General features: G+C 47.4%; 150 protein-coding genes, 4 pseudogenes, 2 riboswitches and 1 other annotated feature. Of the genes and pseudogenes, 132 read left to right on the forward strand and 22 right to left on the reverse strand.

The genetic code is table 11. The annotated features are described in order from the left end of the window. The 11 genes from DWY89_RS07585 to DWY89_RS07630 all read left to right on the forward strand — a co-directional run. On the forward strand, window positions 1–693 hold a 693-nt coding region (locus DWY89_RS07585; protein WP_118524567.1), incomplete at its 5' end, for a radical SAM mobile pair protein B. A 425-nt stretch (window positions 694–1118) separates the two neighbouring features. Further along, a complete protein-coding gene (locus tag DWY89_RS07590; protein ID WP_107001346.1) occupies window positions 1119–2372 on the forward strand; it encodes an ATP-binding protein in 1254 nt (417 codons plus the stop codon). A gap of 612 nt (window positions 2373–2984) precedes the next feature. Next, on the forward strand, window positions 2985–3746 hold the full coding sequence (locus DWY89_RS07595; protein ID WP_118468489.1) for a hypothetical protein: 762 nt from the start codon (window positions 2985–2987) through the stop codon (window positions 3744–3746). A gap of 165 nt (window positions 3747–3911) precedes the next feature. Continuing rightward, entirely contained in the window at window positions 3912–4118 is a 207-nt protein-coding gene (locus DWY89_RS14445; RefSeq protein WP_207663374.1) for a recombinase family protein, read from the forward strand. Then, a complete protein-coding gene (locus DWY89_RS07600) occupies window positions 4112–4615 on the forward strand; it encodes a recombinase family protein (protein WP_207663375.1) in 504 nt (167 codons plus the stop codon). The genes DWY89_RS14445 and DWY89_RS07600 overlap by 7 nt, the downstream gene beginning before the upstream one ends. Before the next feature lie 236 nt (window positions 4616–4851). Beyond that, complete coding sequence (locus DWY89_RS07605; RefSeq protein WP_118524568.1) at window positions 4852–5355, forward strand: helix-turn-helix domain-containing protein; 504 nt, start codon at window positions 4852–4854, stop codon at window positions 5353–5355. Between the two features lie 51 nt (window positions 5356–5406). Then, complete coding sequence (locus DWY89_RS07610; protein WP_118468590.1) at window positions 5407–5592, forward strand: DUF1778 domain-containing protein; 186 nt, start codon at window positions 5407–5409, stop codon at window positions 5590–5592. Beyond that, a complete protein-coding gene (locus tag DWY89_RS07615) occupies window positions 5579–7597 on the forward strand; it encodes a HaeIII family restriction endonuclease (RefSeq protein ID WP_118468485.1) in 2019 nt (672 codons plus the stop codon). The genes DWY89_RS07610 and DWY89_RS07615 overlap by 14 nt, the downstream gene beginning before the upstream one ends. A 13-nt stretch (window positions 7598–7610) precedes the next feature. Beyond that, window positions 7611–8075, forward strand: a complete 465-nt coding sequence (locus DWY89_RS07620; RefSeq protein ID WP_118468484.1) for a hypothetical protein — start codon at window positions 7611–7613, stop codon at window positions 8073–8075. 21 nt (window positions 8076–8096) lie between these two features. Further along, window positions 8097–8303, forward strand: coding sequence for a hypothetical protein (locus tag DWY89_RS07625; protein WP_118468482.1), 207 nt, complete (start codon window positions 8097–8099; stop codon window positions 8301–8303). Continuing rightward, a complete protein-coding gene (locus tag DWY89_RS07630; protein ID WP_118468480.1) occupies window positions 8303–9004 on the forward strand; it encodes a hypothetical protein in 702 nt (233 codons plus the stop codon). Before DWY89_RS07625 ends, DWY89_RS07630 begins: the two co-directional genes overlap by 1 nt. A 397-nt stretch (window positions 9005–9401) precedes the next feature. Here DWY89_RS07630 and DWY89_RS07635 read toward each other — a convergent pair whose 3' ends face one another. From DWY89_RS07635 to DWY89_RS07645, 3 genes are all read right to left on the reverse strand, one after another. Next, the gene (locus DWY89_RS07635) at window positions 9402–11033 is read right to left on the reverse strand and encodes an IS66 family transposase (RefSeq protein WP_118468478.1); all 1632 of its coding nucleotides are present in this window, start codon (window positions 11031–11033) and stop codon (window positions 9402–9404) included. A gap of 297 nt (window positions 11034–11330) precedes the next feature. Continuing rightward, a complete protein-coding gene (gene tnpB, locus DWY89_RS07640; RefSeq protein WP_118468476.1) occupies window positions 11331–11693 on the reverse strand; it encodes an IS66 family insertion sequence element accessory protein TnpB in 363 nt (120 codons plus the stop codon). Next, window positions 11683–12051, reverse strand: a complete 369-nt coding sequence (locus DWY89_RS07645; RefSeq protein WP_118468474.1) for a hypothetical protein — start codon at window positions 12049–12051, stop codon at window positions 11683–11685. The genes tnpB and DWY89_RS07645 overlap by 11 nt, the downstream gene beginning before the upstream one ends. Before the next feature lie 182 nt (window positions 12052–12233). Between DWY89_RS07645 and DWY89_RS07650 the strand changes: the two genes are divergently transcribed. Beyond that, window positions 12234–12899 (forward strand): hypothetical protein, encoded by a 666-nt coding sequence (locus tag DWY89_RS07650; protein ID WP_118468472.1) that lies wholly within the window; start codon window positions 12234–12236, stop codon window positions 12897–12899. 164 nt (window positions 12900–13063) lie between these two features. Here DWY89_RS07650 and DWY89_RS07655 read toward each other — a convergent pair whose 3' ends face one another. Further along, a complete protein-coding gene (locus DWY89_RS07655) occupies window positions 13064–13561 on the reverse strand; it encodes a hypothetical protein (RefSeq protein ID WP_227589495.1) in 498 nt (165 codons plus the stop codon). 254 nt (window positions 13562–13815) lie between these two features. Between DWY89_RS07655 and DWY89_RS07665 the strand changes: the two genes are divergently transcribed. The 6 genes from DWY89_RS07665 to DWY89_RS07690 all read left to right on the forward strand — a co-directional run bounded on the left by DWY89_RS07665 (window position 13816) and on the right by DWY89_RS07690 (window position 18194). Beyond that, on the forward strand, window positions 13816–14700 hold the full coding sequence (locus DWY89_RS07665; RefSeq protein WP_147352818.1) for an endonuclease/exonuclease/phosphatase family protein: 885 nt from the start codon (window positions 13816–13818) through the stop codon (window positions 14698–14700). Window positions 14701–14704: 4 nt separating this feature from the next. After that, window positions 14705–15145, forward strand: a complete 441-nt coding sequence (locus DWY89_RS07670) for a hypothetical protein (protein WP_118468468.1) — start codon at window positions 14705–14707, stop codon at window positions 15143–15145. A 49-nt stretch (window positions 15146–15194) separates the two neighbouring features. Next, window positions 15195–16217, forward strand: coding sequence for a hypothetical protein (locus DWY89_RS07675; RefSeq protein ID WP_118468466.1), 1023 nt, complete (start codon window positions 15195–15197; stop codon window positions 16215–16217). 362 nt (window positions 16218–16579) lie between these two features. Beyond that, window positions 16580–16957 carry a TnpV protein gene (locus DWY89_RS07680; protein WP_118468464.1) on the forward strand — a complete coding sequence of 126 codons (378 nt, stop codon included), beginning with the start codon at window positions 16580–16582 and terminating at the stop codon, window positions 16955–16957. Between the two features lie 47 nt (window positions 16958–17004). Beyond that, on the forward strand, window positions 17005–17565 hold the full coding sequence (locus tag DWY89_RS07685) for a CPBP family intramembrane glutamic endopeptidase (RefSeq protein WP_118468462.1): 561 nt from the start codon (window positions 17005–17007) through the stop codon (window positions 17563–17565). Between the two features lie 35 nt (window positions 17566–17600). Then, window positions 17601–18194, forward strand: a complete 594-nt coding sequence (locus DWY89_RS07690) for a VanZ family protein (protein WP_118468460.1) — start codon at window positions 17601–17603, stop codon at window positions 18192–18194. Between the two features lie 94 nt (window positions 18195–18288). Here DWY89_RS07690 and DWY89_RS07695 read toward each other — a convergent pair whose 3' ends face one another. Continuing rightward, a complete protein-coding gene (locus tag DWY89_RS07695) occupies window positions 18289–19095 on the reverse strand; it encodes a helix-turn-helix transcriptional regulator (protein ID WP_006573790.1) in 807 nt (268 codons plus the stop codon). Between the two features lie 485 nt (window positions 19096–19580). On the opposite strand from DWY89_RS07695, the gene DWY89_RS07705 reads away from it, so the two are divergent. The 12 genes and pseudogenes from DWY89_RS07705 to DWY89_RS07770 all read left to right on the forward strand — a co-directional run. Next, window positions 19581–19769, forward strand: a complete 189-nt coding sequence (locus tag DWY89_RS07705; protein WP_002304353.1) for a hypothetical protein — start codon at window positions 19581–19583, stop codon at window positions 19767–19769. Further along, on the forward strand, window positions 19766–20107 hold the full coding sequence (locus DWY89_RS07710; protein ID WP_118524206.1) for a DeoR family transcriptional regulator: 342 nt from the start codon (window positions 19766–19768) through the stop codon (window positions 20105–20107). The genes DWY89_RS07705 and DWY89_RS07710 overlap by 4 nt, the downstream gene beginning before the upstream one ends. After that, window positions 20100–20396: a DUF3847 domain-containing protein gene (locus DWY89_RS07715; protein WP_002594808.1), complete on the forward strand. Its 297-nt coding sequence runs from the start codon at window positions 20100–20102 to the stop codon at window positions 20394–20396. The genes DWY89_RS07710 and DWY89_RS07715 overlap by 8 nt, the downstream gene beginning before the upstream one ends. Window positions 20397–20755: 359 nt before the next feature. Continuing rightward, window positions 20756–21283: a hypothetical protein gene (locus DWY89_RS07725; protein WP_029471585.1), complete on the forward strand. Its 528-nt coding sequence runs from the start codon at window positions 20756–20758 to the stop codon at window positions 21281–21283. Between the two features lie 63 nt (window positions 21284–21346). Next, complete coding sequence (locus DWY89_RS07730; RefSeq protein ID WP_002594812.1) at window positions 21347–21847, forward strand: hypothetical protein; 501 nt, start codon at window positions 21347–21349, stop codon at window positions 21845–21847. 181 nt (window positions 21848–22028) lie between these two features. Further along, a complete protein-coding gene (mobQ, locus tag DWY89_RS07735; protein ID WP_118524570.1) occupies window positions 22029–23609 on the forward strand; it encodes a MobQ family relaxase in 1581 nt (526 codons plus the stop codon). Window positions 23610–23673: 64 nt separating this feature from the next. Beyond that, window positions 23674–24318 (forward strand): CHC2 zinc finger domain-containing protein, encoded by a 645-nt coding sequence (locus DWY89_RS07740; RefSeq protein WP_117510821.1) that lies wholly within the window; start codon window positions 23674–23676, stop codon window positions 24316–24318. Continuing rightward, complete coding sequence (locus DWY89_RS07745) at window positions 24287–25624, forward strand: virulence-associated E family protein (RefSeq protein WP_118524571.1); 1338 nt, start codon at window positions 24287–24289, stop codon at window positions 25622–25624. Before DWY89_RS07740 ends, DWY89_RS07745 begins: the two co-directional genes overlap by 32 nt. A gap of 241 nt (window positions 25625–25865) precedes the next feature. Continuing rightward, complete coding sequence (locus tag DWY89_RS07755; RefSeq protein WP_016218019.1) at window positions 25866–26099, forward strand: excisionase; 234 nt, start codon at window positions 25866–25868, stop codon at window positions 26097–26099. A gap of 110 nt (window positions 26100–26209) precedes the next feature. Beyond that, window positions 26210–27409, forward strand: coding sequence for a site-specific integrase (locus DWY89_RS07760; protein ID WP_066562017.1), 1200 nt, complete (start codon window positions 26210–26212; stop codon window positions 27407–27409). A gap of 185 nt (window positions 27410–27594) precedes the next feature. After that, window positions 27595–28059 carry a low molecular weight protein-tyrosine-phosphatase gene (locus DWY89_RS07765; RefSeq protein WP_118523318.1) on the forward strand — a complete coding sequence of 155 codons (465 nt, stop codon included), beginning with the start codon at window positions 27595–27597 and terminating at the stop codon, window positions 28057–28059. Window positions 28060–28104: 45 nt separating this feature from the next. After that, window positions 28105–28329 (forward strand): annotated as a pseudogene (locus DWY89_RS07770) (SAM-dependent methyltransferase); the annotation flags it as partial. Here DWY89_RS07770 and DWY89_RS07775 read toward each other — a convergent pair. Beyond that, window positions 28326–28592 carry a phosphopantetheine-binding protein gene (locus tag DWY89_RS07775; protein ID WP_118523316.1) on the reverse strand — a complete coding sequence of 89 codons (267 nt, stop codon included), beginning with the start codon at window positions 28590–28592 and terminating at the stop codon, window positions 28326–28328. The pseudogene DWY89_RS07770 and the gene DWY89_RS07775 sit on opposite strands and share 4 nt — an antisense overlap. Before the next feature lie 715 nt (window positions 28593–29307). Here DWY89_RS07775 and DWY89_RS07780 point away from each other — a divergent pair. The 6 genes from DWY89_RS07780 to DWY89_RS07805 all read left to right on the forward strand — a co-directional run bounded on the left by DWY89_RS07780 (window position 29308) and on the right by DWY89_RS07805 (window position 36039). Continuing rightward, the gene (locus DWY89_RS07780; RefSeq protein ID WP_118523333.1) at window positions 29308–30477 is read left to right on the forward strand and encodes an iron-containing alcohol dehydrogenase; all 1170 of its coding nucleotides are present in this window, start codon (window positions 29308–29310) and stop codon (window positions 30475–30477) included. Between the two features lie 17 nt (window positions 30478–30494). Continuing rightward, complete coding sequence (locus DWY89_RS07785; protein ID WP_118524572.1) at window positions 30495–30692, forward strand: tautomerase family protein; 198 nt, start codon at window positions 30495–30497, stop codon at window positions 30690–30692. Window positions 30693–31194: 502 nt separating this feature from the next. Beyond that, window positions 31195–31554, forward strand: coding sequence for a metalloregulator ArsR/SmtB family transcription factor (locus DWY89_RS07790; RefSeq protein ID WP_022358591.1), 360 nt, complete (start codon window positions 31195–31197; stop codon window positions 31552–31554). 128 nt (window positions 31555–31682) lie between these two features. Further along, window positions 31683–31901, forward strand: a complete 219-nt coding sequence (locus tag DWY89_RS07795) for a cation transporter (RefSeq protein ID WP_022358590.1) — start codon at window positions 31683–31685, stop codon at window positions 31899–31901. A gap of 168 nt (window positions 31902–32069) precedes the next feature. Further along, window positions 32070–34073 carry a heavy metal translocating P-type ATPase gene (locus tag DWY89_RS07800; RefSeq protein ID WP_118523315.1) on the forward strand — a complete coding sequence of 668 codons (2004 nt, stop codon included), beginning with the start codon at window positions 32070–32072 and terminating at the stop codon, window positions 34071–34073. A 286-nt stretch (window positions 34074–34359) separates the two neighbouring features. Beyond that, a complete protein-coding gene (locus DWY89_RS07805; protein ID WP_107001358.1) occupies window positions 34360–36039 on the forward strand; it encodes a DUF5722 domain-containing protein in 1680 nt (559 codons plus the stop codon). Window positions 36040–36272: 233 nt separating this feature from the next. On the opposite strand, the gene DWY89_RS07810 is transcribed toward DWY89_RS07805, so the two are convergent. After that, window positions 36273–37616, reverse strand: coding sequence for a butyryl-CoA:acetate CoA-transferase (locus DWY89_RS07810; protein WP_118524573.1), 1344 nt, complete (start codon window positions 37614–37616; stop codon window positions 36273–36275). 505 nt (window positions 37617–38121) lie between these two features. Between DWY89_RS07810 and DWY89_RS07815 the strand changes: the two genes are divergently transcribed. The 7 genes from DWY89_RS07815 (at window position 38122) to DWY89_RS07845 (ending at window position 46275) form a co-directional block, all read left to right on the forward strand. Then, on the forward strand, window positions 38122–39303 hold the full coding sequence (locus DWY89_RS07815; RefSeq protein WP_107001360.1) for an acetyl-CoA C-acetyltransferase: 1182 nt from the start codon (window positions 38122–38124) through the stop codon (window positions 39301–39303). Between the two features lie 101 nt (window positions 39304–39404). Further along, window positions 39405–40181, forward strand: coding sequence for an enoyl-CoA hydratase-related protein (locus DWY89_RS07820; protein WP_117796103.1), 777 nt, complete (start codon window positions 39405–39407; stop codon window positions 40179–40181). A gap of 40 nt (window positions 40182–40221) precedes the next feature. After that, window positions 40222–41058: a 3-hydroxyacyl-CoA dehydrogenase NAD-binding domain-containing protein gene (locus tag DWY89_RS07825; protein WP_107001361.1), complete on the forward strand. Its 837-nt coding sequence runs from the start codon at window positions 40222–40224 to the stop codon at window positions 41056–41058. A 130-nt stretch (window positions 41059–41188) separates the two neighbouring features. Next, window positions 41189–42340: an acyl-CoA dehydrogenase gene (locus tag DWY89_RS07830; RefSeq protein WP_107001362.1), complete on the forward strand. Its 1152-nt coding sequence runs from the start codon at window positions 41189–41191 to the stop codon at window positions 42338–42340. A gap of 71 nt (window positions 42341–42411) precedes the next feature. Continuing rightward, window positions 42412–43203 (forward strand): electron transfer flavoprotein subunit beta/FixA family protein, encoded by a 792-nt coding sequence (locus DWY89_RS07835; protein WP_107001363.1) that lies wholly within the window; start codon window positions 42412–42414, stop codon window positions 43201–43203. A gap of 29 nt (window positions 43204–43232) precedes the next feature. Beyond that, on the forward strand, window positions 43233–44288 hold the full coding sequence (locus DWY89_RS07840; RefSeq protein ID WP_117796101.1) for an electron transfer flavoprotein subunit alpha/FixB family protein: 1056 nt from the start codon (window positions 43233–43235) through the stop codon (window positions 44286–44288). Window positions 44289–44850: 562 nt separating this feature from the next. Continuing rightward, window positions 44851–46275 carry an MBOAT family protein gene (locus DWY89_RS07845; RefSeq protein WP_118523313.1) on the forward strand — a complete coding sequence of 475 codons (1425 nt, stop codon included), beginning with the start codon at window positions 44851–44853 and terminating at the stop codon, window positions 46273–46275. Here the strand turns inward: DWY89_RS07845 and DWY89_RS07850 are convergent. Beyond that, window positions 46272–47003 carry an SDR family oxidoreductase gene (locus DWY89_RS07850; RefSeq protein ID WP_118523312.1) on the reverse strand — a complete coding sequence of 244 codons (732 nt, stop codon included), beginning with the start codon at window positions 47001–47003 and terminating at the stop codon, window positions 46272–46274. The two genes, DWY89_RS07845 and DWY89_RS07850, sit on opposite strands and share 4 nt — an antisense overlap. Before the next feature lie 448 nt (window positions 47004–47451). On the opposite strand from DWY89_RS07850, the gene trxB reads away from it, so the two are divergent. The 4 genes from trxB (at window position 47452) to DWY89_RS07870 (ending at window position 52821) form a co-directional block, all read left to right on the forward strand. Next, window positions 47452–48369: a thioredoxin-disulfide reductase gene (trxB, locus tag DWY89_RS07855; protein ID WP_118523311.1), complete on the forward strand. Its 918-nt coding sequence runs from the start codon at window positions 47452–47454 to the stop codon at window positions 48367–48369. 211 nt (window positions 48370–48580) lie between these two features. Further along, window positions 48581–50128 carry an SH3 domain-containing C40 family peptidase gene (locus tag DWY89_RS07860; RefSeq protein WP_118523310.1) on the forward strand — a complete coding sequence of 516 codons (1548 nt, stop codon included), beginning with the start codon at window positions 48581–48583 and terminating at the stop codon, window positions 50126–50128. A gap of 255 nt (window positions 50129–50383) precedes the next feature. Continuing rightward, on the forward strand, window positions 50384–51028 hold the full coding sequence (locus tag DWY89_RS07865; protein ID WP_118468430.1) for a cyclodeaminase/cyclohydrolase family protein: 645 nt from the start codon (window positions 50384–50386) through the stop codon (window positions 51026–51028). A gap of 125 nt (window positions 51029–51153) precedes the next feature. After that, the gene (locus DWY89_RS07870; protein WP_107001369.1) at window positions 51154–52821 is read left to right on the forward strand and encodes a formate--tetrahydrofolate ligase; all 1668 of its coding nucleotides are present in this window, start codon (window positions 51154–51156) and stop codon (window positions 52819–52821) included. Between the two features lie 112 nt (window positions 52822–52933). Here DWY89_RS07870 and raiA read toward each other — a convergent pair whose 3' ends face one another. Beyond that, a complete protein-coding gene (gene raiA, locus DWY89_RS07875; RefSeq protein WP_022360630.1) occupies window positions 52934–53461 on the reverse strand; it encodes a ribosome-associated translation inhibitor RaiA in 528 nt (175 codons plus the stop codon). A gap of 390 nt (window positions 53462–53851) precedes the next feature. Between raiA and DWY89_RS07880 the strand changes: the two genes are divergently transcribed. The 5 genes from DWY89_RS07880 (at window position 53852) to DWY89_RS07900 (ending at window position 60156) form a co-directional block, all read left to right on the forward strand. Beyond that, window positions 53852–54103, forward strand: coding sequence for a hypothetical protein (locus DWY89_RS07880; RefSeq protein ID WP_147352787.1), 252 nt, complete (start codon window positions 53852–53854; stop codon window positions 54101–54103). Window positions 54104–54362: 259 nt separating this feature from the next. Continuing rightward, complete coding sequence (secA, locus tag DWY89_RS07885; protein WP_022360628.1) at window positions 54363–56945, forward strand: preprotein translocase subunit SecA; 2583 nt, start codon at window positions 54363–54365, stop codon at window positions 56943–56945. A 212-nt stretch (window positions 56946–57157) separates the two neighbouring features. Beyond that, complete coding sequence (gene prfB / locus DWY89_RS07890) at window positions 57158–58285, forward strand: peptide chain release factor 2 (RefSeq protein ID WP_117796089.1); 1128 nt, start codon at window positions 57158–57160, stop codon at window positions 58283–58285. Between the two features lie 204 nt (window positions 58286–58489). Beyond that, window positions 58490–58933: an ACT domain-containing protein gene (locus DWY89_RS07895; protein WP_118523308.1), complete on the forward strand. Its 444-nt coding sequence runs from the start codon at window positions 58490–58492 to the stop codon at window positions 58931–58933. 5 nt (window positions 58934–58938) lie between these two features. Next, a complete protein-coding gene (locus tag DWY89_RS07900; RefSeq protein ID WP_118523307.1) occupies window positions 58939–60156 on the forward strand; it encodes a homoserine dehydrogenase in 1218 nt (405 codons plus the stop codon). A gap of 93 nt (window positions 60157–60249) precedes the next feature. Here DWY89_RS07900 and DWY89_RS07905 read toward each other — a convergent pair whose 3' ends face one another. Continuing rightward, the gene (locus tag DWY89_RS07905) at window positions 60250–60630 is read right to left on the reverse strand and encodes a hypothetical protein (protein ID WP_118492426.1); all 381 of its coding nucleotides are present in this window, start codon (window positions 60628–60630) and stop codon (window positions 60250–60252) included. A gap of 232 nt (window positions 60631–60862) precedes the next feature. Here DWY89_RS07905 and DWY89_RS07910 point away from each other — a divergent pair, with 232 nt between their 5' ends. From DWY89_RS07910 to DWY89_RS08070, 33 genes are all read left to right on the forward strand, one after another. Beyond that, complete coding sequence (locus tag DWY89_RS07910; protein WP_118524574.1) at window positions 60863–63016, forward strand: Tex family protein; 2154 nt, start codon at window positions 60863–60865, stop codon at window positions 63014–63016. Window positions 63017–63109: 93 nt separating this feature from the next. Next, complete coding sequence (locus DWY89_RS07915; RefSeq protein ID WP_107001377.1) at window positions 63110–63607, forward strand: YcxB family protein; 498 nt, start codon at window positions 63110–63112, stop codon at window positions 63605–63607. After that, window positions 63604–64029 (forward strand): tRNA (adenosine(37)-N6)-threonylcarbamoyltransferase complex ATPase subunit type 1 TsaE, encoded by a 426-nt coding sequence (gene tsaE, locus DWY89_RS07920; RefSeq protein ID WP_022360622.1) that lies wholly within the window; start codon window positions 63604–63606, stop codon window positions 64027–64029. The genes DWY89_RS07915 and tsaE overlap by 4 nt, the downstream gene beginning before the upstream one ends. A gap of 23 nt (window positions 64030–64052) precedes the next feature. Further along, window positions 64053–64802 carry a tRNA (adenosine(37)-N6)-threonylcarbamoyltransferase complex dimerization subunit type 1 TsaB gene (tsaB, locus tag DWY89_RS07925; RefSeq protein WP_118523306.1) on the forward strand — a complete coding sequence of 250 codons (750 nt, stop codon included), beginning with the start codon at window positions 64053–64055 and terminating at the stop codon, window positions 64800–64802. Further along, entirely contained in the window at window positions 64802–65290 is a 489-nt protein-coding gene (gene rimI / locus DWY89_RS07930) for a ribosomal protein S18-alanine N-acetyltransferase (RefSeq protein ID WP_118523305.1), read from the forward strand. Before tsaB ends, rimI begins: the two co-directional genes overlap by 1 nt. A gap of 85 nt (window positions 65291–65375) precedes the next feature. Then, window positions 65376–65780, forward strand: a complete 405-nt coding sequence (locus DWY89_RS07935) for an ACT domain protein (RefSeq protein WP_022360619.1) — start codon at window positions 65376–65378, stop codon at window positions 65778–65780. Window positions 65781–65896: 116 nt separating this feature from the next. Then, a complete protein-coding gene (locus DWY89_RS07940; protein WP_181357235.1) occupies window positions 65897–66139 on the forward strand; it encodes a hypothetical protein in 243 nt (80 codons plus the stop codon). A 221-nt stretch (window positions 66140–66360) separates the two neighbouring features. After that, entirely contained in the window at window positions 66361–67272 is a 912-nt protein-coding gene (locus tag DWY89_RS07945) for a ribonuclease Z (RefSeq protein ID WP_022360617.1), read from the forward strand. 5 nt (window positions 67273–67277) lie between these two features. Next, window positions 67278–68447, forward strand: coding sequence for a tRNA (adenosine(37)-N6)-threonylcarbamoyltransferase complex transferase subunit TsaD (gene tsaD, locus DWY89_RS07950; protein WP_243022797.1), 1170 nt, complete (start codon window positions 67278–67280; stop codon window positions 68445–68447). A 114-nt stretch (window positions 68448–68561) separates the two neighbouring features. Then, window positions 68562–69329, forward strand: a complete 768-nt coding sequence (gene ispD, locus DWY89_RS07955) for a 2-C-methyl-D-erythritol 4-phosphate cytidylyltransferase (RefSeq protein ID WP_118523304.1) — start codon at window positions 68562–68564, stop codon at window positions 69327–69329. A gap of 37 nt (window positions 69330–69366) precedes the next feature. Then, window positions 69367–69501, forward strand: a sequence feature (ribosomal protein L10 leader region). 47 nt (window positions 69502–69548) lie between these two features. After that, window positions 69549–70037, forward strand: a complete 489-nt coding sequence (rplJ, locus tag DWY89_RS07960) for a 50S ribosomal protein L10 (RefSeq protein WP_022360614.1) — start codon at window positions 69549–69551, stop codon at window positions 70035–70037. 104 nt (window positions 70038–70141) lie between these two features. After that, a complete protein-coding gene (rplL, locus tag DWY89_RS07965; RefSeq protein ID WP_118523303.1) occupies window positions 70142–70513 on the forward strand; it encodes a 50S ribosomal protein L7/L12 in 372 nt (123 codons plus the stop codon). Window positions 70514–70677: 164 nt separating this feature from the next. Beyond that, on the forward strand, window positions 70678–71340 hold the full coding sequence (locus tag DWY89_RS07970; RefSeq protein WP_118523302.1) for a hypothetical protein: 663 nt from the start codon (window positions 70678–70680) through the stop codon (window positions 71338–71340). A gap of 165 nt (window positions 71341–71505) precedes the next feature. Beyond that, window positions 71506–72180: a uracil-DNA glycosylase gene (locus DWY89_RS07975; RefSeq protein WP_118524575.1), complete on the forward strand. Its 675-nt coding sequence runs from the start codon at window positions 71506–71508 to the stop codon at window positions 72178–72180. A gap of 12 nt (window positions 72181–72192) precedes the next feature. Then, window positions 72193–73032, forward strand: coding sequence for an undecaprenyl-diphosphate phosphatase (locus DWY89_RS07980; protein ID WP_022360611.1), 840 nt, complete (start codon window positions 72193–72195; stop codon window positions 73030–73032). Window positions 73033–73266: 234 nt separating this feature from the next. Next, window positions 73267–73974 (forward strand): polysaccharide deacetylase family protein, encoded by a 708-nt coding sequence (locus DWY89_RS07985; protein ID WP_182434534.1) that lies wholly within the window; start codon window positions 73267–73269, stop codon window positions 73972–73974. Window positions 73975–73983: 9 nt separating this feature from the next. Then, window positions 73984–75306 (forward strand): replication-associated recombination protein A, encoded by a 1323-nt coding sequence (locus DWY89_RS07990; protein WP_118523299.1) that lies wholly within the window; start codon window positions 73984–73986, stop codon window positions 75304–75306. Between the two features lie 443 nt (window positions 75307–75749). Further along, on the forward strand, window positions 75750–77561 hold the full coding sequence (gene rho / locus DWY89_RS07995) for a transcription termination factor Rho (RefSeq protein WP_118523298.1): 1812 nt from the start codon (window positions 75750–75752) through the stop codon (window positions 77559–77561). A gap of 316 nt (window positions 77562–77877) precedes the next feature. After that, window positions 77878–78087 carry a 50S ribosomal protein L31 gene (rpmE, locus tag DWY89_RS08000; RefSeq protein WP_022360607.1) on the forward strand — a complete coding sequence of 70 codons (210 nt, stop codon included), beginning with the start codon at window positions 77878–77880 and terminating at the stop codon, window positions 78085–78087. 86 nt (window positions 78088–78173) lie between these two features. Then, complete coding sequence (locus tag DWY89_RS08005; protein ID WP_118524576.1) at window positions 78174–79130, forward strand: DUF1385 domain-containing protein; 957 nt, start codon at window positions 78174–78176, stop codon at window positions 79128–79130. A gap of 32 nt (window positions 79131–79162) precedes the next feature. After that, window positions 79163–80161: a HemK/PrmC family methyltransferase gene (locus DWY89_RS08010; protein WP_118523297.1), complete on the forward strand. Its 999-nt coding sequence runs from the start codon at window positions 79163–79165 to the stop codon at window positions 80159–80161. Between the two features lie 18 nt (window positions 80162–80179). Then, window positions 80180–81256, forward strand: coding sequence for a peptide chain release factor 1 (gene prfA, locus DWY89_RS08015; RefSeq protein WP_107001390.1), 1077 nt, complete (start codon window positions 80180–80182; stop codon window positions 81254–81256). A 31-nt stretch (window positions 81257–81287) separates the two neighbouring features. Then, a complete protein-coding gene (locus DWY89_RS08020; protein ID WP_022360603.1) occupies window positions 81288–81776 on the forward strand; it encodes a deaminase in 489 nt (162 codons plus the stop codon). Beyond that, on the forward strand, window positions 81766–82524 hold the full coding sequence (locus DWY89_RS08025) for a class B sortase (protein ID WP_182434536.1): 759 nt from the start codon (window positions 81766–81768) through the stop codon (window positions 82522–82524). The genes DWY89_RS08020 and DWY89_RS08025 overlap by 11 nt, the downstream gene beginning before the upstream one ends. A 177-nt stretch (window positions 82525–82701) precedes the next feature. Further along, the gene (gene rfbA, locus DWY89_RS08030; protein WP_022360600.1) at window positions 82702–83595 is read left to right on the forward strand and encodes a glucose-1-phosphate thymidylyltransferase RfbA; all 894 of its coding nucleotides are present in this window, start codon (window positions 82702–82704) and stop codon (window positions 83593–83595) included. A 14-nt stretch (window positions 83596–83609) separates the two neighbouring features. Continuing rightward, window positions 83610–84632, forward strand: coding sequence for a dTDP-glucose 4,6-dehydratase (gene rfbB / locus DWY89_RS08035; RefSeq protein ID WP_118293369.1), 1023 nt, complete (start codon window positions 83610–83612; stop codon window positions 84630–84632). Then, entirely contained in the window at window positions 84632–85486 is an 855-nt protein-coding gene (gene rfbD, locus DWY89_RS08040; RefSeq protein WP_107001395.1) for a dTDP-4-dehydrorhamnose reductase, read from the forward strand. Before rfbB ends, rfbD begins: the two co-directional genes overlap by 1 nt. A 179-nt stretch (window positions 85487–85665) precedes the next feature. Further along, complete coding sequence (glmM, locus tag DWY89_RS08045) at window positions 85666–87018, forward strand: phosphoglucosamine mutase (protein ID WP_118523295.1); 1353 nt, start codon at window positions 85666–85668, stop codon at window positions 87016–87018. 3 nt (window positions 87019–87021) lie between these two features. Further along, window positions 87022–87525 (forward strand): transcription elongation factor GreA, encoded by a 504-nt coding sequence (gene greA, locus DWY89_RS08050; protein ID WP_022360596.1) that lies wholly within the window; start codon window positions 87022–87024, stop codon window positions 87523–87525. Between the two features lie 29 nt (window positions 87526–87554). Beyond that, on the forward strand, window positions 87555–88067 hold the full coding sequence (locus DWY89_RS08055) for a nitroreductase family protein (protein ID WP_117796070.1): 513 nt from the start codon (window positions 87555–87557) through the stop codon (window positions 88065–88067). Between the two features lie 359 nt (window positions 88068–88426). Then, entirely contained in the window at window positions 88427–89572 is a 1146-nt protein-coding gene (locus tag DWY89_RS08060) for a Rho termination factor N-terminal domain-containing protein (protein WP_182434538.1), read from the forward strand. Between the two features lie 21 nt (window positions 89573–89593). Beyond that, window positions 89594–90886 (forward strand): 2-hydroxycarboxylate transporter family protein, encoded by a 1293-nt coding sequence (locus DWY89_RS08065; protein ID WP_118523293.1) that lies wholly within the window; start codon window positions 89594–89596, stop codon window positions 90884–90886. Window positions 90887–90983: 97 nt separating this feature from the next. Beyond that, the gene (locus DWY89_RS08070; protein ID WP_118524578.1) at window positions 90984–92066 is read left to right on the forward strand and encodes an ethanolamine utilization protein EutH; all 1083 of its coding nucleotides are present in this window, start codon (window positions 90984–90986) and stop codon (window positions 92064–92066) included. Window positions 92067–92261: 195 nt separating this feature from the next. Here the strand turns inward: DWY89_RS08070 and hypD are convergent, their stop codons facing one another. Both hypD and DWY89_RS08080 read right to left on the reverse strand, forming a co-directional pair. Next, entirely contained in the window at window positions 92262–94709 is a 2448-nt protein-coding gene (gene hypD, locus DWY89_RS08075) for a trans-4-hydroxy-L-proline dehydratase (protein ID WP_118523291.1), read from the reverse strand. 5 nt (window positions 94710–94714) lie between these two features. Beyond that, the gene (locus tag DWY89_RS08080) at window positions 94715–95635 is read right to left on the reverse strand and encodes a trans-4-hydroxy-L-proline dehydratase activase (protein ID WP_118523290.1); all 921 of its coding nucleotides are present in this window, start codon (window positions 95633–95635) and stop codon (window positions 94715–94717) included. A 586-nt stretch (window positions 95636–96221) separates the two neighbouring features. After that, a riboswitch (molybdenum cofactor riboswitch) is annotated at window positions 96222–96343 on the forward strand. 127 nt (window positions 96344–96470) lie between these two features. On the opposite strand from DWY89_RS08080, the gene DWY89_RS08085 reads away from it, so the two are divergent. The 12 genes from DWY89_RS08085 (at window position 96471) to DWY89_RS08140 (ending at window position 110020) form a co-directional block, all read left to right on the forward strand. Next, window positions 96471–97391 carry a substrate-binding domain-containing protein gene (locus DWY89_RS08085; protein WP_118524583.1) on the forward strand — a complete coding sequence of 307 codons (921 nt, stop codon included), beginning with the start codon at window positions 96471–96473 and terminating at the stop codon, window positions 97389–97391. Between the two features lie 209 nt (window positions 97392–97600). After that, a complete protein-coding gene (locus DWY89_RS08090) occupies window positions 97601–98284 on the forward strand; it encodes an ABC transporter permease (RefSeq protein WP_118523289.1) in 684 nt (227 codons plus the stop codon). Further along, window positions 98271–98981 carry an ABC transporter ATP-binding protein gene (locus DWY89_RS08095; protein ID WP_118523288.1) on the forward strand — a complete coding sequence of 237 codons (711 nt, stop codon included), beginning with the start codon at window positions 98271–98273 and terminating at the stop codon, window positions 98979–98981. The genes DWY89_RS08090 and DWY89_RS08095 overlap by 14 nt, the downstream gene beginning before the upstream one ends. A gap of 142 nt (window positions 98982–99123) precedes the next feature. Next, window positions 99124–99264, forward strand: a riboswitch (molybdenum cofactor riboswitch). A gap of 250 nt (window positions 99265–99514) precedes the next feature. Then, complete coding sequence (gene glp, locus DWY89_RS08100; protein ID WP_118523330.1) at window positions 99515–100744, forward strand: gephyrin-like molybdotransferase Glp; 1230 nt, start codon at window positions 99515–99517, stop codon at window positions 100742–100744. A 74-nt stretch (window positions 100745–100818) separates the two neighbouring features. Beyond that, window positions 100819–102726 (forward strand): molybdopterin biosynthesis protein, encoded by a 1908-nt coding sequence (locus DWY89_RS08105; RefSeq protein ID WP_118523287.1) that lies wholly within the window; start codon window positions 100819–100821, stop codon window positions 102724–102726. Window positions 102727–102739: 13 nt separating this feature from the next. Next, a complete protein-coding gene (locus DWY89_RS08110) occupies window positions 102740–103192 on the forward strand; it encodes a hypothetical protein (RefSeq protein WP_118523286.1) in 453 nt (150 codons plus the stop codon). Then, the gene (locus DWY89_RS08115; RefSeq protein WP_022360326.1) at window positions 103192–103578 is read left to right on the forward strand and encodes a 4Fe-4S binding protein; all 387 of its coding nucleotides are present in this window, start codon (window positions 103192–103194) and stop codon (window positions 103576–103578) included. The genes DWY89_RS08110 and DWY89_RS08115 overlap by 1 nt, the downstream gene beginning before the upstream one ends. A 15-nt stretch (window positions 103579–103593) precedes the next feature. Further along, a complete protein-coding gene (locus tag DWY89_RS08120; RefSeq protein ID WP_207663376.1) occupies window positions 103594–105804 on the forward strand; it encodes an aldehyde ferredoxin oxidoreductase C-terminal domain-containing protein in 2211 nt (736 codons plus the stop codon). A gap of 39 nt (window positions 105805–105843) precedes the next feature. Further along, a complete protein-coding gene (gene thiS / locus DWY89_RS08125; RefSeq protein ID WP_022360324.1) occupies window positions 105844–106041 on the forward strand; it encodes a sulfur carrier protein ThiS in 198 nt (65 codons plus the stop codon). Window positions 106042–106061: 20 nt separating this feature from the next. Then, entirely contained in the window at window positions 106062–106817 is a 756-nt protein-coding gene (locus DWY89_RS08130; protein ID WP_182434540.1) for a HesA/MoeB/ThiF family protein, read from the forward strand. Window positions 106818–107021: 204 nt separating this feature from the next. Further along, window positions 107022–107615, forward strand: a complete 594-nt coding sequence (locus DWY89_RS08135) for a TetR/AcrR family transcriptional regulator (RefSeq protein ID WP_107001407.1) — start codon at window positions 107022–107024, stop codon at window positions 107613–107615. Between the two features lie 146 nt (window positions 107616–107761). Beyond that, window positions 107762–110020, forward strand: a complete 2259-nt coding sequence (locus DWY89_RS08140) for an excinuclease ABC subunit UvrA (protein ID WP_118523284.1) — start codon at window positions 107762–107764, stop codon at window positions 110018–110020. Between the two features lie 56 nt (window positions 110021–110076). On the opposite strand, the gene DWY89_RS08145 is transcribed toward DWY89_RS08140, so the two are convergent. Together DWY89_RS08145 and DWY89_RS08150 are read right to left on the reverse strand one after the other, a co-directional pair. Beyond that, window positions 110077–111630: a BCCT family transporter gene (locus tag DWY89_RS08145; protein WP_118523283.1), complete on the reverse strand. Its 1554-nt coding sequence runs from the start codon at window positions 111628–111630 to the stop codon at window positions 110077–110079. 252 nt (window positions 111631–111882) lie between these two features. Then, window positions 111883–112776 (reverse strand): glycyl-radical enzyme activating protein, encoded by an 894-nt coding sequence (locus DWY89_RS08150; protein ID WP_118523282.1) that lies wholly within the window; start codon window positions 112774–112776, stop codon window positions 111883–111885. Window positions 112777–113572: 796 nt separating this feature from the next. On the opposite strand from DWY89_RS08150, the gene DWY89_RS08160 reads away from it, so the two are divergent. The 9 genes from DWY89_RS08160 (at window position 113573) to DWY89_RS08200 (ending at window position 122473) form a co-directional block, all read left to right on the forward strand. After that, entirely contained in the window at window positions 113573–115018 is a 1446-nt protein-coding gene (locus DWY89_RS08160) for a sodium:proton antiporter (protein ID WP_243022798.1), read from the forward strand. 13 nt (window positions 115019–115031) lie between these two features. After that, window positions 115032–116246, forward strand: a complete 1215-nt coding sequence (locus DWY89_RS08165; protein ID WP_022360314.1) for a cytidylate kinase-like family protein — start codon at window positions 115032–115034, stop codon at window positions 116244–116246. Between the two features lie 244 nt (window positions 116247–116490). Continuing rightward, window positions 116491–116970, forward strand: coding sequence for an acyl-CoA thioesterase (locus DWY89_RS08170; RefSeq protein ID WP_022360313.1), 480 nt, complete (start codon window positions 116491–116493; stop codon window positions 116968–116970). A gap of 88 nt (window positions 116971–117058) precedes the next feature. Continuing rightward, complete coding sequence (gene spoIIID, locus DWY89_RS08175; protein ID WP_118523280.1) at window positions 117059–117340, forward strand: sporulation transcriptional regulator SpoIIID; 282 nt, start codon at window positions 117059–117061, stop codon at window positions 117338–117340. A 219-nt stretch (window positions 117341–117559) separates the two neighbouring features. Then, on the forward strand, window positions 117560–118393 hold the full coding sequence (locus tag DWY89_RS08180) for a sirohydrochlorin cobaltochelatase (RefSeq protein WP_118523279.1): 834 nt from the start codon (window positions 117560–117562) through the stop codon (window positions 118391–118393). Further along, on the forward strand, window positions 118350–119699 hold the full coding sequence (locus tag DWY89_RS08185; protein ID WP_118523278.1) for an ABC transporter substrate-binding protein: 1350 nt from the start codon (window positions 118350–118352) through the stop codon (window positions 119697–119699). Before DWY89_RS08180 ends, DWY89_RS08185 begins: the two co-directional genes overlap by 44 nt. 36 nt (window positions 119700–119735) lie before the next feature. Then, window positions 119736–120812 carry an iron ABC transporter permease gene (locus tag DWY89_RS08190; RefSeq protein WP_118524579.1) on the forward strand — a complete coding sequence of 359 codons (1077 nt, stop codon included), beginning with the start codon at window positions 119736–119738 and terminating at the stop codon, window positions 120810–120812. Between the two features lie 28 nt (window positions 120813–120840). Beyond that, window positions 120841–121983 (forward strand): ABC transporter ATP-binding protein, encoded by a 1143-nt coding sequence (locus DWY89_RS08195; protein WP_118523277.1) that lies wholly within the window; start codon window positions 120841–120843, stop codon window positions 121981–121983. 55 nt (window positions 121984–122038) lie between these two features. Beyond that, on the forward strand, window positions 122039–122473 hold the full coding sequence (locus tag DWY89_RS08200; protein WP_107001425.1) for a protease complex subunit PrcB family protein: 435 nt from the start codon (window positions 122039–122041) through the stop codon (window positions 122471–122473). 120 nt (window positions 122474–122593) lie between these two features. Here DWY89_RS08200 and DWY89_RS08205 read toward each other — a convergent pair whose 3' ends face one another. Next, window positions 122594–123538, reverse strand: coding sequence for a D-2-hydroxyacid dehydrogenase (locus DWY89_RS08205; protein ID WP_118293385.1), 945 nt, complete (start codon window positions 123536–123538; stop codon window positions 122594–122596). 841 nt (window positions 123539–124379) lie between these two features. Here DWY89_RS08205 and DWY89_RS08210 point away from each other — a divergent pair. From DWY89_RS08210 to DWY89_RS08310, 21 genes are all read left to right on the forward strand, one after another. After that, on the forward strand, window positions 124380–125333 hold the full coding sequence (locus DWY89_RS08210) for a hypothetical protein (RefSeq protein ID WP_147353331.1): 954 nt from the start codon (window positions 124380–124382) through the stop codon (window positions 125331–125333). A 165-nt stretch (window positions 125334–125498) separates the two neighbouring features. Next, entirely contained in the window at window positions 125499–125735 is a 237-nt protein-coding gene (locus tag DWY89_RS08215; protein WP_333490915.1) for a hypothetical protein, read from the forward strand. Between the two features lie 20 nt (window positions 125736–125755). Then, entirely contained in the window at window positions 125756–125938 is a 183-nt protein-coding gene (locus DWY89_RS08220) for a DUF4250 domain-containing protein (protein ID WP_022360303.1), read from the forward strand. Beyond that, entirely contained in the window at window positions 125910–126353 is a 444-nt protein-coding gene (locus tag DWY89_RS08225) for a type II secretion system protein (protein ID WP_118472612.1), read from the forward strand. Before DWY89_RS08220 ends, DWY89_RS08225 begins: the two co-directional genes overlap by 29 nt. 296 nt (window positions 126354–126649) lie before the next feature. After that, window positions 126650–127393, forward strand: coding sequence for a lysophospholipid acyltransferase family protein (locus DWY89_RS08230; protein WP_118492381.1), 744 nt, complete (start codon window positions 126650–126652; stop codon window positions 127391–127393). 3 nt (window positions 127394–127396) lie between these two features. Next, window positions 127397–128521 (forward strand): bifunctional chorismate mutase/prephenate dehydratase, encoded by a 1125-nt coding sequence (locus DWY89_RS08235; RefSeq protein WP_107001429.1) that lies wholly within the window; start codon window positions 127397–127399, stop codon window positions 128519–128521. A 105-nt stretch (window positions 128522–128626) separates the two neighbouring features. Further along, entirely contained in the window at window positions 128627–129925 is a 1299-nt protein-coding gene (locus DWY89_RS08240; protein ID WP_182434542.1) for an ATP-binding protein, read from the forward strand. Window position 129926: 1 nt separating this feature from the next. Next, a complete protein-coding gene (locus tag DWY89_RS08245) occupies window positions 129927–131492 on the forward strand; it encodes an HD domain-containing protein (protein WP_118524581.1) in 1566 nt (521 codons plus the stop codon). A gap of 2 nt (window positions 131493–131494) precedes the next feature. Further along, window positions 131495–133624 (forward strand): RNA degradosome polyphosphate kinase, encoded by a 2130-nt coding sequence (locus DWY89_RS08250; protein WP_117796048.1) that lies wholly within the window; start codon window positions 131495–131497, stop codon window positions 133622–133624. A gap of 158 nt (window positions 133625–133782) precedes the next feature. Continuing rightward, on the forward strand, window positions 133783–134487 hold the full coding sequence (locus DWY89_RS08255; RefSeq protein ID WP_118492379.1) for a response regulator transcription factor: 705 nt from the start codon (window positions 133783–133785) through the stop codon (window positions 134485–134487). After that, window positions 134477–135616 (forward strand): HAMP domain-containing sensor histidine kinase, encoded by a 1140-nt coding sequence (locus tag DWY89_RS08260; protein WP_333490916.1) that lies wholly within the window; start codon window positions 134477–134479, stop codon window positions 135614–135616. The genes DWY89_RS08255 and DWY89_RS08260 overlap by 11 nt, the downstream gene beginning before the upstream one ends. A gap of 195 nt (window positions 135617–135811) precedes the next feature. Further along, window positions 135812–138268 (forward strand): hypothetical protein, encoded by a 2457-nt coding sequence (locus DWY89_RS08265; protein ID WP_118523274.1) that lies wholly within the window; start codon window positions 135812–135814, stop codon window positions 138266–138268. Further along, window positions 138268–139230 (forward strand): ABC transporter ATP-binding protein, encoded by a 963-nt coding sequence (locus DWY89_RS08270; RefSeq protein ID WP_118524582.1) that lies wholly within the window; start codon window positions 138268–138270, stop codon window positions 139228–139230. The genes DWY89_RS08265 and DWY89_RS08270 overlap by 1 nt, the downstream gene beginning before the upstream one ends. Window positions 139231–139237: 7 nt before the next feature. Beyond that, window positions 139238–140131, forward strand: a complete 894-nt coding sequence (locus DWY89_RS08275; RefSeq protein ID WP_243015226.1) for an ABC transporter permease subunit — start codon at window positions 139238–139240, stop codon at window positions 140129–140131. A 55-nt stretch (window positions 140132–140186) separates the two neighbouring features. Continuing rightward, window positions 140187–141509 (forward strand): SPFH domain-containing protein, encoded by a 1323-nt coding sequence (locus DWY89_RS08280; RefSeq protein ID WP_117796046.1) that lies wholly within the window; start codon window positions 140187–140189, stop codon window positions 141507–141509. A gap of 5 nt (window positions 141510–141514) precedes the next feature. Further along, window positions 141515–142600 carry a TFIIB-type zinc ribbon-containing protein gene (locus DWY89_RS08285; protein WP_118523273.1) on the forward strand — a complete coding sequence of 362 codons (1086 nt, stop codon included), beginning with the start codon at window positions 141515–141517 and terminating at the stop codon, window positions 142598–142600. After that, window positions 142597–143478, forward strand: coding sequence for a TPM domain-containing protein (locus DWY89_RS08290; protein WP_118523272.1), 882 nt, complete (start codon window positions 142597–142599; stop codon window positions 143476–143478). The genes DWY89_RS08285 and DWY89_RS08290 overlap by 4 nt, the downstream gene beginning before the upstream one ends. Window positions 143479–143515: 37 nt before the next feature. Next, entirely contained in the window at window positions 143516–145027 is a 1512-nt protein-coding gene (locus DWY89_RS08295; RefSeq protein ID WP_243022799.1) for a sel1 repeat family protein, read from the forward strand. Window positions 145028–145215: 188 nt separating this feature from the next. Beyond that, the gene (gene thrC / locus DWY89_RS08300) at window positions 145216–146700 is read left to right on the forward strand and encodes a threonine synthase (RefSeq protein ID WP_118472626.1); all 1485 of its coding nucleotides are present in this window, start codon (window positions 145216–145218) and stop codon (window positions 146698–146700) included. Window positions 146701–146818: 118 nt separating this feature from the next. Next, window positions 146819–147682 carry a class II fructose-1,6-bisphosphate aldolase gene (gene fba / locus DWY89_RS08305; protein ID WP_022360285.1) on the forward strand — a complete coding sequence of 288 codons (864 nt, stop codon included), beginning with the start codon at window positions 146819–146821 and terminating at the stop codon, window positions 147680–147682. Between the two features lie 103 nt (window positions 147683–147785). After that, window positions 147786–149903: a glutamine synthetase III gene (locus DWY89_RS08310; protein ID WP_118472619.1), complete on the forward strand. Its 2118-nt coding sequence runs from the start codon at window positions 147786–147788 to the stop codon at window positions 149901–149903. 113 nt (window positions 149904–150016) lie between these two features. Here the strand turns inward: DWY89_RS08310 and DWY89_RS08315 are convergent, their stop codons facing one another. Together DWY89_RS08315 and DWY89_RS08320 are read right to left on the reverse strand one after the other, a co-directional pair. Further along, window positions 150017–151387, reverse strand: coding sequence for an N-acetylmuramoyl-L-alanine amidase family protein (locus DWY89_RS08315; RefSeq protein WP_118523271.1), 1371 nt, complete (start codon window positions 151385–151387; stop codon window positions 150017–150019). 324 nt (window positions 151388–151711) lie between these two features. Next, the gene (locus DWY89_RS08320) at window positions 151712–153499 is read right to left on the reverse strand and encodes a phosphotransferase (protein WP_118523982.1); all 1788 of its coding nucleotides are present in this window, start codon (window positions 153497–153499) and stop codon (window positions 151712–151714) included. 629 nt (window positions 153500–154128) lie between these two features. On the opposite strand from DWY89_RS08320, the gene DWY89_RS08325 reads away from it, so the two are divergent. Together DWY89_RS08325 and DWY89_RS08330 are read left to right on the forward strand one after the other, a co-directional pair. After that, a complete protein-coding gene (locus DWY89_RS08325; RefSeq protein WP_118524179.1) occupies window positions 154129–155724 on the forward strand; it encodes a glucan-binding protein in 1596 nt (531 codons plus the stop codon). A gap of 361 nt (window positions 155725–156085) precedes the next feature. Next, a complete protein-coding gene (locus tag DWY89_RS08330; RefSeq protein ID WP_118524178.1) occupies window positions 156086–157657 on the forward strand; it encodes an AAA family ATPase in 1572 nt (523 codons plus the stop codon). Between the two features lie 203 nt (window positions 157658–157860). On the opposite strand, the gene DWY89_RS08335 is transcribed toward DWY89_RS08330, so the two are convergent. Both DWY89_RS08335 and DWY89_RS08340 read right to left on the reverse strand, forming a co-directional pair. Further along, on the reverse strand, window positions 157861–159504 hold the full coding sequence (locus DWY89_RS08335; RefSeq protein ID WP_118524177.1) for an AAA family ATPase: 1644 nt from the start codon (window positions 159502–159504) through the stop codon (window positions 157861–157863). 228 nt (window positions 159505–159732) lie between these two features. Next, window positions 159733–161280: a glucan-binding protein gene (locus DWY89_RS08340; protein WP_118468350.1), complete on the reverse strand. Its 1548-nt coding sequence runs from the start codon at window positions 161278–161280 to the stop codon at window positions 159733–159735. 99 nt (window positions 161281–161379) lie between these two features. Here DWY89_RS08340 and DWY89_RS08345 point away from each other — a divergent pair, with 99 nt between their 5' ends. Next, window positions 161380–162825 carry an RNA-binding domain-containing protein gene (locus DWY89_RS08345; RefSeq protein WP_243022800.1) on the forward strand — a complete coding sequence of 482 codons (1446 nt, stop codon included), beginning with the start codon at window positions 161380–161382 and terminating at the stop codon, window positions 162823–162825. A gap of 75 nt (window positions 162826–162900) precedes the next feature. Beyond that, window positions 162901–163115, forward strand: a pseudogene (locus tag DWY89_RS14800) (type II toxin-antitoxin system YafQ family toxin); the annotation flags it as partial. A 231-nt stretch (window positions 163116–163346) separates the two neighbouring features. Here DWY89_RS14800 and DWY89_RS08355 read toward each other — a convergent pair. Then, window positions 163347–163634, reverse strand: coding sequence for a hypothetical protein (locus DWY89_RS08355; RefSeq protein WP_107001445.1), 288 nt, complete (start codon window positions 163632–163634; stop codon window positions 163347–163349). A gap of 102 nt (window positions 163635–163736) precedes the next feature. Next, the gene (locus DWY89_RS08360) at window positions 163737–164057 is read right to left on the reverse strand and encodes an AAA family ATPase (protein WP_107001446.1); all 321 of its coding nucleotides are present in this window, start codon (window positions 164055–164057) and stop codon (window positions 163737–163739) included. Window positions 164058–164302: 245 nt separating this feature from the next. On the opposite strand from DWY89_RS08360, the pseudogene DWY89_RS08365 reads away from it, so the two are divergent. Further along, window positions 164303–164772 (forward strand): annotated as a pseudogene (locus tag DWY89_RS08365) (glucan-binding protein); the annotation flags it as partial. Window positions 164773–164838: 66 nt separating this feature from the next. On the opposite strand, the pseudogene DWY89_RS08370 reads toward DWY89_RS08365, so the two are convergent. Beyond that, window positions 164839–165690 (reverse strand): annotated as a pseudogene (locus DWY89_RS08370) (transposase); the annotation flags it as partial. Window positions 165691–165714 lie beyond the last annotated feature (24 nt).

The following is a 165714-nucleotide window of genomic DNA, read 5'->3' on the forward strand; positions in this document are numbered from 1 at the left end:
AATCCGAAGAAATATGCCGGACAGCGGGTGGTCATCGGTTCTGTGACAGATGGCTACAATCCACAGGAGGAGCAATTCGGGAATACCAGAAAACTTCTGGAGCAGCTGATCGGCAGTGACGCAGATATTCTGATCTGCACAAAGTCGGATCTTGTGGTACGGGATATTGATCTGCTGAAGAAGCTTGGACGTGTAACCGTTTCATGGTCGATCAACACACTAGATGAAAATTTCAAGAACGATATGGACTCTGCTTCGAGCATTGAGCGCCGTATCTCTGCTATGAAGCAGGTATATGAAGCCGGTATCCGTACAGTCTGTTTCGTATCCCCGGTATTCCCCGGTATCACGGATTTTGAAGCAATCTTTGAGCGGGTAAAGGATCAGTGCGATCTGTTCTGGCTCGAAAATCTCAATCTTCGAGGCGGTTTCAAAAAGACAATTATGGATTATATCGCCGGAAAATATCCTGATCTTGTACCACTTTACGACGAGATCTATAACAAGCATAACCGCAGCTACTTTGAAGCACTTGAAGTAAAAGCTGAGGAAATGGCCAAGAAGTATGAGTGCCCATTTGTGGATAATGAAATGCCTTATGGCAGAGTCCCGCAGGGACATCCGGTGATCGTAGATTATTTCTATCATGAGGAAATCCGAGGGACAGAGAATACAGGAAAAAGAAATCGTTAATCTAAACGAAAATTAAACTGATGATGGTGGAGAGATTTATTTATCGCCATTTGAAATCGAGAAGTTCTTGTTTGAAAAATAGAGAAATTGTAAAATTGAAGAAAAAAGAAATGCACAGTTCTTAGCTTATCGGGAACTGTGCATTTTTGTAAATAAATACTTTTAATTAGCCGATACACACAAAAGATTGGAAAGTCATTTGGAAAAGCAGAGGATAACGCACTTACTATAAGGCATTTACTCATGCTCAAATTGGAAAAACATTGTTTCACCAATTCAGGAATCTTTGGGCAATCAGTATAGAAAGAAAGTTTATTTATGAGCACACAACAAAAAGTAATCAAAAAAGCAATCGTAAAAAAATACAATTGCTTTTTTGCGCATTTCTGCATATAATATATAAGACAGAAATGGAGGCGATTGATATGCGTGAAACAAGAACATTAGAGTTCAAGGAAACGATTACCAACACTTTTTTAAAAACAGTCAGTGCTTTTTCAAATTATGACGGCGGAACCATCTTTTTTGGAGTGGATGATGATGGAAATATAAAAGGTTTGCCGGATGTAAAACAAGCCTGCTTGGATATTGAAAATAAAATCAATGACAGCATTACACCGCAGCCGGATTATACGCTTGAGGTACAGAATAATGACCAGACGATAAAGCTTACTGTGAAAAGCGGATTACAGAAGCCGTATCTATATAAATCGAAAGCATACAAGCGGAATGATACAGCAACGATAGAAGTAGATACTCTGGAATTTTCAAGGCTTGTATTGGATGGAAAAAATATTCGATTTGAAGAATTGCCTTGCAAAGATCAGGAGCTGTCCTTTGAAATTTTACATCGTAAGCTGAAAGAGACTGTCCGGATTGAAAATTTTGATAAGGACACACTGAAGACATTGAACTTATATGACGATGTAAATGGATTCAATAATGCAGCAGGGCTTTTGGCAGATAAAAATCATTTTCCGGGAATCGATATTGTCAAATTTGGAGAAAATATCAGCATCATTCAAAAGAGATCGACTTTTGAAAATATATCGGTTTTAGAGGTTTATGAAAAGGCAATCGATGTATTCAGAGACTATTACCAATATGAAGTAATACAAGGTGCTGATCGAAAGAAGATGGAAAAAGTACCGGAAGCTGCTTTCCGGGAAGCAATCGCCAATGCTCTGATTCATAGAGTGTGGGACGTGAATTCGCAAATCAGAGTTTCGATGTTTGATGATCGAATTGAAATAGTTTCTCCTGGCGGATTGCCGTCTGGAATCACAGAGGAAGAATATCTGTCTGGTAAACTTTCTGTTTTAAGAAATAGAAATCTTGCCAATGTATTTTACAGATTGGGATTTGTAGAGATATTCGGAACGGGAATTACAAGAATAAAACAACTGTATGCAGAAAGTTTGATAAAACCGGATTTTGAAGTTTCAGAAAATGCGATAGAAATTGTGCTTCCGATATTTGAAAAAAATGCGGATCTGACAGAAGACGAAATCGTGATCTATAAACTTTTAAGCAAGACGATGTTGAAGCCAATCAGCGAAGTTGCACCATATGTACCTTTCGGTAAATCAAAGACAATAAAGCTGCTAAAAGAAATGTGTCAAAAAGGTGTGATTGCAGTGGAAGGAAAAGGCAAAGGCACAAAATATATCATTAGATAAGACTTTAATTTCCAAAGTAATGTTTCGGAAATTAAAAAAGCAGAAGGTTCATTTGCATTAGGTGCAGTTAATTGTGCAATGGCTTCCTGCACAAATCATGAGAGAGATTGTACTTCTGGATAATTTGCGGCGGAACTTATGCGTTTACAAATGGTGTACTTACGTTGACTTCGTGCCATAGTTGGGCACCTCCTTATTCTCTTGATTATACTATGAAATCCTTGAGAATAGGCTGTCAACTTTATTTATACACCATCAAAAAGAGTGAGTGCGGTATAACACTGGGAGAAAAAATAGGGCTGCTGTACGAGTGGTAAAATTTACAGCCATTTGTACAGCTTTTACCTACTAAGAGTAAGAAATAATATGCTAAGATATATCGAGATAGGGTTCTAAGGAGAAATAGATAGAACCCTTGTAAATACAAGGAAAATAGAGGTTATACCAAGCTATGCGAGAAAAAATAAAAGTGCTCATGGTTTGCCACGGCAGTCTATAATAAAATGGTTAGAATGTAGTAAAATAGGGCTTTTGAACATTTTGTAATTAAGTTTTTACCTATGATTTACTTATTTTGTTTTAATAAGTATATGAAAAGAGGAATTTAGAGAGATGAAAGAAATTTTACTAAAGATATTTGATAGTGAGATAATGTATTATGTGGTAATACCTATAGTTATAGTTCTGTTGGGATGGGTAAAAAACGAGCGTGATCTTAAGGAAAAGAATAAAGAATTGGGGTATTGGATGCTGAAATGTAGAAAAATACCAACTTTTCCAGATATTATAATAAAAATTTATAAAATGATGGCGATAAATTTGCTGATTACACTTGTGGCTAAAAAAATGCTTTGTTATTGGAAAGGTGTGGTTTTTTCATATATTATTTGTGGAATTTGGTATTTAGGAATCAATGCTATAATCACTTTTAGAAATTGCAAAAGTTATAATAGTAAAATTGAGTTTTGGCAGGATGGTAAGCTAAAGAGGAAACTTGTAATTACACTTTACTTAATATATGCAATTTCTTTGTTGGCAGATGTTTCGAAAAAATACTCTTGGATAGTAGAGGGTATATTTATTATATTGTTAATGGTTTGGATAATCTGTTTGCTCAATTATTGTGATGTGGCTTTCATTTTGGATAATAGATATGCGGATATTTATGTAAAGGGGAGTGAAAGGGCTCAATTTGCCGAGGCTGGAAGTATAAGGAAGCATGGAGAATGGATAATTGTAAACAGATATGTAAATGGGTATGATGAAGAAATAAGAATTAAAGAAAGTGATATAGTTAGGATTGATTACTATGGTGAACCAATGATTACGGTTGAGAAACGTAATTTATTTTCCAAAAGACGGAGTAGTGAATAAATGGAATATACATATAAGAAATTTTGCTATTAAAAAAAGTATCTATGAAAGTTGATGGTTTCTAGTTATTTTAAGAGGGGTTAATAAAATAGTTGTTATCCAGTTTAATAACCGGAAATGAAATTGCTGTTATAAAATAAATTTTTATAACGGAGGTTCGGTTACATGGAAAATGTATATGGCTACATAAGGGTGTCAACAGAGGGACAGGTCAAACAAGGATATTCCCTAGCGGAGCAACGTGCGGAAATTGAAAAATATTGCAGTTCCAAAAGTTACAACTTGGTAGGAATATTCAAGGACGAGGGTATCAGCGGAGCGAAAGCCAACGAGGACGAAATGAGCATTGAGCGTGGCGGTCAGACTTGGTAAAGGTTCTGCTACACAGAGAACTCAAAAAGAACAATGTGGATATTAAAGCGATTGACAGACCGAATTATTCAATCTACACGCAAAATCCAAACGAAATTTTTGTAAATGGGATGTTTGAACTTTTGGATGTGTATGAGCGGTTGGAGATAGCATTGAAATTAAAACGTGGACGATTGCAGAAAGCCAAGGGCGGTGGTTATGCAGGTGGTGGCGCTCCGTTTGGTTATGAGAGTCTGCGTGGTGACAAAAAATTATATGTAAATGCAACAGAGGCAAAAGCGGTACGGAGAGTATTTGAGATTAAGCAGAGTTTTCCAGATATGACGCTGAAAAGCATAGCAGAGTTTATGAAAATGGAAGGACACAAGGGCAGAAAAGGTGCTGACTTTAACGCTATGCTTGTGAAGCGTATTCTTGATAAAGAGAATTTTTATAGAGGATATTACAATTACGACGGTATTGAGAGCGTGGGAGAGTATGAACCGTTACTTTCATAGAAAATAATATGTGTCTTGACATTGCTATCATTTTGGAAAGATTGCAGTTGTTATATGATAAATTGTAGGAGCAGAAAAAACGTGGAACGGACTGTTGATAGGAAATTGTACTGACAGCAAAAGTAGAAGAATAGCAGTGGGCAGGAAAGAAACAGCATTCAGAAGGGCATGGATGGTATTACATAGTAATTAGAAATTTTGAAAAAAATGTGAGCAGGAAGGAACGTGCAGCGAATATGGAAACATTGGAAAAGGTTTGGGTTCTATATGACGAGATGTTTTGTGACGAATTATCCATAAAGCTACTATATCAGAAGAAAGATTCAATTAGCGAGTTCGTGGATGAAAATGAAAATCCCATTAGCAAAAGTGTAGTAGCAGTCTGGATTATGGAGAACTATTACAATGACAGAAAATTTGTGGAGTACTGCAAAGAGAGAAAAGGGAAAATACTCGAAACAGCGGAGCAACTGTATCAATATAATGAGGAATACAGAAAGAGCGTAGATGAAGAAAGATTGTATCTGCTGTATCTGATTGGCATAGCGGTTACAAAAGTTGCAAATACTTTTGGAGTAAGTCGGCAGACAGTATATAGCAGAATTAAAAACTTTGAAGAAAACAGATATATAAAAGTTTTCACATTACTCCGACTAATCTGTAATTGGATTAGCCGGAGCTTTTTATATTCCAGTATTAAATGCTACAAAAGAACGCCTGTTTGTGCAACAAAGTATTGACAATGACATACTATAGAAGGTAGAATGATGAGTAGTCGGAGGTGTCAAATAGTGAAAAAATCAATATCAATAAGCATACGAGTGAGCGAAGAAGAATTAGATAAATTCAAGCAGGCAGCTAGATTAGAGGCATATGCTTCGTATAGCGAATTTGTACGAAGGACAGCACTTATCGAGGCAGCGAAAATAATAAAAAAGAACGAGAATGAAGGAGCAAAATTCGATGAATGTAATTAGCTTGTTTAGTGGTTGTGGAGGACTTGATTTAGGATTTGAGAAAGCTGGATTTAATATACCTGTAGCGAATGAATTTGATAAAACAATATGGGAAACGTTTAAGGTCAATCATCCTAATACACATTTAATAGAGGGGGATATCAGACAGGTTACAAGAGATGATATAGCACAATATATAGATGGAGAAGTGGATGGCATCATAGGGGGACCGCCTTGTCAGTCATGGTCGGAAGCAGGATCTCTTAAGGGAATTAAGGATGCAAGAGGTCAGTTGTTTTTTGATTATATAAGAATATTAAAAGAATTCCAGCCAAAGTTTTTTTTAGCGGAAAATGTAAGTGGAATGCTTGCAAATAGACATTCAATTGCGGTTCAGAATATTTTAGAATTATTTGATGAGGCAGGATATGATGTTTCTTTTACATTGGTTAATGCTAAAGATTATGGTGTTGCAGAAGAAAGGAAAAGAGTATTTTACATAGGGTTTAGAAAAGATTTGAATATAGACTTTGGTTTTCCGAAGGGGTCCACTAAAGATGATTCTAAGAAGATTACCTTACGTGATATAATTTGGGATTTGCAGGATATGGCAGTTCCTTCAGGAGAAAAGAATCGACATAATCCAAAAGCGATAAATAATAACGAATATTTCACAGGTGCTTATTCACCTATATTTATGAGTCGTAATCGTGTTAAAGGCTGGGATGAACAAGCGTTTACAGTTCAGGCATCTGGACGTCAATGTCAGTTACATCCACAGGCTCCTAAGATGGTAAAAGTTGGAACTAACGATTGTAGATTTGTAGAAGGAAAAGAACATCTTTACAGAAGAATGACAATTCGTGAAGTTGCAAGAGTACAGGGATTTCCGGATGATTTTAAATTTATATACAATGATACAAATACTGCATATAAAATGATTGGTAATGCTGTTCCAGTGAATTTAGCATATGAGATTGCTACAGCAATAAAATTGTATCTTGAGGGAAAGGGTACGGCTGTTGAAATTGATAGAGATGCTATTGATGCTAAGGAGGTTAATGAGAAAAAAGTGAGTACAAAGAGTAATGATCAGGGTAGAGCATATGAATATGCATGGATTCAAACTTTATATAAGGCAATAGCTGAGTTAAGGAAAACAAGAATTGTTGAAAATTCAAGTTTGATAGCAAATGAAAAAGCATGGTCTTTAATGGATGAAGATATGCAAGAAACATTTATGATATCTGCTGGAGCTGCAGTTAATACAGTATTAGAACTTGAGCCAAGAATGGCTGAAATGGATAATGATGAGCTTACTCTTGAATTCCAAAAGGATGGTCAAGGCATAAAAGGTGATGTTAGAGATATTGTAATAAAGAGAAAAGATATTGAATGGGAGATTGGCTTAAGTATTAAGCACAATCATGATGCGGTTAAGCATAGCAGATTAAGCTATAAATTAGATTTTGGAAATGAATGGTTTGATATGCCTTGTTCTGATGAATATTGGAATGCAGTTGAACCAATATTTAACTTTTTAAAACAGGAAAAAGATAATGGCACAAAGTGGTCTGAAATTGGGAACAAGAGTCAGAATGTGTATATCCCATTGTTGCAGGCTTTTATTGATGAAGTGAATCGAGCAAATGAGAAAGACAATACAATGCCAAGAAAAATGATTGAATATTTAATTGGAATTGAAGATTATTATAAAGTTGTGAGTAAGGATAGCAAGAGACTTACAATGATTCATACATTTAATATGCACGATACGTTGAATAAGCCTGCAAAGAACAAGGTATCTGCAATCACAGTACCTATTGTGAAATTACCTACAAGACTTGTAGCACTTGAATTTAAGCCTAACAGTGATAATACAGTAGAAATGTATCTCGATAATGGTTGGCAGCTTAGTTTCAGAATTCACAATGCAAGTACAAAAGTTGAACCAAGTCTTAAGTTTGATGTTCAGTTTATTAGTATGCCAATAGAAGTTCTTAATATAGAATGTAAGTGGAATTAAGGCGGTAGCGTAAATGAGAAAAATGCTTTTAAGCTTCAAGCCGGAGGTATACGAGAAAATAAAGTCTGGGAAGAAAATATTTGAACATAGAAGAAATTTCCCGGATGAGCCAATCATGGCATATATGTATGTTAGTTCGCCCGTTAAGGCAGTTACAGGTATAGTATATTTAGGTAAGCGACATCTATTATCTGACTGGAGAGAAGAGTTTAAAAATGATAAAGATGCTGTTGCACGTATTGAAAAATATCAAGAATCATATCGATACGCTATGGAAATTGATGAATTTCAAGAAACCACAGAGATTTCACTTGATGATTTAAGACATGCCGTTCCGGGATTTGTTGCACCGCAGATGTACATGTATTTGGATGGGACGGAATTATTGGAATATATTAATAAACATATAAAAATACAAAAAGTGCATTTGATACATAGCTTTAATAGAATTGCATCTGAGCAGATTTGTGTTCATTAATTATAAATAGGAGAATGTGATATGTCGATTAACATTGGTGATAATAATAAAATTAAAAATGCTAATATTGCGGAAAGACTTGAGATTAATGATGATCAATCTGTTAAGAAATCATTTTATGAAAAGCATCCTGTAATATGTGGATTCCTGATTTCTTTAGTGGCGGGGATTGTATTATTATTTTCATTCTGGGATAGAATTGTAAATTTGATAGAGGGGGTGTTTTAATGCCAAAAAGTAAAATTATCAAGGAACTTGCAAACGGGACTGTGGATACGCTTATAGCACTTAAAAGAACAAAGGTGTTATTAACTGGGTTTGATAATGTTGAATTAAATACTTGGATTAATAATGAGATAACAGGATATCCTAAGGATGCAAAGATACCTACATATAGAATAGTACGTGGAAGTCTTATGGGGTCATATTTTAAAGGTTCAATGGCATCACATATGACATGGAATCATGTTTCAATTCCATTAGGAAAGATGCCGGAAGATTTACAGGATTCTTTGCTAAATGTTAGTTTTCGAGAGGGAGTAGAAGCATTAAGACAACTTGTGGAAAAATGTGATTCATCAAGTATACAATTAGGAAAACAGATTAATGCAGATTTTTTTCCAGTAATAGTACACTATAATAAAGATCCATATATGATGATTACATCGGCAATGGTTGAAATCTCAAGTCAATGTATTCATAATATTTTATCTACCATAGAAAATAGATTACTTGATGCTTTGATTCTTTTGGAAAAAGAGTTTGGAGTATTAGATGATTTAGACATAGATATAGACTCAAAATCTAAAGATGAGAGAATAGAAATAGTTAAGCAATTACAAGTAATAATATTTAACGACAATAGCGTAAATATTGGAGATGGAAATAGAATAAAAGAATCTAATATCGCATCCAGTATACAAGAATAATATAGTTTGATTGGAACAACTGTAAATAAAATTTGTCAGTTATTTAAGCCAAGAAGAATGTGAGGAATATTTTAAAAAATAGTGGGGTATCCAAATCTCTACAGTATTTCTGCCTGAAGACCGATGGTCCCCTACGTGCGAATTTTCGCAGAATTAAACAGGGGGATACCCACAGAATCCATATTATATGAAAATTCCCATAGAATACCGCTTCTTTAGCCGATTTTGTTTTGCCGGATAGTACCGAAATACGCATAAAAACCGTGTGTAAAACAATAGAAAAAACACAGTTTTTATGCGTATTTTTTTGCAGAAATATAATCAGAAATACCTTGCTATTCGTAAACGCTCCATACCAAGTACCCTATAAGCTAAAAGCCGCTTCCGCGGCTCTACTTCATTGCTTTTTCGGTTTTCTGACAACGTCCGGCAACTTTTTCGACCATGGAAGCAGGTCATCTAAGAATGACCGGTCGCTGTCATCCATGCGCTTGGGGATCCCTGTCAGAAGGTGTTCAAAGTATTCGTATGGTTTTAGGTTATTCGCTTTTGCCGTCTCTGCGATGCTGTAAATAATCGCGGATGCTTTCGCACCATTGATCGTATCGATCATCTGCCAGTTCTTCTTTCCAACACAGAATCCGCGGATCGCGCGCTCAGAGGCGTTATTATCCATAGGGACATCCCCATCTGTCAGGAAAACCCGGAGATATTTTTCCTGATTTAGAGCGTAACTGAAAGCATCCTTCAGCTTTTCTGTTCCGACCTCGCTTTCATGCTGCTTTAGGTACACGAACAAAGCGTCTACCAGTGGCTTTATAGCCACCTGACGCTGGGAAAGCCGTTCTTCCGATGAGAGCTCCTTTAGCTTTCCTTCTTTTCTGTAGATCGTCTGGATCTGCTTTAAGATCAGATAGGATGCGGATTCTTTTTGGCGTTCTTTCGGTACTACTGCAAGCGCTTCATCAAAGCGCCTGCGGGCATGGACCCAGCACCCGGCTATCGTCAGGTCTTCATGCTCTTTTTCCAGTGTATGGTAGACCTGATAGCCATCCGTCACGCAAATGCCGGAATAATTCTTTAGGAATTCCCGGGGATGAGAGGCATTTCTTGTCCGCTGATACTCATAAAGGATGATCTGTTTTTCCGGATACATGTGGTCAGAACGGTACACCCACATATAACTCTTGGAACCGGCACTGCGACCATCCCGTTTTACCAATACCGGTGTCTCATCAGCCTGGATGACATGATAGCTGTAAAGTAGCGAATGAAGGTGATCATACAAAACGGCGAGATATTCTTCTCCCAGCCGGATCATCCAGTTCGCCATGTTCTGCCTGGTTATGGCAAGGCCATATCGAAGGAATTCCTGTTCAAGGCGATAAAGAGGGACCGCGTTTACGTATTTTCCATTCATGACCGCAGCAGCGAGCGAAGCGGATACGGGGCTTCCATGAAGCAGGCTTTTGGGATGCTTTGCTTTTATCATGTGCCCGTCTGTTTTGCTGGCATATACACCAACATGGTGCTCATCCACCTCGACTTTTGCCGGAATGAAACGATATCTGCGTGTAATAGCATCTGGAAGCTGTTTCCAGCCGTTTTCACCGAATTCTGCTGTTAATTCTTCTTCGGTCATGTAGTGGTCGATCCGATTTGTAGGAAGCCCGGACATATCCTGTGCTTTCTTACCGGTTGCTTTTTTTCTGCGTTCCGGTGCCGGCTCCAGAGTCTCTGGTTCCGGTGCCTCCAGATCACAGACAGCTTCGGCTTCATTAAAAAACACAATGGTTCCATCCACTTCAGCAAAACGGAGCTGCTGGGCATCCTCCATTTTTTCAGAGGAACGTCCAAACCGGTTCTTATTAGCCAGGATCAGCTGTTCCATCATTGCCTGCATCTTCGTATCCAGGGAATGCAGGTCGGCACTGACCTTTCCTAACTGTTCCTGTTGATTCAAAAATAACTGGATCAGCATAGATTTATCAAAGCTGTTTAACTGTTCTTCTGTGAACTTCATCGTCATGGCAGGAACTCCTTTTCTCAATGAGTCCATTGTACCAGATCTGTACGTTTTCTGCCACTTGGCGCCTGTTTTCCTTTCGGCATAATGACGGTGGATAACAGTACAGAGCACCTGGGATAGCTTTTCAGGATTCCAGATGTTCTGTACTGCTATCCACAGATTCAGAACGATTTTTCTGCCCGAAACCGTGTGGTTTGATTCCTGCGGACTGAATTCTGTGGATAAGCTTTATGAAACGGAAGAGATTCTTTTTTCTTCTGTGAAATATGGAAATTTTTTCTCCATAATGCACAAATGTTACATCAATCTTTTAGGCGGATCATTTGGCCTGATCGGATGTTTGGGGAGAATTTCAAGCCCTTGCATCAGCATCGTATACTGTTCCGGGGATATTTCCAACGCCTCTTCTACGGAACGTGGCCAGTTGAAGGCACCGTTGCTCAGTCTCTTGTAAAGAAGTAGGAACCCATCCCCTTCCCATAAGAGTCCCTTGATCCGGTCCGTCTTCTTCCCGCAGAAAAGAAAGAGCGTATTTTTATCATACGGATCGAGCTGAAACCGGAACCGGATGATCGTTGCGAGACCATCCATTCCTCTCCGCAGATCGGTATAACCAGCTGCAAGATAGATCTTTTTCAGACCTGTGGCGTCATTCAGCATTAGACAGAACCTCCAGGATACACTGAAGCATATCTTTAGAGACAGGATTATAAATTTCAAGTGCCAATCCTCTGGAATTTCGCAAAATAGCTGTCGGTTTTAAGCTGCTGTCTTCCTGGGGCAGAGCTTTCTCTGTCGGCTGAGGAAGTTCCACAAACGCCGGTTCTGGATTGTAGACCTCCAAACATGCTTTGCGGACTCTTTTCAGACGATAATAATAATTCGCTTTTGTGATGCCATGCTCACTGCACCAGGTTTCTACTTTCATATCTGCAGGGCGGTTTTTACAATCCTGGATCTGTGCCGCCCATTGCTGCAACCGAACCTGTTCAGCAACTAAACTTGTTTGACTGCTCATAGCTAGACCTCCATAGGCGGTCAAAAAAGTTGAGTACTTAACTTTTTTGACTCTGTATAGTGTGAGACTATTATGGCAGAAAAAGGAGTGGAGGAACAGGTACTTGCTATGGAGCGTTTACTGCTATTCTGTGCCGTCAGAGTGATATATGTACTACCGAAAAAGAAAGGCAGGTACATATTATGAAAAATGGAATCAGATTTACACTGAAACCAAAGCAAAGACCGAAGCTGGCACAGAAGATTGGCAAAATACTTGGAACAGCACCGAATTATGAGCGGGTGCCAAGCTGTGCATACGATATTGCAGGATACCGACTGGACAAAGAGGGCGTGCTGCACATCCCAGAGGGAGTAGCGGTAGAAATGGTAGAACACTTAATTCGGCAATTACGAGAGTGTGGTTTTCAGGATGATGCGGAATTTACTGAAGAAGTCCCAATGCAGCAGGACAAGCTCACAATAGCAGTTCCGAGAGCATGCCTTACGGATACGGCATTGGAAAATCTACAGAAGATCATAACAAATAAGCAGACGCTTTTCCAAAAGGCATTTCAGACGGACAGCACCGAGGTTGAAATCACAGAGGAGAAAATTAACTTTGCATGGTTTCCATATACGGAAGATGGTGACGAGATAGCAGCATACACGCAATTTATCACAGGACTGTGTGATATGGCAAAAGATGCAAAAAGAGTATCATCAAAGCCGACCGAAACAGACAATGACAAATATGCTTTCCGATGTTTTTTGCTCAGGCTTGGCTTTATCGGAAATGAATATAAGACAGCAAGGAAGATTTTGCTTAGAAATCTGACTGGAAATTCAGCATTTCGTTATGAGAAATAAGGATAAAATCACACTGGGGTGTCGGTGCGGACCAATGCCCTTTTTCTATGAAAAATCAGTTGGGGCAACTTGTGGCAGATGATTTAGCTTATTCTTATAGAGCCTATATAGAAAATAACCTATATTACTTGCCACATCTTGCCCCAGTGTGAAAACAGCCGTGGTCACGCCCAGAGGTTGTCATTTTCTTCCTGTATTTTTCTGTGATAAGCTGTGCGGGATTTTCTGCGGTTTCGTTCCTTTTTACATTCTGGATTGTCACAGTATTTCTGACGGTTTCCGTTCTTGATGAATAGGCGGCCACAGCACTCACAGGTGGCAACACCAACCCGGTCCGCATAAGCAATCGGATAATCCGTAGGGATAGATACATATTGCGACAGGGCGAATCGGGCAGCATCGAATACAGAGTGAAAATCCGGCATGACCTTCAATTCTCCATTCTCATCTAATCCGAGCTTCATGGTTACTCCACTCATTTCATTCAGGTAAGCAGATATTTTACCGAGATGTTTCTGCATAGGAAATGAATTAAAATCTGCAAATTTATTTGTCCATGTGATCTGTGCAAGTTCTGCAGAAACATCAAGCTGTTCCAGACATTTTTTGAACATAAGGACAACAAGAGTGTCACGGTACAGTTTTTCTAAATCATCTCTCATCTCTTTTACAGCGAAAGTAAAACTTCCAAGAATATTGGTAGACACATCCCAATATTCTGCATCTTTATCTATACCCCATTTATACACATATCGGATTTGACGATGCTGAGGAAGAACTGAAGCGAATGGAAGACTTCGGAAAGGCACAGGCGGAGGTTGAACAGAAGAAGGAGAAACCGATGTCGCAGAAGATGTTTAAGGTAATTTGATATAGAAGATAGATAATGCTCCGGCTTGGCTGGGGCGTTTTTTCTATGGAAAAAGAAATAATCTATTGGTATAATATAATTGGAAGTTTATATGAAAAAGAGGTGAGAATAATCAAAATTCTATTTTGGAACATATATAATAAAAATCTAATTAGTCCACTAATTGATATGATAAAGGAAAATCAATTAGATATAGTTTCTTTGGCTGAAGCTGAAAATTTGGATATAACTGCAATATTGAATCATCTCAAATTAAGTGGTAATGAATGGAACGATATTCAGATTAGCCCGCAAAATGATATTAGAGTGTTGGCAAAGAAAGAAATTAAGATTATTCCATATAAAGAAGATGGGCATTATTCCATTTATAAGATAAAAAAATATGATAAAGTTGATTGTCTATTAGTAGTTGTTCATCTTTTGAGTAAAAAGACAAAATCTAATGAGGCACAATATAACCGTGCGAATGACATAGCTAGGGAATTGAATAAATATGAACAAGAATTTTTTGAAAATAATGAAAAACGGACAATTATAGTAGGGGATTTTAATATGCAACCATATGAGGCTGGAATATGTAGCGGTTATGGTTTTAATGCAACAATGTCAGCTAGTCATGCGGCTAAGAAAACTAGAAAAATTGATGGGAGAACAACATATCTTTATTTTAATCCTATCTGGGCTTTAATGGGTGCAAATAAATTAGTTCAAGGTTCTTACTATAATTCAGGAGACAAAGATGACCATGCAATATACTGGTATTCATTTGATTCAGTATTATTAAGACCATGTTATATTGATAAGTTTAACTGGGACTACTTTGAAATAATAGAAAAGACAGAGAATCACAACTTTGTTCCCAATACAACAATTGATAAAGAAAAATATTCTGATCATTTGCCAATAAAATTTGAAATTATAGGAGGATGAAAATATGGCTATAGATTTATGGGGATTTAAAAATGTAAAAGATTTGGAAAAAAATACTAGCGACTTTCCAGAAACAATCTTAAAAGAGCAGATATCTGCATTAGGAGATAAAACGGGATTTGTGCTTTATGGAAAACCTATTTATATGAAAGTGACAAATCATGAAGTTGAATATGGTGCAGCAACAATATTTAATGTAATAGTTCCGGCATTGGATGACTATAGTAAGACAGTGCTAATTATGTATTCTAATTTTGAACAGAATTATCCAGTTGCGATTTCAGTAGGGAAATCTTTCTCTGAGGATATGGATTTTTTTTGCCCGCAGTATGAATGTAAAAATATAGATGAATTTAAAGATGCATTGAAGAAAATCCTCAGTTCAGATGAAGTTATGGAAACCATTAAAACATTATATTCAAAGGCTAATATGTTGGGAAATTAAGCAGCATTAGTTAGCTCATTTATAATGGCTGCAGATAGGAGGTTATCAAATGTCACTTCAAGATATTTTACCATATAGATTACCGAATCATGTAGGAAAGCGTTTGATAGATCCGCATGTGGTCATTGTAGGTGCAGGTGCATCTATTGCTGCTTGTGAGATAGATAAAAATGGAAAGAAAGTTCCATTATTAAAAAATATACACAACATTCTTGGCCTTACGGATGAATTGAAAAAATATAATTTTTCGGATGAACAGATGGAGGATTTTGAAAAATTATTTTCTGATATAAATGGAAAAACTGAGTATAGAGATTTACAGAAAAAATTAGAATATGAAGTGTGCGATTATTTTAGCAAATTGCAGATTCCAGATGAACCAACATTATATGATTATTTGATTTTGTCGTTGACTGAAAAAGATGCAATAATATCATTTAACTGGGATCCATTTTTGATGCAAGCATATAAAAGAAATATATGTGTTGGGAATTTACCTGAGTTAATATTTCCGCATGGTAATGCTGGAGTCGGTTTGTGCTATGAGTGCAAAATAAAAGGGTATGCAAATTGTCTTTGTCCGAAATGTTTTAAAGAACTTGAGCAAATGCCATTGCTATATCCTATAGGAAAGAAAGACTATAATAGCAAGCCGATAATTGTTAATGAATGGAATTTGGCGAAATCTGTGTTGTCTAGGGCGGCGGGGATTACAGTATATGGTTATGGTGCTCCTGTTACGGATGTTGAAGCGGTGGAATTGATGAAATCAGCCAATCATTTAAGCCAGATGAAAGATATTGCTCCATTTACAATTATAAATTTGGCAAAAAATGAAGGTGAGCAGAGAAAAAAATGGTCTGAATTTTATGATGTAAAAATGTTTCTGTATTGTAATAAATTTGAAGAAACAATGCTGTGGAAAAATCCTAGAGTGAGTTTGGAAGCCTTGTTTGATGCGATTCTTCAGCAACAACCAAGAAGTGAAGAAAAGTCATTTAGAGAATTTTCAACGCTAACAGAGTTACAAGAATTTGTTAAGACCATTACAGAGTTTGATATGTGTATTTAAAATCCTTAGTAGTAAGCCTACCTCGTTTTACTACTAATTTTACTACTAACAGCCCGCAACAACTTGCTCCATCTTGCCCTATTTTGCCAAGATGCCATCCCAAACACACATTCTACAAATCCCCGGAATCCCTTGCAAAACAGGGCATTCCGGGGAAAATCAAGGAGAAATAAAACAATGATAAAAGTATTATTCATCTGCCACGGCAGGATTTACCGGGCATGATGAAAAGTCTCAAATCGTCTCATAAGCCCCGTTTTTAAGCGTTTTTTGTGCTTCAGTCTCAAATTTACCAAAGATTTACCAATATTTCTGGAGAGCCAGACTTGCAAAAAAATGAGCCAGAATGAGGAGATTAAAACATGAGCGAATTGAAACCAAGAATAACGGAAAACGGAATTGATTATATCTTTGTTGGAGATTACTACATCCCAGACCTGAAACTGCCGGAAGAACACCGCCCCATTGGAAAGTATGGACGGCTGCACCGGGAATATTTAAGGGAAATCCATCCAGCCCGATTGAACACATTGACCTTGACTGGGGAGTTATGGACATATCTTTCAGACCTGAACGAACAGGCACAGGAACGGTTAGACACCATCATGGAGCAGATGAAAATTGCCGAGGGCGTAACCGAGGAATTAAAGTGTACCCGTCAAATGGAATGGGTGCGGCGGTGCAATAATATCCACAATCGGGCAGAAGAAATTGTTTTGCATGAGATAATTTATTCATAATAGTATGGTGTCAGGATTATGACAAATCAGAGGTTAAAAGGTGCGTTATGTTAAAAAGCATAGGGTTATATTTTAGAAAAATAGACTTTCTGAATTTTGCAGTTGGAGCTATAATGCCAATCATTGTATTGTTTATAGTTTATTCATCAGTCAAATCAAATATAATTCTTCAAGACACTGATTTTTTATCACTGTTGATGAATCATAAAGGGAAATTCATATTTTACTTTTTCGTGTCCTTTATTGAAGAAGTTATTTTTAGAGGAATTATTTTTGGGCTGTTGCTGCAAAAATGTAAAAATAAGTATTTGAGTTGCGTAATAGCTGCACTTATTTTTACACTACCACATATTTTTAATACCGATAATATTTCTGTTCTGGTAATGTTTATTTTTCCTTTTCTATATGGAATATTTGCTAATGAAATGTTTTACACTACAAAGAGTATTTGGATGCCCACAGGATTTCATTGGTTATGGAATTATACAATAACAAGTTTGTTTCTTGTTACAGGAACACAAAGTTTCATATATGTACATATCATAGCAGCAATGATTATAATGATACCGTTGTTTTACATTGTTATTGGGAAAACACGCGTAGAATGATTATGACAAATTAGAAGTTTTGGAGGTAGAAAAACGTGTATAGAATATATAGTGCACTTATCGAAATTGTTGCGGCAGCTGTTTTTATAATTCCTATTTGGTGCATATATAACAAGTTATGTTTTCATAGCTGGAAACGAACTATTATTTATATGGTATTTGGGTTTTATTTTACTGCAGTCTTAGCACTTGTAGGCTTTCCTAATATAGCATCTCTGAAAATTGATTTTGCAGTGAACATTATCCCGTTTTTGGATATGGTTTCGGATTTCATTAATGCTTGTTTGAATATACTTTTATTTGTTCCATTTGGTTTCTTTTTGCCGATATTGTGGGATAAATTTAGAAACATTAAAAATATTGCCTTAATGGGATTTATAGTTACAAGTTTAATTGAAATATCACAGATTTTTACTTTTAGAACGAGTGATATAAACGATATTATTACAAATACTGTTGGTACTATAATTGGATATTTTATTGTACATAGGATAACTGATAATTTTACGAAGCGAATCTTTTCAAATTCAAAAATGGGTGACTTTTACATAATATGTGTATCGGTAGCACTTATTATGTTCTTCCTTCAACCATTTATTTCATCATTGTTATGGAAAATGGTGCTGTAACTTCCAGTTTTCCACTCTGAAAACTTAACTGAATAACCCCAGCACAAACCGCTGCTACATGGAAGCCAACAAACCATGCAACAGCGGTTTTTCTTTATCGTTTTTTCCTCTGGCTGATAGGCGTTCCCATTTTCTTTGATTTTTTGAGAATCCGAATCAGCCAGCGAAATTCTTCATCTGACAGATTTTTATAGTTGATGCCGAGCTGTTTGCAGTAAAGTACAACGAGCTTTTCATCCCGGCTGCCCTTGAAATTTTCGACCGCTTCCAGATTTTCTTTCAGTTCATCGGCAACGGTGGTCTGGGGTGCACTTTCACTGTCCTTTTTGTGAGCTTCCCGAATATCCCGGATAATGAGATTGAGGTCATCCCGTACCATGTGACTGAAATATTCATCATCGCTGATATGGGCGGCTTGCAACACTTTCAAATGGGGGTCATCTTCGCCGGGGCGATACCGTTCAATGATTTCATGCCGGACGGTATCGACAAGGGCGTTGAGGTTTTGAATCTGCATGGTGGCAATCCCATCCACATAAATCTCAATGTCCGCAAGAAACTTGATAAAGTCCTTATGGGTGGCAAGTTCGCACAGCAGACGGTTGTTAATCCGACCGCTTTTCAGAAGTGCTACCATCTCATCACTCAAATGCAGCTCCCTTAATGGCGTGTTGATCTCCGCCCGGTTCTCTGTCCGGCAAAAGAGATAATCGAGGGACACCCCATAAAAATCTGCCAGCAGGATAAGGTTGCCATGATTGATTTCCTTATAGTCATCTTTTTCATAACTGCCAAGAGCCGATTTTGAAATACCCGTTTGCTCTGCCAGTTCTTCCAGTTTTAATCCTTTGTTTAATCGTAAATCTTTTAGCCGTTCCTGTATTGTAGTAGCTCCGTTCATTGAAGCAGTTCCCCCTTTCTGACGACATTTATAACCGTTGAATTGATTATACCATATCAATTCCGCAATCGTGGAAATTTCTGATTTTTACCCCTAATTCCTACTTTGTGGACATACGGCACAGGGCACAAAAATGTTCTATGATACAGGTAGTTCATCGATGGATCAAATCCAATCGAATGACCAGCCTGTGTGGGATATGCTTCCCCGGCGATGTAGTGCCATGACTTTTGGCAGGAATGTGGAGGAACCCTGACCGAAACGAGCGTACCAAAGGGAGCGATACGCCGCTGTGAGATTCAGGGGAGGAACGACACCGGGGAGAACTGGCGAACTGACACCGAAATGATACCGAAACACAACAATCTGATAGGGGGACAGTCTACCCTATCGCTGATACTTCGGGAGATTTTAAGCGGCTCTATGGCTGTAATTTTACCGAAAATCGCCCCGAAACCATACACTAAAACGGGAGGAAGCGCAATATGCCGAGAATGAGCAAAAAGAGGAAGCATGAGCTTTCTTTTTACCTCAATGACCGGGGGCGTGTCACTTACAACGAATTATGCCGGAAATGCCAGCATGGGTGCAAGCAGAGCTTCCGGGCGGTTGTGATTGACTGCCCCCGTTATTTATCCAAACGAGCAAAGAAAAAGGAGGAACACACCGAATGAATTTTGAATTTATGACGATAGACACACCATTGCCGCCCTGTATGGCTTTTCCAAGAGCGTTGACAGGGTTTCCAATCAGCAGCACCGCAAAGGTCATGTACTGCCGGATGCTGGACGCTATGCTATCCAATGGGCAGGAGGACGAGAACGGAATCCTGTTTGTCTGCTTCCCTGTCACAGCCATTGCCGCAGTCCTGTCCCGCAGCTCTATGACGGTCAAGCGTTCTTTGAATGAACTGGAAAACGCCGGACTTATCATGCGGATGCGTCAGGGCGTTGGAGAACCAAATAGGATTTATGTGCTGATACCGGGAAAGGAGGACGCTGCCCTTGCCTGATACCTCAAAGCTGGAAAAGCTCAACCGGGAGTTGGAGAAAAGCGAAAAGAAACTGCGGAAAGCCATCAATGATGAAAAGGCATTGCAGCACCAGTTAAAGCAGCTTACCCGAAAGGAACGGACGCACCGGCTCTGTACTCGTGGCGGTATGCTGGAAAGTTTTCTGCAAGAGCCGGAACGCCTGACAGATGATGATGTCATGCTGTTGTTGAAACTCATTTTTCACAGGCAGGACACGCAGGAACTATTGAAAAAACTGCTGGAACGGGAGAAGCCGGAAACCCCTTAGTTTACTAAGGGCGCAATTATACACCACCCAAAAGTTGGTGCATTGCGTTCTCCGAAGGCTCCTCGTCGGAGGGCTGTGATTTTCCGCAGTCATGGTCTGTTCCAAATCATACAGGGGACGCTACACTTCCCCTGCGCTGGCTGCCGCCAGCTACCCTTTTGTGGACTTGCCATCTGGGGACACCTTGCGCTACAAGCTGTTCCCAGCCGACAAGTTTCATAAAATATGCTATCTTTTCGATAGCCAATGAAGTATAATGAAGATGACAACAAATCGGGATTGACCGAGTTCTTTGAGTGAGATACACTTCTTGGACGAAGGGAAGGAAGAAGAAAAAAGTACTTTAGAGGTATTATGGAATGAGTAATAAATTGGTTAAGCACCAAGAACCAAAAGAAATATTAACTGGAAATCAAAAGAAAATTTTGTTTTGGATTTGTTTCATTATTTTAAGTATAGCTTTCATTACAGTCTGGATAAATATACTTTTGACATCTAAAGCATTTAATACACAAATGGAAGAGATGGTACTGGGAGAAGATTACTATATGGAGGATATTGTGATTACAGGTAAAAGGGCTGAAGCTGCTTCGGCTGATACGATATCTCGGAATTATTTCTTCTACTACAACAATGGAAAAGTGAATGATTATCACAAGCGAATGCAAGTACCGGGATTTGTATATTCGGAATATAATGTAGGAGATTCCATAGCTGCATATACCACAGACCATGTTAGTTATTCTTATTACAAGTATGGGATTCTTCCGGATACAGAGTATACAAACAATGAATTAATGAAAGTGGCTGGCGTATTGCTTGGAATTGGAATATTTTTATTGGCTTTGTTTGGGGTATTAAGTAAGAAAATGAATTACAAGAAGTAACCAACTTCCCGTTTATTGGGAAGTCGCAGAGAACGAAAAATCGGAATTTGAGGAGGTGTTCATATGAAGAGAGCATTGCTTTTTATTTTCATGACGGTTTGTGTATTAGGAATGTCCGCCTGCAGCAGCAAAGACGCCATGCCAGAAACATCAGATTCTGCCAGCAATCCGGTTCAGAATACAGATATCAGTAATCTGAATGGAGGAAAAATCTGGTCTGAACAAGATATTGTGTCGATGTTCTCTCTTGTGCAAGAAACAGATTGGGAATACATAGACTGTGTTTTAATTCCAGATCATGCTAGTGACCGTGTTGGTGCAGTACTCTTCCGGAACGATAAGGAGCAAACAAGCAATGTTGCGTTCTTTGATGCAGACGGATACTTTCAACAGTATGGCACATATGCAAGAATGTCTGACGAACCTGATTTTCAGTATCTCGGAGGTGGTGCGGTAACATTTAAGCTGGAAACAGAAGATGGTATAATCTATAACTACACGATCACAATCTCGATCGATGACAGTAATGTGAATTTTAAAGCGGAAGATGATTTGCCAAAATAAATTCAAGTTTGCCACCCACACATCGGGTCAACTTGCCCCGAACTTTTACAACTAAATACCCGCCGCCAACACAGCGGCGCACCGAGCAGGAAATCTGAAAAAGGTCTCCTGCTTTTTTCTGCCCAAAATGAGGTGGTAAAACGCCACCCCATCCACCAATTAGCGAAAGGAGGGATACAAAATGCCCTGTCCACACAACGAAATCACGATTGTTCAGCGCAGCCAGCGGCAGTCTGCGGTTGCCGCCGCTGCTTACCAGAGTGGCGAAAAACTGTTCTGTGAATATGACCAGCAAGTGAAGCACTACCCGGAAAAGCGTGGTATCGTCCACAATGAAATCCTGCTCCCACCTAATGCCCCACAGGAATATGCAGACCGCAATACTTTGTGGAACGCCGCCGAAGCGGTGGAAAAACAATGGAACTCCCAGCTTGCAAGGCGGTGGGTGCTTACCATCCCCAGAGAGATACCGCCCGACCAGTATGCTGTCCTTGTCCGGGAGTTTTGCCAGAAGCAGTTTGTTTCCAAAGGCATGATTGCTGACTTTGCCATCCATGACCCTCATCCGCCGGGACACAATCCCCACGCCCATGTCATGCTCACTATGAGGGCAATGGACGAACATGGGAAATGGCTTCCCAAGAGCCGCAAGGTTTATGACCTTGACGAGAATGGGGAACGGATAAAGCTGCCATCTGGCAGGTGGAAAAGCCACAAGGAGGATACGGTGGACTGGAACGACCAGAAATATTGTGAAATCTGGCGGCATGAATGGGAGGTCATCCAGAACCGCTATCTGGAAGCCAATGACCGCCCGGAGCGTGTGGACTTGCGTTCCTATGCCAGACAGGGGTTTGATATAGTCCCCACTGTCCATGAGGGAGCGGCTGTCCGGCAGATGGAAAAGCGTGGTATCCAGACGAATATCGGAAACCTGAACCGGGAAATCAGAGCCGCCAACCGCCTGATGAAGTCCATCCGGCAGCTTATCCACAACCTCAAAGGCTGGATTGCCGAGCTGGGAGAAAAACGGAAGGAGTTGCTTGCACAAAAAGCGGCGGAGGAAGCGACACTTCTTCCCAATCTGCTGATGAAGTATATGGAGATACGAAAGGAAGAACGGAAGGACTGGACAAGGGCTGGACAGAACCGGGGGACTTCACAGGACTTAAAGGCAGTCAGCGAAGCCCTGTCCTATCTCCGTCAAAAGGGGCTTTCTACTGTGGAGGACTTAGAAGTATTTCTGGAATCTTCCGGGAAATCAGCCGCAGATTACCGCAATCAGATGAAGCCAAAGGAAGCCCGCAGCAAAGTGATTGACGGGATTCTTGCCAGCCGGACAGACTGCAAGGAATGTAAGCCTGTCTATGAGAAGTACCAGAAGATATTTTTCAAGAAAACAAAGGAGAAATTCAAACAGGAACACCCGGAGGTCGCCCGGTATGCGAAAGCCGCCGCCTACCTTGCCAAGCACCCGGACGATAAGGACAGCACCCAAAAGGAACTGCAACAGGAGCAGGAAAAACTTCTCAGCGAAATCGCAGAGCTGAAAGTACCGCTGACAGAGGTGCAGGAGGATTTGAAGAAGCTGCGGGATATCCGCTACTGGGTACAGAAAGCCACCCCCGGCACAGAGGAAAGCAAAGAGCCGCCCAAGAAGCAGCCCATCAAGGAAGTCTTGCAGGATAAGACAGACGAGAAAAAAGCACAAAGAACTGCCCAGGAACAGACGAAACACAGACAACAGGATATGGAACTTTAACAGGCACTTGCCATTTTCAATCAGAGAATGTCAGGTGCTTTTCTTTTTTCAAGGAGGGATAGATTTGAATGTATTTGAAGCTGTGAAGCAGTCCGTCACAACAAGACAGGCTGCGGAGCATTATGGAATCCATGTAGGTCGGAACGGGATGGCTTGCTGCCCGTTCCATAACGATAAAACCCCAAGCATGAAGCTGGATCGGCGTTACCACTGCTTCGGCTGCGGTGCGGATGGGGATGTGATTGATTTTGCCGCCACCCTGTATGGGCTGAGAAAGAAAGAAGCCGCCGTACAGCTGGCACAGGACTTCGGGCTTTCCTATGAGGACTGGAAACCGCCGGGAAAGGAAAAAAAGCCAAAGCCCCGGCAGAAATCCCCGGAGGAACAGTTTCAGGAAGCAAAGAACCGCTGCTTCCGTATTCTTGCCGATTATCTCCATCTGCTTCGGGCATGGAGAACGGACTACGCCCCACACTCCCCGGAGGAAGCCTTTCATCCCCGGTTTATAGAAGCCTTACAGAAGCAAGACCAAGTGGAGTATCTGCTGGATGTGCTGCTGTTCGGGGAAACAGAGGAAAAAGCGGCTTTGATTACGGACTACGGAAAGGATGTGATACAGCTTGAACAGCGAATGGCAGAGCTTGCCGCCGCAGACGCAGCAAGAACTAAAAAACACCATGAACGCCATGCAGCCACCCCAGAGCATTGAGGAAATCAAGGAGGGGCTGGAAACTACCGAGAAAGGCGGTGTCCGTCAGAGCATACGGAACTGCCTGACTGTATTCCAGCGTGACCCGCTGCTTTCCGGGGCTATCGCATACAACATCCTGACTGACCGCAAGGACATCATAAAGCCCATCGGCTTCCACAGGGAAAGCACCGCCCTGAACGATACAGATATGAAGTATCTGCTTCTCTATCTGGAAGAAACCTACGGGCTTACCAATGAGAAAAAGATTGATAACGCCATCGGGATTGTGGCGAATGAAAACAAGTACCACCCCATCCGGGATTATTTAAGTTCCCTTGTGTGGGACGGGACAGAGCGAATCCGCTTCTGCCTGCGGCACTTTCTGGGGGCTGACGCAGACGATTACACCTATGAAGCATTGAAGCTGTTCCTGCTGGGTGCAATCTCACGAGCCTTTCAGCCGGGGTGCAAGTTTGAAATCATGCTCTGTCTGGTCGGCGGTCAGGGGGCTGGCAAGTCCACTTTCTTCCGTCTGCTGGCAGTCCGGGACGAGTGGTTCTCCGATGATTTGCGGAAGCTGGACGATGACAATGTGTACCGCAAGCTGCAAGGTCACTGGATTATCGAAATGTCGGAAATGATGGCAACCGCCAACGCCAAGAGCATTGAGGAAATCAAGTCATTTTTAAGCCGACAGAAAGAGGTTTACAAGATACCCTATGAAACCCACCCAGCAGACCGCCCCCGTCAGTGCGTGTTTGGCGGCACTTCCAATGCCCTTGACTTCCTGCCCCTTGACCGTTCCGGCAACCGCCGCTTTATCCCCGTCATGGTGTACCCGGAGCAAGCCGAGGTTCACATTTTGGAGGACGAAGCCGCTTCCAGAGCCTATATCGAGCAGATGTGGGCAGAAGCGATGGAAATTTACAGAAGCGGCAGGTTCAAGCTGGCTTTCAGCCCTGCCATGCAGCGGTATCTCAAAGAACACCAGCGGGATTTTATGCCGGAGGACACCAAAGCCGGGATGATACAGGCGTATCTTGATAAGTACACCGGGAGCATGGTCTGCTCCAAGCAGCTCTATAAGGAAGCCTTGAACCATGCCTTTGACGAGCCGAAGCAATGGGAAATCCGGGAAATCAACGAGATTATGAACCAGTGCATTTCTGGCTGGCGGTACTTCCCGAACCCAAGAATGTTTTCAGAATATGGCAGACAAAAGGGCTGGGAGCGTGAAAACCCGGCAACGGACTCCGGCAACCCGTCTGAAAAAACGATGGACGGTTTTGTGGAGGTCACAGAACCGATGGAGCTTCCATTCTGAAAATGACAGCCCGTTGCATCCCCTGTTGCTATCCCGTTGCCGAGCCGGTTGCCGGGGAAAATCCCGAAACTATCGGCTTTTCTCCCCTATGACAACCAAAACAACAGAAAAATAAAAGAAAAGTATAAATAGTAACCACCGCCAGATTGAGATTGTTTGCAAGGTCTTTTGAAGCCCGTTGCCGGACTTCGTTGCCGACACCCTCTGTCTGGCTATTTTCATGTATGGAGGATAACTGCCTATGGCGAATAATAAGATGAATATTGAAGGAAAAAATTACTCGGATATTCCGGTGTGGCGTAGATATACGCTTACCATTGAGGAAGCAGCCAGATATTATCATATCGGCGAAGGAAAATTGAGAACGCTTATTGACACACATCCCAATGAGGATTTTTATGTGATGAACGGCAATCGTGCCCTCATTAAGCGTGAGAAATTTGAGAGGTATCTGGATCAGGCTACTGCTGTGTAAACAGAGCTGACAGATTTACCGATTTCACATGATATAACTATGCGGAGAGCTGGATTTGTGCTATGATAAGAGCGCAAGTCTGGCTCTCTTTTTTGAAAGGAGAGTTCACGATGAGTGAGAAAAGACGAGATAACCGTAATCGGATTTTGCGAGAGGGCGAGTACCAGCGTAAAGATGGGAGGTATCGGTTCCGCTATATTGATGAGGACGGAAAAGAGAAAAATGTATACAGTTGGCGTTTGGACAAGAATGACCCAATGCCAAAAGGGAAGAAGCGGGAGCCTTCCCTGCGTGAGAAAGAAAAACAGATTGAAGCGGATTTGTTTGACCGTATCGTAACCAACGGTGGCAACTATACTGTTTTGGAACTGGTAGAAAAGTATGTTTCATTGAAAACAGGAGTTCGTCACAATACGGTTGCCGGATATAAAACGGTCATCAATATGCTGAAAAAAGAGAGTTTTGGGAATCTGCGAATTGATAAGGTGCGTTTGTCAGACGCAAAGGCATGGTTGATTAAGCTCCAACAAATTGATGGACGAGGATACAGTTCCATTCATTCGATCCGGGGAGTTCTCAGACCAGCATTTCAGATGGCAGTAGATGATGACCTGCTTCGCAAAAATCCATTTGAATTTGAGCTGGCATCCGTCATTGTTAATGATTCTGTTACCAGAGAAGCGATTACCCGAAAGCAGCAGAGAGATTTGCTGAAGTTTATTCAGGAGGATAAGCATTTCAGCAGATACTATGATGCAATCTATATTCTTTTTCACACAGGGCTTCGTATTTCAGAGTTCTGTGGGCTGACGATTTCGGAGATTGAGTTTGGAGAAATGCGTATTAAGGTAGACCATCAGTTACAGCGTACTGCACAGATGCAGTATGTAATTGAAGAACCAAAAACTGACAAAGGTATTCGCTATGTGCCGATGACGGAAGCTGTCGCAGCGTGTTTTCGCAGAATTATTGCCAACCGAAAGACACCAAAAGTTGAACCGATGGTGGAAGGATACGCTGGATTTTTATTTTTGGATAAAAACGATATGCCGATGGTTGCCCTTCACTGGGAGAAGTACATGGAGCATATCATTCAGAAATACAACAGGATTTACCGTATCCAGATGCCGAAAGTTACCCCTCATGTATGCAGACACACCTTTTGCTCTAATATGGCAAAATCCGGGATGAATCCGAAAACCTTGCAGTATATCATGGGTCACGCAGACATCAGTGTAACCTTGAACACTTACACCCATGTGAATTTTGATGATGCAAAGGAAGAAGTATATCGGATAGCGAATAGTTAAAAAAGCCCGTTGGTAAGGACGCTTGCTTTACCAACGGATTTACCAAGATTGCAGGGAAAAACACAAGAAAATACGAGAAGATTTGAGAAGATACCTTGAAAAGAAAGGAAAACTCAAAAGTCGGAAAACCCTGAAATATCAAGCGTTTGAGAAGAAATACAAGACTTAAATGGAGATATAAAAAGATGATTAAAGTATTATTTATCTGTCACGGCAACATCTGCCGTTCCACCCTAGCTCAAAGCGTCTTCACCCACAAAGTCGCATCCCAAGGGCTTTCCGCCCACTTCCTTATCGACAGCGCCGCCACAAGCACCGAAGAAATCGGCAATCCGCCGCACCGGGGGACGGTGAATAAGCTGAGGAAGGTTGGAATTCCTCTGGTGCCGCACCGGGCGCGGCAGGTGACGTGGGCGGATTATGAGAAATTTGATTATATCATAGGTATGGACGGTGCCAATATCCGAAATTTAAACCGGATGCTGAAAGGCGATCCAGAGGGGAAAATATATAAATTCCTCACATTTGCAGGTTCAGACCGTGACATCGCGGATCCGTGGTATACGGGTGATTTTGACGCGACGTATGAAGATGTTCTGGAGGGCTGTGTGGGTTTTCTGGCATATCTGAAAGAACAGGGACAGATATAACCAAAAGTTTGATGAGTATCCATTTCAGGTTAAGATGGAAGGAACGGACTGTTTTTGCTGCAATTTATCAGTGTGCTGGAGGAACATCCGGGCGATTCGTGGATTAAAAAATATATTTTCCCGGACGTAATGGTTCTAAGTCTCTGGGAAATGATTTCTTGTGGTTCAGCAGATGGATTTTATATCCTGGATGTAGAAAATCTGCGTCTGCACCAGATTTTATTTACAAAAGGAATTAATAATGACTTGTCGATGACACGCTGGTATTAATAAGTGGAGTGCTTTTTTATTTCCAGCTGAATCCGTTCGCAGAGATCCTTGACCGTGACAAGCTCGATAAAATCCGTTTCCGGAATATCGATCTCGAAACAGTCTTCGATCTCTGTGATAAAGTATACGATCAAAAATGAATCCAGCCCCAGATCGTCGATCAGGCGGTCAGCCGGTGTCAGCGGGCGGGTGATTTCTATGTATTCTGATAGAATGTCTTTTATTTCAACCAGGATTTCTTCCTGCGTCAGTTCGTGTTTCATGAGAAGTTCCTCCTAATATATGTGATTCATGCAGCTATTTTTATTGTAAATTTAACATAGAATCTGTGTTTGAGAGATGATTCTATCTGTGTGTTTATTTTATCATGAAACTGCCCGCTTGAGTAGATATATCCCTTAAAATAGGAGGAGCCGACAGGAACGGACTCCTGTCGGCGTAGGTATGAAAAAGTATATTATGAAAGGTCTTTTGCCTTTACGCGTATTACTATATCGAAAAAATGTGATAAAAGTATGTTCGGAATGTGAAGAAATCATAAATTTCGGAAAATATTTTGGAAGTGGATGGGGAATAAAAATGACACGCAGATATAAGTTTGTGCAACTTTATTCATAAAAATGAAAATATATGCGTGAAATTTCTGAAAAAGATAGAATGTAAAAAGGTAATATGATATAATGAGCGCAAGTGAGCCAGAGAGCTGCTTGCAGATTTATGGCGAACGGCGAATGGCGATCACGATAGCTGCGTCAGCAGCGGTAAGCATCGAAGATGCGAATCGTGATATAATATGAACACTTACAGAGAACTTGTCAAACCTAGTGTGAGTTATAGGTGAACATTTGATGAATCTGAGATAAAGGAGAAAAATAATCAAAATAAAGATTCAAAAAAACATATCTACAAAGAAGAGGGCAGAACATCAGGCAGATGCAAAAGCATTTGCCGGAACGGGTTCAGAAAGGACAGGGAACGATGCGGGCGTTTACATTTGAAAATGCGACAAAGATTTATTTTGGCGGAGGCTGTGTGAAAGAGCACCTGCTGGAGGCGGTGAAGCCGTATGGGGAAACGGTGATGCTGGCATATGGCGGCGGCTCGATCAAGACGAATGGCATTTATCAGGAAGTGATGGATGTCTTAAAGCTGGCTGGAAAACAGGTGATAGAATTTTCAGGCATCATGCCGAATCCGACCTACAGCAAGGTGATGGAAGGGAAAAAAGTCGTACAGGAAAATCAGGTAGATCTGATTCTGGCAGTGGGCGGCGGTTCGGTCATGGACTGCAGCAAGGCGATCTCAATGGCGGCTGCGACGGACAAGGACGTCTGGGAGGAATACTGGATCAAAAAGGGCGAGATTGATTTTGAGCCGGTTCCGGTGGGCGTGATTGTGACCGTGGTCGGCACTGGAAGCGAGGTCAACGGCGAGGGTGTAATCACCCATGAAGAACAGAAAATTAAGACGAGCCGGAATTATCCGCGCTGCAATCCGGTGTTTGCGATGATGGACCCGAAATATACCTACACGGTTTCTCCACTCCAGACGGCAGCGGGCGGTTTTGATACGCTCAGCCATGTGATGGAGACATATTTCAGTGCACCGGATGAGGATAATCTTTCGGATGCGATCTCGGAGGCGTTGATGCGGAGTATTATTGAGAACCTGCCGGTGGCGATCCGGGAACCGGAAAATTATGAGGCGCGCAGCAACCTGATGTGGGCGTCCACGATGGCGGAGATTGGCATTATCAAATTAGGAAAACAGTGTGATTTTGAGGCGCATATGATTGAACATCAGATGGGGGCTTACACGGACTGCAACCACGGCATGGGACTTGGCGTGATCCATCCGGCGTATTATCGTCGAATTTGCCGGGACGGCATCAAGAAATTTGTGAAATTTGCTGTAAATGTCTGGGGAATGTCACCAGATGGCGGCGATGAGGAAGAACTGGCATTTGGCGGAATTGATGCATTGCAGGCGTTTATTCATGAGATTGGTTTGCCGGGGACGCTGCGGGAACTGGGGATCACAGATCAGAGCCTGCTGAAAACGATTGCTGATTCATGTATCCGCAATGACGGCGGGTATCGGCAGCTGACGCACGCGGAAATCTTGGATATTTTGGAAGAGTGCTATTAGTACAAAGGAGGAAAATCATGCCACACATTGCAATATCTATGTACCCGGGACGGAGCCGGGAAGAGAAGGCAGCACTGGCTGAGAAGGTCAGAGCGCTGGTATCAGAAGAATTAAAGAAGGATCCGAAGGTTGTGACGGTATCGGTTCATGATGTACCGGCTGAGAAATGGCAGGAACATTTGGATGCGATTCCGGGCGAGGAGAGATTCTATTAGAAGTCTAAGTCGGGGTTGCAGAAAGAGGCAAAAGATCATCCGACGATGGATAATATACCAATGGATAATATAGCTCAAGCAGTGTCGAAAAAATAAACTGCAAAAGATATATAATAATGAATAAAAAAGAACGGGCTGTTCATAAATAGACAAAAAAGCATAGGATGTAGAGAATAGATATTTGAACTGTGCCGGATTACAGAGTATCATCTGTAATCCGGGCAGAAAGAAGCACATTTACGCGCATTACTTAGTGGATTTTGTCTGTATGAACAGTCTTTTTTGCAGCATTTTATAATTGAGAAAATATTTCATTTACTCCTTTTAAATTCCCACAAATATTTCTTGACATTTCCCAGTTACATTCATATAATGAACATATGAACAATGATTCATATAAATAAAAATATTTCAAAGAAATCTTGATAAAATCCTGCAAACTGCTTTCACGAAAGAAGCAGTGAAGCAGGGCAGAAACGCGTAGCATGAAGGGAGAAATCGGATGGCAATTCATGATGTAGAGTGCTGTGAGGAGTGTGCTGTTCACGATGAGGTTGTGCAGTCGGTCCGGGGAATGCTGCCGGATGACGATGATTTGTATGATCTGGCGGAGCTGTTTAAGGTATTTGGTGATTCGACGCGGATCCGGATTTTGTTTGTGCTGTTTGAGTCGGAGATGTGTGTCTGCGACATTGCACAGCTGCTTAATATGACGCAGTCGGCGATTTCGCATCAGCTTCGGATTCTCAAGCAGTCGCAGCTTGTCAAGAGCCGACGGGACGGAAAGTCGGTGTTCTATTCGCTGGCAGACGACCATGTTTACCGGATTATCAACCAGGGCTTTGAGCATATTAAAGAATAGCAAGTTCCTTGAATGATGATAATGGATTGAATGAATGTGAAAGCGGTGCTATCTGTAAAGAAAAAAATTGCAGGTCTCGGAAAGCAAACATTAAAAATTTATAACTCAATAAAAAGAGGAGGATTATCATGAAGAAGAAATTTAAATTAACTGATCTGGATTGTGCAAACTGTGCAGCAAAGATGGAGGATGCGATCAAGAAGCTGGATGGAGTCAATGATGCGAGTGTCAGCTTTATGATGCAGAAAATGACGATCGATGCGGATGACGCACGTTTCGACGAGATCATGAAAGAGGTTGTAGAAGTGTGCAAGAAGGTGGAACCGGACTGCATTATTAATATGTAAAATTGGAAAAGGCATAATCGGATCAAAAGCTGCTTTTTAAAAGAATAAAATCAGATTGTGTAATGCACAGAAGGGCAAAGTAAAAAGATATAGGCAAATGAGCTGTGCCGGCACATTTTCCTATATCTTTTTTTCTGGGAATGTGTTTCCAGAATGAAGGGAGGCTTTATGAATCAGAAGCAGAAAACGATGCTGAAGCGGATCGTCGCGGCGGCAATCGTATATATCGCGGCGGCAGCAGCGAAAAAAATGAATGTATTTGCCGGAATGCCGCAGCCGTGGACAGAGTTAGTCGTATTTTTAATTCCGTATCTGATTATTGGATGGGATATTGTATACAAGGCGTTTCGGGGGATTAAAAATGGTCAGGTGTTTGATGAGAATTTCCTCATGACAGTAGCGACGTTCGGAGCGTTCGGTGTGGGCGAGTTTTCTGAGGCGGTTGCGGTTATGCTGTTCTATCAGGTTGGCGAGCTGTTTCAGAGTTATGCGGTCAACCGTTCGCGCCAGTCGATCAGCGATCTCATGAATATCTGCCCGGAATATGCCAATATTGAAAAAGATGGACAGATAGAGCAGGTCGATCCGGATGATGTGGAAGTAGATGACATCATCGTGGTACAGCCGGGAGAGCGGATTCCGCTGGATGGCGTGGTGGTAGAGGGTGAATCGATGATCGATACCTCGGCACTGACTGGTGAATCGGTACCGCGCCGTGCGGCAGCCGGGGATGAAATCATCAGCGGATGTGTCAATGGCAGCGGGCTTCTGCGGGTGCGCGTGACGAAAGAATTTGATGATTCGACGGTGGCGCGGATTCTGGAGCTGGTGGAGAATGCCAGCAGCAAGAAGGCGAAGGTGGAGAACTTTATCACCCGGTTTGCCAGATATTATACGCCGGTGGTCGTGATCGCGGCGGTTGCTTTGGCATTTGTGCCGCCGATTGTGCTGGGCGGAGAATTTGGCGAGTGGATTCAGAGAGCTTGTATTTTCCTGGTAATTTCCTGCCCGTGTGCGTTGGTGATTTCGGTTCCGCTTAGCTTCTTTGGCGGCATTGGTGCTGCATCCCGCATCGGTGTGTTAGTCAAGGGAAGCAATTATCTGGAGGCAGTTTCGGAGCTGGATACGGTTGTATTTGATAAGACAGGCACCCTGACGAAGGGCGAGTTTAAAGTGACGGAGCTGCATCCGGCGGGAATCAGTGAGGATGAGCTTCTGGAGCTGGCGGCGTATGCCGAGAATTATTCGACGCATCCGATCGCGGAATCGATACGGGAGGCGTATCGTGAGAGAAAAGGCAGTTTGGCAGAAGCAGAAACTCAAAAGGCGAATGCGGGAACAGCAGAAATCGTTCTGGATGCTGACAATGACACAATAAAAGAGGTGCAGTCCAAAGAGGGTGTGCAGGGAGTGGTACGCAACCCCCTGATCGACTTAACCCGCATCGGTGAAACCAACGAGATTTCCGGTCATGGTATCGAGACAACGATTGACGGTCACAAAGTTCTGGCGGGTAATGGACGCCTGATGAAGAGTAAAAATATACCGTATCAGGAATGCGACGGCATCGGCACTGTGATTTATCTGGCAAAGGACGGAAAATTTGCCGGAAGTATCCTGATTGCCGATACGATCAAGCCGGAGACGGAGGATGCGATCCGTGGACTGAAGGTGGCTGGAATCCGCCGTACTGTTATGCTGACGGGCGACCGGAAAGCGGTCGGCGAGGCGGTGGCTGCGAAGGTTGGCATCGATCAGGCGTACACGGAGCTGCTTCCGGCGGATAAGGTGCAGAAGGTCGAGGAGATGCTGGCGGAGATGACCGGAAAGCGGAAGCTGGCATTTGTCGGCGACGGCATCAACGATGCACCGGTTCTCTCCCGCGCAGATGTCGGTATTGCAATGGGAAGCATGGGAAGTGACGCGGCGATCGAGGCGGCGGACATTGTCCTGATGGATGATAACCCGGCGAAGATTGCAGGTGTGGTTAAAATCGGACGCAAGACAATGGCAATTGCGCACCAGAATATCGTGTTTGCCCTGGCGGTTAAGGCGGTTGTGCTTCTGATGGGCGCGGCTGGAGTGGCGAATATGTGGGAAGCCGTGTTTGCGGACGTCGGTGTTTCCATCATTGCAATTTTAAATGCGATGAGGGCATTAAGAACTAAATAATCGCTAATATCAAAAAGCTATGGCGGAAGGAATACTTGATGGTTCCGGAAACTGTAGCTTTTTAAACTTGCGGCTCTAAGGGATTTATATATAAAACCAATATTTGCAAGTGGTAAAAGAATAGGAATAAGAAAGAAATCAAGGCTTGGAAAAGATAAAATGCTGGGAATCATACAGGATTTCCAAAATAGTTGTAATAATCCTTAATAAAATAGTAATTGAATCTGACGGAAGAATGAAGTATGATCAAATACCATAGGATATTAGACGGAAAGGAAGGAACAGGATGAAAAAATGGATGAAAACGGCGCTTGTCCTGGCTGCAGCGGTCTGCCTGAGTGTGGCGGCTGCGTTCACAGCACTGGCGGCGCAGACGTTTCAGATAACCGCTTCGATCGGCTCCTGTCTGATTGGTTCGGGGCAGAATACAGTGGATATTTCACTTTCAAGCAACGGTGATACAACGGGGACGGACGGAAAGATTTATCTGTTTGAATTGCGGCCGTATGAGTCGGAGATTGGAAGCCGGACTGATTATGTCAGCAGCGTAGGCGCAGGGGAGACGAGGACCGTCTCGATTCCTTTAAACAAGGGAACTGCCCAGGACCGCCTTTACAGCCGGTTTGTTCCGGCAGTGTTTGACGGAACTGCATTTACGGCAGTTGGCGCGGCACATTATATCACAAATCCGGAGGTGGTTGCATCCAATCAGGATGCGTTTAAGACGCCGCTGACGAAAAAGGGCTTGAATATCCAGTTAAATATGCTCAACGATGCATTTACACTGGGTGTCAAACATGTGGCGGTCAATATCGCATTTTCCCAGTTTTTAGGAAGTGGCATTGATTATGAGTACGATGGAAAAACGTATCATTTTAATAAGTCGGTGGTTGAAAATTATGACAAGGTGATCAGTACATATATCGGAAAAGATATATCTGTGACGGCGATCGTTTTAAATGACTGGAATGACGCGCACCCGGAACTGGTTCATGCGGGAACTGCGAAATCTTCGAGCGCCAATTATTATATGTTTAACACGAAGACACAGGAAGGATTTGAGACAACGCGTGCGATCTTCGCGTTTTTGGCGGATCGTTACAGCGGCAAGAATCATAATTCAAATTATGCGAAGATTTCCAACTGGATTCTGGGCAATGAGATCAACAACCAGATTTGGAACTACATGGGACCGGCAGATTTGAATGCATATGTATCCACGTATCAGCAGGCATTCCGCACGTTCTACACGGCGATCAAGAGCACAAGTGCGAATGACCGGGTTTATTTTTCACTTGATTTCTGGTGGGGAGCTCCGTATGAGAACCTGAACGATCAGGTGCATTATACGGGCAAAGGCATTGTTGATACGTTTAACGCCTTGGCAGTAACGGAAGGCCAGATGGACTGGGGCATTGCCTACCATCCGTATCCGTACCCGATGACGGAACCGGAATTCTGGGATGATCCGGCAACGGGGCTGGTAACCGAGAGTGCAGATTCACCGATTGTCAACTTTGCAAACTTGCATGTACTGACCGATTATCTGAATCAGGATTCGATGAAGACAGCATCTGGCGAGGTGCGCCATGTCATTCTGACGGAGGAAGGATTTACTGCACAGAGTCTGACGCGCGGCGATGTGTCGGATATCCAGGCGGCGGCATTTGCATATTCTTACTATATCGTGGATAGTAACCCGTATATCGACGCGTACATTCTGAGTCGTCAGGTCGATGCGCCGTCAGAGGTAAGGGCAGGCTTAAGCTTCGGTCTGTGGTCCTGTGATATGAATCAGGGCAATGAGATTGTAGCGGTAAAGGATCGAAAGCTCTGGAGAGTTTTCCACGATATTGATCAGAAGAGATACACGCTGGAAACTTCGAATTTTGCAAAATCAATCATCGGAATTAATAAGTGGTCGGATGTGATTCCGAACTTCCGGTGGAAGTCTCTGGAACAGTAGCGGATGGTAGACAGAGATTTGTAGAACAAAAACTATAAGAAAAAAGTATAAATAAAAAAGTATAAATAAAAAAGTGCCTTTCTTCTCGAAGAAAATTTCTTGAGAGGAAAAGCACTTTTTTTAGAAAATAAACGTATCTGATGTATCGGAGAACCGGGAGTCTCAGATACCATGGATGGTTTGCTGGATTTTGTCTCCGAATCCTGCCGATTTTATCAGATCTTGAGTTCTTATCAGATCTTATTGCTCTGTCTCCAGATATGCATCTTCTCAGCTTCCTTAATCAGCTGATCGCGGAACTGCGGATGTGCAACGGAGATGATAGCCTCGCATTTCTGCCAGGTTGCAAGACCCTTTAAGTTTACTTTACCGTACTCGGTTACCAGGTAGTGCAGGTTTGCACGTGTATCGGTTACGATGGAACCCTGATTTAAGGTCGGGAGAATACGGGACTGCAGCTCGCCAGCCTTGTTCTTGAAGGTGGAGGAGCAGCAGATGAAGCTCTTTCCGCCCTTGGACAGGTAAGCGCCCAGAACGAAGTCAAGCTGTCCGCCTGCACCGCTGATGTGCTTGATTCCTGCGGACTCTGCATTTACCTGACCGAAGAGGTCGAGGTCAACCGCGTTGTTGATGGACATGAAGTTGTCCAGGGCTGCGATGGTGCGGACGTCGTTGGTGTAATCAACCGGAGCACTCATGCAGGCCGGGTTGTTGTTTAAGTAGTCATACAGTTTCTTGGTACCAGCGCCGAATGCGTATACCTGACGGCCTTTGTCCAGTGCTTTGTGAGCGCCTGTGATCTTGCCGGCTGCGGCAATATCAACGAATGCGTCAACGTACATCTCGGTGTGAACACCCAGATCCTTTAAGTCAGATTTCGCAATCAGGGAACCAACTGCGTTCGGCATACCGCCGATACCTAACTGTAAGCAGGCACCATCCGGGATCTCGTCTACGATCAGTTTTGCAACTGCTTCATCGACATCAGTCGCTGCTGCGCCGCCTCCCATCTCTGCGATGGTCGGGTTGCTGCCCTCTACGATCATGTCTACGTTGGAGATATGAACGCCGTTCTCAAATCCGCCGAGGCAGACCGGCATATTTTCATTGACCTCTACGATGACAACCTTGGAAGTCTCGCAGCAGGCTGCCATATGGGAAGCATTTGGTCCGAAGTTGAAATAACCGTGCTCGTCCATCGGAGCGACCTGGAATACAGCTACATCCGGTTTGGTTGCGGACTCACGATAGTATCTCGGAAGCTCGGAATAACGGATCGGAGCATAGAAGCTGAATCCCTGTGCGATTGCCTTTCTCTCGATACCGCTCATGTGCCAGGAGTTCCAGGTCATATGAGCTGTCGGGTTTTCGATCTTGAAGATCTCCGGTACCCACATCAGGATACCGCCGCGGAAGTTTACATTCTCCAGTTCCGGAAGACGTTTTGCGATAGCAGCATCGACTGCTACCGGAGTGCCGGTGGTCCAGCCATAGTCAACCCAGTCGCCAGATTTAACGACGGAAGCAGCTTTTTCAGCGGAAACCAGCTTTTCTGCATACAGTTTCTTGTAATCCATACTTATTCACCTTGTCCTTTTTAATAATATGAAGAAGTCCGTACAAATGCGTGATTCGGACATCCCCCGTTGTTTATCAGTGTATCATCTCCACTACCCCTTGTCAACGAAAGAGGCGGAGGACAAAATAGGGGAAAATGACGACATATTCATATTTATGAATTACAGATATAAGTGTATGTAAATGGAAGAGAAATGAGTTTGTCTATTAATTCACAAACAAAATACCATGTTGGTTATAATGCCAGAGAAGATCACTTTTATTGAGAAAACGGAAGAAAAAAATTGTGCATTCCGCCTAAAGGCGATCAAAACGATGTAGAAATAAGTGGATTGTACGCGGAAAAATGAGAATCTTAAATCTTTATAAATCCATTGATAATTATTTGACAGGAGCCGCGTGGGGTGTTAAGATACAAATACACTATCATATTTATCACTATTTTACTATTTACTGCAGTTGTGTTATTTACGTGGTGGATCATTTTCAAGGAGGATTTTTTCAATGTCTAAGAAAGTCGTAATTGCAAGTGCATGCCGTACCGCAGTAGGTTCTATGGGTGGCCAGCTCAGTACTGTTCCAGCAGCTGAGATGGGTGCCGTAGTTATCAAGGAGGCTCTGAAGAGAGCAGGCGTTGCTCCGGAGCAGGTTGATCACGTATACATGGGATGTGTTATCCAGGCTGGTCTTGGTCAGAACGTAGCACGTCAGATGTCTCTGAAAGCTGGTCTTCCGGTAGAAGTTCCGGCAGTTACCCTGAACGTGGTTTGCGGTTCTGGTCTGAATGCTGTAAACGCAGCAGCAGATATGATCCTTGCAGGCGATGCTGACATCGTAGTAGCTGGTGGTGCAGAGAACATGTCCGCAGCTCCGTATGCTCTGATGAAGGCTCGTTACGGATACCGTATGAACAATGCGACCATGATCGACACCATGGTAAATGACGCTCTGTGGGATGCATTCAACGATTACCACATGGGTATCACCGCTGAGAACATCTGCGATCAGTGGGGTATCACAAGAGAAGAACTCGATGAGTTTGCAGCAGCTAGCCAGCAGAAGGCTTGCGCAGCTATCGAGGCTGGACGTTTCAAAGACGAGATCGTTCCGATCGAAGTTAAGAAGAAAAAAGAGACTGTTATCGTAGATACCGATGAGGGTCCGCGTCCGGGTTCCACTGTAGAGGTTCTTGGCAAGCTTCGTCCGGCATTCAAGAAAGACGGACGTGTAACAGCTGGTAACGCTTCCTCCATCAACGATGGTGCAGCAGCTGTAGTTGTTATGAGCGAAGAGAAAGCAAAAGAACTGGGTATCAAACCGATGGCTACATGGGTAGCAGGCGCTCTGGGCGGTGTAGATCCGAGCATCATGGGTATTGGACCGGTTGCAGCTACCAAGAAAGTTCTGAAGAAGACAGGCTGGAAGGTAGAAGACTTCGACCTGATCGAGGCAAACGAGGCATTCGCAGCTCAGTCTATCGCTGTAGCTCGTGACCTTGGCTTCAACAAAGACATCCTGAACGTAAACGGCGGTGCAATCGCTATCGGACATCCGGTAGGAGCATCTGGCTGCCGTATCCTGACAACTCTGTTATACGAGATGCAGAAACGTGACGCTAAGAAGGGTCTGGCTACTCTGTGTATCGGTGGCGGCATGGGCTGCGCAACGATCGTTGAGAGAGACTAATTTCTGACGCAGAACCGGAGTCGTCGGGGCTTATCCCCGGCGCTCCGGCTGTTTCTGGTTTTACGTATTTCAATTCAAGAGCTTTTTAGGAGGAACTGGAAGTGGGATTTGTAGACTATGAGGTAGACGGACACGTCGCAGTCATAACTATTAATCGTCCGAAGGCACTGAACGCGTTAAACGAGGATGTGCTGAAGGATATTGAAGCTGCATTTGATGCAGTAGACCTTTCCGAAATTCGTGCAATTATCCTGACCGGCGCAGGAGAGAAATCTTTCGTAGCTGGTGCTGACATTGCTGCCATGAGCGTGATGACCAAGGAGCAGGGCGAGCACTTCGGTAAATTCGGCAACGATATTTTCCGCAAGATCGAAACCTTCCCGGTTCCGGTTATCGCGGCAGTAAACGGTTTCGCACTCGGCGGCGGCAACGAGCTTGCCATGAGCTGTGATATCCGTATCTGCTCGGACAATGCATTATTCGGACAGCCTGAAGTAGGTCTTGGTATCACACCAGGCTTCGGCGGTACACAGAGACTCGCACGTCTCATCGGACCGGGCAAGGCAAAAGAGATGGTATTTGCGTCCCGCAACATCAAAGCGGACGAGGCATACCGTGTCGGACTTGTAAATGCTGTTTATACACAGGAAGAGCTGATGCCGGCTGCGAAGAAGCTGGCAGGCACTATCGCAAAGATGGCTCCGATCGCTGTCAGAAACAGCAAGAAGGCGATGAACGACGGACTTCAGACTGATATGGATCAGGCTATCGTGATCGAGGAAAAACTGTTTGGCGGATGCTTCGAGACAGAAGATCAGAAGAACGGTATGCAGGCATTCCTTGAGAAACGGAAAGTGGAGCAGTTTAACAATAGATAGTTAGTTAAATTATAGTTGTATAATTTCAGGAGGATTTGTCATGAAAGTTGGTATTATTGGTGCAGGAACCATGGGTTCCGGAATCGCTCAGGCATTTGCCCAGGTAGATGGATATGAAGTATGCCTGTGTGATATTAACGAAGAGTTTGCTTCCAACGGCAAACTGAAAATTTCCAAGAACTTTGAGAAGAGAGTAGCAAAAGGAAAGATGGCAAAAGAGGATGCAGACAAGATCCTTGCCAGAATCCATACCGGCGTTAAGACTATCTGCAGCGACTGCGATCTCGTAGTTGAGGCAGCAATCGAGAACATGGAGATCAAAAAACAGACCTTCAAAGAGCTGGGCGCTATCTGCAAGGCAGACTGCGTATTCGCTACCAACACCTCTTCTTTGTCCATTACTGAGATCGGTGCGGGTCTTGACCGCCCGGTTATCGGTATGCACTTCTTCAACCCGGCTCCGGTTATGAAGCTGGTTGAGGTTATCGCAGGCTTAAACACTCCGGTAGAGATTGTTGACAAAGTTAAGAAGATCTCTGAAGAGATCGGCAAGATCCCGGTACAGGTAGAAGAGGGCGCTGGTTTCGTAGTAAACCGTATCCTCATCCCGATGATCAACGAAGCTATCGGTATCTACGCTGAGGGCGAGGCTTCTGTAGAGGGTATCGATACCGCTATGAAGCTGGGTGCTAACCATCCGATGGGACCGCTTGAACTGGGCGACCTGGTAGGTCTGGACGTTGTTCTGGCTATCATGGAAGTACTTCAGTCTGAGACTGGTGACCCGAAGTACCGTCCGCAGCCGCTTCTTAGAAAGATGGTTCGCGGCGGCAAGCTTGGCCGTAAGTCTGGCGAAGGCTTCTACAAGTACAACTAATATGTACATAAGTCTGGCTTCTTGACCAGATGAAAACATAATAGAGTACCAGATTTTTAAGAACCGCAACGGGGCGGCGCTTAAAGCCGCCTCTTAAGCGTATATAAGAAAATGATGGAGGAATAGACACATGGATTTTACATTAAGTAAAGAGCATGAAATGGCGAGAAAGTTATTCCATGACTTCGCCGAGAACGAAGTAAAACCTTTGGCACAGGAAGTTGACGAGACAGAGCACTTCCCGGAGGAAACCGTTAAAAAGATGCAGAAGCTTGGCTTCATGGGCATCCCGGTTCCGAAGGAGTATGGTGGACAGGGCTGTGATCCGTTAACATACGCTATGTGCGTTGAGGAGCTTTCCAAAGTTTGTGGTACTACCGGCGTTATCGTATCTGCACACACATCTCTGTGCTGCGATCCGATCCAGACCTTCGGTACTGAAGAGCAGAAACAGAAATACCTGGTTCCGCTTGCTAAGGGCGAGAAGCTTGGTGCTTTCGGTCTTACTGAGCCGGGTGCTGGTACAGATGCTCAGGGTCAGCAGACCAAGGCTGTATTAGACGGCGACGAGTGGGTATTAAACGGCTCCAAAGTTTTCATTACCAATGGTAAAGAGGCTGACATTTACGTTATCATCGCTGTAACAGGCGTTGTTGAAGTAAAGGGCAGAAAGAAAAAAGAGATCTCTGCATTTATCGTAGAGAAAGGAACTCCGGGCTTCACCTTCGGTACCAAAGAGAAGAAGATGGGTATCCGTGGATCTGCTACATACGAGCTGATCTTCACAGATTGCCGTATCCCGAAAGAGAACCTGCTTGGCCAGAAGGGCAAAGGTTTCCACATCGCTATGCATACCCTGGATGGCGGACGTATCGGTATCGCTTCCCAGGCACTTGGTCTTGCAGAGGGCGCTCTTGAGAGAACTGTTGATTATGTAAAAGAGAGAAAACAGTTTGGTCGTGCTATCGGTCAGTTCCAGAACACTCAGTTCCAGCTGGCAGATATGGCTACCAAAGTTAAAGCAGCTCAGCTCCTTGTTTACAGAGCAGCCGTTGCTAAGAAGACACAGAAAACCTATTCTGTAGAAGCAGCTATGGCTAAACTGTATGCAGCAGAGGTTGCTATGGAAGTTACAACCAAGGCTGTACAGCTTCACGGTGGTTACGGCTACACGAGAGAGTACGACGTAGAGCGTATGATGCGTGATGCTAAGATCACTGAGATCTACGAGGGTACATCTGAGGTTCAGAGAATGGTTATCTCCGCTGATCTGTTAAAATAATTCAGTCTGCAGAGAAATCAGAACAATCTCAGTCCTAGAGAAAAAAGAAAAAAATAAGGAGTGAAAATACCGTGAAAATTGTAGTTTGTGTAAAACAGGTTCCGGATACCAAAGGCGGAGTTAAATTTAACCCGGATGGTACTCTTGACAGAAGCGCAATGCTGGCAATCATGAACCCAGATGATAAAGCAGGTCTGGAGGCAGCGCTTCGCTTAAAAGATCAGTATGGTGCAGAAGTTACCGTAGTTACTATGGGTCTTCCGAAGGCTGAAGAGGTTCTTCGCGAGGCTATGGCTATGGGCGCAGACAATGGTGTTCTTGTAACTGACCGTGTACTTGGTGGTGCAGATACCTGGGCTACTTCCCAGACAATCGCAGGCGCACTTCGCAACCTGGATTATGACTTAATCATTACTGGCCGTCAGGCTATCGATGGCGATACCGCTCAGGTAGGTCCGCAGATCTCCGAGCACCTTGGCCTTCCGGTAATCAGCTACGCTCAGAAGATTCGTGAAGTAAACGAAGCTGAGAAATACATCGTAGTTGAGCGTCAGTATGATGATAGATATCATGTAGTAAAAGCACAGCTTCCGTGTCTTTTAACCGCTCTTGCAGAGTTAAACGAGCCGCGTTATATGACTCCGGGCGGAATCTTTGATGCATATGCAAAAGAGATTACCGTTTGGGGCAGAAAAGATCTGAAAGAGGTTGAGGATTCCAACCTTGGTCTGAAGGGATCACCGACACAGATCGCAAAAGCTTCCGATAAGGTAAGAAAGGGTGCTGGCGAGAAAGTAGAACTTGATCCGGCAGCTTCCGCAGATTATATCGTTGGCAAACTGGCAGAGAAACACATTATCTAATTATTTTATAGAAAAGAGTGGTGAATAAGATGAACAACTTAGAAGCATATAAGGGCGTATTTGTCTTTGCACAGCAGGTGGATAATGTTATCAGCAATATCGCTTTTGAGCTGATTGGCAAAGGTAAAGAATTAGCAAAAGATTTAGGAGTAGAGGTAACCGCTGTTTTAGTTGGTTCTGACGTTAAGGGTCTTGCAGATCAGTTAGCAGAGTACGGTGCAGACAAGGTTATCGTTGTAGACGATCCGGAGTTAAAAGAGTACCGTACAGAGCCGTACACACATGCAATCGCATCTGTTATTGAAGAGTTCAAACCGGAAATCTTCTTGATCGGTGCTACTGCAATCGGTCGTGACCTTGGTCCGCGTGTTTGCGCTAGAATCCATACAGGTCTGACTGCAGACTGTACAAAACTTGATATCGGTGATTTCCCGATGAATCCGGTTCCGGGTAGAGAGACAAAGCACAATCAGCTGCTTATGACTCGTCCGGCATTCGGCGGCAACACCATCGCTACCATCGCTTGCCCGGATTTCCGTCCGCAGATGGCAACCGTTCGTCCGGGTGTTATGCAGAAGGCTCCGAAGGAAGCTGGCAAAAAAGCTGTTGTTACTGAGTTCAATCCGGGATTCACAAAGAACAACAAATATGTTGATATTCTGGAAGTTGTTAAGGCTGTATCCAACACCGTTGATATCATGGATGCTAAGATCCTTGTATCCGGCGGTCGTGGCGTAGGAAGCCCGGAGAACTTCAAGATTCTGGATGATCTGGCAGAGGCTATCGGCGGTACCGTAAGCTGCTCTCGTGCAGTTGTAGATGCTGGCTGGAAGCCGAAGGATCTTCAGGTAGGTCAGACAGGTAAGACTGTTCGCCCGAACGTATACTTTGCAATCGGTATCTCCGGTGCTATTCAGCATCTGGCAGGTATGGAAGAGTCTGACATCATCGTTGCTATCAACAAAGATGAGTCTGCTCCGATCTTCGATGTTGCTGACTACGGCGTAGTAGGTGACTTAAACAAGATCGTTCCGATGCTGACTGAGAAGATCAAAGAAGCTAAAGCAGCAGCTAAGAACAACTAATTAAAAGCAGGAAGAGATATCTTCTTACAATAAATAAGCAGTAGAGTTTTGTATATTTTTCTCTGATAAATATATGAGACAGCGCCGGCTGGACGGATTTACTCCACCCAGTACTCCGCAGTCCCGTGCCAGCGAGTAAAGAGAACCCTGTTTCCGAGGTGATGAACCTGGGAGGCAGGGTTTTTTTGTTTCATAGGAAATTGCGTCCTATGAAACAAAAAACGCTCCGCGAGGATGCGCACTCGCGCGAAGCAGAAATATGTCGCAAGCGACCGCGCTCGGCGCGAGAATGTGCCAAGGCACATTCTTTATTCTGGTCAAAAACACTTGACAGATTAAGGTGGATTGCCCGTATAATAGAGTGTCTGGAATATAGACATGATTTATCTGCTATATAAGAAAATACAGGTTACTGTTCACGGGTAGGCACTTTTGGAACCGAAAGTGCCGTAAGAAAACGTGGTGGCGGCAGGAATTTGCCGTATTTAAAAGAGAAGCCACGGCAAATTCCGTTACTGGGCACGTATGTGTGAACAGTAACAAATACAGGATGGTATGATTTATGTTATTTAGTTCCCTTGTGTTCCTATGGTATTTTTTGCCAGCGGTATTTTTGCTTTATTTTATAACGAAAAATCTGCATATCCGCAATAGCGTCCTTCTGACTGCCAGCCTCTTTTTTTATGCGTGGGGCGAGCCGAAGTATGTGATTCTGATGCTTGTTTCGATCGGGCTGAATTATTTCTTTGGATTGTGGATTGGGAGGATGCAGAGTAAACACAGAATGCGCCTTGCTGTTACAACCTGCGTGTTTTTAAACCTCCTTCTTCTGGGCTATTTCAAATATTTTAACTTCGCAGTCGAGATTGCAAATTCTCTGTTAAGCCGCTTTGCGGGCGGCGCACATACACTTTCTTTCCGCGAGATTGCTCTTCCGGTCGGAATATCCTTCTACACGTTTCAGGCGCTTTCCTACGTGGTGGATGTGTACCGGGGGACGATTCAGGCGCAGAAAAATATCTTTCATCTGGCGCTCTATATTTCCTTCTTTCCGCAGCTCATCGCGGGACCGATCGTCAAGTATCACGATGTCTGCGAACAGATTGGGAACCGGCAGTGTACGGCGGAGGGGATGGCGTATGGAATCAAGCGCTTTTCCTACGGACTGGCGAAAAAAATGTTGTTTGCTAATACCTTTGCGGCGACGGTGGACTGGATGATGGAGAAACCGCTGGCACAGCTGGGAACGGTCAATGCGTGGATGTTGGCGGTTTTGTACACACTTCAGATTTATTTTGATTTTTCGGGATATTCGGATATGGCGATCGGATTGGGAAAAATGTTTGGATTTGATTTTATGGAGAACTTCAATTATCCGTATATCTCTACCTCGATCCGCGAGTTCTGGAGACGCTGGCATATTTCACTCTCGACCTGGTTTAGGGAATATCTTTATATCCCGCTGGGCGGCAACCGGAAAGGGCAGGTGCGGACGTATGTTAATCTGCTGATTGTCTTTTTTGCGACCGGGCTCTGGCATGGCGCTGGGGCAACCTTTATCATCTGGGGATTGTACCATGGGCTGTTTCTGGTGGTGGAACGCATGGGACTTGGGAAGCTATTGGAGAAGAACTGCTTCCGGGGACTGAATCACATCTATACGGCGTTGGTTGTAGTGGTTGGCTGGGTGTTCTTCCGCGCCGATACGCTGGCGGATGCGAAAGTGATCCTGCATCAGATGTTTACCTGGGAGAACGGCATCTATCCGGCATCGCTGTTCGTGAATCGGAAGGTAATTTTTCTTGCGGTGCTGGGCGTGCTGCTTTCGGGCATCGCGCAGAGTATATGCCCGAAGCTGCGGGAGCATTTGTATGAGAAAGAAGTGACAAAGACAGTGGATATTGTGATTATGGCTGTGCTGCTGTTTTTGTGTACCATGTATCTCGTCAGCAGCACGTATAATCCGTTTATTTATTTCAGGTTTTAGATCCAGCCGCCGTCCAGTTGAATTATCTGTCCCGTTAAATAGGAGTCCTCGCTCCCCAGCTGGTATGCCAGTTTTCCGACTTCCTCGGCACGCCCCATACGTCCTGCTGGAATTTCTTCCAGCAGGGCATTCCGTTCTTCTTCATCGAGAAACTGGTTCATTTCGGTGTCAATAGCGCCGCAGGCGATCGCGTTGACCTGGATGCTGCTCGGCGCAAGTTCCTTCGCGAGGGCGCGCGTCATGGCGTTGATGCCGCCTTTGGTGGCAGAATAGGCGACTTCGCAGGAAGCGCCGCAGACGCCCCAGACGGAGGAAATATTGAGGATGCGTCCCGATTTGCGTGACACCATCATCGGAACGGCGAGGCGGCAGCAGTTGAAGACGGAGGTCAGGTTGGTATTGAGAATGTGGTTCCACTCGTCCGGCGTCATATCCTGGAACAGACCGATGTAGGAAATCCCTGCATTGTTGACGAGGACATCCAGGGAACCGAAGCGCTCCCGGATCGCGCCAAACAGGCGGGAACAGCTCTCAAAATCGCCCGCATCGCCCATCCAGGCAAGGCAGGAAACGCCCAGCGCTTCGATTTCGCGCTGGGTCTTTTTTAATTCTTCTTCCCGCCTCAGGCAGGTAATCACGACATCCCAGCCATTCCTGGCGTAGGTTAATGCAATCGCTTTCCCGATTCCGCGGGAAGCGCCGGTTACGAGGATAGTTTTATGATTCATGGCAGTAAACTCCTTATATGCGTATATTTGATGATACCAGGGTCAAAAGGTCAGAAGTTCGACGCAAGCTTGCTTGCAGGAGAATTTTTGACCTTGGGACCCGCCAAAAACATGAGTAAGTAGCCATTTTTCAAAGAAAAATGAGCGAATTGCGAATGTTTTTGAGAATTGCGGGAGCACGCAGTGCAGAGCAATTCGGTATTAGAGGGGTCAAAAGCTTTTGACCCCAACATCATATTTGATTGAATTATAGCATGTATTTAAAATTCGTGAAATAGTTTCATTTTTCCGCCTGTCATAAAATCGTAAGAAATTTTCATCCATTTTTTGCTGTTCTGAGTGTTTTACAGCATTGTATGAAAGTGCCAAAATGTGTTATACTAAAACCAAATGGATCTGACACAGCGATAGAGCGGATCAATTACCGAACAGATTCGGAAGAAAGGAACTGTATACCATGTATGATATAATAATCATTGGTTCCGGACCAGCTGGCTTGAGTGCGGCGATTTATGCACAGCGGGCATGTCTGGACACGATTGTGATAGAGAAGAATGGAATCAGCGGCGGACAGGTGCTGAATACCTGGGAGGTGGACAATTATCCGGGATTTCCGGGTGTGACCGGCTTTGAGCTTTCCAGACAGTTCCGGGAGCATGCAAACAAGCTGGGAGCAAGAGTTGTACAGGATGAGGTCGTGCAGGTCGAGCTTTCAGGAAACGTGAAGAAAGTAGTCTGCGAGGAAGAGACGTATGAGGCACGCTGTGTGATTCTGGCATCCGGAGCACATCACAGGACGTTGGAGGTGCCGGGAGAAGAGGAACTTCGCGGGGCAGGCGTTTCATACTGCGCGACCTGCGACGGGGCATTTTTCCGAGGAAGGACGGTTGCCGTTGTGGGCGGCGGCGACGCGGCGCTGGAAGATGCAATTTTTCTTGCACGGATGTGTGAAAAAGTATATATCGTCCACCGCAGAGACAAGCTTCGCGGGGCAAAACGGCTGCAGGAGCGCTTACAGGCGCTTGAAAATATTGAATTTGTCTGGAACAGCGAGACGGTTGCGATTGAAGGGAAGGCTCAGGTGGAGGCGTTGCGGCTGAGACAGACCAAAACCGGAGAAGAGAAGCGGCTGGACGTGGATGGCGTCTTTATTGCGGTCGGAATCGCACCGGAGAGTGAGCTGTATGCGGGTCAGTTAGAGCTTGATGAGCAGGGCTACATCCGGGCGGATGAGAGCGGTCAGACGAGCGTTCCGGGCGTATTTGCAGCCGGAGATGTCCGGACCAAGGCGTTGCGCCAGATTTTGACAGCGGCATCGGACGGTGCAAACTGCGTGGCATCTGCAGAGCGATATCTTCAGGCATAACTCATTTTTAACATAGAAGAAAACAGAGTAACTGTTTAGTAGGTCTGCGCATTTACTGCGCTGACCGTACGAAAACATGGGTCAGCAGGCAAAAATCCCATTGCCGTAGGCAATTTTTAATGGATTTTTGCGCGTGACTGTGAAGGTACTGAACAGTTACAGTTTGAGATAAAACGACGGAACAGAACGGACAGAAGAGTAGGAGGTTCTTATGAGAAAAACGCTGAAATTTCTGATAGCATCAGGGGCGTGCCTTGTGATGGCAGGGACGGGACAGATGAGCGCCCAGGCGGCGATGAATCTGGAGACGGATGCCCCGGTCGCTGGTGCGTCAGTGGCGATCAATAATTACTATGCGAGCAGCTTGAACCCGGAAAAAGAGCTGGCGGAGGCATTTGCTTCTAAAGAAGTTCTGGCAGTGGCGGGAGCCGGTCGGACGGGCGTGGCAGGCGGCGCGCAGACAGCCAAACCGGCACAGGTGGCAGCAGAGACGAAAGCCCAGCCAAAGGAGACAACTGGCGAGACTGAGGCGGTTGTCCACGCAATGTCCAAGTCGATCTACGATAATATCGCGATTTCCCGTGTGACCAATTATGTCAATGTTCGCGCACAGGCGAGCACAGGCAGCGAGGTAGTTGGAAAGATTTACAATAACTGTGCGGCGACAATTCTGGACACGGTGGATGGCGAGGGCGGCAAATGGTACCATATCCAGTCGGGGTCCGTGACCGGTTATATTAAAGCACAGTATTTTGTGACCGGCGAGGAGGCGTCCAAGATTGCCAGGGAAGTCGGCACAACCTACGCGAAGGTTACAAATACCTCTACGCTTCGCCTGAGAGAGACGCCGAGCTTAGAGGGCAAGACGCTGGATCTTCTTTCTGCCGATGCAGAGTATGAGGTAATCGGAGAAGAGGGCGATTTTGCCAAGATTTCCGTCGATAATGATCTGGTCGGATATGTGTATAAAGATTATATTACGACACAGGTAGACTTTAAGCAGGCAGTTTCCGTAGCTGAGGAACAGCAGCAGAAAGCTGAAGAAGAAAAACTGAAACAGGAAGCGAATGCGGCGATCGAGAACCTGGAACAGGTAAAGAAGAAAGCCGAGGAAGAGTCGAGGGCAGCGGAAACCACGGCAGCGGCGAAGGAAACCACGGCAGCTGCCAAAGAGACGACCAAAGCATCGGAGACTTCCTACAGCGGAACAATAGAGGCGAATCCGAGCGAAAGCAAGGAAGCTGAGACGACAGCGGCAGCCAAGGAGACGACAAAGGCAGCTGAGACGAAAGCGCCGACTACCGCGGCAGCGACGAAAGCGACCACTGCAAGCGGCGTTGGACCGGGCGGCGGACCAGGCACAGGCGGTACGTCCTCTTCTGGAAATGAAGTAACAAATGCTACTCGTTCTGCGGTTGTGGCATACGCAAAGCAGTTCCTTGGAAATCCGTATGTATACGGCGGAACCAGTCTGACAAACGGCGCGGACTGTTCCGGATTTACAATGAGTGTATTTGCACATTTCGGTATTTCAACCGGACGAAGCTCGAGAGATCAGGCGGCAAAGGGCAAGGAGGTTGCGGTCAGCGCAGTACAGCCGGGCGATCTGCTTTTTTATGCGAGCGGCAATTATATCAATCACGTAGCACTTTACATAGGCAATGGACAGGTTATCCACGCAAGTACGGCAAAGAGCGGCATCAAGATTTCGCCGTCCAACTACCGAACACCGTGTAAGGCAGTTTCATTCTTAAATTAGTAAACGCAGATAAAGGAGTATATCGGTTCTTACGGAACGATTTCATATCCGTAGGGCTCGGTGGGAATACCGCAAAATTACGTTGCCAGCGGGGCAGAAGATTTCTGATCGGTGAGACAAGCAATTTTGCGGTATTTTTTCATTTTCATAGGAAAATGTATGCACTCGCGCGAAGCAGAAACATGTCGCAAGCGACCGCGCTCGGCGCGAGAATGTGCCAAGGCACATTCTTTTTCATAAAAAAGGAGAAAAATCATGGCAGAATTAAGAGAACTTTCCGTAAACCAGTTCGTAGAAGAAACTGCTTCGAAGGCGTCTGTACCGGGCGGCGGAAGCGTGTCGGCGATGGTGGGGGCGCTGGGCGCGGCATTGATGGAAATGGTGGCAAATCTGACCATCGGAAAGGAAAAATATGCCGGGGTGCAGGAGGAAATGCAGGCGCTGGCAGCTGAGGGCGCTGCGCTGCATGAGGAGCTGCTGGCGGGGATCAAAAAGGACAGCGAATCGTTCAATGGATATATGAGAGCGCTGAAGCTTCCGAAGGAGACGGAGGAGGAGAAAAAAATCCGCACTGCCGCCCTGCAGCAGGGGTTAAAAGAGGCGACCGAAGCGCCGCTTGCGATTGCGGAGTCAGCGGCAAAGATTTTTCCGATGGCGGAAGCGGTCGTAAAGAGGGGCAATAAAGGTGCCGTTTCCGACGGTCTGATTGCGGCGATGTTAGCCCGGACAGCGGTTGTGGGTGCGCTCTTTAATGTGAAGATCAATCTGGCATCGATCAAGGACGAAAGTTATGTATCAGAACTTGAGAAAAGAGTAGAAAAACTGGAATCGGATGCAATTTTTTGTGAAAAATCAATTTTGTGTCTTTCCAAATTGTCAGACACAGTATATAATAGATAACATTCACAGCCTTTCCGGGAAATTCACAGGGGGGATCTTCTTTACAGAAGATAAAGCAGATAACATTCACTGTGTGAAAACTTCCGGAACAGGCAAAACCGCAAAAACAGGGAGGTACAGGAGTAATGATGACAGATATTGAGATTGCACAGGCAGCGAATCCACTGAAAATCGGTGAGATTGCACAGGCAGCAGGCGTAGACGAGAAGTATCTGGAGCAGTATGGAAATTATAAGGCAAAGGTTGACTACAGTCTTCTGAAAGAGACCGAGGGCAAGGATGGAAAACTGATTCTGGTGACCGCGATCAACCCGACTCCAGCCGGAGAAGGAAAGACCACGACCACGGTCGGTCTGGCAGACGGATTGAAACGTCTTGGCAAAAAGGTAACCGTAGCGCTTCGTGAGCCGTCATTGGGACCGGTCTTTGGTGTTAAAGGTGGTGCAGCTGGCGGCGGATATGCACAGGTCATTCCAATGGAGGATATCAACCTCCATTTTACCGGTGATTTCCACGCGATCGGCGCAGCAAACAACCTGCTGGCAGCGATGCTGGACAATCATATCTATCAGGGCAATGCACTCCGCATCGATCCGAAGCGCATTACCTGGAAGCGTGTTGTCGATATGAATGACCGTCAGCTCCGCAACATCGTAGATGGTCTGGGACGCCGCGTGGATGGCGTGACCCGTGAGGACGGATATGACATCACGGTTGCCAGCGAGATCATGGCAGTTCTGTGCCTGGCACGCAATATTACGGATCTGAAAGAACGCCTTTCCAAGATTATCGTAGGTTATACCTATGACGAGGAACCGGTCACTGCCGGTGATCTGAAAGCAGCGGGCGCGATGACGGCTCTTTTAAAGGATGCCCTGAAACCAAACCTGGTACAGACCTTAGAGCATACACCGGCATTTATCCACGGCGGTCCGTTCGCGAACATCGCGCATGGATGTAACTCCGTCATTGCGACAAAGATGGCATTAAAGCTGGGTGATTACACGATCACAGAGGCTGGCTTTGGCGCTGACCTGGGTGCGGAGAAATTCCTGGATATCAAGTGCCGGATGGCAGAGCTGAAACCGTCGGCGGTCGTTGTAGTAGCGACGGTACGTGCCCTGAAGCATCACGGCGGCGTGGCGAAGGCTGACTTAAACGCAGAGAATCTGGAAGCACTGGAGAAGGGACTTCCGAACCTGATGCAGCATGTAGAAAATATTACCAAGGTATATGGACTTCCGTGTGTCGTAGCGATCAACCGTTTCCCAATGGATACCGAGGCAGAATTAAAGCTGATCGAGGACAAGTGCCATGAGGTCGGTGTCAATGTAGCTCTGTCCGAGGTATGGGCGAAAGGCGGAGAAGGCGGCGAGGAGTTGGCAAAGGAAGTCATCCGCCTGTGCGAGACTGAGAGCGAGTTCCACTACTGCTATGAGACCGATACAACGATCGAGGAGAAACTGGATGCGATCGTGAAGAAGATCTACCACGGCGACGGCGTTGTACTCACGGATGCAGCAAAGAAGCAGGCAAAACGCCTGACTGAGCTTGGATTTGGTAACTATCCGATCTGTATGGCGAAGACGCAGTACAGCTTTTCGGACAATGCGAAGCTGCTCGGCGCACCGAAGAACTTTACAGTAACTGTTCGCAACCTGAAAGTATCCGCGGGCGCAGGCTTCATCGTAGCGCTGACCGGCGACATCATGACGATGCCAGGACTTCCGAAGGTGCCGGCGGCAGAGAAGATCGATGTCGATGAGAATGGACGAATCACGGGTCTGTTCTAAGAAAAGAAATTGGATATGAATGGAACTTAACACAACGCAAAAAGGGGAACTGCCACATGGCAGCTCCCCTTTTTGCCAGGAAACTTGTCTACTTATAGTACGAAGCGATGAATTAAAATTCTGGTTCGATCAATCCGTAGGTGTTGCCTTTACGTTTGTAAACAACATTGACCTGCTCGGTCTCGGAATTCAGGAATACATAGAAACTATGTCCTAAGAGTTCCATCTGTACACAAGCCTCTTCCGGATCCATCGGCTTCATAGCGAATTTCTTTACTTTGACGATATCTACTTCGTCGTTGGAATCATATTCTTCGTTTATGAAGAGGTCAGAGAATGCAACGGCCGCCTGTTTCTTGTCTACGATTTTATTCTTATATTTTTTGAGCTGACGCTCGATGATTTCTTCTACCAAATCAATCGATACATACATATCGTTGCTTTCCTGCTCTGCACGGATGATGGTGCCTTTGACAGGGATGGTAACCTCGATCTTCTGACGATCTTTCTCAACCGTAAGTGTGATATTCACTTCAGTGTCCTGATTGAAGTATCGCTCTAACTTTCCGATCTTCTCCTCTACAGCTGCTTTTAACCCCGGGGTAACATTGATATTTCTTCCAGTAATCTTATAACGCATAATCATCGCTCCTTTTTATTGGGATGGCTATAGTATACCACTTTTGGATGTTAAATTCAACCTTTTTCGCAAAATTGTCAACACAATTAATTGAAAAACAGGTCGAAATACTGTGTCGTTTGATTTTTCACGAATTGCTGTTGTTTTATAAGGGATTTGCGCGCGGTTTGTGCGGCGGACAATGAAATATGAAAAAAGAGTCTTGCAGGATAGGGCAGAATGGGTGTGTTTTTGCAACAGAAAAAGGCCGAAAAAGCTAGAAAAAACGGGGGTTTGGAGGCAATGCGAGGGTTCTTCATTTGTCAATAGATCTGCTTGTATTTTTGGAAGAAATATGCAAGTTTATGAGATCTGAACAAAAAAGAAATCAAAATGCGCCGGGGAAAATGGGTGCTTCGTGAACAGACGGAAATTGTGGATAATGTGGATAAGTCGGTGCAAAACTCCATTTTCCCTAAAAAAGGGAAAAAATGGGTGTGCAAAACTTATCCACAAAACTGGGGACAAAATGTGGATAATGTGGACAACAAGAAAGTCGAACATATATTTTGTGCAACTTGTCTGGTTTACCATAAAGTTGGCGGGCTGGCAGAAGAAAAAACGTTTTACCTGGATAGGCAGGGAGGCAGCGTTTTACAGTAGGTTCCTTTGTTCGTGTATGGAGGGTCTTGTTTTATGGCTGGGATTTTCCGGGTACGGCAGGTTCGGCTTATCTCAGCCGGGCGTGTGCGCAGAATAAATGTAAAAAAATCATGAAATCATTGAATAAAATCCCTGTTAGTGTTAGAATAAATAAGATTGTATAACTATACCTATACGATCTTTTCGATCTAAAACATATCATACATTGAGCTATAAAAACGAAAAAAGAATGAGAAAGCAAGAAATAGGAGAGAAAAGCATGAATCTGATAGAGAAAGTGTTTGGTACCCACAGCGAACGCGAGCTGAAGCTGATCCGCCCGATTGTGGATAAGATTTTAGGTATGCGCGAGCAGATGGTTGCCTTATCGGATGACGAACTGCGCGACAATACGCGCAAGTTCAAAGAGCGCCTTGCAAACGGCGAGACGCTGGACGACCTCCTGCCGGAGGCATTTGCAACCGTGCGTGAGGCGGCGAGACGGGTATTAAATATGGAGCATTACCCGGTTCAGCTGATTGGTGGTATCGTCCTGCATCAGGGACGTATCGCAGAGATGCGTACTGGTGAGGGTAAAACCTTGGTTTCCACCGCACCGGCGTACTTAAATGCGCTGGCTGGAAAGGGTGTATTCATCGTTACCGTCAACGACTATCTGGCAAAACGAGATGCAGAGTGGATGGGCGAGGTTCACAGATTCCTCGGTCTGACGGTCGGCGTGGTTTTAAATTCAATGAATTCCGACGAGCGCCGGGAAGCTTACAACTGTGATATTACCTACGTTACCAACAATGAGCTTGGTTTCGATTACCTGCGTGACAACATGGCGATCTACAAAGAGCAGATGGTTATGCGGAATCTGGACTATGCGATCATCGATGAGGTCGATTCCGTCCTGATCGATGAGGCGAGAACCCCGCTTATCATTTCCGGACAGAGCGGCAAGTCCACGAAGCTCTATGAGGTGTGCGATATTCTGGCACGTCAGTTGGAAAAGGGCGAGGAATCAGCAGAATTTTCCAAGATGGCAGCCATCATGGGCGAGGAGATCGAGGAGACAGGCGATTTCGTAGTCAATGAGAAAGATAAAGTAGTCAACCTGACCGAGGCTGGTGTGAAGAAGGTTGAAGATTTCTTCCACATCGAGAACCTGGCGGATCCGGAGAACCTGGAGATCCAGCACAACATCATCCTGGCACTGCGTGCCAACTACCTGATGTTCCGCGATAAGGACTACGTGGTAAAAGATGACGAGGTTCTGATCGTCGATGAGTTTACCGGACGTATCATGCCGGGACGCCGTTATTCCGATGGTCTCCATCAGGCGATTGAGGCGAAGGAGCACGTACATGTGCGCCGTGAGAGCCGCACGCTGGCTACCATTACGTTCCAGAACTTCTTTAATAAGTTCAATAAGAAAGCAGGTATGACCGGTACGGCACAGACCGAGGAGAAGGAGTTCCGTAACATTTACCAGATGGACGTTATCTCCATCCCGACGAACCGCCCGGTACAGCGTATTGATTACGAGGATGCGGTTTATAAGACGAAAAAAGAGAAATTCCATGCGGTTGTCGAGGAAGTGGCAGCAGCCCATGAAAAGGGACAGCCGGTTCTGGTTGGTACCATTACGATCGAGACTTCCGAGCTTCTGAGCAAGATGCTGACAAGACGCGGCATTCCGCATAAGGTATTAAATGCGAAGTTCCATGAGCTGGAGGCTGAGATCGTAGCAGATGCAGGTATCCATGGTGCCGTTACGATCGCGACTAATATGGCAGGTCGTGGTACGGATATTAAGCTGGATGAGATTTCCAGAGAACTGGGCGGCTTAAAGATTATCGGTACAGAGCGTCATGAGTCCAGACGTATTGATAACCAGCTGCGCGGTCGTGCCGGACGTCAGGGCGATCCGGGTGAATCACGTTTCTACCTGTCCCTGGAGGATGACCTGATGCGTCTCTTCGGTTCAGAGCGTCTGATGAATATGTTCAACGCCATGGGCGTACCGGAGAATGAGCAGATCGAGCACAAGATGCTTTCCAAGGCGATTGAGAAGGCACAGATGAAGATTGAGACCAACAACTACGGTATCCGCGAGAACCTGTTAAAATACGACGAGGTTATGAACGAGCAGCGTGAGGCAATCTACGCAGAGCGCCGCCGTGTACTGGATGGCGAGAATATGCGTTCCGTTATCATGAAGATGATCACGGATATCGTAGAAAACGCCGTAGATATGTCCATCTCTGATGAGCAGGAACCGGCTGAGTGGGATCTGTCCGAGTTAAATTCCCTGCTGCTTCCGGTTATCCCGTTAGAGCCGATTCAGCTGACGGAAGATCAGCAGCATATGAAGAAAAATGAGCTGAAACATATGCTCAAAGAGGCAGCAACGAAGCTTTATGAGACACGCGAGGCAGAGTTTACAAGCGCGGAACAGGTACGCGAGATGGAGCGCGTGATCCTTCTGAAAGTGGTTGATGCAAAGTGGATGGCTCATATCGACGATATGGATCAGCTGCGCGAAGGCATCGGTCTGCAGGCATATGGTCAGAGAGACCCGCTGGTTGAGTATAAGATGAGCGGCTATGAGATGTTCGACAGCATGACGGCAGCGATCCGTGAGGATACCGTCCGTATTCTGTTCCACATCCGTGCAGAGCAGAAGGTCGAGCGTGAACCGGCTGCCAAGGTAACGGGAACCAACCGTGACGACAGCACCGTGCAGGCACCGAAGAAGCGTGAGGAGAAGAAGATTTACCCGAACGATCCGTGCCCATGCGGTTCCGGCAAGAAGTACAAACAGTGTTGTGGACGGAAGCTGTACGCGAAGAATTAATAGATGAAAGAAGGCAGGTTGCCGTGATTTTACAGCAGTCTGTGCAGAAAATTCCCGAAACTATGGCGAAATACCTGGTTCCGGGAATTTTTCCAAATATAAAAAAGAGTTACGGTCTATATGTGTGTGATCCGTAACAAAATATAACTGAAAGAATGCTGAACCGTTGAGGAAAATGGCAGCAGATAGATGAGAATGGAGAAGGTGAGAGCATGGTTGAATTAGATCAGTTTAAGTATACATTATCAACCTACGATGAGACGCTGAAAGAGGTCAAGGATTCCCTGGATCTGGAAAATAAGGAGCGCCGCATCACGGAGCTTGACAAATCAATGGAAGAACCGGGCTTCTGGGATGATCCGGAGCGCTCGACCAAGACGGTCCGTGAGGCGAAAAATCTCAAAGATACCGTGGATGGCTACAAGCACCTTGAACAGCAGTATGAGGATATCCAGGTCATGATTGAGATGGGCTATGAGGAAAATGACCCGGCGATGATTCCGGAGATTCAGGAGATGTTAGATGAGTTCGTCAAAGAGCTGGAAGAACTCCGCACAAAGACACTCCTGTCCGGCGAGTACGACGGCTGCAACGCGATCCTCAAGCTGAACGCGGGCGCGGGTGGTACCGAGGCGATGGACTGGTGCAGTATGCTGTATCGTATGTACCAGCGCTGGGCGGACAAAAAGGGCTTTACGACCGAGGTGCTTGATTTCCTGGATGGCGACGAGGCGGGACTTAAGTCCATCACACTGCAGGTCAACGGCGAAAATGCCTACGGCTACCTGAAATCGGAGAAAGGTGTCCATCGTCTGGTCCGTATTTCCCCGTTCAACGCGGCTGGCAAGCGTCAGACTTCGTTCGTTTCCTGTGATGTCATGCCGGATATTGAAGAAGATCTGGATGTGGAGATTAATCCGGACGATCTGCGGATCGATACCTATCGCTCGAGTGGTGCCGGTGGACAGCATATCAACAAGACGTCCTCCGCGATCCGTATCACGCATCTGCCGACCGGTATCGTCGTACAGTGCCAGAATGAGCGTTCCCAGTTCCAGAACAAGGACAAGGCGATGCAGATGTTAAAGGCAAAGCTGTACCTGCTCAAACAACAGGAGAATGCCGAGAAGTTGTCCGACATCCGCGGCGATGTCAAGGACATCAACTTCGGAAACCAGATCCGTTCCTACGTTATGCAGCCGTACACGCTCGTCAAGGATCACCGGACGAACGCTGAAAATGGCAATGTGAACGCGGTGATGGATGGAGATATTGATCTGTTTATCAGTGCGTATTTAAAGTGGATCAGCCTGAAAAACCAGAAGACAGAAGAGGCGTAAAAGAAGATAAATCAGCCTGGATTGGCGGCACAAAAGTTTGACAGAGAAGAAAACACTCTGTCGAGTGCCGTCAGTTCAGGCTGTTTTTTTACAGATACAATTCGATTATTATGAAAAAAATAGATTGCAGAGTGTCAATAAATGTGATAATATCTTCCTGGTAAACACAAATGTATTTCTGGTGCGTACATAAGCGGAGATGGAATGGAAGAAAAGACAAAGTATTATCTGTTAAAGCAGAAAGCAGTGCCGGAAGTCCTTTTGAAGGTGGCGGAAGCGAAGAAGCTCATTGCGTCGGAAAAGGCGATGACGATTCAGGAGGCGACCGACCAGCTTGGGATCAGCCGGAGTTCCTTTTATAAGTATAAGGACGATATTTTTCCATTTTACGACAACGCCAAGGGCAAAACGATTACCATGGTGCTGCAGATGGATGATGAACAGGGACTTTTATCGGATCTTCTTCATATCATAGCGATTTACAAGGCAAATATTCTGACGATTCATCAGAGTATTCCGGTCAACAATGTGGCGACGCTGACACTCAGCGTGGAAGTCCGTTCGGATACCGGAAATATATCGCATATGGTCGAAGAGATGGAAGAAAATTCGGGAGTACACAACGTAAAAATTATAGCCAGGGAGTAAAGATTATGATTCAGGTAGCAGTGATGGGCTATGGAACAATTGGTTCCGGAGTCGTAGAAGTATTAGAAACCAACAAAGACAAAATCACAGAAAAAACCGGCAAAGAGATTGCAGTAAAATATATTCTGGATCTGCGTGAATTTCCGGGTGATCCGCACGAAGCGCAGATTGTTCATGATTTTGAGATCATTGAAAAAGACGAAGAAGTAGAGATTGTTGTGGAGGCGATGGGCGGCGTCAATCCGGCATACAAGTTTGCAAAAGCGTGCCTGTTAGCCGGTAAGCACGTTGTGACCTCCAACAAGGCACTTGTAGCGGCACACGGCACCGAGCTTCTGGCGATTGCACGCGAGAAGAACTTAAACTTCCTCTTTGAAGCCAGCGTAGGCGGCGGCATCCCGCTTCTGCGTCCGCTGACCCAGTCTCTTGCAGGCGAGAAGATCGAGGAAATCAGCGGTATCTTAAACGGTACAACCAATTACATCCTTACCAAGATGGCAAGAGAAGGTCAGACCTTTGAGGAAGCCCTGAAGAAAGCGCAGGAACTCGGATATGCAGAGCGCAACCCGGAGGCAGACGTAGAAGGCTACGATACCTGCCGCAAGATCACGATTCTTACCTCACTGGCAACTGGAAAAGAAGTAAATTACGAAGATGTGCCGACCGAGGGCATCACAAAGATTACCGATACTGATTTCAAATATGCGGCAAAGCTGGGAACCTCGATTAAACTGTTTGGAACTAGCCGCATGGAAGGCAATAAAGCCAGCGTCTATGTATGCCCGATGATGATCGGACCGGATCATCCGCTCTTTGCAGTCAATGACGTATACAATGCAGTCATGGTTCGCGGCAATACACTTGGAACCGTCATGTTCTACGGCAGCGGCGCCGGAAAACTCCCGACCGCCAGCGCAGTCGTCAGCGACATCGTAGAGATCGCCGGACACATGGAAGACAACATCCCGACCGGCTGGACCGACGAAAAACAGCCAGTTGCACCGATGGGCGAAGTAACCTTCAGCTACTTCCTCCGACTGGCAGGCAAATCAGCCGACAAACTTGCCGATGTGCGTGCAGCCTTCGGTGAAGCAGAAACCATCGAACTCCCGGAGATGGACGAATTTGCGGTCATAACCGGAGAAATGACCGAAGCACGCTTCCGGAAACTGGCAGCGGCATTCGAGGAAGATATCCGCCAGACGATTCGCTATACAAAATAGGATATAAAGTAAAAAGCACGCCAAAGTCATTCATGACGCGGTGTGCTTTTTAACGCAAGAAATACACAGAAAAAGGTCCCCTTGCCAATCATTTTATTGTAACGGACCAATCAAACTCTCATACAACTCCATTGCCTGATCAAAAAACGGCGCATATTGCGGATCCGTAATCATATGGTACACCTGGATCAGACAGAAAAACTCAACTACTCCAAAGATGGTAGACATAACTCCCAGTATCAGCCCGACCACTGCGCTGCCGCGCCGCGGCTGTCCTTCCTCCTTGGATAGGACAAACAGTACATTCGCCGACATTCCGAGCAGAATCGCGGCGGAAAAACTCAAAAACAGGGAGAAAAATGCGAAGATGCCGCACATCATTGACATCGTGGCATAGCGGCGCGAACGATTGCGCCGGGTTTCATTTGTATCTGAATGTTCCTTCGGAGAAGGTGTTTCATCGTAATAACTCATCGTATATCTAATCCTTTCATAACTGTGAAAAAAGAAAACAGCTACATCCTTTTCTGAAAATTAGAGACAGCCGCTGAATAGGGCAAAACAAAATCTATGCCCATCTGGCGGATTGAATCCGATAAAAGTGTATCATGAATAAAGCCGCTTGTCCAGTTAGGCATTGACTTGCGAAATATGCGCTGGAATGGTATGATTAAACAGCGTATTGATATTGAAGGAGAGTTTTTGCATGGATATTATACAGGCATTGAAAGAAGAGCTTCAGATAGGGAGAAATCAGGTCGAAGCGGCGGTAAAGCTGATCGATGAGGGAAACACGATCCCGTTCATCGCGCGCTACCGCAAGGAGGCGACCGGTTCCCTGAATGATGAGGTGCTGCGCCAGCTAGATGAGCGACTGCGCTATCTTCGGAATCTGGAGGATAAAAAGGAGCAGGTGATCGGTGCGATCCGCGCCCAGGAGAAGCTGACTCCGGCGCTGGAGAAACAGATCCGCGATGCGGCGACGCTGGTTGCGGTGGAAGATCTTTATCTTCCGTACCGCCCGAAACGGCGCACCCGTGCCGGAATTGCCCGTGAGAAAGGGCTGGAACCGTTAGCAGTCTGGATTTACAAGCAGGAAGCGGGCGGCAGCCTGGAGGCGGAGGCGGCGAAGTATGTGTCGGAAGAAAAGGGTGTTGCAGATGTTTCAGAGGCAATAGACGGCGCGCGTGATATTCTGGCTGAGCAGATCAGCGAGATGGCAAAATACCGCAACTACGCACGTAAAAAGACGATGCAGGACGGTCTTTTGGAGGCATCCGCAAAGGATGAGAAGATACAGTCGGTGTACGAGATGTATTATCATTTTTCCGAACCAGTCAAAAAGCTGGCGGGACACCGTGTGCTGGCGATCAACCGCGGTGAGAAAGAGAAGATTCTGAGCGTGAAGCTTATAGCGCCGGAGGAGCAGATTGTCCGGTATATGGAGAAACAGCTGATTATCCGCCCGGATGGGGATGCGGCGCGCGTGATGGAAGAAGTGATTCTGGACAGCTACCGCCGCCTGATCGGACCGGCGATCGAGCGCGAGATCCGCGCGGGGCTGACAGAAACGGCAGAGAACGGCGCGATTCAGGTATTTGGCAAGAACCTGGAACAGCTCCTGATGCAGCCGCCGATCGCAGGATGCGTGGTGCTCGGCTGGGATCCGGCATTTCGGACGGGCTGCAAGCTGGCAGTTGTGGATGAGACGGGAAAAGTGCTCGATACGACGGTCATTTACCCGACTGCGCCGCAGAACCGCGTGGAAGAGTCGAAGGAGATCGTGAAAAAGCTGATCCGCAAGTACGGCATTTCCCTAATCTCAGTGGGGAATGGTACGGCAAGCCGAGAATCTGAGCAGATCATCGTGGAACTCTTAAAAGAAATTCCGGAGAAAGTCCAGTATGTCATCGTCAATGAGGCGGGCGCGTCGGTTTATTCGGCGAGTAAGCTGGCGACGGAGGAATTTCCGCAGTTTGACGTCGGACAGAGAAGTGCGGCATCGATCGCGAGACGCCTGCAGGATCCGCTGGCGGAGCTGGTAAAAATTGATCCGAAATCCATTGGAGTCGGCCAGTACCAGCATGATATGAACCAGAAAAATTTAAGCGAGGCGCTGCAGGGCGTGGTGGAAACGTGCGTAAATAAGGTCGGCGTGGATCTGAATACGGCATCGGCGCCGCTGCTCGCCTATATTTCCGGCATTAACAAGACGATCGCGAAAAATATCGTGGCATACCGGGAGGAGAATGGCGCATTTTCAACGCGCCGTGAGCTTTTGAAGGTGGCGAAGCTGGGACCGAAGGCGTATGAACAGTGCGCCGGATTTATGCGGATTCAGGGCGGCAAGAATCCTCTCGATGCGACGAGTGTGCACCCGGAGAGCTATAAAGCAGCGGAGGCACTTTTAAAGCAGCTTGGACATGATCCGAAGGAGATCGCGGCGGGCGGCATCCGCAATATCCGCAATGAGATCGCGGATACGGCAAAGCTGGCAAAAGAGCTTTCGATCGGCGAGCCGACCTTACTTGATATCGTGAGCGAGTTGGAAAAACCGGCGCGCGACCCGCGTGAGGAGATGCCGAAGCCGATTCTCCGCACGGATGTGCTGGAAATCAAGGATTTGAAGCCGGGTATGATTTTAAAAGGAACTGTGCGGAATGTCATTGATTTCGGCGCGTTTGTGGATATCGGCGTGCATCAGGATGGTCTGGTTCACGTGTCCCAGATGACAGACCGCTATATTAAGCATCCGCTGGAGGCGGTCAGCGTCGGGGACATCGTGGAGGTCAAGGTGCTGGCGGTTGATGTGGCGAAAAAGCGCATTTCGCTGACGATGAAAATCCGGGAGACGAAGTAAGCTGCGGCAGATTCAGCCGTTGGTTATAGGATGCAGGACCGCCGACTGGAATGGGGCGGCGGATAAGGCATAGAAAATTAGGGAGAAGATAAAATGGACTTACGTGTAAAAATACAGCCAAAAGAGATTTTTATTTATTCGATGTACAATTTCTGGGCGGGACTGCGTGGAATCGGATGCATCATACTGACGGTGCTCGTTATTATTGCAGCGGCAGCCAGCGAGGAACGTCTGGGAACGCAGGTGACGAATCTGGTGATTCTGGGAGTGATTGCCTTGACAGGCTTTCAGATTTTTGCAATCTGGAAACAGGCAGAGCGCACCGCCCGGGATGCGAAAACGGGAGCTGAGATTGTATTTCACATTGGAGACGAGGGCATCCGTGCCCGCCAGGCGAACGGCAAGGGTGAGATCAGCTGGGATAAGCTGGTAAAAGTGAAAAAGATCGCGGGAATATATGTGCTTTACCTGGGTCGAGACAAGGCGTACCTGATGCCGAAGCGCGTGTTCAGAGGTTCGGAGGAGCAGATTTTTCTCAGTATGCTTACAAGAAATCTGCCGCAGGAAAAGAGAAGAGGAATTCGAGCATGATGATAGAAACAAACAGCCCGGAAGAGACGTATGCGTTTGGAAAAAAGCTTGGAATGGAAGCGCAGGCAGGGCAGGTGTATTGTTTGAATGGTGATCTGGGCGTAGGAAAGACGGTTTTTACGCAGGGGTTTGCCGCGGGACTTGGAATTCAGGAACCGGTCAACAGCCCGACTTTCACGATCGTGCAGGAGTACGACGATGGGCGCCTGCCGCTTTACCATTTTGATGTATATCGTCTCGGCGATGTGGACGAGATGGATGAGATTGGCTATGAGGACTATTTCTACGGCGAGGGTATCTGCCTGATCGAATGGTCGGAGCGCATCCGCGAGATCCTGCCGGAACATCCGATCCAGATCACGATTGAAAAGGATCTGGAAAAGGGCTTTGATTACCGGAAAATTTCAGTAAACGAGCAGTAGCCGGCGACAGGAGGAAAGAGAAAATGAGAATTTTGGGAATCGAAAGCGCATCCCTGGTGGCATCGGTTGCTATTGTTACGGATGATGTGATCACGGCGGAATATACGGTGAATCTGAAAAAAACGCATTCGCAGACACTTCTTCCGATGATTGATGAGATTGTGAAAATGCTGGAGGTGCCGTTGGAAAGCATCGATGCAATCGCAGTATCCGGCGGTCCGGGCTCTTTTACGGGGCTTCGGATTGGCTCTGCGACAGCGAAAGGACTGGGACTGGCGCTTGGGAAGCCGCTGATCCATGTGCCGACGATGGATGCGATGGGATATTGTCTGTACGGGGCTTCGGCGCTCATCTGCCCGATGCTGGATGCGAGACGGCAGCAGGTGTACACGGGACTCTATCGGTATGAAGAGAAGTTCGAGATTGTGAAAGAACAGTACATTACGGATATCCATGCGTTGATTGCCGAGTTAAATGAGCGCGGCGAGCGCGTGATTTTCCTGGGGGACGGTGTGCCGGTCAACCGGGTGGTGATCGAGGAAGAGATGAAGGTGCCGTATTCGTTTGCACCGGCACAGGCGAGCCGTCAGCGAGCTTCGGCGGTGGCAGCGCTTGGCGCAGTGTATCTGGCAGAGGGAAAGACCGAGACGGCAGCCGAGCACAAGCCGGATTATCTGCGGAAATCGCAGGCGGAGCGCGAGCGCGAGGTCGCAGAGCGCCAGGGCGAGATGGATAAGCTGGCAGCCGGTATTGTGGTCGTGGAGAAGAAATAATGGCGGCAGGAACGGGAACGCAAAAAGAGCTTCGTGTTCAGATAGTGGATTTTCAGCCGGGGGATCTTCCTGCTGTCCGGGCACTGGAACTGGAATGCTTTTCGGATGCATGGTCGGAGAAGCTTTTACAGGATCTGCTGACGAGCAGCTGGGATAAAACCTGGGTGCTGAAAGAGGATGAAACCGTCCGTGGCTACAGCAATTTCCGCGTCATTGCCGGGGAAGGCGAGCTGATGCGGATCGCGGTTCACGGCGCGTGCCGGGGGCGCGGCTATGGGCGGCTTCTGATGGAACGGCTGTTAAGGGAAGCAGAGGAAGAAAACGTCGAGGATATCACCTTGGAGGTGCGTGCATCCAATGCCCCGGCGATTGCGCTGTATGAGGCGTATGGCTTTCAGAAAGAGGCGGTTCGGAAGAATTATTACAGCGGGCCGACGGAAGATGCGCTGATTTATTGGAAAAGAAGCGGAAAAAGCATTGACAGATGAAATGGAAATGAGTATACTGTTTAACAGATAAAAGCGTAACACTTTACAGTGTTAAATTAAAAGAAAAGAACGGTAGGAGGTTCATATGCTGAGTCAGGTATCTATTTTTGCAGAGAATAAGAAAGGACGTTTACAGAATATTACATCCCTTCTTCAGAAGGAGAATATTAACATCTGGGGTTCGATCACGAATGACAGTGCGGAGTACGGTATTATCCGTATGGTTGTTTCTAATCCAGAGCACGCGGAGAAAGTGCTGGCGGAAGCTGGTTATCTCTGCCGTCTGACAGAGGTGCTTGGCGTCGAACTGGATGACGAGGTCGGAGCACTCAACCGTCTGTTAATTTCCCTCGAAGAGAGCAATATCAATGTGGATTACCTGTATCTCTCCTTCAATCGTGATTCTGGCAAGCCGGTTATGGTGCTTCACACGGACGATGTGAGGGAGGTCAGCATCTGCCTGACATCGAAGGGATATAAGGTACTGTAAGTATTTCCAGCACTTTCCGCTTAAAAACCGGTATAAAAAACAGTATAATGATGGAGAAGCTGTGGAGGACATGGCTTCTCCATTTTGCGTATATAGAAGAGAAAGGCGAGGAGAGCATGAGAAAATATGGAGAGAGCGGCATTCTTCTGTCGGTTGTCTGCAACCGGTGCGGAAAGAAGCTGGCGGTGAAAGAAGGCATTCTGCGCGAAGGAGCGGCGCATTTTGATGTGGCATGGGACTATTTTTCGGAGAAAGATGGGGAGGTGCATCATTTTGATCTGTGCGAGGAGTGCTATGATGGAGTGACGCGGGAATTTCTGATTGAGGCAGATAAGGAGGAGAGGACGGAACTATTGTAGAGTCGTGAGGAGGACGGAGAAACGCGGGACAGGCGGTGCGCCATCTGCGTCTCTCCTGTGAATTGGATTGCTGAATTTCTGGCTTGCAACATAGTATTTCTTTATGATATTATTAAATGATATGGGAGTTAGGGGGAAAGCTGTTTTGACAGCTTTTTGCATGACTTTTAATTAAAAAGATTTATTATGAATCATTTATTTAATAGAAAAGAGGATGTTTCATGTTAGATGTATGTTTGCTGGGAACGGGCGGGATGATGCCGCTGCCGTATCGGTGGCTGACGGCTTTGATGGTCCGCTGCTCGGGCAGCAATTTGCTGATAGACTGCGGGGAAGGCACGCAGATTGCGTTGAAGGAAAAGGGCTGGAGCCCGAAGCCGGTGGATGTGATTTGTTTTACACATTATCACGCGGATCATATCAGCGGTCTGCCGGGACTTTTGTTGACGATGGGAAATGCGGAGCGGACAGAGCCGATCACGATGATTGGACCGAAGGGACTGGAACGCGTGGTGACGGCACTGCGGACGATCGCGCCGGAACTGCCGTTTCCGCTTGAGTTTATCGAGCTGACGGAGCCGAGACAGCAGCTTCAGATTGGACCGTATGTGATCGATGCGTACCGGGTCAACCATAATGTGACCTGTTATGGGTACTCGATTTCGATTCCGAGAAAGGGACGGTTCGATGTGGAACGCGCGCGGGCGCAGGAGATTCCGCAGAAGTTCTGGAGCCGTCTGCAGAAGGGGGAGACGATCGAGGAGGAAGGCAGAACGCTGACACCGGATATGGTGCTCGGAGGTGACCGGAAGGGAATCAAGGTGGCATACTGTACCGATACGAGACCGCTTCCGGTAATTGCGGAGTACGCGAAGGATGCGGATCTGTTTATCTGTGAAGGCATGTACGGCGAGGACGGGAAAGAAGCCAAGGCGAGAGAATACAAGCATATGACATTCCAGGAGGCGGCGCACCTGGCGAAGGAGGCCCAGCCGAAGGAAATGTGGCTGACTCATTACAGCCCGTCGCTCATCCGTCCGGATGATTATATGGATAAAGTGCGTGAGATATTCCCGAGAGCGAAAGCCGCCCGCGATGGCTGGACGGCAGAGCTGGGATTTGATGAGGAGTAAGGGCGATGCAGACGGAAGAAAAGAGAGAGAATATAGAAGAAAAGAAGGAAGAACGGATGGAAATGCCAGTTTCAGGAGCATTGGAACGGGGATCAGGGAAAGCTCCGGTATCGGGGGCAGAGATTTCCGTGCGTGATACAGAAAACGGACACCCATCAGAAGATGTTTACATTCTTGCAATCGAGAGTTCCTGTGATGAGACGGCAGCTTCAGTCGTGAAAAACGGACGTACCGTTCTTTCCAATATCATATCTTCCCAGATCGATCTTCACACGCTGTTTGGCGGCGTTGTGCCGGAGATTGCGTCGAGAAAGCATATCGAGAAGATCAACCAGGTTATTGAAGAGGCGCTGACAGAGGCACATATGAGTCTGGAGGAGGTGACGGCGATTGCAGTTACCTACGGTCCAGGGCTGGTTGGCGCGCTTTTGGTCGGTGTGGCGGAAGCCAAAGCACTCGCGTATGCGGCGAAGAAGCCGCTGGTCGGCGTACACCATATCGAGGGGCACGTATCGGCAAATTTCATCGAAAATCCGGATCTGGAACCGCCGTTCATGTGCCTGATCGTGTCAGGCGGACATACACATCTGGTGATTGTGAAAGATTATGGCGAATTTGAGATTCTGGGACGCACCCGAGACGATGCAGCAGGCGAGGCCTTTGACAAGGTGGCACGCGCGGTCGGGCTCGGTTATCCGGGCGGCCCGAAGGTCGATAAGGCGGCAAAAGAGGGGAATCCACATGCGATTGAGTTTCCACGGGCAAAAGTGGGCGACAATCCATATGATTTCAGCTTCAGCGGCTTAAAATCGGCGGTCTTAAATTATATTAACCATGCGAAAATGATGGGCGAGGAGATCAACGTGCCGGATCTGGCGGCTTCGTTCCAGAATGCGGTTGTGGAAGTATTGGTATCGCGCACGATCGAGGCGGCGAAACAGCACGGCTATAAGCGCGTGGCGATCGCCGGCGGTGTGGCATCCAACTCCGCTCTCCGGGCGGGCATGGAGAAGGCCTGTAAAGAGGCGGGCATCCAGTTCTTCCATCCGTCACCGATCTTCTGTACGGACAATGCGGCGATGATCGGCGCGGCGGCGTACTATGAATATAAGAAGGGCGCGCGCGCAGGCTGGGATCTGAATGCGGTGCCGAATTTGAAGCTGGGCGAGAGATAATACAAATTTTTTCAGGAAGAATTGTTTTGCGGTTAGTTTTTTAAAAATATTGATTTGACAAAAGGTGGAAAAAGAGTGTTTTAAGAGATTGTTCTGGCATGGAGGAGAAACGAGATGGAACATACATTGGATCAATTTGGGAAAGAGAAAATTACACCGCATCCGACCCGCACCGCCGCTATCGTTCTGGCAGCCGGACAGGGAAAACGGATGAAAAGCAAGATTCAGAAGCAGTTTCTCCTTCTGGAGGAAAAGCCGGTCATCTGGTATGCACTTCACGCGTTTGAGGAGAGCCGGGTCGATGATGTGATTCTGGTGACCGGGGCGGATGAGATCGCGTACTGCCGGGACGAGATTGTAGGAAAATATGGATTTTCCAAGGTGCGCGCTATCGTTGCGGGCGGAAAAGAGCGCTACCATTCGGTCTACGAGGGTTTAAAGGCGCTCGGCAGCCAGTTTTCCTATGGGGAGGGGGACTGCGTCCTGATTCATGACGGGGCGCGTCCGTTTGTGGACGAGCCGATGATTGAACGTATCGTATCAGATATACGAAGTTATAGCGCAGCAGTGGCAGGCATGCCGTCAAAGGATACGGTCAAACTGGCGGATGCGGACGGATTTGCCTCTGTGACGCCGGAACGGGCGCATGTCTGGATGATTCAGACACCGCAGGGATTTACTTACCCGCTGATCCGCGCGGCGTATGACAAGATGATGAGTCGGGAAGAGTACCAGCAGGGAGTGACGGATGATGCGATGGTGGTCGAGACGATGACCGATCACAAGGTACGCCTGACCGAAGGTTCTTACCGGAATATCAAGGTGACAACGCCGGAGGATATGGAGGTTGCGGCTGCATTTTTAAAAAATAAAAAAAGTTAATAGGTCTATTGACAACCCTTGACTTCTATGTTATAGTATTTATCGTGTTTAACTGCCGAAGACAGCAGGTGCCGAAAGGCATAAGGTTAATACGCCTGCCGAGGGAACTGATATCGTTGTATATTTCTATCCCCCTGTCCTGCGAGTGACGGAGGGATTTTATTTTACAGAAAACGTTTACCAGGCGGTTATAGAAATAAAACAGGAGGTAAACCAATCATGGCAAAAGTTGAATTAAAGCAGCCGGTTGTTGCTGAAATCGCAGAATTATTCAACGGCGCTAAGGGCGCAGTAGTAGTTGACTACCGTGGACTGACAGTTGAGCAGGACACACAGCTCCGTAAGCAGTTAAGAGAAGCTGGTGTTACTTATAAAGTATATAAGAACACCATGATTCGTTTCGCTGCTAAGGGTACCGCGTTCGAGGCTCTGGAGCCGAATCTGGAGGGTCCGACCGCTCTGGCTGTATCCAAAGAGGATGCTACAGCTCCGGCAAGAATTTTAGCTGAGTTCGCTAAAAAAGCAGACAAGCTTGAGATCAAGGGCGGCGTTGTAGAGGATACTTACTACGATGCAAAGGGCATGCAGGTTATCGCAACCATCCCGTCCAGAGAAGTTCTTCTTGGAAAACTTCTTGGAAGCATGCAGTCTCCGATCACAAACTTCGCTCGTGTTATCAAACAGATCGCAGAGCAGCAGGAGGCATAAGACCCTTACCTGCAAAGCAGGGTGTAAGGTGCGTGAGAGCCGCATAGTAAAGCAAGAGGCCGCATAAGGTCGATTTAAAATTCAATCACAGGAGGAATATTAAAATGGCAAAGTTAACAACAGCTGAGTTCATTGAGGCAATCAAAGAATTATCCGTATTAGAGTTAAACGATTTAGTAAAAGCTTGCGAGGAAGAGTTCGGTGTATCCGCAGCAGCAGGCGTTGTTGTAGCAGCAGCAGGTGCAGCTGAGGCAGCAGAAGAGAAGACTGAGTTCGACGTAGAGCTGACAGAGGTTGGCCCGAACAAAGTTAAAGTTATCAAGGTAGTTCGTGAAGCTACAGGTCTTGGTCTGAAAGAGGCTAAGGAAGTAGTTGACGGTGCTCCGAAGGTAGTTAAGGCTGGCGCTTCCAAGGAAGAGGCTGAGGAGATCAAGACTAAATTAGAGGCTGAAGGCGCTAAAGTTACCTTAAAGTAATTTAAGTAATTTCGCATAGAGCTAATTGCATTACAGATGGAGAGTCTGGCGTGTGCGTGAGCGCATGCCGGGCTCTTTTTATTTCATGGGAAATTGCGTCCTATGAAATAAAAAACGCTCCGCGAAGATGCAGACTCTTTTTTAAACGGGGGAATCAAATCAAGATGGCAGAGAAGACAAGAAATGAAACGGCAGCAGATGAGGAACTTAAAACGCTTCGGGAACGGCTTAAGGCGTGCGAATTTCTGCTGATTGGGCTTGGAAGCGAATGGGAGAAGGCGGGAGGCGCGGAGGTACAGGAGGCATACCGGGCGCTGGCATCGATGACAGAGGGGAAGGATTATTTTATCGTGACAACCGCAAAGGATGCGCGCATCTTTGAAAGCCCGTTGGATGAGACGAAAATCACGGCGCCGTGCGGTAATGTGAACTGGCTTCAGTGTTCGAAAGGCTGTACGAAGGATATCTGGGAGCGCGGCGAGGTGGCGGATGGTATCTGCCCGCACTGTGGGGCGCCGCTGACAGAAAACACAGTTCTGGCGAATCCGTATATCGAGGAAGGTTATTTGAAAAGCTGGAATCTCTACCGGGAATGGCTGGCTGGAACCTTAAACCATGCGCTTCTGATTCTTGAGCTGGGAGTGGATTTCAAGACGCCGACCGTCATCCGCTGGCCCTTTGAAAAGACGGTCTTTTTTAACCGCAAATCGCATATGTATCGGATAAACCAGAAGTTTTACCAGATTGTCGGAGATATTCAGGAGAGGACCGTATCGATTCCGCAGAATTCGGTCGGCTTTATCCGCAATTTTGCTTCCTGCGATTGAGAGTCCGCTTAGTTACTGGGCACGTATGCGTGAACAGTAACGTCCACTTATCTGCGGAGGGGACATTTGGAAAGCAAAACTTGAGAAACCGCTTCGATTGTGCTAAAATGGAACCATCGTTTGACAGAAAACGACAGAAAATGACATGGACGAGAGGATAGGGCAATGGGAGCAATCAGTAATGACTGGCTGGCTCCGCTCAGCGGAGAGTTTAAAAAGCCATATTACAGAAAGTTATACGATACTGTGAAACGGGAATATGAGACGCATGTTGTATATCCGGATGCGAATGATATTTTCAATGCATTTGATTTTACCCCTCTTTCCGAGGTAAAGATGGTTATTTTAGGTCAGGATCCCTACCATGGTCCGGGACAGGCGCATGGGCTTTGCTTTTCGGTAAAGCCGGATGTGGAAATCCCGCCGTCCCTGGTGAATATTTATCAGGAATTGCACGATGATCTCGGCTGTTACATCCCGAACAATGGCTATCTGACGAAATGGGCGAAGCAGGGAGTCATGCTGCTGAACACAGTTCTGACCGTCCGCGCGCATCAGGCTAATTCCCACCGTGGAATCGGCTGGGAGGAGTTTACGGACGCTGCGATCAAGATCTTAAATGAGCAGGACCGTCCGATGGTATTTATTCTGTGGGGACGTCCGGCACAAGCGAAGAAATCGATGCTTAATAATCCGAAGCATCTGATTCTCGAAGCACCGCATCCGAGCCCGCTGTCTGCGTACCGCGGATTTTTCGGCAGCCGCCCATTCAGCAAGACCAATGAATTTTTAAAAAAACATGGTGTTGCCCCGATCGACTGGCAGATAGAAAACGTGTAGGAAGGAGCAGACATGAGTTTTGTTGAGATTTTAAAAGTAATTGTACTGGGAATCGTGGAAGGTTTCACGGAATGGCTTCCGATCAGCAGTACCGGGCATATGATTCTGGTGGATGAGATCATCCATCTGGATGTCAGCGAGGCGTACCGGGAAGTGTTTATGGTTGTCATCCAGCTGGGTGCGATTCTGGCGGTTATGGTGCTGTATTTCAATAAATTGAATCCGTTTTCACCGCACAAATCGATGGCGCAGAAGCGCGGTACAATCCGTTTGTGGATAAAAATTATTATAGCCTGCATTCCGGCAGCAGTGATTGGGCTTCCGCTTGACCATTTCATGGATAAGCTGATGAACGGCTATGTCGTAGCAGCGATGCTGATTCTCTACGGCGTTTTGTTTATCGTACTGGAAAATCGAAACGTGCACCGTCATTTTCCGATTGAGCGCGTGACGCAGATTTCGTTCCAGACAGCGGCGCTGATCGGCTGTTTCCAGGTGCTGGCGATGATTCCGGGTACTTCCCGTTCGGGCGCGACGATTCTGGGCGCGATGCTGATCGGCTGTTCACGTCCGGCGGCGGCAGAATTTTCATTCTTCCTTGGGATTCCGGTTATGTTCGGTGCGAGTTTTTTAAAGATTGTGAAATTTTTCATTCAGGGCGGCGGATTTTCTTTCGCGGAGTTCATTTATCTGGTTCTTGGTATGGTGGTCGCATTTGGCGTGTCCGTGTACTCGATCAAGTTCCTAATGGGATATGTCCGCAAGCATGATTTCAAGTTTTTCGGATATTATCGGATTGTGCTTGGTATCGTGGTGCTGTCCTACTTTGGTATTTCGGCGCTAGTAGGTTAAAATGTACGCTCGGAGTCGTTCCTGCACTTGCTTTTGCGGCTGGCGGAAAGATTCCGAGAGCACATTAAATAGAAAAAGAGGATTCAGACCTGACAGAAATGCGGAGGTCTGGATCCTTTTTTGCGTTCATATAATACATGGAAGCGGAAACGCAAATATAAAGGGGATGCCCTGTCACAGTTCAGGGCTGACACGTCTAAAATGGTAAATCGGATCATTCAAAATAAGGGTTCCATGAGGAAAAAACTGCTCTGCCTGTGCACGGCAGTGCTGCTGGATCTGTGTTTCTTAGGAATCGTGTGCAGGCTGGCAGTGGGGATGCAGTGGGAAGATTTGGCGGAAGTGGAGCAGGCGGACCAGACGGTTTCCTCCCTGGAATGCTTTTCCGGCGGGGAGCTGGCGCTGACCTTCGACGACGGACCGCACAGGGTGTACACGAAAAAGCTGCTGGACGGCTTGCGCGAGAGGGGCGTGAAAGCCTCTTTTTTTCTGGTCGGGGAAAATATTCCGGGTAATGAGGAACTGGTGCGACAGATGGCTAAAGACGGTCATCTCATCGGGGTTCACTGCATGGCACATGTGGATCTGGCGCGCCAGCCGATTGAAAAGAGCGTGGAGGAGATTCGGGAGACGGCCGATTGGATCGAGGCGGTCACGGGAAAACGTCCGGAATACATACGTCCGCCGTATGGTTCATGGAGTACGGAGCTTCAGGAGAGAGTGTCGATGACGCCGGTGTTCTGGGACGTCGATACGCTGGATTGGAAAAGCCGGAATACGGCGCGGATTGTGAAGCATATCTGTAAAAATGCGGCGGTTCACACGGTGGTGCTGATGCATGATGCATATCAGACTTCGGTCGATGCAGCGCTTGAAACGATTGACACATTGACGGCGGAGGGATATACTTTTGTTACAATAGAAGAATGTCTGATTGATTGAGAGGATACGATGGATTTATTTGATTATATGCGGAAAAATACGATCGAGCAGGAGGCACCGCTGGCATCCAGGCTGCGCCCGTCCACGCTTGACGAGGTGGTGGGACAGAAGCATATCATAGGAAAGGATAAGCTTTTGTACCGGGCGATCCAGGCGGATAAGCTCGGATCGCTGATTTTTTACGGACCGCCCGGAACGGGCAAAACGACGCTGGCGCGCGTGATTGCCAACACGACGAGCGCGCGTTTTGAGCAGCTCAACGCGACGGTGGCGGGGAAAAAAGATATGGAACAGGTCGTGCAGGATGCCAAGGATGCACTGGGGATGTACGGAAAGCGCACGATCCTGTTTATCGACGAGATTCACCGCTTTAATAAGGGGCAGCAGGACTATCTTCTGCCGTTTGTTGAGGATGGTACGATTCTGCTCATTGGTGCGACGACGGAGAATCCGTATTTTGAGGTCAACGGAGCGCTGATTTCCCGATCCCGTATTTTTGAGCTGAAACCGTTGGAAAATGCGGATATCCGCGAGCTTTTAGAGCGGGCGCTCCATGACAAGGAAAAGGGTATGGGAAGCTATCGCGCGGAGGCGACGGACGAGGCGCTCGATTTTCTGGCCGATATGGCAGGCGGAGACGCGCGCGCGGCGCTCAATGCGATCGAGCTTGGTATTCTCACAACGGAACGGAGTGAAGATGGCCTGATTCACATCACACTCGATGTAGCACAGGAGTGCATCCAGCGCCGTGCCGTGAAGTATGACAAGACGGGGGACAACCATTACGATACGATCTCAGCGTTTATCAAGAGTATGCGCGGTACCGATCCGGATGCGGCAGTTTATTATCTGGCGAAGATGCTGGATGCAGGCGAGGATATCAAATTTATTGCGCGGCGTATCATGATCTGTGCATCGGAGGATGTCGGCAATGCGGATCCGCAGGCGATTCAGGTTGCGGTCAGCGCGGCGCTGGCAGTGGAGCGGATTGGTCTGCCGGAGGCGCGGATTATCCTGTCGCAGGCGGCTACCTATGTGGCGAGCGCGCCGAAGAGCAACGCGGCGTATGTGGCGGTCGATGAGGCACAGGAGGCGGTCAGGTTAAAGGGCAACTTTACGGTGCCGTCCCATCTGCGCGACTGCCATTACAGCGGGGCGGAGAAGCTGGGGCATGGCGACGGGTACAAGTATGCACATGATTATCCGAACCATTATGTGAAGCAGCAGTACCTGCCGGATGGACTGGAGGGCAGCACATTTTACCGCCCGTCAGAAAATGGGTATGAGAAGAAGATTGGGGAGTGGCTGCACTTCCTGAGGGGCTCTGAATGAGAAAAGCTTCTTTTCAGATGGATTTTGATTTGAGATGGAAAACAATTTTCATATGTTCCGTTACTGTTCACACACGTGTGCCCAGCAACGGGATTTTGCCGATGCTACGCATTCCAAATCGGCAAAATCTTCTGCCGGAACTTTATCGTACGGAATTTTCAGTTCAGAAAATTCCTACCTGTGAACAGTTACTATGTTCCTGAATTGATATGTATGAAGAAAATGTTTACTTGAATTTTTATGAAAACCGTTTATAATAAAACCAAGGTGGCTGCAGGATAAAGAGCAGTCACAGCATAAAAGGCTATGTTAAAAAGGTATGCCGGGCAGGTATCTGCCTGTCCGGTTTCGTGTAAGTACCTGGAAGACATCCACACGTTTCTTATTTCTGATTTTTGAATCCCAGAGAATATGACACAATTAAACAGGGTAAGGAGAATTATATGAGAGAAAAATTAAAGACACTCCCTCTGGTGCAGCTTCGGGAAATGGCGAAGGCACAGGGGTTAAAGGGGATCAGCACCCTGAAAAAGGCGGAGATCATAGACAGGCTGTGCGAACTTGAGAAGCCGGCGGAAGGGGGACAGAAAGAAGAAACGCCCCAGGCTTCTGTCAGTGAGCATCCGGCTGGATCGGCGGAACCGACAGAGAGTACGGAAATGCACGTGCAGCCGCGCAGAACGGATGCAGGGCAGAATACATCGGCACAGACGTATTCGCAGCCGCGGAGATCTGCCAACGGAGAACGGGCTGCGGGAGGGCAGAATTCCAGCTATGAGCGCCGCAGCGAAGGCGGATACCGCCGGAATGAATACGGCTCCTATACACGCCGTGAGAATAATAATACCCGTTATCAGGATAACCGCAGACGCGAGTACACGCAGCGAGAGGGGTATCAGAGAAATTCCTATGTGCCGCGTAACAATTACAATGAAGCGATGAGCGCAAGAACCGAGTATAGCCAGCCGGAACATACCGCACCGGCACCGCAGATGGCAGAAGCAGCCTCCGAGTACAGTCAGCCGGAACGTACCGCGCCGGTGCAGCAGATGGAAAGCACCCGTACCGAGGTGGAAAATGCACGCATGGAGGATCTGAAAAATGAATTTCAGGAGTTGGACAGCGGCATCGAGGCGAACGGAATCCTGGAGGTTATGCCGGATGGATTTGGATTTATCCGTTGTGAAAACTTCCTGCCGGGTGAAAATGACGTCTATGTGGCGCCGTCCCAGATCCGTCGTTTTAATCTGAAAACTGGTGATATCGTGCGCGGAAGCCGTCGTGTAAAGTCGGCGACGGAGAAATTTGCCGCATTATTATATATTAATTCGGTCAATGGATACCCGACCAGCGTGGTGGAAAAACGCCCGAATTTTGAAAATCTGACGCCAATTTTCCCAAATGAACGTCTGCACCTGGAATATCCGGGGGTTAAGACTTCCATGGCGATGCGCGTGATGGATCTGCTGTCCCCGATCGGAAAAGGACAGCGAGGCATGATCGTATCCCCGCCAAAAGCCGGAAAGACCACCCTGTTAAAGCAGGTGGCGACGACCATCACAAAGAACCATCCAGAAATGCACCTGATCATCCTTCTGATCGATGAGCGTCCGGAGGAGGTGACAGATATCCGTGAGACGGTAACGGGAGAAAATGTCGAGGTCATCTATTCGACGTTTGACGAGCTGCCGGAGCGTCATAAACGTGTGTCGGAGATGGTAGTAGAACGGGCGAAGCGCCTTGTCGAGCACGGAAGGGACGTTATGATTCTTTTAGACAGTATCACCCGTCTGGCGAGGGCTTACAATCTGGTGGTTCCGCCGAGTGGACGAACTCTTTCAGGTGGTTTGGATCCGGCAGCGCTGCATATGCCGAAGCGCTTCTTCGGTGCGGCGAGGAATATACGCGAGGGCGGCAGCCTGACGATTCTGGCGACCGCGCTGATTGAGACGGGCAGCCGTATGGACGATGTTATTTACGAGGAATTTAAGGGAACCGGCAACATGGAGCTGGTGCTTGACCGCAAACTTTCCGAGAAGCGCATCTTCCCGGCGATCGATATCCTGCGTTCCGGTACGCGAAGAGATGATCTGCTTCTTTCGTCCGCCGAGGCGGAAGCGGTCGATATCGTCCACAAGGCGACCAACACGCAGAAACCGGAGGATACCGTCGAGCGAATCCTGGATCTGTTTGCCAAGACGAAGAACAATGCGGAATTTGTGGAGATCACGCGGAAAAAGGGGGCATTTTACTAAAAATCATGTTTCATCAATAGCGCATCTGTGAGGACTTTCTTCCAGGCAGGAAAACAGGACTGTAAGAAGAAAAATAGTATTGAAAAATAGATAAAATTGCTTGCTAAAAAGTACACACCATGATATAATTATAAGGCTGTATTAACAGACGGTAGTTCTGACATCTGCGTGAGTCGTCCTTACGAGTGGAAGGAACGCTTAAATGATGGAATAGCGTGCCTGGATGTGCGGAGCTTTATATAGAGCCGTTTTAAGACGGCTTGCAATTAAAAAAGCGGTCGGAAATCGCAATGAAAAATTCAGAGAGGTGAAAGAAATGAGAGAAGGAATCCATCCAGCCTATTATCAGGCAAAAGTAGTTTGCAACTGTGGTAACGAGTTCGTAACTGGTTCTACCAAGAAAGACATCCACGTAGAGGTTTGCTCCAAGTGTCATTCATTCTACACAGGCCAGCAGAAAGCAGCCGCTGCCCGCGGACGTATCGATAAGTTCAACCGCAAGTACGGCATCAACGCAGGCAAATAAGTTTGAACCATGTAAAGGTTGGGTTTTAGTGGCGACATTAAACTCAGCCTTTTTGTTTTCTTCTTTTTTTATTTTGAAAGGACAGCATGAAGTATTCAGGAATTGGCGGTCAGGCGGTAATTGAAGGCATCATGATGATGAAAGGTGAGGACTATGCAGTGGCAGTCCGCCGGCCTGACAAAGAGATAGAAGTAAAAAAAGACACATACCAGAGTATCACGAAAAAAGCGAAGATTTTACAGCTCCCGTTTGTGCGCGGCGTGTTCCGGTTTGCAGATTCGATGATCATCGGCATGCGGAGTCTGTCGTATTCCGCCAGCTTTTTTGAAGATGACGAGGATGCAGAGCCGGGAAAATTCGAACAGTTTTTAGATCGTGTGTTCGGCGAGAAGCTGGAGAGTGCGATCATGGCAGCTGTTCTGGTAATTTCGTTTATCCTGGCAATTGGTATTTTTATGCTCCTGCCGCTGGGAATTGCGAACCTGTTTAAGGGAGTTATCACATCGGATCATCTGATGGCAGTGCTGGAAGGTGTGATCCGGATCGCGATTTTTATTATCTATATTAAACTCGTTTCGCGGATGGAGGACATCCGGCGGACATTTATGTACCACGGGGCGGAGCACAAGTGCATCAACTGTGTGGAACACGGACATCCGCTGACGGTAAAATATGTGCGCGAGAGCTCGAAGGAGCACAAGCGCTGTGGTACCAGTTTCATATTGATTGTCATGGTGATCAGTATTCTGATGTTTATGGTGATCCGGGTCGATACGATTTGGATGCGGATGCTGAGCCGTATTATTCTGGTTCCGGTCATTGCGGGTATATCATATGAGGTATTGCAGTGCGCCGGACGGAGCAATTCGAAGTTTATGGATCTGGTGAGCCGTCCGGGTATGTGGATGCAGGGTCTGACGACGAAGGAGCCGGATGACTCGATGATTGAGGTGGCGATCGCGGCGACCGAGGCAGTTTTTGACTGGAGAGAATACCTGACGGAGAATTTCCCAGGCTGGGAAAAGCAGCTGGAAGAGTCATAAATAGAACACGGTATGACAGAGGGGATGAGTCGATGAGCGAGGAAAACGGAAGAACAGACCTGACCTGGAGAGAACTGTTGGATGAGGGCGGCGCGCGCTTAAGTGAGGCGGGTGTGCCGGACGCAGGAACGGATGCCTGGTATCTGATGGAAGCGGCGTTCGGGATTGACCGGGTGCATTATTATCTGGATCAGAACCGTCCGATCCATGCGGAACGCCTGGAAAAGGGCTATGGGCGCTATCAGGAAATGCTTCAGAAACGGGCAGAGCGCATTCCACTGCAGCAGATTCTGGGAATGCAGGATTTTATGGGAATGACATTTTCTGTCGATGAAAATGTCCTGATTCCGCGCCAGGATACGGAGACGTTAGTTGAGCGGGTTCTTCGGGATTACCCGGAAAAGGATCTGAAACTTTTGGATATGTGTACCGGATCCGGCTGTATCGCGATCAGCCTTGCCGTGCTTGGCGGCTACCAGAACGTGACGGCGGTGGATATTTCCGAGGCGGCGCTGCGCGTGGCAAAGAAAAATGCGAGACGTCTCTTTTTGATTCAGAAGGGAACTGCGCGGTCAGAATCGTTTCAGGTATCGGAGGATCCGTGGTGCATCCGCCTGAAAACGTGGCTGGCAAAGGGACCGCGCCTGCAGGCAGAGATCGAGGAACACAGCCTGACACTTTTGCAGAGCAATCTGTTTCAGGCGGTGGAGGCGGATGTCATGTACGATGTGATTGTGTCGAATCCGCCGTATATCCCATCGGCGGTGATCGACAGTCTGGAACCGGAGGTACGCGACCATGAGCCGCGGCTGGCGCTGGACGGCAGCGAGGACGGTCTGTATTTTTACCGGGTTCTGGCGCTGGAGTGCAGCAAACATCTGAACAAGGGCGGCTGCGTATATTTTGAGATAGGATATGACCAGGCGGGGGCGGTCAGCAGGATACTGACCATCGCCGGGTATCGGGAGATAGAAGTGATAAAGGATGAGCCGGGGCTGGATCGAGTGGTAAAGGCACGGTGGAACCGTTAGACGATAGAGGAGGATATCATGTTTGACAGATTGGATGATTTGCTGATCCGTTATGAAGAGCTGATGGAAGAGCTCGGCAGCCCGGAAGTGGCAAGCGATACAAATCGTTTCCGCAAGTTGATGAAGGAGCAGTCGGATCTGGCTCCGATTGTGGAGGCATATAAAGAGTATAAGAAGGCAAAACAGGACGTAGAGGACAGTCTGGCGCTTCTGGATGAGGAATCCGACGAGGAGATGCGCGAGATGGCGAAGGAAGAGTTAAATGCTGCGAAAAAGCGCATTGAAGATCTGGAGCAGGAATTAAAAATTCTGCTTCTTCCGAAAGATCCGAACGATGAAAAGAACGTTATCGTCGAGATCCGTGCAGGTGCAGGCGGCGATGAGGCGGCATTATTTGCGTCCGAACTGTACCGTATGTATGTGCGCTTTGCAGAGCGCAACCGCTGGAAAACTGAGCTTGTCAGCGTCAGTGAAAATGGAATCGGCGGCTTCAAGGAGGTCGTTTTCATGATTACCGGCCAAGGCGCTTACTCCAAGATGAAGTACGAGAGCGGTGTCCACCGCGTACAGCGTGTGCCGGAGACCGAGTCCGGCGGACGTATCCATACTTCGACCGCGACGGTTGCCGTGATGCCGGAGGCAGAGGATGTGGACGTTGTCATCGATGATAAAGATATCCGTATTGACGTTATGCGTGCGTCCGGAAACGGTGGACAGTGTGTCAACACGACTGACTCCGCGGTACGTCTGACCCATATTCCGACCGGTATCGTGATCTACAGCCAGACTGAGAAATCGCAGTTACAGAACAAGGAAAAGGCGTTCCGTCTTCTGCGTTCCAAGCTATATGATCTGGAGCTGGAGAGACGCCAGAACGAGGAAGCGGCAGAACGCCGCAGCCAGATTGGTACCGGTGACCGTTCCGAGAAGATCCGTACCTATAACTTCCCGCAGGGACGTGTGACCGAGCACCGCATCAAACTGACCTTGTATAAGATCGATTCGATCATGGACGGCGATCTGTATGAGATCATTGACAGCTTAATTGCAGCCGATCAGGCGGCGAAGCTGGCGAAGATGAATGAGGGCATCTAAAGAATTAGAGAAAACGGAAGGGGGATCCTATATGGAAAGAAGAGATAAAGTCAATTATTATTTGGATCTGGCGGAAATGGTTTCGCAGCGGAGTACCTGTCTGCGAAAGCACTACGGGGCAGTGATTGTGAATAACGATGAGGTTATCTCGACCGGCTATGTGGGCGCCCCGCGCGGACGGAAAAACTGTTCCGATATCGGTCGCTGCATCCGCGAGGAGCTTCATGTGCCGCGCGGCGAGCGGTACGAGTTGTGCCGCAGTGTCCATGCCGAGGCCAATGCCCTGATCAGTGCCTCCAGAGAGCGCATGATCGGCGCGTCGCTGTATCTGACCGGTGTCGATGCGAGAACCGGCGGGTATGTGGAAAAATCGAGCTGCTGTTCGATGTGCAAGCGCATGGTAATCAATGCCGGAATTGAACATGTCTATATCCGTGATACGAAAAATGAGTACCGAAAAGTCGATGTAGAAGATTGGATCCGCGAAGATGAATCGCTGGAAGGAAAATTTGGGTACTAAGAAGCGCACAGGAGACGGCGCTGCCCGCTGGGCACGCCGCATCTTCTGTGCTTTTTTGATCGTGATTGGATGTCTGGTTCTGGCGGATGGTGTGGGGGATGCGGTTAGAAGGGCGGAAAACAGAGATTCCCAATCTGAAGGAAATGTAGAGCAGAATTTATCTGGAAAATCTGATTCAGATGCGTCAGAGCCGATATGGCAGCCAGATTTCGCAGCCTTAAAATGCCAGAATGCCGACGTCATCGCCTGGATTCGCATTCCCGGTACTCACATCGACGAACCGATTGTCCAGACAACCGACAATGAATCGTACCGCAGCATCGGGCTGGATGGAAAACCAGATCCAGCCGGGACTGTCTTTCTGGACTGCGAGAGTGCACCGGATGCATCGGATTTTCATTCGATTTTTTACGGGCATCATATGAAGGACGGAAGCCGGTTTTCCGAGCTGATCCGCCTGAAAGACGAAGATTTCTTCCAGAAGCATCGGACGGCTTATCTCTATTTCCCAGATGGGAAAAGGCGGACACTCCGTCTGATTGCAGCGCTCACTGCGGGCAGTCAGGGGGAACGGCGTAGGACGGAATTTGCGGATCGGTCGGAGATGCATTCTTATATAGAAGAAATGACGGAGGGATGCCGGTTTCGCGAATTGCCAGACGAGGAGGTTTCCCACTTGTATTCCTTTGTGACGTGCAGTTATGAATTTGCGGATGCGCGGACGATTGTGTATGCAGTGGATGAATGATGCTTATGGATTGTAGAATGCAAGAACAGTAGAGGGAAAAAACGTGTAAACATAGAAGAAGTGCAAAGCAAATAAATTTGCAAGCAGCAGGCAAATGTGGTATATTACTTATAGTGATGAGATCTGCCTTTTTTTAGAAAAGAGGCGTGAAAATAAAACATATGAGGAGAACAAGATATGAAGGGTATCGTTTTAGCAGGCGGTTCAGGCACACGCCTTTACCCGCTGACACGCGTAACTTCCAAACAGCTGCTTCCGATTTATGACAAACCGATGATTTACTATCCGATCTCCGTTCTGATGAACGCGGGAATCCGGGATATTCTGATTATTTCGACACCGGATGACACACCGCGTTTTAAGGAATTGTTGGGCGATGGACATCAGTTTGGTTTACATTTAAGCTATGCCGTGCAGCCAAGTCCGGATGGACTGGCACAGGCATTTATCATTGGCGAGGAGTTCATCGGGGATGATTCCGTAGCGATGATTCTGGGGGACAATATTTTCCAGGGTCAGGGACTTGTGAAACGCCTGCGTGCTGCCTCTGCCAAGAAAGAGGGCGCGACTGTATTCGGCTACTATGTCGATGATCCGGAGCGCTTCGGTATCGTAGAATTTGACGACCAGGGCAAGGCGATCTCCATCGAGGAGAAGCCGGAGAAACCGAAGTCCAATTACTGTGTAACGGGTCTGTATTTCTATGACAACCGGGTAGTAGAGTATGCGAAACAGTTAAAACCGTCTGCCAGAGGCGAGCTTGAGATCACCGATTTGAACCGCATCTATCTGGAAAATGGCGATCTGGATGTCATTCTTCTGGGACAGGGCTTTACCTGGCTCGATACCGGTACACATGAGTCCTTAGTTGAGGCAACCAATTTCGTTAAGACAGTAGAGACCCACCAGCACCGCAAGATCGCGTGCCTGGAGGAGATTGCGTACTTAAACGGCTGGATCAGCAAGGAAGAAGTGCTGGAGGCATACGAGGTATACAAGAAAAACCAGTATGGCAAATATCTGAAAGACGTACTGGATGGGAAATATGTTGATAAAATACATCAGAATTAAAAGGAGTTAAAACAATGAAGATTATCGTGACAGGCGGAGCCGGATTCATCGGCGGAAACTTCGTACACCATATGGTAAATAAATACCCGGAGTATCAGATCATCAATCTGGATCTTCTGACCTATGCGGGTAACTTAGAGACACTGAAACCGGTAGAGGATAAGCCGAATTACAAGTTTGTACACGGCGATATCGCAGACCGCGACTTTGTATTCAAGCTGTTTGAAGAGGAAAAACCAGATGTCGTTGTAAACTTTGCAGCGGAGAGCCACGTAGACCGTTCCATCACGGACCCGGAGGCATTTGTCCGTACCAATGTCATGGGAACGACCACCCTGCTGGATGCCTGCCGCACCTATGGAATTAAACGTTATCATCAGGTATCGACCGATGAGGTATACGGCGATCTGCCGTTAGACCGCCCGGATCTCTTCTTCACGGAGACAACCCCGCTTCATACCTCCAGCCCGTACTCTTCTTCCAAGGCGAGTGCGGATCTGTTTGTATTGGCATACCATAGAACCTACGGACTTCCGGTGACAGTATCCCGCTGCTCCAACAACTACGGTCCATATCATTTTCCGGAGAAGCTGATTCCGCTGATGATCAGCCGTGCGCTGGCAGACGAGGAACTTCCGGTATACGGCGACGGCGCGAACGTCCGCGACTGGCTGCACGTATCCGATCATTGTGAGGCGATCGATCTGATTCTCCACAAGGGACGCGTCGGTGAGATTTACAACATCGGCGGACATAATGAGAGGACCAACCTGGAGGTTGTTAAAACCATCCTGAAAGCGCTGGACAAGCCGGAAAGCCTGATCCGTTACGTCAAGGATCGTCCGGGTCATGACCGCCGTTATGCGATCGATCCGACCAAGATCGAGACGGAGCTTGGCTGGAAGCCGAAATACAATTTTGACACCGGCATTCGTCAGACGATCGACTGGTATCTGAACAATCAGGACTGGTGGAAACACATTTTAAGCGGTGAGTACAGCCAGTACTTCGAAAAAATGTATGGAGATAGATTATAATGAGAGTATTAGTGACAGGCGTTAAAGGCCAGCTTGGCTATGACGTGATGAATGAGCTGAAAAAACAGGGTCTTACTGGCATCGGTGTGGATGTCGATGAGATGGATATTACCGATGCAGAGGCATGCCGCCGCGTGATCACCGAGGCAAAGCCGGATGCAGTGATCCACTGCGCTGCATATACTGCAGTAGACGCAGCGGAACAGAACATGGAACTCTGCCGTAAAGTCAATGCAGATGGAACGAGAAATATCGCTGAGGTCTGCAAAGGTCTGGACATCAAAATGATGTACATCAGCACCGATTATGTATTCAACGGTCAGGGCACCCGCCCGTGGGAGCCGGATGACCACCGGGAACCACTCAACGCCTACGGTCAGTCGAAGTATGAGGGCGAGCTGGCAGTCGAGGAGCTGGTAAAGAAGTTTTTCATCGTCCGTATCGCGTGGGTATTTGGCGTGAACGGCAAGAACTTCATCAAGACGATGCTGCGCGTTGGCAAAGAGCGCGGGGCAGTCAGTGTTGTGGATGATCAGATCGGTTCCCCGACTTACACATACGATCTGGCGCGTCTGTTGGTTGATATGATTCAGAGTGATAAATATGGTCGTTACCATGCGACGAATGAGGGACTTTGCAGCTGGTATGAATTTGCAGTTGAGATCTTTAAGCAGGCGGGCATGGACGTCAAGGTGACGCCGGTCAGCACTGCTGAGTATACAGCTGCTTATCCGGGTCAGGCAAAACGCCCGATGAACAGCCGGATCAGCAAAGAAAAACTTTCGGACAACGGATTTGAGCGCCTTCCGTCCTGGCAGGATGCGGTAGGTCGCTATCTGAAAGAAATTCAGTAAAAAATGTGCAATCAGACATAGAAAGCAGCAGCGGCAGAAAGTGTGAAGCGCCGTTGGCTGCAGGATTTTCTTCAGGTTGGAATCAAAATCGTAGAAGGTCATGTATGTTAGTGGGGGATTTCCATAAATGTACATGACCTTTGGACTCTGTATTTGATGATGTAGGAGGAACTCTCAAAATGGGTAAATATTTTGGAACAGACGGATTCCGCGGCGAGGCAAATGTGACGCTGACCGTGGAGGACGCCTATAAAGTAGGTCGTTTCCTGGGCTGGTACTATGGACAGAAGACGAAAGCAGATCGCTGCCGGGTCGTGATCGGCAAGGATACGAGACGCAGCAGCTATATGTTTGAGTATTCGCTGGTATCGGGACTGACCGCTTCCGGCGCAGATGTCTATCTGCTTCACGTGACAACCACTCCGAGTGTATCGTATGTTGTACGCACCGAGGAGTTTGACTGCGGTATCATGATCTCCGCAAGCCACAATCCATACTATGACAACGGAATCAAGGTCATCAACGGACGCGGCGAGAAACTGGAGGAGGAGACGATCGAGAAGATTGAGTCGTATCTGGATGGCGAGATGGGCGAGATTCCATTTGCCAAGCGCGATGCGATCGGACGCACCGTTGACTATGCGGCGGGACGCAACCGCTATATCGGTTATCTGATTTCCCTGGCAACACGGTCTTTCAAAAATATGCGGGTAGGTCTTGACTGTGCAAACGGAAGCGCTTCCGCGATTGCGAAAAACGTATTCGACGCACTGGGCGCGGAGACACATGTCATCAACAACACGCCGGATGGTCTGAATATCAATACAAATTGCGGTTCCACCCACATCGGGGGACTGCAGAAATATGTGGTTGAAAATCATCTGGATGTTGGATTTGCTTATGATGGAGATGCGGACCGCTGCCTGGCAGTGGATAGTGAGGGCAAGCTGGTGGATGGCGACAAGATTCTCTATGTATGTGGAAAATACATGAAAGAACAGGACACGCTGGTCAACAATACGGTTGTCACCACGGTTATGTCGAACTTCGGTCTTTATAAGGCATTTGAGCGTGAGGGCATTTCCTATGAGAAGACGGCGGTTGGTGATAAGTATGTCTATGAAAATATGTCCCAGAACGGTCACTGCTTGGGAGGCGAGCAGTCGGGCCATATCATTTTCAGCAAGCACGCGACGACCGGAGATGGCATTTTAACATCATTAAAGCTGATGGAAGTGATTCTGGAGAAGAAAGAGACACTTGCAAAGCTGGCTGATGAGGTGCAGATTTATCCTCAGGTTCTGAAAAATGTCAGAGTCAAGGATAAAGAGGCGGCGCAGGCAGACCGCGACGTGCAGGCGGAGGTTCAGAAGGTATCGGATGCCTTGGGCGATACCGGTCGAATCTTAGTTCGTCCGAGTGGTACAGAGCCGCTGATCCGCGTGATGGTCGAGGCACCGACGGATGAAATCTGCGGAAAATATGTAGCACAGGTTGTAGAAATGATAGAAAAAAAGGGACTGGCAGAGTAAGACATGAGAGAGCAGCTGACAGAAAGTGATGTAAAGAAGATTCAGGAAGAGATCGACCATCGGAAGCTGGTGGTCCGCAAAGAGGCGATCGAGGCGGTCAAGGAGGCGCGCGCACAGGGTGACTTGAGCGAAAACTTCGAATATTATGCTGCTAAGAAGGATAAGAACCGGAATGAAAGCCGTATTCGCTATCTGGAAAATATGCTGAAGCACGCTAAGATCGTATCGGAAGAATCCCGCCCGGATGAGGTCGGAATGAATGATACGGTTACCCTGTATTTTGAGGATGACGACGAGGAAGAAGTATACCGTCTGGTAACGAGCATCCGGGGCAATTCTCTGGAAAACCGGATCAGCATCGAGTCGCCGCTCGGAAAAGCGATCGAAGGACACCATGTGGGTGACCAGGTGGAAGTGAAGGTCAACGATAAGAGCAGCTATGTGGTGGAGATCCGGAAGATCGAGAAAACGGGAGAAGAGGATTCGGATCGGATTCGTAGTTATTAGTCGCAATACAAAGGAGAGTTTTGATTACTATGAAATTTGAAGAATTATGTGATGCACGTTATTCACTTCGTAAATTTGACAGCCGCCCGGTTGAGGCGGAAAAATTACAGAAAGTGCTGGAGGCAGGACGCAAAGCCCCGACGGCACATAACTTACAGCCACAGCGCTTTTTCGTGATGCAGAGTGAGGAGGCTCTGGCGAAAGCGGATGCATGTACGGCGTGTCATTTTCATTCGCCGGTTGTGATTGTAGCAGCCTATGATCCAGAGATTTCCTGGAAAAGGGAAGAGGACGGGAAAAACCATGGAGAGATCGATGTGACATTGGCGGTTTCCCAGATGATGTTGCAGGCAGCAGAACTGGGACTGGGAACAACGTATGTTGGTATGTTCAATCCAGAAAAATTGCTGGAGCAGTTCCCAGAGATGAAGGGCTTACAGCCGACGGCCTATCTGCCGCTTGGATATCCGGCAGAGACAGCTCATCCGTCCAGGCTGCATGCAGATCGCAAGCCGCTAGAAGAGCTGGCAGTATTTCTGTAAAATATAGACAATCCGTAACTGTTCAGTACCTTCACAGTCACGCGCAAAAATCCATTAAAAATTGCCTGCGGCAATGGGATTTTTGCCTGCTGGCCCATGTTTTCGTACGGTCAGCGCAGTAAAGCGCAGACCTACTGAACAGTTACGACAATCCTTTATGTACCATAATCCTTAATCGATACAGTCTGTTTCCTGAGAAGCTTGGAGACAGGCTGTATTTTTGTGTAATGCCAATGATGCGCACTCGCGCGAAGCAGAAATATGTAACGATATATCTTGCAATCCATGTGCATTTAAAAGTATAATAAAAAAATATGAAGAGAAGCATGAAACGATGTAAGATGAGAAAAGGAAATGGTATGTTATTAAGAGAATATTTAAAAGAATGGACCAAAGAAGACTTATTAAACGAAGCAAGAAGCTACGAGTTAAAGAACTGTTCCCGGCTTAAAAAGGATGACCTGGTTGACCGAATTGTAGAATATTTAACGACGGAAGAGGCACTCCGGGGCAGACTTTCATGCCTGACGAAAGAGCAGATGGTGCTTTTTTGCAAAGCCTGTACCGAGCCACAGAAAATTTCTGCAGAAGAGATCATGGATGGAATGCAGTTATATAAATACGTACTTGGAAGTTTTGAGGAGGTGAGTGACTGCTTCACTGTCTTTGAAGAGATTGCACAGAGGTTTAGCGGGATTGACGACGAGGCATTCCGGGCGGTTCAGAGTAAAAAAGGCTGGCTGATGAAGTGTATCAGCTTCTTTATCGATTATTATGAGATTGCGCCGCTGGAAATTTTGTATGAACTGTACAAATTGAAGGTGAAAGGCACGATCGAAGAAATGATCGGGATGCTGGAGGAAATGCCGGAGGACATCACAGAATCCTGCATTTTCCCGATGGAGAAACTGGGAATGCAGGACCTGCCGAAAGAGAATCCGCTTTATTCCGAGAGAGGCTTGTATGTACATCTTCCAGTTTTTGAGGGGGATGGATTCACTGCTTTGTTGAAACAGCAGCAGAATAAAAAATTCTATATTCCGTCTGCACAGCAGTTGGATGAAATCTGTCAGAAAGGGTATGAGGCAGGTGCGCTGGCTTATAAGGAGTTGGAGTCCTATTTCATAAAAAAATTGGATGTGCCGTATGAGAAAGCGGCTAGATGGTGCTTTGAGACGTGGACCAGCAGCTATGAAGGAAAATCACCGGCAGAACTGATGAATAAGATGCATGAAGAAGGGATTGTCTTCCAGAGCGAGCAGCAGATGGGCGAATTTTTAAGACTTCTCATGGATGCGTTCAACAATACGAGAACAAAAGAAAACCGCGGAAATAAACCGTGGGAATTAAGTGAGAGAGGTATGATCGGCGGCATGCCGGCGATGGTGCCGGAAATGTCCCAGCCAGCACCGGTAACCGCGAAAAAGGTGGAGAAGATTTATCCGAATGATCCGTGTCCTTGCGGATCTGGGAAGAAATATAAGAAGTGTTGTGGAAGAAATTAATACTCAGAGGTGAAATGAAAAATGCAGCAAGAGAGGAAAGAAATATCTGGCAAAGCTAATACGATCGCTGGTTTTTCCATCCCTCTGTATCTAGGCATCCTGGCGCTGGTGGTGGTCTGTATGTATATGGACTGTCTTCCGGCAGGCTTGGTCGGCGGCATGATTGCGCTGATGGTGCTAGGCGAGGGACTCAATTTTTTAGGAAATCATACACCGGTTGTGAAAACGTACCTGGGCGGCTCGGTCATCTGTATTCTGGGGGCGGCGGTCATCCAGGCGCTGGGGCTGATTCCGGAGCAGACGCATGAGATCCTGGACAATTTTGTCAACAAAGAAGGATTTCTGGTCTTCTATATCTCAGCGCTGATCACAGGAAGTCTTTTCAATATCGACCGCGGGCTTCTGATCCGCGCAACGGTGAAACTGCTTCCGACAGCTGTCATATCGCTGGCAGTCGGCGTGATACTTTCAGGTCTGCTCGGTATGGTGATGGGGGATAGTTTTCTGGAAGGCATCCTGTATATCGGTATTCCGATGACGAGCGGCGGCATGACGGCGGGAGCAGTGCCTCTGTCGGCAATGTATTCGTCGGTTCTGGGGACGGACGCCGGACAGATCCTGACGCGGATCGCACCGGCGACGGTGCTGGGAAATTGTGTGGCGATCATTTTTGGCGGTTTAGCCAATAATATCGGCGAGCGAAAGCCATCCCTGACCGGAAATGGCTGCCTTGTCAATGACGGTCACGAAGTGAAGAAACAGCCTCCGATGAAACCGACCTTCGCACTCTTATGTACGGGGCTTATCATTTCAATGGCATTTTATGAACTGGGGGCGCTCTGCCATCATTTTATTTCGATTGTACCGACGTATGCGTGGATGATTGTAGCAGTTGTGATTGTGAAGGGAACGGGAATCCTTTCAGAGCGCCTGGAGGACGCGGCGAGAGAGTGGGGACAGTTCGCGATCCACAGCTGGACAGCGGCGGCGCTGACCGGAATCGGGGCGACACTGATTGATTTAAAGACGATTTTACACACGATCACTCCATTTTATCTGCTCAGTGTTGTGCTGATTGTCGGGGCGATCACACTGACCGCCGGATTGATCGGCATCAAGATGGGATTTTATCCGCTGGAATCATCGATCGCAGCGGGGATGTGTACGACGAACATGGGCGGTTCCGGAAATGTGGCGGTGCTCAGCAGTTCGAAACGGATGGAACTGCTTCCATTTGCACAGATTGTGACGCGTTCCTGCGGGGCACTGATGCTGACGATCGGGGGCGTGCTGATACAGTTGCTGGCGAGGTAAAAAAGAATTGTGATTGACAGAGAAATGTGTCTGATAGAGGGAAAATAAGTGAAAACAGGGGAATAGAGAAATAGGGAAAAGCTGGGAGGTAGGTCTTATGAACATATTCATTGCGATCATGCTTGTATTTGCGGCAGCCGGGCTTTTGGATGAGATACTGGGAGGAAAGCTGGGGCTGATGCCGAACTTTGAAAAGGGGCTTGCCACGATGGGCGGTCTGGCGATGTCCACGGTCGGATTTTATGCGATCGGAGTTACATATGTGCAGACGCATGCGGAAGCGATTGCGGAGGCGGCAAAGCATATGCCATTTGATCCGGCGCTCATTCCAAGCTGCCTTCTGGCGCCGGATATGGGGGCGCTTGGCATGGCACAGAAGCTGGCGGCGACACCGGCGCTGGCGGCATTTACCGGTGCGATGGTAGCAGGCAGTCTGGGTATGACGGTCGGATACCAGTTGCCGGTCTTTCTGGCAGCCGTTCGAAAAGATGAAATAGGAGAGCTGATGCGGGGATTCATCTTCGGGCTGATTGCCATACCGTCTGGTCTGGCGGTCGGAGGTCTGATGCTGGGTCTGCCTGTCCGTCAGCTCTTTTTTAATATGATCCCGGTGCTGGTGCTGTGCATGGTGCTGATTGCGGCATTTGTGCTGGTTCCGGCGCTGACGATGAAGATCATGATTTTCCTCGGAAATGCGATCCGTATTTTTAGTTTTCTCCTGTTTGGTGTGGCAGTCTTCGGAATTTTCATGCCGAAGTATGCGGTTGTCGAGGATGCCTTGATTGAGGAAATGCTTTTTATGGTACTCCGTATGGTCATCGCAGCGTGCGGCGGTCTGGTGCTGTCGCAGGTGGCGTTAAAACGTCTCCAAAAGCCGATCCAGCGTATCGGGGCGGTTCTGGGTATCAATGAGGAGGCAGTTGTCGGACTGTTCCTTTCCTTTATACAGAGCCTTGCGATGCTGCAGTTGTTTTCCAAGATGGATAAGCGCGGAAAAGTATTAAACGCCGCTTTCTCTGTTGCAGGCGCCTATGTGGTAGGCGGTCAGATGACCTTCGTAGCATCCCTGATACCGGGAAACTGGGTAACAGCCTATATGATCAGCAAGGTGCTGTCAGGCGGACTGGCAGTTGCCCTGGCGGTTATTTGTTTGAGAAGGTCAAAAATGATAGCAGAGTAGAGCTGGACAGGAAGTACAGTAAGGAATCGGATATTGCGATAAGAATGGGAAGATAGATAGAAAAAGAAAGAAATAAGAAAGCCCCGGCAGTTTCGCTGCCGGGGCTTTCCGCCCTTTTGGGGCTATATCATTTTCATAGAAGGTATTAATATGATGCAATGAAGACTTTTAGAGTTGTAAAACGGTTGCGAGCAATTAACAGCAGCCACAGCCTCCAAAGCTCTGCTCGGTTCTCTCAATGATCTCGTTCTGAAGCGGTTTATCCAGGTTACGGAAGTAGTCACTGTATCCGGCTACGCGGACGATCAGTTCTTTGTATTCCTCCGGGTTCTTCTGAGCTTCAATCAGAGTCTGGCGGTCGATAACGTTGAACTGCATATGATGTCCGTTCATAGCGAAGTAGGAACGAATCAGAGCAGCCAGGTTGTCAATACCCTTCTCGCCTGCGATAGCAGCCGGAGTAAACTTCTGGTTCAGCAGAGTACCGCCGGTCTCACAGTGATTCATCTTGGAGCAGGATTTAACAACTGCGGTCGGTCCGTTGATATCAGCGCCTTTTTCTGGGGAAATACCCTCAGACAGCGGGATATGTGCCAGACGTCCGTTCGGGCTTGCGATCATAACATCACCGAAGTATACGTGGCAGGTGGTCGGAAGCATATCTACATGATATACACCGCCTCTGGTGGTAGGTCTGCCGGTGATATAATCTTTGTACTCGTTGAATACGCTTACCATGATGTCATCTGCATAATCATCATCGTTGCCGTATTTCGGAGTCTTATTCTTAACCAGGTTCAGGATATCCTCATGACCCTTGAAGTCGTCATTCATAGCGTCGATGAGTTCTTTCATGGTAAACTTCTGATTGTCAAATACGTTGAACTTGATAGAGGAAAGTGCATCGGAAATGGTTCCGATACCAACACCCTGGATATAGCTTGTGTTGTATCTTGCACCGCCTGCGTTGTAGTCTTTACCTTTCTTGATACAGTCATCGGTACAGATGGAAAGGAACGGAGCCGGCATCATTTCTGCGTAAATTCTCTCGATAACCAGGTTGCCGCGCATCTTAACATCAATGATGTACTCAAGCTGTGTCTTGAATGCGTTCCACAGTTCGTCGTAGGATTTGAAGTCTTCTGCCTTGCCGGTGTGCGGTCCGATCTGTTTTTTGAACATTACATCGTAGCCATCATACAGAGCGAGCTGTAAGCACTTCGGGATGTTTAAGTAACCGGTCAGCCAGTAAGCCTCGGTTCCCCAGGCACCTGTCTCAACACATCCGGAGCATCCAGCGTTTCTTGCATCTACCAGAGATTTGCCCTGATTTACCAGCTCCTGAATCAGCTCATCGGTATTGTAGAATGCCGGTTGACCCCAGCCCTGACGAGCGATCTCGCAAGCTCTCTTTAAGAACTTATCCGGAGTAACTTTGGAAATCTGTACGTTGGAGTTCGGCTGGTTCTGTCTCATATCTTCCATACAGTCAAGGATTAAGTAAGAAACAGCGTTAACTGCATCAGTACCATCTTCCTTCACACCGCCGGAGTTGATGTTTGCGAAGTCTACGTATGTACCGGACTCTTTTAAGGTTACGCCAACCTTAACCGGAGCCGGAGAGTTGAACAGTTTAACCCAGAGGCACTCAAGAAGCTCAAGAGCTCTTGTATCATCCAGAGTACCTGCAGCAGTATCTTTCTCATAGAACGGAATCAGATGCTGATCCAGACGACCCGGTGTAAATGCATCCCACGGGTTTAACTCGGTTGTAACACCAAGGTGTGTAAACCAGTACATCTGAAGTGCCTGCCAGTAGGTCTCCGGTTTGTGCTCCGGAACAACCGCACAGTTAGCTGCGATCTGCTCGAGCTCTGCTTTTCTGACCGGATCCTTCTCCTTAGCAGCTTTCTCAAGAGCCAGATCGTGATATCTCTTACCTAAGATAATGATAGCATCGCAGCAGATATCCATAGCGCGAAGTTCCTGCTCTTTGTCATAAGCTTCCGGATCATTGAAGTAGTCAAGCTCTTTGATAGCCTGCTCGATCTCTTTCTTGTAGTCGCCGTAGCCCTTGATGTAGAAGTTTTTGCCGCCGGCTGTATGACCCGGTCCACGCTGCTCCATGAACTCGGTGAACATACCAACCTCATAGCAGTCTCTCCATTCCTGGGTCATAGCTTTTAAGAGATGCTCTCTGACTGCACGGTTCTTCCAGTACGGAATGATCTCTTCTTCCTGAAGCTTCAGATCGTCTTCGGTAACGGTGAAGTTAACCAGTTTACGATCATTCATAATGTGCATATCTTCGATGGTATGACAGCACAGCTCCGGGAAAGTCGGTGAACACTGCGGGTCTTTACCCTTCTCACCAACTAACAGCTCATCATCGCCTAAGTAAAGAGTTTTCTTAGAGAAGTACTCTTTCAGAACGAGAGCTCTTAAAACCGGTACAGATACGGAACCTTCGTACTCTTTGTAAACATCGGTTTCAATTTTGGCTCTTTCCAGATCCAGATGCGGCTGGGTAGAGTGGCTGAGTCTTCTCAGTCTTTTAATTCTTTCGGTACATCCGCGGTCGTTGTCTTTTAACAGACCTTCTGGTGTGTTGATTACGAATGAAGTATCAATTTTCTCTGCCATTTAAATCATCCTCCTATATTGACTTTGTTGAAGCCCTGTTCTTCGAACATGGACTTAAAGTGTTCCATAAGCTCGGACACCGGTACGCTCATCTCATCATCATGGTACTCCATGTCGAGGCTGGCGTATTTACCCTTTCCGATGTCATGATAAGGTAAAAGGTTTACCTGACGTGCGTGAATATTGTTTTCTTTCAGGAAATGGATGACACTTTCAATGTGTTCATCGGTTGCGTTGACCTGCTGGATAATCGGAAGCCGGATATAAAGACCTGCGCCTTCATCACTTAATTTCTTTAAGTTCTCTAGAATCAGTGAATTGTCAACGCCAATATACTTCTTGTGGTCTTCCGGATCCATCACTTTGATGTCGTAGAGAAAAACATCTACATAAGGAAGAATCCGCTTCAGATTCTCATAGTCTGTGTAGCCGCTGGTGTCGATGAAAACGCTGACACCGTTCTCATGGAGCTTGCGACAGACCTCTTCCACATAGTCCATATGCTGGGATGCCATAACCTCGCCACCGGAGAGTGTCACACCGCCGCCGGACTGCTCATAGAAGATTTTGTCCTTCATCGCTTCCTTGACGAGTGCATCTACCGTGTATTCCTTACCGGCTAACTCCCGGGCCTCTGTGATGCACCAGTCGGTACAGACGCCGCAGGCGGTACACTTGGAACGGTCAAATACAATCTTGCCGTCTACGATGGAATTGGCTCCCTGTTTACATTTTGCAACACATCGACCACAGGCGGTACATTTGTGATGATGAAAAATCAGTTCCTTATAATAATGCTGACTCTCCGGGTTGTGGCACCACATACAGCGTAAGGGACATCCCTTGAAGAAAATCGTGGTGCGGACACCATCGCCGTCGTGCGTTGAAAATTTCTGGATGTTAAATATGTAAGGAGTTTCTGCCATCCTTTCCCCCTCCTTTGCAAAAACTAGACTGTGTTCTAGTTCTGAGTCTATAATACTACAACCAACTCAAGAATACAAGAGTAAATTGAAAAAAATGTATTAATTTAATTTTTAACAGACGAATCTGAAAAATAATCATCCGATTACGCTAAAACAAGCGGAATGCGGAATGGCTATAAAAGAAAATTAATATAACATATAAGATATCATAGAAAATGGGGGCTTACAATCGGCAAAAGTGAGGATATTATGCATGAAAAGAAAGTGAAAATTGTAGAAAAGATAGAATGGTTTGAATATTCATAATATATAAAACAAAAACAAAAAATTAAGCACAGTTAAAAGGGCATCGCACAAATATGAAAAGGGAAAATCAAGATAGAAGTGAAAAAAGACTAAAAATCCAGAATAACAGTAGAAAAGAGCAGTAGAAAACAAAAGACAAAATAAATAAGAAGCTTGAAAAAATGAAAAAATTTCGCTTATGTGAAAGTTGCCCGGTTGACAAGAAGAATTTTGACATGGTATAGTAAAAATGTATAAGGATGTTTCGGGAAGTATTAGAAGAACCCGGACAGCAGAAGCCAGGAAAACTATATTTCGAGCTGAAAAACCTAACACAGTATATTGTCAGGGTTTACAGCCAATGGGTATCAGGGGAAACTCGGATGCCTCCCGCATTTGGAAAGAAATGCATTGGAAAGAGAAGTAGGACCTGCTGCTTATTAGGAAGAAAGGCAGCTGGTAAAAGGCGGCGCATCCTCTGCCAGAGTCTCGTTCCGATGAAATGTTTTTCAGCGTATTCTTAAACAAAAGAAGGGAGAAGAACAATTTTATGAAGAAGACAAACAGAATCATTGCATTAGCAATGGCGGCTATGACAGCATTGTCTATGACAGCCTGCTCTGGAAGTGCAAAAGAGACGACGGAGGCGGAAAGCGCCGCAGAGACAACCGCAGAGGCTGCTGAGGAAAGCAGTGCAGAGGAGACCAAGGAAGCATCCGGAGAGACGCTTCTGATGGCAACGACGACCAGTACCGATAATACGGGTCTTCTGGATTACTTAAAGCCAATCTTTTTAGAGGATACAGGTATTGACTTACAGTGGACGGCAGTAGGAACCGGTGATGCGATTCAGAAAGCAAAAGATGGTGAAGTCGATGTGATACTGGTTCATTCCAAAGCAAAAGAAGAAGAATTCGTGGAGAGCGGCTACGGTGTAGAGCGCTTCCAGGTTATGTATAATGATTTCGTGATCGTAGGACCGAAGGATGGTCCGATTGCAAAGACGGATGATATCAACGCTGCATTTAAACAGATCATGGACGAGCAGCTGACATTTGTGTCCCGTGGAGACAACTCTGGTACCCATAACAAGGAGACCGGAATCTGGGAGAAGCTGGGAATTACAGATTATGAGAGCAATCCAAACTATGTATCGGCAGGCGCTGGAATGGCTGATACACTGGCGATGGCAGATGAAAAAGGCGGCTACTGCCTGTCTGACCGTGGTACCTGGCTTGCCAAGAAGGCAGATTTCCCGGATATGGATATTGTATGTGAAGGCAGCAAGGAACTTTTAAACCAGTACGGCGTTATCGCAGTAAATCCGGAGAAATATCCGGATGTCAACAACGAGGCGGCGAATACGTTTATCAAGTGGATCTGTTCTCCGGAAATCCAGACTCTGATCGGTGAATACGGCGTAGAGGAGTACGGCGAGCCGTTATTCTTCCCGAATGCAGAGCAGAAGTAGAATACTGCCGGATGATATGTGGTAGTGCTGGAATTAGCGTATTTAAACGAATAAAGCAGGCAGTTGAACCTTGCAGAATTTATAATGTATAAACAGGAAACCGGAGAAGGGAGGATGCACTTTTTCCGGTTTTCTGTCATTAAGAATTGAGAAAATGAGAACGCCTGCAGAACATAAGGTGTTTCAGTGGATATGCTGGGAGAAAAAATATGGGAAACCTGTTTTCAAAATTTTTTGGTACGGTCGGAGTGATAGATTCTATCCGGGTAACGCTGGTGATGTCTTTCTGGTCAACCTTGATTGCGTCCATGCTTGGAATTTTTCTGGGACTTGTGCTGGAGCAGACGAAATTTCCAGGAAAAAAGCTGGTAGTCCGCGTGAACCGGACCTTGATGGGAGCACCTCCGGTCGTCATCGGATTGCTCACATATATGCTTTTGAGAAAAAAGGGTCCGTTTGGGGCGCTTCGATGGGTATTTACGATCAAAGGAATGGTGGCAGCCCAGGTTCTGATCATCACTCCGATTGTCTGTGGAATGGTATATTCATATGCGATCCGCACGGCACCTTCGATCCGGGCGTTTGCCAGGACGATGGGAGCTGACCGGAATCAGACCGCGCGGCTTCTGCTGCGTGAAATGAAAAATGAAATTTATTTTGCGGTTGTATCTGGATATGGGCGTTCCATCAGTGAGGTTGGGGCGGTTTTTCTGGTAGGTGGAAATATAAAAAACAGTACCCGGACAATGACAACTGCGATTTCAACCCTGAAAGGTGCAGGCGATTATTATGAAGGGGTATTTTTGGGAGTGATCCTGATGCTTCTGGCATTTGCGGTACAGACATTGGCAGAACATTTCAGACAGGAGGAGACACCGGATGAAAATCTCTAAGCTGCAAAAGAAGATAGGTCAGTTTACGCTTCAAATCGAGGAACTGTATCTGGAGAGCGGGAAAGTTCATGGTCTGATAGGAACCAATGGCTGCGGAAAAACAACTCTTTCCAAGCTGATACAGGGGATATTGGTTCCGGATGACGGGAGGATTGATTACGAGGGACTGACACCCCGGGATATTACGATGACAACACAGAGACCGTATCTTTTGCATGATACGGTGTATCAGAACCTGATCTATCCGCTGAAAATACGGGGAATTCGCCCAGATGAGGCGAAGATGGATGCCTGGCTGGAACGATGTGGGCTTTTGCAGAAAAAAAATCAGTATGCTCGTTCCCTGAGCAGCGGAGAACAGCAGAAATTATCATTTATCAGGGCGCTGGTATTTGACCCTGCGTTTGTGATTGTTGATGAAACGCTTTCCAACCTGGATCCTGACAGTACAGAATTGTTTGAACAGCTGATGCGGGAGCAGCAGACGAAAAATAAGATGACATGGCTGCTAATCAGCCATCAGCTGGTGCATGTCCGCAAGATTTGTGACCAGGTACATTTTATGGAGCAGGGAAATGTTCTGGTGTCCGGAACACCGGAAGAAATCCTTCTTCACCCGTCGCATCCGTCCATCCGCCGATATCTGGCAGATACGGAGGTTTCATATCGTGAAAATGAAAAAAATTCAGAATTATGAATATAAATGCGAGGCGATTGCGTTGAATATGAAAAAAATGGGAAGAGTTTTGCTTGGGATGATTGACACAGTTTGTGAAAATGTGGTATAATTTCTGGTAGAAAATCATGAAAAAGAGAATTGTCGCACGAGAGCGGCAGTTATACAGAGTTGATTTCGAGCTTTTCTGCCTAAGCTGTGAACCGATTGACAGGATGGAAGAAAAGCCAATGGGTATCCGGGGAAACGCGGGTGCCTCCCCGCATCAGACGATGCATTGGAAAGGAATAGCTCTCGGATGACCGGGATGAAGATCCGGAAGTTCTGGAAAAGGGCAGTAAATTCCGCCAGCGCAAGTAAAGCCTGATGTAGGTAAGTGCATATCAGCAGAAAGCCATAAGAGGCAGACTGCATCATCAGGAACGGATACAGAGAGCGGAATGTTTTCTGTATTCGTTTTTTTGTTTCATTCGGAGAGGGCGGTCTATGAATCAAAAGCACTTCGCGTGGATGCGTACCTTCGCAAAGAAGAATCATGCCGCAAGGGAGGAACTATGAAGTTATTGAAAGTTGATACGCTGGCGCAGGCGCGGGAACGTCTGCTTAAAGCGGCAAAAGAATGCCTGCCAGAAACGGAGCAGGTCGCGCTTGCAGATGCATCTGACCGTATTTTAGCAGAAGATATTGTCTCTGGGGAAATGATTCCGGCATTCCGCCGTTCCAGTGTAGACGGGTATGCAGTCTGTTCCAAGGACACGGCGGGCGCAACGGAAAGTATCCCGGTTTTTCTGAAGGTGCTGGAAGAAGTAGAGATAGGACATCCGGCGGTATCAAAGATTGAACCGGGTACCTGCGCCTATGTGCCGACCGGCGGCATGGTTCCGGAAGGGGCAGATGCCATGGTGATGGTAGAATACAGTGAACGGTTCGGAACAGATGAGGTTGCCCTGTATGAAAATGTTCCGTATGGGAAATGCATCGTGCTTCCGGGAGAAGATGTAAAAACCGGGGATATAGTCCTTAAAGCGGGAACCCGGATTGGTCCGGCGCAGGCGGGAACATTGGCAGCGCTTGGCGTGGTGCAGGTTCCGGTTTTTAAACCGTGGAAGGTGGCAGTTCTATCGACGGGCGACGAACTGGTCAGGATCGATCAGGTTCCTGGACCGGGGCAGGTGCGGGATATTAATACATGGGCGCTGTCCTGTTATGTGAAGAAGACAGGTCTGGAGCTTGTTTCGGCAGAGGCGGTGAGGGATGAAGAGGTACTTTTAGAGGAGAAAATCAGGGAGGCGGTCAAAGCCTGTGATTTGATTCTGATCTCCGGAGGAAGTTCCCAGGGAAAGAAAGATATGACGATGGAGATATTAAACCGCATCTCCAAGGAGGGAGTATTTACCCATGGGCTGGCACTGAAACCCGGAAAACCGACGATTCTGGGATATGATAAAGAGAAACATACGCTGTTAGGAGGACTTCCTGGGCATCCGGCAGCAGCGCTTGCTGTTTTCCACTTATTATTTGTGTGGCTCTGGAAGCAGGTAACCGGTCAGCCGGATCAACCTCCGTTAGAAGCCTTTATGACAACGAACCTGGCGGGTGCACCCGGAAAAACAACCTGCCTGCTGGTAAAGCTTCAGATGGCTCCGCAGGGGCTGGAGGCAGAACCGGTATTTGGAAAATCAGGCTTGATTTCGACGATGGCAGAGGCAGACGGCTACGTTCTGATTGATATGAATCAGGAGGGGCTGAAGAAGGGTGAGCAGGTGAAGGTGTACCGTTTTTAAAATGAATTGCTTCCAGAAGGGCGGCGGAGGATAAAGGATCGGCAGAGCCTGATGGAAACAGAATAGAGGCAGAGATGGGAAAGAGAAATTTATATCTGAATAATACACCGGTGGAGGAGGCAAAAGCCCTTTACCAGAAAGCACTGGGGGAATTATTAAGCCCCAAGGCAGAATGGATTCCCGTGACGGAAAGTCTGCACCGGATTACAAAAGAGGCAGTCTATGCGAAATATTGTTCCCCGCTTTACAATGCGGCGGCGATGGATGGAATCGCGGTTGAGGCAGAGAAAACAAAAGGAGCATCGGAGCGGAAACCACTTACCCTATATCCAGGTACAGATTTTACAGTGGTGGATACGGGCGATCCGATTCACGCGCCATGCGATGCAGTTATCATGGCGGAGGATCTGCTGGAGCAGGAGGATGGCTCGGTGCAGATTACGGATGCAGCTGCATCATGGCAGCATGTGCGCCCGATCGGAGAAGATATCGTAGCGGGTGAGATGCTGATGCCCGGCTATCATGAGATACGCCCGATTGATATAGGTGTTCTCCTGTCTGGCGGAATTACAGAGATTGAGGTGTTGAAAAAGCCGTCGGTAGCGATTTTTCCGACGGGAACCGAAATCATAGAGCCGGGACAGGAACCCAGGGATGGGGACATCATCGAATCGAATTCGAGAGTGTTTGAGGCACTGGTAACGGAACATGGCGGTGCGCCTCATCGTTTTCCGCCGATTGCGGATGAATATGAAACATTGAAAGCAAAGGTGGCAGAGGCGGTTGAAAACTATGACATGGTGATTGTCAATGCCGGCTCCAGTGCAGGAACTGAAGATTTTACGGTTCATGTACTTCGGGAGTTGGGGGAGGTTCTGGTACACGGAGTGGCAATCAAGCCGGGAAAACCGGTAATATTGGCGATTGTCAATGGAAAACCGGTAATCGGACTTCCGGGATATCCGGTATCCGCCTATATCAACTTTGAAAATTTTGTGATTCCTGTGCTGCAGAAACTGGCAGGACGTACAGAAACAGGCGGCACGACGGTGCGGGCTGTCATATCCAAACGCCTTGTATCATCCCTGAAACATAAAGAGTATGTGCGGGTGAAGGTAGGAGAAGTGGGTGACAAGCTCGTCGCTTCTCCACTGGCGCGCGGGGCGGGAGCAGCAATGAGCCTGGTGCGGGCAGACGGATTCTGTGTGATTCCTCAGAACAGCGAGGGGGTCGAGGCGGGAGATACCGTTGACGTAGAGCTATACCGTTCCCTGGAGGAAATTGGAAGTACGGCAGTGGCAATCGGAAGCCATGATCTGATTCTGGATGTGATGGCAGATTTGCTGCCGTGTATGTACCCGGGTAATTACCTTTCCAGTACGCATGTAGGCAGTATGGGCGGTTTAATGGCATTAAAGCGGGGAGAGGCGCATCTGGCTCCGACCCACCTGCTGGATGAAGAAACAGGAGAATATAATATTGCGATCCTGAAAAAACTGTTTGCGGGTGAAAAAATGGCACTTGTCAAGGGGGTTGAGCGAATTCAGGGAATTATCGTAAAAAAAGGAAATCCGCTTGGAATCCATGAAATTGAAGATTTGCGTGGTTTGAATTATGTCAACCGACAGAGAGGAGCGGGGACAAGAGTCCTTTTTGATTATAAGCTGAAGGAAGCCGGTATTTCACCGGAAGAGATTCACGGATATGACAGAGAGGCGGCAACGCATATGGCAGTGGCGGCTGCCGTGTCCGGCGGCGATGCAGACGCGGGTATGGGAATCCAGTCGGCAGCCAGGGCAATGGGACTTGATTTTATTGAGATTGGACGGGAAGAGTATGACTTTGCGATTCCAGTCAGATTTCTGGATTTTCCACCGGTACAGCATTTTCTGACGGTTTTGAAAAGCCGGGAGTTTGCAGAGAGAGTGGAGAAGCTCGGTGGTTATGGGCTGGCAAGAACCGGAGAAATTTTATATTTATAAAAGAGGGGATTAGATGGGAGCAGTTGTGCGTGAATTATATGTGTTCCGGCAGAGGGGACAGCCGGGAGAAGCCGTGGAGAGCGCCTGGTTCCGAAGGGGGATCGGAATGGAGGGTGACCGGCATGCAGCGGGAGGTGAAAGGCAGACTTCGCTGTTGGCGGGAGAAGCCCGGGACTGGATGGAGAAGCAGACAGAACCGGGACTCTGCTTCCGGCGCTACAAGGCAAACCTGATAACGGAGGGAGTAGATACCACCCAGTTAAATACGGGGGATCTTCTGGCGGCGGGAGGGGCGGTGTTCCGCGTCTCCGGGTATGGAAAAAAGTGTTTTCCAGAGTGTATTTACCATGAAAAAGGAGTTTTCTGCCGCCTTTCGGCAGGAGCCATATTTTTGGAAGTGATTCGGGACGGGTATGTATCTGTTTCGGATGAAATAATGAAATTAGGCAAAAAGGAGGAACTGTGATGAGACGATTAGAGAAAGATGAATCACTCTGCATTGGCTGCCACCAGTGCGAAGAAGCCTGTTCAAAGGCATTTTACAAGGTTTCGGATCCAATGAAATCCTGCATCCGCATTACCGACAAGGAGGATGGAAGCCATCATATTGCTGTGTGCACACAGTGTGGAAAATGTTCTGAAGTATGCAATACAGGTGTGATTACGGAGGATGCGAGAGGCGTTTACCGGCTGAATAAGAAAGAATGTGCCGGCTGTCTGATGTGCGTCGGATTCTGTCCGGAGAATGTTATGGTACAGTGTGATGATTATCTGGAGCCGTCCAAATGTACGGCGTGCGGATTGTGCGTAAAAGCATGTCCGACCGGAGCAATCCGTCTGGTAGAAGAGTAAAGGGAGGAGAAAGGCATGATTAAAATGTGTGATCTTCCGCGTTATGCGGACGCAGATATGGAAGAAATCAAAAAAATGAAAGAGGCCCACACGGTTCTCAATCAGGTTACATATGAGCCAAAGCCGCTGTATCATGGATATACGGATAAGCGCCTTCGAATCAATGTGACAGATAACACCATCGATATGATCGACATTCCTCAGGAGGTCAAAGAAAAATTTACCGGCGGCAAAGGTTATTGCCTGCGTTATCTGTGGGATGCAACGAAGCCGGATACAAAGTGGAACTCTCCGGAAAATGCCATTACCATGTCGGCAGGACCGATTGCCGGAATTACGCAGTACGGCGGTACTGGAAAATGCCTGGTATGCAGCATTTCACCGATGACAGATATCCCGATTGATTCAAACGTCGGCGGATATTTTGGCCCATTCTTAAAATTCTCCGGATTTGATGTGATCGAGCTGACTGGAAAAGCGGAGGAAGACGTGATTATTGTCATCGATGGCAATAAGGGAACCGTTTCAATTGAAAAAGCACCGTTAGAGCATAAAGATGCACATGTACTGGGAGAAGAGCTGACAACCATGTATGCGGAGGATGACAATGATCGCAAAAACGTGGCGGTCGTATGTTCTGGTTCAGCGGCGGATCATTGCAACCTCTCTATGTTGAATTTTACATTCTATGATCCGAAAAGAAATGTAGTCCGCTTAAAACAGGCTGGACGTGGTGGTATCGGACGTGTCTTTGCGGACAAGCACATTAAAGCGCTGGTATGCCATTTTAAAGGCGTAAAAGCAAATCTGAACCATGTATATGATATCAGTATCCTGAACCGGGATGGCCTGAAATTCCATCGTGAGGTGGCGACACAGGATGACAAACAGAATTCAATGCGTAAATCCGGAACAGCATACTCCCTGCGTATCATGAGCGATTATGATATTCTGCCGACGCGCAATTATAAATATGGCGGAACGGATAAAATCGATGAGATGGCACCGGAGGTATGGAGAAATAAATGGCTGACCCAGGGCGGAGCGGACGGATGTTGGTATGGATGTTCGATGGCGTGTGCTAAAACAGCCGATCAGTTTGAATTAAAGACAGGTCCGTATAAGGGACATAAAGTATGTGTGGATGGTCCGGAGTATGAGACAGCAGCCGGTGTTGGTCCGAACTGCGGTGTAACCGATCCGCAGGTAATCCTGGAAGTGAATTTCTACTGTGATACATATGGCATTGATACGATTTCCTTTGGCACCATGACTGCCTTCCTGATGGAATGCTATGAAAATGGTATCCTGAATAAGGAGAGAACCGGCGGTCTGGAGCTTGTATGGGGCAATGCAGAGGCGGAGCTGGAGCTGCTGCACCAGATGGCGCGAAACGAAGGCTTTGGCAAGATTGCGGCACTTGGAAGCCACAAGCAGAAAGAGTATTTTGCAGCACAGGGCTGGGGCGATATGGATTTCATGAATGATATTGCGATGGAACAGAAGGGACTTGAATATTCAGAGTATGCTTCCAAAGAATCCTTGGCGCAGCAGGGCGGCTATGGTCTGACCAATAAGGGACCGCAGCATGATGAGGCATGGCTGATTTTCATGGATCAGGTAAATAACCAGATCCCTACCTTTGAGGATAAGGCGGAGGCGCTGTATTACTATCCGATGTTTAGAACCTGGTTTGGTCTTCTGGGACTTTGCAAGCTGCCGTGGAATGATATTGTACCGGCTGACAACAGCCTGACCGATGAACCGGCGAAGGTACCGGAGCACGTAGATAACTATCTGGATCTTTATTATGGTGTTACTGGGGTCAAGATTGATAGGGATGAGATGATTAAAATGTCCGAGCGTGTCTACAATTTCCAGCGTGTTTTCAACATTCGTCTGGGCAAGGGACTGCGTGCGAACGATGCGATTCCATACCGCTCCCAGGGACCGGTTACGGAAGAAGAATATCTGTCCCGTCAGGAGCGCTACGATGGTCAGCTGGTAGAGCTGGTTGGTTTTACAAAAGAAGAAGTCGAAAAAATGTCCTTAAAGGAAAAGATGGCTGCGACCAGAAAGTACAGAGAAGGGGAATATGAGAAGCTGATTGATGCGGTATATCCGAAGCGCGGCTGGAATTTAAACGGCGTTCCGACAATTGCACACCTGAAAGAGCTTGGCATGGATCTTCCGGAGCTTTTGGAAGTAGTTGAGCCGCTTCAGTAAGACTATTCATTAATACGTTGCAGAAGGGAAGTGGATATAATGGTACTGAATAACCGTCCATATCCGGACTGGCATGAAGGACTGACAATCAGGGGTGTGATGGAACACATGAAATTTACCTGGCCCAAGCTGGTCGTGAAGGTAAATGGGCAGCTGGTCTGGCCAGAAGACTATGATAAAGTAACACTTGAAGAAGCAGATGATTTGAAGATTTATCATTTACTGGGGGGCGGTTGATTCAGAAAGGAGACGCTGGTTTGGAGATAGACAAAGAACGCTATAAAAGAAATATTCTCCTGCCGGAGGTAGGAGAAGAAGGACAGAAAAAGCTGGCGGAAAGCCGGGTGCTGGTAGTCGGGGCGGGGGGACTTGGATCTCCCGTCAGCCTCTATCTGGCAGCAGCAGGAGTCGGTACGATCGGGATTGCTGATTTTGACCGGGTGGATGTCAGCAATCTGCAGCGGCAAATCCTTTACCGGGAACAGGACATTGGAAAGGCAAAAGCAGAACTGGCGGCGGAGCAGCTTCAGAGCCGGAACCATTCGGTGCAGGTAGAATTATACCCAGAGGGGATTACAGCTGAAAATGCAGAAGAAATTCTTGCAAAGTTTGATGTGATTGTGGATGCTTCGGATAATTTTCCAACCCGCTATCTGCTGAGTGACACATGTATGAAGCTGGGAAAGCCGGATGTATATGGAGCTATCTGTGAATTTGCGGGACAGGTTACCGTGTTCGCATCGGACGGACCATGTCTGCGCTGTCTCTGTCCGGAGGCAGAGGACCCATCCGGAAACCCGAATTCGGCTGCTTATGGTGTGCTTGGCGTGATTCCCGGCATGATCGGGTGTATGCAGGCGGCAGAAGTATTGAAGCTTCTTTTGGGCAAGGGAGAGCCGCTGATTGGAAAAATGCTGTTCATTGATGCCAAAACGTGGTCCACGGATCTGATAGAAGTTCCGGTGCATCCCCAGTGCAGCTGCCATGCACATACCAAAGTTCACCGGACGTGAAAACGGTATTAAAAATAGACACTATGAACAATCTCTTTACTTCACAGGAAAAGAATGATAAAATAAATTAAATTGTCGAAAGCAGATGAGGAAGATTATCCACTCTGCTTTCGGCTGGATTCAGGTAAACAAAAAGGTAAATTAGATGACCAGGAATGTTTCCCTGAAATTACGATTATTGAGAAGTTAAGAGGTAAAAGGCAAATGGCGAAGGGTAATAACACAAAAGCAAAAATTGCCCGTGTTGCATGGAAATTGTTTCATGAGAAGGGATATGAGGAGACGACGATCGATGAGATTATCCTGCAGTCTGGAACATCAAAGGGAAGCTTCTATCATTATTATAGTGGAAAGGATGAGCTTCTGGCATCTCTTCCAGAGATCTTTGATGCAAAGTATGAAGAGGTAATGCAGGCGCTGGATCCGGAGATGGACAGCTTTGACAAGCTTATGACGCTCTGCTTCAGTGTACATGATCTGATAGAGTCGGATATCCCGGTAGGGCTTCTGGCGTCACTCTATTCCTCACAGGTGGTGACAAAGGGGGATAAGCATCTTTTAAACCAGAACCGTTTTTACTATAAGATGGTAAATCAGCTGGTCGATGAGGGGCAGCGCCGGGGGCAGATTACCCGCAGTATGCCATATTACGAGATTGCACATATGTATGCACTCTGCGAGAGGGCAATCATCTATGATTACTGCATTTCAGACGGTGGCTATGCGCTTGGAGAGTATACAAGAAAGACAATGCCTCTGCTGTTCGGTGGAGTGCGTGTAAAGCAGGAAGTCAAATAAAAAAGCAGACGGAAAATGCTTCTTAGGGGTATTTTCTGTCTGCTTTTGTGCGTGATAGCCGCGTACAGATCAGGATAGCATTGAGTACCTTTAAAATAAAGGAACCTGGGACGGGAAAATGCAGCTCAAGAAAGGAAGAATGCCAGATGGAACGAGAAAATCAGGAGTACATAAGCATTGTGAATGCAACGGAAAATAACTTGAAACATGTGTCGTTGAAAATTCCGAAAAAGAAAATCACGGTTTTTACCGGTGTGTCCGGTTCGGGCAAATCATCGCTCTGCCTTGATACGATTGCGGCAGAGTCGCGGCGGGAGCTGAATGTGACATTTCCAAGTTTTGTCCAGCAGTTTCTGCCGAAATATGGTCGTCCGGAGGTTGAGCGCATGGAGAATCTTCCGGTCACGATCGTGATCGATCAGAAAAAGCCGGTGGCAAACTCCCGCTCAACGGTCGGCACATACACCGATATCTATGCGCTGCTGCGCCTGCTCTTCTCACGTGTGGGCAAACCGTTTGTCGGCTATTCGGACAGCTTTTCCTTCAACCATCCGAGCGGCAAGTGTGAGCGCTGTGAGGGCTTGGGCGTTGTGACGGAGCTGGACATCCACAAGCTGGTGGATTTTGATAAATGCCTAAACGATGAGGGTGTTATCCAGTGGCCGGCGTTCACGACCGGCGCATGGCGGTGGAAGCGGTACGCGTACAGCGGTCTGTTTGATTTGGACAAGAAGATCAAGGATTATTCGAAAGAGGAGATGGATTTATTTCTCTATTCGCCGCAGATCCGCCTGAAAAACCCGCCGGCAAACTGGCCGAAATCCGCGAAGTATGAGGGCATTTATCCGCGTATGTACCGCAGTATCATTACATCTAAGGAAGGACAGCTTCATAAGAAAGAGCTGGATCGCATTGTCAGCACCTTTACGTGTCCGGAGTGCCACGGGGCGAGACTGAATGCGAAGATCCGGAGCTGCCTGATTAACGGGAAAAATATCTGCGAGGTTTCGGATATGCCGATTCCGGAGGCGGCAGAGTTTATCCGCCAGATCGATGATCCGCTGGCGCGCGATATCAAGACCGAGATCCTGAAGCGGATGAATGCGCTGATTGAGATCGGACTCAGCTATCTTTCTTTAAGCCGTGGAACAGACACTCTCTCCGGCGGCGAGGCGCAGCGTATCAAGATCGCGCGTTACATCAATTCGCCGCTTACCGATATGATGTATGTGCTTGATGAGCCAAGCGTCGGACTGCATTCGCGCGATATCCAGAATCTTAAAAATTCGCTGATCAAGCTGAAAGAGCACGGAAATACCGTGATGATTGTGGAACACCACCGGGAAGTCATCGCGCTGGCGGATCACATTGTGGATATGGGACCGGAAGCGGGCATAAACGGTGGACAGATCATGTATCAGGGAAGCTACGAGAACCTTTTGAAAGCGGACACTGTGACCGGGCGGATGCTGCGGACGAAAACGCCGATGAAGATGGAGTACCGCAAGCCGACCGGATGGTATCAGGTCGAGCACGCGAAGCTTCATAACTTAAAAGATCTGAGCGTAAAACTGCCGCTTGGCGTGATGACGGTCATCGCCGGTGTGGCTGGTTCGGGAAAAAGCTCCCTGATGGAATATTTTATGAGCCAGTATTCAGGCGAGGTGATCTCGATCCGGCAGAAGGATATCGGTATCAATCTGCGTTCGACCCCGGCGACGTATCTGGATATCGCGGATGCGATCCGGGCGCTTTTTGCGAAAGCGAACCATGTCGCACAGGCATATTTCAGTTTCAATTCCAAGGGCGCCTGCCCGGCGTGTCAGGGTAAAGGTGTGATTATATCGGATATGGCATATATGGACTCGATCGAGACGGTCTGCGAGGTCTGCCACGGAACGCGGTATTCGGAGGAAGTGCTGAAATATCAGTACAAGGGAAAGAATATTGCGGAAGTCATGGATATGACCGTCCGTCAGGCGATCCAGTTCTTTGAAGATGCGGATTTTGTGAAGAAACTCGATACGCTGGTACAGGTCGGACTCGGTTACCTGCATCTGAATCAGTCGATGACGACGCTTTCCGGCGGCGAGCTGCAGCGTGTGAAGCTGGCGAGCAAGCTGGATGAGCGGGGACAGATATTTATTCTGGATGAGCCGACTGACGGGCTGCATCTCGACGATATCCGCCGTCTGATGAAGCTTTTCAACCGGATGACCGATCAGGGCAATACGCTGTTTATCATCGAGCACAGCCTGGATGTGATGAAGGACGCCGACTATATCGTGGAGCTTGGACCGGGCGGCGGACTCGCAGGCGGCAGTCTGCTCTTTGCCGGGACACCGAAGGAGATGCTGGAAGCGGAGCGGAGTGTGACGCGGGAGTATCTGCGGGAGAGCTTATAGATAAAGAAAAATATCCCGAATGCATCGGAAAGTGCATTCGGGATATTTTTAATCAATCAATCAATTCGTTCAATACCATAGCAGCTGGAAAGATATTTCTTCGCATCCTTAAAAAACGCCGCCACGATCAGGAGAATGATAAACGCGATCGGAAATGCTGCAATGATGGACACGGTCTGCAGGTTTGCCATTGAATTATCACTGAAAATGAGGACCATCGGCAGTAGAATCAGGCTCAGGGACCAGAAGGTTTTGATCGCCATGTGCGGTTCGTCCTCGCTTGTCAGGTTCTTGTAGGAGTAGGCGGAGGCAACCAGTACGATCGCGTCAAAGCTGGTGGCATAGAAGGCGATCATCGCCGCCGCGAGCAGAACGAGGACCATCGGGGCGAGCGGAAGCGTGCGGATGATGGCAGTGATTGTGGAATAGAGGTCGCCACTGGCGGCATAAAGCCCCATGACATCCAGTTTTCCGAACACCTGGAGTCCCAGGCTGTAGTTTCCGAGGATAATAAAGCTTACAAACGTGCCGCCAAGCCCGAACACGTAGCCGCCGAGGATCGTCTGCCGGATCGTACGCCCACGAGAGATGGTTCCGATGAAGAACGGGGCAGCGACGCACCAGACCATCCAGTATGCCCAGTAGAACATTGTCCATGTCTGCGGAAATGAGGTGGTGCGCTGTGGGTCGGTGTAGGTGGAGAGTCCGATAAAGTTCTGTACCAGATTTCCGATGGAGGAAAAGCCGGTTTCGATGATATAGCGTGCTTCACCGCCAAACAGCAGCACATATGCCAGAAGAGCGAAGAAGAGGTAGACGCAGGACGCCGCGAGCTTCTGGATGCCCTTCATGCCGCGCACGACGGAAACGGTGTATACCAGGCAGGTGACTGCCAGAATCGCGATGGTGATGAGGCGGGTGTCGCTGAATCCGAAGAGTTCGGAGACGATCTGGCTCATCAGAGGGGTCGCCAGCGTAAAAGTCGTGGTTGTGCCGGCCAGCAGTGCGAAGACCGCCATCAGATCAATCAGGGTTCCGGCAAGACCGTCTGTGTGTTTTCCGAGGATCGGGCGGCAGGCTTCGGAGTATTTCTGTTTATGGCAGCCGCGCACATGAAGCATGAAGCCAAAGGCAGCGGCGAGCACGACATAGAAGCCCCACGGGATCGGACCCCAGTGAAAGAGCGGGTATGTGCTCGCCCAGTCCTGAATACTGCCCATTTCTGCCAGATGCGGGTCATTGGCGTAGAGAACCCACTCACACAGGGAGTAAAAGAGAATGTCCGCCGCAAGTCCGGAGGTAAACATCATCGAACCCCAGGCAAAATTGGAATAGAGCGGCTTCTCATCCGGTTTTCCGAGCCGGATGGTTCCGTAGCGGGAAAAGGCGATGTAGATTGACAGAAGAAAAATGCCGAGTCCGATGGCAAGGTAGCCGACACCGAAGTTTTCCCCGAGAAAGCTCCGGAGATTTTCCAACACTGCCTTGGATGCATCTGGCGCAGCCAGAAAGCAGAGACAGAGTATTATAATAAGAAGAAATGGGACGACCATCGTGGTCCAGTCCAGGCGTTTTGGCTCTGGCGCTGTTTGGGATTGTGGATTTTGCATGGGAAACCTCCTTTTAAATCATTTGTAAAAATGAGGATTTTTGCAAATGATTCTTGTTCATTTTTTGATAAATAAATTAGATATTGAACACATTATAGCATTGGGAGGAAAAAAAAGCAATGAAAAATTGGGAAAAAAGGGGAATCAATGTAAAAATGCGGCAAATTCCGTTACTGGGCATGTATGCGTGAACAGTAACGAATCGATAGAAAAATGTATGGGAGGCGGCAATGGAAAAATCCTGCCGCCTCCCTACTGCTCAATCTGCACATCAAACCCCAGTCCGCGCAGCATATTCGCATAATTCTCCATATCCTGGCCGGAGAAGGTCTGCTCGCGGGCAAGCGCCGGAGATTGCGTGTATTTTTCATATTTAATGATCCCCAGATTTGAATAGGAGAGCAGAATTACATGTCTGATGTGGTGCTCAGACAAAAGGTGGGCATACCTGCGGGCATCGATGAGCGTGTCGTTGATGCCGGGGGTAATGGTAATGCGGACCGCCACTTTTTTTCCGATAGAGACGGCAAAGTCCAGATTTTCCAGAATCGAATGATTTGAGACGCCGGTGAACTGGACATATTTCTTTTCAGAATAATGTTTTAAATCGATGATAATCATGTCCGCGTTGGCGATGAAGCGGGAGAAAGCCAGCGGTTTGGCGAAAGCGGTCGTCTCAATCGCGGTGCGGATGCCGTGTTCTTTACATTTTTTCAGGACGGCGGTGGCTGCTTCCGGCTGCATCAGCGGATCGCCGCCGGAGAGAATGACGCCGCCATTTCCATAGAGCTCCCGGTCGGCAAGAATTTTTTCCATGATTTCATCCATATCCATCATCTGACCGACGAAATGAAGCATTCGGGACGGACAGTGATCCGTACAGACACGGCAGAATGTACAGGTGTCCGGGGTAAAGGTGAGACGGTTGTCTGAAAATGTCAGACTTCCGGTGGGACATTCGCTGACACAGAGATTGCAGTAGAGACAGTGCTTGCTGTCCCAGAGAATCCGGGTCGGGCGCTCATGCGCCTGCGGTGTTGAACACCAGACACAGCGCAGGGGGCATCCTTTAAAATAAATCGTAGTCCGCAGCCCGGAACCGTCAGCCAATTCATTTCGTTTGATCTTAAATATATTCGCCTGCATGAATACAATACTCCTGAAAATCCTTCTGATATTTATAAAACACGATAAGACATTGAGTATTCCAGCACGGGATGACACCGGAATTTCCGAATGGATTCGTAATACATCTGAATGCAAAATACAGGCTAACTATAGCATAAAGAAGATAAAAAGTAAATGAGACAGTTTCTCCAATTTGCTGCTTGATTTTTTTACAAAGATTTGACAAAAAAGCGGAAATAAATTTTACAAAAAAGCGCTATAATAAAACAGGTTCAAGAGAGAATATGTGTGAACGCTGCGAAAGAGCAGGTTATACAGCGGCAGATTTGCCAACTGGCACATATCGAAAAAGAAACCACGAAAGAATACCGCGAGAGATCGGGCGGCTGGCTTAAAATGAAGCGCGAAAACAGCTGCAGGAAAAAGATGGAAGATGGCGGGGAAGATATGGAATTGAAATATGAACTCTGGAAAGAGAGTATATTTCAAGAAAAAGTTATATGTGAATGTAGGAAGCGTCTGTCGGGATATCGGCGGGCGGTTTTTTGTTTCATAGTAGAATTAAATATATCATTTGTGAAATTACAGTATTATACATAATTTCTATACACAAAAGAGGTATTTGTTTATGTTATGAGCACAGGCTTACAACACTTATTAATAAGAATTAATATAAGGTACTTTTAACGAAAAATTCACGGAAAATCACGCTTACAACGTGAAAAACACGGTTGTATTTAGGAAATAAACTTGTTATAATGGGTGGCTGAAATAGGAAAATGTAAAAAAAGAAAAAAGTTGGGAGGTTACGAAGGTGAAAAGATTGAGTGCGTTTTGCGCGAGCCTGGGATTATTTTTGATGGCAAATCCGATGACGGCTCTGGCAGCAGAACAGGAAGGCGGTGCATCGGCATCCTCTGTGCCGCTCTGGATGTGTATTCCATTTGCGGGACTGCTTCTCTGTATTGCGATTCTGCCGCTTGTGAAGGCAGAATGGTGGGAAGAGCACCAGCCTCATGCGGTTGCTCTTTGGTCAATTCTTTTTATCATTCCGTTTGCGATGCGTTACAGTGCGGGAACAGCACTGGAAACGGTTCTGGAATGTCTGGTCAATGACTATTTGACCTTTATTATTTTGTTATTTGGACTTTTCTGCGTTGCCGGTAATATCACGATGTCCGGTGACCTGGCAGGTTCTCCGCGTGTCAATGTGGGATTACTGGCACTGGGAACCCTGCTTTCAAGCTGGATCGGTACGACCGGTGCCAGTATGCTGATGATTCGTCCGGTTGTCAAGATGAATGCATGGAGAAAGAAGAAACGTCATATCATTATCTTCTTTATTTTCCTTGTATCCAACATCGGCGGATGTCTGACCCCGATCGGTGACCCGCCTCTGCTGATGGGCTTCATGCGCGGCGTACCGTTCTTTTGGAGCTTACATCTGGCGCCGATCTTATTCTTCAATATGCTGGTGCTGCTGACAATCTTCTATTTTATTGATAAGAGGGCATATCGTCAGGATATCGCGAGCGGTCTGAAACCGGATATCAGCAAACCGGGTACCGAAGTGAAGCTGCGCGGCGCGCACAACCTGATTTTCCTGGTTATGATCGTGGCAGCCGTTATTTTAAGCGGTACCTTACCGTCCATGCCGCAGTTCCAGGATGCAGCCGGAAAGGTGCTTGGCATCCACCTGTTTGGAGAGGTAGAATTAAGCTATCCGGCCATCATTGAGATTGTGATCATTCTGGTGGCGGCCTTCCTGTCCTTCAAGACCACGAAGGTTGAGATCCGCCGTGAGAACCACTTTACCTGGGGCGCGATTCAGGAGGTTGCAGTTCTGTTTATCGGTATTTTCATCACGATGCAGCCAGCCCTGATGATTCTGAAAGCAAATGGCGCGAACCTGGGCATCTCCGAGCCATTTGAAATGTTCTGGGCGACCGGTCTGCTGTCCAGCTTCCTGGATAACACGCCGACCTATCTGGTATTTTTAACAACGGCAGGTGCGCTTGGATTTACGGAGGGCATGGTGACGACGTTAGGAACGGTTCCGATCAAGATGCTGATGGCGATCTCCTGTGGTGCGGTATTTATGGGTGCGAACACCTACATCGGAAATGCACCGAACTTCATGGTTAAGTCGATTGCGGATGAAAACGGTGTGCGTATGCCGTCCTTCTTCGGATATCTGCTCTGGTCGCTCGGTATTCTGGTTCCGGTCTTTGCACTTGATATGCTGTTATTCTTTTTATAGGGGGTGAGTGACGATGAGCAACAATCAGGAACATACCAATACAGATAATATGGAAAATCAGACGCAGCAGGCGCTTGAAAAGGACAGCGCCCAGTATGCGAATGAAGTAACGGGTGCGGAAAATGCAGCCGAAAAGGATTCAGCAGGGAAGAAGCCGGGCAGCACGGTGCCTGGAAGAGATGAAAAACGAATCCGTGAACTGGCGGAGAGTATTTACGATCTGGATGCGGAGGTTTATGCACAGTTAGGTTCTTCTCTGGGACGTGTTTTCAACCGTGACCGGAAGCGCTGCGTGGATGAGCTGACTCATCTGATGCTGACACGCCCGCAGGGTAACCTGGTTCGAAGTGAGATTGCCCTGATCGGAAACATGGCGCGTACCATCGAGAATAAGGAAGAGCGGAAGCTCGTCATGACCGAGTACAACCGGATTCTGACCGAAGTCATGAGTCTGCCGACCAGTTTCGCGAGCGGCGACGTTATCAACGCAGAGCTGGCGAAGCTGAATACATTTAACCTGAAAAACCGTTTCTCCGAAAATGACCACCTGATCGTATGTATCAGCTGGACCTACGGAAGCGGCGGTGTAAATATCGGATTTAAGCTGGCAGATAAGTTGAAAATCAATTTCTACGACGCGGAGATCTTTGAAGCGGTTCTGAAACGTCTTGAGGCTCAGAAAGATTCTATACAGGATTCTGTCAGCTACGGAATCAAGCCGGGAATCAAGAAAGAGCCGGCGCACGATCAGGATGCCAATGTAAACCCGAGTGAGGCATTCATCCCGGAGCGCCATCTGACCCTGCGCCAGCGCATGCGCGAGTTCAGCCGTTTCCACGGACTGCCGAAGCGTGATGCGGTCTTCTTCAACGAGAGCGACCTTCTGGTTGACATGGCGAAGAAGGAAGATTTTGTTATTCTGGGACGATGCGGAGATGCTATCATGGCAAATAACAACATCCCGCATATCAGTATCTACATCACGGCGCCGTTTGAGCAGCGTATCAAACGTGCGATGGAGATTGATAGCTCCCTGACGGTCAAGCAGGCACGCCATATGTTAAAGCATCTGGATCATGTCCATAGCCAGTACTATCATTACTATACAAACCGAAACTGGGGACATTCCAACAACTATGATCTCTGTATCAACAGTGCCAGCTACGGTATCGATGGAACCGTGGATTTCATCTATCGGATGATCACGGCGCGGGAAGAGGATAAATAAGAGAACGGCTGAAGATGATGGGAGTCAGCGAAAGACAACAGACGCTGCTCCCAGATTCTTCGGTCGTTTTTTAACATTTATAGTTTACTGCCAATAGGATGTATAACTAAAAAGATTCAGAATTTTTGCGGCGGAATACTTGCAAATTTGAGGGAAAGCCAGTATACTAGGTACCATATCACAGGGAAGTCCTTCGAAAGCGGGAGATTGGAAGAGGCATCCTTCTCGAAAGGAGAAATAAATTATGGAAGAAAGAATGATGCGCCGCGTAGCGGATTCAGCTGTTATCCAGACACAGCTTGTATTAAATAGTCACTTAAATGGTGCTGGTCGTTTGTTTGGCGGTCAGCTGATGGAATGGATCGACATTGTAGCGACCGTTGTTGCGCGCCGCCACGCGCACTGCAATCCGACAACTGCATCGGTTGATAACCTGCAGTTCAAAGAGGCAGTCCACCTGAACAATACCCTGATTATCGAGGGTAAGCTGACTTATGTCGGCAGAACCTCCATGGAAGTGCGCGTCGATACATTCGTAGAGTCTTTAAGCGGCGCGCGTAAACTGGTTAATACCGCTTATGTGGTTATGGTAGCGCTGGATGAAAACGAGCATCCGATGGAAGTTCCGGGACTGCTTGTTGAGACCGATGAGGAGAAGGCAGAGTGGGAAGCTGGCGTGAAGAGAAACGACTTGCGGAAACACCGCCGTGCGGAGAACTACTAATCGGCAGTGTTTTTGTTTGGGAAAGGGAATTTGCATAAACCGGAAACAGATGTAATAAGATGTAAAAAACGTTCTCAGGGGAACTCCCATGAAGGAATATATCGAGGAACGGGCGGTTGCGATCGCTAATTACATCATAGACTACAATGCGACAGTGCGACAGGCGGCCCGGAAATTTGGGATCAGTAAATCTACCGTGCATAAAGATGTGGCCGAGCGCCTTTCCCATATCAATCCGCTGCTTGCATCCCGGGCGCGTGTGGTACTGGACATCAACAAAGCGGAACGCCATATCCGGGGCGGGATGGCGACGAAAGAAAAATATGAGCATGAGCACCAGCTGCGCGCGTGCAGCCGGGACGAGGAATAGAAAAGCTGGTAAAATTGGAGCTGAAAGCAGAAAAAGGGGCATTCCGCCTGGACGGGCGGAGTGCCATTTTTTCTGCTTCATTGCAAACTATTTCAAAATATGCTATAGTAGCTTCGATTCATAAAGCTATATGTCAGCCAGATTCAGGCATATGGCAGCGTAGGAGGAACGGGAAAATTCTGAATTGAAAGATAAAAAACAAAGAGGAAGAATGGATAGATGGAACCAAGACAGGCAATCCTGGTAGTCAGCTTCGGGACAAGCTACAATGACAGCCGAGAAAAGACGATCGGAGCGGTTGAGCGTGCAGTGGCGGAGGCATTTCCGTCATATGAGGTGCGCCGGGCATTTACCAGCCAGAGGATCATTGATAAATTGAAAAAGCGGGATCAACGGTCGATCGACAATTTGAAGGAGGCACTTGACCGGGCAGCAGCCGATGGGATTAAAAGTCTGATTGTGCAGCCGACCCATCTGATGGATGGATTTGAATACATGGATGTAAAAGCGGAAGTGGAAGCGAATCAGGGGCGTTTTGAACGGCTGGCGCTGGGAGCACCGCTTCTTGCCAGTGAAGCGGATCTGGATGCGGTGATCCGGGCGATGGCAGGAGAATTGGGCGGATATGACGATGGAAAAACGGCACTCTGTCTGATGGGGCATGGGACGGACGCGGCTTCCAATCAGGTGTATCAGAAGATGCAGGATAGGATGATCGCGGGCGGTTATGCAAATTATTACATCGGAACCGTGGAGGCGCAGCCGGATTTACAGGCGGTGATCGAGAAATTGGGCGCGCAGAAACACTATCAGAGGGCAGTGCTGCAGCCACTCATGGTGGTTGCAGGCGACCATGCGAATCAGGATATGGCAGGTGAAAAGGAGGATTCCTGGAAGAGCCGCCTGGAACGCGCCGGATACCAGGTGGAATGCCGCATCCGGGGACTGGGAGAGGTTGAGGCGATCCGGAAGCTGTATGTGGCGCATGTGAGAGAGGCGGAGTGGGAAAATGAAGAAAATAGGATGGATAACGGGAAAGAAAAGGTTACTTAGGCTGGCAGGGCTGTCGCTTATGGGGGTGCTGCTCTTGAGTGGCTGTGGAAATACGGGAAAGAGTGCGGTGGTGGCAGCGTCGTCTACATCTGCCAGTGAGACATCCAATGAGGCGGGTAAAGGTTCGAAAGTGTCCCAGCCGGCAGAAAACGTGGATGCACAGGTGGCGGAGGCATCACTTCCACAGCCGGGTGAGGCGATCAGTGCGTCCCTGACCTGGAAATCGCGGATGGAGCTTGCCTATGCGACCCAGTTTGCGGTTGATACCTATGAGGATGCGGACGGGATGCAGTACGAAGCAGTTTCGGTTGCGGATGGAAGCCGTTTTCTTCTGATTCCAGAGGGCGGAAAGGTGCCGGAAGATCTTCCAGATTCGATCCAGGTGCTTAAGCGCCCGGTCAAACAGATTTATCTGGTAGCGACCGCGACCATGGATATGTTCCGGATGCTGGGAGCGCTCCCGGATATCCGGTTTTCGGGAACCGATGCGTCGGGCTGGTACATCCCGGAGGCAAAGGAGGCGATGGAGAATGGGTCAATTCTCTACGCAGGCAAGTACAGCGAACCGGATTATGAGCGGATCGTCTCGGAGGGCTGCGGTCTGGCAATAGAAAATACGATGATTCTTCATTCGCCGGAGGTAAAAGAAAAGCTGGAAAGTTTCGGAATCCCGGTACTTGTGGATCATTCCAGCTACGAAGCACATCCGCTGGGGCGGACGGAATGGATCCGCCTGTATGGAGTGCTGACCGGAAAAGAAAAAGAGGCGGAAGCGGCATTTGCAAAGCAGGAAGCGGCTTTGCAGCGTGTTACAGAAGAAGGTTCGGATGCGGAGAACGCAGGCGGGAGCGTAAAAACAGAACAGACGGCACAGGCGGAAAAGCCGTCGGCGGCATTTTTCTATATTACGAACCAGGGCAGCGTGAACGTGCGCCGTTCCTCTGATTATATACCGAAAATGATAGAATTAGCGGGCGGCAGATACATATTCGGGCATCTGGGGGATGACGGAAAGCGGTCTTCGACCGTCAATATGCAGATGGAAGAATTTTATGCAGCCGCGAAAGAATCCGATTATCTGATTTATAACAGTACAATCGACGGGGAGATTCACTCAATTTCGGAGCTTTTGGCAAAAGCGCCGGTTCTCAAGGATTTCAAGGCGGTACAGGCGGGAAATGTCTGGTGCACGACGAAGAATCTCTATCAGGAATCCATGTCGGTTGGAGCAATGCTGGAAGATATCCATGCGATTTTCAGCGGAAGCCAGGAAGATGGGACATATCTGTATAAATTGCAGTCGTGAGGATGGAAAGTGTAATAAAGATAGATAGGAGAAACGATGCGTTCAGTATCAGAAGCAAACAGACAAAAACAGGAAAAAAAACAAAGAAACCTGGCGCAGGCAGGCAGACAGGTGCGGATCGCAGGCGCATTTCTGCTTCTGATTATGCTGCTGCTCCTGTCGCTTATCTGGAGTGTCTGTTCAGGCAGTGTATCGGTTCCGATCATGGAATTTTTACAGGAACTGCGGGAGCCTAAGCTGCGTGGAATGGCGTGGACGATCATCTGGGAGATCCGTCTGCCGCGCGCGCTGGCGGCGCTGATCCTTGGCGGGGCGCTGGCACTGTCAGGGTATCTGTTACAGACCTTTTTCCACAATCCGATCGCGGGTCCCTTTGTGCTGGGAATTTCTTCTGGTTCAAAGCTTTTGGTAGCACTTGTGATGGTCGGATTTCTGGAATGGAATATTACGATCAATTCGGGGATGCTGGTGGCAGCGGCATTTGCCGGAGCGCTTCTCTCTATGCTGTTTGTGCTCCTGGTCGCGCGGAAAATGGAACAGATGGCGATGCTGATCGTCGGGGGCGTGATGATCGGCTATATTTGCTCGGCAATCACGGATTTTGTTGTGACCTTCGCCAGCGATGCGGATATTGTCAACCTGCATAACTGGTCGCGCGGAAGTTTTTCTGGTATGACCTGGGAAAATGTGGCAGTCATGGCGGGCGTGACCTTTGTCTCAGCGGCAGCGGTGTTTCTGTTATCCAAGCCGATCGGCGCATACCAGATGGGGGAGACGTATGCGAAAAGCATGGGAGTCAGTGTTGCACAACTGCGTTTCTTTATGGTGATTTTGTCCAGCATATTATCTGGCTGCGTAGCGGCATTTGCCGGTCCGGTTTCCTTTGTTGGAATCGCGGTTCCGCATCTGATCCGCTGGCTGTTTGCCGATACAAGACCGCTGGTGCTGATTCCGGGCTGTTTCCTGGGCGGAAGCGTGTTCTGCCTGATCAGCGACTGGCTGGCGCGGACGGTCTTTGCCCCGACGGAATTGAGCATCAGCACGGTAACAGCTGTCTTCGGTGCGCCGGTCGTGATTTTTGTGATGATGCGGAAACATCGAAAGAGCACCTGAAGCATAGAGAAGCAGAGGAGAAAATACCATGAATCCAGAAACTGAGGAGAAGATCTACTTTTATACAGAGAACTTACAGGTTGGATACGGTGGAAAACAGATCTTAAATCCAGTCCGGATCGGGATAAGGAAGGGTGAGATCCTGACTTTAGTCGGACCGAATGGAGCCGGAAAATCGACCATTTTAAAGAGTGTCGCCGCGCAGCTTCCCCCTCTGGGAGGCGCGGTTTACCTGGACGGCGCGGACCTTCTGGGAATGAAGGGAACGGAGCGCGCACGGCGGATGGCGGTCATGTTTACGGAAAAGGTCCATGCAGAGTGGATGACCTGCCGGGATGTTGTGGCAGCCGGGCGTTATCCGTACACGGGACGGTTTGGTGTCCTCTCGGAGGAGGACTGGAAGGCAGTTGATGAGGCGATGGAGGCAGTGCAGGTATCAGAGCTTCGGGAGCGGGACTTCCAGACGCTCAGCGACGGTCAGCGGCAGCGGGTGATGCTGGCGCGGGCGCTCTGCCAGGAGCCGGAACTGCTGCTTCTCGATGAGCCGACTTCCTATCTGGATATCCGTTATAAGCTGGAATTTATGTCGGTCTTGCAGGAGCTGGCGCGCCGCAAGAAGGTGGCAGTCATTTTATCCATTCATGAACTTGATCTGGCGGAGCGCGTCTCTGACTGGGTGTTGTGCGTCAGCCCGGGGCAGGAAAGCCGGTTTGGACGCCCGGAAGAGATGCTGACTCCGGAACATCTTTCCGAGCTTTTCCAGATCGAGGAAGGGCGCTTCCGTCAGACAGGCGGCAGTATGGAGCTTCCGCGTCCGGAGGGGGCACCAGAGGTGTTTGTGCTGGCAGGAGGAGGAAGCGGGCGCGCTGTCTTCTGGCAGCTTCAGAGAGCTGGAACCACGTTTGCGGCAGGGATCGTATCGGAAGCCGACTTAGATTATCCGGCGGCTTGTACATTGGCGTCCAGATTGATTGCAGTCCCCGCATTTGAAGAAATATCAGAGGAAAAGGAACAAGAAGCCAGAGAATGTCTGGATGCGTGCCAGTGCGTGATTGCGTGCCGCAGGCAGTATGGGGGCTGGGCGGCGGCGAACGACCGGCTGCTGGCGTATGCCAGGGAAAAAGGAAAAAAGATTGAATATCACAACCTTCCGCTTCATAAAATGCAGTAAATCAAAGCATTTTGCCGCGTGGCTGCGTGCAGGGGAGCGGGAGGTTTTTTATTTGATGAAAAGTAAGAAAAGCAGGAAAAAATGGCTTCTAAGCCTTATGGTTGTGATGGGAATCTTTCTGGCGGGGGTCTATGCGGTTGCATGCGGCGGTGAAAAACAGGCAGAAAAATTGCGGGATCTGGAATTTGCCGTCATAGGTCCCGATGAGACGCCGCAGGAGCTGGCGCAGATCATAGAAGAAAAGAAGAACGATTCCTTCCGCCTAACTTACACAAGCGGAAATGACCTCTACATAGCTGCCGGGTACGGCAAGCAGGAGACCGGCGGTTACAGCATTACGGTTCCGGAGTTGTACCTGACGGACAATTCGATCATCGTCAAGACCGAGTTAAAAGGACCGGAGAGAAGCGAGCCGACCGGGGAAGAGCCGTCGTATCCGTATATTGTGCTGCGGACGGAACTGCTGGAGGAACCAGTGGTATTCCAGTAGTTTCCTATGAAACAAAAAAACAGGAACCGGCGAGAGTATCATCCGGTTCCTGTCTTTATGCAGTTTCTGCAGAACGATTTCCGCAGGATTTCCTATATGAGTATAAGACTGGTTTCCTGATTACAGGGAAAGAGCCTCTTTTACCTTGGAAATGATGTGAAGTCCGATGTCTCTGGAAGCATCTACGGACTGAGCACCGATGTGCGGGGAAACGATGAAGTTATCGCACTCAAACAGCGGGCTTGCGAATGTATCATCACCTGTCAGACCGCTGCCAGCCAGCTCGTTCTCCATAACGTCTGCTGCGTAGCCGCCGATCTTGCCAGCTTTCAGAGCCTCGTACATATCTTTCTCGTTTACGATACCACCACGGCTCATGTTCAGAACAACTGCGTCATCCTTCATCTCAGCGATGGACTTAGCGTTGAACAGATCCTTTGTATCTGGTGTCAGCGGTACGTGGATAGATACGAAATCAGCTACCTTTAACATCTCGTCTACGGACATGCCAGTTGCATGCTCTTTCTCGAAATCTTCCGGTTTCAGGAATGGATCGTAAGCAACGATAGTCATACCAAATGCACGACCAAGTTCGCCGACTCTCTTACCGATACGACCGAAGCCCATAACACCCAGAGTCTTGCCGCGAAGCTCACGACCTTCGAATTTATATTTGTTCCACTCGTGTTTTACTTTTACATCGTAGTTAGCTGTGAAAGTACCACGGGAGATATCTAACATCTTGGAAATGGTCAGCTCTGCAACTGCGTTAGCGTTTAAGCCCGGTGCGTTGAAGATCTGGATTCCTTTGGATTTTGCATAGTCCATATCAATGTGGTTCAGACCAACGGAGCAAACGCCGATAACCTTCAGGTTCTTAGCAGCGTCGATGATCTCCTGATCGATCTTCGGATCTACACGCATGATCAGAACGTCTACGTCACCGATTTCAGCTAATAACTGATCCTTGGTGGACGGCAGATTCTCTGCAGTTTTAACTTCCATGTATTTGCTGAGTTCTTCAGCAATACCAGCGTATACTTTGTCAATGATAAGACACTTCATAGTTTAATTTCCTCCGCTCTTATTTTGTAAAATGTACCTATATGCAAGTATACCTAAAATCTGCTGTCCAGTCAAGTCATTTTGCCGTACCAAAAAGAAACTCGTATTCGATTTTTTGTATAACACTTATAAGTAAATGCTGGATAAAAAGGGGTTTTTGTAGAAAATGCCGCGGGAGCGATTTATAAATTGTATTTTGAGATAGGGCAGACTATAATAAAGGTACGATGAAGTTCAAAGTCCGGTTCCGGACGGCATTCGATGATTCTGCCCGCAAAGAGGGCATCTGTGATTCACAGAAATATCCGGGTATTTATGAAATTTCATAATGCATTTTTTGTTTCAGGGGAAACTGCGTCCTATGAAACAAAAAAATAGCAGTCATATGATTGAGCAGTGCTGAATATAAGTATCATATCGTTACTGTTCACAGGTAGGCACTTTTGGAACCGAAAGTGCCGTAAGAAAACGTGGTGGCAGCAGGAATTTGCCGTATTTAAATGCGAAGCCACGGCAAATTCCGTTACTGGGCACATATGCGTGAACAGTAACATCATATCGGCATTTAGAAAACATGGCATCTTATATCTTGAATGATATTTGTGTGTGATGCGGTATTTTATGCTGATTTAAACTCAGCACAGAAAATTTCAGGTTACTGTTCATTTAATGCGAAGCCACGGCAAATTCCGTTACGGGGCACGTATGCGTGAACAATAACAATTTTAGAAAGGATGGAGAAGGTTGAGAGAGGAGTACGGAAATTTAGAACGTGCTTACGAAAGAATGCGGTTCGGCTGGCAGGAGACATTTGCCGGGGAATGGCAGAAAGGGAGAATGTATGGGGAAAAGAGAAGACAGAAGATATGGTGGGAGGCTGGCAGTGCTGACATTTGTGCTGCTGTGCCTGCAGGGCACCGGCGGACAGGCTTACGCACAGGAAGATAAGGCGGGAGAACGGCGGATCCGTTATTCTTCTTCCTATTTGAAAGAGGTTGAGATACCAGAAGCGCCGGAAGAATATCTGGAAGAGGGGGAAATTACCTACCGGCTTGTGGGGACAGAGATAGAGGCGGTGCCGGTGCGCGGCAGAACGCGGGAGGTTTCGGGGGAGATGGTCTATCCATCCGTGACGCGGGAACAGGAGATCCCGGCGAGAGCGCCGATGGAGGTGGAGGATCGGGAGAGCCGGAAGACCGTATCGGTTATGCTGGATCTGAAAAGAACCTCTTATGAGAACGAACACTGGCAGGATGGATTTGAGATTTCGGTCGTATTTCACGAATACGGGGCGGACACATACCGGCTGGGTGGAACTGCCGTGATGCATGATGAAAAAGTGCCGCCGTTGGAGGCGTGCAGGGAAGACCTGCTTGCAAGTGCAGGGCTATCGGAGGATGAGGTGCAGATTGAGTCGGAAAGCTGGGAGGGAGATGCTTATCAGGATGAGGCTGGCATCTGGTGCCGCAATGCGGCGGTACAGGCAAAACGCCGCGTATGGGATTGCCGGGCAGTGTACGGGGGAACGGTCAGACTTCCGGAATATGAGCGTTACCGGAGGCGGATGGAGTATGAAAAAGTGGAACTGGATGTGGAAGAGATGACAGAAATAGAAGTGGATCCGGGAACTCTGGTGGAAACAGAGACTGCGCCGGTGGAAAACCTCCCGCTTCCGTTCTGGAGACGGAGGATTCACTACGGACTGACGATCAGTGTAAGTCTGCTGCTGCTTTTACTGGCATGGCTTGGATTTCGGCAGCTGCGGCGGATGGCGCGTGAAAAAAACGAACGGTAGGTTATGTGGGCGCAGTTGATAAAAGGAAAAAAGTGCCGTATACTAGAAAACTGGTAAGCTGGCGGTTATGGTTCGTGTAAAAAAAATTTGAAATCAGAGGCACGGCGTGAGGATATGCCGGCAGCCAGAATTGGGGATCAGACCAGAAAGAAGAGGAAAAACGGCGTGACAAGAGATGTTGTATTTAAAATGGAACGTCCGGGACTGGTAGAAGTCGGACAGACAGTAGAGGTGACGGAGTCGGTGACGCCGTTTAATGTCAATTATATGATTGAACCGGCGGTGGCGATGTCGGGGCTTTTTAAGCTGAATGACCGGATTCCCGCCGATCACGGCGTGGTAAAGGCGATCGAGGAAAATGACCGCGGTTACTATGTGACGGTTACGTTTGAGTATGAATAAAAGGACAGAAAGGGAAAAAGATGGCAGGAAAAATACCGAACGATCCGATTATGTGCCTGAGTTTTGTGAACACACAGCTCAGAGATTTTTACCCGGATTTAGATGAATTATGCAGTGCGTTTGATACAGAACGGTCGGAGCTTGAGAAGAAGCTGCAGGCGGTGGGATATACCTATGACAGAGAAAAGAACCAGTTCCGCTAGGGCACGGTCAGGCTTTACGCTGGCAGAGCTGCTGATCGTGACCGGGATTGTGGCGATTCTCGTTGCAGTTTCGATCCCGATCATGTCCGGACAGGTACAGAAAGCGAAGGAAGTGCGGGCGAAAGCCGAGGCGAGGATTCTATGCATGGCGCTCTGGATGTATCTACATGATTTGGATGAACAGGACATTCATCCGGAAAGCTGGGAGCTGATGATGGATCTGGGTGGTTCTTTCCGGGATCTGGGAGAAAATCCGCTGGAAAACTATCTGGATGGAGAGATTTCTGAGGATGTGTCTATCTACAGCGTGTATTACAGCGATACACTGGAAAGCTATGAGGGAATCTTGTGCGAGATAGGTGGAATCGAGGTGGAAGCGCTGATCAGCGGAAAGACGGAGATTGTGAATCCATAAAAAATAGAGAGGCAGGTTACTGTTCACAGGTAGGCACTTTGGGAACCGAAAGTGCCGTAAGAAAACGTGGTGGCAGCAGGAATTTGCCGTATTTAAATGCGAAGCCACGGCAAATTCCGATACTGGGCACGTATGCGTGAACAGTAGCAGAGGCAGGATGTCTTACAAGGAAAGTCTTGTAAAACCCTGCTTCTTTCTATATAATGAGACAGTAAAGCAGTCTGTCTGGAAATGAAAATAGCAGGATAAAAACCAGACGGTTTCGGACAGATACAAGAGAAAAGAGAGGTATCAGTATGTTTCGCGCGATAAAGATAGTAGGAACGATCGTCAGCTTCCTTGTTGGTTCCATCGGCACATTGCACCGTATGGATAAACAGGGACAGGTAGATCCGGTCGCAGTGGAGGAAGAAAGCACCCAGATGGTGCGTAATATTTTTGAAAAACTGCTCAAAATGGCAGGTGTGACGGTAGAGGTGCGCGGATATGAAAATATTCCGCAGGATCGCCCGGTGCTCTATGTGGGAAACCACCGGAGCTATTTTGATATCCTGGTTGGCTATACGACGGTTCCGGGACTGATGGGATTTGTGGCAAAGAAAGAGATGGAGAAGATTCCGCTCTTGTCAAAATGGATGCTCAATGTCAACTGTCTGTTTTTAGATCGGAATAATATAAAAGAAGGTTTAAAAATGATTCTGGCGGGGATCGAGAAGGTGCGCCGCGGCGTTTCTGTCTGGATTTTTCCGGAGGGAACCCGCAATAAAAATGAACAGCTTTCAGATCTGCTTCCATTTAAAGAGGGAAGCTTGAAGATTGCAGAGAAATCTGGCTGTCCGGTTGTTCCAGTGGCGATCAAGGGAACAGCGGAGGTCTTTGAGAAGCATATTCCGCTTATTTGTCCGAGCCATGTCGTGATTGAGTTCGGCGAGCCGTTCATCGTGAAAGAGCTGGATCCGGAGAACCGGAAGTTTGTCGGCGCATATACGAGAGAAAAGATCGCAGGGATGCTTTCAGAGATGGAAAAGGAGAACAGCTAAGAGATGGATTTGCTGGAGATAAGAGGGCGTCTGGACCAGATTGACACCCAGATAGAAAAGTTATTTGAGGAGAGAATGCGCCTTTGCAGCGAGGTGGCAGAGTATAAGATCGCGACCGGAAAGGCGGTTTACGACGCCGAGCGTGAGAAACAGAAGATCGAGTCAGTTCAGGCGATGGCAGAGGGCGAGTTTAACAAGCAGGCGGTTGCCGAGCTGTTTTTGCAGATGATGACGCTGAGCCGCCGGTATCAGTATCAGACGATCGCAGGGCGCGTCGGCGGTCCGGATCTGGGCTTCCATAAGGTGGAGAAGCTTGAAACCGCCGGAAAACGCGTGGTGTTCCAGGGATTAGAGGGCGCTTACGGTCATGCGGCGGCGCTGCAGTTCTTTGGAAAAGACGCGGATATCCATCATGTACGCCGGTTTGAGGATATGATGGTGGAGATTCAGGAGGGAAAAGCTGATTTTGCGGTGCTTCCGATTGAAAATTCTTCCGCCGGTGCCGTGACGGACAACTATGATCTGCTTTTAAAATACGACAATGTGATCGTGGCGGAGACATTTCTGCCGGTACATCACTACCTGCTTGGCACACCGGACGCGGAACTTTCCGATGTGAAGCGTGTTTTTGCCCATCCGCAGGCGTTGATGCAGAGCAGCGACTTCTTAAACCAGCACGACTGGCAGCAGCTCAGCATGGAAAATAATGCTGTGGCGGCACAGAAGGTACGCGATGAGAAAGATCCGTCACAGGCGGCAGTCGCAGGTGAGGTGGCAGGTGAGATTTACAGGCTCAAAAAGCTGGCAGGTCCGATCAACAACTGTCCGGACAATACGACCCGTTTCCTGATTTTGGCGAAGGATCGCGTCTATCAGGCGGGCGCAGAGAAAATCAGCCTCTGTTTCGAGCTGCCGCACCGCAGCGGTACGCTGTACAGCATGCTCGGCAATTTTATTTTCAATGACGTCAATATGCGTATGATCGAGTCCCGGCCGATCCCGGAGGAGAGTTGGCAGTACCGCTTCTTCGTGGACATCGAGGGAAACCTGGAGGATGCCGGTGTGCAGAATGCACTGTACGGAATCATGCGCGAAGCGAAAAATGTAAAAATATTAGGAAATTACTAGTCTCTTTAGCTTAGGACAAGACAGAATGGGTTGCTGTCCACGGGCAGGCATTTTTGACACTGAAAGTGCCGTAAAGCATGTGATGGTAACCGGAAAGGCAGAATGATGGAAGAAAAAAGAAAAAATACGATGATTTTATATCGCAACCTGCGGTATCAGCAGTTATTTGACGACATGTGCAGCCTCTTAAAACCAGAAGAAGGCGAGGCACGCCCGGATGCATATGCATGCGCGAGTCAGCTCATCGATCTGGCAGTGACCTATGGATTCCGCGGAAACCTGTGGCATTGTTTCCTGGCGTTCTGCATGGCAAACAATGAAAATGCCTACAGCACATCCTGTGAGATCATCGGACCGGTCGGCGGCAGCTTGAGCGAGCTTGCACGCCACGATTTTGCACAGGTCAGAGAGCTTTTTTCCTTGGATATTGCCCGTCTGGACGAGACTGAGAACGGCATCTGGTCGGAGATGAAGCATTACGAAAATGCGCTGGAAAACAGCAAGGCGTTCAACCACCGCATCCGCGACCGGATCGTTGAATTATCGGTTTCCCTGGAGAATGCGGAGAGTGATCAGGAATTTCAGGATATCGTGACCGAATTTTATAAAGAATTTGGTGTCGGCAAGTTTGGTCTTAACAAAGCATTCCATATTATCATGGATGACGAGGCAAAGCAGGTCGATATCGAGCCGATCACGCGCGTGGAACATATCGAGCTGAGCGATCTGGTCGGCTATGAGCTGCAGAAAGCCAAGCTGATTGAGAATACCGAGGCATTTATCGAGGGGCGCGCGGCAAACAACTGCCTGCTTTTCGGTGACAGCGGTACCGGTAAATCATCCAGTATCAAAGCGATCCTAAATCAGTATTATGACCGAGGACTCCGCATGATCGAGGTGTACAAGCACCAGTTCCGCGGACTATCAGACGTCCTGGAGCAGATCAAAGACCGCAACTACAAATTTATCATTTATATGGACGACCTTTCCTTTGAGGAATATGAGCTGGAATATAAATATCTGAAAGCAATCATTGAAGGCGGTCTCGGCATCAAGCCGCAGAATGTCCTGATTTATGCGACATCGAACCGTCGCCACTTAATCCGCGAGAAATTCAGCGATAAGCGAGAGCTGGACGACGATCTGCACTCCAACGATACGGTGCAGGAAAAACTGTCTCTGGTTGCGCGTTTTGGCGTCACGATCTACTACGGCTCACCGGACAAGAAAGAATTCCAGAACATCGTCCGCGTGCTGGCAGACAAATACCACATCCATATGCCGGAGGCAGATCTGCTTCTGGAAGCCAACAGGTGGGAGTTAAGCCACGGCGGGCTGTCCGGACGTACTGCCACCCAGTTTATTGCAAACTTACGCAGCAAGCTGAAAGGAGAGATCAAGTAATATGACCGTTAAAACCTTTGCCGCTATTGATGTGGGTTCCTTCGAACTGGAGCTGGGAATTTTCGAGATTTCTGCTTCCGCCGGAATCCGCGAGATCGATCATGTGCGCCATGCGCTGGCGCTTGGCAAAGACACGTACAATGACGGACGTTTGAGCCACGAGATCGTGGAGGAAATGTGCGAGGTCCTGAATAAGTTCCGGGAAGTGATGAAAACATACCGGGTATCGGATTACCGGGCCTTTGCGAGCAGCGCGCTTCGGGAGGCGCGGAACAGCCAGATGGTACTGGACCGGATTCTGGTGCGTACCGGACTCCGGGTCCGCACGATGAACAACTCGGAGCTTCGTTTTAAGAGTTATAAAGCCGTTGCAGCCAGGGAGGAAGAATTCCAGCACACCGTGAAAAACGGTGCGGCGCTGATGGATGTCGGATTCGGAAGCACCCAGCTCTCCCTTTTTGATGAGGAGGTACTGGTATCAACGCAGAACCTTCTGCTCGGCGTGCTGCGCTTAAGTGAAATGTCAGCACACTGGCGCGTCGATTACCGGAAGATTCCGGCGATCATCGATGAGCTGGTAGAAAATGAACTATACACATTTCGGAAGATATTTTTAAAAGAGCATCAGATTGAGACGCTGATTGCGACCGGCGAGACAATGAACTATATGATCAGCCGCGGCATGCATGAAAAAGGCGGGGCGCGGTTCACGGCAAAGGAATTTGGCGTGTTCTGCGAGAAGCTGATTGGGATGTCCTCGGAGGAGATTCAGGAGCGCTATGAGCTGCCGCAGGATTACGCAGAAGTGCTGATTCCAAGTGCGATTCTCTACCGGAAGGTATTAGACATGACGGGCGCTTCCTATATCTGGGCACCGGGGACGACCCTCTGCGATGGTATCGCGGCAGAGTACGCACAGGAAAACCGTCTGGTCCGCTTCCATCATGATTTTGAGGCGGATATCCTCTCGACGGCGCGCCAGATGGCGAAGCGCTACCGCTGCCACGGCGCACATGTGCGCGAGGTAGAGCGGTCAGCGGAGATGATCTTTGATGCAACGAAAAAATACCATGGTCTGGGAGCGCGGGAACGCCTGCTTTTAAAGATCGCGGCGACCCTGCATGACTGCGGCAAGTTTGTCAGCATCACGCGCGGTTCGGAAAGCTCGTACCAGATCATCATGGATACGGAGATCATCGGAATTTCCCATCTGGAGCGCGAGGTTGTAGCCAATATCGTGCGCTACAACATTCAGGAATATGCCTACGATGAGGTCATCCTGGAGTCGGATCTGTCCCAGTATGCGGGGCTTGGAACCTCCCGGAGAGAGCTGACGATCCTGATTGCGAAGCTGACGGCAATTTTGCGTCTGGCCAATTCGATGGACCGCAGCCACCGCCAGAAGCTGAGCGACAGCCGCATCGCTGTGCGGAACGGCAGTCTGGTGATTACGACGGACTGTCCGGAGAGTATCGTGCTGGAGCAGTATTCATTTGACCAGAAGGCAGATTTCTTTGAGGAAGTCTTTGGAATACGGCCTGTACTCAGGCAGAAAAGAGGGGTATAAGGATGTCGGATGCAGTGTTGAAATACGGAGAACCTGAAAATTATGTAAACCGTGAACTGAGCTGGCTGGAATTTAACTACCGGATTCTGGGGGAGGCGCGCGATAAGACGACCCCACTGTTTGAACGCCTGAAATTTTTAAGCATCACGGCGTCGAACCTGGATGAGTTTTTCATGGTCCGCGTGGCATCCCTCAAGGACATGGTTCACGCCAATTATACGAAGCGGGATATCGCGGGCATGACGGCACAGGAACAGCTGGATGCGATCGATGGAAAAACGCATGAGCTGGTCGAGAATCAGTACCGAACCTACAACCGGATGCTTCTGCCGCTCTTAAAACAGCACGGTCTGCGCGTGGTCACTGAGCATGAGAAGCTGACGAAGGAAGAAGCGGTGTACGTTGATCGGTATTTTGAGGAATCGGTCTACCCGGTCCTCACGCCGATGGCGGTTGATTCCTCCCGCCCGTTCCCTCTCATTCACAATAAATCGTTAAATATTGCTGCGCTGGTCCGCAAGAAAAAGGGAGACGGCGAGCTGGAATTTGCGATGGTCTGTGTGCCGGGCGGACTTCCGCGCGTGGTGGAGCTGCCGTGCCAGGAGGGCAAATCGATCATTTACCTGGAAGAAGTCATCGAGCGAAACATCGACAAATTGTTCTTAAATTATGATATTATCAGCTGCCATCCGTTCCGTGTCATGCGAAATGCCGATCTGAGCATCGACGAGGATGAGGCGGAGGATCTGCTCAAGGAGATCGAGCAGAAGCTCAAGAAACGCCAGTGGGGCGAGGTCATCCGCCTGGATATCGAGAAAAAGGCGGACAAGCGCCTCTTAGACATCCTCAAAAAGGAGCTGCACGTTGGCGGGCACGCGATCTATGAGATTGACGGGCCGCTTGATCTGACCGTCCTCATGAAGGTGTTCGGTCTGCCGGGCTTTGACGAATTTAAGACACCGCCGTACACGCCGCAGCCGGTTCCGGCGCTGATGAATGAGGATGATATTTTTGCCAATATCCGCAAAGGCGATATATTGCTGACCCACCCGTTTGAGACCTTTGAGCCGGTCGTCAATTTTATCAAGAAAGCTGCCCGCGACCCGGAGGTGCTGGCGATCAAGCAGACACTCTACCGTGTCAGCGGCAACTCCCCGATTATCGCGGCGCTTGCTGAAGCGGCGGACAATGGAAAACAGGTGTCGGTTCTGGTTGAGCTGAAAGCCCGTTTTGACGAGGAAAACAATATTCTCTGGGCGAAGATGCTGGAAAAAGCCGGCTGCCACGTTATCTACGGTCTGCTGGGGCTGAAAACACACAGTAAGATCACGCTGGTAGTGCGCCGCGAGGAAGAGGGCATCCGCCGCTACGTCCATCTGGGAACTGGAAATTACAACGATTCGACGGCAAAACTTTACACCGACTGCGGTCTTTTAACCTGTGATCCGCTGATCGGTGAGGATGCGACTGCAGTCTTTAACATGCTGTCGGGTTATTCGGAGCCGCTTGGCTGGAACAAGCTGTCGCTGGCGCCGCTGTGGCTGCGCGGACGTTTTCTGCGCCTGATCCAGCGGGAAACGCGCAACGCCCGCGAAGGTATTCCAGCGCGGATCGTGGCAAAGATGAACTCCCTGTGCGACCGTGAGATCATTGCGAGTCTTTACGAGGCGTCCAATGCGGGGGTAAAAATACAGCTCATCGTTCGCGGCATCTGCTGTCTGCGCGCCGGGATTCCGGGATTAAGCGAGAATATAACGGTCTGCTCGATCGTTGGAAATTTCCTTGAGCACAGCCGTATTTTCTACTTCGAGAACGACGGTGAACCGCAGATTTTCATGGGAAGTGCCGACTGGATGCCGCGAAACCTCGACCGTCGTGTGGAGATTCTCTTCCCGGTTGAGGATGAGAAGCTGAAAGCACGCATCTGTCACATCTTAGAGGTACAGCTTGCCGACAATGTCAAGGCGCAGTACCTGAGACCGGACGGAACCTACGCTAAACGCAACCGCCGTGGCAAAGAGCCGGTCTGCGCGCAGGATACCTTCTGTGCGGAGGCAGTGCAGGCGGCGAAGGAAGCTGGAAAAAAGCAGGACCCGGCGGCGATGAGGGTGTTTATTCCGCTGGAACAATAAAGAAATTGCAGTTCGCAGATAAGCAAAATTCTCCAAAAATGTAATAAATTTTTAAAGCATAAATCCTCCCCATATGGTAAACTGGAAACAGGTATATTCGTCTGGTGTTTCGCATAGAGATACCGGGAACCTGCATTACATATGAGGGAGGTTTTTTTATGTCTGAAATACACGTTCTGGTGGTGGATGATGAGAAAGAGATTGCCGATCTGGTGGAGATTTATCTGGTCAGTGATGGTTATAAAGTATATAAAGCATCCAATGCGTTAGAGGGATTGGAGATTCTGGAGAAGGAGACGATTCATCTGGTGCTTCTCGATATCATGATGCCGGGGATGGATGGTCTGGAGATGTGCCGCAAGATCCGGGAGACGAACAATATCCCGATCATCATGCTGAGCGCGCGCTCAGCGGATCTGGATAAGATTCTGGGACTGGGAACCGGCGCGGATGATTACGTGACGAAACCATTTAACCCGCTGGAGCTGACGGCGCGCGTCAAATCACAGCTTCGCCGCTATACGCAGTTAAATCCGCAGAGCGGTGCAGGAAATCAGGTTAAAAATGAGATCTCGATCAAAGGACTCACGATCAACAAAGATAATCATAAAGTGATGGTGTACGGCGAGGAGATCAAGCTGACGCCGATCGAATTTGACATTCTGTATCTGCTGGCATCCAATCCGGGGCGGGTCTTCAGCACCGATGAAATCTTTGAGAAGGTGTGGAATGAGAAAGTCTACGAGGCAAATAACACGGTTATGGTACATATCAGACGGCTTCGCGGCAAGATGAAGGAGGACACCCGACAGAACAAGATCATTACAACGGTCTGGGGGGTAGGATACAAAATTGAAAAATAAAAAAGATATGAGTCGCCGATTCCGGACACGGATGGTCATGAACATCGTTTACAGCACCGTGGTGGCATGCCTGGTGGAGGTGTTTCTGATTGCCAATGTTTCGATGATCAGCAGCTATCTGCGGGAGACGCGGTACCGGGATTCTTTTTTCCTGCGCCTGACGGAGACAGAGACACTGATGGCATTTGTCTATCTTCTGTCGGGCATCGCGATCTTCTCAGTCACTTTTTTTGCCCTCCAGGAGCGGTCCATGCGCTATATCAGCCGGATCTCGTCCGCGATTCAGAATATTTCCGAGGGCGATTTGAATACGACGATCGAGGTGCGGGGCGACGACGAGTTTACGGCGATGGCGGTCAATTTAAATAAGATGGTCGGGGATATCCGGAATCTGATGGACAAGGAGCGCGAGGCGGAGCGCACGAAGAACGAGCTGATTACCAATGTGGCACACGATCTGCGGACACCGCTGACCTCGATCATCGGCTATCTTGAACTTCTGTCCGGCAAGGTGGAGATTCCTGCAGAAATGCAGAAAAAATATATTGATATTGCCTATGCAAAATCGAAACGTCTGGAAAAACTGATCGAAGATTTGTTTGGTTTTACTAAAATGAATTATGGAAAAGTGGCAATGCACGTGTCGAAGGTGGACATTGTCAAACTGCTCAGCCAGCTGTTGGAGGAATTTTATCCGAGCTTCAAGGACAAAAACCTCTCCTACGAGCTGCAGAGCAATGTCCCGGGCAAGGTTATCACGGCAGACGGAAATCTTCTGGCGCGCCTCTTTGACAACCTGATCAATAACGCGATCAAGTACGGTGCGGACGGAAAACGGGTGCTGGTGCAGATTCATGCGGAGGAAGAGGTCGTGACCGTCTCGGTGACGAACTACGGCTACGTGATTCCGGCGGACGAGCTGCCTCTCTTATTTAATAAATTCTACCGCGTGGAACAGTCGCGATCGACCAACACGGGCGGCACAGGGTTAGGTCTGGCGATCGCCAAAAATATCGTCGATATGCACGGCGGCACGATTCAGGTAACGAGCGATCTGAATGGAACGGTGTTTACGGTGCGCCTGCGGACGAATTTTGACATCAACAGGGAAAATTTCCAGATGCCGTAAAGGCGAGTGTGGGAAAGAATCTAATAGACATTTTAATGGATTTTTGGTTACTGTTCATAGGTAGGCACTTTTGGAACCGAAAGTGCCGTAAGAAAACATGGTGGCAGCAGGAATTTGCCGTATTTAATGCGAAGCCACGGCAAATTCCGTTACTGGGCACGTATGCGTGAACAGTTACAGATAGGGAGAGAAAGGATGCAGAAAAAGAGGGGAATACAGTTCTTTTTTGCGATATTGATCGGATGGATGGCACTATTCTGCCTTCCTGCGGGGTACGCATATGCCTCACAGAAGGAAGCAGATGCGCCGCTGTCGATGGATGTTTCCTATGGATTTGACAATACGGCAAAGAGCGACCGTTACCTTCGGGTAACGGTCCTTCTGAATAATGATACAGCGCCGTTTGAGGGAACGCTGGAGTTTCTGACCGCGCAGTCCAGTCTGGAGGCGTACCAGTATTCCTATCCGTTATCGTTGGCAGCGGGGGAGAAGTTTGAACAGGAATATTATATCCCGCTGGGTGTGCGGGCGGATCAGATGTTTGTATCGGTACAGGATGTAAACGGGAAAACGGTCATCCGGAAATGTCTGAAACTTGGTTCTGAGGAGGACGTTGCGGAGAGTTATATCGGAATTTTGACGGATACGCCGGAGGCACTTTCTTATTTAGACGGCGCGGGCATCCGATATGGGACGCTTCGGACGCGGGCGGTTTTTCTGGATGCCGAGCAGGCACCGGATGACCGGCTGGGTTACGATCCGCTGGATCTGGTAATTGTGTCTGGATTTGACCTGGATTCGCTCAGTGATGTCCAGTATGAGGCGCTGCGGCGCTGGGTGGAAGACGGCGGTACGATCCTCTTTGGCGGCGGTGTGGATTGTGCGAGAAATTATGGCAGGTTTGCAGAGAAGGTGCTGGAGCCGCCGTATCTGGATGCGGTAACCGTTCCGGTCAGTCTGGGCGGGGAGACGGCACCGGGCGAGCAGACGGGGGAGATCCAGGCAGAATGCGTCGATGTGAACCTGAAGAACGGCAGCACTCTGCTGGCGGGGGAAGTGTTCCCGCTGTTATCCCATACGAACTGCAAACAGGGGCGGATCGTGGCAGCTGCCTTTTCGATGGATGCGATCAGCGATTTGTGCCTGACCAATCCATCCTCATTTGAAAAGCTGTATACGCTGGTGCTGGGAAGTGATACCGTGGACGAGCTGGCACAGGAGGATTACTACGGTTATTCGGGCTCGTATTTCAGCGTACAGGGGCTGGTCAACACCGGCAATGCGGGGCGGCTTCCGAAGGTTGCGGCGTACACGGCGATCGTGGTGGTCTACCTGCTTTTGATTGGTCCGGGCATCTATTTCTACTTAAAAAAGCGGGGAATTTACCGGTATTATCTGCCGGCGGTGACACTGGGGGCGTTTTTGTTTACCGGCATTATTTATGCGCTGGGCGTAAAGACACGCTTCCGGGAGCCGTTTGTGACGTATGCGTCGATTCTGGATACCTCGGGAGAAGAGGCGGAAGAAGCCACTTATATGAACATCCGAAGCCCTTATAACAAGCCGTATTCGGTGAGCTTAAAGCCGGGCTATGAGGTGCGCCCGATGACGCGCAGTTACTATTACGATGCGGTTTCGGCGGTGCGCTTTACCGGTGAGGAAGAGTATCATACGAACTTTGTTTATCAGCCGGAACGGGTCGAAATTAAAATGCGGGATACGGTCGCATTTTCACCGAATCTGTTTACCCTGCGTCGTGAGTTGGAGAAAACGGACGCGATGGGCGTTCAGGGAAATATTTCCTATTTTGACGGCGTGGTGTCGGGAACGGTAAAAAACTGTTTTGAGGAACCGCTGGAGAATGCGGCTCTGCTCATCAATGGGAAAGCGGTGCTGCTGGGAAGATTAGAGCCTGGGCAGACGGTTTCTCTGGATGGAAAGGAGAGCTGCGATTATCCGGTCAGCTATTCGTATGCGGCAGCACAGATGGTGACCGGGGCGGATCAGTATGAGAAAGCGGAGATTGAGGATCCGGACTATTTAAAGGCGCAGGAGCGGACGAGACTTTTGAGCTTTTATCTGGATTCCGGCGCGGGGCGCAATCCGTCTGAGGCGTGCCTGGTGGCATTTTCAACCCGGAAGCTCCAGGGAGAGGAAGATTTTCTGGCGGATGCGAGGACACTTCGGGAAGGATTTTGCATGGTGACCGAGTCAATCCCGCTGAACCGTGAAAAAGACGGAAAACTTTACCGTTCGGCGCTTGAGGAAGATCCAACGGTGCTCGCCGGAAATTATGAGGCGGCGTACAACACAATGTATAGCGGGGAAACAGCGGAGGCTGCGACGGTCGAATATTCGCTGGGAAGTGACCTTGTCATTGAAAAGCTTACGTTTGAGACTCTGTCACCGCGATTTTCGGAAAATCCGCTCTATCCGTATATGTCATCCTTCTCCGGAAGCATGTATTTCTATAACTATGAGACCGGGCGCAATGACCGGATTGAGCTGAAATCAGAGTATTCGGCAAAGGAGCTTTCGCCGTACCTGTCTCCGTCGAACACATTGACCGTCAAATATGTGCCGGAACAGACGGGAGAGTATGGCTGGGAAAGCCAGCTTCCAAGAATCTATGTCGTAGGAAGGAGAGAGTGATGCTGACGATTAAAAACCTCAGAAAACGATATGGCAATTTTCAAGCGCTGGATGGGCTGAATCTGGAGGTCGCGGACGGGGAACTCTTTGGATTCGTGGGTCCCAATGGGGCAGGCAAGACGACGACGCTCAAGATTCTTGCGGGACTTCTCGTTCCCGATGAGGGCGAGGTGGAGATCGGCGGACTGGATGTTTACTCAGACGGAAAAGAACTCCGGCGGCGGATCGGCTATGTGCCGGATTTCTTCGGAGTATATGATAACCTGAAAGTATCGGAATATATGGAATTTTTTGCATCCTGCTACGGAATTACGGGGCTGCAGGCGCGGACGCGCTGCCATACGCTTCTGGAACAGGTGCGGCTGGAAGATAAAGAGGACTTTTTCGTGGACGGGCTTTCGAGAGGTATGAAGCAGAGCCTCTGCCTGGCGCGGGCGCTCATCCACGATCCGGATCTTCTGATCCTGGATGAACCGGCTTCCGGGCTGGATCCGCGCACCCGGGTGGAGTATACGGCGATTCTGAAAGAACTGCGCGATCAGGGAAAAACGCTGCTCGTCAGCTCCCATATTTTATCGGAATTGTCAGAGCTTTGTACCTCGATCGGCATCATTGAGCAGGGAAGAACGGTCCTGCAGGGCAGCATGGATCAGATTTTTGCGCGGATCAACTCGTCCAATCCGCTTCTGATCTCGATTTTCAGCCAGAAAGAAAAGGCGCTTGCGATCCTGAAAAGCCATCCTTGCGTGCAGACGATTGCGGTGCAGGGGGATGAGATCAAGCTGGGCTTTTTGGGGGATCGGCAGGATGAGGCGCTGCTTTTGCAGCAGCTTATCGATGCGGATGTGATGGTCAGCAGCTTTATGCGCGAGAAAGGAAGCCTGGAATCACTGTTTATGCAGATCACAGGACATGAAGAAGAGAGGGCGGTGCTGAAACATGAGATGGAATCCGGTATTTAGGAGGGAAATGACAGTCGGAAGCCGCAGCATCCGCATGATGGCGATTCTGTTTGTTTTTAACAGTATTCTGGCGGCGGTGGCGCTGTTTAATATGTATTCGGTGGCGGAACAGGTCAGGACGACGGCGGAGATCCAGTATTCGCAGTTTCTGGATCTCTACACGTTCGTCTCCTCGATCGAATTTATCATGCTGCTTTTCATCATGCCGGCGCTGACTGCCAGCAGTATCAGCGGCGAGCGGGAACGCCAGACGCTGGAATTGATGCTGACGACCACGATGGAGCCGCGTGACATGGTGCTTGGAAAACTGGCGTCCTCGCTGGTGACGATGCTGGTGCTGGCGGTCTCGGCGCTTCCGGTACAGGCGCTTGTATTTGTCTACGGGGGCGTTACGCTGCAGGACATCGGGATGCTGTTCCTGTGCCACGGCGTTGTGGCAATTTTAACGGGCAGTATCGGGATCTTTTATTCATCGGTGCTGCGCCGCTCGACGGTATCGACCGTCTGCTCCTATGTGACGGTGGTGGCGCTGACGGCGGGAACGATGGCGGTCAATCTGTTTGCATACCGGATGGCGCTCCGGGCGGCAGATTCGTATGCATCTAATCTCAATGCATCGGAAATGGCAAGTTCCGGCATTTTACGCTATCTCTTTCTTTTCAATCCGGCTGTCTCGTTTTATAATGTAATTAACGGACAGGCGGGAAGCGGCGACATGAGAAAATGGTTCGAGCCACTGTTTGGCGTATTTCCAGACAATGCGATCACAGCACACTGGACGGCGTGCAGCCTGATTTTGCAGTGTATGCTGGCGATGGTGCTGATCGCGGCAGCAGTCTGGGCGATCACGCCGGGAAAATGGAATCGGCATGGGAAAAATAAAGGGAATGATAACCGATAGATAGAAAAAGCAGAAAAACAGAGAAACTATGAATTTGGAGAAGGAGGCAGTGAGTATGGGAATTATCAGAGCAGCGGCACACGCGGTCGGCGGCGGGCTGGCAGATCAGTGGCTGGAAGTGATTGAACCGGAAAATATGGGGGAACAGACCGTATTTTCAGCGGGTGTGCAGACACGCCGCGGGGAGAACCGGAAGAGAACACCGGAAACGGTGTCCAATGGTTCTGTGATCCATGTGTACCCGAATCAGTTTATGATGCTGGTGGACGGCGGTAAGGTCGTTGATTATACAGCGGAAGAGGGGTATTATACAGTGCAGAATTCATCCCTGCCGTCTCTGTTTAACGGACAGTTCGGCGATGCACTGAAAGAATCCTTCAACCGTGTGCGTTATGGCGGACAGACGCCGTATGCACAGAAGGTCTACTATATTAATCTCCAGGAGATCAAGGGAATCAAGTTCGGCACACGGACGCCGATCAACTATTTTGATTTATTCTATAATTCCGAGCTGTTTCTGCGCGCACATGGAACTTACTCCATCAAGATTACGGATCCACTGAAATTTTATGCGGAGGCTATTCCGAAAAATCAGGATCAGGTGGAGATTGATTCCATCAATGAGCAGTATTTAGCGGAGTTTCTGGAAGCGCTGCAGACCTCGATCAACCAGATGTCGGCGGATGGCGTGCGGATTTCCTTTGTAGCCTCCAAAGGCAGGGAACTGGGACGCTATATGGCGGAGACGCTGGATGAAGAGTGGAACCGTCTGCGTGGCATGGAGATCCAGTCAGTCGGTATCGCCAGCATTTCCTATGATGAAGAATCGCAGAAACTCATCAATATGCGGAATCAGGGCGCGATGCTCGGCGACCCGTCGGTGCGCGAGGGGTATGTGCAGGGCGCGATGGCACGCGGCTTTGAGGCAGCCGGTTCCAACGGAAGCGGTGCGATGGCAGGCTTCATGGGAATGGGCGCCGGCATGAACTTCGGCGGCGGATTTATGGGCGCCGCATCGGCGTCCAACCTGCAGCAGATGCAGATGCAGCAGGCGGCGCGGCAGGGATATGCGGCACCGCAGGGCGGCTATGCGCCGGGGCAGGCGAATGGAGCGCCGCAGGGTGGTTATGCACAGCAGCCGAGACAGATGAATGCGGCACCACAGGGCGGCTATGCACAACCGGCAGGACAGAACGCAGCGCCGCAGGGTAGTGCGGCAGCTCCGGCAGAATCCTGGACTTGTGAGTGCGGCAATGTCAACCACGGAAAGTTCTGCTCCGAGTGCGGTAAGCCAAGACCAGCCGGTCCGTGGACCTGCAGCTGCGGAACGGTCAATACAGGTAAGTTTTGTTCCGAATGCGGAAAACCGAGGTCATAGGGCGTATGGAGATACAATCATATAAGTGTCCAAACTGCGGCGGCGGGCTGGTGTTTGATCCGAAGACGCAGAAATTTAAATGTGAATACTGCCTCTCAGCGTTTACGGAAGAGACGTTGAAAGAGATGGAAGAGGCAGCCAGAAAGTCAGAGGAAGCTTCGAAGCCGGGTGGAATGCCGGAAGCGGAAAAGATAGAGAGCCAGAAGCAGGCGGAGTCTAAGATGGTTCTCTATACCTGCCCGAGCTGCGGCGCGGAGATCGTGGCACAGGAGACGACAGCATCCACGTACTGCTGTTACTGCCACAATCCGGTGGTTCTTTCGGGAAGTCTGGACGGTAAATACCGCCCGGACGGTCTGATTCCGTTTGAGATCGACAAGAAAAAGGCAAAAGAAATCTTTAAAAACTGGATTCAGAAGAAAAAGTATGTGCCGGATGATTTCTACTCGCCGCGTCAGATGGAGTATCTGGAGGGAATTTATTATCCATATTGGATGTATAGCTGCCAGGTATCCGGTGAGATGCAGGCGGAGGCGCTGCAAAAACGCGTGACGGTGTCGGGGGAGATCGAGTATATCGAGACGAGCCGTTACCATCTGGAGAAAAAGGCGGAGCTTCCCATCAAGGATGTGGCGCGCAACGCGTTAAAGCAGGCGGACCGCAGCCTTGCCGAGACCGTGCTTCCGTTTGATATGAAGAAGCTGCGCCCGTTTCAGGCAGGCTATTTTCTGGGATTTAGGGCGGAGCGGCGCGACCGAGAAAAGGAAGAATTTGCACAGGAGATTGAGCAGGAGATCAAGCAGTATACGAGAGAATCCCTGCAAAATAGCGTCTCCGGCTACGATCATGTGGATATCCGGAACCACAGGGAGACCATCACGGGGGAAAAATGGAACTATGCCATGCTTCCGGTGTGGATGATGACCTATCCGGATCCGAAGAGCGGTCAGATGTACTATTTTGCGATGAATGGGGAAAATGGAAAGGTCTGCGGCGTCCTGCCGGTTGATTCGAAAAAACTGGCGCGCCTGTTTTTGACGATTTTCATTCCTGTGTTTGTACTTTTGCTGCTGGGAGGATACCTGATATGATAGAGAATCAAAATGCGGGAGTCACACAGAAAAAGAAGAAATATGGACGGCTGAAAGATTTTATATGCTTCTCCGTTGCAGCATTTATTTCATTTTCACAGGTCAGCCCTATATGGGCGGCGGAAGGCACGCGCGTCTTCGACGAGGCGGGACTGTTCAGCGCGGAAGAAGTGCAGGAGCTGGAGACACGGATCGATGAGGTGCGTGATTCACAGGATGCCGATCTGGCGGTACTGACAGTCGAGGACGCACAGGGAGAATCGGCGGAAAGCTATGCCGATGATTTTTACGACAGCCACGGACTGGGCGTCGGGGACGATGCGAGTGGTATTCTGCTTTCGATCGATATGGACAACCGGGAGATATACGTTTCTACCACCGGGTATGCGATGAAGGTGCTGACGGATGCGCGGGTAGAGAAGGTGCTGGATGCGGCATATGACAGCGTGGCGGATGGAAACTATGCGGAAGGCGCTCTGGGGGCGATCGACAGCATCGAAAATTATCTGGAGATGGGCGTTCCGGCGGGACAATATACGCAGGTGCGCGAGGAGAAAAAACATTCCCTGGAATGGTATGAGGCGCTGTTTGCGGCGGTCGCGGCAGCGATCGTGGCGGCACTCCCGTGCTTTTCGGTGATGCGCCAGTATAAGATGCAGAAAGAACACCGCCAGTCGCTGGGTTTCCATATGGCATACCGAGCAGACAGTGCGCTGCATTTTGTCCAAAATGAGGAGCAGTTTGTAAACCGGTCGGTAGTGACCAGACGGATTCCAAAAAATCCGGGTCCGGGCGCTTCGGGCGGTTCGGCTGGAAGGACGACCATACATCAGGGCAGCAGCGGAAGGATGCACGGCGGCGGAGGCAGAAAGTTTTAATTGATACAATTTCGTGTGGAAGGCGGATGAATGATATATGACAATCCTGATGACAGGCTTATGTGAGAAAGGTGCAGACCAGATCTGGAAACAGTGTAACGATGCGATGTACGCCCAGGGAGTTACCTGGCTGGAAGAGGCGGCATATGCGGGCGATGCGGAAGCATGGTTCTTTTTAGGACACTGTTACAGCTGGGGGGACGGGGCTGTCGGGTTCAATGAGAAAAAAGCGTATGAATGTTACCTGCGGGGGGCTTCGGCGGGAAGTGCCCGGGCAGTGTTAGGAGCGCTGCGCGCCGGTCAGTATGACGAACAGATGAAGCGGTCGGCACGTTATTCCATCGAGGAAAGTTACCGTCAGGTGCGGGATGCCGCTGAGATGGGCGATGTCTATGCCGCGTGGCAGATGGGCGAGGCAGTTGAGTGGGAAGATCTGGCCGATTATATGCCGCAGACTGAGAGCGCCCGTGAGCAGTGTCTCTTCTGGTACGAACGGGCGGCGGACGGCGGCATTATCCCGGCGATGGTTAAGATGGGAAAATGCTGCCAGAATGGTACATACCGGGAAAAAGATGAAAAAGAGGCACTTCGCTGGGCGAATCAGTGCGCCGCCAGTGGGGAGGTCTGGGGACTCTTCCAGATGGGGGAACATTATCGCCAGGAAGAAGACTGGGAAGTTGCATTCCAATATGACTATGCGGCGGCAAAGCAGGGGTCTTCCCGCGCTATGCTGTATCTGGGGCAGATGTACTTAAACGGACAGGGCACAGAGCGCGATATCCAGGCGGCCGTCCAGGCGCTGGAAAACGCCGCGGCGCGGAACGAGGCGGAGAGCTTTGAAGAACTTGGAAATCTGTTCTATCAGGATGAACTGGTGGAGCGCGATGATGAAAAAGCGTTTTACTGGTATGGAAAAGCATATGCGGCAGGCATCAAAGAGGCGGCGCTTCCGTTAGCCCGCCTGTATCTGCGCCCGTCCGACGAGCAGGACACCGTCCGGGCAGAAAAACTTCTGCGGGAGGCAGCTGGGATCGAGACGGACGGACAGGCAAGTCTGGCGCTTGGAAATATCTATCGGGATGGTCTGAACGGCGAGATTGATATGAAGCAGGCGGTTTCCTGGTACGAAAAAGGCGCTTCGCAGGGAAATCCAGAGTGCATGGAGATTCTTGGATGCCTGTATTTCCAGGGCGAAGAGGGAGTAGACCGCGATTATGCAAAAGCATTTGAGTGGCTGAACCGGTGCGAAGAAGCCGGAAGCCTGCAGTCTGCATCCAAGTTAGGCTATCTCTATATGAAGGGAGAAGGCTGCACCGCCGATGAAAATAAGGCGAAGGAGCTTTTTGAGCGGGCGGCACAGACGGAATGTGACGGATATGCACTCTATGAGCTTGGATTTATCTACGAACGGAAAAATGAATCCCCGGAAGATCTCGAGCGGGCGGCACAGTGCTACCAGAAGGCGATCGAGATGGGAAATGAGAGTGCTTCACGGCGGTTTTCCCATTTTAAGAAGGGATTGTTTGGGCGCTGGAAGATCACGTATTAAGGGGGAATTTTTCTTGCGCTGTGCCATAAAGTATGATAGAATTTTTAACTAAAGTGAGCAGGGGGTCCCGTAACTTTGCGGGAGAACTGCAAAACCACACAGAACACTTACATGGCAGAAAGTTTGACTCCGGCATCCTTTGCAAAGATGGGGACGATGGGGAAAGATAAAAAGAGAGGATGAAAATCATGGCAATCAATTACAGCAGTACCCGTGGCGGTGAAAACAACGTAACGGCTTCGATGGCGATCTTAAAGGGACTGGCAGCAGACGGCGGCCTGTTCATGCCGGATCATATCCCGGTGTTAGATTGCAGCCTGGAAGAATTATCCCATAAAACATATCAGGAAGTAGCTTATGCAGTTATGAAGCAGTTTCTGACTGATTTCACAGAGGAAGAGCTGAAAACCTGTATCGAGCGCGCTTACGACAGTAAGTTTGATACGGAAGAGATTGCGCCGCTTGTCAAAGCAGACGGAGCATATTATCTGGAGCTGTTCCACGGAAGCACGATTGCCTTCAAGGATATGGCGCTCTCGATCCTGCCGCATCTGATGACCGTATCGGCGAAGAAGAACCATGCGGAGAATACGATCGTGATCCTGACCGCAACCTCCGGCGATACCGGAAAAGCAGCGATGGCTGGTTTTGCAGACGTTGAGGGAACCAGAATTATCGTATTTTACCCGAAGGACGGCGTCAGCCGTGTGCAGGAGCTGCAGATGCTGACCCAGAAGGGCGCGAACACAAGCGTTGTCGGTATTTCCGGAAACTTTGATGATGCACAGAGCGGTGTCAAGAAAATCTTTGGTGACAAAGAATTTGCCAAAGAATTAGCAGGCAGAGGCTATCAGCTCTCTTCCGCAAACTCCATCAATATCGGTCGTCTCGTACCACAGGTTGTGTACTATGTATATGCGTATGCAAAGCTGCTTGAAAACGGCGAGATCGAGAACGGTGAGAAGATCAATGTAACCGTTCCGACCGGAAACTTCGGCAATATCTTAGCTGCTTATTTTGCAAAACAGATGGGTGTGCCGATCGACAAGCTGATCTGCGCGTCCAATGACAATAAAGTTCTGTACGACTTCTTTAAGACAGGCGTATATGACAAGAACCGTCCATTCATCCTGACCTCTTCTCCGTCGATGGATATTCTGATTTCCAGCAACCTGGAACGTCTGATTTATCTCTCCACCGGCTGCGATGCGGAGGAGACCAAGAAACGCATGGAAGAGCTTTCGAAAGATGGCAAATATTCGGTTACCGACGAGATGCGTGCGCGTATGGCAGATTTTGTCGGCGGTTATGCCGATCAGGCGGCAAATGCAGCCGAGATCAAGCGTCTCTACGATGAGACCGGTTATATGATCGATACGCATACCGGCGTTGCATCCTGCGTATACCATAACTATGTGAAGGAGACAGGCGATACCAAGAAGACAGTTATCGCATCGACGGCAAGCCCATATAAATTCTCCCGCAGTGTCATGGAGGCAATCTTCGGCAGCGAAGAAGGCAAGGGCGAGTTCGAGCTTATCGACGAGATGGAGAAAGCATCCGGCGTGAAGATCCCGCAGGCGATCGAGGAGATCCGCAAGGCAGAGATCCGTCACAACCGCCAGTGCAAGCCGGAGGAGATGGAGAAGACCGTTTCGGAGATTTTACAGTAAAAGTTACAAAATATTAAAATAATTGCCTGTTATTTTTTTGACAGGCTAGGCAAATACTGAATTATGGTATATAATAGACTCTGGTTAGATCAAAAAGAGACAACGAGGAGGTTTGTATATGTTAGTTAGTGCGAAGGAAATGCTTCAGAAGGCAAGAGATGGCAAATATGCGGTTGGTCAGTTCAACATCAACAATCTTGAATGGACCAAAGCGATTTTACTGACGGCACAGGAGCAGAACTCACCGGTTATCTTAGGTGTTTCTGAGGGCGCAGGCAAGTATATGACTGGCTTTAAGACAGTATCTGCGATGGTAAAAGCGATGATCGAAGAGCTGAACATCACGGTTCCGGTTGCGCTGCATCTGGATCACGGCACCTACGAGGGCTGCTACAAATGTATCGATGCTGGATTTTCTTCCATCATGTTTGACGGCTCCCATTATCCGATCGCCGAGAACGTAGAGAAAACCAAAGAATTAGTCAAAGTCTGCGCGGAGAAAGGTATTTCCCTGGAGGCTGAGGTTGGTTCCATCGGCGGCGAGGAAGACGGCGTGATCGGTATGGGCGAATGTGCAGATCCGAACGAGTGCAAGGCGATTGCAGACCTCGGAGTTGATATGCTGGCAGCAGGTATCGGCAATATCCACGGCAAATATCCGGCAAACTGGCCAGGCTTAAGCTTTGAGACGCTGGCAGCCGTAAAAGAAAAAGTAGGCGATATGCCGCTGGTTCTTCACGGTGGTACCGGTATTCCGGAAGATATGATCAAGAAAGCCATTTCTTTAGGTGTAGCGAAGATTAATGTAAATACTGAGTGCCAGCTGGCATTTGCAGAGGCAACCCGCCAGTATATCGAGGCTGGTAAGGATCAGCAGGGCAAAGGATTTGACCCGCGTAAACTTCTTGCACCTGGTTTTGAGGCGATCAAAGAGACGGTTAAGACAAAGATGGAACTGTTCGGTTCTATCGGAAAAGCCTGATGAATAAGTAAGGTTCATGACCGGACTGCAGGGATGTACATTTCGCAACGCGGATATACATACCGGCGGTCCGGTCTGTTTTCATATTAATGTGAGGGATTGAATGAGCGAGATTATCAATGTACCGGAAATTTTCGGAAAAAATGTGTTTAATGACAAGGCGATGCAGGAACGCCTTCCGAAAAGTGTTTACAAAAAACTGAAGAAAACCATTGAAGACGGAGCTGAGCTGGATCCGTCCATCGCAGATGTTGTCGCACACGCGATGAAAGACTGGGCGATCGAGCGCGGTGCGACGCATTATTCCCATTGGTTCCAGCCGCTGACCGGCATTACGGCAGAAAAACATGATGCGTTTATCTCCGTACCGGATTCCAACGGACGCGTTATCATGGAGTTTTCTGGTAAAGAGCTGATTAAGGGCGAGCCGGATGCATCCTCGTTTCCGTCGGGCGGACTTCGTTCCACCTTTGAGGCACGCGGCTATACAACCTGGGATTGTACTTCCCCGGCATTTCTGCGGGAAGATACGCTGGGCGTGACACTCTACATACCGACTGCATTCTGTTCGTACCGCGGCGAAGCACTGGATAAGAAGACACCGCTGCTGCGTTCCATGCAGGCAATCAACGAGCAGGCACTCCGGATTCTCCGCCTGTTTGGAAATACGACTTCCCACCGGGTGATTCCGTATGTGGGACCGGAGCAGGAGTATTTTCTGGTTGATAAGAACAAATATTTACAGAGAAAAGACCTGATCTACACCGGTCGTACCCTGTTTGGCGCGATGCCGCCGAAAGGGCAGGAGATGGATGATCACTATTTTGGAAGCATCCGTCCGAGAGTCGGTGCATTCATGAAAGAGTTAAATGAGACACTGTGGCGTCTGGGGGTCAGTGCAAAGACACAGCACAACGAAGTTGCACCAGCACAGCATGAATTAGCGCCAACCTATTGTCAGGTCAATCTGGCAGTCGATCACAACCAGATGGTCATGGAGGCGATGAAGCGTGTCGCAGGACATCACGGTCTGACCTGTCTGCTGCATGAGAAACCATTTGACGGAATCAATGGTTCCGGTAAGCACAACAACTGGTCCCTGACGAGCGACGACGGCATCAACATGATGAATCCGGGCGAGACGCCGCACGAAAATGTACAGTTCCTTCTGGTTCTGGCGTGCATCATGAAAGCAGTTGACAGACACGCGGATCTGCTGCGCGAGTCCACCGCGATTCCGGGCAACGATCATCGTCTGGGTGCGGCAGAGGCGCCGCCAGCGATCATCTCTATTTTCCTGGGCGAGCAGCTGGAGGATGTTATCGATCAGCTGTGCAGCACGGGCGAAGCCGCACATTCTAAGAAAGGCGAGGTACTTCAGACGGGAGTAGCGACACTTCCGGATTTTGTCAAGGATGCAACCGACCGCAACCGTACTTCACCGTTTGCGTTTACCGGTAACAAATTCGAGTTCCGTATGGTTGGTTCTTCGGATTCTGTTTCATCCCCGAACGTCGTGCTCAACACGATCGTGGCAGAAGCGTTTAAAGAGGCTGCGGACGAATTGGAAAACAGCGATGATTTTGACAGCGCAGTCCATGATATCATCAAGCGTCTGTTTGCAGAGCACCGCCGTATCATTTTCAGCGGAAATGGTTATTCTGAGGAATGGGTTAAAGAGGCAGAGCGCCGTGGACTCCCGAACCTGAAAGCGGGTATCGATTCTGTCGAGGCAATCCGGACCGAGAAAGCGATCAAGCTCTTTGAAGAATTTGGCGTGTACACCCGGACCGAGCTGGAATCCCGTGCCGAGATCGAGTATGAGGCATATTCCAAGACTGTTAACATCGAGGCGAAGACGATGATCGACATGGCAGGCAAGCAGATCATCCCGGCGGTTGTCAAATATACGACTCAGCTTGCTTCCTCCCTGACAGCCGTCCGGACTGCCTGTGAGGAGGCCGATGTCAGTGTCCAGAAAGAACTGCTTTTAGAGACCTCTGATAAACTTTCAGAGATGAAGGTGGCATTGGCGGCACTCAAAGATATCCTGGCAAAGGCATCTGCGATTAAGGATAACAAAGAAAAAGCATTCGCCTATCTGCATGAGGTATGCCCGGCGATGGCAGCTCTCCGTAAACCGGCAGACGAGCTGGAAATGCTGGTAGATAAAGAGTTATGGCCGTTCCCGAGTTATGGGGATTTGGTGTTTGAGGTGTAGGCAGCTTTTAGAAGGTATGATTTTAATTAAAAAGATTTTGACCATCGATATAGGCTATGAATCGTTGGTCAAAATCTTTTTTTAACAACACTTATATATTTTGCAAATACGGTTTATTTCCGCCCAGGACCCTGCGTCTGCCCCTCCTGAATCGTATCGCCCTGATTGGAGGTAAATCCGTTAATCCGTTTATCGGATGAATTTGACGAAGAGCCTGACGAGCTGGAGCTTGATGTCGTCGGTGCGGTGTAAGTCGTGCCGTTGCTGTAGATGCGGCTTGGTACATTGCCGGTATCGCTGGTGGAACTGCTGTTTGTCTGGTTATTCGAAGAGCCTGACGAACTGGAAGTCCCGCCCGGCGTGGAAGTGGAACTGCTGTAGCCGCTTCCAGGAATCGGAACGGTTGTGCCCGACGAAGAACCATTTGACGAGCTGGAGCTGTTGGAACTTCCCGGTGCAGTAAAACTGGTCGAAGGATCGGAACTATTCGAATTGTTGGTGTTACCTGAACTGGAGGTTCCTGAATTGGAATTGTTCGAAGCCGTTCCGCTTGGCCCCGAAGTGCTGCTTGAAGAAGAACTGCCAGACGAAGTCCCTGTTCCCTGTGAAGCACTTGGGTCAAAATAGCTGTCGCTCATGCCGGAGAGACTGGACGGTGGATTCTGGCACGCACCGCTCTTGGCAAAGGTGTATTTCACCGAATCAATCGTCAGGGTTGTGTTCGAAGCCATCTTACCGTTCTCATCCAGATAATAGTAGGTGCCGGATACCTTAATCCAGCCCTTCTGGCGGTGTCCGTACTCATTGAAATAGTACCAGGTGCCGTCGATCTGCTCCCAGCCGCGGCTCATATTGCCGTCTGTCTTGTCCATGTAGTAGGTGTTTCCGTTGCTGTCATTGAGCCATCCGGTCAGCATTTTGCCATCATGGAGATAGTAGTATTCATTTTTAATAAGCTGCCAACCGGTCAGCATTTTTCCATTTTCGTCGAGATAATACCAGGTGCTGTTTACCTTCTGCCATCCAGTCCGCATCGCCCCGTCCGTGCCGAAATAATACCAGGTGCCGTTGTCCATCTTCTGCCAGTTGGTAAACATCCGTCCATCCTCACCCAGATAATACCAGACTGTATCAAGCTGGAGCCAGCCCTTCTGCATCACACCATACTGGTTAAAATAGTACCAGTAGTTGTTGATTTTCTGCCATTTGGTCATCATCTCGCCGCTCTGGTTGAAATAATACCAGGCGGAAGTGGATGAATCCTGACGCCATCCGGTCACCATCTTGCCGGTCGAATCATCCATATAATAATATTTCTCTCCGATATGTACCCATCCGGTATGCTTCTGACCGTCGTCGGTCATGTAGTACCAGTAGTTTCCGTCCTTCAGCCATCCGGCCGCACGGCTCTGGGAAGAAGGAAGCAGCCCCATGGCACCGATCAGGCAGGCAAGCCCAAGCAGTTTTGCATATCTTTTCCGCATCGCGTATCCCCCTTGCAATGTGATTTATCGTTATTTATGATTACAGTAGAAATTAATATCAAAGATGTTGGGGTCAAAAGGCATTTTGACCCCTCTGATACCAGATTGCTCCGCACTATATGCTCCCGCAATCTTCAAAAACATTCGTAATTCGCTCATTTTTCTTTGAAAAATGGCTACTTACTCATGTTTTTGGCGGGTCCCAAGGTCAAAAATTCTCCTGCAAGCAAGCTTGCGTCGAACTTCTGACCTTTTGATCCTGGTATCATATCAAATTACTTTATAAGTATAACATAGATAAATGTAAAATACCTAACGGAAATATTACAATTTTAACAAGTCCTCGGAAACAATTTTTCGATAATAATTTTTCGCATACCGGTACATCACGATCGTGTAATCGCCAAATTCGCGTCCTTCCATACTCTTGAAGACCGCCCAGAGCGCCCACAGGAAACCGCCGAGCGCCGCATAGGCATACGTGACAAAGCGTTCTTCGTCTGATGGGGCGTGCTGGAGGTATTCTTCCAGAAGGTGGTCAAGCTCTTCCTGTGAATAATATGAATAAATACTGCACATCGCAATATCAATGAGCGGATCGCACATGCCTGCATACTCCCAGTCGATCAGACGCAGGGAGCCGTCCGGCAGAAACAGGAAATTGTCCGCAACTGAGTCAATATGGGAGAGGCAGCAAGGACGTTCCAGTGTATCCAGCCGATCCATCAGTTCATTCATCCGGGCGCGGACCGCCGGGTAGTCCTCGAACAGCATTTCCTCATGTCCGCGGCAGATCCTTTCATAAAAATCAATCCGTTCCCGAATGCGGAACGTGTGCGGAACCGTCACGCCGGAATGATGCAGCTTCCGCAGCATCTCCATGCAGGCGGCCATCTCCTGCGGATTCTTTGCATCCGCATTCCGAGCGCCCTCATAATACTGGGCGATCTTGTAGCCGGTTTTTCCGTCAAAATACAAAATATGTTCGGTAATGCCAAGCGGTGTGACCGCCTTGTAAACAGCCTCCTCCTCTTTCCGGTTAATCAGAAATTCTGTTCCCGGACCCGGAATGCGGCAGATATAATGTTTTCCATCCAGTTCAAACAGGAACGACTGGTTTGTCATACCAGATTTGAGACAGCGGATGTTGTGTATCGCTTCCTCTTTTACATTGAAAACGTGTGCGACCAGCTGCATGGCGGCATTGTCCGAATGATTCTGATATTTCGGATCAAACAGGCGCAGCTCTTCCAGGTTTTCAAACTCATAGACCTGATCCGCCGGCTGGCAGTTCATCGAAAAATCCAGTTCTTTGATATGATCGACGACAACCTGTTCCCAGTACCATTGTTCTGTGCCAGGCTGATGATAGGCTTCCTCAATGAGCGGAATCAGCTGGTTAGAAAAATCACGCGAGAGGAACGCAGGTCCATACATGACCCAGGAATCATGCCCACCGACCTGCACCGATGTGATACGCCCCTTTTTATTAGAAGAAAGACACCACTCTGACGTCTCACCTTCCATGTAAACGGAAGAGTACCACGCGCCGCACTCATACTTATGGTACATATTATTTCGAATCCAGTTGTCCGAGACAAGCAGATACATATTGCGACCGCGGAACAGCTCGCGGGCATGGTAGATCGTAGCCAAATTATTTTTGGTGGCGTACTCCGGGTTATAGAGGAGTTTGACCTGATATTTGTCGATCAGATATTCAAACTTTTCCTTTAAATAACCGACGATAATTGTGATATCCGTGATCCCCGATTCATGGAGCTGCTTGATCTGGCGCTCAATCATCCGCTCGCCAAACACTTCCAGAAGCCCCTTCGGTGTCTCAAACGTCAGCGGCACAAACCGGGAGCCAAACCCGGCGGCGGTAATGACGGCGCCATCCACTTTAAATTGTTCCAGATACTTAAGCCCCTGTTCGGTCAGCAGATATTTCCCCGTATCCATATCCGTCATGAGAAATGCCTTCTCCAGGCAGTCCCCAAGCAATTTATTCACAGTCCCCAGGGAAAGATTCAAAATCGAAGCAAGCTCCCGCTGGGTTACATCCGGATTCTCATAGAAACTCCGGCAGATCAGTCCATAGCGATCCATATAAAACCTCCTGAATTATTAAATTCTTTTATTTTTCTCTTATATATTCACGTATTTCGTCATCATTATAGATGGATAAGAGTGAAAATAGGTTCTAGCTGTTGTGTGTTCAAAAAATAAAATTAAAAGTGATATATGAACATTATAGCATAAACACAGAGAAAGTAAACGGAAAAAGCAATGCTGCGGGGGGAGAATAAAGACTGTTACTGGGCACGTATGCGTGAATAGTGACGAAAGGCTTGATAAGGTGGTCTGTGGGAAATAAGAAACGTAAAAAATACTGGAAATACAGGCATTTTAGCGGTTAAAACAGGATTGTACAAATATAAATACAATTACGAAACTATAAAGAATTTTCGTAAAAAATCCGTAAGAAAATGCACAGATAAATGTTATGGTATTTTGGAAAAACGTGTATTATAATGTGGGTGTATCGGAGAAAGGCAGTACTTCACAGGGAAGAGAAACATAGGAAATACAGACAATATTCCACTTCAAAATAAAAAGTTGGAAATTCTGTAAAAAAACTATTGATAATTTTCCATATCCGAAGTATAATGACCTGGTAATGCAGTTAGGATTTCGAGAAAAATATTTCAAAAAGTAAAAAGGAGAGTGCATTAATTATGAGAAAGCAGACTAAATTAGTTGCAGTACTTTCTGCAGCAGCTTTACTCGCTATGGGTGCTTCCATGACTTCTTTCGCAGCTGGTTGGGAGAAAGATGACGCTGGAGTTTGGCACTACTATGACAGCGATGATGAGATGGTAACCGATGAGTGGAAGAAAGATGGCGGTAAATGGTTCCATCTTGACGAAGATGGTGAGATGGAGACAGATACATGGGTAGATGATGACTACTATGTAGCTGAAGATGGTCATATGCTGACCAACGAGTGGAAAAAGACCATGGCTGATGAGGATGAAGATGATCCGGAAGACGGCGGCGAGCATTGGTACTACTTCAACAACAAAGGTAAAAAAGTTACCGATACTGATAAGAAGATCAATGGAAAGACCTACTACTTCAACGAAGATGGTGAGATGCAGTATGGCTGGCATGAGGATGACGGCAACGCTTACTACTTAGGTACAGAAGACGAAGGTTGGAGAGCTGAGTCTCAGTGGCTGTGGCTTGAGAAATCCGGTAACAATGAGAACGATCTGGATGATGATGATGATCTGGAAGTAGTTCTTGATTGTTCTGAAGATGACAACTGCGACGATGAAGGTTGGTACTGGTTCCAGTCTTCCGGTAAAGCATATCATGATACAGGCAAGAAGAAAATCAATGGTAAATACTACATGTTCAACAATCATGGTCAGATGCTGTATGAGTGGATTGATAATACAGCTGTAAAAGTTGGTTCTAATGCAGAACTGGATGGTAACCTTAATAAGGGTGTTTATGCAACAACCGACAACATGAGATACTACAATGTAGTAGAAGATGGTTCCAGAGGTAATGGCTGGTATCAGATCGATGGTGCTGAAAACCTGGATGCTGATGGTGATACAGACTGGTACTATATCGATGACGGTGAAATCAAATATGCTGATGGCGGTACCGCTGACCTTGCAACTTACGATGATGACGGAGCTGTATATGTTCAGAGAATCAAAATTGAAGGCAAATACTTCGCATTTAATGAAAAAGGTCAGATGCAGGATGGCTTACAGTACTGCAAAGCTGATGGTGGATTCTACTACTTTGATGACAATGGTTATCAGAAGACAGGCCGCGTAACTTCTGTAGAGAACGATGATGATGATTACACCTTCTACTTCAATACTAAGAACGGCAAGAATGGTCAGGGATATAAAGGTATCAAAGATGATTATCTCTACTTCAATGGTAAGAGACAGGATGCAGATGATGATTACAGACTGTTCTACTACGATGGAGATATCTATCTGACCAATACTAAAGGTAAGATCCAGAAATCTTCCAAGAAGTACGATATTGAGAACAAGGGTATCGCTGAGGATGATGTAAAGGTTGAGATTAGCAGCAAAAAAGTTCAGTCCGTTGAAACCAGCACTAAGAAATATACTGCGGATGATCTGAAAGAGATCGCTGAAGCTCAGTTCGGCGATGCAAAAGTTACAGATGATGCAATCGTATCTGTACCGTTCATCCAGCTGTACGATGATGATGTTTATACCTACACAAATCTGGCTGGTACTAAGGCTGTTGAAGGTTGGTTAGGATTAAACAAATAATTAATCTGAATTTTATTCGATTAGTCATTTGACCTAGGATAATTGAGAAGCGGTATTTCAGGATATTTCCTGGAATGCCGCTTCTTTTTTAGTAAAAAGAGCTCCGATACCTCGAAGTGTTTCGAGATGGCGGAGTTTTTTATGTGGTCGCAATGTAAATGAAGCCTGTCTGTATGACTGCATTTGCCCTCTGTCAGTTAAAGAATAGAATATGCAAAACTCTCTGCAGTACTATCATTTTGAGTTTAAGCATATCTTCCAAGTCTTGTTTCACTGATTCTTTCATGATATGATAATAAAAACAACAAATTATCATGATGTGTGATAAACGTGCAGTTTTATTAAAAAGAGAGGGAGCCATATGGGTATATATTTAAATCCCGGAAACGCAGCTTTTTCAGAAGCGGTGCATTCTCAGATCTATGTAGATAAAACAGAGCTGATTTCTTATACCAACAGTGTGCTGGCAACAAACCAGAAAAATATCTGCGTCAGCCGCCCAAGGAGATTCGGAAAATCCATTACAGCCAATATGCTGGCTGCTTATTATAGTAAGGGATGTCAGTCTGATACTTTATTTAAAGACCGAAAAATCAGCTGTTCAAAAGATTATAAAAAATATTTAAACACTTACACAACTATATTTTTAAATATCCAGGAATTTTTAAGTCGAAGCTCTAATGTAGAAGAATTGATTCAGCGGATCCGGCGTTCACTCATGAGAGAAATTCGCCGTGAATATCCAACGATTGATTTTTATGATGAATTAGATCTGACGGAAAATATGAAGGAAATTTATGCTGAAACAAATGAGCCATTTATTATAATCATTGATGAATGGGATTGTATTTTTAGGGAATACGCAGAAGATAAAGCGGCTCAGGAACGATATCTGGATTTCCTTCGCGATTTTCTAAAGGATAAGGCACATATACATCTGGCATATATGACAGGAATATTGCCAATAAAAAAATACGGTACCCATTCTGCGCTCAATATGTTTGATGAATTCTCGATGGCAAATCCAGGTGTTCTGGCGCAATATGTCGGTTTCACAGAAAATGAGGTGCGCTGCCTCTGCTCAGATTATCAAATGGATTTGGCAGAAATCAAAGAATGGTATGATGGATATCGCTTTGAAAAAGCCTCTTCTATTTACAGTCCGCGTTCGGTTGTGGCTGCTATGACTTCTGGTATCTGCGATTCTTATTGGAACCAGACCGAAACATTTGAGGCACTGCGCGGATATATTGACATGAATTTTGATGGGCTGAAAGACGATGTTCTCAGCATGATGGCCGGAGAAATGGTACCGGTCAATACAGGTAGTTTCAGCAATGATATGACGACATTTCACGGCGAGGATGATGTCCTGACTTTGCTGATTCATCTGGGATATCTTGGATACGATTTCAGCCATAAATCAGTTTTTATTCCGAATAATGAAATCCGTGGAGAGTTTGTAAATGCGGTTTCGGTTTCTCAATGGGGAGAGGTCTCGAAAGCATTAAAAAACTCAGCTGATTTACTTAATGCTATCTGGAGAAAAGATGAAGAAAAAGTAGCTGCCTATATGGAACAGGCTCATTTTGAAACATCCCATTTACAGTATAATAATGAAAATGCACTGAGTTATACTGTATCACTGGCACTCTACGCTGCCAGAAACTTTTATCAGGTTTATCGTGAATTTCCATCGGGATCTGGATTTGCAGATATAGTTTATTTACCGCGAAAAGAATTTCCGGATAAGCCAGCTTTGATTGTCGAACTAAAATGGAACAAATCGGCCGAAGGCGCAATTCACCAGATATTAAAAAAACAATATTTCCAGAATCTGGAAGATTATTCAGGGAATATGCTGCTGGTTGGAATCAATTATGATTTAAAGACGCGAAAACATGAATGTAAAATTTTAGAATTTAAAAAATGAAAAGCAAATTATTTGTCACGGCGGCAGTAAAAAGAGATGTTGATTGAGAAATCCTCTTTTTGCGGCCGCTGTGATTTGACATCCAAGTCGAATCTGAATCATTAAGCGGATAGCTTGATATAAAAGGACTCCGTCACTTCAGAGAAGTCTGAGGTGGCGGAGTCCTCTTTTTGTCAAGGTCGAACGTTGTACCGTTTACTAATTCAATCTTTCAAATATACCAGGCAGCGTTTCTTAAAAAAAGCAATTCCATAACACAAAATTTTATCATAGGAATCCTCAAATTCTTTTGCATACATTTTTTCATCGATCTGGGCAAGCGTGCTGGAATATTTCACTTCAAAAAGGGCCAATTGTCCATTTTCAGAGTCGTAGACAATCACATCGCTTCGTCCTTCTCCATGCTCTTTATTCGACTCCACCACATAACCGGCACCAGTAAAAATACCTGCCAGAAATGCATGGTAAAAGTCTTCTCGGTAATCATGATAACTGATGGTTTTTCTTAAAAGTTTATTCATCTCATCCGTCATCCTGTCGCTGTTTCCATCCCATACCGCATGAAATAATTCTGTGCGGTTCCAATGCTTCGTTGATTCGTTAAACCATTTTATAATTGTTGACTCAAAAATATCCTTGATTTCCCTATTCGGAATCATCATTGCGGTTGTTCCATCTGGAATAGTTTCTTGAATATCCATCTCTCGAACGCGCGTCAGATAACCGGTTAAATATAAAATACTCCATAAGTTATCTTCGGAAGAATGAAGATAATCATAGGTTAAATTTTCTTCAATTTTTTGGAAAATATATCCGCCGGACAATAATTTTTCCAATTTCATTGTGATACTGCTTCCTGCATAATCAATGAAAGAGCGAATAATTGCATTATCGCTTGTATTCTTCCAATAACTCTCAGGCTTCATGGAAGGATTATGTTGAAGATCCCGAAGATAATTCATCACATCCCACGGGCAATATACATCAAAGCATCCGAAATGATAACCGTCATACCAGGCTTTGATTTCATCCGAATATTCGGTAGTATTTGATTCCTTTAAAATCTGATTTACATCGTTTTGTGTAAAGCCAAAATATTCATTTAATCGAGAATCTGTGATGGTATCCGAAACAAAATTATTGGTTCCAGTGAAGATACTTTCTTTAGCAATTTTCAAGCATCCTGTCACAACCGCAAAGCAGAGGCTGGAATTATCTTTTAATGAGGTACTCATCATTGCTTTCATGATTTCCAGCATTTCCTGATAATACCCATTGCTGCTTGCTTTCGCAACGGGAACATCGTATTCATCCAACAAAAGAATAACAGTCTTCCCATAATAAGCCTGCATCATTTTCATCAAAATCAGGATAGAACCCTTTACATCTGTTGCAGATGCAGTCTGATTTTTTAGTCGTTTAAAAATCTCTTTATATGCATCGCTGACGGCATCGCTTTGCTCCAAATAAGAGTATTCGATGCATATCTGGGATATGACAAATTTCAGCATATCAAAAGCACTGTCAAATGTAATCCCATCTACATCCTTAAAGGTAATAAAAAGAGTCGGACGCTGATTCATCCATGTTTGACAAATAGCTGATTCATGACTGATTTCCAAATCTTGAAATAACGAATGGTTATCATGTCGAATATCGAAAAAATGTTCCAGCATACTCATAGCCAGCGTCTTTCCAAATCGTCTGGGGCGAGTAATCAGCGTGACGTTTGCTGTGCTTTTCTTTAATAATTCCGAAATGAGTCCCGTTTTATCCACATAGTAATATCCATTTTCACGTATCTGAGAAAAATCCGAGACGCCAACCGGAATATTAAGATTCGTCATAGAATCATCGCTCCTTTCGAAAAATCAGGCTGTTTTTATTATCATATCATGAAAGGCTGGGGGAAACAAGGTGGAGAAAGAGATTGAAAAGATAGAAAAAGTCCCCTGGGAATCACCCTAACAAAAAAGGGTTGTTACACCATATAAGTGCACAACCCTTTTCATTTTATTCAGATCTGCCACACGTTTGTGTAACAGCTCTTCTTTAAATGTTATTTGAGATATAGATTATTTATTAGCTACAGCGTTCTGTGCTGCCTCGTAAGCATCTGTATTCTCGTAGTGTGTAACGCCCAGTGCATCCTGATAAATTGCATTGTCGAACAGCTCAATCTTCGGTAATGTAGCGGCGTTCTTATAGGTGCCCTCAGAACCATCTTTAGTAGAAGAGGCAATCTCGTATGTGTTTCTGAACGTAAACTTAACGTCATCACCAAAATTTTCTACATCATACTCTTTAGAAGTAGATTTCTGAAGTTTACCTTTGTTGTTTACCAGATAGTATTTCTTATCTACAACATAGATTCTGTAATCATCATCTGCTTCCAGTCTCTTGCCATTCCAGTAAAGGTAACCGGATTTCTCACCTGTATAACCCTGACCATTCTTACCATTCTTGGTCTCGAAGTAGTAGGTGTAGTTATCATCCTCTTCTTCAACATTAGCAATCTTGCCGGTCTTCATATAACCATCATTGTCGAAGTAGTAGAATTTCTTATCGATCATCTGTAAACCAGTCTGCATCTGACCAATTTCATTGAAGCAGAAGTTCTTGCCATTGATCTTGATCTTCTTGGTATATACTTTAGCACCGTCATCAGTTAAGTCAGTATTGTTCTTCTCACCGTCATCAGCTTTCTTAGCCTTACCGTCTTTGAAGTAATACCAATCGGTATCATCGCCTGCCTTAAGTGCATCAGCACCATCGATCTGATACCAGCCATCAGCTCTCCAGCCCTCTTCAACTACGTTCATGTAACGTACTTCAGAAGCGGTAGCTTCGATGGAATCGCTATCCAGTTTTGCATTGGAAGCCACGTTTGCTTTAACACCATTGATCCACTCATACAGCATCTGACCATGATTGTTGAAGTAGTAGTATTTACCGTTGATCTTTTTCTGCTTAGCGTCTTTGTACATCTTACCGTCGCTACCGAACCAGTACCAACCTTCTTCATCACACGGATCATCATCATTCTGAGAATCATGGCTTACGGCATCTGCTGCATCTTTCTCATCATCATCTTCGGAATCCGGAGCAGCTAACCACAGCCAAGAAGAGTTGGTTCTAGCACCGTCATCCTCTTCGCCTAAGTAGTATACGTTGTTGTTAGAATCAGCATACCAACCATACTGCATTTTTCCATCTTCATCGAAGAAGTAAGTCTTGCCATTGATCTTTTTATCATCAGAAGTGGTCTTTTTACCCTTGCTGCCGAAGTAGTACCAGCTTTCGCCATCCTCGTCCGGATCATCCTGATCGTCATCGGACACGGTCTTCTTCCACTCGTTAGTCAGCATATGACCATCTTCAGCTACATAGTAGTCATCGTCTACCCAAGAATCTGTCAGCATGTTGCCGTCATCATCCAGATAGAACCACTTACCACCGTCTTTTTTCCACTCGCCTGTTACCATCTCATCGTCGCTGTCATAGTAGTGCCAAACACCAGCGTCATCTTTCTCCCAACCAGCTGCGAAAGAAGTCATGGAAGCACCCATAGCGAGTAAAGCTGCTGCAGAAAGTACTGCAACTAATTTAGTCTGCTTTCTCATAATTAATGCACTCTCCTTTTTACTTTTTGAAATAATTTTCTCGAAATCCTAACTGCATTACCAGGTCATTATACTTCGGATATAGAAAAGTATCGGGAGGTGGGATTTGTCGATTTTTCGCTTCTTTTTTTCGTTGACTTTTCTTTCTTTCCCAAATACAATAGAAGAAAGAAAGAAAGAAAGAAAGAAAGAAAGAAAGAAAGAAAGGTGAATAGTATGCTTTCGTTTGAGAATCAAGAGGTGGAATTTAAGCAAGAATATGTACCTGAGATTCGAAAAGAAGTAATTGCCTTTGCAAATGCTTCTGGAGGTACTATTTTGATTGGTGTTAGAAAAGATGGAGCAATTATTGGCGTAGATGATCCAGATGCAATCATGCTTCAGGTTGCAGGTTCTTTAAAAGATTCTATCGCACCTGATATTATGCCTTTTGTCAATATAAAAACTGTGGAAATTGACGGAAAAACGGTCGTTGAAATTAATATTGCAACAGGAACGAATCGTCCATATTATATTCGGGAAAAAGGTCTAAAGCCCAGTGGTGTATATGTTCGAAAAGGAAGTTCTTCACAACCCATGACAGATGAGGGCATCCGGGAAATGATCATTCAAAGCGGCAGATGTTCCTATGAAACAAGCCGAAGCATGAATCAGGATTTGACATTTGAGTATTTTGAAAATGAGATGCACAAACGAAAAATTGCGTTTGGAAGATCACAGATGCAAACATTAAAACTGATAGGTGATGATCATTTATACACAAATCTTGCATTGCTATTATCGGATCAATGTGAAGTAACAACAAAAGTGGCTCTTTTTCAAGGAACAGATAAAGCGGTTTTCAGAGATAGAAAGGAATTTTCTGGTTCTATTTTAAAACAATTGGAAGACGTTTATCAGTTTATTGATTTAAACAATAAAACGCAAGCCAGTTTTTCGGGTTTAATCCGTATTGATAAAAAAGATTACCCAGAAGAGGCAATCAGAGAATCTCTTTTAAATAGTATTGTTCATCGAGATTATTCGTTTAGCGGAAGTAATCTTATAAATATTTATGACGATCGTATAGAAATTGTCTCATTGGGAGGATTGGTTTCTGGACTGGAATTAAATTCTATTTTTCTGGGTGTATCGCAGCCAAGGAATCCTAATTTAGCAGCTATTTTTTATCGCATGATGTTAATAGAAAGTTATGGTACAGGAATTGGAAAAATTCAACGAGCCTATGGAGATAACGAAAAAAAGCCTTTTTTTGAAACAGCAAAAGGTGTTTTCCGTGTTACACTTCCAAATAGAAACGAAGGAATACAAAAGCTGTCAAAACCAAGGAAACGTCTGGTAGCAGTTTACCGACAGCCGCTATCTTCTGAAAAAGCTGAAATTCTCTCATATGTAGCAGAGCATAAAAAAATAACAAGAAAAGAAACCGAAGCGCTTTTAAATATAGGTACAACAAAAGCGTATAGGATCTTAAAGGAATTATCCAGTGCCGGAAAATTGCATATAAATGGTTCTGGAAAAAATGTTTATTATACAGGAGAGTAAGCGATTAGCTAAATCAGAACTTAAACGTGCAAACTGGAAGCTCGGATTCCGATTCAGCTTTGCTGACCTGAAAAGATGAAAGAAACCAAATATACCGTTAAATACACGACCGGTTTCAAAAAAGACTACAAACGAGCCATAAAGCGTGGCATGAAGATCGAGCTGCTGGAGCAGGTCGTAGCATTGCTGGCAATGGGCGAGCCGCTGCCGGATAAGAACCGCGACCATGACCTGTCCGGCGATTGGGCAGGTCATCGGGAATGTCATATTCTCCCGACTGGCTGCTTGTGGATGGTGTTTGTCAGCGTGTCAAAATTCTCATACTTGTCAATCAAGGCTATAAATTTCTCTGCTGATTTCTGGCTCTGCTCGTAGCCGGTAACAGCCTTTTCCAGTTCCGCGATCTCAATCTCAAGTTCGTCTTGAAACAAAAATGCTCTAAGTGATTTCTTCACTAACCATGACAAATATCATGATTAAGAAGTCACTTAGAGCATATATCACTTCTTGTTTATCTGTCTTTATTTTTCTTTTGGCTGCACGCAGCGGCTGAATCCCCGCTCGCTTACATAAAGTACGGCTGCGGCCGGAATTGCTGTTACGCAGACAACCAGCAGGTTAAAAATCCATTTAAAATTGGTAATGAAGTGCAGGCTCTGCGGAACTGTGATTTTATCATATAAAAATGCCAGAATCTGTGGATCTCTGGTTAAAGTAAATGCTAAAAATGCCACTCCGATTCCCAGCACAATCGCCATGCCAAAAAGGATTCCCCAGACACTCCAGGTTGTTTTTGTATTAGCTGTCATACTCGATTGCCTCCTTAAAATTGATGGCTTTAGTGTAACGCAAAGATGTGTTCCTTTTGTGAAGAATACATAAAATTTCTGGTTATCTTTGTAAAAAGTATTTTATATACAAAAAGCAGCATACAGAGGCACGATTTTCTTGTTTTCATCAAATACAATTAATGTTGTTTCGCGGACAATCGTCTGACTGGATATATGAGAAAGAATCGGAACCAAGTATTCAGGACTAATGTCTTCATCAAATGTCTGCTTAAGCTTTGGATTTGTATCAAAATTAAAGTAAACAGTATTTTCGTAATGGGTACGTCCAAATTCGAGAACAGAATAGGTTTTGCCTACCTGTCTGGCCCCCTGCAATATCAATGGTTTGCGATGTTTACTGTTTTTCCAGTATTCTAAAAATATTGTAATTTTTCGATACATGAAAACACCTCCCGATACTTTTCCATATCCGAAGTATAATGACCTGGTAATGCAGTTAGGATTTCGAGAAAATTATTTCAAAAAGTAAAAAGGAGAGTGCATTAATTATGAGAAAGCAGACTAAATTAGTTGCAGTACTTTCTGCAGCAGCTTTACTCGCTATGGGTGCTTCCATGACTTCTTTCGCAGCTGGTTGGCAGAAAGATGACGCTGGTGTTTGGCACTACTATGATAGCGATGATGAGATGGTAACAGGCGAGTGGAAAAAAGATGGCGGTAAATGGTTCCACCTCGATGATGAGGGAGATATGGAGACCAACACATGGGTAGACGATGACTACTATGTAGGCGAAGATGGCGCTATGCTGACAAACGCTTGGAAGTATACTATGTCTGATGATGATCAGGATGATCCGGATTCCGATGGTAAGCATTGGTACTATTTCAACAACAAGGGTAAAAAAGTTGCTGATCAGGATAAGAAGATCAATGGTAAGACATACCTTTTCAACGAAGATGGTGAGATGCTGTATGGTTGGCAGGATTGGCAAGGAGCTATTTACTACTTCGGTGAAGAGATGGATGGCGCAAGAACAGAGAATAAGTGGCTGTGGCTTGAGAAATCCGGTATGTTAGATACTGATGAGGATGTACAGAAAACAGTTCCTGGTTGCAGTGAAAATGACATCTGTGATGACGAAGGTTGGTACTGGTTCAATGCTTCCGGTAAGATGTACAAAGACGCCGCTAAGAAGAAAATCAACGGAAATCCTGCAAGTTTCTGCAGTTCCTTCGGATTGTTGAAGCGGCTGATATCACCTACTTCTGCAAGGAATCCTGACACTGTCCTGATTCCCACACCTTTGATCTCTAACAGCTTTTCAGTCATCGGAATCTTTCTTACCAGTTCTTCAATTAGAACCATAACTTCCTGTAGACGCGTATTTCTGGATTCATAGTCCTCCAGAAGCATTCGAATTTCCATTTTTCCAGACACCGCACCTTCTTTGCTTCCAACGCTGTGCTCAGCAGCTTCTATCAGGGTCTTCGCCCTCGCCTTTCCAACTGCTCTTAACTTCGCATCACGCCAGATTTGGTTCACTCCATCGATACCTAACGTCAGGATATCTTCAGGGAGTGGTGCTGCTTTAAGGATTAGCATTCCGCTCTTGGCATCCGGCTTTCCGTATACCGTCTTATATTCAGGAAAATATATATTGAACCAACGACTGATTCTGTTTTGAATTCTTGTAAGTTCCGCCTGTAACTGGAATCTTATGTTTGATGCTGTTCTAAGATCAGCATAAACACCATCCGGCAGATATGGGATCATGTAACGTCCCTCTCTAACTAATCCTGCTATAACTTTCGGATCCTTACGGTCATTTTTAGTCGGATTATTGTCGTCGAGTTCTTTTGATTTTTTCACATGGTGAGGATTTACAAGCACCGGTTTCATTTCATTATCCTGTAGAAACTTTCCAAGATTGAACCAGTAATGCCCTGTCGGTTCCATACCTGGAACCACCTTATCCTTCTCATGTCTTTCTTTGAGGTTCAGGATCCATTCCTTAAATGTCACAAATCCAGCCTCTGTATTGCTAAACTTAAATGGCTTCTTCGAATACTCGATTCCTCTGTAATCAAAAGCTCTGGC

The sequence above is a fragment of the Clostridium sp. AF27-5AA genome (assembly GCF_003478415.1).
Taxonomy (GTDB): domain Bacteria; phylum Bacillota; class Clostridia; order Lachnospirales; family Lachnospiraceae; genus Otoolea; species Otoolea fessa.

Coding starts and splice junctions, on each gene's coding strand:
- DWY89_RS07590 (WP_107001346.1), top strand. CDS start 1,119: ATGCGTGAAACAAGAACATTAGAGTTCAAGGAAACGATTACCAACACT.
- DWY89_RS07595 (WP_118468489.1), top strand. CDS start 2,985: ATGAAAGAAATTTTACTAAAGATATTTGATAGTGAGATAATGTATTAT.
- DWY89_RS14445 (WP_207663374.1), top strand. CDS start 3,912: ATGGAAAATGTATATGGCTACATAAGGGTGTCAACAGAGGGACAGGTC.
- DWY89_RS07605 (WP_118524568.1), top strand. CDS start 4,852: ATGGAAACATTGGAAAAGGTTTGGGTTCTATATGACGAGATGTTTTGT.
- DWY89_RS07615 (WP_118468485.1), top strand. CDS start 5,579: ATGAATGTAATTAGCTTGTTTAGTGGTTGTGGAGGACTTGATTTAGGA.
- DWY89_RS07620 (WP_118468484.1), top strand. CDS start 7,611: ATGAGAAAAATGCTTTTAAGCTTCAAGCCGGAGGTATACGAGAAAATA.
- DWY89_RS07625 (WP_118468482.1), top strand. CDS start 8,097: ATGTCGATTAACATTGGTGATAATAATAAAATTAAAAATGCTAATATT.
- DWY89_RS07630 (WP_118468480.1), top strand. CDS start 8,303: ATGCCAAAAAGTAAAATTATCAAGGAACTTGCAAACGGGACTGTGGAT.
- DWY89_RS07635 (WP_118468478.1), bottom strand. CDS start 11,033: ATGACGATGAAGTTCACAGAAGAACAGTTAAACAGCTTTGATAAATCT.
- tnpB (WP_118468476.1), bottom strand. CDS start 11,693: ATGCTGAATGACGCCACAGGTCTGAAAAAGATCTATCTTGCAGCTGGT.
- DWY89_RS07645 (WP_118468474.1), bottom strand. CDS start 12,051: ATGAGCAGTCAAACAAGTTTAGTTGCTGAACAGGTTCGGTTGCAGCAA.
- DWY89_RS07650 (WP_118468472.1), top strand. CDS start 12,234: ATGAAAAATGGAATCAGATTTACACTGAAACCAAAGCAAAGACCGAAG.
- DWY89_RS07655 (WP_227589495.1), bottom strand. CDS start 13,561: ATGAGAGATGATTTAGAAAAACTGTACCGTGACACTCTTGTTGTCCTT.
- DWY89_RS07665 (WP_147352818.1), top strand. CDS start 13,816: ATGGAAAAAGAAATAATCTATTGGTATAATATAATTGGAAGTTTATAT.
- DWY89_RS07670 (WP_118468468.1), top strand. CDS start 14,705: ATGGCTATAGATTTATGGGGATTTAAAAATGTAAAAGATTTGGAAAAA.
- DWY89_RS07675 (WP_118468466.1), top strand. CDS start 15,195: ATGTCACTTCAAGATATTTTACCATATAGATTACCGAATCATGTAGGA.
- DWY89_RS07680 (WP_118468464.1), top strand. CDS start 16,580: ATGAGCGAATTGAAACCAAGAATAACGGAAAACGGAATTGATTATATC.
- DWY89_RS07685 (WP_118468462.1), top strand. CDS start 17,005: ATGTTAAAAAGCATAGGGTTATATTTTAGAAAAATAGACTTTCTGAAT.
- DWY89_RS07695 (WP_006573790.1), bottom strand. CDS start 19,095: ATGAACGGAGCTACTACAATACAGGAACGGCTAAAAGATTTACGATTA.
- DWY89_RS07705 (WP_002304353.1), top strand. CDS start 19,581: ATGCCGAGAATGAGCAAAAAGAGGAAGCATGAGCTTTCTTTTTACCTC.
- DWY89_RS07710 (WP_118524206.1), top strand. CDS start 19,766: ATGAATTTTGAATTTATGACGATAGACACACCATTGCCGCCCTGTATG.
- DWY89_RS07725 (WP_029471585.1), top strand. CDS start 20,756: ATGAGTAATAAATTGGTTAAGCACCAAGAACCAAAAGAAATATTAACT.
- DWY89_RS07730 (WP_002594812.1), top strand. CDS start 21,347: ATGAAGAGAGCATTGCTTTTTATTTTCATGACGGTTTGTGTATTAGGA.
- mobQ (WP_118524570.1), top strand. CDS start 22,029: ATGCCCTGTCCACACAACGAAATCACGATTGTTCAGCGCAGCCAGCGG.
- DWY89_RS07745 (WP_118524571.1), top strand. CDS start 24,287: ATGAACGCCATGCAGCCACCCCAGAGCATTGAGGAAATCAAGGAGGGG.
- DWY89_RS07755 (WP_016218019.1), top strand. CDS start 25,866: ATGGCGAATAATAAGATGAATATTGAAGGAAAAAATTACTCGGATATT.
- DWY89_RS07760 (WP_066562017.1), top strand. CDS start 26,210: ATGAGTGAGAAAAGACGAGATAACCGTAATCGGATTTTGCGAGAGGGC.
- DWY89_RS07765 (WP_118523318.1), top strand. CDS start 27,595: ATGATTAAAGTATTATTTATCTGTCACGGCAACATCTGCCGTTCCACC.
- DWY89_RS07775 (WP_118523316.1), bottom strand. CDS start 28,592: ATGAAACACGAACTGACGCAGGAAGAAATCCTGGTTGAAATAAAAGAC.
- DWY89_RS07780 (WP_118523333.1), top strand. CDS start 29,308: ATGCGGGCGTTTACATTTGAAAATGCGACAAAGATTTATTTTGGCGGA.
- DWY89_RS07785 (WP_118524572.1), top strand. CDS start 30,495: ATGCCACACATTGCAATATCTATGTACCCGGGACGGAGCCGGGAAGAG.
- DWY89_RS07790 (WP_022358591.1), top strand. CDS start 31,195: ATGGCAATTCATGATGTAGAGTGCTGTGAGGAGTGTGCTGTTCACGAT.
- DWY89_RS07795 (WP_022358590.1), top strand. CDS start 31,683: ATGAAGAAGAAATTTAAATTAACTGATCTGGATTGTGCAAACTGTGCA.
- DWY89_RS07800 (WP_118523315.1), top strand. CDS start 32,070: ATGAATCAGAAGCAGAAAACGATGCTGAAGCGGATCGTCGCGGCGGCA.
- DWY89_RS07805 (WP_107001358.1), top strand. CDS start 34,360: ATGAAAAAATGGATGAAAACGGCGCTTGTCCTGGCTGCAGCGGTCTGC.
- DWY89_RS07810 (WP_118524573.1), bottom strand. CDS start 37,616: ATGGATTACAAGAAACTGTATGCAGAAAAGCTGGTTTCCGCTGAAAAA.
- DWY89_RS07815 (WP_107001360.1), top strand. CDS start 38,122: ATGTCTAAGAAAGTCGTAATTGCAAGTGCATGCCGTACCGCAGTAGGT.
- DWY89_RS07825 (WP_107001361.1), top strand. CDS start 40,222: ATGAAAGTTGGTATTATTGGTGCAGGAACCATGGGTTCCGGAATCGCT.
- DWY89_RS07830 (WP_107001362.1), top strand. CDS start 41,189: ATGGATTTTACATTAAGTAAAGAGCATGAAATGGCGAGAAAGTTATTC.
- DWY89_RS07840 (WP_117796101.1), top strand. CDS start 43,233: ATGAACAACTTAGAAGCATATAAGGGCGTATTTGTCTTTGCACAGCAG.
- DWY89_RS07845 (WP_118523313.1), top strand. CDS start 44,851: ATGTTATTTAGTTCCCTTGTGTTCCTATGGTATTTTTTGCCAGCGGTA.
- DWY89_RS07850 (WP_118523312.1), bottom strand. CDS start 47,003: ATGAATCATAAAACTATCCTCGTAACCGGCGCTTCCCGCGGAATCGGG.
- DWY89_RS07860 (WP_118523310.1), top strand. CDS start 48,581: ATGAGAAAAACGCTGAAATTTCTGATAGCATCAGGGGCGTGCCTTGTG.
- DWY89_RS07865 (WP_118468430.1), top strand. CDS start 50,384: ATGGCAGAATTAAGAGAACTTTCCGTAAACCAGTTCGTAGAAGAAACT.
- DWY89_RS07870 (WP_107001369.1), top strand. CDS start 51,154: ATGATGACAGATATTGAGATTGCACAGGCAGCGAATCCACTGAAAATC.
- raiA (WP_022360630.1), bottom strand. CDS start 53,461: ATGCGTTATAAGATTACTGGAAGAAATATCAATGTTACCCCGGGGTTA.
- secA (WP_022360628.1), top strand. CDS start 54,363: ATGAATCTGATAGAGAAAGTGTTTGGTACCCACAGCGAACGCGAGCTG.
- prfB (WP_117796089.1), top strand. CDS start 57,158: ATGGTTGAATTAGATCAGTTTAAGTATACATTATCAACCTACGATGAG.
- DWY89_RS07895 (WP_118523308.1), top strand. CDS start 58,490: ATGGAAGAAAAGACAAAGTATTATCTGTTAAAGCAGAAAGCAGTGCCG.
- DWY89_RS07900 (WP_118523307.1), top strand. CDS start 58,939: ATGATTCAGGTAGCAGTGATGGGCTATGGAACAATTGGTTCCGGAGTC.
- DWY89_RS07905 (WP_118492426.1), bottom strand. CDS start 60,630: ATGAGTTATTACGATGAAACACCTTCTCCGAAGGAACATTCAGATACA.
- DWY89_RS07910 (WP_118524574.1), top strand. CDS start 60,863: ATGGATATTATACAGGCATTGAAAGAAGAGCTTCAGATAGGGAGAAAT.
- DWY89_RS07915 (WP_107001377.1), top strand. CDS start 63,110: ATGGACTTACGTGTAAAAATACAGCCAAAAGAGATTTTTATTTATTCG.
- tsaE (WP_022360622.1), top strand. CDS start 63,604: ATGATGATAGAAACAAACAGCCCGGAAGAGACGTATGCGTTTGGAAAA.
- tsaB (WP_118523306.1), top strand. CDS start 64,053: ATGAGAATTTTGGGAATCGAAAGCGCATCCCTGGTGGCATCGGTTGCT.
- rimI (WP_118523305.1), top strand. CDS start 64,802: ATGGCGGCAGGAACGGGAACGCAAAAAGAGCTTCGTGTTCAGATAGTG.
- DWY89_RS07935 (WP_022360619.1), top strand. CDS start 65,376: ATGCTGAGTCAGGTATCTATTTTTGCAGAGAATAAGAAAGGACGTTTA.
- DWY89_RS07940 (WP_181357235.1), top strand. CDS start 65,897: ATGAGAAAATATGGAGAGAGCGGCATTCTTCTGTCGGTTGTCTGCAAC.
- DWY89_RS07945 (WP_022360617.1), top strand. CDS start 66,361: ATGTTAGATGTATGTTTGCTGGGAACGGGCGGGATGATGCCGCTGCCG.
- tsaD (WP_243022797.1), top strand. CDS start 67,278: ATGCAGACGGAAGAAAAGAGAGAGAATATAGAAGAAAAGAAGGAAGAA.
- ispD (WP_118523304.1), top strand. CDS start 68,562: ATGGAACATACATTGGATCAATTTGGGAAAGAGAAAATTACACCGCAT.
- rplJ (WP_022360614.1), top strand. CDS start 69,549: ATGGCAAAAGTTGAATTAAAGCAGCCGGTTGTTGCTGAAATCGCAGAA.
- rplL (WP_118523303.1), top strand. CDS start 70,142: ATGGCAAAGTTAACAACAGCTGAGTTCATTGAGGCAATCAAAGAATTA.
- DWY89_RS07970 (WP_118523302.1), top strand. CDS start 70,678: ATGGCAGAGAAGACAAGAAATGAAACGGCAGCAGATGAGGAACTTAAA.
- DWY89_RS07975 (WP_118524575.1), top strand. CDS start 71,506: ATGGGAGCAATCAGTAATGACTGGCTGGCTCCGCTCAGCGGAGAGTTT.
- DWY89_RS07980 (WP_022360611.1), top strand. CDS start 72,193: ATGAGTTTTGTTGAGATTTTAAAAGTAATTGTACTGGGAATCGTGGAA.
- DWY89_RS07985 (WP_182434534.1), top strand. CDS start 73,267: ATGAGGAAAAAACTGCTCTGCCTGTGCACGGCAGTGCTGCTGGATCTG.
- DWY89_RS07990 (WP_118523299.1), top strand. CDS start 73,984: ATGGATTTATTTGATTATATGCGGAAAAATACGATCGAGCAGGAGGCA.
- rho (WP_118523298.1), top strand. CDS start 75,750: ATGAGAGAAAAATTAAAGACACTCCCTCTGGTGCAGCTTCGGGAAATG.
- rpmE (WP_022360607.1), top strand. CDS start 77,878: ATGAGAGAAGGAATCCATCCAGCCTATTATCAGGCAAAAGTAGTTTGC.
- DWY89_RS08005 (WP_118524576.1), top strand. CDS start 78,174: ATGAAGTATTCAGGAATTGGCGGTCAGGCGGTAATTGAAGGCATCATG.
- DWY89_RS08010 (WP_118523297.1), top strand. CDS start 79,163: ATGAGCGAGGAAAACGGAAGAACAGACCTGACCTGGAGAGAACTGTTG.
- prfA (WP_107001390.1), top strand. CDS start 80,180: ATGTTTGACAGATTGGATGATTTGCTGATCCGTTATGAAGAGCTGATG.
- DWY89_RS08020 (WP_022360603.1), top strand. CDS start 81,288: ATGGAAAGAAGAGATAAAGTCAATTATTATTTGGATCTGGCGGAAATG.
- rfbA (WP_022360600.1), top strand. CDS start 82,702: ATGAAGGGTATCGTTTTAGCAGGCGGTTCAGGCACACGCCTTTACCCG.
- rfbB (WP_118293369.1), top strand. CDS start 83,610: ATGAAGATTATCGTGACAGGCGGAGCCGGATTCATCGGCGGAAACTTC.
- rfbD (WP_107001395.1), top strand. CDS start 84,632: ATGAGAGTATTAGTGACAGGCGTTAAAGGCCAGCTTGGCTATGACGTG.
- glmM (WP_118523295.1), top strand. CDS start 85,666: ATGGGTAAATATTTTGGAACAGACGGATTCCGCGGCGAGGCAAATGTG.
- greA (WP_022360596.1), top strand. CDS start 87,022: ATGAGAGAGCAGCTGACAGAAAGTGATGTAAAGAAGATTCAGGAAGAG.
- DWY89_RS08055 (WP_117796070.1), top strand. CDS start 87,555: ATGAAATTTGAAGAATTATGTGATGCACGTTATTCACTTCGTAAATTT.
- DWY89_RS08060 (WP_182434538.1), top strand. CDS start 88,427: ATGTTATTAAGAGAATATTTAAAAGAATGGACCAAAGAAGACTTATTA.
- DWY89_RS08065 (WP_118523293.1), top strand. CDS start 89,594: ATGCAGCAAGAGAGGAAAGAAATATCTGGCAAAGCTAATACGATCGCT.
- DWY89_RS08070 (WP_118524578.1), top strand. CDS start 90,984: ATGAACATATTCATTGCGATCATGCTTGTATTTGCGGCAGCCGGGCTT.
- hypD (WP_118523291.1), bottom strand. CDS start 94,709: ATGGCAGAGAAAATTGATACTTCATTCGTAATCAACACACCAGAAGGT.
- DWY89_RS08080 (WP_118523290.1), bottom strand. CDS start 95,635: ATGGCAGAAACTCCTTACATATTTAACATCCAGAAATTTTCAACGCAC.
- DWY89_RS08085 (WP_118524583.1), top strand. CDS start 96,471: ATGAAGAAGACAAACAGAATCATTGCATTAGCAATGGCGGCTATGACA.
- DWY89_RS08090 (WP_118523289.1), top strand. CDS start 97,601: ATGGGAAACCTGTTTTCAAAATTTTTTGGTACGGTCGGAGTGATAGAT.
- DWY89_RS08095 (WP_118523288.1), top strand. CDS start 98,271: ATGAAAATCTCTAAGCTGCAAAAGAAGATAGGTCAGTTTACGCTTCAA.
- glp (WP_118523330.1), top strand. CDS start 99,515: ATGAAGTTATTGAAAGTTGATACGCTGGCGCAGGCGCGGGAACGTCTG.
- DWY89_RS08105 (WP_118523287.1), top strand. CDS start 100,819: ATGGGAAAGAGAAATTTATATCTGAATAATACACCGGTGGAGGAGGCA.
- DWY89_RS08110 (WP_118523286.1), top strand. CDS start 102,740: ATGGGAGCAGTTGTGCGTGAATTATATGTGTTCCGGCAGAGGGGACAG.
- DWY89_RS08115 (WP_022360326.1), top strand. CDS start 103,192: ATGAGACGATTAGAGAAAGATGAATCACTCTGCATTGGCTGCCACCAG.
- DWY89_RS08120 (WP_207663376.1), top strand. CDS start 103,594: ATGATTAAAATGTGTGATCTTCCGCGTTATGCGGACGCAGATATGGAA.
- thiS (WP_022360324.1), top strand. CDS start 105,844: ATGGTACTGAATAACCGTCCATATCCGGACTGGCATGAAGGACTGACA.
- DWY89_RS08135 (WP_107001407.1), top strand. CDS start 107,022: ATGGCGAAGGGTAATAACACAAAAGCAAAAATTGCCCGTGTTGCATGG.
- DWY89_RS08140 (WP_118523284.1), top strand. CDS start 107,762: ATGGAACGAGAAAATCAGGAGTACATAAGCATTGTGAATGCAACGGAA.
- DWY89_RS08145 (WP_118523283.1), bottom strand. CDS start 111,630: ATGCAAAATCCACAATCCCAAACAGCGCCAGAGCCAAAACGCCTGGAC.
- DWY89_RS08150 (WP_118523282.1), bottom strand. CDS start 112,776: ATGCAGGCGAATATATTTAAGATCAAACGAAATGAATTGGCTGACGGT.
- DWY89_RS08165 (WP_022360314.1), top strand. CDS start 115,032: ATGAGCAACAATCAGGAACATACCAATACAGATAATATGGAAAATCAG.
- DWY89_RS08170 (WP_022360313.1), top strand. CDS start 116,491: ATGGAAGAAAGAATGATGCGCCGCGTAGCGGATTCAGCTGTTATCCAG.
- spoIIID (WP_118523280.1), top strand. CDS start 117,059: ATGAAGGAATATATCGAGGAACGGGCGGTTGCGATCGCTAATTACATC.
- DWY89_RS08180 (WP_118523279.1), top strand. CDS start 117,560: ATGGAACCAAGACAGGCAATCCTGGTAGTCAGCTTCGGGACAAGCTAC.
- DWY89_RS08185 (WP_118523278.1), top strand. CDS start 118,350: ATGAAGAAAATAGGATGGATAACGGGAAAGAAAAGGTTACTTAGGCTG.
- DWY89_RS08190 (WP_118524579.1), top strand. CDS start 119,736: ATGCGTTCAGTATCAGAAGCAAACAGACAAAAACAGGAAAAAAAACAA.
- DWY89_RS08195 (WP_118523277.1), top strand. CDS start 120,841: ATGAATCCAGAAACTGAGGAGAAGATCTACTTTTATACAGAGAACTTA.
- DWY89_RS08200 (WP_107001425.1), top strand. CDS start 122,039: ATGAAAAGTAAGAAAAGCAGGAAAAAATGGCTTCTAAGCCTTATGGTT.
- DWY89_RS08205 (WP_118293385.1), bottom strand. CDS start 123,538: ATGAAGTGTCTTATCATTGACAAAGTATACGCTGGTATTGCTGAAGAA.
- DWY89_RS08210 (WP_147353331.1), top strand. CDS start 124,380: ATGGGGAAAAGAGAAGACAGAAGATATGGTGGGAGGCTGGCAGTGCTG.
- DWY89_RS08220 (WP_022360303.1), top strand. CDS start 125,756: ATGGCAGGAAAAATACCGAACGATCCGATTATGTGCCTGAGTTTTGTG.
- DWY89_RS08225 (WP_118472612.1), top strand. CDS start 125,910: ATGACAGAGAAAAGAACCAGTTCCGCTAGGGCACGGTCAGGCTTTACG.
- DWY89_RS08230 (WP_118492381.1), top strand. CDS start 126,650: ATGTTTCGCGCGATAAAGATAGTAGGAACGATCGTCAGCTTCCTTGTT.
- DWY89_RS08235 (WP_107001429.1), top strand. CDS start 127,397: ATGGATTTGCTGGAGATAAGAGGGCGTCTGGACCAGATTGACACCCAG.
- DWY89_RS08240 (WP_182434542.1), top strand. CDS start 128,627: ATGGAAGAAAAAAGAAAAAATACGATGATTTTATATCGCAACCTGCGG.
- DWY89_RS08245 (WP_118524581.1), top strand. CDS start 129,927: ATGACCGTTAAAACCTTTGCCGCTATTGATGTGGGTTCCTTCGAACTG.
- DWY89_RS08250 (WP_117796048.1), top strand. CDS start 131,495: ATGTCGGATGCAGTGTTGAAATACGGAGAACCTGAAAATTATGTAAAC.
- DWY89_RS08255 (WP_118492379.1), top strand. CDS start 133,783: ATGTCTGAAATACACGTTCTGGTGGTGGATGATGAGAAAGAGATTGCC.
- DWY89_RS08265 (WP_118523274.1), top strand. CDS start 135,812: ATGCAGAAAAAGAGGGGAATACAGTTCTTTTTTGCGATATTGATCGGA.
- DWY89_RS08270 (WP_118524582.1), top strand. CDS start 138,268: ATGCTGACGATTAAAAACCTCAGAAAACGATATGGCAATTTTCAAGCG.
- DWY89_RS08275 (WP_243015226.1), top strand. CDS start 139,238: ATGACAGTCGGAAGCCGCAGCATCCGCATGATGGCGATTCTGTTTGTT.
- DWY89_RS08280 (WP_117796046.1), top strand. CDS start 140,187: ATGGGAATTATCAGAGCAGCGGCACACGCGGTCGGCGGCGGGCTGGCA.
- DWY89_RS08285 (WP_118523273.1), top strand. CDS start 141,515: ATGGAGATACAATCATATAAGTGTCCAAACTGCGGCGGCGGGCTGGTG.
- DWY89_RS08290 (WP_118523272.1), top strand. CDS start 142,597: ATGATAGAGAATCAAAATGCGGGAGTCACACAGAAAAAGAAGAAATAT.
- DWY89_RS08295 (WP_243022799.1), top strand. CDS start 143,516: ATGACAATCCTGATGACAGGCTTATGTGAGAAAGGTGCAGACCAGATC.
- thrC (WP_118472626.1), top strand. CDS start 145,216: ATGGCAATCAATTACAGCAGTACCCGTGGCGGTGAAAACAACGTAACG.
- fba (WP_022360285.1), top strand. CDS start 146,819: ATGTTAGTTAGTGCGAAGGAAATGCTTCAGAAGGCAAGAGATGGCAAA.
- DWY89_RS08310 (WP_118472619.1), top strand. CDS start 147,786: ATGAGCGAGATTATCAATGTACCGGAAATTTTCGGAAAAAATGTGTTT.
- DWY89_RS08315 (WP_118523271.1), bottom strand. CDS start 151,387: ATGCGGAAAAGATATGCAAAACTGCTTGGGCTTGCCTGCCTGATCGGT.
- DWY89_RS08320 (WP_118523982.1), bottom strand. CDS start 153,499: ATGGATCGCTATGGACTGATCTGCCGGAGTTTCTATGAGAATCCGGAT.
- DWY89_RS08325 (WP_118524179.1), top strand. CDS start 154,129: ATGAGAAAGCAGACTAAATTAGTTGCAGTACTTTCTGCAGCAGCTTTA.
- DWY89_RS08330 (WP_118524178.1), top strand. CDS start 156,086: ATGGGTATATATTTAAATCCCGGAAACGCAGCTTTTTCAGAAGCGGTG.
- DWY89_RS08335 (WP_118524177.1), bottom strand. CDS start 159,504: ATGACGAATCTTAATATTCCGGTTGGCGTCTCGGATTTTTCTCAGATA.
- DWY89_RS08340 (WP_118468350.1), bottom strand. CDS start 161,280: ATGAGAAAGCAGACTAAATTAGTTGCAGTACTTTCTGCAGCAGCTTTA.
- DWY89_RS08355 (WP_107001445.1), bottom strand. CDS start 163,634: ATGACAGCTAATACAAAAACAACCTGGAGTGTCTGGGGAATCCTTTTT.
- DWY89_RS08360 (WP_107001446.1), bottom strand. CDS start 164,057: ATGTATCGAAAAATTACAATATTTTTAGAATACTGGAAAAACAGTAAA.